General features: G+C 55.9%; 225 protein-coding genes, 1 tRNA gene and 2 pseudogenes (1 of these 228 running past the window's edge). 104 read left to right on the top strand and 124 right to left on the bottom strand.

The annotated features are described in order from the left end of the window. Positions 1 to 194: hypothetical protein (locus tag AC2FIO_RS14960; protein ID WP_282153203.1), on the top strand; the 194-nt coding region annotated here is incomplete at its 5' end. Here the strand turns inward: AC2FIO_RS14960 and AC2FIO_RS14955 are convergent. Both AC2FIO_RS14955 and AC2FIO_RS14950 read right to left on the bottom strand, forming a co-directional pair. Further along, positions 191 to 784, bottom strand: a complete 594-nt coding sequence (locus AC2FIO_RS14955; RefSeq protein ID WP_058273249.1) for a hypothetical protein — start codon at positions 782 to 784, stop codon at positions 191 to 193. The two genes, AC2FIO_RS14960 and AC2FIO_RS14955, sit on opposite strands and share 4 nt — an antisense overlap. A 97-nt stretch (positions 785 to 881) precedes the next feature. Then, positions 882 to 3,230 carry a DNA topoisomerase IV subunit A gene (locus AC2FIO_RS14950; RefSeq protein ID WP_496698588.1) on the bottom strand — a complete coding sequence of 783 codons (2,349 nt, stop codon included), beginning with the start codon at positions 3,228 to 3,230 and terminating at the stop codon, positions 882 to 884. A 202-nt stretch (positions 3,231 to 3,432) separates the two neighbouring features. Between AC2FIO_RS14950 and AC2FIO_RS14945 the strand changes: the two genes are divergently transcribed. The 6 genes from AC2FIO_RS14945 to AC2FIO_RS14920 all read left to right on the top strand — a co-directional run bounded on the left by AC2FIO_RS14945 (position 3,433) and on the right by AC2FIO_RS14920 (position 7,750). Further along, entirely contained in the window at positions 3,433 to 4,044 is a 612-nt protein-coding gene (locus AC2FIO_RS14945; protein WP_496698586.1) for an SH3 domain-containing protein, read from the top strand. A gap of 69 nt (positions 4,045 to 4,113) precedes the next feature. Beyond that, the gene (locus AC2FIO_RS14940; protein WP_113791295.1) at positions 4,114 to 4,941 is read left to right on the top strand and encodes an SDR family NAD(P)-dependent oxidoreductase; all 828 of its coding nucleotides are present in this window, start codon (positions 4,114 to 4,116) and stop codon (positions 4,939 to 4,941) included. Positions 4,942 to 5,021: 80 nt separating this feature from the next. Continuing rightward, positions 5,022 to 5,225 carry a twin transmembrane helix small protein gene (locus tag AC2FIO_RS14935; RefSeq protein ID WP_058273252.1) on the top strand — a complete coding sequence of 68 codons (204 nt, stop codon included), beginning with the start codon at positions 5,022 to 5,024 and terminating at the stop codon, positions 5,223 to 5,225. Then, positions 5,226 to 5,798 carry a cob(I)yrinic acid a,c-diamide adenosyltransferase gene (locus tag AC2FIO_RS14930; protein WP_496698583.1) on the top strand — a complete coding sequence of 191 codons (573 nt, stop codon included), beginning with the start codon at positions 5,226 to 5,228 and terminating at the stop codon, positions 5,796 to 5,798. It begins immediately after the preceding gene. Between the two features lie 264 nt (positions 5,799 to 6,062). Next, positions 6,063 to 6,821 (top strand): electron transfer flavoprotein subunit beta/FixA family protein, encoded by a 759-nt coding sequence (locus tag AC2FIO_RS14925; RefSeq protein ID WP_058278923.1) that lies wholly within the window; start codon positions 6,063 to 6,065, stop codon positions 6,819 to 6,821. Then, complete coding sequence (locus AC2FIO_RS14920; RefSeq protein ID WP_058273255.1) at positions 6,821 to 7,750, top strand: electron transfer flavoprotein subunit alpha/FixB family protein; 930 nt, start codon at positions 6,821 to 6,823, stop codon at positions 7,748 to 7,750. The genes AC2FIO_RS14925 and AC2FIO_RS14920 overlap by 1 nt, the downstream gene beginning before the upstream one ends. A 61-nt stretch (positions 7,751 to 7,811) precedes the next feature. On the opposite strand, the gene AC2FIO_RS14915 is transcribed toward AC2FIO_RS14920, so the two are convergent. Next, on the bottom strand, positions 7,812 to 8,633 hold the full coding sequence (locus AC2FIO_RS14915) for a DUF6473 family protein (RefSeq protein WP_496698580.1): 822 nt from the start codon (positions 8,631 to 8,633) through the stop codon (positions 7,812 to 7,814). Positions 8,634 to 8,795: 162 nt separating this feature from the next. Between AC2FIO_RS14915 and AC2FIO_RS14910 the strand changes: the two genes are divergently transcribed. Continuing rightward, entirely contained in the window at positions 8,796 to 9,671 is an 876-nt protein-coding gene (locus AC2FIO_RS14910; protein WP_058273257.1) for a 3-hydroxybutyryl-CoA dehydrogenase, read from the top strand. Between the two features lie 50 nt (positions 9,672 to 9,721). Here the strand turns inward: AC2FIO_RS14910 and AC2FIO_RS14905 are convergent, their stop codons facing one another. The 7 genes from AC2FIO_RS14905 to AC2FIO_RS14875 are packed head-to-tail and all read right to left on the bottom strand — an operon-like array spanning position 9,722 to position 15,135. Continuing rightward, on the bottom strand, positions 9,722 to 10,621 hold the full coding sequence (locus tag AC2FIO_RS14905) for a lysophospholipid acyltransferase family protein (protein WP_109312295.1): 900 nt from the start codon (positions 10,619 to 10,621) through the stop codon (positions 9,722 to 9,724). 39 nt (positions 10,622 to 10,660) lie between these two features. After that, the gene (locus AC2FIO_RS14900; RefSeq protein WP_058273259.1) at positions 10,661 to 10,930 is read right to left on the bottom strand and encodes an HPr family phosphocarrier protein; all 270 of its coding nucleotides are present in this window, start codon (positions 10,928 to 10,930) and stop codon (positions 10,661 to 10,663) included. 17 nt (positions 10,931 to 10,947) lie between these two features. Further along, positions 10,948 to 11,340 carry a PTS sugar transporter subunit IIA gene (locus tag AC2FIO_RS14895; protein WP_496698577.1) on the bottom strand — a complete coding sequence of 131 codons (393 nt, stop codon included), beginning with the start codon at positions 11,338 to 11,340 and terminating at the stop codon, positions 10,948 to 10,950. Then, complete coding sequence (gene rapZ, locus AC2FIO_RS14890) at positions 11,337 to 12,230, bottom strand: RNase adapter RapZ (RefSeq protein WP_496698576.1); 894 nt, start codon at positions 12,228 to 12,230, stop codon at positions 11,337 to 11,339. Before rapZ ends, AC2FIO_RS14895 begins: the two co-directional genes overlap by 4 nt. After that, positions 12,215 to 12,685, bottom strand: coding sequence for an HPr kinase/phosphorylase (locus AC2FIO_RS14885; protein WP_496698575.1), 471 nt, complete (start codon positions 12,683 to 12,685; stop codon positions 12,215 to 12,217). Before AC2FIO_RS14885 ends, rapZ begins: the two co-directional genes overlap by 16 nt. 3 nt (positions 12,686 to 12,688) lie before the next feature. Then, positions 12,689 to 14,398: a sensor histidine kinase gene (locus AC2FIO_RS14880; protein WP_282169900.1), complete on the bottom strand. Its 1,710-nt coding sequence runs from the start codon at positions 14,396 to 14,398 to the stop codon at positions 12,689 to 12,691. Between the two features lie 32 nt (positions 14,399 to 14,430). After that, complete coding sequence (locus AC2FIO_RS14875) at positions 14,431 to 15,135, bottom strand: response regulator transcription factor (RefSeq protein WP_170561191.1); 705 nt, start codon at positions 15,133 to 15,135, stop codon at positions 14,431 to 14,433. A 347-nt stretch (positions 15,136 to 15,482) separates the two neighbouring features. Between AC2FIO_RS14875 and AC2FIO_RS14870 the strand changes: the two genes are divergently transcribed. The 3 genes from AC2FIO_RS14870 to AC2FIO_RS14860 all read left to right on the top strand — a co-directional run bounded on the left by AC2FIO_RS14870 (position 15,483) and on the right by AC2FIO_RS14860 (position 18,318). Next, positions 15,483 to 17,081 (top strand): phosphoenolpyruvate carboxykinase, encoded by a 1,599-nt coding sequence (locus AC2FIO_RS14870; protein WP_282169901.1) that lies wholly within the window; start codon positions 15,483 to 15,485, stop codon positions 17,079 to 17,081. 370 nt (positions 17,082 to 17,451) lie between these two features. Beyond that, positions 17,452 to 17,742, top strand: coding sequence for a hypothetical protein (locus tag AC2FIO_RS14865; protein WP_058273655.1), 291 nt, complete (start codon positions 17,452 to 17,454; stop codon positions 17,740 to 17,742). 111 nt (positions 17,743 to 17,853) lie between these two features. Continuing rightward, positions 17,854 to 18,318: a hypothetical protein gene (locus AC2FIO_RS14860; protein WP_496698571.1), complete on the top strand. Its 465-nt coding sequence runs from the start codon at positions 17,854 to 17,856 to the stop codon at positions 18,316 to 18,318. Here AC2FIO_RS14860 and AC2FIO_RS14855 read toward each other — a convergent pair. Next, positions 18,315 to 19,079, bottom strand: a complete 765-nt coding sequence (locus tag AC2FIO_RS14855; RefSeq protein WP_496698569.1) for a sulfite exporter TauE/SafE family protein — start codon at positions 19,077 to 19,079, stop codon at positions 18,315 to 18,317. The genes AC2FIO_RS14860 and AC2FIO_RS14855 overlap by 4 nt on opposite strands. A 145-nt stretch (positions 19,080 to 19,224) precedes the next feature. Between AC2FIO_RS14855 and AC2FIO_RS14850 the strand changes: the two genes are divergently transcribed. From AC2FIO_RS14850 to AC2FIO_RS14840, 3 genes are all read left to right on the top strand, one after another. Next, a complete protein-coding gene (locus AC2FIO_RS14850; RefSeq protein WP_496698567.1) occupies positions 19,225 to 20,916 on the top strand; it encodes an acyl-CoA dehydrogenase family protein in 1,692 nt (563 codons plus the stop codon). Between the two features lie 216 nt (positions 20,917 to 21,132). Next, positions 21,133 to 21,687, top strand: coding sequence for a hypothetical protein (locus AC2FIO_RS14845; RefSeq protein ID WP_109312306.1), 555 nt, complete (start codon positions 21,133 to 21,135; stop codon positions 21,685 to 21,687). Between the two features lie 49 nt (positions 21,688 to 21,736). Next, positions 21,737 to 22,129 (top strand): META domain-containing protein, encoded by a 393-nt coding sequence (locus tag AC2FIO_RS14840; protein ID WP_496698564.1) that lies wholly within the window; start codon positions 21,737 to 21,739, stop codon positions 22,127 to 22,129. On the opposite strand, the gene recO is transcribed toward AC2FIO_RS14840, so the two are convergent. Both recO and AC2FIO_RS14830 read right to left on the bottom strand, forming a co-directional pair. Beyond that, the gene (gene recO, locus AC2FIO_RS14835; RefSeq protein WP_496698562.1) at positions 22,113 to 22,838 is read right to left on the bottom strand and encodes a DNA repair protein RecO; all 726 of its coding nucleotides are present in this window, start codon (positions 22,836 to 22,838) and stop codon (positions 22,113 to 22,115) included. The two genes, AC2FIO_RS14840 and recO, sit on opposite strands and share 17 nt — an antisense overlap. Positions 22,839 to 22,934: 96 nt before the next feature. Further along, positions 22,935 to 23,834, bottom strand: a complete 900-nt coding sequence (locus AC2FIO_RS14830) for a hypothetical protein (protein WP_496698560.1) — start codon at positions 23,832 to 23,834, stop codon at positions 22,935 to 22,937. Between the two features lie 278 nt (positions 23,835 to 24,112). On the opposite strand from AC2FIO_RS14830, the gene AC2FIO_RS14825 reads away from it, so the two are divergent. Further along, positions 24,113 to 24,418 (top strand): NIPSNAP family protein, encoded by a 306-nt coding sequence (locus AC2FIO_RS14825; RefSeq protein WP_496698558.1) that lies wholly within the window; start codon positions 24,113 to 24,115, stop codon positions 24,416 to 24,418. Positions 24,419 to 24,446: 28 nt separating this feature from the next. On the opposite strand, the gene AC2FIO_RS14820 is transcribed toward AC2FIO_RS14825, so the two are convergent. The 3 genes from AC2FIO_RS14820 to era all read right to left on the bottom strand — a co-directional run bounded on the left by AC2FIO_RS14820 (position 24,447) and on the right by era (position 26,109). Next, entirely contained in the window at positions 24,447 to 24,770 is a 324-nt protein-coding gene (locus AC2FIO_RS14820; RefSeq protein WP_113791309.1) for a SemiSWEET transporter, read from the bottom strand. Positions 24,771 to 24,874: 104 nt separating this feature from the next. Next, a complete protein-coding gene (locus AC2FIO_RS14815; RefSeq protein ID WP_496698555.1) occupies positions 24,875 to 25,204 on the bottom strand; it encodes a DUF1491 family protein in 330 nt (109 codons plus the stop codon). Then, positions 25,201 to 26,109: a GTPase Era gene (gene era, locus AC2FIO_RS14810; RefSeq protein WP_108861276.1), complete on the bottom strand. Its 909-nt coding sequence runs from the start codon at positions 26,107 to 26,109 to the stop codon at positions 25,201 to 25,203. Before era ends, AC2FIO_RS14815 begins: the two co-directional genes overlap by 4 nt. A 157-nt stretch (positions 26,110 to 26,266) precedes the next feature. On the opposite strand from era, the gene AC2FIO_RS14805 reads away from it, so the two are divergent. After that, positions 26,267 to 27,643 carry a multicopper oxidase family protein gene (locus AC2FIO_RS14805; protein WP_496698553.1) on the top strand — a complete coding sequence of 459 codons (1,377 nt, stop codon included), beginning with the start codon at positions 26,267 to 26,269 and terminating at the stop codon, positions 27,641 to 27,643. Between the two features lie 28 nt (positions 27,644 to 27,671). Here the strand turns inward: AC2FIO_RS14805 and AC2FIO_RS14800 are convergent, their stop codons facing one another. From AC2FIO_RS14800 to folK, 11 genes are all read right to left on the bottom strand, one after another. Further along, positions 27,672 to 28,148 carry a hypothetical protein gene (locus tag AC2FIO_RS14800; protein ID WP_282169908.1) on the bottom strand — a complete coding sequence of 159 codons (477 nt, stop codon included), beginning with the start codon at positions 28,146 to 28,148 and terminating at the stop codon, positions 27,672 to 27,674. A 156-nt stretch (positions 28,149 to 28,304) separates the two neighbouring features. Then, complete coding sequence (rnc, locus tag AC2FIO_RS14795) at positions 28,305 to 28,982, bottom strand: ribonuclease III (protein ID WP_058279045.1); 678 nt, start codon at positions 28,980 to 28,982, stop codon at positions 28,305 to 28,307. Next, complete coding sequence (lepB, locus tag AC2FIO_RS14790; protein ID WP_496698550.1) at positions 28,979 to 29,818, bottom strand: signal peptidase I; 840 nt, start codon at positions 29,816 to 29,818, stop codon at positions 28,979 to 28,981. The genes rnc and lepB overlap by 4 nt, the downstream gene beginning before the upstream one ends. Before the next feature lie 57 nt (positions 29,819 to 29,875). Continuing rightward, complete coding sequence (acpS, locus tag AC2FIO_RS14785) at positions 29,876 to 30,295, bottom strand: holo-ACP synthase (protein ID WP_496698548.1); 420 nt, start codon at positions 30,293 to 30,295, stop codon at positions 29,876 to 29,878. Then, positions 30,292 to 30,828: a hypothetical protein gene (locus AC2FIO_RS14780; protein WP_496698546.1), complete on the bottom strand. Its 537-nt coding sequence runs from the start codon at positions 30,826 to 30,828 to the stop codon at positions 30,292 to 30,294. The genes acpS and AC2FIO_RS14780 overlap by 4 nt, the downstream gene beginning before the upstream one ends. Before the next feature lie 13 nt (positions 30,829 to 30,841). Beyond that, complete coding sequence (locus AC2FIO_RS14775; RefSeq protein WP_496698544.1) at positions 30,842 to 31,465, bottom strand: LysE family translocator; 624 nt, start codon at positions 31,463 to 31,465, stop codon at positions 30,842 to 30,844. Further along, positions 31,462 to 32,208 (bottom strand): pyridoxine 5'-phosphate synthase, encoded by a 747-nt coding sequence (locus AC2FIO_RS14770; protein ID WP_496698542.1) that lies wholly within the window; start codon positions 32,206 to 32,208, stop codon positions 31,462 to 31,464. The genes AC2FIO_RS14775 and AC2FIO_RS14770 overlap by 4 nt, the downstream gene beginning before the upstream one ends. Continuing rightward, entirely contained in the window at positions 32,201 to 32,899 is a 699-nt protein-coding gene (locus AC2FIO_RS14765; protein WP_108861282.1) for a DUF2062 domain-containing protein, read from the bottom strand. Before AC2FIO_RS14765 ends, AC2FIO_RS14770 begins: the two co-directional genes overlap by 8 nt. A gap of 16 nt (positions 32,900 to 32,915) precedes the next feature. After that, a complete protein-coding gene (locus AC2FIO_RS14760; RefSeq protein WP_058278948.1) occupies positions 32,916 to 35,048 on the bottom strand; it encodes a RelA/SpoT family protein in 2,133 nt (710 codons plus the stop codon). 26 nt (positions 35,049 to 35,074) lie between these two features. After that, positions 35,075 to 35,428 (bottom strand): DNA-directed RNA polymerase subunit omega, encoded by a 354-nt coding sequence (rpoZ, locus tag AC2FIO_RS14755; RefSeq protein ID WP_010437681.1) that lies wholly within the window; start codon positions 35,426 to 35,428, stop codon positions 35,075 to 35,077. Between the two features lie 94 nt (positions 35,429 to 35,522). Next, a complete protein-coding gene (gene folK / locus AC2FIO_RS14750; RefSeq protein WP_496698538.1) occupies positions 35,523 to 36,080 on the bottom strand; it encodes a 2-amino-4-hydroxy-6-hydroxymethyldihydropteridine diphosphokinase in 558 nt (185 codons plus the stop codon). A gap of 153 nt (positions 36,081 to 36,233) precedes the next feature. On the opposite strand from folK, the gene AC2FIO_RS14745 reads away from it, so the two are divergent. From AC2FIO_RS14745 to AC2FIO_RS14715, 7 genes are all read left to right on the top strand, one after another. Then, complete coding sequence (locus tag AC2FIO_RS14745; RefSeq protein WP_058278950.1) at positions 36,234 to 36,806, top strand: LabA-like NYN domain-containing protein; 573 nt, start codon at positions 36,234 to 36,236, stop codon at positions 36,804 to 36,806. Between the two features lie 193 nt (positions 36,807 to 36,999). Further along, positions 37,000 to 37,950, top strand: a complete 951-nt coding sequence (gene ispH / locus AC2FIO_RS14740; RefSeq protein WP_282120851.1) for a 4-hydroxy-3-methylbut-2-enyl diphosphate reductase — start codon at positions 37,000 to 37,002, stop codon at positions 37,948 to 37,950. Next, the gene (locus AC2FIO_RS14735) at positions 37,947 to 38,399 is read left to right on the top strand and encodes a DUF3429 domain-containing protein (protein WP_108861284.1); all 453 of its coding nucleotides are present in this window, start codon (positions 37,947 to 37,949) and stop codon (positions 38,397 to 38,399) included. The genes ispH and AC2FIO_RS14735 overlap by 4 nt, the downstream gene beginning before the upstream one ends. After that, entirely contained in the window at positions 38,396 to 38,983 is a 588-nt protein-coding gene (locus tag AC2FIO_RS14730) for a class I SAM-dependent methyltransferase (protein WP_282120850.1), read from the top strand. Before AC2FIO_RS14735 ends, AC2FIO_RS14730 begins: the two co-directional genes overlap by 4 nt. Continuing rightward, a complete protein-coding gene (gene rnhA, locus AC2FIO_RS14725; RefSeq protein WP_108861286.1) occupies positions 38,976 to 39,443 on the top strand; it encodes a ribonuclease HI in 468 nt (155 codons plus the stop codon). The genes AC2FIO_RS14730 and rnhA overlap by 8 nt, the downstream gene beginning before the upstream one ends. After that, positions 39,440 to 40,063, top strand: a complete 624-nt coding sequence (locus AC2FIO_RS14720) for a trimeric intracellular cation channel family protein (RefSeq protein WP_058273289.1) — start codon at positions 39,440 to 39,442, stop codon at positions 40,061 to 40,063. The genes rnhA and AC2FIO_RS14720 overlap by 4 nt, the downstream gene beginning before the upstream one ends. A 54-nt stretch (positions 40,064 to 40,117) precedes the next feature. Continuing rightward, positions 40,118 to 40,720 (top strand): COG3904 family protein, encoded by a 603-nt coding sequence (locus AC2FIO_RS14715; RefSeq protein WP_496698533.1) that lies wholly within the window; start codon positions 40,118 to 40,120, stop codon positions 40,718 to 40,720. A 6-nt stretch (positions 40,721 to 40,726) separates the two neighbouring features. Here the strand turns inward: AC2FIO_RS14715 and AC2FIO_RS14710 are convergent, their stop codons facing one another. Genes AC2FIO_RS14710 through def (AC2FIO_RS14690) form a run of 5 tightly spaced genes read right to left on the bottom strand, consistent with a single transcriptional unit; the run spans position 40,727 to position 43,151 of the window. Then, positions 40,727 to 40,963, bottom strand: a complete 237-nt coding sequence (locus AC2FIO_RS14710; protein WP_496698531.1) for a GlsB/YeaQ/YmgE family stress response membrane protein — start codon at positions 40,961 to 40,963, stop codon at positions 40,727 to 40,729. Between the two features lies 1 nt (position 40,964). Beyond that, positions 40,965 to 41,219, bottom strand: a complete 255-nt coding sequence (locus AC2FIO_RS14705) for a hypothetical protein (protein WP_058278955.1) — start codon at positions 41,217 to 41,219, stop codon at positions 40,965 to 40,967. 14 nt (positions 41,220 to 41,233) lie between these two features. Continuing rightward, the gene (fmt, locus tag AC2FIO_RS14700) at positions 41,234 to 42,139 is read right to left on the bottom strand and encodes a methionyl-tRNA formyltransferase (protein WP_496698530.1); all 906 of its coding nucleotides are present in this window, start codon (positions 42,137 to 42,139) and stop codon (positions 41,234 to 41,236) included. Positions 42,140 to 42,141: 2 nt separating this feature from the next. Further along, positions 42,142 to 42,636, bottom strand: a complete 495-nt coding sequence (gene def / locus AC2FIO_RS14695; protein ID WP_496698529.1) for a peptide deformylase — start codon at positions 42,634 to 42,636, stop codon at positions 42,142 to 42,144. Then, a complete protein-coding gene (def, locus tag AC2FIO_RS14690; protein WP_058278958.1) occupies positions 42,633 to 43,151 on the bottom strand; it encodes a peptide deformylase in 519 nt (172 codons plus the stop codon). The genes def (AC2FIO_RS14695) and def (AC2FIO_RS14690) overlap by 4 nt, the downstream gene beginning before the upstream one ends. 94 nt (positions 43,152 to 43,245) lie before the next feature. On the opposite strand from def (AC2FIO_RS14690), the gene AC2FIO_RS14685 reads away from it, so the two are divergent. After that, positions 43,246 to 44,418, top strand: coding sequence for a MalY/PatB family protein (locus AC2FIO_RS14685; RefSeq protein WP_496698527.1), 1,173 nt, complete (start codon positions 43,246 to 43,248; stop codon positions 44,416 to 44,418). Positions 44,419 to 44,454: 36 nt separating this feature from the next. On the opposite strand, the gene AC2FIO_RS14680 is transcribed toward AC2FIO_RS14685, so the two are convergent. Then, positions 44,455 to 44,808, bottom strand: coding sequence for a hypothetical protein (locus tag AC2FIO_RS14680; RefSeq protein ID WP_109312266.1), 354 nt, complete (start codon positions 44,806 to 44,808; stop codon positions 44,455 to 44,457). 215 nt (positions 44,809 to 45,023) lie between these two features. Between AC2FIO_RS14680 and AC2FIO_RS14675 the strand changes: the two genes are divergently transcribed. Continuing rightward, positions 45,024 to 46,013 (top strand): glutathione S-transferase family protein, encoded by a 990-nt coding sequence (locus AC2FIO_RS14675; protein ID WP_058278961.1) that lies wholly within the window; start codon positions 45,024 to 45,026, stop codon positions 46,011 to 46,013. On the opposite strand, the gene AC2FIO_RS14670 is transcribed toward AC2FIO_RS14675, so the two are convergent. Continuing rightward, positions 45,995 to 46,357 (bottom strand): response regulator transcription factor, encoded by a 363-nt coding sequence (locus AC2FIO_RS14670; protein ID WP_108861296.1) that lies wholly within the window; start codon positions 46,355 to 46,357, stop codon positions 45,995 to 45,997. The genes AC2FIO_RS14675 and AC2FIO_RS14670 overlap by 19 nt on opposite strands. Positions 46,358 to 46,539: 182 nt before the next feature. On the opposite strand from AC2FIO_RS14670, the gene cobD reads away from it, so the two are divergent. Genes cobD through AC2FIO_RS14655 form a run of 3 tightly spaced genes read left to right on the top strand, consistent with a single transcriptional unit; the run spans position 46,540 to position 49,597 of the window. Then, positions 46,540 to 47,505 carry a threonine-phosphate decarboxylase CobD gene (cobD, locus tag AC2FIO_RS14665; RefSeq protein ID WP_496698524.1) on the top strand — a complete coding sequence of 322 codons (966 nt, stop codon included), beginning with the start codon at positions 46,540 to 46,542 and terminating at the stop codon, positions 47,503 to 47,505. Beyond that, positions 47,502 to 48,422, top strand: coding sequence for an adenosylcobinamide-phosphate synthase CbiB (cbiB, locus tag AC2FIO_RS14660; protein ID WP_496698522.1), 921 nt, complete (start codon positions 47,502 to 47,504; stop codon positions 48,420 to 48,422). The genes cobD and cbiB overlap by 4 nt, the downstream gene beginning before the upstream one ends. 11 nt (positions 48,423 to 48,433) lie before the next feature. Continuing rightward, on the top strand, positions 48,434 to 49,597 hold the full coding sequence (locus AC2FIO_RS14655; RefSeq protein WP_496698520.1) for a lytic murein transglycosylase: 1,164 nt from the start codon (positions 48,434 to 48,436) through the stop codon (positions 49,595 to 49,597). A 52-nt stretch (positions 49,598 to 49,649) separates the two neighbouring features. Here AC2FIO_RS14655 and AC2FIO_RS14650 read toward each other — a convergent pair whose 3' ends face one another. From AC2FIO_RS14650 to AC2FIO_RS14630, 5 genes are all read right to left on the bottom strand, one after another. Then, entirely contained in the window at positions 49,650 to 50,447 is a 798-nt protein-coding gene (locus tag AC2FIO_RS14650; RefSeq protein WP_282120838.1) for a class II glutamine amidotransferase, read from the bottom strand. 179 nt (positions 50,448 to 50,626) lie between these two features. Continuing rightward, positions 50,627 to 50,977: a hypothetical protein gene (locus AC2FIO_RS14645; protein WP_109312259.1), complete on the bottom strand. Its 351-nt coding sequence runs from the start codon at positions 50,975 to 50,977 to the stop codon at positions 50,627 to 50,629. A 54-nt stretch (positions 50,978 to 51,031) separates the two neighbouring features. Continuing rightward, on the bottom strand, positions 51,032 to 54,487 hold the full coding sequence (locus tag AC2FIO_RS14640) for a chromosome segregation SMC family protein (RefSeq protein ID WP_496698518.1): 3,456 nt from the start codon (positions 54,485 to 54,487) through the stop codon (positions 51,032 to 51,034). 139 nt (positions 54,488 to 54,626) lie between these two features. Beyond that, on the bottom strand, positions 54,627 to 55,022 hold the full coding sequence (locus AC2FIO_RS14635; protein WP_496698516.1) for a hypothetical protein: 396 nt from the start codon (positions 55,020 to 55,022) through the stop codon (positions 54,627 to 54,629). A gap of 45 nt (positions 55,023 to 55,067) precedes the next feature. Further along, positions 55,068 to 56,267 carry an aminotransferase-like domain-containing protein gene (locus tag AC2FIO_RS14630; RefSeq protein ID WP_496698514.1) on the bottom strand — a complete coding sequence of 400 codons (1,200 nt, stop codon included), beginning with the start codon at positions 56,265 to 56,267 and terminating at the stop codon, positions 55,068 to 55,070. 156 nt (positions 56,268 to 56,423) lie between these two features. Here AC2FIO_RS14630 and AC2FIO_RS14625 point away from each other — a divergent pair, with 156 nt between their 5' ends. Further along, positions 56,424 to 57,191, top strand: a complete 768-nt coding sequence (locus AC2FIO_RS14625; RefSeq protein ID WP_496698513.1) for an FCD domain-containing protein — start codon at positions 56,424 to 56,426, stop codon at positions 57,189 to 57,191. A 7-nt stretch (positions 57,192 to 57,198) separates the two neighbouring features. On the opposite strand, the gene AC2FIO_RS14620 is transcribed toward AC2FIO_RS14625, so the two are convergent. From AC2FIO_RS14620 to AC2FIO_RS14590, 7 genes are all read right to left on the bottom strand, one after another. After that, a complete protein-coding gene (locus AC2FIO_RS14620; RefSeq protein ID WP_496698511.1) occupies positions 57,199 to 58,452 on the bottom strand; it encodes a glycosyltransferase in 1,254 nt (417 codons plus the stop codon). A 93-nt stretch (positions 58,453 to 58,545) separates the two neighbouring features. After that, positions 58,546 to 59,481 (bottom strand): hypothetical protein, encoded by a 936-nt coding sequence (locus AC2FIO_RS14615; protein WP_058278972.1) that lies wholly within the window; start codon positions 59,479 to 59,481, stop codon positions 58,546 to 58,548. 131 nt (positions 59,482 to 59,612) lie between these two features. Further along, positions 59,613 to 60,173: a F0F1 ATP synthase subunit B gene (locus AC2FIO_RS14610; protein WP_058278973.1), complete on the bottom strand. Its 561-nt coding sequence runs from the start codon at positions 60,171 to 60,173 to the stop codon at positions 59,613 to 59,615. A 5-nt stretch (positions 60,174 to 60,178) separates the two neighbouring features. Then, the gene (locus AC2FIO_RS14605) at positions 60,179 to 60,730 is read right to left on the bottom strand and encodes a F0F1 ATP synthase subunit B' (RefSeq protein WP_496698508.1); all 552 of its coding nucleotides are present in this window, start codon (positions 60,728 to 60,730) and stop codon (positions 60,179 to 60,181) included. Between the two features lie 86 nt (positions 60,731 to 60,816). Beyond that, positions 60,817 to 61,041 carry a F0F1 ATP synthase subunit C gene (locus AC2FIO_RS14600; RefSeq protein WP_005981269.1) on the bottom strand — a complete coding sequence of 75 codons (225 nt, stop codon included), beginning with the start codon at positions 61,039 to 61,041 and terminating at the stop codon, positions 60,817 to 60,819. A gap of 48 nt (positions 61,042 to 61,089) precedes the next feature. Continuing rightward, entirely contained in the window at positions 61,090 to 61,848 is a 759-nt protein-coding gene (locus tag AC2FIO_RS14595) for a F0F1 ATP synthase subunit A (protein ID WP_058278975.1), read from the bottom strand. A 2-nt stretch (positions 61,849 to 61,850) separates the two neighbouring features. After that, positions 61,851 to 62,183 (bottom strand): AtpZ/AtpI family protein, encoded by a 333-nt coding sequence (locus AC2FIO_RS14590; RefSeq protein ID WP_058273313.1) that lies wholly within the window; start codon positions 62,181 to 62,183, stop codon positions 61,851 to 61,853. A gap of 231 nt (positions 62,184 to 62,414) precedes the next feature. On the opposite strand from AC2FIO_RS14590, the gene AC2FIO_RS14585 reads away from it, so the two are divergent. Further along, entirely contained in the window at positions 62,415 to 62,750 is a 336-nt protein-coding gene (locus AC2FIO_RS14585) for an ArsR/SmtB family transcription factor (protein WP_058273314.1), read from the top strand. Positions 62,751 to 62,752: 2 nt separating this feature from the next. Here the strand turns inward: AC2FIO_RS14585 and AC2FIO_RS14580 are convergent, their stop codons facing one another. From AC2FIO_RS14580 to AC2FIO_RS14565, 4 genes are all read right to left on the bottom strand, one after another. Continuing rightward, the gene (locus AC2FIO_RS14580; protein ID WP_058273315.1) at positions 62,753 to 63,166 is read right to left on the bottom strand and encodes a universal stress protein; all 414 of its coding nucleotides are present in this window, start codon (positions 63,164 to 63,166) and stop codon (positions 62,753 to 62,755) included. 106 nt (positions 63,167 to 63,272) lie between these two features. Then, complete coding sequence (locus AC2FIO_RS14575) at positions 63,273 to 63,551, bottom strand: hypothetical protein (RefSeq protein ID WP_282169928.1); 279 nt, start codon at positions 63,549 to 63,551, stop codon at positions 63,273 to 63,275. A 62-nt stretch (positions 63,552 to 63,613) separates the two neighbouring features. Beyond that, on the bottom strand, positions 63,614 to 64,528 hold the full coding sequence (locus tag AC2FIO_RS14570) for a DMT family transporter (protein ID WP_282170082.1): 915 nt from the start codon (positions 64,526 to 64,528) through the stop codon (positions 63,614 to 63,616). Next, on the bottom strand, positions 64,525 to 65,403 hold the full coding sequence (locus tag AC2FIO_RS14565) for a LysR family transcriptional regulator (RefSeq protein WP_058273318.1): 879 nt from the start codon (positions 65,401 to 65,403) through the stop codon (positions 64,525 to 64,527). Before AC2FIO_RS14565 ends, AC2FIO_RS14570 begins: the two co-directional genes overlap by 4 nt. 118 nt (positions 65,404 to 65,521) lie before the next feature. Between AC2FIO_RS14565 and AC2FIO_RS14560 the strand changes: the two genes are divergently transcribed. After that, on the top strand, positions 65,522 to 66,103 hold the full coding sequence (locus AC2FIO_RS14560; RefSeq protein ID WP_496698502.1) for an FMN-dependent NADH-azoreductase: 582 nt from the start codon (positions 65,522 to 65,524) through the stop codon (positions 66,101 to 66,103). 71 nt (positions 66,104 to 66,174) lie between these two features. Continuing rightward, positions 66,175 to 66,915, top strand: coding sequence for an aspartate/glutamate racemase family protein (locus AC2FIO_RS14555; protein WP_496698500.1), 741 nt, complete (start codon positions 66,175 to 66,177; stop codon positions 66,913 to 66,915). On the opposite strand, the gene AC2FIO_RS14550 is transcribed toward AC2FIO_RS14555, so the two are convergent. Then, the gene (locus AC2FIO_RS14550; RefSeq protein ID WP_496698603.1) at positions 66,916 to 67,446 is read right to left on the bottom strand and encodes a prolyl-tRNA synthetase associated domain-containing protein; all 531 of its coding nucleotides are present in this window, start codon (positions 67,444 to 67,446) and stop codon (positions 66,916 to 66,918) included. Positions 67,447 to 67,535: 89 nt separating this feature from the next. Between AC2FIO_RS14550 and AC2FIO_RS14545 the strand changes: the two genes are divergently transcribed. From AC2FIO_RS14545 to AC2FIO_RS14485, 13 genes are all read left to right on the top strand, one after another. After that, positions 67,536 to 68,054 carry a hypothetical protein gene (locus AC2FIO_RS14545; protein ID WP_496698497.1) on the top strand — a complete coding sequence of 173 codons (519 nt, stop codon included), beginning with the start codon at positions 67,536 to 67,538 and terminating at the stop codon, positions 68,052 to 68,054. 161 nt (positions 68,055 to 68,215) lie between these two features. Continuing rightward, positions 68,216 to 69,721 carry a signal recognition particle protein gene (gene ffh, locus AC2FIO_RS14540; protein WP_109312247.1) on the top strand — a complete coding sequence of 502 codons (1,506 nt, stop codon included), beginning with the start codon at positions 68,216 to 68,218 and terminating at the stop codon, positions 69,719 to 69,721. Between the two features lie 41 nt (positions 69,722 to 69,762). Beyond that, positions 69,763 to 70,275: a GNAT family N-acetyltransferase gene (locus AC2FIO_RS14535; protein WP_496698495.1), complete on the top strand. Its 513-nt coding sequence runs from the start codon at positions 69,763 to 69,765 to the stop codon at positions 70,273 to 70,275. Continuing rightward, positions 70,272 to 70,817: a GNAT family N-acetyltransferase gene (locus AC2FIO_RS14530; RefSeq protein WP_496698494.1), complete on the top strand. Its 546-nt coding sequence runs from the start codon at positions 70,272 to 70,274 to the stop codon at positions 70,815 to 70,817. The genes AC2FIO_RS14535 and AC2FIO_RS14530 overlap by 4 nt, the downstream gene beginning before the upstream one ends. Then, positions 70,814 to 71,365, top strand: a complete 552-nt coding sequence (locus tag AC2FIO_RS14525; RefSeq protein ID WP_496698492.1) for a GNAT family N-acetyltransferase — start codon at positions 70,814 to 70,816, stop codon at positions 71,363 to 71,365. The genes AC2FIO_RS14530 and AC2FIO_RS14525 overlap by 4 nt, the downstream gene beginning before the upstream one ends. Next, positions 71,362 to 71,658 (top strand): chorismate mutase, encoded by a 297-nt coding sequence (locus AC2FIO_RS14520; protein WP_058273325.1) that lies wholly within the window; start codon positions 71,362 to 71,364, stop codon positions 71,656 to 71,658. Before AC2FIO_RS14525 ends, AC2FIO_RS14520 begins: the two co-directional genes overlap by 4 nt. Before the next feature lie 67 nt (positions 71,659 to 71,725). After that, positions 71,726 to 72,115 carry a 30S ribosomal protein S16 gene (gene rpsP, locus AC2FIO_RS14515; protein WP_058273326.1) on the top strand — a complete coding sequence of 130 codons (390 nt, stop codon included), beginning with the start codon at positions 71,726 to 71,728 and terminating at the stop codon, positions 72,113 to 72,115. A 12-nt stretch (positions 72,116 to 72,127) separates the two neighbouring features. Then, the gene (gene bluB, locus AC2FIO_RS14510) at positions 72,128 to 72,763 is read left to right on the top strand and encodes a 5,6-dimethylbenzimidazole synthase (protein WP_282169936.1); all 636 of its coding nucleotides are present in this window, start codon (positions 72,128 to 72,130) and stop codon (positions 72,761 to 72,763) included. 6 nt (positions 72,764 to 72,769) lie between these two features. After that, entirely contained in the window at positions 72,770 to 72,919 is a 150-nt protein-coding gene (locus tag AC2FIO_RS14505; protein ID WP_199520026.1) for a hypothetical protein, read from the top strand. Next, positions 72,912 to 73,415, top strand: a complete 504-nt coding sequence (rimM, locus tag AC2FIO_RS14500) for a ribosome maturation factor RimM (RefSeq protein WP_058278985.1) — start codon at positions 72,912 to 72,914, stop codon at positions 73,413 to 73,415. Before AC2FIO_RS14505 ends, rimM begins: the two co-directional genes overlap by 8 nt. Next, a complete protein-coding gene (locus tag AC2FIO_RS14495; RefSeq protein WP_282169937.1) occupies positions 73,415 to 74,230 on the top strand; it encodes a hypothetical protein in 816 nt (271 codons plus the stop codon). Before rimM ends, AC2FIO_RS14495 begins: the two co-directional genes overlap by 1 nt. Then, entirely contained in the window at positions 74,227 to 75,036 is an 810-nt protein-coding gene (trmD, locus tag AC2FIO_RS14490) for a tRNA (guanosine(37)-N1)-methyltransferase TrmD (protein WP_496698488.1), read from the top strand. The genes AC2FIO_RS14495 and trmD overlap by 4 nt, the downstream gene beginning before the upstream one ends. 197 nt (positions 75,037 to 75,233) lie before the next feature. Continuing rightward, the gene (locus tag AC2FIO_RS14485; protein WP_496698486.1) at positions 75,234 to 75,596 is read left to right on the top strand and encodes a hypothetical protein; all 363 of its coding nucleotides are present in this window, start codon (positions 75,234 to 75,236) and stop codon (positions 75,594 to 75,596) included. Here the strand turns inward: AC2FIO_RS14485 and AC2FIO_RS14480 are convergent. Then, complete coding sequence (locus tag AC2FIO_RS14480) at positions 75,593 to 76,396, bottom strand: glycoside hydrolase family 25 protein (RefSeq protein WP_496698485.1); 804 nt, start codon at positions 76,394 to 76,396, stop codon at positions 75,593 to 75,595. The genes AC2FIO_RS14485 and AC2FIO_RS14480 overlap by 4 nt on opposite strands. Positions 76,397 to 76,774: 378 nt before the next feature. Here AC2FIO_RS14480 and rplS point away from each other — a divergent pair, with 378 nt between their 5' ends. Then, positions 76,775 to 77,158, top strand: coding sequence for a 50S ribosomal protein L19 (rplS, locus tag AC2FIO_RS14475; RefSeq protein WP_058273331.1), 384 nt, complete (start codon positions 76,775 to 76,777; stop codon positions 77,156 to 77,158). An 11-nt stretch (positions 77,159 to 77,169) separates the two neighbouring features. Then, positions 77,170 to 77,391, top strand: a complete 222-nt coding sequence (gene rpmE / locus AC2FIO_RS14470; protein ID WP_010437577.1) for a 50S ribosomal protein L31 — start codon at positions 77,170 to 77,172, stop codon at positions 77,389 to 77,391. An 80-nt stretch (positions 77,392 to 77,471) separates the two neighbouring features. Here the strand turns inward: rpmE and AC2FIO_RS14465 are convergent, their stop codons facing one another. The 3 genes from AC2FIO_RS14465 to AC2FIO_RS14455 form a co-directional block, all read right to left on the bottom strand. Beyond that, positions 77,472 to 77,936, bottom strand: a complete 465-nt coding sequence (locus tag AC2FIO_RS14465; protein ID WP_058273332.1) for a GNAT family N-acetyltransferase — start codon at positions 77,934 to 77,936, stop codon at positions 77,472 to 77,474. A gap of 59 nt (positions 77,937 to 77,995) precedes the next feature. Continuing rightward, positions 77,996 to 79,591: an MFS transporter gene (locus tag AC2FIO_RS14460; RefSeq protein WP_496698481.1), complete on the bottom strand. Its 1,596-nt coding sequence runs from the start codon at positions 79,589 to 79,591 to the stop codon at positions 77,996 to 77,998. 81 nt (positions 79,592 to 79,672) lie between these two features. Next, complete coding sequence (locus tag AC2FIO_RS14455; protein WP_496698479.1) at positions 79,673 to 80,560, bottom strand: AEC family transporter; 888 nt, start codon at positions 80,558 to 80,560, stop codon at positions 79,673 to 79,675. A gap of 217 nt (positions 80,561 to 80,777) precedes the next feature. Here AC2FIO_RS14455 and AC2FIO_RS14450 point away from each other — a divergent pair, with 217 nt between their 5' ends. Both AC2FIO_RS14450 and AC2FIO_RS14445 read left to right on the top strand, forming a co-directional pair. Continuing rightward, the gene (locus tag AC2FIO_RS14450; RefSeq protein ID WP_058273335.1) at positions 80,778 to 81,587 is read left to right on the top strand and encodes a division plane positioning ATPase MipZ; all 810 of its coding nucleotides are present in this window, start codon (positions 80,778 to 80,780) and stop codon (positions 81,585 to 81,587) included. Positions 81,588 to 81,910: 323 nt separating this feature from the next. After that, the gene (locus tag AC2FIO_RS14445) at positions 81,911 to 83,377 is read left to right on the top strand and encodes a uracil-xanthine permease family protein (RefSeq protein WP_496698477.1); all 1,467 of its coding nucleotides are present in this window, start codon (positions 81,911 to 81,913) and stop codon (positions 83,375 to 83,377) included. A 77-nt stretch (positions 83,378 to 83,454) separates the two neighbouring features. Here the strand turns inward: AC2FIO_RS14445 and AC2FIO_RS14440 are convergent, their stop codons facing one another. Beyond that, positions 83,455 to 84,699 carry an adenylate/guanylate cyclase domain-containing protein gene (locus tag AC2FIO_RS14440; protein WP_496698475.1) on the bottom strand — a complete coding sequence of 415 codons (1,245 nt, stop codon included), beginning with the start codon at positions 84,697 to 84,699 and terminating at the stop codon, positions 83,455 to 83,457. A gap of 60 nt (positions 84,700 to 84,759) precedes the next feature. Then, a complete protein-coding gene (locus AC2FIO_RS14435) occupies positions 84,760 to 85,212 on the bottom strand; it encodes a MarR family winged helix-turn-helix transcriptional regulator (RefSeq protein WP_058273337.1) in 453 nt (150 codons plus the stop codon). 57 nt (positions 85,213 to 85,269) lie between these two features. Between AC2FIO_RS14435 and hmgA the strand changes: the two genes are divergently transcribed. From hmgA to AC2FIO_RS14400, 7 genes are all read left to right on the top strand, one after another. Further along, positions 85,270 to 86,625, top strand: a complete 1,356-nt coding sequence (gene hmgA / locus AC2FIO_RS14430) for a homogentisate 1,2-dioxygenase (RefSeq protein ID WP_496698473.1) — start codon at positions 85,270 to 85,272, stop codon at positions 86,623 to 86,625. Between the two features lie 22 nt (positions 86,626 to 86,647). Then, a complete protein-coding gene (gene fahA, locus AC2FIO_RS14425; RefSeq protein WP_058273339.1) occupies positions 86,648 to 87,904 on the top strand; it encodes a fumarylacetoacetase in 1,257 nt (418 codons plus the stop codon). A 10-nt stretch (positions 87,905 to 87,914) separates the two neighbouring features. Then, positions 87,915 to 88,865, top strand: a complete 951-nt coding sequence (locus AC2FIO_RS14420; protein ID WP_496698471.1) for an MBL fold metallo-hydrolase — start codon at positions 87,915 to 87,917, stop codon at positions 88,863 to 88,865. Positions 88,866 to 89,002: 137 nt separating this feature from the next. Further along, positions 89,003 to 90,613, top strand: a complete 1,611-nt coding sequence (locus AC2FIO_RS14415; protein ID WP_496698469.1) for an FAD-dependent oxidoreductase — start codon at positions 89,003 to 89,005, stop codon at positions 90,611 to 90,613. Positions 90,614 to 90,618: 5 nt separating this feature from the next. After that, positions 90,619 to 90,816, top strand: coding sequence for a DUF2783 domain-containing protein (locus AC2FIO_RS14410; RefSeq protein WP_199913527.1), 198 nt, complete (start codon positions 90,619 to 90,621; stop codon positions 90,814 to 90,816). Between the two features lie 19 nt (positions 90,817 to 90,835). Next, the gene (gene maiA, locus AC2FIO_RS14405; RefSeq protein ID WP_496698467.1) at positions 90,836 to 91,474 is read left to right on the top strand and encodes a maleylacetoacetate isomerase; all 639 of its coding nucleotides are present in this window, start codon (positions 90,836 to 90,838) and stop codon (positions 91,472 to 91,474) included. An 87-nt stretch (positions 91,475 to 91,561) separates the two neighbouring features. Next, on the top strand, positions 91,562 to 91,903 hold the full coding sequence (locus AC2FIO_RS14400) for a DOPA 4,5-dioxygenase family protein (protein ID WP_496698465.1): 342 nt from the start codon (positions 91,562 to 91,564) through the stop codon (positions 91,901 to 91,903). Here AC2FIO_RS14400 and AC2FIO_RS14395 read toward each other — a convergent pair. Both AC2FIO_RS14395 and AC2FIO_RS14390 read right to left on the bottom strand, forming a co-directional pair. After that, the gene (locus AC2FIO_RS14395; RefSeq protein ID WP_496698463.1) at positions 91,900 to 93,528 is read right to left on the bottom strand and encodes an acyl-CoA synthetase; all 1,629 of its coding nucleotides are present in this window, start codon (positions 93,526 to 93,528) and stop codon (positions 91,900 to 91,902) included. The two genes, AC2FIO_RS14400 and AC2FIO_RS14395, sit on opposite strands and share 4 nt — an antisense overlap. A 92-nt stretch (positions 93,529 to 93,620) precedes the next feature. Continuing rightward, the gene (locus AC2FIO_RS14390) at positions 93,621 to 93,743 is read right to left on the bottom strand and encodes a hypothetical protein (RefSeq protein WP_267885466.1); all 123 of its coding nucleotides are present in this window, start codon (positions 93,741 to 93,743) and stop codon (positions 93,621 to 93,623) included. A gap of 3 nt (positions 93,744 to 93,746) precedes the next feature. Here AC2FIO_RS14390 and AC2FIO_RS14385 point away from each other — a divergent pair, with 3 nt between their 5' ends. Beyond that, entirely contained in the window at positions 93,747 to 95,144 is a 1,398-nt protein-coding gene (locus AC2FIO_RS14385) for an aminotransferase family protein (protein ID WP_496698460.1), read from the top strand. A 163-nt stretch (positions 95,145 to 95,307) separates the two neighbouring features. Then, positions 95,308 to 95,769 (top strand): hypothetical protein, encoded by a 462-nt coding sequence (locus tag AC2FIO_RS14380; RefSeq protein WP_496698458.1) that lies wholly within the window; start codon positions 95,308 to 95,310, stop codon positions 95,767 to 95,769. Between the two features lie 167 nt (positions 95,770 to 95,936). Here AC2FIO_RS14380 and AC2FIO_RS14375 read toward each other — a convergent pair whose 3' ends face one another. From AC2FIO_RS14375 to pyk, 6 genes are all read right to left on the bottom strand, one after another. Further along, a complete protein-coding gene (locus AC2FIO_RS14375) occupies positions 95,937 to 96,332 on the bottom strand; it encodes a hypothetical protein (RefSeq protein ID WP_496698456.1) in 396 nt (131 codons plus the stop codon). Between the two features lie 141 nt (positions 96,333 to 96,473). Next, positions 96,474 to 96,839, bottom strand: a complete 366-nt coding sequence (gene rplT / locus AC2FIO_RS14370) for a 50S ribosomal protein L20 (RefSeq protein WP_058273348.1) — start codon at positions 96,837 to 96,839, stop codon at positions 96,474 to 96,476. 14 nt (positions 96,840 to 96,853) lie between these two features. Next, complete coding sequence (gene rpmI / locus AC2FIO_RS14365) at positions 96,854 to 97,054, bottom strand: 50S ribosomal protein L35 (protein WP_010443552.1); 201 nt, start codon at positions 97,052 to 97,054, stop codon at positions 96,854 to 96,856. Positions 97,055 to 97,236: 182 nt separating this feature from the next. After that, positions 97,237 to 98,787 carry an alanine/glycine:cation symporter family protein gene (locus tag AC2FIO_RS14360; protein ID WP_058279006.1) on the bottom strand — a complete coding sequence of 517 codons (1,551 nt, stop codon included), beginning with the start codon at positions 98,785 to 98,787 and terminating at the stop codon, positions 97,237 to 97,239. Positions 98,788 to 98,801: 14 nt separating this feature from the next. After that, positions 98,802 to 99,239: a universal stress protein gene (locus tag AC2FIO_RS14355; RefSeq protein WP_058273350.1), complete on the bottom strand. Its 438-nt coding sequence runs from the start codon at positions 99,237 to 99,239 to the stop codon at positions 98,802 to 98,804. A gap of 244 nt (positions 99,240 to 99,483) precedes the next feature. Next, positions 99,484 to 100,929 (bottom strand): pyruvate kinase, encoded by a 1,446-nt coding sequence (gene pyk / locus AC2FIO_RS14350; RefSeq protein ID WP_108861341.1) that lies wholly within the window; start codon positions 100,927 to 100,929, stop codon positions 99,484 to 99,486. 132 nt (positions 100,930 to 101,061) lie between these two features. Here pyk and AC2FIO_RS14345 point away from each other — a divergent pair, with 132 nt between their 5' ends. The 3 genes from AC2FIO_RS14345 (at position 101,062) to AC2FIO_RS14335 (ending at position 102,498) form a co-directional block, all read left to right on the top strand. Beyond that, positions 101,062 to 101,799 carry an N-formylglutamate amidohydrolase gene (locus tag AC2FIO_RS14345; RefSeq protein ID WP_496698453.1) on the top strand — a complete coding sequence of 246 codons (738 nt, stop codon included), beginning with the start codon at positions 101,062 to 101,064 and terminating at the stop codon, positions 101,797 to 101,799. A 67-nt stretch (positions 101,800 to 101,866) separates the two neighbouring features. After that, positions 101,867 to 102,106, top strand: a complete 240-nt coding sequence (locus tag AC2FIO_RS14340; RefSeq protein WP_058273353.1) for a DUF6868 family protein — start codon at positions 101,867 to 101,869, stop codon at positions 102,104 to 102,106. A 77-nt stretch (positions 102,107 to 102,183) separates the two neighbouring features. Then, positions 102,184 to 102,498 carry a DUF1244 domain-containing protein gene (locus tag AC2FIO_RS14335; protein ID WP_496698450.1) on the top strand — a complete coding sequence of 105 codons (315 nt, stop codon included), beginning with the start codon at positions 102,184 to 102,186 and terminating at the stop codon, positions 102,496 to 102,498. 43 nt (positions 102,499 to 102,541) lie between these two features. Here AC2FIO_RS14335 and AC2FIO_RS14330 read toward each other — a convergent pair whose 3' ends face one another. The 3 genes from AC2FIO_RS14330 to dgcN all read right to left on the bottom strand — a co-directional run bounded on the left by AC2FIO_RS14330 (position 102,542) and on the right by dgcN (position 105,455). Beyond that, positions 102,542 to 103,402, bottom strand: a complete 861-nt coding sequence (locus AC2FIO_RS14330; protein ID WP_496698448.1) for a D-amino-acid transaminase — start codon at positions 103,400 to 103,402, stop codon at positions 102,542 to 102,544. A gap of 11 nt (positions 103,403 to 103,413) precedes the next feature. After that, the gene (gene dgcA, locus AC2FIO_RS14325) at positions 103,414 to 104,379 is read right to left on the bottom strand and encodes an N-acetyl-D-Glu racemase DgcA (protein ID WP_496698447.1); all 966 of its coding nucleotides are present in this window, start codon (positions 104,377 to 104,379) and stop codon (positions 103,414 to 103,416) included. Between the two features lie 74 nt (positions 104,380 to 104,453). Continuing rightward, entirely contained in the window at positions 104,454 to 105,455 is a 1,002-nt protein-coding gene (gene dgcN, locus AC2FIO_RS14320) for an N-acetyltransferase DgcN (RefSeq protein ID WP_058279014.1), read from the bottom strand. Between the two features lie 295 nt (positions 105,456 to 105,750). Between dgcN and AC2FIO_RS14315 the strand changes: the two genes are divergently transcribed. Beyond that, entirely contained in the window at positions 105,751 to 106,710 is a 960-nt protein-coding gene (locus AC2FIO_RS14315) for an L-malyl-CoA/beta-methylmalyl-CoA lyase (protein WP_058279015.1), read from the top strand. A 41-nt stretch (positions 106,711 to 106,751) separates the two neighbouring features. Here the strand turns inward: AC2FIO_RS14315 and AC2FIO_RS14310 are convergent, their stop codons facing one another. Together AC2FIO_RS14310 and AC2FIO_RS14305 are read right to left on the bottom strand one after the other, a co-directional pair. After that, positions 106,752 to 107,327 carry a PA14 domain-containing protein gene (locus tag AC2FIO_RS14310; protein WP_109312215.1) on the bottom strand — a complete coding sequence of 192 codons (576 nt, stop codon included), beginning with the start codon at positions 107,325 to 107,327 and terminating at the stop codon, positions 106,752 to 106,754. Between the two features lie 115 nt (positions 107,328 to 107,442). Next, on the bottom strand, positions 107,443 to 107,895 hold the full coding sequence (locus tag AC2FIO_RS14305) for an Lrp/AsnC family transcriptional regulator (protein ID WP_058273360.1): 453 nt from the start codon (positions 107,893 to 107,895) through the stop codon (positions 107,443 to 107,445). Between the two features lie 73 nt (positions 107,896 to 107,968). Between AC2FIO_RS14305 and AC2FIO_RS14300 the strand changes: the two genes are divergently transcribed. From AC2FIO_RS14300 to AC2FIO_RS14290, 3 genes are all read left to right on the top strand, one after another. Beyond that, positions 107,969 to 108,565, top strand: a complete 597-nt coding sequence (locus tag AC2FIO_RS14300) for a LysE family translocator (protein WP_109312213.1) — start codon at positions 107,969 to 107,971, stop codon at positions 108,563 to 108,565. A 238-nt stretch (positions 108,566 to 108,803) separates the two neighbouring features. Further along, positions 108,804 to 109,487 (top strand): hypothetical protein, encoded by a 684-nt coding sequence (locus AC2FIO_RS14295; protein ID WP_496698442.1) that lies wholly within the window; start codon positions 108,804 to 108,806, stop codon positions 109,485 to 109,487. 101 nt (positions 109,488 to 109,588) lie between these two features. Beyond that, positions 109,589 to 110,551 carry an acetyl-CoA carboxylase carboxyltransferase subunit alpha gene (locus tag AC2FIO_RS14290; RefSeq protein ID WP_108861352.1) on the top strand — a complete coding sequence of 321 codons (963 nt, stop codon included), beginning with the start codon at positions 109,589 to 109,591 and terminating at the stop codon, positions 110,549 to 110,551. A gap of 4 nt (positions 110,552 to 110,555) precedes the next feature. Here the strand turns inward: AC2FIO_RS14290 and AC2FIO_RS14285 are convergent, their stop codons facing one another. The 3 genes from AC2FIO_RS14285 to AC2FIO_RS14275 all read right to left on the bottom strand — a co-directional run bounded on the left by AC2FIO_RS14285 (position 110,556) and on the right by AC2FIO_RS14275 (position 113,168). Beyond that, the gene (locus tag AC2FIO_RS14285; RefSeq protein WP_496698440.1) at positions 110,556 to 111,683 is read right to left on the bottom strand and encodes a lytic murein transglycosylase; all 1,128 of its coding nucleotides are present in this window, start codon (positions 111,681 to 111,683) and stop codon (positions 110,556 to 110,558) included. A gap of 111 nt (positions 111,684 to 111,794) precedes the next feature. Then, a complete protein-coding gene (locus tag AC2FIO_RS14280; protein ID WP_058279022.1) occupies positions 111,795 to 112,442 on the bottom strand; it encodes a GntR family transcriptional regulator in 648 nt (215 codons plus the stop codon). A 30-nt stretch (positions 112,443 to 112,472) separates the two neighbouring features. Continuing rightward, positions 112,473 to 113,168, bottom strand: coding sequence for a M48 family metallopeptidase (locus AC2FIO_RS14275; RefSeq protein WP_058273366.1), 696 nt, complete (start codon positions 113,166 to 113,168; stop codon positions 112,473 to 112,475). Between the two features lie 100 nt (positions 113,169 to 113,268). On the opposite strand from AC2FIO_RS14275, the gene AC2FIO_RS14270 reads away from it, so the two are divergent. Then, positions 113,269 to 113,595, top strand: a complete 327-nt coding sequence (locus AC2FIO_RS14270) for a TIGR02300 family protein (RefSeq protein WP_108861356.1) — start codon at positions 113,269 to 113,271, stop codon at positions 113,593 to 113,595. Between the two features lie 142 nt (positions 113,596 to 113,737). Next, positions 113,738 to 113,813 (top strand) — tRNA-Ala (locus AC2FIO_RS14265). Positions 113,814 to 114,035: 222 nt separating this feature from the next. On the opposite strand, the gene AC2FIO_RS14260 is transcribed toward AC2FIO_RS14265, so the two are convergent. Then, positions 114,036 to 115,454: an MFS transporter gene (locus AC2FIO_RS14260; RefSeq protein ID WP_496698437.1), complete on the bottom strand. Its 1,419-nt coding sequence runs from the start codon at positions 115,452 to 115,454 to the stop codon at positions 114,036 to 114,038. Between the two features lie 69 nt (positions 115,455 to 115,523). Between AC2FIO_RS14260 and AC2FIO_RS14255 the strand changes: the two genes are divergently transcribed. From AC2FIO_RS14255 to AC2FIO_RS14245, 3 genes are all read left to right on the top strand, one after another. Next, positions 115,524 to 115,931, top strand: a complete 408-nt coding sequence (locus AC2FIO_RS14255; protein ID WP_282120794.1) for a helix-turn-helix domain-containing protein — start codon at positions 115,524 to 115,526, stop codon at positions 115,929 to 115,931. 415 nt (positions 115,932 to 116,346) lie between these two features. Then, positions 116,347 to 117,549 (top strand): Aq_097 family APC-type transporter, encoded by a 1,203-nt coding sequence (locus tag AC2FIO_RS14250; RefSeq protein WP_496698435.1) that lies wholly within the window; start codon positions 116,347 to 116,349, stop codon positions 117,547 to 117,549. 290 nt (positions 117,550 to 117,839) lie between these two features. Continuing rightward, positions 117,840 to 118,205, top strand: coding sequence for a hypothetical protein (locus AC2FIO_RS14245; protein ID WP_282169987.1), 366 nt, complete (start codon positions 117,840 to 117,842; stop codon positions 118,203 to 118,205). Between the two features lie 204 nt (positions 118,206 to 118,409). On the opposite strand, the gene AC2FIO_RS14240 is transcribed toward AC2FIO_RS14245, so the two are convergent. The 4 genes from AC2FIO_RS14240 to AC2FIO_RS14225 are packed head-to-tail and all read right to left on the bottom strand — an operon-like array spanning position 118,410 to position 123,894. After that, positions 118,410 to 120,197: a DUF3604 domain-containing protein gene (locus AC2FIO_RS14240; protein WP_496698434.1), complete on the bottom strand. Its 1,788-nt coding sequence runs from the start codon at positions 120,195 to 120,197 to the stop codon at positions 118,410 to 118,412. 5 nt (positions 120,198 to 120,202) lie between these two features. Continuing rightward, the gene (locus AC2FIO_RS14235; RefSeq protein WP_496698433.1) at positions 120,203 to 122,113 is read right to left on the bottom strand and encodes a DUF3604 domain-containing protein; all 1,911 of its coding nucleotides are present in this window, start codon (positions 122,111 to 122,113) and stop codon (positions 120,203 to 120,205) included. A 21-nt stretch (positions 122,114 to 122,134) separates the two neighbouring features. After that, entirely contained in the window at positions 122,135 to 122,890 is a 756-nt protein-coding gene (locus AC2FIO_RS14230) for a hypothetical protein (RefSeq protein ID WP_496698431.1), read from the bottom strand. 26 nt (positions 122,891 to 122,916) lie between these two features. Then, positions 122,917 to 123,894: a SphA family protein gene (locus tag AC2FIO_RS14225; protein WP_496698430.1), complete on the bottom strand. Its 978-nt coding sequence runs from the start codon at positions 123,892 to 123,894 to the stop codon at positions 122,917 to 122,919. A gap of 203 nt (positions 123,895 to 124,097) precedes the next feature. Here AC2FIO_RS14225 and AC2FIO_RS14220 point away from each other — a divergent pair, with 203 nt between their 5' ends. From AC2FIO_RS14220 to AC2FIO_RS14195, 6 genes and pseudogenes are all read left to right on the top strand, one after another. After that, complete coding sequence (locus AC2FIO_RS14220) at positions 124,098 to 124,646, top strand: Crp/Fnr family transcriptional regulator (RefSeq protein ID WP_496698428.1); 549 nt, start codon at positions 124,098 to 124,100, stop codon at positions 124,644 to 124,646. 641 nt (positions 124,647 to 125,287) lie between these two features. After that, a complete protein-coding gene (locus AC2FIO_RS14215) occupies positions 125,288 to 125,554 on the top strand; it encodes a hypothetical protein (protein ID WP_496698426.1) in 267 nt (88 codons plus the stop codon). Continuing rightward, positions 125,551 to 126,141: a HupE/UreJ family protein gene (locus tag AC2FIO_RS14210; protein WP_496698424.1), complete on the top strand. Its 591-nt coding sequence runs from the start codon at positions 125,551 to 125,553 to the stop codon at positions 126,139 to 126,141. The genes AC2FIO_RS14215 and AC2FIO_RS14210 overlap by 4 nt, the downstream gene beginning before the upstream one ends. 153 nt (positions 126,142 to 126,294) lie before the next feature. Further along, positions 126,295 to 126,964: pseudogene (locus tag AC2FIO_RS14205) on the top strand (transposase); the annotation flags it as partial. A gap of 236 nt (positions 126,965 to 127,200) precedes the next feature. Continuing rightward, positions 127,201 to 127,518, top strand: a complete 318-nt coding sequence (locus tag AC2FIO_RS14200) for a hypothetical protein (RefSeq protein ID WP_496698422.1) — start codon at positions 127,201 to 127,203, stop codon at positions 127,516 to 127,518. A 436-nt stretch (positions 127,519 to 127,954) separates the two neighbouring features. Next, a complete protein-coding gene (locus tag AC2FIO_RS14195) occupies positions 127,955 to 128,968 on the top strand; it encodes an autotransporter domain-containing protein (protein ID WP_496698420.1) in 1,014 nt (337 codons plus the stop codon). Between the two features lie 902 nt (positions 128,969 to 129,870). Here the strand turns inward: AC2FIO_RS14195 and AC2FIO_RS14190 are convergent. The 3 genes and pseudogenes from AC2FIO_RS14190 to AC2FIO_RS14180 all read right to left on the bottom strand — a co-directional run. Then, positions 129,871 to 130,224 (bottom strand): putative quinol monooxygenase, encoded by a 354-nt coding sequence (locus AC2FIO_RS14190; protein WP_282120779.1) that lies wholly within the window; start codon positions 130,222 to 130,224, stop codon positions 129,871 to 129,873. A gap of 101 nt (positions 130,225 to 130,325) precedes the next feature. Then, on the bottom strand, positions 130,326 to 130,904 hold the full coding sequence (locus AC2FIO_RS14185; protein WP_282120878.1) for an IclR family transcriptional regulator domain-containing protein: 579 nt from the start codon (positions 130,902 to 130,904) through the stop codon (positions 130,326 to 130,328). Between the two features lie 45 nt (positions 130,905 to 130,949). Next, positions 130,950 to 131,087 (bottom strand): annotated as a pseudogene (locus tag AC2FIO_RS14180) (helix-turn-helix domain-containing protein); the annotation flags it as partial. A gap of 70 nt (positions 131,088 to 131,157) precedes the next feature. On the opposite strand from AC2FIO_RS14180, the gene AC2FIO_RS14175 reads away from it, so the two are divergent. The 3 genes from AC2FIO_RS14175 to AC2FIO_RS14165 are packed head-to-tail and all read left to right on the top strand — an operon-like array spanning position 131,158 to position 133,343. Then, positions 131,158 to 132,513 (top strand): selenium-binding family protein, encoded by a 1,356-nt coding sequence (locus AC2FIO_RS14175; protein ID WP_282120778.1) that lies wholly within the window; start codon positions 131,158 to 131,160, stop codon positions 132,511 to 132,513. After that, entirely contained in the window at positions 132,510 to 132,875 is a 366-nt protein-coding gene (locus AC2FIO_RS14170; RefSeq protein ID WP_282120777.1) for a 2Fe-2S iron-sulfur cluster-binding protein, read from the top strand. The genes AC2FIO_RS14175 and AC2FIO_RS14170 overlap by 4 nt, the downstream gene beginning before the upstream one ends. A gap of 3 nt (positions 132,876 to 132,878) precedes the next feature. Further along, positions 132,879 to 133,343: a CoA-binding protein gene (locus AC2FIO_RS14165; protein WP_058273704.1), complete on the top strand. Its 465-nt coding sequence runs from the start codon at positions 132,879 to 132,881 to the stop codon at positions 133,341 to 133,343. An 80-nt stretch (positions 133,344 to 133,423) separates the two neighbouring features. On the opposite strand, the gene AC2FIO_RS14160 is transcribed toward AC2FIO_RS14165, so the two are convergent. From AC2FIO_RS14160 to AC2FIO_RS14125, 8 genes are all read right to left on the bottom strand, one after another. Then, complete coding sequence (locus AC2FIO_RS14160; protein WP_496698417.1) at positions 133,424 to 134,926, bottom strand: M81 family metallopeptidase; 1,503 nt, start codon at positions 134,924 to 134,926, stop codon at positions 133,424 to 133,426. After that, positions 134,926 to 136,572, bottom strand: coding sequence for an amidohydrolase (locus AC2FIO_RS14155; protein ID WP_496698415.1), 1,647 nt, complete (start codon positions 136,570 to 136,572; stop codon positions 134,926 to 134,928). The genes AC2FIO_RS14160 and AC2FIO_RS14155 overlap by 1 nt, the downstream gene beginning before the upstream one ends. Before the next feature lie 11 nt (positions 136,573 to 136,583). Next, entirely contained in the window at positions 136,584 to 137,507 is a 924-nt protein-coding gene (locus AC2FIO_RS14150) for an oligopeptide/dipeptide ABC transporter ATP-binding protein (protein WP_496698414.1), read from the bottom strand. After that, the gene (locus AC2FIO_RS14145) at positions 137,504 to 138,484 is read right to left on the bottom strand and encodes an ABC transporter ATP-binding protein (protein ID WP_496698412.1); all 981 of its coding nucleotides are present in this window, start codon (positions 138,482 to 138,484) and stop codon (positions 137,504 to 137,506) included. The genes AC2FIO_RS14150 and AC2FIO_RS14145 overlap by 4 nt, the downstream gene beginning before the upstream one ends. Next, positions 138,481 to 139,338 carry an ABC transporter permease gene (locus AC2FIO_RS14140; protein ID WP_113791915.1) on the bottom strand — a complete coding sequence of 286 codons (858 nt, stop codon included), beginning with the start codon at positions 139,336 to 139,338 and terminating at the stop codon, positions 138,481 to 138,483. The genes AC2FIO_RS14145 and AC2FIO_RS14140 overlap by 4 nt, the downstream gene beginning before the upstream one ends. Before the next feature lie 12 nt (positions 139,339 to 139,350). Continuing rightward, positions 139,351 to 140,289 (bottom strand): ABC transporter permease, encoded by a 939-nt coding sequence (locus AC2FIO_RS14135; protein WP_108859860.1) that lies wholly within the window; start codon positions 140,287 to 140,289, stop codon positions 139,351 to 139,353. Between the two features lie 86 nt (positions 140,290 to 140,375). Continuing rightward, on the bottom strand, positions 140,376 to 141,941 hold the full coding sequence (locus AC2FIO_RS14130) for an ABC transporter substrate-binding protein (RefSeq protein WP_496698410.1): 1,566 nt from the start codon (positions 141,939 to 141,941) through the stop codon (positions 140,376 to 140,378). Positions 141,942 to 141,962: 21 nt separating this feature from the next. Continuing rightward, a complete protein-coding gene (locus AC2FIO_RS14125) occupies positions 141,963 to 143,939 on the bottom strand; it encodes a CocE/NonD family hydrolase (RefSeq protein ID WP_496698408.1) in 1,977 nt (658 codons plus the stop codon). 129 nt (positions 143,940 to 144,068) lie between these two features. On the opposite strand from AC2FIO_RS14125, the gene AC2FIO_RS14120 reads away from it, so the two are divergent. Both AC2FIO_RS14120 and AC2FIO_RS14115 read left to right on the top strand, forming a co-directional pair. Then, entirely contained in the window at positions 144,069 to 144,830 is a 762-nt protein-coding gene (locus tag AC2FIO_RS14120) for a helix-turn-helix transcriptional regulator (RefSeq protein WP_472724729.1), read from the top strand. A gap of 364 nt (positions 144,831 to 145,194) precedes the next feature. Then, entirely contained in the window at positions 145,195 to 145,428 is a 234-nt protein-coding gene (locus AC2FIO_RS14115) for a hypothetical protein (protein ID WP_496698406.1), read from the top strand. A gap of 560 nt (positions 145,429 to 145,988) precedes the next feature. On the opposite strand, the gene AC2FIO_RS14110 is transcribed toward AC2FIO_RS14115, so the two are convergent. Next, on the bottom strand, positions 145,989 to 146,813 hold the full coding sequence (locus AC2FIO_RS14110; RefSeq protein ID WP_496698405.1) for a TauD/TfdA dioxygenase family protein: 825 nt from the start codon (positions 146,811 to 146,813) through the stop codon (positions 145,989 to 145,991). Between the two features lie 91 nt (positions 146,814 to 146,904). On the opposite strand from AC2FIO_RS14110, the gene AC2FIO_RS14105 reads away from it, so the two are divergent. The 4 genes from AC2FIO_RS14105 to AC2FIO_RS14090 all read left to right on the top strand — a co-directional run bounded on the left by AC2FIO_RS14105 (position 146,905) and on the right by AC2FIO_RS14090 (position 150,383). Continuing rightward, positions 146,905 to 147,801: a LysR family transcriptional regulator gene (locus tag AC2FIO_RS14105; protein ID WP_496698404.1), complete on the top strand. Its 897-nt coding sequence runs from the start codon at positions 146,905 to 146,907 to the stop codon at positions 147,799 to 147,801. 599 nt (positions 147,802 to 148,400) lie between these two features. Further along, positions 148,401 to 149,021 carry an adenylate/guanylate cyclase domain-containing protein gene (locus AC2FIO_RS14100; protein WP_496698402.1) on the top strand — a complete coding sequence of 207 codons (621 nt, stop codon included), beginning with the start codon at positions 148,401 to 148,403 and terminating at the stop codon, positions 149,019 to 149,021. A gap of 144 nt (positions 149,022 to 149,165) precedes the next feature. Continuing rightward, on the top strand, positions 149,166 to 149,642 hold the full coding sequence (locus tag AC2FIO_RS14095) for a hypothetical protein (RefSeq protein ID WP_496698401.1): 477 nt from the start codon (positions 149,166 to 149,168) through the stop codon (positions 149,640 to 149,642). A gap of 54 nt (positions 149,643 to 149,696) precedes the next feature. Beyond that, a complete protein-coding gene (locus AC2FIO_RS14090; RefSeq protein WP_496698400.1) occupies positions 149,697 to 150,383 on the top strand; it encodes a hypothetical protein in 687 nt (228 codons plus the stop codon). Positions 150,384 to 151,000: 617 nt separating this feature from the next. Here the strand turns inward: AC2FIO_RS14090 and kce are convergent. From kce to AC2FIO_RS14040, 10 genes are all read right to left on the bottom strand, one after another. Further along, complete coding sequence (gene kce / locus AC2FIO_RS14085; RefSeq protein WP_496698398.1) at positions 151,001 to 151,939, bottom strand: 3,5-dioxohexanoate:acetyl-CoA acetone transferase; 939 nt, start codon at positions 151,937 to 151,939, stop codon at positions 151,001 to 151,003. A 4-nt stretch (positions 151,940 to 151,943) separates the two neighbouring features. Further along, the gene (locus AC2FIO_RS14080; RefSeq protein WP_108862214.1) at positions 151,944 to 152,972 is read right to left on the bottom strand and encodes a branched-chain amino acid ABC transporter permease; all 1,029 of its coding nucleotides are present in this window, start codon (positions 152,970 to 152,972) and stop codon (positions 151,944 to 151,946) included. Further along, a complete protein-coding gene (locus AC2FIO_RS14075) occupies positions 152,969 to 153,832 on the bottom strand; it encodes a branched-chain amino acid ABC transporter permease (RefSeq protein ID WP_108862215.1) in 864 nt (287 codons plus the stop codon). The genes AC2FIO_RS14080 and AC2FIO_RS14075 overlap by 4 nt, the downstream gene beginning before the upstream one ends. A gap of 1 nt (position 153,833) precedes the next feature. Then, the gene (locus AC2FIO_RS14070) at positions 153,834 to 154,541 is read right to left on the bottom strand and encodes an ABC transporter ATP-binding protein (RefSeq protein WP_108862216.1); all 708 of its coding nucleotides are present in this window, start codon (positions 154,539 to 154,541) and stop codon (positions 153,834 to 153,836) included. Continuing rightward, positions 154,534 to 155,262, bottom strand: a complete 729-nt coding sequence (locus AC2FIO_RS14065) for an ABC transporter ATP-binding protein (protein ID WP_496698396.1) — start codon at positions 155,260 to 155,262, stop codon at positions 154,534 to 154,536. Before AC2FIO_RS14065 ends, AC2FIO_RS14070 begins: the two co-directional genes overlap by 8 nt. 50 nt (positions 155,263 to 155,312) lie before the next feature. After that, on the bottom strand, positions 155,313 to 156,593 hold the full coding sequence (locus AC2FIO_RS14060) for an ABC transporter substrate-binding protein (protein WP_282153286.1): 1,281 nt from the start codon (positions 156,591 to 156,593) through the stop codon (positions 155,313 to 155,315). A gap of 43 nt (positions 156,594 to 156,636) precedes the next feature. Next, positions 156,637 to 157,563 (bottom strand): 3-hydroxyacyl-CoA dehydrogenase family protein, encoded by a 927-nt coding sequence (locus AC2FIO_RS14055; RefSeq protein ID WP_282170014.1) that lies wholly within the window; start codon positions 157,561 to 157,563, stop codon positions 156,637 to 156,639. Next, a complete protein-coding gene (locus tag AC2FIO_RS14050; RefSeq protein WP_108862219.1) occupies positions 157,564 to 158,349 on the bottom strand; it encodes an SDR family NAD(P)-dependent oxidoreductase in 786 nt (261 codons plus the stop codon). A gap of 11 nt (positions 158,350 to 158,360) precedes the next feature. Continuing rightward, the gene (locus tag AC2FIO_RS14045) at positions 158,361 to 158,705 is read right to left on the bottom strand and encodes a cupin domain-containing protein (protein WP_282170015.1); all 345 of its coding nucleotides are present in this window, start codon (positions 158,703 to 158,705) and stop codon (positions 158,361 to 158,363) included. A gap of 66 nt (positions 158,706 to 158,771) precedes the next feature. Beyond that, the gene (locus AC2FIO_RS14040) at positions 158,772 to 159,608 is read right to left on the bottom strand and encodes a cyclase family protein (RefSeq protein WP_058273376.1); all 837 of its coding nucleotides are present in this window, start codon (positions 159,606 to 159,608) and stop codon (positions 158,772 to 158,774) included. A 214-nt stretch (positions 159,609 to 159,822) separates the two neighbouring features. Here AC2FIO_RS14040 and AC2FIO_RS14035 point away from each other — a divergent pair, with 214 nt between their 5' ends. Next, entirely contained in the window at positions 159,823 to 160,569 is a 747-nt protein-coding gene (locus AC2FIO_RS14035; protein WP_282121276.1) for an IclR family transcriptional regulator, read from the top strand. A gap of 186 nt (positions 160,570 to 160,755) precedes the next feature. On the opposite strand, the gene AC2FIO_RS14030 is transcribed toward AC2FIO_RS14035, so the two are convergent. From AC2FIO_RS14030 to AC2FIO_RS13985, 10 genes are read right to left on the bottom strand one after another with little or no spacing between them, the layout of a single operon-like run. Beyond that, a complete protein-coding gene (locus tag AC2FIO_RS14030) occupies positions 160,756 to 161,880 on the bottom strand; it encodes a cytochrome-c peroxidase (RefSeq protein ID WP_282170017.1) in 1,125 nt (374 codons plus the stop codon). Next, complete coding sequence (locus tag AC2FIO_RS14025) at positions 161,877 to 162,254, bottom strand: hypothetical protein (RefSeq protein ID WP_108862223.1); 378 nt, start codon at positions 162,252 to 162,254, stop codon at positions 161,877 to 161,879. Before AC2FIO_RS14025 ends, AC2FIO_RS14030 begins: the two co-directional genes overlap by 4 nt. Beyond that, on the bottom strand, positions 162,251 to 163,081 hold the full coding sequence (locus AC2FIO_RS14020; protein WP_496698390.1) for an amidohydrolase family protein: 831 nt from the start codon (positions 163,079 to 163,081) through the stop codon (positions 162,251 to 162,253). The genes AC2FIO_RS14025 and AC2FIO_RS14020 overlap by 4 nt, the downstream gene beginning before the upstream one ends. Further along, a complete protein-coding gene (locus AC2FIO_RS14015) occupies positions 163,078 to 163,944 on the bottom strand; it encodes a dioxygenase family protein (protein ID WP_058273380.1) in 867 nt (288 codons plus the stop codon). The genes AC2FIO_RS14020 and AC2FIO_RS14015 overlap by 4 nt, the downstream gene beginning before the upstream one ends. 10 nt (positions 163,945 to 163,954) lie before the next feature. Next, the gene (locus AC2FIO_RS14010; RefSeq protein ID WP_496698388.1) at positions 163,955 to 165,259 is read right to left on the bottom strand and encodes a TRAP transporter large permease; all 1,305 of its coding nucleotides are present in this window, start codon (positions 165,257 to 165,259) and stop codon (positions 163,955 to 163,957) included. Then, on the bottom strand, positions 165,256 to 165,807 hold the full coding sequence (locus tag AC2FIO_RS14005; RefSeq protein ID WP_496698386.1) for a TRAP transporter small permease subunit: 552 nt from the start codon (positions 165,805 to 165,807) through the stop codon (positions 165,256 to 165,258). The genes AC2FIO_RS14010 and AC2FIO_RS14005 overlap by 4 nt, the downstream gene beginning before the upstream one ends. A gap of 30 nt (positions 165,808 to 165,837) precedes the next feature. Beyond that, entirely contained in the window at positions 165,838 to 166,911 is a 1,074-nt protein-coding gene (locus AC2FIO_RS14000; RefSeq protein ID WP_496698384.1) for a C4-dicarboxylate TRAP transporter substrate-binding protein, read from the bottom strand. 33 nt (positions 166,912 to 166,944) lie between these two features. Further along, positions 166,945 to 167,400 carry an OsmC family protein gene (locus tag AC2FIO_RS13995; protein WP_109312673.1) on the bottom strand — a complete coding sequence of 152 codons (456 nt, stop codon included), beginning with the start codon at positions 167,398 to 167,400 and terminating at the stop codon, positions 166,945 to 166,947. An 18-nt stretch (positions 167,401 to 167,418) separates the two neighbouring features. Further along, positions 167,419 to 168,084 (bottom strand): malonic semialdehyde reductase, encoded by a 666-nt coding sequence (locus AC2FIO_RS13990; protein ID WP_496698382.1) that lies wholly within the window; start codon positions 168,082 to 168,084, stop codon positions 167,419 to 167,421. Continuing rightward, complete coding sequence (locus AC2FIO_RS13985) at positions 168,081 to 168,965, bottom strand: fumarylacetoacetate hydrolase family protein (RefSeq protein WP_496698380.1); 885 nt, start codon at positions 168,963 to 168,965, stop codon at positions 168,081 to 168,083. The genes AC2FIO_RS13990 and AC2FIO_RS13985 overlap by 4 nt, the downstream gene beginning before the upstream one ends. An 85-nt stretch (positions 168,966 to 169,050) precedes the next feature. On the opposite strand from AC2FIO_RS13985, the gene AC2FIO_RS13980 reads away from it, so the two are divergent. The 5 genes from AC2FIO_RS13980 to yghX all read left to right on the top strand — a co-directional run bounded on the left by AC2FIO_RS13980 (position 169,051) and on the right by yghX (position 173,939). Then, positions 169,051 to 169,437: a YciI family protein gene (locus tag AC2FIO_RS13980; protein WP_496698378.1), complete on the top strand. Its 387-nt coding sequence runs from the start codon at positions 169,051 to 169,053 to the stop codon at positions 169,435 to 169,437. A 51-nt stretch (positions 169,438 to 169,488) separates the two neighbouring features. Continuing rightward, on the top strand, positions 169,489 to 170,145 hold the full coding sequence (locus tag AC2FIO_RS13975; RefSeq protein WP_496698376.1) for a GntR family transcriptional regulator: 657 nt from the start codon (positions 169,489 to 169,491) through the stop codon (positions 170,143 to 170,145). Position 170,146: 1 nt separating this feature from the next. Continuing rightward, the gene (locus AC2FIO_RS13970; RefSeq protein WP_496698374.1) at positions 170,147 to 171,445 is read left to right on the top strand and encodes a malonyl-CoA decarboxylase; all 1,299 of its coding nucleotides are present in this window, start codon (positions 170,147 to 170,149) and stop codon (positions 171,443 to 171,445) included. Then, a complete protein-coding gene (locus tag AC2FIO_RS13965; RefSeq protein ID WP_496698372.1) occupies positions 171,442 to 172,965 on the top strand; it encodes a malonate--CoA ligase in 1,524 nt (507 codons plus the stop codon). The genes AC2FIO_RS13970 and AC2FIO_RS13965 overlap by 4 nt, the downstream gene beginning before the upstream one ends. Before the next feature lie 86 nt (positions 172,966 to 173,051). Further along, positions 173,052 to 173,939 carry a YghX family hydrolase gene (yghX, locus tag AC2FIO_RS13960; protein ID WP_496698370.1) on the top strand — a complete coding sequence of 296 codons (888 nt, stop codon included), beginning with the start codon at positions 173,052 to 173,054 and terminating at the stop codon, positions 173,937 to 173,939. A 209-nt stretch (positions 173,940 to 174,148) separates the two neighbouring features. On the opposite strand, the gene AC2FIO_RS13955 is transcribed toward yghX, so the two are convergent. After that, positions 174,149 to 174,820, bottom strand: coding sequence for an HAD family hydrolase (locus AC2FIO_RS13955; RefSeq protein WP_496698367.1), 672 nt, complete (start codon positions 174,818 to 174,820; stop codon positions 174,149 to 174,151). 131 nt (positions 174,821 to 174,951) lie between these two features. Then, on the bottom strand, positions 174,952 to 175,869 hold the full coding sequence (locus tag AC2FIO_RS13950) for a LysR family transcriptional regulator (RefSeq protein ID WP_496698365.1): 918 nt from the start codon (positions 175,867 to 175,869) through the stop codon (positions 174,952 to 174,954). Between the two features lie 75 nt (positions 175,870 to 175,944). Here AC2FIO_RS13950 and AC2FIO_RS13945 point away from each other — a divergent pair, with 75 nt between their 5' ends. Continuing rightward, complete coding sequence (locus tag AC2FIO_RS13945; RefSeq protein WP_496698363.1) at positions 175,945 to 176,859, top strand: DMT family transporter; 915 nt, start codon at positions 175,945 to 175,947, stop codon at positions 176,857 to 176,859. Between the two features lie 609 nt (positions 176,860 to 177,468). Beyond that, positions 177,469 to 178,635, top strand: a complete 1,167-nt coding sequence (locus AC2FIO_RS13940) for a reductive dehalogenase (RefSeq protein ID WP_496698361.1) — start codon at positions 177,469 to 177,471, stop codon at positions 178,633 to 178,635. Positions 178,636 to 179,362: 727 nt separating this feature from the next. Here the strand turns inward: AC2FIO_RS13940 and AC2FIO_RS13935 are convergent. After that, positions 179,363 to 180,445, bottom strand: coding sequence for a helix-turn-helix domain-containing protein (locus AC2FIO_RS13935; RefSeq protein WP_496698359.1), 1,083 nt, complete (start codon positions 180,443 to 180,445; stop codon positions 179,363 to 179,365). Between AC2FIO_RS13935 and AC2FIO_RS13930 the strand changes: the two genes are divergently transcribed. Further along, positions 180,444 to 181,757 (top strand): sterol desaturase family protein, encoded by a 1,314-nt coding sequence (locus AC2FIO_RS13930; protein WP_496698357.1) that lies wholly within the window; start codon positions 180,444 to 180,446, stop codon positions 181,755 to 181,757. The two genes, AC2FIO_RS13935 and AC2FIO_RS13930, sit on opposite strands and share 2 nt — an antisense overlap. 283 nt (positions 181,758 to 182,040) lie before the next feature. Here the strand turns inward: AC2FIO_RS13930 and AC2FIO_RS13925 are convergent, their stop codons facing one another. From AC2FIO_RS13925 to AC2FIO_RS13895, 7 genes are all read right to left on the bottom strand, one after another. Continuing rightward, positions 182,041 to 182,439: a RidA family protein gene (locus AC2FIO_RS13925; RefSeq protein WP_282170031.1), complete on the bottom strand. Its 399-nt coding sequence runs from the start codon at positions 182,437 to 182,439 to the stop codon at positions 182,041 to 182,043. Positions 182,440 to 182,457: 18 nt separating this feature from the next. Continuing rightward, positions 182,458 to 183,345 (bottom strand): sugar kinase, encoded by an 888-nt coding sequence (locus AC2FIO_RS13920; RefSeq protein ID WP_496698354.1) that lies wholly within the window; start codon positions 183,343 to 183,345, stop codon positions 182,458 to 182,460. 56 nt (positions 183,346 to 183,401) lie between these two features. Then, a complete protein-coding gene (locus tag AC2FIO_RS13915; protein ID WP_496698352.1) occupies positions 183,402 to 184,457 on the bottom strand; it encodes a D-TA family PLP-dependent enzyme in 1,056 nt (351 codons plus the stop codon). Further along, positions 184,454 to 185,920: a M81 family metallopeptidase gene (locus tag AC2FIO_RS13910; protein ID WP_496698351.1), complete on the bottom strand. Its 1,467-nt coding sequence runs from the start codon at positions 185,918 to 185,920 to the stop codon at positions 184,454 to 184,456. The genes AC2FIO_RS13915 and AC2FIO_RS13910 overlap by 4 nt, the downstream gene beginning before the upstream one ends. Positions 185,921 to 186,008: 88 nt before the next feature. Then, on the bottom strand, positions 186,009 to 187,049 hold the full coding sequence (locus tag AC2FIO_RS13905) for a TRAP transporter substrate-binding protein (protein WP_496698350.1): 1,041 nt from the start codon (positions 187,047 to 187,049) through the stop codon (positions 186,009 to 186,011). A 36-nt stretch (positions 187,050 to 187,085) separates the two neighbouring features. Next, positions 187,086 to 188,369 (bottom strand): TRAP transporter large permease, encoded by a 1,284-nt coding sequence (locus AC2FIO_RS13900; protein ID WP_496698348.1) that lies wholly within the window; start codon positions 188,367 to 188,369, stop codon positions 187,086 to 187,088. Continuing rightward, positions 188,366 to 188,884, bottom strand: coding sequence for a TRAP transporter small permease (locus AC2FIO_RS13895; RefSeq protein WP_496698346.1), 519 nt, complete (start codon positions 188,882 to 188,884; stop codon positions 188,366 to 188,368). The genes AC2FIO_RS13900 and AC2FIO_RS13895 overlap by 4 nt, the downstream gene beginning before the upstream one ends. Before the next feature lie 164 nt (positions 188,885 to 189,048). Between AC2FIO_RS13895 and AC2FIO_RS13890 the strand changes: the two genes are divergently transcribed. From AC2FIO_RS13890 to AC2FIO_RS13880, 3 genes are all read left to right on the top strand, one after another. Further along, positions 189,049 to 190,011, top strand: coding sequence for a MurR/RpiR family transcriptional regulator (locus tag AC2FIO_RS13890; protein ID WP_496698344.1), 963 nt, complete (start codon positions 189,049 to 189,051; stop codon positions 190,009 to 190,011). A gap of 1,130 nt (positions 190,012 to 191,141) precedes the next feature. Then, the gene (locus AC2FIO_RS13885; protein WP_496698342.1) at positions 191,142 to 192,326 is read left to right on the top strand and encodes an aminotransferase class I/II-fold pyridoxal phosphate-dependent enzyme; all 1,185 of its coding nucleotides are present in this window, start codon (positions 191,142 to 191,144) and stop codon (positions 192,324 to 192,326) included. A gap of 307 nt (positions 192,327 to 192,633) precedes the next feature. Then, a complete protein-coding gene (locus AC2FIO_RS13880) occupies positions 192,634 to 192,915 on the top strand; it encodes an HlyU family transcriptional regulator (protein WP_282170040.1) in 282 nt (93 codons plus the stop codon). A gap of 594 nt (positions 192,916 to 193,509) precedes the next feature. Here AC2FIO_RS13880 and AC2FIO_RS13875 read toward each other — a convergent pair. Beyond that, positions 193,510 to 196,158 carry an AsmA family protein gene (locus tag AC2FIO_RS13875; protein ID WP_496698340.1) on the bottom strand — a complete coding sequence of 883 codons (2,649 nt, stop codon included), beginning with the start codon at positions 196,156 to 196,158 and terminating at the stop codon, positions 193,510 to 193,512. Between the two features lie 452 nt (positions 196,159 to 196,610). On the opposite strand from AC2FIO_RS13875, the gene AC2FIO_RS13870 reads away from it, so the two are divergent. From AC2FIO_RS13870 to AC2FIO_RS13855, 4 genes are all read left to right on the top strand, one after another. Further along, a complete protein-coding gene (locus AC2FIO_RS13870; RefSeq protein ID WP_162896884.1) occupies positions 196,611 to 196,850 on the top strand; it encodes a potassium channel family protein in 240 nt (79 codons plus the stop codon). Between the two features lie 176 nt (positions 196,851 to 197,026). After that, complete coding sequence (locus AC2FIO_RS13865) at positions 197,027 to 198,106, top strand: AI-2E family transporter (protein ID WP_472724435.1); 1,080 nt, start codon at positions 197,027 to 197,029, stop codon at positions 198,104 to 198,106. Next, complete coding sequence (locus AC2FIO_RS13860; RefSeq protein WP_496698337.1) at positions 198,103 to 199,167, top strand: HlyD family secretion protein; 1,065 nt, start codon at positions 198,103 to 198,105, stop codon at positions 199,165 to 199,167. Before AC2FIO_RS13865 ends, AC2FIO_RS13860 begins: the two co-directional genes overlap by 4 nt. After that, on the top strand, positions 199,157 to 200,167 hold the full coding sequence (locus tag AC2FIO_RS13855; RefSeq protein ID WP_496698336.1) for a DUF2955 domain-containing protein: 1,011 nt from the start codon (positions 199,157 to 199,159) through the stop codon (positions 200,165 to 200,167). Before AC2FIO_RS13860 ends, AC2FIO_RS13855 begins: the two co-directional genes overlap by 11 nt. 367 nt (positions 200,168 to 200,534) lie before the next feature. On the opposite strand, the gene AC2FIO_RS13850 is transcribed toward AC2FIO_RS13855, so the two are convergent. Further along, positions 200,535 to 201,437 carry a LysR family transcriptional regulator gene (locus tag AC2FIO_RS13850; protein WP_496698334.1) on the bottom strand — a complete coding sequence of 301 codons (903 nt, stop codon included), beginning with the start codon at positions 201,435 to 201,437 and terminating at the stop codon, positions 200,535 to 200,537. Between the two features lie 96 nt (positions 201,438 to 201,533). Here AC2FIO_RS13850 and AC2FIO_RS13845 point away from each other — a divergent pair, with 96 nt between their 5' ends. The 3 genes from AC2FIO_RS13845 (at position 201,534) to AC2FIO_RS13835 (ending at position 203,404) form a co-directional block, all read left to right on the top strand. Beyond that, entirely contained in the window at positions 201,534 to 202,139 is a 606-nt protein-coding gene (locus AC2FIO_RS13845) for a DsbA family protein (protein ID WP_282170046.1), read from the top strand. A gap of 17 nt (positions 202,140 to 202,156) precedes the next feature. After that, positions 202,157 to 203,020, top strand: a complete 864-nt coding sequence (locus AC2FIO_RS13840; protein ID WP_496698332.1) for an MBL fold metallo-hydrolase — start codon at positions 202,157 to 202,159, stop codon at positions 203,018 to 203,020. 108 nt (positions 203,021 to 203,128) lie between these two features. Further along, positions 203,129 to 203,404: a hypothetical protein gene (locus tag AC2FIO_RS13835; RefSeq protein WP_496698330.1), complete on the top strand. Its 276-nt coding sequence runs from the start codon at positions 203,129 to 203,131 to the stop codon at positions 203,402 to 203,404. 411 nt (positions 203,405 to 203,815) lie between these two features. Here the strand turns inward: AC2FIO_RS13835 and AC2FIO_RS13830 are convergent, their stop codons facing one another. Together AC2FIO_RS13830 and AC2FIO_RS13825 are read right to left on the bottom strand one after the other, a co-directional pair. Then, complete coding sequence (locus tag AC2FIO_RS13830) at positions 203,816 to 204,469, bottom strand: DUF3299 domain-containing protein (RefSeq protein WP_496698328.1); 654 nt, start codon at positions 204,467 to 204,469, stop codon at positions 203,816 to 203,818. 18 nt (positions 204,470 to 204,487) lie between these two features. Further along, positions 204,488 to 205,421: the 3' portion of an ABC transporter permease gene (locus AC2FIO_RS13825; protein WP_496698326.1), read on the bottom strand. Its footprint extends 560 nt past the window's final position; only the last 934 of its 1,494 coding nucleotides appear in the window; its start codon lies off the right edge, out of view; it ends in the stop codon at positions 204,488 to 204,490.

The following is a 205,421-nucleotide window of genomic DNA, read 5'->3' as shown; positions in this document are numbered from 1 at the left end:
GTCTTGCCGTGGTCAACGTGGCCAATCGTGCCGATGTTGACGTGCGGCTTATTACGCTCAAACTTTTCCTTTGCCATTCCTCAGGCGCCCTTTTGCGATTGGGGGGACCCGTGGTCCCGTGGTTACATCTGCGCGCGCGAGATATTTGGTTCAAAGGGGAAAATCAAGCACATCCTGCGTTAAAAGCTGGTTAAGACGCCGGATTTTGGGTGACCTCGACGGATTCCAACGGCTGGATCAGGTCGGGACGCTTGTCGAACCAGCCGTTGTCCTTGTGTTCCTCGGCCAGCCATTCCTCGACACGATCGGCAACCTTGAGCGCTAATCCGTCCATTTGCTCTTCTCTGGTGCGGGTATGTCCAGATCCCGTAAGAGCGCTTTCACCGGTCGTGTCTTCAAGAACCTGGAACTGTTTGCCTTTGGCCAGAAACTCTTTTTTGCGCACGTCGTAAACATTCACCAGAACGATTGCCGTGCTTTTGGGATTGTAGATCACCGGTACACCCGGAGGGGCCAGCATAAACCCCTCAAGACTGATTCCTATGTCGTATTCCTGGGCACCCTCATACCGGCCAAGCCGAATATTCACGGCGTTCTGAATGGCGTCTTCCCACTCTTTAGGTGTCGCTTCCCGCGACACCGGCCCCTTCCGGGCCTTTTCAGCAAAGGCATAATTGACGCGCAATTTGAATTCGCCCAGCGACTCAGGCTCTTCGTAAACCTGTGTCTGCGTGCACGCACCCATCAGGGCCAGTCCGGTAATCAGGGTCAAAGCTCGCAACATGTTCTCGTCTCGATATGCCTGTTTTTCTTTGATCTAGCGCAACGATACGGCTTGTGCCAAGCCGTATCGGCAGAATTCCACTTGCAAGCGCGCTTGCTCACGAAAATTTATAGTCGCGCGGGAAGCCGTAGGGTGCCTTTTTGCCAACGCTGGCCCGTTTGGCCAGCCACTGTGACATGTCCGCCTCGTGCCGGGTCTTGTCACCGCCCATGGACCACCTCAGCCCCTCTTCCCAGTTGAAGGTCGTGATGTCGGACAGGCCACCATCCAGTTCCAGTGTCCCCTGCCGGCCGCGCGCCATATTGTATTTTTGCAGGCGTACGCCCTTACCGCGCCCCATTTCGGGCAGCTCTTCCACTGGGAACACCAAGAACTTGCCGTTCTGCGACACAACCGCGACGTGATCGCCCGAAACGGGCTTACAGATCATCGCCGTCTCATCGGCTTTGACGTTCAGCACCTGCTTACCGTTGCGGGTCTGGGCCAACACGTCATCTTCGGGCACCATGAACCCGTTGCCCGCGTCTGACGCCACCAACAGCTTGCGCCCTGGTTTGTGGATCAGGATGTCGATGATCTGCGCCTCGTTCGGCAGGTCGACCATCAGGCGCAGCGGTTCGCCCATACCGCGCCCGCCCGGCAGATTGGCGGCGCTGAGCGTGTAGAATCGTCCGTTCGAGGCAAACACCAACAAGCGGTCAGTCGTCTCAGCGTGGAATATGAAACGCGGGCCGTCGCCGTCCTTGAACTTTAACTCGCGCTTAAGGTCGATGTGACCGGTCATAGCGCGAATCCAGCCCATCTGAGAGCAGACAACCGTGATCGGTTCTTTGTCGATCATTGCCTCAAGCGGCACTTCTTCGACCTGCCCGGCTTCGGCGAATTGGGTTCGGCGCGCGCCACCTTCATGGTCTTTGCCAAAGGTCTTCTTGGTCTCTTTCAACTGCTCGGCGATTTTGGCCCATTGCAGGGCCGGGTCGGCCAGCAGGTCTTCGAGATTGGCGCGTTCCAACATCAATGCGTCACGTTCGCGGACCAGTTCCATCTCTTCCAGACGGCGCAAGCTGCGCAGGCGCATGTTGAGGATCGCATCGACCTGAACCTCGGACAATTCGCCCTCGCCCGGCTTGGGCGAGACATAGTCGGCCTCGCTGGTGGCGCGGATATGGTCGATGCCCCAATCCTCACGCATCAACGCGGCTTTGGGGTCGTCGTCGTAGCGGATGATGTCGATCACACGATCCAGGTTCAGGAAAGCGACGATAAAGCCTTCCAACACCTCCAACCTGTGGTCGATCTTCGCCATACGGTGACGCGAACGGCGCAGCAGCACCTCTTGCCGGTGATCAAGGAAAGCGCGCAGCACTTCCTTCATCGAGCAGACCTTGGGCGTCACCCCGTCGATCAGCACGTTCATGTTCAGGCTGAATCGCACCTCAAGGTCCGAGCTGCGGTAGAGCATGCCCATCAAAACCTCAGGGTCCACGTTCTTGGAGCGCGGTTCGAGAATCAGGCGGATGTCATCTGCGGATTCGTCGCGTACGTCGGCAAGGATCGGGATTTTCTTGGTCTGGATCAGTTCCGCGATCTTTTCGATCAGTTTGGATTTCTGAACTTGATAAGGGATCTCGGTGACAATGATCTGCCACTGGCCGCGGCCCAGATCTTCGACCTCGTATTTGCACCGCAGACGGAAAGATCCACGCCCGGTTCGATAAGCCTGCGCAATATTCTCTGGGGGCTCGACGATAATGCCACCGGTCGGGAAGTCCGGACCCGGCACATAGTTCAGCAACGTATCATCGCGGGCATCCGGCACCTTGATCAGATGCAGACAGGCATCACACAGCTCGGCAATATTGTGCGGCGGGATGTTCGTTGCCATGCCCACCGCGATTCCGCTGGACCCATTGGCCAGCAGGTTCGGAAACTGCGCCGGCAGTACGACCGGCTCGGACAGAGTGCCATCATAGTTGTCGCGGAAATCGACGGCGTCTTCGTTCAGCCCCTCAAGCAACGCTTCGGCCACGATGGTCATCCGCGCCTCTGTGTAACGTGAGGCCGCCGGGTTATCACCGTCGATATTGCCAAAGTTACCCTGCCCGTCGACCAGCGGGTAGCGAACGTTGAAATCCTGCGCCAGACGCGCCATCGCATCGTAGATCGCGGCATCGCCATGCGGGTGATAGTTACCCATCACGTCGCCGGAAATCTTCGCGGATTTACGGAACCCGCCCGTTGCGCTGAGTCGAAGCTCGCGCATCGCATAGAGGATTCGCCTGTGCACAGGCTTCAGCCCATCGCGCGCATCGGGCAATGCCCGGTGCATGATGGTGGACAGCGCATAGGTCAGATAGCGTTCGCCAATCGCGCGGCGCAGCGGTTCAGCTATCTCGCCCCCATTGTCGGGGGCCTCCATATTGGGGTCGTCTATCGTATCGTTCATATATGATGTGATACGCCGCAAGCGCGCGCTGGTAAAGCAATCAGCTTAGATTTTGCTGAGGACAAGTCGCGCTTTTTGCAACAGGGGGAGACAAGTCCCGGAATTCCCCCGGTTTTCGACTCGGACCGCGAAATATGGTAGGCTGTCTTCATTAGACTGCTGCCAATTTCTTGTACCTAACGATTGACCTGGGGGATGCGCCATGACGCGCCTTATTATTTTGACTTTCACCGCACTTGGCTGGTGTTTTTACGTTATGAGCGGCGGACCAGATTTCGAACCGCGCGGCTTGCGGAGCGATCAACCCGTGCGCGTTGCTTCTGTACCCCAACCTGCGGAGGTAGCACCCACCCGGGTAGAAGAACTTGTGACCAGTGTGGCCGTACGGGCTCCGACCGTGCGTGCTCAACCCCAACCTGAACCCGAAGAGATCGTGCAAATCGTGGCCGAACCAGCCAGCCTTCAGTCTCTGTCCGGCATCTCGGTGTTCGATGATCAGAGCGCAAACATCACGCTTGCTTCGCTGGAAGATGGCGTGGCGGGATTGCGTCAGACCGATAATGCGCCCCTGCCGGAAACATCAGAGGCCGCGGCGATTCCCGAACCTGAAAAAGACATCCGCGAAATCTCGGGAACGCGGGTGAACATGCGCGATGGGCCTGGCACCATATACCCAATTGTCGGCAAAGCGGCCATCGGACAAAAGGTCGAAGTACTGAGCGATTCCGGAACCGGCTGGCTGCGCCTGCGCGTGTTGCCCGCGCAACAGGTCGGTTGGATTTCCGCCTCACTGGTTCGAAAAATTCAAAACTGACGCTGCACCGTCATTGTCCTGACCCACACCTCGCAATAGCTTTGGCCTGAATTGAAGGTCAGGAAGATCATGCAAAAAACCATTCTTATCACCGGCTGCTCATCCGGCATCGGTCTGGACGCGGCACACGGTATGCGTGCGCGCGGCTGGCGTGTCTTTGCGTCCTGCCGCCAGCAGCGTGATTGCGACCGGCTGCGCGCGCAAGGCTTTGAAAGCCCGCGCATCGACTATACCGACGCCGCAAGTATCGCCTCGGGCCTGACCGAAGTGCTTGAGGCCACCGGAGGCACGCTGGATGCGCTGTTCAACAACGGAGCGCACGGCTTGCCCGGCGCAGTTGAAGATCTGCCGACCGAAGGACTCCGCGTGATATTCGAGGCCAACTTCTTTGGTTGGCATGAACTCACCCGACTGGTGATTCCGGTCATGCGCGCGCAGGGGCACGGGCGAATCGTTCAGAATTCGTCGGTTCTGGGCCTGGTGGCCTTCCCATGGCGCGGCGCATATGTCGCCACAAAGTATGCCATTGAAGGCCTTACCGACACGCTGCGTCTGGAACTTGCCGGAACGAATATCAAGGCCATCCTGATCGAACCCGGCCCAATCACGTCGAAAATCCGCGAGAATTCGATCCCCTTCTTCGAGCGTTTCATCAACTGGGAGAACTCCGCCCTGCGCGAAAAGTACGAGGCTTCGCTGTTGAAAAGACTGTACGAATCCTCAGGCCCGGACCGTTTCGAACTGCCCGCATCAGCGGTGACCGACAAGCTAGCCCATGCGGTTGAATCAAAGAGACCGCGCGCGCGCTACTATGTCACCACGCCAACCTATATCGCCGGTTATCTGCGCCGCCTTTTGCCCACCCGCACCATCGACCGCATTCTGTCGGACGTCTGAGGCGAAATTACCCGTTCGCTTTTCATGTACATGAGGCTAGATGATAGCCAAACGAAACAAGAAACGCGGACGGTGTGCTTATGGACCTTTTGATGGTCATTTTGCTGTTGGCCATGGCGGCGGTTGTCGTCGTTCTGGCGATCGGCATCTCCAATTTCGGCAAAAGCGGCAAAGCTGCTGCGATGAAAAGCAACAAGATGATGCGTCTTCGCATCCTGTTCCAGTTCATTGCTGTGGTGCTGATCGTGCTCTACGTCTACCTGCGCGGACAAGGAGCTCAATAAATGGTCGTTCTGAACAAGATTTACACCCGCACCGGCGATGATGGAAAAACTGCCCTGGGCAACGGCGAACGTGTCGCCAAGTATTCTGGTCGCGTAGCCGCGTATGGGACCGTTGACGAACTGAACGCATTTGTTGGCGTTGCTCGGATCGAGGCGGAAGGCGACGTCGATGCCGCCCTGGCGCGTATTCAAAACGACCTATTCGATCTGGGCGCAGATTTCTGTCGCCCCGACATGGAAAAAGACGCCGAGGCGGACTACCCGCCCCTACGCATCGTTGCATCTCAGATTGATCGGTTGGAAGCCGAGATTGACGTGATGAACGAAACGCTAGAGCCGCTGCGCAGCTTCATCTTGCCCGGCGGGTCGCGTTTGGCAGCGAATCTGCATGTTTGCAGAACCGTATCCCGCCGCGCCGAGCGTCTGGCGGTCGAGCTGACCAACATGGAGCCCGTGAACGCATTCGCGGTAAAATACCTCAATCGTCTGAGTGACTGGTTTTTTGTTGCCGCCCGCTGCGCCAACGAAAACGGCACTGCGGACGTTTTGTGGGTTCCGGGCGCAAACCGCTGAAGGCGGCGCGGGATCCGGCGGATCCTGCAGCGACCAACAAAGCAAAACCCCAGCCAAACGGGTGGGGCCTAAAGCTCTGGCACCGGCCACCAAAGCAATAAAATTTCACGCCGTTGCGTCAAAATACATGAAACGCGACGTCTCAAGTTCATGACGTGACGATTTTGCCCTGTTGCAGCGTGAACTGAGACGCTATTCAGTCCCCCGAGAGCATTGGTGGAGTCGCTTCGCGGCTTACCGTTTTTTGTGAGGAGCAAGCGCAAAATGAAGGTACTCGTGCCTGTCAAACGCGTGATTGACTATAATGTGAAAGTTCGCGTGAAAGCGGACGGTAGCGGTGTTGATCTCGCCAATGTCAAAATGTCGATGAACCCGTTCGACGAAATCGCTGTGGAAGAAGCGATTCGCCTGAAAGAAGCAGGCAAGGCTGACGAAATCGTTGCGGTTTCGATTGGCGTCAAGCAATCGCAGGAAACCCTGCGCACCGCACTGGCCATGGGCGCTGACCGCGCCATTCTGGTTGTTGCCGCCGATGACGTCCATCAAGACATCGAACCGCTGGCCGTTGCCAAGATCCTGGCCAAAGTGGTCGAGGAAGAGCAACCCGGCATCGTTTTGGCTGGTAAGCAAGCGATCGACAACGACATGAACGCTACCGGTCAGATGCTGTCGGCCCTGCTGGGCTGGTCGCAAGGCACCTTCGCGTCCGAGCTGGACATCGAAGGCGACAGCGCCAAGATCACCCGTGAAGTAGACGGCGGCCTGCAGACCATCAGCGTCAAGATGCCGACCATCGTCACTGTTGACCTGCGCTTGAACGAGCCGCGCTATGCGTCTCTGCCGAACATCATGAAGGCGAAGAAAAAGCCGCTGGACGAGAAAACCGCCGCCGATTACGGCGTCGACGTCACACCGCGTTTGGAAGTTGTCAAAACCGAAGAGCCGCCGGCACGTGCTGCTGGTATCGTCGTCGGCTCGGTTGATGAGCTGGTCGAGAAACTCAAAGAAGCGGGGGCTGTGTAATGGCTGTTCTTCTTCTCGCAGAAGTCAACAACGGCGAACTGGCGATGGATGCCACCGCCAAAGCTGTCACGGCCGCAAAGGCACTGGGTGACATCACCGTTTTGGCCGCGGGCGGTTCTGCCGCTGCTGCCGGTGAAGCCGCCGCCAAGATCGACGGTGTGTCCAAGGTACTGGTTGCTGAAGACGCGTCGCTGGGTCACCGCCTGGCTGAATCGACCGCGGCGCTGATCGTGGGTCTGGCTGATGGCTATGAGCACATCGTTGCCCCAGCGACCACCGACGCCAAGAACGTGATGCCGCGCGTTGCAGCCCTGCTGGACGCGATGGTGATCTCGGATGCATCCGGCGTGGTTGACGGCTCGACTTTTGAGCGTCCGATCTATGCGGGCAACGCGATCCAGACCGTGAAGTCACACGATGCCAAGAAAGTCGTCACCTTCCGTACCGCGTCCTTTGACGCGGCTGGCGAAGGCGGCTCGGCTGCGGTTGAGACCATCTCGGTCGGTGACAACCCAGGTCTGTCGTCATGGGTCGAGGACAAGGTTGCCGCGAGCGACCGTCCGGAACTGACCTCGGCTGGCGTTGTTGTCTCGGGCGGCCGTGGTGTCGGCTCGGAAGAGGACTTCAAACTGATCGAAGGTCTTGCTGACAAGCTGGGCGCCGCTGTTGGCGCATCGCGCGCCGCCGTGGATTCGGGCTATGCACCGAACGACTGGCAGGTCGGTCAGACCGGTAAGGTTGTTGCACCCGACCTGTATGTCGCGATCGGCATTTCGGGCGCGATTCAGCACCTGGCTGGTATGAAAGACTCGAAAGTCATCGTTGCGATCAACAAGGACGAAGAAGCGCCGATCTTCCAGGTTGCGGATTTTGGGCTGGTTGCAGATCTGTTCCAGGCCGTACCCGAACTGACCGAGAAACTCGGTTAACCGCTGGATTAGCTTTTTCATCGCGAAATTTGGAAAGGCCCGCTAATTGGCGGGCCTTTTTTTAATGCAGATTGCGTATTGGCCGCATCAAAGCTGCCGCGATCGCCCGATGGGCAGCTGGGCCAATCATGTGCTCTGCCATTGGCTGTTGCAGTGTACCGAACAACATGTCCTCAATCTCGTCAGACTGGCCGCACACATGGGTTTTGACGTCGACGATATCCGTGCAGGATTTGCCAACGAACTGGATCATCTGATCCGTTACGTCGACATCAGCGAAGTCAATGTGATGCGCGCCCTGCTCTCCTCGAAGGACCTGCAGCCGCAAGAGGATCACCGGGGTTTCCAGGCCTTGCAAAAAATCACCGATCTTCCGAACCCAGTTTCGGCGCAGTTCGTCCAGAACAACTTCGATGCGCGCGTCGCGAACCTTTTGCAGGCAGGTCATCAGGTGGCGCACGAAATGAACCTCTGTGAAGTCGATTTCGGGATACAGGCTGATCAAATCCTTCGTTGGCGCCAAAAACCGGTCGTTACGCCTGGAATGAACGCGATAAAATTGGTTGGACTGCCCAAGAAGCCCTGGCGCCTGCATGACGCAGAGATCTGCGCCCCTTAGCAAATTGCACACCCCCCTGTCATCGCACAACGCGTCAACGCCGCTGAACAGGCATCCAAAGTTCAGAACGCGTCTTTCGAGCCCGTCCTCGAGAATAGCTGAGAATGGACGGTCGACGAATCGCCCAAATGTCTCATCCCCGCCAACGCAAGCTGCGTAAGGTTGATCCAGAACACGCCGAGCACCGCGAAACCACAGCCGCGATCCTTCATATTGGCAAACCTCATGCCCGGGTCCCCCCGAGCCTGTTTGATGATAGCTCATATCACTCACCCATTTTTCACCCGGTTGCCATCGTGCAGCCGCAAGTCTTGAGAAAATCCTAATGTGCGCATTTGAAGCAAAATCGAACTGTCGGATCCCCTTGCCGCCCGCCCCGATCTGTCGATACTGTCGCCGTATCCCGAGACACAAAGGCACCTGAACATGGATGTAAAATCGGTCGGAGTGATTGGCGCAGGTCAGATGGGCAATGGCATTGCTCATGTTCTGGCGCTGGCAGAGTATGACGTTCTGCTGAACGATGTCTCGCAGGACGCGCTGGACAGCGCCGTGGCGACGATTGAAGGCAATCTGGCCCGACAGGCATCAAAAGGCAAAATCTCGGACGAAATGATGCAAGCCACACTGAGCCGGATCAACACGACGTTGGAGCTGCCCCAGTTGGGTCAGACCGATCTGGTGATCGAAGCCGCAACCGAGCGGGAAGCAATCAAACAGGCGATTTTCGAAGACCTGCAGCCGCATCTTCTGCCCCATACGATTCTGACATCCAACACGTCCTCAATCTCGATTACCCGCCTGGCCAGCCGAACGGATCGGCCGGAACGCTTCATGGGGTTCCACTTTATGAACCCGGTGCCCGTGATGCAGCTGGTCGAGCTGATCCGGGGGATTGCCACGGATGAAGAGACGTTCAAATCGTGTAAAGCGGTTGTGGACCGGCTTGGTAAAACCGCAGCAAGCGCGGAAGACTTCCCGGCCTTCATCGTGAATCGCATCCTGATGCCGATGATCAATGAGGCCGTATATACTCTCTACGAAGGGGTCGGCAGCGTGCAGTCGATTGATCAATCGATGCGGTTAGGCGCAAACCATCCAATGGGTCCGCTGGAACTGGCTGATTTCATTGGGCTGGACACATGTCTGGCGATTATGAACGTGTTGCACGACGGGTTGGCAGACACCAAGTATCGGCCCTGCCCACTGCTGACAAAATACGTCGAAGCCGGCTGGCTCGGCCGTAAGACCGAACGCGGGTTTTATGATTACAGAGGTGAAACACCGGTCCCAACGCGCTAACGGGGTCCAGCCCCCTCGCCCGGGATATTATGAGCCAAATGAAGAGCGGATCAGGAATCGCGTGATTTACCAAGCGCCATTGTGCGTTTTCTGAGCCACGCCATGAAACCGCGCGGATCACTTTCCAGCAGCTTCATATCCTCGTCCGAAATCGGCTCGCCAATCACCGGAGATTGCGGCTTGTTGCAAGAGCGAACGATCTCATGCAGCAGCAGCCCCTGTCGTAGGATCGGCGACAGCTTGTTGGCAATCTGATAGGCGCGTGAATTGCTGCCGGGGAAGAAAATCGGAACCACCTGCGCGCCGGATCGGCGGATCATCTTGGCGGTAAACACATTCCATTCCTGCTCTTGCGCAGGACCGAACCAGTCGTCCGAGGACATCACCACACCCGACGGGAACAGCGCAACCACGCCACCTTCCTTCAGGTGTTCCATCGCCTTGCCACGCATCTCAAGCATTTTGGCTTGCGCTTCGGGGTCGTGTGGAAAAGGAACCGGGATCATGAACGAGGTCGCGGCCTCATCCAGTCCGGTCAGGACCGAGCGGGTCAGGATGCGGTAGTCATTCCGAACCTGCCCGATCAATTCGGCCAGTATCATGCCGTCGACCATGCCATGCGGGTGATTGGCCACGACGATCACAGGTCCTTCTTTCGGGATATTTGCATATTGGTCCTGCGGCGTGGTCAAGTTGATTCCCATGACCTCAAGCGCACCGCCCCAGAACCTCTGACCACGATAGTATTCGTTCTTTTTTTCGAACTTATTGACCATCCGCAGAATGGTTAGCTTACCCGTACACCATTCGATGGCGCGGATAGCTGTAGACGTCCAAGCATCGTCGAAGGAATTCGCATAGGTCAGGGTTCTACGATCATAGATTTCGCCCTGATCTTCCGTCCCGTCCACCACCGGGCCTGTCTTGGTCTCGTGCGTCGTTTGCGCCAATTCCTGGTTTTCCCGTTCTTCGTATCGCGACTGGCAGGATTAGAACCCTTCCCCGAACTTTCCGTTCACAAGGGTCTCCAATGCATCCGCCAACGCCTCAGCATCCGGTCCGGACGTCTCGACGTCAATAGTCGTTCCGCGAGACGCTGCCAACATCAAAAGACCCATGATGCTGTCCCCTGATGCAGAAAGTCCGTCTTTGGACACCTCTGCCTGCGCGTCAAACCCCTCAACTACTTCGACCAGCTTAGCCGAGGCGCGGGCGTGCAGGCCTTTTTCATTGATTATTTTCAAGCTTCGGTTGGTCATTCTTAATCAATCCGGTCTTAATCTAACGTCACGTTTTGGGCATTGATATATTTGCGTCCAGCCTCCATCGCCCGCCGGACCGCATCCCCGATCGGCAGGTGGCGACTTTTGGCCAATTTAATCAGCATAGGCAGATTTGCACCGTAAAGAATACGCCGATCCTGCGGCGCACAGGCCTTCAGACTTAGATTCGATGGGCTGCCGCCGAATAGATCCGTGACGACAACCACACCGTCGCCGACATCGACAACGTCAGCGGCGGTGCAGATTTCTGACTGCTTGGCTTCCCGGTCGTGGTCAGCCTCAATCGAGATTGCGGCCAGGCCCGGTTGATTTCCGACAACATGCTGCATTGCGGCCAGATATTCCTGAGCCAGCCCGCCATGTGCTACGAGTACGATCCCGATCAATCCAGCCTCTCATTCAACGATCGACGTTCCATTTCGCGGTGCCTAATTGCCACTTGCTGCCCTTCCTGTGCAAGAGCCTTTGCGACCGCTTCTGCAGTTGCGACCGATCTGTGTTGCCCACCGGTACACCCGAAGGCCACCGAGAGATGCGCTTTGCCTTCGGCGCGATAGGCCGGAAGCAACAATTTCAGCAGATCGACAACTCGGTCAAAAAACGGCGCGTAATTCGCGTCAGACTGTACATAGCGCGCCACGTCCTGGTTTCGACCATCTTCGGCTCGCAATTCCGGACGCCAGTAGGGATTCGCCAGAAACCTGCAATCAAAAACCATGTCCAATCCGTGCGGCAAGCCGCGTTTGTACGAAAAAGATTCGATGGATACCGCCAGATGTCGACCGCCTTCCGGAGCGAACCAATGCTCGACCTCCTTGCGTAGCTGGTGAACGTTAATCTGGCTGGTGTCGATCAGAATGTCCGCAATTTCTCTGATCGGGGCCAACAGCTCTTTTTCCTGCAATACACCGGCCTCAGGACCTGCATCGGCCGCAACCGGATGGCGTCTTCGGGTTTCCGAAAACCGCCGCAGCAGCACTTCGTTTCGACAATCCAAATAGAGAACCGTCAGCTCGACCTGCTCGGTCCGCCGCAGCCGCATAACAAGATCAATGAACCCGATGGTCGAGAAATCGCGATTTCGGGCATCGATGCCCAACGCCATTGGCCGATCGTTTTCCGGACCGTCCAGCAAGCGCATCAAAAGGCCCATCGGCAAATTGTCGATGGCTTCGAACCCCAAGTCTTCAAGCACACGGATCGCCGTTGTCCGCCCAGCACCCGAAGGGCCGGTGATCAGAACGATCCGCCGCTGTTGTTTCATTTGCTGGGCCATTCCGGGTTCACGCGCCCCATTTTCATCAGTTGCATCAATGCCGAAGCCAAGTTGGGGACGCCGCGCCCGCGAAGCAAGGGCACAGTTTGCCCAAGGGCTCGGATCGAGATCGGATCTGGCAAACGTGCTTCTTCCCGCTGGTCCAGATCCACCACATAGCGCAAGCCCACTGGCCCTACGGGTGGCGCGCGCAACAATCCGATACCGCGGGCCTCAATAACGCCGCGGATATTTGGGGCCGCATCAGCAGTCACTTCACCGCCGTTATTGCGTAAAGCCACGCGGTCATCACCGACAAGTTCGGCACCCAGCGCCATCATCTGCAAGACCAGCTCGGATTTTCCCGCCCCTGGCGCGCCAACAACAAGCAGACCTCGCCCGCCAACGGCCACGCAGCTGGCGTGGAGTATGGCACTGTCCTGTTTTTCCAGATCATAGATTGACGGGGCACTCATGATTTACACGGGCAAACCGACTACAAAGCGCGCGCCTAGTGGGTCCGAGGTGATATCGGCATCGGTTGGCCGGATGTTTTCGGCCCAGATCACACCACCATGTGCTTCGACAATTTGCTTGGAGATTGCCAGCCCCAGGCCCGAGTTATTTCCGAAGTGCTCGGCGGGACGCTCGGAATAGAATCTTTTGAAGACCTTGGTCAGGGCCTGCTCCGGAATACCGGGACCGGTGTCTTCGACCACGACCAGCACCCTGTTTTCGCGCCGGCGGACCCAGACACGGATCGCATCGCCTTCCTCGCAAAACGAGGTGGCATTGGTGATCAAGTTGACAAAGACCTGCGCCAGTCGCGCCTCCAGCCCGTTGATTATGATCGGATTGGACGGCAGATCGGTTATATAGTCGATCCCCTTGGCCCGTGCATCTTCACCCAGATGCTGGCTGATGTTGCCAACCAGCTTCACCAGATCAAACGGCTGTTCTTCTTCCTTGACCAGTTCGGCATCCAGACGGGACGCGTTCGAGATATCGCTGACCAGACGATCCAGACGGCGAACATCATGTTCGATCACACCCATCAGTTTTTCACGTTGGTCATCGCGTTTGACCATTCGTAACGTTCCCACAGCTGATTGAAGGCTGGCCAGGGGGTTCTTGATTTCATGCGCGACATCAGCGGCGAACTGTTCGTTCGCGTCAATTCTGTTGTACAGCGCGGTCACCATGCCCCGCAGCGCGCGGCTGAGCAGACCGATTTCATCCGGACGCGCGGTCAGGTCGGGGATGCGAATACGGCCGGGGTTCACTCCCGCGCCCCGGTCCTTACCCAGTTCGGCGGCTGCCGCAAGATCCGCCAACGGGTTTGCGATGGTTGAGGCGAGAACAAGGCTAAGTCCGATCGACACAAGAAGCGCGACAACAAACATCTGAAGGATGCGCTCCTGCTCGCGACGGGCGAGGGCGTCAATCTCTCCGGATGGACCGGCCATGGCAACGGCCCCCACGGCGACGCCATCCTGCAGGATCGGGGCGGCTGCAACGATGACCGTTTCGCCAAAGTCATCCTTGACGGCCTGCACCTGCATCTGCCCCTGCAGCGCGCCGGGTACTATAGTCTGAACCCGTTGCGCCAGCGTAGGCGCTTCGCTGGGTTCTGTGGCGGTAAACACACGCGACAAACCCGTCCACACGGCGTTCAAGGCGTCGCTGATCAAGGTACTGCCGGTCTGAACCTCGGACTCGGACGCCAACAGCGCCTGCTCGGATGCTGCGCCACGCGCCCATCCAATCAGAGTTCCCCGCTCGTCATAGACAAAGACTTCGCCCCCTTGGGGTAGGGCAAGGCCCTCCAGCGTGTCCTTTACGTCCAGTGCGCCGGCATCCTGCGACAGGCCGGACGCTGTTTGGCGCAGTTGTGCTTCGAACACATTGCTGACCAGTTGCGCATCCCCGATCAGGTTGCGCGCGGTCTGCTGTACCTGCTCATCGCGGGAATCGTCCAGATACAGCAACCCGGTGACCAGCGTTACCAAGGCGATCAGGTTGAGCGTGATAATCTTGCGCGCAAGCGGCGAGCCGCGCATTGCAAACAGGCCGCGGCGGCGGCGCGCGTGCCGAAGTTCGGCTGACTCGGGATCCTGTGGGATGACCCAATCATCCCCCAGAACGACATCACCGTCCCGCAATTCGCTGGCTTGTTCTGTATCGCGCACGAGACCCGGTTACCCCTAGTATATGGCCACGCCTATTCTTCGTTGTACCTGTACCCAATTCCGTACAGTGTTTCGATCGCCGAAAACTCGGGATCTGCGGCGCGCATTTTCTTGCGCAATCGCTTAATGTGACTGTCGATCGTACGATCGTCCACATAGACCTGATCGTCATAAGCCACATCCATCAGCTGATCGCGGCTTTTGACAAAGCCCGGTCGCTGGGCCAGCGCTTGCAACAGCAGGAACTCGGTCACGGTCAAAGAAACGTCCGAGCCCTTCCAGCTGACCGCGTGGCGCAGTGGATCCATCCGAAGATCGCCGCGCTCCATAACCTTGGCATCACCTGTGTTGGCGGTTGTCACATCGCCAGTCGTCGCCTCTTGCCGGCGCAGCAGCGCGCGGATGCGTTCAACCAATAGACGCTGAGAAAAAGGCTTCTTGACGTAGTCGTCCGCGCCCATGCGCAGGCCGAGAACCTCGTCAATTTCGTCATCCTTGGATGTAAGGAAAATCACCGGCATCTGGGTTTTCTGCCGAAGCCGCTGCAACAGGTCCATCCCGTCCATCCGCGGCATCTTTATGTCCAGAACAGCCATATCGGGCAGTTTCTTGTTGAAAGCGTCCAGCGCTGCCTGCCCATCATTATAAGTCTCAACCTCGAACCCTTCGGCTTCGAGCGTCATGGATACGGACGTCAGAATATTTCTGTCGTCGTCCACCAATGCAATCTTCGACATCGGGTTAACCCCTATTCCTGCTCACTCACGCAATAATTCGCTTATTAGTAGGGCATCTTTGTCGTTTTTATGGCTGCGAATCAATCCGTATCTGCGAATCGTGCGATTGTTGTCACACAGATGCGGCAAAAAAGCCGTTAATACGCGCGTAAAAGCGCCTTGTTTTCTGGCGGGAAATTAGTGGTGGCGCTAAACTTTGACTTGGTTGCGCTAACTGCGCCAAACCGTCCTGTTCATGCCCCAAACGACCATGTTAAGACCCGCGCATCCGCCGGTTTTTCCCGGTATACTGCCCCAAGAGCGCCCCCGGCCCAACTGCCGGCGCGCCGCCACAGGAGAAGAAACGCATGACATCTGGACGGGTTAACCCGCAATTCCGCCTCGAAGATCAGGGCATCGAGGGTCTGGGCAATGTCTATTACAACTTCATGGAACCGGCGCTGATCGAAGAGGCGCTGAAGCGCGGCGAAGGCACTCTTGGCAATGGCGGAGCCTTTCTGGTTACCACCGGCAAATTCACCGGCCGTTCGCCCAAGGACAAACACGTCGTCAAAACCGACAGTGTTGCCGATACCATCTGGTGGGAAAACAACGCCGCGATGACCCCCGAGGGTTTTGACGCGCTGTATACCGATATGCTCGAGCATATGAAGGGCCGGGATTATTTCGTGCAGGATCTCGTCGGCGGCGCCGATCCCGCCTATTCGATCAATGTGCGCATGGTCACCGAACTGGCATGGCACAACCTGTTTATCCGCCACTTGCTGCGCCGTCCGGATCGCGAAGACCTGGAAGAGTTCATTGCAGATTTCACCATCATCAACTGCCCCAGCTTCCAGGCCGACCCGGCCAAGCATGGCTGCCACAGTGAGACCGTGATTGCGCTGAACTTCGACCGCAAGATGATCCTGATCGGCGGTACGGAATACGCGGGCGAGAACAAGAAATCGGTTTTCACCCTGCTGAACTACATGCTGCCTGAAAAAGGCGTGATGCCGATGCATTGTTCGGCCAATCACGCCGTTGGCAACCCGGTCGACACCGCCGTGTTCTTTGGCCTGTCCGGCACCGGCAAGACCACCCTGTCTGCAGACCCTGCCCGCACGTTGATCGGCGATGACGAACATGGCTGGTCGGATCGCGGCACCTTCAACTTCGAAGGCGGTTGCTATGCCAAGACCATCAATCTGAACGCTGAAGCCGAGCCGGAAATCTATGCGACCACCAGCAAATTCGGCACTGTGATCGAGAACATGGTCTTTGACCCCGAAACCAAGGAACTGGATTTCGAGGATGACTCTCTGACCGCGAACATGCGCTGCGCCTATCCGCTGGAGTATATCTCGAACGCCTCGAGCAGCGCGCTGGGTGGGCACCCCAAGAACATCATCATGCTGACTTGTGACGCATTTGGTGTTCTGCCTCCGATCGCGCGACTGACACCGGCACAAGCGATGTATCACTTCCTATCTGGCTTCACGTCGAAAGTCGCAGGAACCGAGCGTGGCGTGACCGAGCCTCAGCCGACATTCTCGACCTGCTTTGGCGCACCCTTCATGCCGCGCCGCCCGGAAGAGTACGGCAACCTGCTGCGCGACAAGATCGCTCAACATGGTGCAACTTGCTGGCTGGTGAACACCGGCTGGACCGGCGGCGCCTATGGCGTTGGCAGCCGGATGCCGATCCGCGCAACCCGCGCACTGCTGACCGCGGCGTTGGAAGGATCGCTGCGCGACGCCGAGTTCCGTAAGGATGCTAATTTCGGCTTTGACGTCCCGGTCTCGGTTCCCGGCGTTGCCGAAGTTCTGCTGGATCCGCGCCGCACTTGGGATGATCAGGCAGCATTTGACAAGCAGGCTGAAAAACTGGTGCAGATGTTTGCCGAGAACTTCGAGCAGTATCTGCCCTTTATTGACGATGACATCAAAGCCGTCGCAATCGGTTGATATCAAAGGGGGGCGGTTTTCGCCCCCTTCCTCTTCCCACAGACGAGTAACTTCGCGGTAATCTTCTTGTGGTTGTATAATGCACCTTGCATATACAAATTCATTGCCCGCTGCAGCAGATTGCAGTACTCCACTGTGTCATTATGACGTAAAAGCCCGGCGCTTTCGCACCGGGCAGGAAGTAAAAAGACCTTGGGGACACTCAATGAGCGCGCACTCACATTCGCGATTTGAGCAACCTAATCAGATATCTAGTGTAATCCATCGGGGATGGGTGTCAACATGAGACGTGCTGAAAAAATTCAGTTTCGGCGAGTTTCTAACTTTCGCTTTAGCGCGAAAGGCGACAGGGAAAACGACAGGTAAACAAATGACGGAAATCTCGAAACTGACCGAACTTCGCAAATTGATGCAGAGTATGGAACGGACGCTTGGGCTGGAACAACTCTCTCCGGTTGAGCGTGACATTTACTACGCGGCTGAAGAATTGTCGAAAGCCGATCAGGAAGTCCGTACGTTCGGTTTGATCGAGCATACCCTTGTTCAAAGCGTCTCGCGCCCGACGTTTTTCCGTGCGCTGAAATCGCTGGTCCAAAAAGGCTATCTGTCTCAAAGCGGCAACGCCAACCGGGGGCGGTATATCGTACATGCGCCCAGGTGACACCGCCAACCTGCGTGTTGATGGCTAATCATCGTGCGCAGATGGGCCTCTGACACTTTCTTCGCCTCACTGGCTTACATAGTTGCATCATTCCTCACCTTTGAGGTCTTGATGCCGCTGCAAAACGTGTTCTTTCCGGAATATCCAAGCCGGGCCAGCCTGCTGTTCCTACCTCACGGGGTTCGGGTCCTGGCGGCGTGGCTATTAGGGTGGCGTGCGATTTTCGCATTGTTGCCGGGCGTCTTTGCAGTCTTTGCATTCCTTGGGGGTGCAGATGTCTTTTTGCCCAGCCGCTTGTTGGCAATTGTCATCGCGGTCACAACGGTTCCCACCGTGTTCTACTTGCTCAAGTGGGCAGGTTGGGACTTGTTCCCCAGACCCGATCGCAAACCCTGCTGGTTGTGCGTCATGGGTGTCGGCGTGATCACGTCGTTCCTGGCATCCGCTATGACAAACATGAGTTTTGGCAGCGCAGGGGTAGAGTACATCGCCTTTCTGATCGGCGATATCTCGGGGCTGTTTTTCCTGATGCTGGGGCTTTACTTCGCGTTTCGGTTTATGGACCGCAGAACTTAACCTATCAGACCGCGGCGCAGCAAGTTCAACCCAGCGGCCAACAACACAACCAAAGTCACTTTTCGAAACAACGCCTGATCGATTCTCGATTGCAACTGCATGCCCACCCACATCCCGATCACCGCCGGAACGATAAGGGCAGCCGAAAACGGCGCGGTGTCGGCCCGCAGGATACCTGATCCCATATGGGCCACCATCAGGGCAATTGCACCCAGCCCATAGATGACCCCCTGCACCCGCATCTGCACGGCTTTCTGCGTGTTCAGGGCCGTCAGGTACGCCACTGTTGGCGGTCCCCAAATACCGGACATACCACCGACAAACCCTGCGACGGCCCCGATCAAAACTTCTATTCTGGCCGATGGCTCTTTCAGCACCAACTTCACACCCAGGACCTGGATCAAGGCAAAGAACGTGACCGGAACGCCAATCATCAACAGGAAGGTCGATGTCGGCACCAAAGTGACCAGCTTGGCTCCGGCCAGAAGGAACACCAAACCCACGATTAAAAAGATGCGAAACTCCCTGACCGACGACACGGCCGCGGAAACACCCTGTCCCAAAGCCTGAAAGACATTAGTTACCAGTGTCGGAAGGATCAGACCCGCGATGGCCAGCTCGGGCGGTAGAAAGACACTCAACCCTGAAACCATAACCATCGGCATGGCAAAACCGACGATACCTTTGACCCACCCAGCCAGAAACGCAACGCTCAGAGCCAGCAGAAGATCCTGTGGAGGTAGTAAAGAAAACAATGTCATGGCCCCCTGATATCATTCCTGACGGGCGCTGCACTGCAAAAACGCTCGAGAAATATTAGAACTTTTTCGCAACGCAATACGTATTTTTGTTGCGCTGCACGTGCAGCATGATATGACCAGACGACACGAGAAAAGGACACGATTCATGGCCCATGACGGACAGGATATGACCCAGATGACAACACCTGCGATTTTGCCCGATCTTCTGACGCTGACCCGTGCGGCGGCACCCGCCGTAGAAACAGTGTTCGAGCGTGCGCGTGAGTCGGTGCGCGGTATGGTTTCCGCTGATGGGCGTGTATCCGGTACCTTGATCGAAGCCAATCAAACTGCCGCCCATGGCTTGTCATGGCTGGCCACGTATTCTCAGTCGCTGAAACAGATGCAACGCTGGGCCGAAGCGCTGGAGGCCGAAGGCAAGTTCGGTGAAATCGAACAGTTGCTGCACCAAATCGCCTTTGGCGAATACCTGCACCAGGTTGCGGGCGGCATTCCGATGAACCAGGGCGAAGTCGTGCGCCTGCAGGACATGGGTCTTGGCTGGGACGCGCTTTCCGGATTTCAGATCCCCGAAATTCAAACGCTGATGGCACAGGCCAATTCTCAGGCCGCCCGCACACGGCTGGTGGCTCTGATGGAAGATCAGGCAGGTGCCACCATGTTCGGTGCCTCGGGTCTGGATGAAGAGCTTGAGATGATCCGTGACCAGTTCCGCCGCTATGCGGTCGAAAAGGTCGAGCCCCACGCTCATGACTGGCACCTCAAAGACGAACTGATCCCGATGGAAGTCATCGAGGAACTGGCGGAAATGGGTGTCTTTGGCCTGACCATCCCCGAAGAATTCGGCGGCTTCGGTCTGTCCAAGGCCTCGATGTGTGTGGTCTCGGAAGAGCTTTCGCGCGGCTATATCGGCGTGGGCTCTCTTGGTACACGTTCCGAGATCGCGGCCGAGCTGATCATCGCGGGCGGCACCGATGAACAAAAAGCCAACTGGTTGCCTAAACTGGCCAGCGCCGAAATTCTGCCGACAGCCGTTTTCACCGAACCAAACACTGGCTCGGATCTGGGCAGCCTGCGTGCACGTGCGGTCAAGAACGCGGACGGTGACTATGAGATCACCGGCAACAAAACCTGGATCACCCACGCGGCACGTACCCATGTGATGACGCTGCTGGCCCGGACCAACCCGGACACCGCCGATCACCGCGGTCTGTCCATGTTCCTTGCGGAAAAGACCCCGGGCACAGACGAGAACCCCTTCCCCACGCCCGGCATGACCGGCGGTGAGATCGAAGTTCTGGGCTATCGCGGGATGAAAGAATACGAGCTGGGCTTTGACGGTTTCAAAGTCAAAGGCGAGAACCTGTTGGGCGGTGAAGAAGGCAAAGGCTTTAAACAGCTGATGGAAACCTTCGAAAGCGCGCGCATTCAAACCGCTGCCCGCGCCATTGGTGTGGCCCAAAGCGCGCTGGATATCGCGATGCAATACGCGCAGGACCGCAAACAGTTCGGCAAGTCGCTGATCAACTTCCCCCGTGTGTCCGGCAAACTGGCCATGATGGCGGTCGAAATCATGATCGCCCGTCAGCTGACATATTTCTCAGCCTGGGAAAAAGATCACGGTCACCGCTGCGACCTTGAGGCCGGCATGGCCAAGCTGCTTGGCGCTCGTGTGGCCTGGGCTGCGGCGGATAACGGTCTGCAAATCCATGGCGGCAACGGTTTTGCGCTGGAGTACAAGATCAGCCGCGTTCTGTGTGACGCGCGCATTCTAAATATTTTTGAAGGGGCTGCCGAAATTCAGGCACAGGTTATTGCACGGCGTTTGCTGGGCTAACCGGAATTAGGCATCCCGTTTCCCCAACTAGACCCGGTCTTGTGCCGGGTCATTTTCTTTGTTCCGAACCCCAGTTTGAAATTCACGCCGTCTGTTCTGTGACAGGATAGAGACCTTTCTGATCCTCAATCGAAAAAACTTCCCCCTTTGCTTTTTGTTGAAACCCCTTTAGGGCACGCTGCGACCCAGACCGGGCCCAAGGATGGTGATGACAGAATGACCCGACTATTTTTTGCGCTTTGGGCGACCGTTGCAGCCCTGATACTGGGCGGATGCGCCACAACCCAGCCTGTGGCGGGCTACACCGAGGTAGACGAGCTGGCACTGGCGATCGAAAACCTTGGACCCCAAGTCGATCCCGCCGAGGCACAAAAGGCCGCCACCATCGCCTACACCTATTCGCAGCAACTGAAGCGGGATTGGAACGTCACAGACCCGGCGATTATCCATAACGCCAAGGTCATCAACGGGTTCCGGGAAAAGGGATTGTGCAACGACTGGGCGCAGGCCATGACCCGCCGCCTGCAGCAGGAAAACTTCCGAACTTTGGACGTGCACTGGGCTACGTCGCCCCCAACCGCCTTTCGGATCATCCACCATTCTGCCGCTATCAGCGCCAAAGGAGACACGATGAAAGATGGCATCATCCTTGATCCATGGCGCAACAGCGGTGCACTGTTTTGGGATCAGGTAACCGACGACACCAGATACAATTGGCGGCCGCGCCTGGACGTTCGCGAAGAACTTATCAGCGGTGAGATCCCCTACTAATCTGGCTTCGCCGGTTCGCTCGGCACCAGTAAGAAAGTAAGACACGCGAATGATGCGTCTGATCCTGACACTGCCTTTGATTGGCCTGTTTCAATGCGACAGGGACGAATCTGTTGCCGCCTACGGCGCCGCGGACCAGACTTGGGTGCTGCAGGAAATCGACGGACAGCCTTTCGAGGCCATCGCCATGTTGCGGTTCCCCGAAGAGGGCAAGATCGCGGGGAACGCCCCTTGCAACAGCTATAGCGGCACCCTGAACGCGCCCTACCCCTGGTTCGAGATTATGGACCTGACCGCAACACGTGCGGCCTGTGCCGGGCTTGAGGCCGAAGGCTTCTATTTCGCTGCGCTGATTGCGATGACGCAGTCCGAAGTATCAGGCGACTTGCTGATACTGCGCAATGATGACGGGCACGAGATGGTGTTCAAAGCCGCCGAGTGAACTGATCCACAAATCTTGCCCGCGCATCCGGCAAGGGGTTATGCCCCAGGGACGGGGCTAGATGGTGTTCCAGAAAGTAACCGGTGGTTTTCAACCCTGCGGCAATCTCAGCGTCCGGCGCTTGCCCCTCACCGCGCAAACAGGGTGGCAGGGGCAACAGCTTATCCGCCCATTCGCCAGCACCATCGGCGCTAACGGCTCGACCAGTCTTGGGGGAGACATAGACCAACCCATCCGCCGCCCCTGTCACAGCACAGGCCGACAGGTCCAGGCCAAAGCCCAGTTCTTCAAGCAACGCCAATTCCCAGCGCAGGTAAGCTAGCGGCCAGATTTCGTCCTGCCCCAGCAGATCCAACAACTGTTCGGTCTGTTTGTAGATCGCTGGATGCGGTTCACGCTCGGGCAGGCAAAAGGACAACAGCGCAACGGACGCGTTCAATCCTGCCAACGCCATCCGACCCGAAAATGCCGCTGCTGCGCGTGAACGCAAAGGTTCAACCTGAAATGTGCCAAGGTGTTCTTCTAACCGCGCGCGCCATAAAACATCTATTTGCGCGCCGGGCTGCAGGATGGGGGCAATTTTGCGGCTGGTGCCACCGCGTACGACGCCTGCATGACGACCGTGGCCTTCGGTGAAGACCTCGATAATCGCCGCCGTTTCACCATGCCGACGAGACGTCAGAAGGATGCCGTGATCGCGCCAGTCCAAATCAGGCTCCTTTCGTCTCAGGCTCGCCCCCGGTTTGCAACAGATCGCAAGGCGGAAACATCCGCAAGTGGGCAGGCATCCAACTGGTCTTTGGAATTAGAACCGGGCCCTGAAGGCCACCCCGACCAAAGGCGCGGTTTCATAGTTTTGGCGGCTGAGTTCCGTGCCGTTCGCATCATCCAGTGTAAGACGCCCATCCAATTCAGCACCTGCGAAAACGTTCAGCGAAATGCCGGGATTGGGATTGTAGCCAAAGGAAACCACCACTGGAATACTTTTGTCCTCGCCTATCCCGTTTGGGGCCAGCCCTTCCTCGTCAAGCCGGAACCGAATGCGCTCAGAGCGAGCAGAAAGGCCGAGGGTCATCGTGTCATTCAGCGCATAGCTGAGTGTCAACCCCGGCCCCTGCGTTGCGCCAATCCCCGAGCCGGTATTCAGGTTCCAACGGTCATTGATATCCCAATCCACCAGAAGCGCCGGAAAAAAATCGATATCATCGTCTTCGAACTGCGAAAACGCTCCAAACGCAGGGCCGATGGTCAGGCTCTCGCTTAACTTCCAGGCAATACCAGCAAAGACACCATAAGTTCTGCCGTCCGCCGCATCAGCGCCGCTCTGGTAGTCCCAGCGGACCTGCGGTGACACGAAAACGCTTGCAGTATTGCCGGCACGAAATCGAAGTGGAACAGAGATTCTGATGTCGCGGATATCCTCCCACGGTTGGTTATCCGCCTGACTAAAGTTGTAATCGAACCTGCCGATGCTTGCTGACAGCCCAACCGAGGTTCCACCATTCAGATTATACAAAGCGGTTGTTCGCAAAAACGCGCGGCCGGCCGAGAACTCCCCGCCTTCACTCAGGTCCGCGTTGCTTTGATAAGCGGTCAACCCATCGATTTGATAGACCCACCCCAACCTCTGTTGCGCAAAGGTGGGCGAAGTCACCATGCCCAAGACAAGGATCGTTGAACAGCAGGCCAAAGTGAAGGTTTTCATCTTTTTTCAACTCGATAGGGGCAAGGACACATTCTCAGATAGCATTCTGTCGGACACGATCAAATGATTGAAGGGAACTGAATTGCAGAGTGTGACAGCGAAGTCGAAGACGGACCCTGCGCACTGGTTTTTGCTCACCACCGAAACGATGGCCGCCAGAAAAGACCTGAGATTGCGCTGTAACTCCCATCTATAGTCAATAAGTTACCAACCTCGTTTCCTTGACAACGCGGGGTTGCCACCCTTTATTTAACAACATAGTTAAACAGGAGGTCACGATGCGAGGCATAACCATTAAATATTCCTTCGATGGCAACGAAGCCGAATGGCAGGCCACCATCCGCACATTTATCGAGGCAATCAACGCCGACCCTGAGGCGGCTGGAAAATTCACCTATCAGGTTGCGGTCGCTGATGACGGAAAGTCCCGGGTTCACTGGGGCCGCTGGGACAGCGCCGAGACATTGGCTCATGTGCAGTCGCAACCCTATTTTCAGGCCTTCGCACCCAAAGTGAAGCAATTCGCCGGTGAGACATTGACCACCACCGGGCACGATATCACGCTCAAAAGCAGCGGCTGGTGACGTCTTGGCACCGGATCGTGGCGGCCGGTCAAAACGTTAAACCGGCGTGGATCAGGATGCCCAGAACCATCAGGATGTTCAGCACCATCGATATACCGTTGCCCACATAAATAGGCAGCTTGCCGACTACCAGCCCGTAGGCGAACCACAGGAATGACAGCGCAGCAAAGAGCGACCAAGACAGCAGAGACTGGCCGGTCGCGTGTTGTGAATGCGTGAAGTACAGCTTGATCAGCTGCGGCAGCGTGGCAAAAGGGCCGACAACGCCAATGAAGACCATGAAGCCTTCAAACCGATGCATCCAATGACCAAGCTCTGATTTTTCAAGCTTTTCAGCGAGTGTTTCAGCCATACATACACCCATTATCTATTCAAACGGTGCGGCGATCCTCGCCGACATAGTGTGGGTAAAATAGACGTTTTGGCCCGTGCGACCAAGACCCGTTGAACCGCGGGCTAGTCCAATCCCTCTTCACCCAGCAGATGACGCCCTTGTCGGTCTTCAACCTCGATCACCCAAAGGTCAGGGTCAAAGCTGCGTTGCCGGGTGATGGCTTCGTCGACTTCTTTTTCTGCGCCGGAGGAAAGCTCGACCCATTTACGTTCACGGCTCATTAGATCAAAGCTGCGTTGTAACGCCACGGCGTGCCCGTCCAAAGTGTTTAGTTTGACCAACACCGCGCCCGCTGTGTCGTCGCCATGTGCCACGACAAAAGCCGGGATTTCCTGAAAACGCAGCCGCGCCAGATAGGCGTGGACCCAGAAATCAGCCGTCAGGCGAGTCATGCATTACCGTCTTTGAAATCCAGACCCATTTCGGAGTAACGCTCGGATTCCTCCAGCCAGTTCGGGCGCACTTTGACCTGCAGGAACAGATGTATCTTGCGGTCCAGGAACTCTTCCAGCTCGGCCCGCGCGGCTTGGCTGACCGCCTTGATCGTCTCGCCCTTTTTGCCCAACACGATGCCTTTGTGACCGTCGCGCATGACATAGATGATCTGGTCGATCTTGGCAGAGCCGTCTTTGCGCTCTTCCCAGTTTTCGGTCTCGACCGTCAGTTGATAGGGCAGTTCCTGATGCAGGCGCAGGGTCAGTTTCTCGCGCGTCATCTCAGCCGCGATCATGCGCAGGGGCAGATCGGCGATCTGATCTTCTGGATACAGCCACGGGCTTTCGGGTAGTTCCGCAGCCAGCCATTTGCGCAGATCGTCAACGCCATACCCCTTTTCGGCGGAAATCATGAAGGTTTCGGAAAACGGGTAGCGTGCGTTCAAGTCACTTGTCAGGGCCAGCAGCACCTCAGACTGGACCTTGTCGATCTTGTTGATCGCCAACGCAACCTTTCGGCCCTGCCCGATCTCTTCCAGACCTTCGAGGATACGCTCGACCCCTTCTGTGATGCCGCGATGCGCCTCGATCATCAGAACGACCACATCTGCATCCGCCGCTCCGCCCCAGGCCGCGGCAACCATGGCGCGATCCAAACGACGACGCGGTTTGAACAGGCCGGGTGTGTCTACAAAGACCAGCTGCGCATCGCCTTCCATTGCCACACCGCGAATACGGGTACGGGTCGTCTGAACCTTATGCGTCACGATCGAAACCTTGGCCCCGACCATGCGGTTCAGCAGGGTGGATTTGCCTGCGTTGGGCTCTCCGATCAGGGCGATAAATCCGGCGCGTGTGGTCATGTGTCTGGCGTTCCTGGTTGCAAGTGCGCACCCCTATAGCAGAAAGGTCGCGCGGGCCAGAGGGATTTGTCGCATTGCGGCCATGCAAAATCGATGTCACCCCTGACGCATGCCACGCCAAATCCAGCCAGGCAACCATCGGAAAATGAGGCAAGACATGAAACGTCGCGAGTTTCTTTTGGGCGGCGGGGCCGCTGCCGGCGCACTGGGTCTGGGCGGTTTCGGGTTGGCGCAGGGGACGCCGGAGTTAACCATTCAACCAGCAAGCTTTGCCCTGCGGGATACGGTGACGACCGGAATGGTCAGCCTGTCCCCTAACGCACCGCCGCCGGTATTGCATGGCAAGCAGGGGGAAGTGATGCGGTTACCCGTGCGCAATACGCTGTCGGAATATACGGCAATGCACTGGCACGGGATGCGGATCGCGAACAACATGGACGGAGTGCCTTACCTGACCCAAATGCCATTGGGTGAAAGTGAGATGTTCAACTACGAATTCACCCCGCCCGATGCAGGCACCTACTGGTATCATCCGCATTGTATGACGATGGAGCAGATGGCCCATGGCCTGACCGGCGTCATGGTGATTGCAGAACCCGAAGACCCCGGATTTGACAGCGAACAAGTGATCAACCTGCGCGATTTTCGGCTGGATGAAGATGGCGCGTTCCTGCCCGCCTATACTCAGCGCGGTGCCGCACGGGCCGGGACCTTTGGCAATGTCCACACCGCCAACTGGGTGCAGGGTCCAGTCTACGATCACGCCGCAGGCAGTCTAGTGCGACTACGAGTGGTGAATACAGACACAACGCGCATCTACAAACTGCATCTTGAGGGCGGCGATGCACGGATCATCGCGTGGGATGGCCATCCGCTTGAGATTGACATCCCGATGCCCAGCGCTGATGAGCCACTTCTTGTCGGGCCTGGCCAGCGTGTGGATTTTGCGGTAGCAATGCCCGGCGACGAGGGGCGCAGCGTTGCGCTGATGGCAAAATTGCCCGGTCAGCCGCACAGACCTATGGCACAGCTGCGCGCAATCGGATCATCAGCGTCACGGGACCTGCAAGAGTTGCGCCCTCTGCCCGTCAACCCGGTCGCGAAACCCGATCTGACCAATTCCGAGCTGCACGAGTTTGTATTTGGCTGGACCCCCGAAGGTGGCAAACCCAACAACGGGTTCTGCGGCTCGCTGGGGTATAACTTCTGGTCCATCAATCGCAAACCATGGCCCGGCGACGCGGCGCAGGGTGTTGGGCCTTTGGCAACGCTGGAAATGGGCAAAAGCTATGTCCTTCGGCTGCGAAATGAATCTCCTAACTTGCACCCGATCCACCTGCACGGGTTGGCTTTTGTGCCGATACGGTCGAACCTGCGCCAACTGCCGCCTCTGATGACCGACACGATGCTGTTGCTAAAAGACGAGGTTGCCGAGATCGCGCTGGTCGCTGATAACCCGGGCGACTGGGCGTTCCACTGTCATGTCATCGAGCACCAAAAGACCGGGCTGACTGGATTTATCCGGGTGGTCTGAGGGGCGTGCTAGACGCCCCCCAGGCATTTCATGCGTTCTGGCGCTCAATCAAGCGCAAGACGGCAACCATGACGATCCCGTAAAGAACATGCCCGATTAGTGCGACCCAAGTGATCGCCGAGAAGTTCAAGAAGGTCGGCAGACCGGACAAGGTCGTGATACCACCCAAAGCAAAAACCCAGAGACCAAACCCGTAAATCGCTGAGGCCACAAACATATGAACGGGGCCAAGTACCTTAACCCATACCGGTTTGAAGATCAGAAACCACCCCAGCGGATAGGCTATCAGGCCCACAAGATAGAAATGCACGAAAAAGCCCAGAAACGCATTGCTGGGCAGGCCGAGACTGGACAACAGGCTCTGGGCCAGCCCTTCCGGTGAAAGATTGGCCCAGCCGATGCCGGGGCTGACAACCTGCCCCCAGAAATCGAAGGCGATCGTGGCGATAAAACCGGCGATGAACAAAAAGCCGATATTCACTGTGGTCAGTTTTGCGCTTTGCATTTGAATGCCTCAAATCATTGTATCTGTTTCGCTTTGCTCGCTTGTTCTTAGACATGCGCCAAAGCGGATGATGTTCAGATACGCCCGCGACCCGAGGTCTGCCATAGGCCTCAAGTTAGATTGAGAATTGTGACATGTTCGGGCTGTCGAGGGTTGCTATTTCAACTGATCCAGCAGCGCTTTCGCGGCAGCTTGTTCTGCCTGACGTTTCGACCCCGCCGTCGCCTGAGCCTCGGCCCCGTCCTGCAATCGTGCGGCAATAGTAAAGACGGGGGCATGGTCGGGGCCGCTGCGCTTGACCTCGACGTAAGCGGGCGGCTTTTGCCCGCGCGCCTGCGCCCATTCCTGCAGCGAGGTTTTGGCGTCGCGCGCATCCGCTTCAACGTTGTGGACGCGATCCCCCCACAGTCGCAGAATGACGTCGCGCGCAGCCTCGAAACCGGCATCGCGATAGATTGCGGCGATCACAGCCTCCATCGCATCACCCAGCAGGGCCTGTTTGCGGCGCCCGCCTGACAGCATCTCGGACCGACCCAGTTTCAGCACCACGCCAAGATCGATTTGCCGCGCCACATCGGCGCAGGCCTCTTTGCGGACCAACGCGTTGAACCGTGGGGCCAACTGCCCTTCGGATGCTTTTTTGTCGGCCTCCAGTAGGGCGGTTGCCATGACTAGACCCAGAACCCGATCGCCCAGAAACTCCAACCGCTGATTGTCGGGTCGTGTCGAGGACGAGACCGATCCATGAGTCAGTGCGCGCACCAGCAGTTCAGGGTTCGAGAATTCGTACCCCAGACGCTGCTGGAACGCCTTTATCTCGGTCGAAAGCTTCAATTGACCGCCTTAAAGAAGCGATCCCCGCGCCATGTCCAGAAGAATAGCATCGACCGGCCAGCGGATGAGAAAAGGATGCGATCAGCCCGCCCGATCAGGTCTTCGTAAGGCACATAGCCAACGCCACCTGCGGATTGCGGCACGCGGCTGTCGCTGGAGTTGTCGCGGTTATCGCCCATGAAGAAGTAATGCCCTTCGGGAACCGTGTAGATGCCGGTATTGTCAGCCGCCTGGTTGCCGATGTTCAGCACTTCGTAGGACACACCGTTTGGCAAGGTTTCGATCATCCGCGACTTTTCGCAGTCACCGCCAAAGCCGACAGGACCGTTTTCGCAGCGCGGGCGCAAACCTTGCGAACCTTGTGGTTCGGCGACTTCGGTGAATACACCATCAGGTTTCTGTTGTACGGCTGTGCCGTTTAGAATGATTTGACCGTCCCGCACTTGAATGCGATCCCCGGGCAGACCGATCAGGCGTTTGATGTAATCGCGGCCGCTAACCGGGTGGCGGAAAACAATGACGTCACCGCGTTCGGGGTCACCACCCCAGATACGGGTGTTTTCATCGCTTTGCATCCAGCCGCAAAGGTCTTCGGCGTCAACATTCAGGCCGACGCTTGGGATGATCAGGCTGGGACAGGACGCGTAAGAATAACCGTAAGACATTTTGTTGACGAACAGGAAATCCCCGATCAACAAGGTGGGCTTCATCGAACCCGACGGAATCCAGAACGGCTGAAACAGGATCGTGCGGAAGACGCCCGCGATCAGCAGGGCATAGACGATGGTCTTGATCGTCTCCCAAACGGCGTTACCTGATTTGGCTTCCTCGGCCATACTGCTCTCCGGTCGTTTATTCGTTGGGGTGCTACATGCGGGTCAGTTACGGGCAAGTCAAGGCTGCGCGGGGCCATCGTGAAGCGGACGCGCCTCGATCACCACGAATGCCTGTGCCCAAGGGTGATCGTCGGTCAGGGTGACGTGGATGATGGCCTCATACCCCTCGGGCGTCATCTCTTTCAGTCGATCCGCCGCCCACCCCGTCACATGCATCACTGGCTGACCGGTGCGCAGATTAGTCACCGACATATCCTTCCAGGCGATGCCCATAGCCAGCCCCGTGCCCAGCGCCTTTGAGCACGCCTCTTTTGCGGCCCAGCGTTTGGCGTAGGTTCCGGCGACATCAGCACGACGTTCCGCTTTGCTTTGTTCGGTTTCGGTGAAGACACGATTGCGAAACCGGTCGCCAAACCGGTCGAGTGTGCCCTGAATGCGGTCGATATTTGCAAGGTCCGTGCCGATGCCGAGGATCATAGGTTCTCACTTAATACATTGAGCTCAGGTCTGCGCATTTCTCGTAACCCGCGGCCCAATAAAGCGCGGCAGGTAATGGTGCAGACTACAATCGCGACTGCCAAATAGTACGCATCCATCGGATCTACTAGTAGTGAGTCGAAAGGGATACTTTCACCAATGGCCACGACAACGAGCGACGATAGAAGCAGGGCTATCACCAAACCCATAACCGCCATCGCGGTACTCGCAGTCAAAAGATGAATCCCTTTGGGCCACTCTGATTGCTTCTTTACGTAGTGGGAACCCTCCACATATGCGGCCACGCCAAACGCAGCGAGTTCGAACAAATGAAAATAGTCTAGGACGCTGACCCAAATTTTCTCGGATAAATTCGCAATTAAATACAGATACATAAAGATACTTGGAGAAGCCCCCAGCGATCCGTGATCTACCAATAAGACACGCACAACTGCTTCAATGAAGAAAAGAACCAGAATACAGACGAACGCTGCCGAAAATACCCATGTAAATCTGAGTATGTTAAAGTTCACGCGAATGCCTCTTTCACCCCAACCGCACCGTCAAAATCTTGTAACTCGCCACCCCAAAGAACCCGGCAAAGGCGAAGTCGAACCAGCGACGGGCGCGGCTGTAGACGCGCACCATATGCTCGGAAGAGAAGAGGAAGGCGTAGCCGATGAAGATCAGCAACGATCCTGCGTAAAGCATGGCGAAATAGCCCAACAACATCGATAGGCTGGAAACACTCGGGGCGACGATGGCATAGATCGACCCCCAACTCAGGATCGCTTTAGGGTTGGTCAGGTGAATGGCCGCGCCCTTGGCAAAGATTGTGCGAAAAGAGCCGGTGACAGGGTTGCCCATAGCAACCTCATCAGACGTCATCGCCCGGCGCAGCGCCTTGATCGCCAACCAGCCTAAATAGGCCACCCCCACATAGCGGATGACCTCGAACACCCAGGCATTTGCCAACATGATTGCTGACAGGCCCAGCGCTGCGGCGATGCCCCAAGCGGCAGAACCAGCACAAATGCCCAAAGCAAACACCAGGCCAGCGCGGCGACCTTCGTTCATTGCCGTTCCGGCAATCCCCATTGTTGCAGGCCCCGGAGAGCCACCGGCCATCAGCCAGGCAAACCAAATGGCAACAAAACCGGGTGTGATCATCCGCGCGCCTCATCCATTAGACGCCGCATCTCGGCCATGGCAGGCGTGAGGCCGCGAAAGATCGCCTCGCCAATTAGGAAGTGGCCGATATTCAGCTCGCGCACTTCGGGGAATGCCGCGATCGGTTGTACGGTGTCATAAGTCAGGCCGTGACCCGCGTGCACCTCAAGGCCCAGTGAATGGGCAAAAGCGGACATTTCACGCAGGGCTTCCAACTCACTTTTGGCTTTGTCCTCGTGGCCTTCGGCCATGGCATCGCAATACGCACCGGTGTGCAGCTCGATCACTTCGGCGCCGATACGATGCGCCGCCTCGATCTGGCGCTGATCAGCAGCGATAAAGATAGACACACGACACCCGGCATCGCGCAGCGGAGCGATAAAATGAGCCAGTTTGTTTTCCTCGCGCGCGACTTCCAGCCCGCCTTCGGTGGTGCGTTCTTCGCGCTTTTCAGGGACGATGCAAACGGCATGCGGCTTATGCCGCAAGGCAATTTTCTGCATCTCGGGCGTCGCGGCCATCTCAAAGTTTAACGGCACCGACAGGACCTCCATCAGGCCATCGATATCAGCGTCCGAGATATGGCGACGGTCTTCGCGCAGATGCGCGGTAATGCCGTCAGCCCCGGCCTCTTCCGCCAGCTTGGCGGCACGCAGCGGATCAGGATAGGCCCCGCCCCGCGCGTTGCGAACCGTGGCCACGTGGTCGATATTTACGCCAAGACGCAGGTGGTTGTCAGACATCGCTCGAATCCTTCTTAAGGCCCTGGTCTGAACCTAGGGTATTCATCAATGGAACGGCAGGCTTAGTTTCGGCCAAGCGTTTGATTTCGTCAAACTTTGCCTTGATCTTGTCGCGACGGCGCTGCTGATAGGTGCGGATCAGCGGCAAGCTGAGATAGGAGCAAATTACACCCGCCAGAATGCCCGGAAGAACGCCGCCAATCATGTAGGGAAAGAACACCTCGTTATAGAAGATGCTGAGCCCATGCCAGTCCGCGACACGGTCGGTGAACATGGCAATAAAGTTGTTCTTCAGATCACCCATTGCATCTGTGAACTTGCCCATCAGACCATGCGTGTCGCCTTTGTGGAACTTGGTTCCCAGCAGGAAATGCCCGGTCTGCAGGCAAACCACACCGATTGGCACATAGGTGAGTGGGTTGCCAAAGAATGTTCCACTCAGTGCCGCCAGAATATTCCCGTTCAGCAAGCGTGCCACCACAGCAGCGACCAGAAAATGCAATCCGTAGAACGGAGTGAATGAGGCAAAGACGCCTGCACCGATGCCACGCGCAATTCGCTCGGGGGAATCCGGCAGCCTACGAACACGATGCTTGACGTAGTGAAAGGCCCGCGTCCATCCACCACGAGGATAGACGAATTCAGACGCGATCTGGACAGGCGAGCGTCGGTCTCGGCGCTTAAATACCACTCCTGATCACCCCTTCTCAGCCAGCCGCTACTGCGGTTTTGGTCCTGTCCCTATAGCGTTCGACCGCGGCAACGTCGCTTTCGGCCTCAAGCATCAGCATCAGCGAATGCAACTGTTCCAGGTCACGCAATTCGACACTGACCAGAAGGCGGTAAAAATCCGGTTTGCGGTCGACAAATTCCAGGTTCGAAATATTTGCCTTTTTCTCGCCTATCAACGTACAAATGCGCCCTAGCACCCCCGCATCATTGCCAATCGTGACGTCCAGCGTCGCACCATGAACGGCCGGGTGCGTGCCAGAATGCCAGTGGAGATCAACCCAGCGATCTGGTTCGCTTTCGAACTCGGACAGGCGGTCGCAATCGATTGCGTGCACCACAACGCCCTTGCCGCGATAGGTAATGCCGACGATGCGTTCGCCAGGCAAAGGTTGACAACAGGGCGCGCGGTCGAATTTCTGGCCGGGTTCAAGGCCGATCACCGCGCGGCGCGGAGAAATGGCGTCACCGTCATCCTGGGTAAGTTCAGGGTAAACGGCGCTGACCACATCATGCGCCGTCAGCTCGGCGCTGCCGAGACGCGCCAGCAATTCGTGACGATCCTTCAGGCGTAGGTGTTTCGCCGCGGTATCCAGCGCCTTGTCGGTAGCCTTTCGACCGACATGTTCGAAACCGGAACGCGCAAGTTCCTTGCCCAGCTTGATGAACCGCTCGCGGTCGACCTCGCGCAGCGCACGCCGAATGGCGGTCCGGGCCTTGCCGGTCACCGCAATCTCAAGCCACGTTACCTGAGGCGTCTGGCCGTCAGCGGTAATTACATCCACCGACTGACCATTCTTGATCCGCGTCCACAGTGGCACACGGATGCCGTCCACCTTGGCGCCAACACAGGCATGTCCAATGCGCGTATGGATCGCATAGGCGAAATCAATCGGCGTAGCCCCGCGCGGCAGCTTGACAACATCGCCCTTGGGCGTGAAGCAAAACACCTGGTCCGAGTACATTTCCAGTTTGACCGCTTCGAGGAAATCTTCGTGATCTTCCTCACTGTCGAACTGTTCAGTCAGGTTCGCAATCCACTTGGCCGGATCAACGGCAAATGGGTTTTCCGAGCGGACACCGTCGCGGTACGACCAATGCGCTGCAACGCCGGTTTCTGCCACATCATGCATCTGACGGGTGCGGATCTGAACCTCGACCCGTTTCCCGTCGCGGCCGGAAACTGTTGTGTGGATCGAGCGATAACCGTTCGATTTCGGCTGCGAAATATAATCCTTGAACCGACCCGGCACCGCGCGCCAGCGCTGGTGGATCGCACCTAGCGTCCGGTAACAATCTTCCTCGGACCGGGTAATGATGCGAAAGCCGTAGATGTCGGACAGGCGCGAAAAGCCCTGATCCTTTTCCTGCATCTTACGCCAGATCGAATAAGGCTTTTTGGCGCGACCAAACACTTCGGCTTCGATGCCCGCCTTTTCCAGCTCGTGCCGCATGTCGCCGGTGATCCGGTGAATCACGTCGCCGGTTTCACGTTGCAAGGTGATAAAGCGGCGAATGATCGACTGGCGACCTTCGGAATTCAGAACGCGGAAAGCAAGATCCTCAAGCTCTTCGCGCATCCACTGCATACCCATGCGACCCGCGAGCGGCGCATAAATATCCATCGTCTCGCGTGCCTTCTGCACCTGCTTTTCCGGGCGCATTGCCTTGATAGTGCGCATGTTGTGCAAACGGTCAGCGAGCTTGACCAGAATAACCCGCAGATCCTTGGACATGGCCATGAACAGCTTGCGGAAGTTCTCGGCCTGTTTGGTCTCGCGGCTGGACAGCTGCAAATTGGTCAGCTTGGTGACGCCATCGACCAGCTTGGCAACCTCTTCCCCGAACAGTTCGGACACTTTGCCATAATTGGCTTTGGTGTCTTCGATCGTGTCATGCAGCAACGCCGTAATGATCGTCGCATCATCCAGACGCTGTTCGGTCAGGATGGCGGCCACGGCAACGGGATGCGTGAAATAGGGCTCGCCGGAATGCCGAAACTGACCGTCATGCATCTGCTTTCCGAACTCATATGCTCGGGCGATGCGGTCAGCATTAGTCTTGGGGTTGTAGTTGCGGACCAGCGCAATCAGGTCGTCTGCAGAAATCATCCGGTCCGCACCTTTATCTTTGGGGATTACCCCTGGCCTTGAGCCTCCATCAGAGCGCGCAGCAGCTTCTCTTCCGACATATCGTCATCGGCAGGCTTGTCTGACTCCGCACCCATCAGCAGAGCCATCTGATCTTCTTCCGGCTCGTCGACCTCAATCTGGGTCTGGTTGGCCTCGATCAGGCGCTCGCGCAGTTCATCCGCGCTTTGGGTTTCGTCCGCAATCTCGCGCAGCGACACGACGGGATTCTTGTCATTGTCACGGTCGACGGTGATCGGGCCACCGGCAGAAATCTCGCGCGCGCGATGGGCGGCAAGCATCACCAGTTCAAACCGGTTAGGAACCTTGTCTACGCAATCTTCAACCGTCACGCGGGCCATGGGGCGCTCTCCGTTACTGAATCCATGTCAGGAAGAGGTTTATCTAAGGGCGAATCCCTGCCTTGACAAGCAAGAAATGCTGCAAATGCACCGTTCACACAGCCGTGACCTCTGCAATATCCGCTGCGGGCAGGTCTGCCAGCATTTCGGTTACCGTCCGGCCCAGCACAGGATGCCGCCAATCTGGGGCTACGTCCGCCATCGGAACAAGTACAAAAGCACGATCCTGCAGTCGCGGATGTGGTATAATCAGCCGATCCGGCGCCTTTTGCGTCTGTTCCTGTGCTGGCAGGGTCAGCCAGCTATCATATACGGTGCGATCCGGCAGAACCAATTCATCATAGCACACCAGATCCAGATCCAGCGTTCGCATACCCCATCGCTGCACCCTTTCGCGGCCAAATTGATGCTCAATCTGGTGAAGCAGGTGCAACAAATCGGCTGGTGTCCTGTCCGTTTCGATCACTGCAGCCGCGTTAATATAGTCGGGCCCGGCACCTGCCGGGAAGCACGGGGTCTCAAAAAAACGGCTGACGGCACGAATCACCACCCCTTGACGCAACATCGCGTCAAGTGCGCTTTGAAGTGTCACCTTGGGGCCAATACCTCTCAATTTGAGATTTGCGCCCAGCGCGATAACCGCTTTTGACATAGATTTGTACGTTCCATTCACTATATTCGGCGAATTGCATGCTTGCGATACGACCGAAATGGCCTAATTATAGAAGATCAGCGCGCCGCATATTTCCAAATACCCACTCACGTAACACCACGGCGTCCTGTATTGTACCGGAAGGACCTATTTATGTTCTATAAAGACGAACGGCTAGCGCTGTTCATCGACGGCTCGAATCTTTATGCGGCCGCAAAAGCACTGGGGTTTGACATCGACTACAAATTGCTGCGCCAGGAGTTTATGCGCCGCGGCAAAATGCTTCGGGCTTTTTACTATACGGCGCTATTGGAAAACGACGAGTATTCCCCGATCCGCCCCTTGGTTGACTGGCTGCATTACAACGGCTTCACCATGGTGACAAAACCGGCGAAGGAATACACCGACAGCATGGGGCGTCGGAAAGTCAAAGGTAACATGGATATCGAACTGACGGTCGACGCCATGGAACTGGCACCGCGTGTCGATCATATCGTGTTGTTCTCGGGCGATGGGGATTTCCGCCCGCTGATTGCCAGCTTGCAACGTCAGGGCGTGCGCGTTTCGGTGGTTTCGACCATCCGCAGCCAGCCGCCGATGATCTCGGACGAGCTGCGCCGCCAGGCTGACAACTTCATCGAACTTGAAGACCTGCGCGACGTGATCGGGCGACCTCCGCGTGAAATGCCCATGGAGCCACGCAGCGTTGCTGCGGGTGGACAGTAAGACTCGGCCACTCACCAAGCCCGGGGGAAGAAATTAGCGCGGTCAGGCTGTACCAACCTGGCCGCGCTTCTTTAACTAAAAGCAGGTACTGAAACACCTGCTGGCTAGCAGTGATTCATGTCAGATCAATGACAATGTCCTGTCTGGACCATAGCCGGGAAAAGACTTACCTGTGGCCTATGGAGACCAAGACATGACCAAGCCGCCCCTTACCCTTTACCTTGCCGCACCACGCGGGTTTTGCGCCGGTGTCGACCGGGCGATCAAGATCGTTGAAATGGCGCTGCAGAAATGGGGGGCCCCGGTCTATGTGCGCCATGAAATTGTGCACAACAAATTCGTCGTAGATGGTCTGCGCGCCAAGGGGGCCGTTTTTGTCGAAGAGCTGGACGAGTGTCCTAACGACCGACCCGTTATTTTTTCAGCGCATGGCGTACCGAAATCCGTTCCCGCGTCGGCGGCCCAGCGGGAAATGATCTACGTCGATGCCACCTGCCCGCTGGTCTCCAAGGTCCATGTCGAGGCGCAGCGCCATGCTGAAGCCGGATTGCAGATGATCATGATCGGGCACAAGGGCCATCCAGAAACCATCGGCACCATGGGCCAATTGCCTGACGGCGAAGTGCTGCTGGTTGAAACCGTCGATGACGTGGCCTCGGTTCAGGTGCGCAATCCGGAAAAGCTGGCATTTGTCACCCAGACGACGCTTTCGGTGGATGACACCAAGGACATTATCGCGGCCCTCGAAGCCCGGTTCCCGGCCATCGTTGGCCCGCATAAAGAGGACATTTGCTACGCCACCACGAACCGGCAAGAGGCCGTTAAGGCCGTGGCTCCGAAATCGGATGCTTTGCTGGTTGTGGGCGCGCCGAACTCGTCGAACTCACGTCGGCTGGTCGAGGTTGCTGCGCGCGCCGGGTGCAACTATGCGCAATTGGTGCAGCGCGCCCACGATATCGACTGGCGGGCGCTGGAAGGCATCTCATCCATCGCCATTACCGCAGGCGCGTCAGCACCCGAAGTGCTGGTGAATGAGGTGATTGACGCTTTCAACAACCATTATGACGTAACGGTTGAACTGGTCGAAACTGCCGTCGAAAATGTCGAATTCAAAGTGCCTCGCGTCCTGAGGCAAACCGCATGAGAGGCGTCCCCAAGGCGCCGTTGGTTCTGGCGCTGGCGGGGCTGATCCCGTTCATTTGGGGCGCGCTGACCTCCTTGAACGGCGATTTGCAGGATTGGGGCAGGCAAGAGCTTGGTTCGCGGTTCGTCGGGCCGTATATTCAACTGTTCTACGGCTCGGTGATCTTAAGCTTTATGTCCGGTGTTCTGTGGGGGTTCGCCACCAAGACCTCGGGCAGTAAGGCAGCGACATGCTATGTGCTGTCAGTCCTCCCGGCGCTTTGGGCGTTTTTCATGACCGGCGGTGGACCTGTCGAGGCGGGCATCAACCTGATGTACGGCTTCGCCGGTTTGCTGATGTTGGATGCGATATTTGCATATTGGCGGCTGACCCCAACATGGTGGCTGAGGCTGCGCGTTCTGCTGACAGCCATCGTCCTGATATGCCTTGCCGTAGGAGTGTACCTGTGACCGATCGCAAGACAATTGATGCCTACACCACGCGTGTTGCCGAGTATCTGAGCGTCCCATTGCCGCCCGAACAGATCGAAGCGCGTATGGCCTTTGCCGAAGCGGTTGCGCCGGGTGGCTATGTGCTGGACCTCGGCTCAGGCCCTGGGGCGGATAGCATGTTTTTCCTGCGTGAGGGGCTGCGGGTTCGGGCATTGGATGCGACGCCGGCCTTTGTGGAGCACGCCCGCGAAAATGGCGTAGATGCGCATGTCGGTACATTTGACGATGTGACCGAAAAGGCCACGTTTGACGGCATCTATGCCAGCTTTTCGCTGCTGCATGCCCCTCGCAAGGATTTCCCGCGCCATTTGGCGGCCATCCACCGGGCATTGAAGCCCGAGGGTATCTTTTTCCTTGGTCTGAAACTGGGAACCGGTGAACACCGCGACGACATTGATCGCTATTACACCTATTTCTCACAGACCGAGATCGAAGAGGCGCTGGCCGAGGCAGGGTTCACAATTGACCGGATTACAACCGGAGTCGGCAAAGGTCTGGCCGGGTCTTATGACGGCTTTATTCTGGTGATCGCCCATGCCTGAGTTGTTTGCCTATACCGATGGTGCCTGTTCGGGTAATCCTGGCCCGGGGGGGTGGGGCGTGCTGATGCGCGCAATGGACGGCGAAAAAGTCCTGAAAGAGCGCGAACTGAACGGCGGCGAGGCTGAAACCACCAACAATCGCATGGAATTGCTGGCCGCGATCAGCGCGCTGGAAACGCTGGAGCGGGCCTCGAAGATCACCGTGGTAACCGACAGCGCCTATGTAAAGAACGGTGTGACCGGCTGGATTTTCGGCTGGAAACGCAACGGCTGGAAGACCTCGAATAAGAAACCAGTCAAGAATGTCGATCTGTGGCAGCGACTGGACGAAGCGCAGGCGCGCCATGACGTGACCTGGGAATGGGTCAAGGGCCATGCAGGCCATCCCGAAAACGAAAAAGCCGACGAGCTGGCCCGCGCGGGCATGGCCCCGTTCAAACCCAAAAAGGCGCAAACGTGAGCGGTCTGGCACTGCTCGACTATGCCTCAGTTCTGGTTTTTGCCCTGACGGGTGCATTGGTGGCTAGCCGGGCACAGCTGGATTTGGTGGGTTTTGCCTTTATGGCCTGCCTGACTGCTGTGGGCGGCGGAACCGTCCGCGACCTGCTGTTGGACCGGCACCCAGTGTTCTGGGTCGGTCAACCGGACTATATCCTGATCGCCACAGCGGCAGCTGTGGTGGTGTTTTTCACCGCCCATTTGGTGGAAAGCCGATACAACTTGCTGGTCTGGCTGGACAGTTTCGCTCTGTCGATTGCCGCGGCAGCAGGTGCTGGCGCAGCCTTGTCGCTGAACCAATCCGGTGTCATCGTTGTGCTGATGGGCGTCACAACGGGCTGCCTTGGCGGCTTAATGCGGGACGTGGTCTGCAACGAAGTGCCACTGGTCCTGAAACAGGGTGAGCTCTACGTCTCTTGCGCGTTTGCCGGGGCTTTTGCCGCTGTGATCGCAACCCGACTTGGTTTCGACGAGCTGGCCACACTGGCCGCATGTGCGTTGATCTGCTGGGCATTGCGGGCGGGATCATTGGTGTTTGGCTGGCGGCTTCCGGTTTACAAGGCGCGCCCGCCGCGGCAATAAACGGGTGCAAAATGTTCGATCTGCATTTCCTGTGCCACAGATGTGAGGACTGAAATGAAATTCACTTTCCCCATTTTTGTCGCCTCACTGGCTCTTCTGGGTGCGTGTGCAGAGCGATACGACGCGGTCAGCTTCGTTATACAGGGCGACGAAATCGTTGCTTCGGGGGCTATTGATCACACGACACTCAGCGCTTTTGAAGAAATCACCGCGGCCAATCCCGAGATCAAGACCCTTGTACTGCAGAACATCGAAGGCTCGGTCGATGATGATGCAAATGTCGTTTTCAGCCGCGTTGTTCGGGACGAAGGGTTCGATACTGTGGTGCCCTCAAACGGTTTGGTCGCCTCTGGTGGCACCGATCTGTTCCTCGCCGGCAATCGACGCACTCTGGAACCTGGCGCATGTGTCGGGGTTCATAGCTGGGGCGGCGGCGGATATGTGGCTGCCAACCTGCCCGAAAACCACCCCGAGCACGATCGCTATCTCGACTATTTCAATGATATTGGTGTCGACCCGGCCTTTTATTGGTTCACGCTTGATGCAGCGTCAGAGGACGAAATGCACTGGATGTCAGCAGAAGAAGCCAATCGATTCAATATGGCGACGCGCAATTCGAAATCGTTGGGATCAACAGTGATTTGCGACGAGCGGTAGCCCCGCTTAACGCCGCAGATAGGTCTGCCATATCCAGATTACCAGCAGCGCGCCCAGAACCGCGCCTATAAATCCGGACAACCACCCTGCCACGGTGATCAAGGCCCGCAACAAAAATCCGCCAACCAGTGCACCAACGATGCCAATCAACATGGTTGTGGGGATGTTGGCCTCGATCCGCATTAAACGGGTGGCCAGGAACCCTGCGGCGGCTCCGATGACGATCAGGGCGATGACAGGCATGTCACTTCCTCCAATGGGTCGGCACGATAATCAGCGCGCCGACGGATGACACAATAGCGTTCAATCCCGGGGACCCAAAAGCAAGGTTAAACCCGAACATCCTGCCAAACATGATCTGAGCAAAGAAAAACAGAAAGGCACCGCCGATACAAATGATGATAGATTGCAGATAGCCGTTTCGGGTAAACCCGGTTTTTTCCGCGAGGCTTCCAACGACGGCTGCGATCAACACCGTCCCCATCAAAGTCATGTACAAGTCTGTTATTCCTTCTAAATCCGACTTCCCTTGGCCACAGGCCAGCCCCGCAGAAAGGTTTCCTTATCCTGTGCGCCTTTGCCCGCCCGTTGCAGGCGCAACAGATCAACGGCACCCTCGCCGCAAGCTACTGTCAAGGCATCGTCCAGAGCTTCGCCGGGTACGCCCTGCCCCTCGACCAGACGCGACGCCAGTAGTTTCACGCGGTCTCCGTCAATCTCGGTCCAGGCACCCGGGAACGGGGACAGACCGCGGATCTGCCGGTCCACCTCGGCTGCGGGCCGGGACCAGTCAATCCGTGCCTCTGATTTGTCGATCTTGGCGGCATAGGTCACACCGACCTCGGGCTGCGGCTCGGGCGTCAGATCCGGCAGGTCATGCAAAGCCTCAACGATCAGTTTGGAGCCCATTATCGACAGCCGGTCATGCAACTGGTCGGTGGTTTCCTCGATCCCGATATCGGTTGCTTCGCGCATAAGAACCGGGCCTGTGTCCAGACCGGCCTCCATCTGCATGATGCAGATACCGGATTGCGCATCGCCGGACATGATGGCGCGATGGATCGGGGCCGCCCCGCGCCAGCGCGGCAACAGGCTGGCATGGATATTCAGACATCCCTGGGCAGGCGCGTCCAGAATGGGCTGCGGTAGGATCAGGCCATAAGCGACCACCACAGCCACATCTGCGTTCAGTGCAGCAAAGGCATCCTGTTCATCTGACGATTTCAGAGACACCGGATGGCGGACAGTCAGGCCTAACGCTTCGGCCCGTGCGTGAACCGGTGTCGGTCGGTCCTTTTTGCCCCGACCAGCCGGGCGCGGGGGCTGGCAATACACGGCGACGATATCATGCCCAGCTTCGACCAGCGCATCCAGAACCGGAACCGAAAAGTCGGGCGTACCCATGAATACAACGCGCATCTCTACCCCAGCTTTTTGGCTTTGCGCAGAAGCATGTCCCGTTTGACCTTGCTGAGCCGGTCGAAATACATCTTCCCGTTCAGATGGTCGATCTGGTGCTGTACGCTTGTGGCTTCGATCCCGACAAAGTCGCGGCGATCCACCATCCCCTGCTCATTCAGGAACTTGACCGTCACCGCGCGTGGGCGCTTCACCTTGGCCGAAACACCAGGCAGGTTCGGGCTGGCCTCATCATGTTCGCGCAATTCGATTGAGCTGTGCAGGATTTCCGGGTTGGCCAGACGCACAGCCTTACCGCGTTCAGCCGAGCCGTCCACCACAGCCAGTCGCAACATCACGCCGATCTGCGGCGCGGCAAGGCCAACACCGGGCATCGCTTCCATCGTGTCGATCATGTCGTCCCAGATGGCACGGATTTCATCGGTGATCTCGGCGACGTCCTCCGCCTTGGTGCGCAGGCGTTTTTCGGGCCATGGCAGGCAGGTGCGAGCGGTCATGCGCGGGCCTGCTCGCGCTTTAGTTTCTGCATCTTCCGCGTGATCATCTGCCGTTTCAGCGGCTTGAGATAGTCGATGAACAGCTTGCCGTTCAAATGGTCGATCTCATGCTGAACACAGGTCGCCCACAGGCCGTCGAATGTTTCCTGTTGCAAGTTCCCATCCTGGTCAATCCACGTGACATCAACCACTTTGGGGCGCGTGACTTCGGCGAATTGCTCGGGGATCGACAGGCAACCTTCCTCGTAGACATTGGTCTCATCGGACGAGGCGATAACCTCGGGGTTGAACATGATCAGCGGACGCGGGGCTTCGCCCTCTTCCTTAATGCAGTCCAACACGATCAACCGATCCAGCACGCCGATCTGAGGCGCGGCCAGACCAACGCCAGGCGCGTCATACATCGTCTCCAGCATGTCGTCGGCCAGCTTGCGCAGCTCGTCGCTGATATCTGCCACAGGCGCGCAGACCTTTTTCAGGCGGGGGTCGGGATGGATCAGGATATTACGTTTCATGGGGTTGATTTAGGCCATCCCGCACTGCACCGCAACGCCCCCCTTGCACCCGCTGGAATTGTAGCTAGCTTTCGTCCGGACAGATGGAGCAGACATGACTTTCAACGACCTGATCGACCGCCGGGGAACCAACAGTTCAAAATGGGATAAGATGGAGCAAATCTACGGTGTGCCCCCACAGGACGGGCTGGCCATGTGGACGGCAGATTCCGATTACCCAACAGCGCCTTGCGTAATTGATGCGGTTCGAAAAGCGGCTGACCATGGGGTCTTTGGGTATTCGTGGATTCACCCGGAATATCTGGCATCGATTCAGTGGTGGATGAAGAACCGCCATAGCTGGGACATCGACACCGATTGGGTGCTGACTTCACAGGGGTTAGGCAATGCGATCGCCCTGTCTCTGGATGTCTGGAGCAAACCCGGCGACGGCGTCGTCATCTTCAGCCCCGTCTACCATGAGTTTGCCCACAAGGTGAACAAATCGGGACGTCGCGTTGTCGAGTGCCCGCTAGTTCGCCAAGGCGAAACCTATGGGCTGGATCTGGACGACGCTCAGTCGCGTCTGGACGGGTCGGAAAAGCTGTTGCTGTGGTGCTCGCCGCAAAACCCCTCGGGCCGGGTGTGGACACCGGATGAATTGCGTGCCGTGGCCGCATTCGCCGAACGTAATGGGTTGATTTTGGTCTCGGATGAGATCCACCACGATCTGGTTTATCCTGGCAATACGTTCGTGCCGATGGATGTGGCTGCGCCGGATGCGCGGCCGTGGACCGTGACCCTGACTGCGGCGTCCAAGACATTTAACATCGCCGGTCAACGCACCGGTAACATGATCATTCCGGACCCCAAACTGCGCGCGGCCATGCGGCACCGCATTCAGACGCTGGACTATGACCCCAGCGCGTTGGGCGTGGCGATGATAACTGCTGCCTATTCGCCCGAGGGTGCGGCATGGGTTGACGAACAGGTCGCGCATCTGGCGGGCAACTGCCAGGTCTTTGACGCAGCAATCGCCGAGATCCCTGGTCTGTGGTCCATGCCATTGCAGGCTACTTATCTGGCTTGGGTAGAATTCTCAGGAACCGGCATGACCCATGAAGAGTTTGTCCGCCGCCTGCGCGAAGATGCCAAAATCGCAACGTCCTCAGGCCCCGGTTTCGGCGCAGGTGGTGAGACCTTCGAACGGTTTAACTTGGCCACTCAGCGTGCACGGGTCGAAGAGGCATGCGCCCGGCTAAAGCATGCATTTGCTGATTTGCAGTAAACGAGGCGGCCAACGGCGATGTCGTTGGCCCTGTCCTCAATCCTTGTGCCCAAGCAACGCAATCGGCGCGTCCGGCGCGCGGTAGAAATCCAGCGGAGCCTTGTCGGCTGCGGCCGTGCTGCGCTTGAACTCGTACCGCATTTCGCCTGCTTCATCCTCATCCGCGATGATTAGGCATTGGTACAAGTGACTGACACCATCATAGATATCCACAAGCCCGCGCAGTTGAGGCGTGGTTTCGGCCTCAACTGTAAATCCGTCTTTCCACAATCGAAGAATCTTGTAGGTATTGTCGCCAATATCGACACGAAGGCGGCTGATCTTTTTCAATCCTGCGATTCGCGCCGCATCCAATTCGGCAGTAATTTCCTTTGAAACATAAGTACTCATAAAAATATCTCCCCCGGCAGTGTATTCTATTGTGAGGCGCAAATTGTAAAAATCCAGTGAACCTGATCACAGTCAGCGCCGGGATTTCAATTTGTTGCACAGAAATCCCAATCCTTCCTGTGCGTATGCGCAGGAAGGATGCGCGCGCCCTCGCATAGGAACGCCCCATGTACCCGCCTATGTTTGGCGCAAACGCTTTTCGGAGGGCATGAGCAATGGGCCTGTTGGTCGACGGTAAATGGCACGACACTTGGTATGACACCAAATCCACGGGCGGCGCGTTCAAACGCAGCGCCGCGCAGTTTCGCAATTGGCTGACGGCAGATGGCAGCGCCGGACCATCGGGCAAGGGTGGCTTCAACGCTGAAACCGACCGCTACCACCTCTATGTCAGCCTGGCCTGTCCATGGGCGCACCGCACTCTGATCTTCAGGGAACTGAAAGGTTTGAACAAGCACGTCTCAGTCTCGGTGGTACATCCCGACATGCTGGACAAAGGCTGGACCTTCGAGACTGATGACTACGGCGCAACCGGGGACACACTGTACGGTCTGGGCTTTGCTCACCAGATTTACACCAAGGCCGACCCGACATATTCGGGTCGTGTCACAGTGCCGATCCTGTGGGACAAGAAACAGCAGACGATCGTTTCGAACGAAAGCTCGGAAATCATCCGCATGTTCAACTCGGCCTTTGACGGGATTACCGGCAACGCCGACGATTATTGGCCCGAAGCGATGCGCGATGAGATCGAAGAGGTGAATGCGCGCATCTATTCCAACGTCAACAACGGCGTCTACAAATCCGGCTTTGCCACCAGCCAACAAGCTTATGACGCCGCCGTGGACCCGCTGTTTGAAACGCTGGACTGGTTAGAGGATCGTTTGGCTTCAAAACGTTATCTGATGGGGGATCGCCTGACTGAGGCTGACTGGCGGTTGTTCACGACGCTGATCCGGTTCGATCCCGTCTATCATCTGCATTTCAAATGCAACCGGCGGCGACTGATCGATTACCCCAACCTGTGGGCTTATACGCGCGAGCTGTATCAATGGCCGGGCGTCGCTTCGACGGTGAACATGCACCACATCGTGCGCCACTATCACTATAGCCACGAAAGCATCAATCCGCATCGGATCATCCCGACCAACCCGGTTTTGGACTACATGGAACCGCACGGGCGCGGTCAGCGGCCCGCCGCGTAATGTTCAACCATCGCCGCCAGATCTTCTGGCGGCGTGCCGCTTTGCACATAAGCGCACGCGTTTGGACTGTGGGCAAAGATCGAACCGTCTGAAAAAAAGGTGGTGTTGGTAACAAAGATCACTCGCGCCTCGGGGCGGCGATAGCTGGCGAAATCAGCCACTGCCAACGCACTGCCATTTTCCAGCACCAGATCCAACACGATGATATCGAAATCCGTGCCATACAACGCAAGGATCGCAGCCTCTTGCCCGGCAACAAGCGTCACTTCGGCGCCTTGCCGTTCCAGATGTCTTTTCCAGACCCGCCCAAGGTCGGGGTTACTCTCAACAATCAGTACATTCATTTGCAACAACCTCGGCACTTGGTAGAGTGTGCGGTGCCGACCCCCGTGGTTTGTGATCACGCTTATTCCTTAACAAAGTGTTAACGGTGCCGGTCAACCGGGCCGATCACGCGGATTTGCTTGTGTAAGCGGCAAAAATCCGCTTGAAGCACCGGAAACACGCAATTCCGACGAGAACACCGATGGCAAGCCCAAACGCAGATTTGAACCCCCGTGCCGTGCGCGACCATGGCGGCGGGCTGGACGGCGCTATCGCCCGGTTCGGCGGGGCACGCGACAATTGGCTGGACCTGTCCACCGGCATCAACCCACACCCGTATCCGGTGTCGAGACTGACCCCGTCGGATTGGGCCGCGCTGCCGGATCACGGTGCGTTTGAACGGCTGTCTGCCGCAGCACGCCAGTTCTGGTCTGTTCCAGATGGTGCCGCGATTCTGCCCGCGCCCGGCGCATCAGCAGTAATCGCCCGCATGCCTGCGCTTGCTGCGACGGGTCGGGTTCAGATCACAGCACCTACCTACAACGAACACGCGGCAGCTTTCGCCGCGCAGGGTTGGACAGTTGAATCGAACGGTCCAGCCGAGGCGCGCGTCCTTGTGCACCCGAATAATCCGGATGGACGTATCTGGTCCGAACAGAACGCCGATGCCCCGCTGACCGTGATTGATGAGAGTTTTTGTGACGTTTGCCCTGACGCATCCCTAATTCATCTGGCCGAGCAGCCCGGTGTGATCGTGTTGAAAAGTTTCGGCAAGTTCTGGGGCTTGGCCGGGCTACGGCTGGGATTTGCAATTGGCCACCCGGACCTGATCACAAAGCTGAACGATTTGACCGGGCCGTGGTCTGTCTCTGGCCCTGCCCTTCGGATCGGGGAACGGGCGCTGCGGGACACGAACTGGGCCAAAGCAACCCGTCAGCAGTTGGCGGCAGCGACAGAACAGCTAGACCGGATCATGACCGGCAAGGGGGCAAAACTGGTCGGCGGCACCACGTTGTTCCGCCTTTATGACGTCGACGATGCCGCCGCTTGGCAGGCCAAGCTGGCCCGCTCCCATATCTGGAGCCGCATATTCCCCTACTCAAACACTTATCTGCGCCTTGGCTTGCCGCCTGCAGACGGATGGCGTCAGCTTGAGGCCGCGTTGTGAGCACAGCTTTTCTGCTGGTTTGCGCCATGTGTCTGGACGCGGCGCTTGGAGAGCCAGATTGGATCTGGTCGCGCATTCGTCATCCGGCAGTGATGATCGGCACTGTCATCGGCTGGTTGGACCTGCGCCTGAACCGCGGAACGAATAGGCGCTTGAAAGGCGTGGCCATCGTGCTGCTGCTGATCCTTGGCGCAGTGATTCTGGGCCGCACGCTGACCTTGTTTGGGCCGGTGATCGAAATCGTCCTTGCCGCAATTCTGCTGGCACAGAAGTCACTGGTGACCCATGTCCGCGATGTCGGTGACGGGCTTCGCTCCTCCTTAACCGAGGGCCGCGCCAAAGTCGCCATGATCGTTTCGCGCGATACGCGGGACATGACCGAGGCGCAAGTCGCGCGATCTGCGATTGAGAGCGCTGCCGAAAATCTCAGCGACGGCGTAATTGCGCCCGCCTTCTGGTTTCTGGTCGCGGGCCTGCCGGGGTTGCTGATCTACAAGGCGGTCAACACCGCCGATAGCATGATCGGCTACCGGTCAGAAAAGTACCGCGACTTCGGCTGGGCCGCGGCGCGTCTGGACGATTTGTTGAACCTCATTCCCGCCCGTCTGACCTGCGTGATGATCGTGGCACTATCCGGTCAATGGGCGCGCTGGCCAGAAATGGTCGCGGATGCACGTCGCCATATCTCACCCAACGCCGGTTGGCCCGAGGCCGCGATGGCGCGCGCCTTAAACGTCGCCCTTGCCGGGCCGCGCAGCTATGACGGACAGGTCCGCGATCTGGCCTGGGTCAACGGTGATGCGCCACGTAACATCGGCGCGCCGGAGATTTTTCGCGCATGTGACATGCTTTGGCGGGTTTGGGGGCTTGCGCTGGGCCTCGTGTCGGTGTGGGTTGGGGTCAGCTTTATTTTCTGACGGACCCTAAAATGCGTTTACTCTCGGGCATCATTGCCGCCACCCTGCTCGCCTCTCCCGCCCTGGCCCAATGTGGCGGCGGGTTCAATTCCTTTGTGAAGGGTCTGAAGGCCGAGGCCGTTCAGCAAGGGTTCGATAAATCCACCGTGAACAGCTTTTTCAAAGGTGTTCAGCAGGACAGCGCGGTTCTAAAGGCGGATCGGGCGCAAGGCGTATTCCAAATACCGTTCATCGATTTTTCACGCCGTCTGATTTCGCAAAACCGGATTGATCGCGGCAAATCCATGTCTCGCAAATACGATGCGGTGTTTGACCGGATTGAGCGGGAATATGGCGTGTCGCGCGGTGTACTGCTGGCGTTCTGGGCGTTCGAGACCGACTATGGCGCGGTACAAGGTGACTTCAACACCCGCAACGCTCTGGTCACTCTGGCGCATGACTGCCGCCGACCTGAGTTGTTCCGACCACAGGTTTTTGCAGCCATCGAGCTCTACAGCCAAGGGGATTTCGACCCCAACCGCACGACCGGAGCCTGGGCAGGTGAGATCGGTATGGTGCAGATGTTGCCCCGCGACATTCTGGAAAATGGCGTGGACGGGGATGGCGACGGCAAGGTCTCGCTAAAAACCTCAGCCCCGGATGCGCTGATGTCGGGCGGCAAGATGCTGTCGCATCTGGGCTGGCGTCCGGGTGAACCCTGGCTGCAGGAGGTAACTGTTCCCGCCCAGATGGACTGGTCCCTGTCCGGCCCCGGCAAGTCGCGGTCCGTATCCGAATGGCAGGCGATGGGCGTTCAAGCGCGCAGCGGATCTCTGGCCAATCTGCACGCGTCGCTGATCCTGCCACAGGGTCGCAACGGCCCCGCATTCTTGGCCTACCCAAACTTTGACGTCTATTTCGAATGGAACCAGAGCTTTGTTTATGTCCTGACCGCTGCCTATTTCGGTACGCGGTTGGAGGGCGGCCAAATCTATGACGCAGGTTCCCCGCCACAAGGCCTGTCGGGCGCGCAGATGAAGCAATTGCAGACCAAGCTTCAAGCGCGTGGGCATAATGTGGGCAAGATCGATGGTATTCTGGGTGCCGGCACGCGGGCTGCCGTTCAGGCCGAACAGGCACGGCTGGGGTTGCCCGCGGATGCGTGGCCAACAGCTGATTTGCTCAATCAGTTATGAGCCCCGATGCGTCCCGCACAGACGGGACGCATCCGGACGCAACACCACAGAGTTATGCAACCTCGGCGCGGTGATGCGGCGCTTTTGGTTCAAACGCATGTGAAGTCAACGCCCCTCCCCGCGTTTCAATCGCCGTATTGGCAGGGATTTCAGTCCATTCGCCGCTATTCGCGTCCAACGGTTCGGACGAAATAATGAACCCATCCTTACACGCCTTGTAGTGGAGGCTTGGGGCAAAGCGGTCCGAGGCATATCGGGCGGCAAAAAGGCGATCGCCGTCCGACCAACAAGCGGCAAAGCGAAGATATGGCATTGTACCTCGGCGTCGTGACAGATCTTCGACACGTTGGACTGCCCGCTCCATGGCGCCGATCGGATCGATATCCAGACCTTCGCCATGGGCAATCAGGAAAATCGCTTCGCTTTCGGTTGCGCCAAGCCGGTGGCTGTAAAGGTCAGGTGGTATCATACCGTCCAACTCCTGCCGGATACGGTCATGCCCTCCGGCCTGCCCATTATGCATAAAACTCCATTTTCCAACGCCAAACGGGTGGCAGTTGTTCCGCGACGTTGCAGTACCAGTTGATGCCCGCACATGGGCCAGAAAGAGATGCGACCGGGTGTGATGCGTTAGCTGTTTAAGATTGGCATCCGACCAGGCGGGGTTAGTGTCCTTGTAAAAACAAGGCGTCTCACGTTCGGAATACCAGGCAAGGCCAAATCCATCTGCGTTGATCGGCGTCTTTCCGATCAGAGCATTTCGGCTCTGAATGACAAGCGATTGCTCTTGGTTCAGAACCAATTCATCTAGATAACGCTTTGCGCCTGCCCAAGCCAGAAATCGGCACATCTGTTAGCCTCATTGAGTGTGAATTTTTCAGAGCATACCACCGGCTCAGATAAGAAAACTCACCATTCTTCGCGGGCATTCGATATTATTTCGATCAAATGACAACGCAGAACGCGAATTTTAAATCAGCTAATGCCGTACTTGGATCCAATGCCTGATCGTCGAGGCGGCAACCAAACTCATTCAGGCCGGACCGGGTATCGGTCGCCTTTCTCGTCAATCAAAACTAGGCGCTTACCGCTGCGTACATAGAGATCGCAGCGGCTGAACCCGTTACGATACGTGATGCAGACACTGCCGTCGTCGGCAATGGAATATGTCCCAAACGCGGAATCCCCGCTGGCGTAGGTAAAGGAATAAGCCCCACCAGCCGAAAACTTGGACTGTCCGTCGTCATAGAAGGTCAGCGTTCGCCCCGCGAGGGCGTCCAGCTCGGCAGATGAAAGCGGGACATCTCCGGGTTTTGTTGGCCATTCCGCCGCCACAACCGGGCTGGCAGCCAACAAGGCAAAGATCAGATATCGGGTCATGCTGCCACCTTAACCTGCCACGCGGCGATTGAGGCATAACGTTGCAGTGAACGATCAGGCGACCATCTGTTCGGCCTTTTTCAGATCGACCGAAACCAGCTGGCTGACGCCCTGTTCCTGCATGGTCACGCCAAACAGCCGGTCCATCCGCGCCATGGTCACCGCATGGTGGGTGATGATCAGGAAGCGAGTGTCCGTCTGGCGGCACATTTCGTCCAGCAGGTCGCAGAAACGGGTGACGTTGGCGTCATCCAGTGGCGCGTCGACCTCATCCAGCACACAGATCGGCGCGGGGTTGGCGAGGAAGACGCCAAAGATCAGCGCGGTCGCCGTCAAGGTCTGCTCGCCGCCCGAAAGCAGGCTGAGGGTGGATAGCTTCTTGCCCGGTGGCTGGCACATGATTTCCAGCCCGGCATCCAGCGGATCGTCGCTTTCGACCATGACCAGATTCGCCTCACCGCCACCGAACAGGTGCTTAAACAGCATGGCAAAGTTCGAATTCACCTGCTCAAACGCGGTCAAAAGACGCTCACGGCCTTCCCGGTTAAGGCTGGCAATCCCACTGCGCAGGGCCTTGATCGCTTCTTCCAGATCAGCCTTTTCGGTGTTCAGCGTATCGAACTCTTCCTGAACTTCCTTGGCGTCTTCTTCGGCCCGCAGGTTCACCGCACCCATCGCGTCTCGCTGGCGCTTGTGGCGGTTTACTTCGGCCTCCAGCGCGTCGGCTGCAGGCATCTGGTCAGGGTTCACATCCAGTTGGTTCAGCAACTGGTTCGGCGTCAACTGCTGATCTTCAGCGATCCGCTCAGCAGCTGCCACGACGCTTTCTTTGGCTGCGTCACAGCGCGCCTCAGCCGCTGCACGGGATTCGCGGGCTTCAGACGCCAAACGTTCAGCTTCTCGCTCGGCCAGCACGACTTCGCGCTGCTGCGTCTCAGCCTCGGCAAGCTTGTCGGCGGCCTCGGCACGCCGGGCCTCGGCTGTCTCGATCAACTCGTTCAGTTCTTCGCGGGCTTCGGCGATCTCACCAGGGGCGGCCATCGCCTCAGACAGTTCTTCCTCAGAGCTTTCCTTGCGTTCGACCAATTCCGCGATACGTTTTTCTGCTGAATCCAACCGGTGCCGCCAGCCACTGAGGTCCTTGGTCACTTCCTGGGCCCGCCGGGTTCGTGCCTCGCCTTCACGGCGCAGCTCATCATGGGATGAGCGATGGGTCAGCATGGTGATCCGCGCGGCCTCAACCGTCTGTTTGATATCCTCGACCTGCGCGCGCGCGCTGTCGACGTCACCCAGGCCGGCCAGAGTGCCTTCGGCCTCGCGCAGTTGCGCGCGGGCAGACATGGCATCATCCTTGTGTCTGTCAACGGCAAGGGTAAGCGTTTCCAACCTGCCCTGCGCCAGATTGCGGTCAGCCTCGGCCCGGCTCAGCCCGCGCGCGGATTCTGCCATCCGCTGGTCGGCGGCGCGTCGAGCTTCGCGTGCGCGGCGGTCTGCCTCGGTGACATCCGCCAGTTGCTGCGACAGCGCCTCATGTGCCGCGCGGGCACCATCAGCCTGCGCTTCGGCGCGGGTAAGCTCCTGTTTCAGAGCTTCAAGCTTGTTGAGCTGCTCCAACCGCAAGGCTGCAGCGCTTGGCGCATCTTCGGCCCATGCCCGGAACCCGTCCCAACGCCACAAGTCACCTGAACGGGACACCAGACGCTGCCCCGGCTTTAATGAGGCTTGCAGCCGCGCGCCCTGATCCGCATCAACCAATCCGATCTGAGCGATCCGGCGGCTCAGACGGTCTGGGCCCGAGACATGCAACGCCAATGGTTCTGCCCCATCGGGCAGGGGCTGATCTGCATCGTAGCCTGACACCTGCACCCAGCCGGATGGTCCATCGGCATCGACCAACGGTGTACGCAGGTCGTCAGCCAGTGCCGCCCCCAGCGCCTTTTCATAGCCGGGCTCGACCCGCAGCAGATCCAAGACCTGCCCGCCTTCGGCGGTATCCCGTTCGACCAGCTTGGCCAAGGCGGATGTCTCGGCGCGGATCGCGCCCAGTTCACCCTCGGCCTCAGACCGCTGAGCGCGCGCTTCGGCTTCTCTCGCTTGCGTTTCATTGCGCAGTTCGTCCGCTGCGGCCAGCGCTTCGTCGGCGGCCTCAGCGGCCTCGCGCGCTTCTTCCTCACCCTCTTGCGCTTCCTCAAACGCTTCGCTGGCGCGGGTCAAAGCATTGCGGGCTTCGTCTACCGCAGCACGGGCTTTCTCTTCTTCGCCTTCGGACCGGGTCAGCGTCTTGCGGCTGTCTTCGACCAAACGCTGAGCCGACTGGTGACGCGCCACAAGACGCGCCACATCTTCGGTTTCCTGCGACAGGTGATCTTCTCGATCTTGCAGCACGGATGCGGCTTCGCGCGCGATCTCGGCGGCCTCAGCCACTTTGTCGTCATGCCCATCTGCCGCTTTGGCCAGTTCGCGCGCTTCCCATTCCAGACGCTCAATCATCTGGCCCGCGTCCCGGTTCAGGCCGGTTTCGCGTTCGATATCGTTGGCCAATTGCTGAATTCGGTTGGTCAGCGTCTCGATCGTCTGACGCGCGCGGGTTTCCTGATCAGCCAGTTGGTCGCGCTGTACCTGCTGTCGTTGCAAGACGGCGGCGGCGATTGCCTCTTCCTCGCGCAGAGGCGGCAAAATTTCCTCGATTTCAGACCGCTTGGCGCTGGCGGCGCGGGCTTCGGCCTCCGCGCGCGAGGCTTCGGTGATCCGCTCGCGCAAGACGTCTTCGGCCTGTTGGCGGGCCATGTCAGCCTCTTTCCAGCGGCGATAGAGCAGCATGCCTTCAGCCTGCCGTAGTTGCTCCCCAATCTCACGGTACCGCGCGGCCTGACGCGCCTGCCGCGCAAGCTGCGCCAATTGGGTGCCAAGCTGTTCGAGAACGTCATCCACACGGGTCAGGTTGGATTCGGTGCCCTTCAGCTTTAGCTCCGCCTCGTGGCGGCGCTGATAAAGGCCCGAGATACCGGCCGCCTCTTCCAGAATGCGGCGACGCGCGCGGGGCTTGGCGTTGATCAGCTCGGCAATGCGGTTCTGCCCCACCAGTGCAGGTGAATGCGCGCCGGTCGAGGCATCGGCAAAAAGCATCTGTACATCGCGAGCCCGAACATCTTTGCCGTTGGTCTTGTAAGCGCTGCCGACGTCGCGGGTGATGCGACGCACAATTTCCAACTGATCGCTGTCATTGAACCCCGAAGGCGCCAAACGTTCCGAGTTATCCATCGTCAGGACAACTTCGGCAAAATTGCGGGCCGGACGCGTTGCGGCCCCGGCAAAGATCACATCCTCCATCGCGCCACCGCGCATGGATTTGGGGCGGTTTTCACCCATTACCCAACGCAACGCTTCCAGAAGATTGGACTTGCCGCAGCCATTTGGACCCACCACACCGGTCAACCCATCCGCGATGATCAGATCGGTCGGGTCAACAAAGCTTTTGAAGCCGGTGAGTTTAAGTTTGCTGAACCGCAAAGGCCGCTCGTCCCATGATTCCTATATCTGGAAGTCTGCGCAACCCATTGGGGTTGAGTCAACGGAGTAACGCAGGATATGGGATTTCACGTCAAGTTATCCACAATATCTTGCCAAAATACGCAAAAAAGCGCGTATCTCAGTAAGGAGCGCACTCAAAAACCTGATAGCCATTGTCTTCGTAGTAGCCATAGTCGATACATTCATAGGGACCGCGAAGAAGGCTGCCGAAAACAAGCTTTTCCCCCAATTCCCGGTCACAACCCAGAATGCCCACGGTGACCGCAGCGTCGCCCAGAACATCCAGCAACGGGCAACCCGACACCTGTGCCATAGCCAGTGCGGCCCGGTCGCGAATGGGGCCAAGACGCGGAGCATGTTGAGAGTTGATGCGTACAGCCTCGGCCAGTTGATCGCGGACCCGCACGTCAAATACACTGCCGTTCACCGCCACACGGGTCGCAGGCACATCGCGAAAGTGGGGCGTGCCGGCCGAGCAAGCGGCCAGCACTAGGAGGGACAGATACCGGATCATACCCCCAGCATTGCGCCATCAAGGTTAACAAAACCTTTCCGCCGGTCAGGCGCGCAGAACCTCGCCCAATCGCTGAATACCTTCGCGGATTGCATCCTCATCCGAGTTTGAGAAACTCAGCCGGATCGTGTTGGTCCCGCTGCCGTCCGGGAAAAAGGCTCCACCCGGGACAAAGGCGACTTTGACCGTGTCCAACGCCCGGGCTAACAGTTCGGCCCCGTTTGTACCGACCGGCAATGTCAACCACACGAACATGCCGCCTTCGGGCCTGGTCCACTGCACGCCATCGGGCATATGGTCCTGCAACGCCTGCAACATGGCGTCGCGGCGGGCACCATAGACACGACGCAGCATCGGGATATGCGTGTCGAAACAAGCCCGTGCCACCTGGTCAATGGCCATCTGGTTGATGGTCGCCGAATGAAGATCGGCAGCCTGTTTCATCAGCACCAATTGAGAAATCACCGGCTTTGCCGCCACGACCCAACCAACCCTCAACCCCGGTGACAGGGTTTTCGAAAAGCTTCCGCAATAGATCGTGCGGCAATCTTCAATCGACCCTTTACGCGCCAATTCCAGTGCCAGAACTGAGGGGATGGCATCCCCGTCATAACGCAGGGCCTGATAGGCGCCATCCTCGATCACCGCACAGTTCAACTCATCTGCCAGATCCAGCAGCGCCTCCCGCCCCCGCAGATCCACGGTTTCGCCTGTCGGGTTGGCGAAGTCGGGCGAGAGATAGGCGAATTTGACCGCGCCTTCGCCCGCTGACGCCGCGTATTCTGCAGCGCCCCGGTTGCCATTGATGCTGAGCCGGTCAAAACGCGGTTCATAGGCATTGAATGCGGCCAATGCGCCCAGATAGGTCGGCCATCCGACCAGCGCAGTATCGCCCGGCGACAGATAGAGTTTACCCAGATAATCTAGTGCCTGCTGCGAGCCTGATGTGATCAGGATGTTCTCAAGCCCGCATTCCACTCCGATAGAACGCATGTGGTCGACGAGCCATTCCCGCAGCGGGACGTAACCCTCGCTGACGGAATATTGCAGCGCCTGGGCCTGCTGATCCGGGCCTAACGCAGCTTGAAAGGCGGTCGCGAACCCTTCGGCTGGAAACAACGCGGGATCGGGGATGCCGCCTGCAAACGAGATGATCCCCGGCTGATCCAACAGCTTTAACAATTCGCGTATCTCAGACGCTTTCATCCGGGATGCCCGCGTGGCGAACAATTCGTGCGTAGACATGAGTCTCCTCCGCTCTCATTCACGGCCAGCGTAGAGAGGAACAACATAAAGTCAATAATACTGACCTAATTTTTTCTAACCACGTGAACCCGAATTCTTGAACCTCGCAGCCATCCATGGTCATGTCAGTTGACCAATTTCCGGAATGACGCCTGTATGCCTTTTCAAAAAGTTCAGACCGAAAAGCTTTCAATCGCGGTGGTTCGCCAGATTGAGCTGCTGATCCTGCGCGGCATACTGCGCCCCGGCGAACGTCTGCCCGCCGAACGCGAATTGGCCGAGCGGCTGGGCGTATCCCGGCCATCCCTGCGCGACGCGATCGCAGACCTGCAAAGCCAAGGGTTGCTGACAGCCAAGGCAGGGTCCGGCATCTATGTGGCCGAGGTTCTGGGCTCAGCCTTCTCCCCGGCGCTGATCCGGCTGTTCGGCAGCCATGACGAGGCGGTATTCGATTACCTCTCGTTCCGGCGCGACATGGAAGGGTTGGCCGCCGAACGCGCGGCCCGGTTGGGGTCGGACAGCGACCTGAAGGTGGTACAGACGATTTTTGCAAAGATGGAAGCCGCCCATACCAGCAATGCGACCGAAGATGAGGCGCAGCTGGACGCGCAATTCCACATGGCTATCATCGAGGCCAGCCATAATGTGGTCATGTTGCATATGATGCGGTCAATGTTCGATCTGTTGCGGCAAGGCGTGTTCTATAACCGCCAGATGATGTTCCGGCAGCAAACTACGCGCGAGGCCATCCTGGACCAGCACCGCGCCATCAACACCGCGCTTCAGGCACGCAACCCGGCCGCTGCCCGTGCCGCTGTCGACATGCACTTAACCTATGTCGAACAATGCCTTTGGGACGGGAAGAAGGCCGAACGCAACGAAGACATCGCCAAACTAAAATTGATGCACGAGGCCGAAGATTAGGCGGGCGTCAACGCTCTGATATTGCGCCAAATCCATACTCAGTGCTATCAGCGATCTCTTCATAGAGCGCCTGATATTGGCCAGCGACCACAGCCTCTGCAAAGCTGTCCACGGCATGTTGCCGGGCAGTACCTGACATGGCCAACCCGGTTTCATTGTGGCGATTCTGGAGGATCGAGATAACACCTCGTGCGAGGTCTTCTGCCTCGAATGGGCGCGCCAAATACCCCAGGCTTTGATTTGGAACCAGATCCGACAACCCACTGGTTTTGAAACCTGCGACCGGAACGCCACAGCACATGGCCTCGACACCTGTATATCCCAGCACTTCGCGCCGGGATGGCAACACAAAGACATCTGCAGCCGAATAAATGCGCTTCAGCACCCGGTTGTCGCTAATCCGCCCCATGAAATGGATCGGATAAGGAAATTCGGCATCGATCTTGTCGCTACCAAATACAACTGCCTGAACATCAGGAACGGCGGAATGCACCCGTCGCATAGCTTCGACAAGGTGGGCAAAGCCTTTGTTGGGATCCTGAGTCGCTTGGACGGCACCAAACAATACCAGCGGAGCGTCCTGAGGCAGTGACAGATCAGCGCGCGCCTGAGCTTTTTCGAAAGGTGCCCAGAAATCGGTATCGATTGCGTTGGGGATCACGGTGACAGGCCAATCGCGCATCAACGCACTTTGCCGAACACAGTCAGCCAGCCAATTGCTGGGGCAAACGATCTGAAAAGGTTTTTTCCAATGCGCGGCTTTTCTTTTCCAGACCCAGCGGTTCAGGTCAAAACCACTGAATTCGGATGACACGTAACCGTCACGCCACCTGTCCAGCTCGCTCACATGTTCGGCCCCGGAGAACGGCCACATGTCATGAAACGTCCAGACCACGGGATGTTTCACCGCCCCGATCTCGGCAATCGAAATCATGTCGGAATTCACCCAATGCAAATTTAATATTTGCGACGGTTGGCTGTTCAGATACGCGGCCAGACCCGACCTTGCCAGACCAAGAGACGCCAACCCGTTGACCTGAGTTCTTGCATATTTCTTTCGCAGATGACGTGCGTATTCACGCTGGCAAAGCCGCTTTAGTGTTTTCCGCGGCGCAAATTTTGTTATCCGGTCCTCGTCCGGGCCATCGACGACGGTCATGTGCGAATTCGTCCCTTTGGACAGCAAGGCAAGATGCAGCCTGTGGGCAGCGATGGCGGCACCTCCGCCAGAATAGCTATGGCTAATATGGTTTACGCGCATTGGAACAAATTTCGTGAGGATGTCCGACGTACAAACGTCAGAGCCTTTGGATTGTCGTCGCCAACTGACATCCCCATTTTCAAATGACGCCAATTAACCAAGAAGTTTAGCCCCCAGCCTTCTGATCTTGCGTCTTAAACGGGTCAAACGATCCGGTCTATAGCTGAAATGCGCCCGCAGCGCCTCGAGCGCGACCTTGTCTTCGGTGACATCGTCGGGAAGTGGCAGGTCAAAGTCATGGCAGAGATCTTTTGGCTTAACCTCGTCCACTGGTCCGCAATGGGTACCAGACCCGTCCAGGCCGATATTCTCGGCAAAAGACCTGCAAGGCGACAGACAAAGGCCATCCTGCCCGAAAATCGTTGCGTACCAGAAAATCGCCCAGGTCCGAATGTCACCGCGCAAATTGCCTTGTACCTGACCCCATAAATCCTCGGCCCCGCTCAGGTTGAACCGATGAATGTCATCATCGGAAAACTGCTGAACCAGTTTTTTCGGGTCGCGTTCGAAATGCTGCCAGCGGTCGGCCCAGCTGGCCCATCCCCAACAGCTCATGAAGCGCCAGAAAACCGCACCACGCCGATCCAACAAGGGAGGAAGGTCTTCGTTGAATCCTGCGATATGCCAGACCCGCGGGTCATCTTGGTATCGATCCAGCGCGCGGTTCATGTAGGTGAGAAACGCGGACGAGGTCACAATGTCATCTTCTACAACAATCGCCCTGCCATAAGTTTGCATCGTAGCGGTAACGCCTTCCTGAATCGACTGGGCCAACCCGGCGTTAGCATCACGTGCGCGCAATGTAAGGGTGGCAAAGCCTGTCTGCGCTTCAATCACTTTGCGGGTTTCCGCAACCGGGATAACATCATCTGCCGAACGCGGCCCATCTAGATAAGCAATTACATCGGTGCGCGCAGCCAAAGGCGACGCAGCAAGCGCCCGCAAAGTCCGCTCAGTGTGATCGGGTCGGTTGAAAGCGAACAGACAGACCGGTGCTGGATCGGCAATCGCAGGTGCTGTGTCAATCATAGCAACTCTCCGTCAGGTTTCGCGCAGGGTATTTCACGCCAAAAACATCGCCAAGAGCAGTTCCCTAAGAAAAGAAACCCGAAAGCGTTCAGCCTTCGGGTCACTCTTTGTCGAAACGGCGTTGGAAGCTATCAATGCAGCTTGTCACCAACATCCGCGATGGCCGCGTCGATCAGCTTGTTCGCCTGTGCCGCGGTCATTTGCTTGGCCAGAACCGCGTTGGCAGCCGATACCGCAACGGTGATGGCCTGATCGCGGACTTCCTTGACAGCTGACGCCTCAGCCGAAGCGATCTGGTCCTTAGCTGCTGCCAGACGGCGGGCGATGGATTTCTCCAAATCGACCTTTGCCTGTTCTGCCGCCAGAATAGCGTCTTCCTTGGCTGCAGCCACGATGGCATCCGCTTGGGTCTGCACTTCACGCTGCTTGCGCTCGTACGAGGCCAACAGGCTGCGTGCCTCATCATGCAGGGCGCGGGCTTCGTCCAGTTCGGACTTGATGCCGTCGGCGCGATTGTCCAGCGCGCCACCAATCATGCCCGGAACCTTGAAATAGAACAGGACCGCGATGAAAACGATGAAGCCCAGAGTGACCACAAAGTCGGTGTTGCCAAGCGAGAAGAACGGGCCGCTTGCAGCCAGCGCGGGGCTGGCGGCGCCGACGGTCAGGATAAGGGCAAGAGTATTCCGCATGTCACTTATCCTTTCGTCTGCGCGTCAATTGCACTGTCGATGGCTTTGGCATCTGCCTCGCCGCCCAGTGCTGTGACCAGTTCAGCTGCCGTATCCTTGGCAACCACTTGAATGCTATCCAGCGCACCGGCACGGATATCGGCAATAGCCTTTTCCGATTCAGCCGCCTTTGCAGCGATTTCCAAGTCTGCCTTGGCAATCGCGTCATCCAGACCTGACTGGATTTCCGCGCGGGCTTCCGCTGCGATACGCTGTGCCTCAGAACGGGCATCGGCCAGCGCCTTGTTGTAGGCCTCTTCAGCCTCGACCGCTTTGGCCTTCAGATCTTCGGCCGCAGCCAGGTCATTTGTAATGGTCCCCTGACGTTCCGCCAGGATTGCCGCGATGCGGGGCAAAGCCACGCGAGACAGGACCAGAAAGATGACGACCAGCGTAATGACCAGCCAGAAAATCTGGTTGGGGAACCAATCGAAGCAGAGCTGGGGCATCCCGATCGCCGACCCATGAGAGTCAACGCAGGTACCTGCAATCTCTTCGTATACGGGTTCTGTCGCCATGATGTCCTCCGTCGGAACGTTGTCTTTACAACAGGTGGGCCGCTATGGCTTGGACCCACCTGCGCGTAAGGATCAGGTTCCGCAGATTAGACGGCGAACATCAGCAGCAGCGAGACCAGGAATGCAAAGATCCCCAGGGCTTCTGCGAATGCGATACCGATGAACAGGGTTGCGGTCTGCGAAGCAGCCGCCGAAGGGTTGCGCAGGGCGCCGGCCAAGAAGTTGCCTGCTACGTTGCCCACCCCGATTGCGGCTGCGCCGGAACCGATTGCTGCCAGGCCTGCGCCGATGTGTGCGAGATCGCCTTCCATGATGTTTCTCCTTACGAATTGGAAGTTTCGATGTTTGGGTATCGGACCTTAGTGCGAAGGATGCAGCGCATCTTTCAGGTAAACACAGGTCAGAATGGTGAATACGTAGGCCTGAATAAAGGACACGAGGACCTCGAGGCCGTACATTGCGGTGATCGCCAGAACGGACACCGGTGAGATCACGGCAATCGCGGCAAAGCCTGCGAAAACCTTGATAACCGCGTGGCCTGCCATGACGTTACCGGCAAGACGAATGGAGTGGCTGACCGGACGCACGAAGTACGAGATCAGCTCGATGATCGCCAGGACAGGGCGCAGTGCCAGCGGTGCGCTGGACACCCAGAACAGACCCAGGAAGCTTGCGCCGTTCTTGACGAAACCCAGAACAGTTACGGTCAGGAACACAGCCAGCGCCAGCGGGATGGTCACGGCGAAATGCGATGTGGTGGTGAAAGACATGGGCAACATGCCCAGGAAGTTCGCGCAGACGATGAACATGAACAAGGTCATGACATAGGGAAAGTACTTCACGCCTTCTTTGCCGCAAATGTCTTCCAGCATCTTGTAGATGAAGCCATAGGCCAACTCAGCAACAGACTGCATCCGGGTCGGAACAATGGCACGTTTCGAGGTGCTGAGAACCAGCAGGGCAAAGATCGCCGCAATAGCCAGAAACAACCACAGAGTCACGTTGGTCGGCGTGTACCACGCAATCGCACCGTCACCGAAAAGCGGTTTAACGATGAACTGATCCATCGGATGGAAAACCAGGCTGCTGCCTTCTGCTGCGGTGGTCTCAGTTGCCACGTTCAGTCCCTCTCGTCCTTATCGGCCGCCTCAGCAGCCGCTTGTTTCTCCTGAACCTCTTTCGCGCTGCGGAGCATAACCTTCACGCCCGCGACAAGGCCCAGCAATGTGAACAGCACCAGGAAGATCGGGATTGTCCCGAGCAGGCTGTCCAGCCCGTATCCGATGCCAAATCCGATCCCAAGACCGGAAACCATTTCGATGACCATCCTCCAGGCAAGCTCGCCCCCGGACACGTCAGCATCCGCACGAGGCTTTGGCGCTTTGGCCTTTTTCGCCGCTGTGATCTTGGCCTCCAGCTGCGCCATACGCTGCTTTTGGTCATCATCGGTCACGGGCAATTCCCTCGCACAGTCTTGGGTAGGGTGCTAAGGGGCGCAAGGCACAGAGTCAACGGTGTTAAATGTCCGACTTGTCGCAGGTTAAGCAATTGGTTTTATGCAATTTATTCATGCAATTGAGGCACCATTAAAATGTCCCGATCCATCGGTGCGCGTAAAAACCGCTCTATTCGCATATTCAACCAAATGGTTGACCAAATCCGGGCGCTGTGATTGAGCGATAGCATGTCCAATGACCTCGATACCGTTTTCGCGGCCCTCGCCGACCCGACCCGCCGCGCCATCCTTGCGATGCTGCTTGAGGATGACATGGCCGTCACCGACGTCGCCGACCCGTTCGAGATGTCGCTGGCCGCGATCTCGAAACATCTGATCATCCTGACCAAGGCCGGGTTGATCAGCCAGGAAAAGCGCGGGCGGGTGAAGTGGTGTAAGCTGGAACCGGATGCGCTGCGCGCGGCATCCGTCTGGATGCAGGGGTTCGGTCAGTTCGAACCGGTCAATCTGGATGCGTTTGAACGATTTCTGGAAGTCGAACTACCAGCAACAGACGATCCCTAGACCTATCTGACGACAAACACCGATACTTTGGCATGCTTGGCCAGATATCCGGCATGGCTGGAAAAGATGTGGTCCGTGATGCGCGGTGCGTGCGTCCCAACGACGATTAGGTCGGCCCCAATCTCTTCGGCGGCGCGCGTCAAATCACCGTCGACCTCTGCAGCTACATCTACCGAGTGGATGTTGCGCGCTGAAACCTCGGAGCCACTCTGCTCGGTAAGTTGATCCACAATGGCTTGCAACTCGGTGCTAATCTCCGCGTCTGAATGCGTGACGTCGCCCGGCTGGGTTCCGGTCACGCTGACGATCGTGATCCGGGCGTTTTGCCATCTCGCCATTTGCGCCGCGACATCCAGAGCTTTGCGAATTTCCGGCGGCAGGTGAATATCAACCGGGATCATAATGTGACTAAACATGGCATCTTCCTCCTGCCGGCGATGTTAGCGGGCTCAGAAAAAGAGCACATTGATCTGCCTCATGTAGATGACCGCGACCATTTCCGTCGGTTTGGCCCGTTCTCAGTTAGCCTTCCTGACTATACTCGACACCGATGATCACTCCCGTTGCATCCGCAAGACACAACCACGGTGCCTGAGCGCCAGTGACCTCAATTGTCGTGATTGTTCCAGTCGGTACCGATTCAGTCGAAACCACGTTGACGTCAGCGGCCTGAACACCCGTCTCAGCCGACACGAGCGCCTCACAACTGCCTTGAAGGTCGGTCTCTGAAGACCCCTGCCCCCCTCCTTGCGTGCAGGCGGATAACATCGCACCGACGACAAATAGAATAGCTTGCTTCATCATTCCCTCCGGGTTGGTTCATCAGACCCGAGGGTTGTTAGATTACGGCCAAATGGCAAGGGTCATTCCGAGACCGGCGCAGTGTCTTTCGCAGGTTGCTCTTCGCTTTTGAGCAGCAGAACAAGCGCGATCGCGGTTAAAACGACACCGACCAGCACCATGACGGTTGGCGCAGGCCGCCCAAGCGCGATCTCCCACAGGATCACCCAGCTGGGGATCAGATAAGTATAGGCCATAACCTTGGCAGACGGCAGGCGTAGCGCTGCAAACTGGACCAGAACGAAACTGGAGGCCGTTGCGAAGATAGAAAGATACAGCAGACTGACCCAGACGATCAGCGGCAGGTTCGCCCAATCGGTTGCACGGATGTCTGACCAGCCGACCACCGTCAGGATCACGCAGCCAGCAACCAGTGTTCCAAATGTAAAGACTACCGCGGGCTCACCCCGGTTCAGTTTGCGCACCATCGGCGTGTAGATTGCATGCGCCATGCAGCCCCAGAAAAAGATGATCTCTCCGCCACCGATCTCGAAGGCGCGAAAGGACTGCCAATCGGCGCGAAAGATAACCCATAAAGCACCGGTTGCCCCCACCGTCAGGGCAAAAGCCATACGCGGAGTGGTGATCTGGCGCAGCAGAACCCATCCGGCGACCGCAGACATGACCGGCGTCAGGGTGAATACCGCAGATGTGCTGACCGGGTCGGCGGTTTTCAAGCCGTAAAACATAAGAACAAAGTAAGTGGCGAACAGCCCGCCCAAAACGGCGTATCGCCACGGCGCTTGCGCAGCGCTGCGCGGCAAACCGGTGGTGGCTAACGCGGCAATGCCGATGATGACGGCCGCAATCAGAAACCGCCCGGCTGTAATCGCCAACGGCGCAATCTGGTTGGCAACAATAGATCCCAACGAGAAACTACCCGCCACCAGCAGAGTGAATGTGATCATTGCCAAATGACCACGCCCCTGCGGTGTCACGAAAGCCAACCTTTGGACTCTTTCTTAAGGAACGATAGGAATGCCTGCACTTTGGTCGTGCGATGCAGATCGACATGGGTCACCAGCCAAAGTTTGCCGAACCATTCGGGCAATGGCTCAATAACTTCGACCAGTTCCGGATCGCGCGATGCCTCCCATCGTGCCATGAAACCAATCCCGGCCCCGGCCAGAACTGCCTCGCGCAAACAGAAATTGTTGGTACAGCGGAACGCGATGGCCTCGGCCGGGACAGTGGCACGCAACCATTTGGAAAACGGAGCGCGGCTGTTTTCATCGTCCGTGCCGACAAACAAGTGGTCTGCAAATTCGTCAATGCTCGCTGGTTTGCCTCGGCGCTCGATATATGACTTGCTGGCAAACAAGCCGACCTCCTGTTCGATAAACGGCTGCACAACATTGTCGGGTTGGTCCGGGGCGGCCCCCGCCCGGATGGCCACATGTGCCTCGCCGTATTCCAGGCGGAACAGGCGGTCCCCGGTCAGGTAACGTACAATCAGACCCGGGTGCATTGATTGAAACTCGGACAGGGCGGGAACGACCAAGGGCGCCAGCGAGGCCAGAGACGTCACAACCAATTCGCCCGACACGTCATCGCCGCGCCCTTTCATTCGGCCCACCAACTGATTGAACTGATCTTCGGTGGCCTGAGCCACGCGCAGAAGGTCCTCTCCGGCATCGGTTGGGGTATAGCCACGGGCGTGGCGCTGGAACAGCTTGACGCCCAGCCGCGCTTCGATCGCGTCGATATGGCGGATCACGGTGGCATGGTGAACGCCCAAGATTTCGGCCGCGCCGCTGACGGTGCCCATCCGAGCGACCTGATAGGCGGTTTTGACTTCGTCCCAATTATCCATACTCAATCCCACTGTGCAAATTCCAACAATACCTGTTGGTATATCCGCGTTTCGTTCGCTGACGCAATACTCATATTGGGACCGGAAACAGACACGCTGCTATAAAGGAAACCCTGACATGACCAAGACCATCCTGCATATCGACGCCTCGGCCCGCCGCACCGGATCCGCCACCCGCGACCTTTCCAGCCAGATTATCGGGCACCTTGGAGCCAATCGCATTATCCGCCGCGATCTTGCCAGCCCCCTGCCCCTGCTGACCGAAGACTGGATCAACGCCAACTTCACCCCCGCCGATCAACGTGACGAGGTTCAACGCGATCTGTTGGCCCTGTCCGACGAGTTGGTTGGCGAGCTGCAAAACGCCGACACCATTGTCATCGGGCTGCCGATCTACAATTTCTCGGTGCCTGCGGCCTTCAAGGCCTGGATCGACCTTGTCGCCCGCGTGGGTCTGACCTTTGCCTATTCGGAAACTGGCCCCAAAGGCCTGCTGGAAGGTAAGCGCGCCGTGCTGGCAATCGCGTCCGGCGGCACCGAAGTAGGGTCTGAGATCGATTTTGCCACCAACTATGCCAAGCACGTTCTAGGATTCATCGGCATCCACGACGTCGACGTGATTGCGGCTGACAAGATGGCGCTGGATGCGGACGCCGCGTTGGCGAATGCCCAAAAAGCGGTAACTCAACTCGCCGCCTGATCCACCTCTGGCCTTTGTCTTGTGAAACGTCCAGTCTACCTTAAGCGAGATTTGCAGACTGGGCGTTCATCATGAAGAAAATCGGCATTCTGGGCGGTGTGGGCTGGGCCTCGACCGTGGATTATTACCGAGCGATCGCAGAAGGGGCCAGCAGGCACTTTGCCAATCGCGGCCACGGCTCGCCCTTGCCGATCCCGCCTATGACAATCGAATCCGTTACGCAGGCCAAAACCCGCGCCCTGCGGGGAACCGCCGGGGACGAGACCAGTTGGTCCGGGTTTGACGCGGTGTTTCGCGAGGCATTGCTGACGCTTGAAAACGCGGGCTGCGACTTTGGCATCATCGCCTCAAACACTCCGCACGCGCGGCTGCATGCGATCCGGCAAGGCATCACCATGCCCATTCTCAGCATTTTCGATGCGACGGCTGAGGCCACGGCATCTACCAAGGCGTCCACAGCCCTGATTCTGGGAACGACAGTGACCATGCAGGCCAGCAATTATTCAGACCGATTGGCCGCCGAAGGGATCATTGCAAATGATCGCCTACCCGAAACGGAAATTGCCGAGATGCAGGCGATGATCGACAGTGACTTCTACGGCGGCGCATCAGCCACGGCGCGCGCTCGTTTACTAACTTTCTGCGACAAGCACGCAAAACCTGGAACTGCGATCTTGCTGGCGTGTACCGAACTGCCGCTGGCCTTTCCCGACCACCTGGATGACCCTGTTTTTGAAGCTGACGGCCACCTGTTCGTCAATCCGTCCGCCGCCCATGCCGCCGCAGCCCTCGAAGAGGCGCTGAACGACTGATCACGGCAGCCAGGTGACTGCGCATCCGACCTGATCGAAGAATGCCATCAGGTCATCGCGCGTCATGGCGACGGTCCGATCATTTACCAGAGGATGCATATAGATGATGTCTGTCGTTTGCGCGGTGGCGTCCATGAAGAACCGCACATCGTTTTGCACACCGTTGATCATGGCCAGCGGACTGACCGCGCCGGGACGGATACCGAGGCTCTGAAACAACCGCTCCGCTGATCCAAAGGACAGATTACCGATCCCCAGCTCTGTGCCCAGCGCCTTGAGGTCAATCTCGCGGCTTTGTTCGAGCGTCACCAGATAGTTCCGCTTTTTCTTGTCGCGCAGGTACAGGTTCTTGAGGCGCAGGGAGTTTTCGCCCGGTACCAGGAATTGCTCTTCAACGCCTTTGGCATCCTCAACCGTGCGCAGGGGAATATGCGTGTGCAGACGATAGCTCAGCCCCCAGTCATCCAACCGCTGCAACAGCGCGTCTGAACTGATCGGCAACGTGTCTTGAAAAGTGGATGACGCGTCCATGGGAACCTCCTCGTTTGTGGCGCTCATCGCGCAATGCGCTGACAGATTCAAGCCACGACAGGCCTAAAAATCGATGCTAGCGTGCCGCCATGAAAGTCACGCGCAGCACCCCGGACCAACTGATCCTGACCAACACGCCATGGTTCATCGGCATTACGCTGGTACTCTTTATCCTCTGTTTTGTTGGGGCTGGTTTATTCATGGTCAGCGAGGGTGGCGAGGGCATATTGTTCGGCATCTTCTTTGCGCTGTTCGGTGGCGGGTTGGGCTTTGGCGCATTCTGCGTCTTTGTGCGCCGCGTACAGGTCATATTGGACCGCAATAGCAATAGCATCTTGATCCGTCGCCAATCGATCTTTGGATATGACGCAGTAGAACATGAGTTGTCGAACCTGTCCCATGCCGAGGTGGAAACCACCACCTCGACCCGCGACAGGACCACGTCCAAGATGCATCGCCCCGTTCTGGTTCTTAAAAAAGGCATGAGTGCTGGTCGTCACCCGATCGTCGAAGCCTATGTCAGCGGGCGCGGCGCACAGCGGGTGGTTGATGCGGTCAACAACTGGCTACCCGCGCGAGAGGTTGACTCGGACAGCCAATCGGCCTAAATCGCCGTCAAACATCCGGAAGCGTCTGATCTTCCGGTCCCTTGAGTCGTTCAGGGATCGCCCCCCACCAGCGTGTCACGCCCGTGGGGGCAATTGTGCATTTAACCGGCGCTTCCTACCTAGGAACTGCCATCAGATAACCGGCTAAGGAGGCCGAAGGCATGTTTGAAAATCTATCCGAACGCCTCTCTGGCGTCTTTGACCGGCTGACCAAACAGGGTGCCCTGTCCGAAGAGGACGTAAAAACTGCCCTGCGCGAAGTGCGCGTGGCCTTACTTGAGGCCGACGTCTCGCTGCCGGTTGCACGTGAATTCGTCAAGAAAGTGCAGGATCAGGCCACCGGTCAGGCGGTGACCAAGTCGATCACGCCCGGACAACAGGTCGTCAAGATCGTGCATGACGCGATGGTGGACACCCTGCGCGGCGAGGAAGACCCCGGCGCTCTGAAAATCGATAACCCGCCTGCTCCGATCCTGATGGTCGGCCTGCAGGGTTCAGGTAAAACGACCACGACCGGTAAGCTGGCCAAACGCCTGAAAGAGAAAGAGGGCAAGAAGGTCCTTATGGCCTCGCTCGACGTCTATCGCCCGGCGGCGATGGATCAGCTGGCCGTTCTGGGTACGCAGGTCGGCGTCGATACCCTGCCAATCGTTCCCGGCCAAAAACCCGTCGACATCGCCAAACGTGCCAAGCAACAGGCAACGTTGGGTGGCTATGACGTCTATATGTTGGATACTGCTGGCCGTCTGCACATTGACGAAGTGCTGATGAACGAGGTCGAGCAGGTTCGTAACGTTGTTGATCCGCGCGAGACCCTGCTGGTGGTCGACGGCCTGACCGGTCAGGTCGCCGTTGAAGTGGCCGAGGAATTCGAAGCCAAGGTCGGAATCTCGGGCGTCGTCCTGACCCGAATGGATGGTGACGGGCGCGGCGGTGCGGCGCTGTCAATGCGTGCGGTCACCGGCAAGCCAATCCGCTTTGTCGGTCTGGGCGAGAAAATGGACGCGCTCGAAACCTTTGAGCCGGACCGGATCGCCGGTCGTATTCTGGGCATGGGCGACATCGTTGCCCTGGTCGAAAAAGCCCAGGAAACGATGGAGATGGAACAGACCGAGCGCATGATGAAGCGCATGGTCAAAGGTCAGTTCAACATGAACGACCTAAAGATGCAGCTGGAACAGATGATCCAGATGGGCGGCATGCAGGGCATGATGGGCATGATGCCCGGCATGGGCAAGATGGCCAAGCAGGTCGAAGAGGCGGGCATGGACGACAAGGTGCTCAAGCGCCAGATCGCCCTGATCCAGTCCATGACCAAACGCGAGCGTGCCAACCCGCAACTGCTGCAAGCCAGCCGCAAAAAACGGATCGCAGCCGGTTCCGGCATGGAGGTCAGTGACCTCAACAAGTTGCTCAAAATGCACCGGCAGATGTCGGACATGATGAAGAAGATGGGCAAAATGGGCAAAGGCAAAATGCTGAAACAGGCCATGAAAGGCATGTTCGGTAAAGGTGGCCCCAGCCCCGAAGACATGGCCGCAGGCATGGACCCCAAGGCGCTGGAACAGGCGGCTAAAGCGATGGGCGGCAAGATGCCCGGTATGCCCGGAATGGGTGGCGGCATGGCCCTGCCCCCGGGTCTGAGCGGTTTCGGTAAGAAAAAGTGACACCAGCACGCTGCACCCAGCCCCCGTCCGGAAAGGCGGCGATGGCAGCAGCGCAATATCGCGCGGCCCTGCCGGTCATTCAGACCCGGCGGCTGGCTCTGCGTGCGCCCACTCTGGATGACCTGCCTGTTTGGACCACAGTTTGCGGCGAGAGCTTTGGCAGTTCCGAACAGGAGGCTTGGACCGAGTTTTCCTACTATACCTCCGGATGGCTTCTGCATGGGCATGGCCTGTTCACGGTGACCCTGAAGAACGATGATCAGATCGCTGGTTTCGTTTTTCTGGGGCTGGAATGGGATGATCGCGAACCCGAGCTTGGCTATATGTTCAGCGCCGAGCACCGCAAGCAAGGCTACGCGACTGAGGCCTGCGCGGCCGTACGTGACTTCGGTTTCGACCTGCTCGGATCGGGCCAGTTCGTCAGTTATGTCTCGCGGTCGAACACGCGTTCGAATGCGTTGACGCAACGCCTTGGCGCATCCAGGGACGCAGCGGCCGAGAGCGCCTTTGACGCAGATCAGCATGTCTGGCGCTATAGCGAGGTGCAGGCATGACACCGTCGATCCCCAGGTTGGAAACCGAACGCCTGATCATGCGGGCCCCTAGCGAAGCGGACTTCGAGGCCGAGGCCGAGTTCTTTGCCAGCGATGCATCGAAATTCGTCGGCGGCCCCCTGCGCCCTGATGAAACATGGCGCGCCATTGCCATGCTGCTGGGTCATTGGGCCATGCGCGGCTACGGGTTTTGGGGCGTCGAGGAAAAGGACACAGGCTCCTATGTCGGCCACGTCGGCCTGTGGTGCCCGCACAGCTGGCCCGAACCTGAAATCGGCTGGACGTTGATGAATAACGCCACTGGCAAAGGTTACGCGACCGAGGCCGCGCTGGCCGCGCGCGCGCATGCCTATGATGTGCTGGGCTGGGAAACGGCAATTTCGCTGATCGACCCGGAGAATCTGGGCAGCAAGGCCGTGGCCGAACGTCTGGGTGCCCAGTTCGATTACACTTTCGAGCATCCGGCTTTTGGTACGATGCAAGTCTGGCGGCACCCTGCCCCGGCCGATCTGGTGAACGGCGGAATGGAGGCCTACGCATGACCTCGTACACCATTCCCACTGTAGAAACTAAAAACCTGATCCTGCGCGCTCCGCAAGAGGGTGACCTGCCCGCGATGACAACCTTCTTCGCGTCGGACCGCAGCCGCATGGTCGGTGGCCCAAAAACGCCACTGGAAGCATGGCGGTCCCTTTTGGGCCGGTTCGGGCATTGGGCCATCATGGGTTACGGTGGTTGGCACATCGTCGAAAAGGCCAGCGGCGCATTTGCAGGCTGGACCGGCATCATCAACGCGCCGGGCTGGGATGAGCCCGAATTGGGCTGGGTCATTTTTGATGGTTTCGAAGGCAAAGGAATTGCGTTCGAGGCCGCGATGGCTGCCCGCGCCTATGCCGCCCAACACCAGGGGGTGAATGGCCCGATTTCGTACATCGCCCATGAAAACAACCGCTCGCGCGCGTTGGCAGAACGTCTTGGCGCCACCTATGAACGCGAAGGCGAGGTTGTGGGTCAACGCTGCCAGGTTTGGCGGCACCCGAAACTCGAATTCCCTGACACCGCTTTGACCACCGAAAGGACCGGCCAATGAACAACCCTGTGACTCGGGCTGCGACGTTGCTGAAAGAGCATCGCGAAAGCATCGACCGGCTGGACGCGATCCTCGTCTACACTCTGGGCGAGCGGTTCAAGCACACTCAGGCCGTTGGCAAGCTCAAGGCCGAACACGACCTTCCCCCGTCCGATCCCTCGCGCGAGTCCGCGCAGATCGCACGGTTAGAAGACCTGGCGGACAAGGCCCATCTGGACCCAGATTTCGCCAAGGCTTTCCTGAACTTCATCATTCAGGAAGTCATCCGACACCATAAGAAACACCAGAACTAAACCGGGAAAATCCCGGCTTTAACAAAGACACGCCTCTGGCGTGATGCCATCCAAAGGAGATACCACCATGGCAATGAAAATTCGTCTCGCCCGCGGCGGCTCGAAAAAGCGTCCCTTCTACCGCATCGTGGCTGCTGACAGCCGCATGCCGCGCGACGGCCGTTTCATCGAGAAGCTGGGCACCTACAACCCGCTGCTGCCGAAAGACAGCGAAGAGCGCGTGAAAATGAACATGGAGCGCATTCAGTATTGGCTGGATCAGGGCGCACAACCCACCGACCGTATTGCACGCATGCTGGAAGCTGCCGGCACCCTTAACAAGGCCGAGCGCAACAACCCCAACAAGGGTACCCCGGGCAAGAAAGCTCAGGAACGCGCAGAAGAGAAAGCTGCAAAGGTTGCTGAAGCCGCCGAGGCAGCTGCTGCTCCGGCTGAAGAAGCAGCGGCAGAAGAGTAAGCAGGTCAGCGCGTGCAGGATCAGGATTTCACCGACGATTTTCGCACGCAGTTCGAACTGTTGATGCGGCTCCGGCGCGATGTGCGCCGGTTTCGCACCGATCCCGTGGACGAGGCGGTGCTGACGCGCTGCCTCGACACATTTCGTCTGGCCCCTTCCGTGGGGCTGAGCGAACCCTGGCGCGTCATTCGCGTCGAGAGCGTAGCGGCGCGTGCCGCAGCGCTAGAGAATTTCCAAAACGCCAATGAAAAGGCCCTTGCAGGGTATTCGGGCGACAAGGCGTTGAAATACAGCCGCCTGAAGCTGTCCGGCATGCAGGAAGCGCCTGTTCAGCTGGCTGTATTCTCGGACGAGACGACCAACAAAGGTCTGGGGTTGGGCGCGGGCACAATGCCCGAGATGCGCCGCTATTCTGTCGTCGCCGCGATCACCTTGTTCTGGCTCGCCTTGCGGGCCGAGGGGTTGGGTCTGGGCTGGGTCTCAATCCTTGATCCAGAACAGATGAAACGCGATCTGGCTGTGCCTGACGATTGGTCTCTGGTCGGCTACTATTGTGTGGGCTGGCCGGAAGAAATGTCTGAAAGACCCGAACTTGAGCGTGCCGGCTGGGAACAGCGCAGCGCCCGGTTGCATATCGAAACGCGATAAAGCCCGATGTTCGGACTGATACGGCTTCCCATCCTGTTGCTGATCGCTTTTATTGTGGGCGTGTTCTTTGAGCGCAATAACCAACGCGAGGCATGTGCCCCGCTTGGAGACTGGCAGGACGGATTATGTGTAACGACGGAAGAGCCAAATGACTGATCTGATCTGCGTGGGCAGCGTTGCGGGGTCGTACGGCGTGCGCGGCGAAGTGCGGCTAAAAAGTTTTTGCGCCATCCCAGAGGATATCGAGACCTATTCGCCCCTAACTGACGAAGACGGCAAGGAACGCTATCCCCTGGTGCTGACCCGCCCAATCAAAAACGGCTTTGCGGCGCGTTTGGGTGGGATCGAGACCAAAGAACAGGCAGACGCCATCAACGGCCTCCGCCTATTCGCGCGGCGTGATCAGCTGCCATCATTGCCTGATGACGAATTCTATCACACCGACCTGATCGAGCTTGAGGTCTACGACACCGGCGGAACGCTGCTGGGTCGTGTGAAGTCGGTACAAAACCACGGCGCCGCAGATCTGCTGGAACTGCACGGGCCGGGGTTGAAAGGCACCGTTTTTCTGCCCTTCACACTTGAGGTTGTTCCAACTGTGGATTTGGACAAAGGCCGCATCATCGCAGACCCGCCCGAGGGGCTGATCTGATGCGACGCGTTCTGCTGCATCTGGGGCTACACAAGACCGGAACCACTGCAGCACAATCGTTTCTGTATGAAAACCGCGAATTGATCTGGCCACATTTTGCACTGTTGCTGCCTTACAAGACGCGCAAATTGGGGCTGTCAGGTGCCGCGACCCGCCATTCCATCTATGGAACCGTGGGAACGCTGTCCGAATTCAGCTCGCAGACCCGAGAGTATCTGGCAACGCGGAACTTCGGCACGAAACGCGGCCTGATCGTCAGTGAAGAGAATTTCAGCGGCCTGCGTCCCAGCCGCAATATCGAACAGGGATATGCCGCCGCACCGGATCTGGCCGCTTGTCTGGTGGATGCCATCCGCGATCGGTTCGAGGATCAGGAGGTCGATATCACGATCTACCTGTCCCTGCGACAGCGCGGGGCGTGGTTGCGCAGCCTTTGGGCACACGATCTTCAGAGAACCCGCGAGGTCCAGGAATTCGACATCTTCCGCGCGAACATGGATCACCTGCCCCCGCTCGAGGAAACCGTCTCGGACATTCGCAAAAAACTGCCGTCGGTCACTGTGACCGAAGAGTGGCTGGAAGAGACGCATTTGCGACGCTTTGGTCCCGGTACGCCTTTTGCCGAATTCCTGAACTTGCCTCGGGAAAAAGCGCAGCTTTTGGTGCCGCCCACAAAATCTAACAGCAGGCTACCGGAAAGCGTGTTGGCGGAATTGCTGACGCTGAACCGATCCCATCTGGACGAAGCGGAGTTGACCCGGCAAAAAGCGCTGGTAGTAGAGCGGGCAAAGAACGCGATGGTCGGCACAATATGACAGACAAGCCAAGCAAATCTCACGGACGCAAGGCAATCCGACCCACGCTGAAGCCGCGTGAATTGATGACTCCGACACCTGATCTGCACGGGGTCTGGAAGGCAAAAATCATCACCCTGTTCCCTTCCGCCTTTCCCGGCGTTCTCGGCGAAAGCTTGACGGGCAAAGCCTTGCAAGAAGGGTTGTGGCAATTAGAGACCGTGGATCTGCGCCAGTTCGGCGTTGGCAAGCATCGCAATGTCGATGACACGCCGGCTGGCGGCGGCGCGGGTATGGTGTTGCGCGCAGACGTGCTGGGTGAGGCAATCGAACACACAATGGCTGGCGTGCAGGGCAACTGGCCATTGATCTACCTCAGCCCGCGCGGTCGCCGCATGGATCAACGTATGATGCAAAACCTCGCACGCTGCGACGGCATGACCTTGCTCTGCGGTCGGTTCGAAGGCGTCGATGAACGCGTTTTGGAACATTACGGCGTTCAGGAAGTCAGCCTTGGGGATTTCGTGATGACCGGCGGCGAGATCGCAGCCCAGGCGCTGATTGACTCAACTGTGCGGTTGATTCCCGGCGTATTGGGCAACCAGGCCTCAGCCGAAGACGAAAGCTTTTCCTCGGGTCTTTTAGAGCACCCGCAATACACCCGACCCGCAGATTGGAAAGGCCGCCCGATCCCCGACATTCTGATGTCTGGTCATCACGGGCGCATTGCCGAATGGCGGCACCAGATGTCTGAAGAGATCACCCGCAAGCGACGCCCTGATCTGTGGGAACGCTATGAGGAATCCGGGGATGAGACACCAGACTGATCCTCTCAGGTGTGACTTGTCTGCAGCAAGTTCACCCTTTCGACGAAATCTACTTGAAGCTGACTTTTCTCAAAATTACTCATTCTGAAGATGTTACAAAAGCAATTTTTGATCACCGCATAACAGGCTATAAAATGAGAAAAATCATATGCTTCGCAGTGCTTGCCGTTTCGGCATGCACAACCATACCTCTGGAATTGTCGGTGCCAACACAGGCGGGCCATAATCTGCATTCCGCCCGTGTCTCGGTCGAGTCTTGCACCACCGAAGCAGATATCGGTGGCAACGCTGCTGTCATCGGCAACTACGCGACGGCTATTATTCTGACATCTCCGGTCGTCGGTGCGATCATTGGATACAACACTCAGGACGGGGCGCGCACGCAAGGAGAGATCGACCAGATTGACCGCCGCATGACCGAACTTGGATTTGAACGCCGCGATCTGACCACAGGCGAGCGTTCCTGGTTGCGCCAGGCGCCTGATAACGAACGCGTGCGCCGGTTGGATCATCTTGTGGGCGGAGGCACTATCGAAACCTATGGGGTGCCCAAGGTTTAGGACCCCCCGGCCTTCCATCTGGCCCAGATTTCCGGCGGACCATTGAACGTGTTGATGTCGACTTTCCCCTGAACACCGGGGACCAGCCCCGTGCCCGTATACTGCCAAAACCGCCACGCGGCCTTGGGGTAAACGTTGCGCGGGTGCCCGGCGACCGACCGCAGCCAGAATTCCGTCTTGGGCAGGCGGGCGATATCGGTGTCACCGTAGAAATCCACGGTCGTATAGACGATCGGGCGGCGGCCATAGTGGCGTTCCAGGATATCAAGGAACCGCTTCGCCTCGGACCGGACGGTGGCACCATCGGGTCTGATGGTGCAGGTCTTGGAATGTGGCGTCCATTCCATATCCAGCACATGCGGCAGGTCAGCACCTCGGGGCACGTTCTCGATGAACCATTTTGCCTGCTCATGCGCCGGTCGGCAAAAATAGTAATAGTGATAAGCACCCCATGGAACACCCGCGGCTTGCGCGCCGCGCCGGTGATCATCAAACAAAGGGTCGGCCACGTCCCCCCCCTCGGTCGCCTTGATGAATACGAAACTGACACCGGAGGACTTGGCCCGGTGCCAGTCAATCGGACCCTGCCATCGCGAAACATCGAGCCCGTGAACCGGATAGTGCCCCGGATGCCGGCCTTCCCACTCATGCGGCTTGGCATCCCCAAAGCTTGGAAAAATGACCGAGGGCGACGTGGTGCTCAGAAATGCCTTAGCTTCGACCTGTTGGGGCGGAGGGCTGCTGCGACCGCAGGACAGGGTCGCGAAGGCCAAAACAGCCAGCATCAATGCTGTGCGCATGGTATGTTCCTGTTCTAAATTTCTGCTCTTATAATTCCCTCTAGAATGCCTGATCTGGCTGACAAGGCAACGGTGTCGTTGGCCGGTGGCGAAATCTTACCATCTGGCCTTGACCATTCTTGCGATTCAGGCTTGATCCCCGCCCACAAAGCCCGTAAAGCAGCGCAATCCGGTGCCGCGACATGCGACTCCGGTGTTTTGGTTTGCATCATGGCGTGACGCCCGGCTTTCTTCGGCCACGGCGCGGCAGGGCGGACCGGACCAAAGGAATATTCGATCTGACCTCTGGCGGGCTGTACGCAGGACCCGGTGAAGACCAAGAGCTCTCAGGCCGTGCTCAACTTCGTGGACCAACCACGAGCAGATAGGAGAAATGCGATGGACCTGATCGCACAGCTTGAGGCGGAACAGATTGCCGCCCTGGGGAAAGACATCCCCGATTTCAAAGCCGGAGACACCATCCGTGTCGGCTTTAAAGTGACCGAAGGGTCGCGCACCCGTGTACAGAACTACGAAGGCGTCTGCATCGCCCGCAAAGGCGGCAACACCATCGCCGGTGCGTTCACCGTTCGCAAAATTTCGTTTGGCGAAGGTGTGGAGCGTGTGTTCCCGCTGTATTCGACCAACATCGACAGCATCACCGTTGTCCGCCGTGGCCGCGTCCGTCGCGCCAAACTGTACTATCTGCGCTCGCGCCGTGGTAAATCCGCGCGTATCGCAGAAGTCACCAACTACAAGCCCAAGGCTGGCGCCGAAGCGTAAGGAACGGAAAGATGAAAAAAGACATCCATCCCGATTATCACGTCATCGACGTCAAAATGACCGATGGCACCGTAGTTCAGATGAAATCCACCTGGGGCGCCGAAGGCGATCAGCTGGCTCTGGAAATCGACCCCTCTGTGCACCCTGCATGGACCGGTGGTTCGTCGCGCCTGTTGGACGCCGGCGGCCGTGTGTCGAAGTTCAAGAAGAAATACGAAGGTCTGGGCTTCTAAGCCAGACCCGTTTGAGATGCGAAAGGCCGCCCACCGGGGCGGCCTTTTTTTGTGGGTAGAACGTTGCCAGAAATAAGTGGCTAAGCCAGCCGCATGATCAACTCGACCTCGCCATCGACAAGCCGGCCAGTCGGCGCAAACCCGAACGATTGATAAAGCGGCAGCGCACTGCCGGGTTCGTCGACGACGCTGATCACCAGGTTAGAGCGACCCTTTTTCAAAGCCACGGATTTTGCAAAATCCAATGCGGCCATTCCATAGCCCCGGCCCTGACGAGATTTATCGACCATCAGCCGCCAGATATAGACGCCATCCGGGTCATCCTCGTCATCCAATTCTGCATCGGGATGTGCCATGTCGATAATGGCAAGCAATCCCACCGCATCGCCGCCATCCCAAATGCCATAGATTTCTGACCCCGGTTCGAAAATCGACTGCGCCATCGTCATTAGATTTGTCGCGACAAACCCTGCCTGATTTTCGCGCACAGACAATGCCGCCAAAGGGCGCAAGGTTTTTTGAGAGAGTAATGCAAACTCAACCATGGAGACCTACTATCACAGCCGGATTTCCAGTAGAAGAATTGCCAACAGTTGAAGCGAACTCAACTCTTCGCACGCGTCAGCTCGGCTGCGCTGTGTACGGGCGGAACCGGGCCCCGAAGCAACATCAGCGCCAAAGCCATCCCGACTAGAGCCGCCGCCGCAGCAACAAGCATCGCGCTGTCAAAGGCGTTGTCCTGCAAGTCCCGAAGGGCATTGGCCAAAGCGCTGCTAGTTTCAGGATCCATTTTAGCGATCAGTTGCTGGATTTGGCTCGGCGTCCCATGGGTCAGGGCATGGGCCAGATCATCTCGCTGGGCGGACCCGGTGGGCAAAGCATTCATGACCTCGGAAATACCTCTGCGGGTCGTTATAGCTTCGGCCAAACCTCCGACCACGGCTCCTAGTGTCGCGCCAAAATACAGGCAGGCGTTAATCACCCCGGACCCCTGCCCCACATGCTCTTCCGGCAAAACGCGCAGACCGAGCCGGGGTAATAGTGAAAAACAGATACCTAATCCAATGCCGACGATCATCAGCTTCCACCAGATCTCGGCATATAGGGTGGAGTTCGAAGTTGTCATCAACAGCAAGAACCCACAGGCCATCGCCCCCAAGCCGATCGCGATCGGCCATTGAAAGCTGTAGGGCGCCAGAAACCGGGGTGCAGTGACCGAGATCACGAACATGCTGAGGCTAAGCGGCATGATCGCTAAACCTGCGCCGATGGGCGAATAACCGAAGGCATCCGGGGATTGAACGAACGTGTTGAAATACACAAAGAAACAGAACAGCGTGAAGCCGGTGAAGAACATGCCTACGGCGGCCATGAAATAACGCGGATGCCTGAAGTATCGCAGTTCGATCAACGGATCGTCGCTGCGGCGAGACACGATAACAAGGATGATTGTCGCAACCGCCGCAACACCCAGCGGCATCAATGTAATCGGCGTTGCCCACCCGCTGCTTTCCCCATTGCTGAGCGCAAAGGACAGCGGGCCAAGGAACAACAGCAACGCAAAAGCGCCCGGATAATCAAACTTGGCCCCGGCCTGACGCGTGTCCGGCACGTACCCGCGTCGGCTGACATGCAGCCCAATCAGGAAGGCGAACACCAGCAACACCAGATCGGTCGCAAACACCGCGCGCCAGCTGATATAGTGGGCAAAGGCACCGCCGACGATCGGGCCGACGCCAATGGCAAGTCCGACAATTGCACCCCATGCGCCGGTAACACCTGCACGCTGTTCTTCGGGTGTGGCGGCGGTGAGCAATGACAGAGATGTTCCAAACAGGGCCGCAGCACCCGCACCCTGCGCCCCGCGCCCAAACAGAAGCATTGCGCCGTCTTGCGCAAACAGGACCGAGGCGGACCCAATTCCGAAGACAATCATACCAGCGAAGAACACGCCCATCTTGCCGGTGATATCGCCCAACCGGCTGACTATTGTGACCAGCGTGGCGCTGGCCACGGTATAGGTGGCCATCACCCATTGCAGACCGGATGGCGTCAAATCGAACTCGGCCTTGAGGTTGGGCAGGATGGTCGCAACAGCCGTTGTGTTAAACCCAACAACCATCATACAGATAGCCGTCATCGCCAGCACAACGCGGGCACCCCCCTCGTGCGTTGGGTCAGAAGGCGTCTTGTCGGTCATAATTTCACCCGAAAACTCATTGTTCTTAAATGCAATTAATCAGCAGTTTAGCGATTTTTGTCGCTGCGCATAGGGTCGGCTTTAGATCCAGTAAGACAGAGCCACCGGCAGGACGATGATCGTGGCCAGCGTCGACACAAGAATGAAACCAGCAACATCCGGCCCGTATTCCGGCACGTGCTGGTCAATGAACAGGTAAGTCGCAACCGAGGACGGCATCAGGCAACACAGGATCACCGCGCCGCGCTCAGCCCCGGTGAAACCAAAAACCCATACCAAAGCGCTGGCGATTGCAATCGCCATGACCAGATGCAGAACGGTCAACAGCACCGCCCGGCCCAGGCTTTTGATCCGCAACGTTGCCAGCGTATGGCCCAATGTCAGCAGCATCAGTGGGATCGACAGCCCCCCAAGAATGTCAAAGGATTTTACCAGCGGTTGAGGCAAGCTTGATCCGCTCGCCATAAGGATCAGGGATAGGATCACTGCATAAATGATCGGGGACGTGACGAGCTTTCTGGGTGAAAACTCCCCCGCCGGTATCCACATACCGACGGTGAAAATGCTGATCAGCACCACCACGACAAATCCCATTGTATAGGCCATTCCCGCATCACCCAACGCAAGCAAGGCGATAGGCAACCCGATATTGCCCACGTTCCCATGCATAAGCGGCGTCAAAAAGGCCCGAACCGGCAGACGCATGGTTTTAAGTGCCAGAAATCCCAACACTCCGAACCCCGCAATGGCCAGCGCTGCGGCCGTCATGACGTCCAGAAAGGTGCCTACCGCGATCTTGGTTGTGGACAGGTGCGAGATGATCAGCGTCGGGTACCCAACGCGCGAAACGATCCCACCGATAACTTTGTTGTCGAACGGTGCCTTGATCGCGGCAAGGGCATAGCCGATTCCGGCGCAGATCAGCACCGGCAGAACCACGTTCAAAACGTTCAAAAACAGATGGTCCAACCGGTTCCCCTATTGCAAAACCCTGATTTGAACTGTGAAACAGCCTATTCGCTTTGGCAAGCGCGGGTCCTAACCGACCCAGCCGGTTGAGTTTTCCAAATTAGAGCCTGATATTGCTCTGCGCGGGCGCTTGGGGTTCTTCCCTTCCCGGCCTCCACAACATATAGTGGTCAGTAACAACGTGTGGTTAAGCACGGCGGGACGTGGGAATACAAGCATGGCACATATTATCGTAGTGGGGAACGAGAAGGGCGGCGCAGGCAAATCGACCGTGTCGATGCATGTAGCGACCGCACTGGCGCGATTGGGTCACAAGGTCAGCACACTGGACCTTGATCTTCGACAGCGCAGCCTTGGTCGGTACTTCGAGAACCGCGGCAATTTTCTGAAAAACGCGGACCTGACCCTGCCCGGCCCCCGCCATCATGACCTGCCCGAGATTGATGCGTCCAAACTGAAGCCCGGCGAGAATATCTATGATCACCGCTTGTCCGCCGCGGTGTCCGAACTGGAAAGCGACAGCGATTTCATCCTGATCGATTGTCCCGGATCGCACACCCGCCTAAGTCAGGTGGCACATTCGCTGGCCGATACGCTGATCACGCCGCTGAATGACAGCTTTATCGACTTTGACCTGCTGGCACGGATCGACTCGAAGGGTGAAAAAATCCTGGGCCCGTCAGTCTATTCAGAAATGGTGTGGAACGCGCGCCAACTGCGCGCGCAGGCGGGACTAAAGCCCATCGACTGGGTGGTTGTCCGCAACCGCGTCGGCACCCAGCGCATGGTCAACAAGGAAAAGATGCAGCGCGCGATTGAGATGCTGTCCCAGCGCATCGGCTTCCGCGTCGCTTCGGGTTTCTCCGAGCGGGTTATCTTCCGCGAACTTTTCCCACGCGGCCTGACCTTGCTGGACCTCAAGGATATTGGGGTTAAACAGCTGAACATTTCGAACATCGCTGCACGGCAAGAGCTGCGCGACATGATGAAAGAGCTGAACCTGCCGGGCGTTGAGATCGACTTCTAACGCCCCCGTTTGGACATTCCAGCCCCAGCGCTACCATACCTCGCTAAAATTGTAGATCGAGTGTGCGCCCCTGCCCTTTTGGGCAATGAGTTTTGACAATACCGGCAGCCTGAAGCTTCAGCGTCGCGTTCAGGCTGACTCTGGACCGCCATTGGTTTCTTTAACTAAAATACAACCATCCAAAACACCTTTTTGGTATTTTTGATAATCCCAGCTATCTGCTTGATCTAATAATAGACAACTTTGAATGGATCAGGATGTGAATTCCACACCAGGCTATCAAAGGACAGGACGCCAAAACGCGCGTTGACGGGAGGACAGCCATGACCGATTCATCCATTGGGACGCCGGAGCAACTTCGGGATCCAAACTATTTTCCAGCCATTTATCGGGCCGTACCGCTGGGGATACAGCACGTGCTTGCAATGTTCGTGTCGAACGTTACTCCGGCGATTATCGTTGCCGGCGCGGCGGGTTTTGGTTTTGGTTCAAACAGCCCGGACTTTCCCGAGTTGCTGTATCTGATCCAGATGTCGATGCTTTTTGCTGGCGTTGCCACGCTGTTGCAAACGGTAACGCTTGGCCCGGTTGGCGCAGCGCTTCCGATCGTACAGGGTACATCCTTTGCCTTCATTCCGATCATGATCCCTCTGGTTGCCGGAAAAGGCGTGGACGGTCTTGCTGCCCTGTTTGGGGGCGTGATTATCGGTGGATTGTTTCATGCCCTGTTGGGCACGGTGATCGGCAGGATACGCTTTGCATTACCGCCTCTGGTCACTGGATTGGTTGTGACGATGATCGGTCTTGCGCTGGTAAAGGTCGGCATCGAATACGCGGCCGGAGGTGTCCCAGCCAAGGCTTCTGGTGCTGAAAGTTATGGCTCGTTGTCCAGCTGGACACCCGCGCTGATCGTTGTGTTTGTTACGCTGGGGCTGAAGTTCTTCGCGCGTGGCATGCTTTCCGTATCGGCCGTCCTGGTCGGTATTTTAGTGGGCTATGTTTATTGCTTGCTGGTAGGGAAACTACCGGTCGAAGTGATCTCAGGCTCATGGGAACGCTCTGCAGCTTTTGCACTGCCGCAGCCTTTCAAATACGGCTTCGAGTTCTCGTTCGCCGCAGTAATCGGTTTCTGCCTCATGGCCTTTGTGTCCGCCGTCGAAACGGTCGGCGATGTCTCGGGGATCACCAAAGGTGGCGCAGGTCGTGAGGCGACCGACAAAGAGATACAGGGCGCCACATATGCTGACGGTTTCGGCTCTGCCATTGCTGGTGTCTTTGGTGGCTTCCCGAACACATCGTTCAGCCAGAATGTCGGTCTGATCGCTATGACCGGCGTCATGAGCCGCCACGTGGTCACTATTGGTGCCATTTTCCTGATTGTATGCGGTCTGGTGCCCAAGGTCGGCGGGTTGATCCGAACGGTTCCGATCGAAGTGCTGGGCGGCGGTGTCATTGTCATGTTCGGCATGGTTGTCGCCGCAGGCGTATCCATGCTGTCGGATGTTGTATGGAACCGTCGCAACATGGTGATCTTTGCGGTTTCGCTTTCGATTGGTCTGGGGCTTCAACTCGAAGTCATGAACGTGACACCCGGATCGGCAAATGCGCTGCAGCACCTGCCCGACACCCTACGGGTTCTGGGCGCGTCAGGCATCCTTCCAGCAGCGTTTATCGCTATTGTGCTTAACCTGATCCTGCCAGAGACACTCGCGGATGAGGCGACAGAAGAAGTCTCTGGGGGTATGGCCGGCCACGGGCGCGGCGCGTTGGTTAAGGACGATCACGTCTGAGCCAGAAACCATTGCTTGGGCCTGTTCACAAATGGATAGGCCCAAGCCGCAATTAATTTCGGCCACGAAACGCAAACTCAATCCCGTGCGTCATTCGCCTTGTAAACCGTAAACAGTTCTTTCGGTTCCGGCACTCCACGCAGCATATAGCGACCGACAGAGACCAGCTCTGACGCGGCAGGTCGTGCAGCCTTTGCCACATCGTCCGAGATCAGGATCCGTTGCCCCAGCGACCGGTGCATTCCGGCAATCCGCGCGGTCTGGTTGACGGTCGGGCCGATGACGGTGAAGTCCAGGCGGTTCTCAGAGCCGATATTGCCGTACAGAATCTCACCTGCATGCAGCGCCAGCGTATAGTTCGACACAGGCAGGTCATCGGCAGAACGTTGTGCGTTCAGTTTCGCCATCGATACCTCCAATTCGCCGACGGCAGCCAGTGCCGCACGCGCGTCCGCATCGATCTCGCCCACATCGAACATGGCCATTAGCCCGTCGCCCATGAACTTGAGAATGCTTCCATCGCATTTGTGGACCACGTCTATCGCAGCGGCCAGATACTCGTTTAGCATCTCAATAAGGGCATCACCCGGCAGCTCTTCGGACAGGCTGGTGAACCCCTCAAGGTCAAAGTTCCAGATCACTGCGTCGATTTGCTGAAGCGACCCGCGCCTGATCTCGCCGGACAAGACGCGCCGACCGGCATCGCGTCCCAAATAGACGCGCATCAGGTCCTTTGATATCCGCTGGTTGTTTGCAGATTTCAAAGCCAATCCGAGATGCGGCAGGGCTGTATTGATCAACGCCAGATCGCTGTCCTTGAACCCCTCGGGCGCGTTTGAGGTCCAGGACAACAATACACCGTTCACCGCCTTTTTGGCGTCCTTCGGCTGATTGTGAGTCGGAATGTCAAAGGACACACCCGTCGCGTAATATTCAGTGGCGCCATGTTCGCGCAGTTCATTCAGCAAGGGAAATCGGCTTGGTTCGTTCTGATCCACCAACCGTTCGTGCACAACGCTTTCGCCTTCGTTCAGAACAGCAAACAGAGGGCTAGCACGCCATTGATCGCTGGGTTGTTCAGAGTATTCGAACTTTTGATATTCCCCGCCCTGGCCGTAATACCAGCTATAGCCGGTTCCGCCATAAATCGGGTGCAGGGTCGATTGGGCCGCGTGAAATCGCATCAGCGGAACGCCCAGTTCCACCAGGCGATTGCAGTACTCTTCCAGCAGTTCTTCTTTTTCGACACCCTCAAGCCCGCGCGCCACCAGCCAGTTGATCAGATCGCTTGATTTTGCCGTATCGGCATCCAAGGTCGTCATGTTTTGTCCCATTTTTGTTCTGGGCTTCATCTGGGAATTGCGGCGGTGAATTACCAGTGGTCAATCCATATGCGCCAGACGCCGAAGCATTTTGCGCAACAGTTCCGCTTCGTCCCGCGAAAACAGGCCGGCAAGCTTTGAATCATAGGCCTCGGCCACCAGGCGCAAATCCCTGTAAACCGTCTGACCTGCGGATGTCAGCGTCAATTGTTCAACCCGGCGGTCGGATGTGTCGCGATTACGGGCTAAGTATCGGCGCTGTTCCAATTTCGAAACTGCGCGGCTGACCTTGGTTTTGTGGATTTTGGCGCGCTCACCTATTTCTTTCGCAGTCATCTCGCCGTAATTTCCCAGATGAAACAAGACGCGCCATTCGGTGCGAAGCATTCCGTAACGGTCCTTATAGACCTGCTGAAACTCCAGCGAACTTTCTTCGGCTGCACGGTTCAGCAGGTACGGCAGGAATTCCTGCAGATCAAAGTCATCTTTTTTGGCAGATTTGTCCTGAGTCATGCTTGTTAGTTACAAAATCAACTATTACTCGACAAGCAGCAATTGGAGGAACACGGGATGAACCATCCGACGGATCCGCACAAAATGACGCAAGCCAGCACGTCCGTTGGCACGCATGCGGGTTATATGCCCGGCTTTGGAAACGACTTTGAAACCGAGGCCCTTCCCGGCGCGCTGCCGCAGGGCATGAACAGCCCGCAGCGTTGCAATTACGGCCTTTATGGTGAACAGCTTAGCGGCACGGCCTTTACAGCCAATCCGCCCGAGCGCACGTGGTGCTATCGCATTCGCCCGTCGGTCAAGCATTCGCACCGTTATGAAAAAATCGAACTGCCACATTGGAAATCCGCGCCCTGCGTTGACCCGGACGTGATCAGCCTTGGCCAATACCGCTGGGACGCAGTGCCTCATTCCGATGAGGGGCTGACATGGCTCACCGGTATGCGCACCATGACAACGGCGGGGGATGTGAACACGCAGGTGGGCATGGCCAGCCACATCTATCTGGTCACCGACTCTATGGAGGATGACTATTTCTTCTCGGCCGATTCCGAGATGTTGGTGGTGCCACAGGAAGGTCGCCTGCGGTTCGCGACCGAACTCGGAATCATTGATCTGGAACCCAAGGAAATCGCCATTCTCCCCCGTGGCCTCGTGTACCGTGTCGAGGTGCTGGAAGGTCCGGCGCGCGGATTTGTCTGCGAGAACTACGGCCAGAAGTTCGAATTGCCCGGCCGCGGTCCAATTGGGGCCAATTGCATGGCCAACCCACGCGATTTCAAGGCTCCGGTGGCGGCGTTTGAAGACCGCGAGGTGCCTTCGACCGTGACGGTCAAATGGTGCGGGCAGTTCCATACCACAAAGATCGGCCAAAGCCCGCTGGACGTGGTGGCGTGGCACGGGAACTACGCGCCCTACAAATATGACCTGCGCACCTACTGTCCGGTCGGTGCAATTCTATTCGACCATCCCGATCCGTCGATCTTTACTGTCCTCACCGCGCCCTCAGGGCAACCGGGCACGGCTAACATCGATTTTGTCCTGTTCCGCGAACGCTGGATGGTGGCCGAGGATACGTTCCGCCCGCCCTGGTATCACAAGAACATCATGTCCGAGTTGATGGGCAACATTTACGGCCAGTACGATGCCAAACCGCAGGGGTTTGTTCCGGGCGGCATGAGTCTGCACAACATGATGCTGCCGCATGGCCCGGATCGGGAAGCGTTTGAAAAAGCATCAAACGCGAACCTCGGGCCAGACAAGCTGGACAACACGATGTCCTTCATGTTCGAAACCCGTTTCCCGCAGCATCTGACACCATTTGCAGCCAACGAAGCCCCGTTGCAGGATGATTACATCGACTGCTGGACGTCGCTTGAGAAAAAGTTCGACGGCACGCCGGGCAAAAAGTGACACCCAAAAGAGGTTTGAATACATGCCATTAATGAAATCCTGGGTGGCCTCGGCCAATGAGGCTGATCACCCGTTTCCCCTGAACAACCTGCCATACGGCGTTTTCTCGACCGAAGGAGGTGATCCGCGGTGCGGCGTGGCGATTGGCGACGTGATTCTGGACGTCACCGCAGCCGAGGCAGGGGGACTGATCGAACTGGCAGACGAGCCGCTCTTCGATCTGCCTTTCTGGAACCCGCTGATGGAGGAAGGTCCTGCCGTCTGGGCTGCATTGCGCAACCGCCTGACCGCATTGTTGGCCGAAGGCGCCGAGGAACAGGCGCAGGTTGAACCGTTGCTTATTGCTCAGATCGACGCCGAAATGCACATGCCTTTTGCGGTCAGCGAATACACCGATTTCTATGCCGGACGTCACCACGCGCAAAACGTTGGCACCATGTTCCGCGGACCGGAAAATGCCCTTCCGCCGAACTGGTTGCATATCCCCATCGGATATAACGGCCGGGCTTCTTCCGTTGTCGTGTCGGGCACCGATATCCGTCGGCCTTGGGGTCAGCTCAAGTCGCCCGATCATGACATGCCCGCTTTTCTGCCCAGCCGTCGTTTTGACATCGAACTTGAGATGGGCGCGATTGTCGGTACACCCTCGGACGGACCCATCTCGGTTCAGGAGGCCGACGACAACATCTTTGGCTATGTTCTGCTGAACGATTGGTCCGCACGCGACATTCAGGCCTGGGAATATCAACCCTTGGGGCCGTTTCAGGCCAAAGCCACAGCCACTTCGATCAGCCCGTGGATTGTGACAAAGGCGGCGCTGGAACCCTTCCGCTGCGACACGCCTGTGCGTGAATTCGAGTTATTGGATCACATCAAAGACTGCGGTCCGATGCTGTATGACATTGATCTTGAGGTCACGATGGAGCCCGACGGCAAGGACGCCACAGTCATTGCCCGGACGAACTACAACGAAATGTACTACTCGGCCGCCCAACAACTGGCACACCATTCGACCTCGGGCTGCCCGATGAACACGGGCGATCTGCTTGGGTCTGGCACGATTTCCGGTCCAACAAAACCAGAGCGGGGTTCGCTGCTGGAACTCAGCTGGGGTGGAAAGGAACCGCTGACGCTGGATACCGGTGAAAACCGCACATTTATCGAGGACGGTGACACACTGACCCTGACAGGTGCTGCCAAAGGCAAAGGTTACACCATCGGGTTTGGCGACTGTGTCGGGACCCTGCTGCCCGCCCTTGAAAACCCATACGCCCGATAAGGAACTCATCATGGCCAAGGCATTCGCGTCCCAGGGGGATATGTCGGAAAAGAAGATCTCTTTCACCGAGGTCGGCGAGGGCCTTTATGCCTTCACCGCCGAAGGCGATCCAAATTCCGGCGTCATCATTGGCGATGACAGCGTCATGATTGTCGAGGCGCAGGCGACCCCGCGTCTGGCCAACAAGGTGATCGAATGTGTGCGATCCGTGACCGACAAACCGATCACGCATGTTGCGCTGACCCACTACCACGCAGTCCGCGTTTTGGGGGCCAGCGCCTTTGGTGCGCAACAGATCCTCATGTCCGACATGGCGCGCGCCATGGTCGTTGAACGCGGGCAAGAGGACTGGGACAGTGAGTTTCAGCGTTTCCCCCGCCTGTTCGAAGGACATGAAAGCATCCCCGGCCTGACCTGGCCCACCACCACATTCAGCGACACGATGACGGTTTATCTGGGCAATCGCCGGGTCGATCTTATGCATTTGGGCCGCGCACACACCGCAGGTGATATCGTCATTCACGTGCCCGATCAGAATGTCATGTTCACCGGTGACATCGTCGAATATCACTCGGCCTGCTATTGCGGCGACGGGCATTTCAGCGATTGGGGTGATACGCTAGATGAAATCAAGTGGTTCGACGTCGATGCCATCGCACCGGGTCGCGGAGACGCCCTGGTCGGCAAGGACATGGTCAATGCAGCGATCGAAAACACCCGTGACTTTGTCGAAAGCACCTATCGGCCCGCCGCAAAGGTTGCAGCCCGTGGCGGATCTCTGAAAGAGGCATGGGACGCGGTGCGCGCCGAATGCGATCCGAAATTCGCAGATTATGCGATCTATGAACACTGCCTGCCCTTCAATGTCGCCCGCGCCTATGACGAAGCGCGCGGCGTCGGCACGCCACGCATCTGGACCGCGCAGCGCGATCTTGAGATGTGGGAGGCCCTGCAAGGCTGAAGAAGTCGGGCAAACTTGATCCAGATCGTTTTGCGCAGAGGAAATAGGTGGAATCATGGACCGAGGCCTTCCAGCGCACCCGTGCCAGAGGGCAGGACCTTGCGCGCCCACGGCGCCTGAGTATCGGGGGAGAACCCATGAACAAGATCTTCGAAGTCCCGCTCTATGCCTATCAACGCAGCCCGGACCAAGACGCGGCAAGCTCAGTAAGACACAAGGTTATCGTAATCGGAGCCGGTCCAGTTGGATTGGCCGCAGCCATTGACCTGGCCCAGAAAGGGGTCCCTGTCGTCGTGCTGGACGACAATGACAAGGTTAGCTTTGGTAGCCGCGCGATCTGCTTTTCACAGCGCTCTCTGGAAATCGCCGACCGTCTGGGCGCCGGGGGTGAGTTGGTCGATAAAGGCGTGCTGTGGGATGCCGGCAAAGTCTTTTTTGACAACCGTCAGGTCTATGAGTTTCACCTGCAACCCGACGCGGGCTATGCGCACCCCGCCTTCATCAATCTGCAACAATACTATTTTGAAAAAGCGCTTGTTGAACGGGTACGGGAATTGCAGGCCGATGGCGCGTCGATTGAAATTCGCGGCCAGAACAAGGTCGAAGCCGTCGGTACGCACAACGATCACGTCAAGCTTGAAGTCGAAACTCCCGAAGGCCCCTATAACGTTGAGGCGGATTGGCTGATTGCCTGTGACGGTGCAAACTCGCCTACCCGCCGCATGCTCGGCCTGGATTTCGAAGGCCGCGTATTCGAAGACAACTTTCTGATCGCTGACGTGGTGATGCAGGCGGACTTCCCGACCGAACGCTGGTTCTGGTTCGACCCGCCGTTCAATCGCGGACAGTCTGCCCTACTGCACAAACAACCCGACAACGTGTGGCGGATCGACCTGCAACTGGGCAGGGACATCGACCCCGAGCATGAAAAACAACCTGAAAACGTGATCCCCCGGCTCAAGGCGATGCTGGGCGAAGAGATCAATTTCGAACTTGAATGGGTCTCGATCTACACGTTCCAATGCCGTCGGATGGAGCGGTTCCGTCATGGTCGCGTTTTGTTTGCGGGCGACAGCGCTCATCAGGTCAGCCCCTTTGGCGCGCGCGGGGCCAACTCTGGTCTGCAGGACACAGACAACCTGTGCTGGAAACTAAAGATGGTTATAGACGGCGAAGCCCCCGAGCTTTTGCTGGAAAGCTATAACCGCGAACGGGTCGAAGCCGCGGATGAGAACATTCGCATGTCCACCCTATCGACGGAATTTATCACGCCCAAATCCGATATGTCGCGTCTTTTGCGGGATGCGGTTTTGGACCTCAGCGAGCACTACGCATTTGCGCGCCCGCTGGTCAATTCCGGCCGGTTGAGCACACCATGCGCATATTCCGGATCATCGCTAAGTTCTGCGGATGCTCTGACCGGGCCAGAGATCACGCGCCCCGGTTCCGCCTGCCCGGACGCGCCTTTGGGCGAGGAATTTCTGCTGCCCAAGTTGGCCGGGAAATTCACTTTGTTGACTATAGATGCGGACGCTCCTGACAGTCTAGAAGAAGGCGGCGTTACGGCCACGCGACTGGCTCTCTCGGTCAAGGATGACCTGACTTTGGAGTTGAAGCGCAGGTATCTGGGCGATGCCCCGGGTGCGGTTTATCTGATCCGACCTGACCAGCACGTCGCCGCGCGCCGCGACACGTTCGAAGAAAACGCATTCCGGCAGGCGATCCGCCGGGCAACAGGTAAGGAGTGAGCGAAATGACCGATCTGATCCTTTCCCCCAATCTGGAAAATGCCGACGGTTTCTATGCCGATCTGGTGGCGGCGCATGATGGGCTGGTCAAAGCCGACAGTGACGCCCTGAATGCACGTCTGGTTCTGGTCCTGGCCAATCACATTGGGAACGCAAATGTATTGTCTAGCGCCCTGATAGCCGCCACGCTGAAGGACACCTGACGAACTGAGGAGATCGATGATGAGCGGCGTGGTGCTGTATGACTTTTGGCGGTCTTCGGCCAGTTACAGGGTGCGCATCGCACTGAACCTGGCTGGGATCAGCTATCGCGCCGCTTCAATTGATCTGGCAGCGGGCGAACAAAGGTCCGGCAACCACTTGGCGCGTAATCCACAAGGGTTGGTCCCCGTGCTCGAGATTGACGGGCTGCGGTTGACGCAATCTCTGGCTATTATCGACTATCTTGACCAAACGCGCGGCCTTGGACTGTTGCCTCCGGAACCGGCGGCCCGGGCACATGCGCTGGCTTTGGCGCAATCCATCGCGGTCGATGTGCATCCGGTCTGCAATTTGTCCGTCGCGCAGTATGCGGCCGCGCTGAGTGATGGTGCTGACGGGATGCCCGGCACCTGGATGCGCCATTTCATTCGCCCCGGCCTACTGGCTTTTGAGGCGCTTCTCGAGGGCTTCGAACAAGCGCCCTATTGCACCGGGGCCAAGCCCGGACTGGCCGATGTTTGCCTGGTCCCGCAAATGTATAATGCGCGCCGTTGGGACGTGGATTTATCGGACTTGCCGCGCAGTCTAAGCGCCGAGATCGCTTGTGCCGAACATCCCGCCTTTGCCGCAGCCCACCCAGATATCCACGCACCCTCTTGACCTGGCGCACAGAGCCTGTGTGACGGCGCAAGTGGCAATACCATTTGCAGCGCCGTACCTTGTTCGAAACGTATGCAAGAGGTCCCAATGCCAGAGATCACCGGCTATCACGCCCATGTCTATTACGACGCAAATACGCAAGCCATTGCCCGGCAGGTCTGTGAAGAGGTCGCCGGCCTGTTTCCTGTTCAAATGGGGCGCATGCATGCCAAAAATGTAGGCCCCCACCCGCGATGGAGCTGCCAGCTGGGCTTTGGCCCGGACGCGTTCGATCAAGTCATGCCGTGGCTAATGCTGAACCGACAGGGCCTGACCATCTTCACCCACCCCGAAACCGGCGACCATCTGGCGGATCATCGGGACCGGGCCATCTGGATGGGTGAAATGCTGGATCTTGATCTGTCGATCTTTGACAAGGTGGGCGCTTAAGTCAGCGCCTTTGCCTGATCCCGCAATTTGAACTTTTGGATCTTGCCAGTCGAGGTCTTGGGTAAAGGTCCAAACACCACCGTTTTGGGGGCCTTAAAATGGGCCATGTTTTCCCGACAGAAGCCGATGATATCCGCGTCGCTCGCCTGTGCGTTAGGCTTTAGTTCAACGAACGCACAGGGTGTTTCACCCCACTTGTCGTCCGGGCGCGCGACCACGGCTGCCTCCATAACGGCCGGGTGTTTGTAAAGGATATCCTCAACCTCAACCGACGAAATATTCTCGCCACCTGAAATGATGATGTCCTTGGACCGGTCCTTGAGCGCGATGTAGCCGTCCGGATGCATCACCCCCAGATCACCCGAGGCAAACCATCCGCCACGAAACGCCTTATCTGTGGCCTCGGCGTTCTTGAGGTACCCTTTCATGACGACGTTGCCCTGCATGAAAATCTCACCCATCGTCTCGCCATCAGAGGGCACAGGTTCCAGCGTGTCCGGGTCGGCAACCATAAGCCCGGACAGGGCGGAGTAGCGGACACCCTGACGGACCTTAAGAGCGGCGCGTTCCTTGGCCTCTTTACCGTTCCATTCATCTTTCCAGGCGCAGACAACGGAGGGGCCATAAGTTTCGGTCAAACCATATACATGAGTGACCTCGACGCCCATGTTTTCCATACTTTCGATCACCGCGGCGGGCGGCGGCGCGCCAGCGGTCATCACCTTGATCTCATGATCGAAATCCTTGAGGTGGTCGGGCGCATTGGCCAGCATGTTAAGAACAATCGGTGCTCCGCAGAAATGTGTTACTTTCTCATCCCGGAATGCGGCATAAATCGGTTCGTCCCGCACGGCCCGCAGACAGACCGAAACACCCGCATTCGCGGCCATCGCCCAAGGAAAACACCAGCCGTTGCAGTGGAACATTGGCAGGGTCCACAAATAGACCGAATGCTTTGGCATGTTCCAGTCCAGCAGGTCCGACTGCGCGTTCAGCGCAGCGCCCCGGTGGTGATACACGACGCCCTTGGGATTGCCTGTTGTCCCCGAGGTATAGTTCAACGTGATCGCGTCCCACTCATCTTTGGGTAAGGACCAGTTGAATTCAGGGTCGCCCTCGGCCAGTAAGGCGTCATAGGTCAGGCCGCCGAGCTTCTCACCACCGTCAAAGCTCGGGTCCTCGATATCGACGATCAGTACATCGTGATCCACCTGTTTCAGCGCCTCTTTGACCACACCTGAGAACTCGGGATCGACCAGAAGGACTTTGGATTCCGCGTGATTCAAAATGAAGGCAATGATCGGTGCGTCCAATCGAGTGTTGATGGCATTCAGAACAGCACCTGCCATCGGCACGCCAAAATGCGCCTCATACATTTCCGGAATGTTGGCCGCGATGACTGAAACCGTGTCGCCCGTGCTGATTCCGCGGGCGGACAATGCGCCTGCCAGCCGGCGACAGCGGGCATAGGTTTCAGCCCATGTATAGCGACGCGCGCCGTAAACCACGGAAGGATAATCCGGGTAAATGTGCGCTGTCCGCTCGATAAAACTCAGCGGTGACAACGGTGTATAGTTTGCCCGACATTTGTCCAAATGACGCTCATAGATGCTGGCTTGTGTCATTTGCTGACCCTCCCTCTGCGGTTCCGGCGAATTGAGCACAAAGTCGTTCCTCTGACAAACCCGTAAAAATACGGCGTGGCCATGGACTGGAATTACGGGATGGTGCAATCTGGCCCTATCTCCGACAGAGCTTTCGCGGTGATCTGAGCCATCGAAAACACAAAGCCGGGACGGCCCTTTTCGCCGCCCGCGCCCCAGCCATTCTGAAAGGACATGTCATGGACGGCACGTTCAACGAAAACGATCTCTCGCACGTGGTCGAAGCCGACCGCGCCCATATCTGGCACCACCTGCTGCAGCATAAGCCATTGGAAAGCAACGATCCGAAGATCATTGTCGAAGGCAAAGGCATGCGTGTCTGGGACCAGAACGGCAAAGAGCATCTGGATGCCGTGTCCGGTGGCGTCTGGACCGTTAACGTCGGCTATGGCCGCGAATCGATCTGTAAGGCGGTTCACGACCAGCTGATGAAGCTGTGCTATTTCGCCAATACCGCAGGGTCTATCCCCGGTTCGATCTTTGCTGAAAAGCTGATCAGCAAAATGCCGGGAATGAGCCGCGTTTATTACACCAACTCCGGTTCCGAAGCGAACGAGAAGGCGTTCAAGATGGTTCGCCAGATCGCGCACAAGCGCTATGGCGGCAAAAAAACCAAGATCCTGTACCGTGACCGCGACTATCACGGCTCGACCCTGGCAACCATGTCTGCAGGCGGTCAGGACGAGCGTACGGCGCAGTACGGTCCGTTCGCACCAGACTTTGTCCGCGTTCCGCATTGCATGGAATACCGCAAGCACGAGCTGGGCTTGGAAGAGCTGTCCGGCGAGGCATTCGGCAAAGCAGCCGCGGACGCCATCGAAGAGGTGATCCTACGCGAAGGCCCCGAAACCGTTGGTGCGCTGTGCCTTGAGCCTGTGACCGCCGGTGGTGGCGTGATTGAAGCGCCCGAAGGTTACTGGGAACGCGTGCAGGAAATCTGCAAAAAGTACGACATCCTGCTGCATATCGACGAAGTCGTCTGCGGCGTCGGTCGTACCGGCACCTGGTTCGGCTATCAGCAATACGGCATCAAGCCTGACTTCGTGACCATGGCCAAAGGCGTTGCCTCGGGCTATGCGGCGATTGCCGTGATGGTTACCACCGAAGAAGTCTTTGACATGTTCAAAGACGACATGTCGGACCCGCTGAGCTATTTCCGCGACATCTCGACTTTTGGTGGCTGCACCGCCGGTCCAGCTGCGGCAATCGAAAACATGCGCATCATCGAAGACGAGAACCTGCTGCAGAACTGCATTGATATGGGCGACCGGATGTTGGGCAACCTGCAAGCGCTGATGGAAAAGCATGAAGTCATCGGCGACGTACGCGGCAAGGGCCTGTTCCTGGGTGCCGAACTGGTTTCCGATCGGGCCACCAAAGAGCCAATGGATGAGAAAAGGGTTCAGGCGGTCGTTGCCGACTGTATGGCGCAGGGCGTCATCATCGGGGCCACCAACCGTTCGATCCCCAGTCGCAACAACACGCTGTGCTTCTCGCCTGCACTGATTGCAACCGCAGACGACATCGACCAGATCACTGATGCGGTCGACGGCGCACTGGGTCGTGTATTCGGCTGAACCTAACTGGAATATATCTGCCATCACTCATGCAATCACGGCAGATGAACTTAGACCGGCGCGACCACCGCGCCGGTTTTTTTGTGTTTACACACGCGGGTTTGTCAAATGCGCCAACTCAATTACCCTGTGGTTATCACACCCCATGCAGGAGAAGTGTCCAATGGTACTCAAGCTCATCCGAAGCCTCGCCGCCGTGGCCATCCTTGCGGTCGCCACCCCTTCCAGCGCCGATGAAGGCAGCGGCTTTCCCCAGATCGTCGGCACCTGGCACGGCACCTATCTGGTGGGCTTTGCAAAATCGAACCCGAACCACGCAAAGGGCTTGCTGAAGACCGAGATGGAGCTGGAGATCACCAAGCTGGACGGCAACCTGATCACCGCCACCAATCGCTGGCGTCGGATCGGCGACACCGATTGGATCGTAGAAGAGGCTATGGGCACCTTTTCGTTGGACGAGCCCACCCGCTTTGTTCTGGCCGAGGCCGGGATTTCGGGCGACGATGTGTCAGCCGGGATATTCAACGGAGTCTATCTGGATGACGTGATCATGGTCACCTATGCCGGGCCGGGAACGGGCGTGTCCTTTGCGGCGCAGTTGGTGAAGAAGAACGACAGCAACTAATGCGTGCCGAGAGTTAGTGCGGTCCAGAAAACCTAATATGCAAAGACCCATGTCGCCTAAGTCCGCTGTGCGGACAAAGCAGCCAAGCACAGTTACCGATTCATCCGAGCTTTGTCACTGTGTAGTAAGAAAATGTCTAAGCAAACGAGGCTGCAAAACAGTTGTCATCATCTTTCCCAAAGTGGCTGGCATTCAGCAGCAAAAGGGAAAACGCCTTCTTCCCAAGGCCCTTTTGGGTTTTCATCCCGAACAATTAGGCCTGGTCTGGCAAAAATTCGCATGTGGACCCCACTGCCGTCATCAAAGAAGTAGTAGATGGCGTCCCACTCTCCATCAAGTCTGCTGAACCTTTCATAAGCGCCTTCCCCAATACGCATAAGCCTCTGCGGTCTCTCGTCGGCATATCGTCTTACGGCGATGTCACCATAGAAATCCCAAATTTGGAGGCCGAGGTTAGACATACGTTCGCAGGATAAAACAGTCATATCTACCGGTTTAGATTGTGCAGAGGTTCCTGCGACCCATACGATTGATAAAAAGACCAAATGAAGTGCAGTTTTCATAACGTGCAGGCTAGACGTTACCTCTTGAAAATGAAAGTCATTATGACTGCTTTGGGCTCGAAGCGGACTATCTAATCACGAACAAAAAAAGGCCGCCCCAAACGGGACGGCCCTTCATTCACTGTCTCTGCTAAGAGAGGATCAGGCAGCCAGAGCGGCCTGAGCTTTGGCGACGATCGTGCCGAACGCTTCCGGTTCGTGCACGGCCAGGTCGGCCAGAACTTTACGATCCACTTCGATACCGGCCAGGGTCAGGCCGTTGATGAAGCGGGAATATGTCAGTGCTTCGTCATGCGAACGGACAGCAGCGTTGATACGCTGGATCCACAGTGCGCGGAAGTTGCGCTTGCGGTTCTTACGGTCGCGGGTTGCATACTGGTTAGCCTTGTCGACGGCCTGACGGGCAACCTTGAAGGTGCTCTTGCGGCGGCCATAGTAACCTTTGGCGGCCTTGATAACCTTCTTGTGACGGGCGTGAGTTACGGTTCCACCTTTAACGCGGGACATCTCTTAATCTCCTCTTAGCGGTCGTAGGGCATGTAGCCCTTGACGATCTTGGCGTCGGGGGCGGACAGGGTGGTGTTGCCACGGGCGTCGCGGATGAATTTCTTGGTCCGCTTGATCATGCCGTGACGTTTGCCGGCCTGGCCAGCAAGGACCTTACCGGTCGCAGTCACCTTAAAGCGCTTTTTGGCGCTCGACTTTGTCTTCATCTTAGGCATTTCCGTCTCCTTTCGGGGTTCGGTTTCAGACGCGACTCGGCATGCCATCTCGGCCGGTCACGCGATCAGAAGCGCCGTTTACGCAAGTTCGACTATACTGGCAAGGGGGTTTGGACCAGAATCTGCGCTTTTTACAGGCTGATCAGGCACCGGGGCGACAAAGGCCGCCCCGGTGGTTTGATTTAGTGTTCGAATTTGCGGATTTCGCCAGTCTTTAGTCGACTCGCATAGCTGGCCAGTTCTTCACGCACCACCTTCATCAGGAAGTAGAGCGCAAACACGTTCACGACCGCCATCGCAAAGATTGCCGCATCCGAGAAGTCGATTACAGGGCCAAGATTGGCCGCCGCGCCGATAACAACGAAGATGCAGAAGATGACCTTGAACACCAGCTCCTTGGCGTGGCCTTCCCCGAACAGATAAGTCCAGGCCTTGAGGCCATAGTAGGACCAGCTGATCATGGTTGAGAAGGCAAACAAGACCACCGCAATCGCCAGTACATATGGGAACCAGCTGAAGGCACTTCCAAAGGCCGCCGAGGTCAGGCTGACGCCCGAGTTGCCATCAACAGTCGCAATGGCATTACCCGCTTCGTTCAGCATGTAATTGCCGGTTTCCGGATCGACGATCAGCTGCTGGGTGATGATGATCACCAGCGCAGTCATCGTACAGATCACGACCGTATCGATGAACGGCTCAAGCAACGAGACGAACCCTTCGGTGATCGGCTCTTTGGTCCGCACCGCCGAGTGTGCGATCGCTGCAGAACCCACGCCCGCTTCGTTCGAGAACGCAGCACGACGGAAGCCTTGGATCAGCGCCCCGACCATACCACCAGCAACGCCGAGGCCGGTGAAGGCACCTGCGAAAATCTGGCCGAACGCCCAGCCGATTTGATCAGCATTCATGATGATGATCACCAACGCAGCAGCCACATACAGGATGCCCATGAAGGGAACGACCTTTTCGGTCACCCGTGCGATGGATTTCAGTCCACCCACAATGACAAGGAACACGATGATTGCAAAGACAACCCCTGTGATCCATCCGGGATAGTCGCCCGTGATGCCCGCGATCTGTTGGTGCGCCTGATTGGCCTGGAACATATTGCCCCCGCCCAGCGCGCCCAGAATACAGAAGATCGAGAACAGGACGGCCAGGATCTTGCCTCCAGGCAAGCCAAGCTCGTCAAATCCCTTGGACATATAGTACATCGGGCCACCGGAAACGGTGCCATCCTCGTATTCGTTGCGGTATTTCACGCCCAACGTACATTCGGTGAATTTCGACGCCATGCCCAGAAGGCCCGCGACAATCATCCAGAAGGTGGCACCCGGTCCGCCAATGCCGACAGCAACCGCCACACCGGCGATGTTGCCTAGGCCAACCGTACCCGACAGCGCCGTGGCCAGAGCCTGAAAGTGGCTGACCTCACCCGCATCGTTGGGGTCGGAGTAGTCACCTTTGACAAGGCTGATCGCATGGCCAAAGAACCTGAGCTGCACAAAGGCAAAGTACAGCGTAAAGACAGTCGCCGCGACGACCAACCAACCCACGATCCACGGGAAACTGGTTCCCGGAAACGGAGCAAAGATAAAGCTGACAAATGGCCCGGTGAAATCGGCAAATGCCTGATTGATCTTGTCGTCCAGTCCAGGCGCGTCTTGCGCCATTGCCGGTGCGGCGATCAAGGCGGCAATTACAGCCAGCCAGAGATGTTTCAACATAGTCATTCTCATCCCTCCTGTCAGTTCACAACAGTGACTGGCACATCGGCGTGCATGACCAGATTTTGGGTCGAGCTGCCAAACAAGCGTTTCTTGAAACCATCGGCCGAGGCGCGCCCGACGATGATCTGCGAACCGCCATTCTCGACGGTGATTGCGTTCAGAGTTTCAGCCACGTCGCCATGACGCACGATGCCCTGCACTGTGTAACCATCTGCGGTCAGGGCTTCGACAGCCGGGGTAACAATCCGGTTCGTCGCAAGTTCGATTTCTTCTTCTCGCCGCTTGTGCCGCAATGCGTTCTCTTCAGGGGTCTGAAAAGTAAATGGGGACCATTCGATGACATAAACAACCAGCAATTCACACGTGCCAATTCGGCCAGCCAGATCTTTGGCAAAGGCGATGGCGCGTTCTCCGGTTTCTGTCCCGTCCAGTCCAATGACAATTTTCGTTGTCATAACGTTCCTCCAATAATTTTGGTTATGCCGGGACCCGTGTACCCGGCAGGGCGGCCGGAACCTGGAACTTATTAAGTGGACCGCCCATGCGCCCGAGTATCCCGGAAAAACCCTCAAAAACAGAGAGTTATCTTCCGGACACATCCGTTATTTCGGCATGTTATTGAAATTTATATATTTTTTTCGCCTAAAATTTAAGCGTATCGGTTTGATACCTGCTTTTCTAGACCCTGTATCGCAACTGTCACCCAGGATCAGTGTTGTAGATCAGTCGTTCATCGCAAGGCGCGATACGCAAAATATTGGTCGTTCCCGGGACGTTGAAAGGCACGCCAGCAGTCACCACGATCTGATCGGCTTCGGAAGCGAACCCTCCGGCACGGGCCGCACGGGCCGCGTTGACGACAGCACCTTTGAACCGCTCCAGCTCGGGCGTCATCACGCAATGACAGCCCCAGCTCAGACACAGACGCCGCGCGGTTCCGGTGGCCGGCGTCATTGCGATGATCGGAACGCCCGGACGCTCGCGGGCGGTCAGCAGCGCGGTGGTGCCGCTTTGGGTAAAACAGCAAATCGCTTTGATATCTGTTTTTTCGGCAATCTCGCGCGCGGCGGCAACGATACCATCTGCAATAGTCGTCCCCTTTGCCGTCCGGGACGCCGCTATGATCTGCGTATAGGTCGGGTCGGCTTCGACCTCGATGGCGACCTTGTTCATAGTTTGTACAGCCTCGATCGGATACGTACCCGCCGCGGATTCCGCGCTGAGCATGATCGCATCCGTGCCCTCGTAGATTGCCGTCGCCACGTCCGAGACCTCGGCCCGGGTTGGCATCGGGCTTTCGATCATGCTTTCCAGCATCTGGGTGGCCACGATCACAGGTTTAGCCGCCCCACGGCATTTGCGCACCAGTCGTTTCTGGATCGGGGGCACGGCTGACACCGGAAGCTCGACACCCAGATCGCCGCGCGCGACCATGATCCCATCAGAGGCATCCAGAATATCGTCGAATGCCTCGACCGCTGCAGGCTTTTCGATCTTCGACAGGATGGATGCACGCCCATCTGCCAGCGCGCGAGCCTCAAACACGTCCTTGGCGCGCTGCACAAAGCTGAGCGCCAGCCAGTCCACGCCCAGTTGGCAGACAAACTCCAGATCATCACGGTCCTTGGCCGACAAGGCGGCCAGGGGCAGCACCACATCAGGAACGTTCACACCTTTGCGGTTCGAGATCGTACCGCCGACCTCAACGGTGCAATTGGCAAAATCCTGGCCACAGTCCTGCACGGTCAGGCGGATTTTGCCGTCGTTGACCAGAAGGCGCGCACCCGGCTCCAACGCGGCAAAAATCTCGGGATGCGGCAGGCAAACGCGGTTGATATCTCCGGGCGCAGGGTCCAAGTCCAGACGGAAGGCCGCGCCTTCTTCAAGTTCTTCTGCGTCGTTGGCGAACACCCCGACACGCAACTTGGGTCCTTGAAGGTCAGCCAGAATTGCTATTGGCCTGTCCAGATCTTTTTCAATCTGTCGGATGATCCGGTGGCGTTCGCGGATCTCATCATGGCTGCCGTGACTCATATTCAGGCGGAAGACGTCTGCGCCTGCCTCGTACAGCGCGCGGATCATGTCATAGTCATTTGACGCCGGTCCCAGCGTCGCCACGATTTTCACATTTCTCAGGCGTCGCATTGGTCTGGCTCTCCTAACGTCTTCTCTTGATTCTGCGCAAATGTTACCGCAAACATTGCTCCGCCTGCTTATTGCGCAATTCCCTTTTCAAAGCAACTGCCCTAAACCTGCGACAAACTAGATGACAGGCTTATGACGTATTCCCCGTTTTTTATCCACGGCGCGGATCGGCCCTCGCGCTGGCTGATCACATGCGACCACGCATCCAACTTGGTTCCGCCCGAAATCCACGGTGGCGATCTTGGCCTACCTCGTGAAGATATGGAACGCCACATCGCTTATGATGTAGGTGCCTACGAGGTTTCAAAGCATCTGGGTGAGCTTTTGAATGCGCCCGTGATCGCAGCCAATTTTTCCCGCCTCGTGATTGATCCGAACCGCGGCGAGGATGATCCGACCTTGTTGATGAAGCTCTATGACGGGTCGATCATTCCCGGCAACCGGCACGCTGATGCGGTAGAACGAGAGCGGCGTTTGAACATGTGTTATCGCCCGTATCATGACGCGCTTGCGCAGATGGCCGCGTTGCCGCATGCAGTGATCGTGTCGATGCACTCGTTCACGCGGCAATTAAGGGGTCGTGATCCCCGCCCGTGGCATATTGGGGTTTTGCATACTCCGGACGAACGTTTCTCGGGCCCGTTGATCAGCCGTCTAGAGGCCGAGGGTGACCTTTGCGTCGGCGTTAATGAACCCTATACCGGCGTGCTGCCCGGTGATGCCATTGACAAACACTGTACCAGTTTTGGTCGCCCCAACGCACTGATCGAGCTGCGCAATGATCTGATTGCCGAACACGCAGGACAGCGAGAATGGGCCGAGCGGCTAGCCCCTATCCTGCAGGACGCGCTGGACCAAAGCGGCTTGTGACAAAAGCCCTCACTTCATTGTGAGAGCCAACCCCAGACCCCATATTATAGGGGTAAAGGAGGCCACTATGACTCAGGAATTTCTGACGTCCGTCTTTGGCTGGATGGCCGTGCTCAACATCGCGGTTCTGCTGTTCACCACAATGATGATATTGCTGTTGCAGGACTGGATCGCTGGCATTCACGGCAAAATGTTCCAGATGGAGCGCCCCGCAGTGAAACGGGCTTACTTCCGGTACCTGGCAAATTATAAGATCCTGACGCTGATCTTCTGCATCACCCCATGGCTGGCTTTGAAACTGGCCTGATACGCTGATTGTTGAATCATCGCCCCCGGGCCGCTAGGTCACATACAGCACGCATTCCTGTCATCCGGAGCCAGACCATGGACAAGCAAACCGAAATCGAACTTCAGGCCGCCGCATTCCGTCGCTTGCAACAGCATCTGATGGAGGATCGCACCGATGTGCAGAACATCGATATGATGAATCTCGCCGGGTTCTGCCGCAACTGCCTGTCGCGGTGGTATCAGGAAGCAGCCAACGAAAAAGGTATTCAGATGGGCAAGGACGAAGCCCGTCAAATTTTCTACGGCATGACCATGGATGAGTGGAAAGCCAAATACCAGACCGACGCCAGCCCGGAAAAACAGGCCGCCTTCAAAGTCGCGTTCGAAGAGAATGTAACGAACAAGGGCTGACGCCCAAACCGAAAGAGGCCCGCCAATCTGGCGGGCCTTTTCTTTAGATTGCGACCTTGCGGCTTTCGTCCAAATAGATTTCCCGCAAACGCTTGGCGATTGGTCCCGGTGTACCGTCGCCCAGCGCAACCCCGTCAATCTCGACCACGGGCATGACAAACGCACTGGCAGAAGTGGTGAAAGCCTCATCCGCTTCCTTCGCCTCATCAATGGTGAACAGGCGTTCTTCCACTTCCATCTGCGCTTCGGCGGCCATGCGCAGGACGGCCTTGCGGGTGATGCCGTGCAGAATGTCATTCGACAGTGGGCGGGTGACGATCTTGCCGTCCTTGACGTAGTAGGCGTTGTTGCTGGTGCCTTCGGTCACATAACCGTCCTCTATCAACCACGCATCGTCACAGCCAGCCTTCTTGGCCATCATCTTACCCATGGACGGGTACAGCAGCTGAACGGTCTTGATGTCGCGGCGGCCCCAGCGGATGTCTTCGATCGAGATGATCTTAGCACCCTTCTTGGCGGCTGGGCTATCGGCCAGGCCAGGCTTGTTCTGGGTGAACAGCACGAGGCTCGGCTTGGTGTCCACAGAAGGGAATACAAAATCGCGATCGCCATCCGATCCACGGCTGACCTGCAGGTAGATAAGCCCTTCTTCGATGCCGTTCAGCTCTACCAACTTGCGATGAATTTCAAGCAGCTCATCCTTGGTGCAGGGCTCAGCCATCTCCAGCTCATCCAGAGACCGCTTCAGACGCACGGCGTGACCTTCGAAATCGATCAGCTTGCCATCCAAAACGCTGGTAACCTCGTAGACAGCGTCTGCGAACAGAAAACCACGGTCAAAGATCGACACTTTGGCCTCGGTCTCGGGCAGGTATTCGCCATTTACAAAAACGGTGCGGGTCATGTCTTGTCTCCTCAGCCCCAGAGGTCCGCTTTGGGCGGGTGCACTCCGGCATCATCAAAAATCAGCGGGTTGTCGCGGTCTTCGGCCAGCAGAAGCGGGCCGTCAAGGTCTGTCACCATCACACCCTGTGCCAACAGTGTCGCAGGTGCCATAGCCAAAGAGCTGCCAACCATGCAGCCGACCATCACGCGATAGCCTTCAGCCAGCGCCTGCTGGCGCAGGGCCAGCGCCTCGGTCAGGCCGCCCGTTTTATCCAGTTTGATGTTGACTACATCGTACTTACCCTTGAGGCCCGGAAGGCTTGTGCGATCATGACAGGACTCATCAGCACACACCGGCACAGGGCGCTCCATTCCAATCAAGGCGTCATCTTCCCCGGCGGGCAAAGGCTGCTCGACCAGGGCCACACCCAAACGCATCAGATGCGGGGCAAGGTCGGCATAGACCGCAGCTGACCAACCTTCGTTGGCGTCCACGATGATCGTGGCATCTGGTGCGCCTGAGCGCACAGCCTCCAGCCGGGGCATGTCATCCGGTGTGCCCAATTTGATCTTCAGCAAGGGCCGATGCGCATTGGCTGCGGCCTGCGCCTGCATCTTTTCCGGGGTATCCAGCGACAGCGTATACGCTGTGATTTCTGGCCCCGGAACCGACAGCCCGGCCAGATCCCAGGCGCGCTTTCCAGCGCGCTTGGCCTCTAGGTCCCAAAGGGCGCAATCAACCGCATTCCGCGCCGCCCCGGCAGGTAAAAGGTCCATCAGGCTGTCACGGGTAAACTCGGCAGGCAAAGCTGCGATCTCGGCTTCGACCGAATCCAGCGTTTCATCGTACCTGGCATAGGGCACGCATTCGCCCCACCCCTGATGGGTACCGTCAGAAATCCGAACCGTCAGCACCTTGGCCTCGGTCCGAGACCCGCGCGAGATCGTAAAGACCTGCGCCAGCCGAAACACGTCACGAGAGACTTCTACCTGCACGCGCCAGCTCCTTCATCTTTTTCAAAATACTTTCGCCGAAGGCGGACAAGCCCGCCTCCGACGCGCCGCTTAGATCACAGTGCGGCCAGCGCATCCACCAGCTTGCCCGAACCAAAGCGGAACGGGTCAGTCGCGGGCAGGCCCATATCGGCCTCAACCTTGGCCAGATATGCGGTGGCGTCCTCTTCGGACATGTGCTGCGTGTTGACCGAAATACCAACGACCTGGCAATCCGGGTTGGCAACCTTGGCCAGACCCAATGCCGTGTCGCGCAGCGCTTCCAGGGTCGGCAACTGATAGGTCGGCAGACCACGCATATGGTCGCGGGTCGGCTCGTGGCTCAGGATCAGCGCATCCGGCTGGCCGCCGTGGATCAGCGCCATGGTCACACCGGAATAAGACACGTGGAACAGCGACCCCTGCCCTTCGATCAGATCCCAGTGATCGTCATCGTTGTCAGGCGTCAGCCATTCGACCGAACCGGCCATGAAATCGGCAATGACCGCATCCAGCGGCACACCGTCCCCGGTGATCAGAATGCCTGTCTGACCGGTTGCGCGGAAGGTCGACTTCATGCCGCGCTCGCGCATCTCGGCATCCATCGCCATCGCCGTGTACATTTTGCCGACAGAGCAATCGGTGCCAACAGCCAGACAGCGCTTGCCCTTGCGCTTGATGCCGTTTGCAATCGGGTATTCCACCGAAGGTACGCGAACATCGTGCAGCTTGCGGCCGGTGGCTTCAGCAACAGCCACCAGATCGGGTTCGTCGCATAGCAGGTTGTGCAGACCAGAGGCCAGGTCAAAGCCTTCCTCCAACGCCATGACCAGAACCTTTTTCCATTCCTGGCTGATCACGCCACCACGGTTGGCAACGCCGATAACCAGCGTCTTGGCGCCGGCTTCTTTCGCCTCGGTCAGGGACATGTCGGTCAGGCCCAGATCGGCCTTGCAACCTTCCATACGGTACTGGCCAACGGCATTCTCAGGACGCCAGTCCTTGATGCCGATTGCAACTTTGGCCGCCAATTGGTCGGGCGCATCGCCCAAAAACAGCAGGTACGGTGTCTCGATCATTGCGGTTTACTCCTTTGATTCTGGCGCAATCTAGGGGACGATTTCCACGAGTGTTTCGCGTTTTCGTCTGACAACGCCCCGTCAGGTGGGAAATTTTTGCGCCTTCTTCCTAAATGGCGCACTAATCTTTCAAGTTTCCAAAGCGATTAAACTTTAATCACTGTTTTGACCCTGTATTGCGGCAATTGCTGCGATTGCATTGCCGCACCTGCACAAAGATGCTTGCTATGGCTTGCGCAATTTAATACCCCATGAGGCAAGAAAATCGTAATTTCCTTTCTCGCACGAGGTCCAGATGAGCTTTCGCATCCAACCCGCCGCCCCCGCGCGCCCCAACCGTTGCCAGTTGTTCGGACCGGGATCAAACACCAAGCTGTTCCCGAAAATGGCCGCGTCGGCCGCAGACGTAATCAACCTCGACCTTGAGGACTCGGTCGCGCCGTCGGACAAGGACGCCGCGCGCGCAAATGTGATCGAAGCGCTGAACACCGTCGATTGGGGCAACAAATACATGTCCGTGCGCATCAACGGACTGGACACACCCTATTGGTACCGCGATGTGGTGGACCTGCTGGAACAAGCCGGCGACCGGCTGGATCAGATCATGATCCCCAAGGTCGGCTGCGCGGCAGATGTCTACGCCGTAGACGCGCTGGTCACCGCCATCGAGCGCGCCAAGGGCCGTACAAAGCCCGTCAGCTTTGAGGTCATCATCGAATCCGCAGCTGGCGTTGCCCATGTCGAAGAAATCGCGGCCTCGTCTCCGCGCATGCAAGCGATGAGCCTGGGTGCAGCAGATTTTGCAGCCTCGATGGGGATGCAGACCACCGGTATCGGCGGCACGCAGGAAAACTATTACATGCTGCGCGAAGGTGAAAAACACTGGTCCGACCCGTGGCATTGGGCGCAGGCTGCCATTGTTGCTGCATGCCGGACACATGGCGTTCTGCCCGTGGACGGACCCTTTGGCGACTTCTCAGACGACGAAGGTTACATCGCGCAAGCGAAACGTTCGGCTACCTTGGGTATGGTCGGAAAATGGGCGATCCACCCCAAGCAGATCGCGTTGGCCAACCAGGTCTTCACCCCGTCGGATGAAGCCGTGTCCGAGGCACGCGAAATCCTGGCTGCGATGGAGCAGGCCAAAGCCAATGGCGAAGGCGCAACCGTTTACAAGGGCCGTCTGGTCGACATCGCCTCGATCAAACAGGCCGAGGTGATCGTGGCGCAGGCCGAATTGATTGCCGCGAACTGATATAATTGAATAAGGCGTCCTTAGGGGCGCCTTATTTGGGCCTAACGGCCAAAGACGTCGTTAGGCGTCCATGTAAAACGCTCACCTTTCTTTCCTGACTTCATCATCAGGCAAGATGTACCGAGCTTCTGAAAATAGATTATCTTCAGCGGATACCAGCCCGCCTTCGGCACCTCTACTTCAGTTCGTTGATTGGCCTCACACCCCTGAATACTATTGACTTTGCCGATCTGCTGCCCGCCGACCCAGGCATCGATTCCATCGTTTGACCATGTCTCCAACTCGTAAACGCCCGGTGAGTCAAAGCGCATGTAACCGGTGATTTCTGCAGCGACATTATAGTGGTGGTCGAATGTCAAAACATCCTCGCCCTCGTTTGTATCCCTATAATCCAAACCGATCAGCGGCTGCCCCGGCTGGGCCTTAGGCAATAACTGCTTGGCATGAGTGAGATTGCGGATTTTGCGCTGAGTACCAGTTCCCACATATTTTACATTCAATCCCGCTTTTGGACTGGGTTGCGGACTGGCGGGCTGTAATTTGAGCGGCGCGGCCACTGCTGAACTGGCGATAAACGCCGCAGCTGCTATCAGCGCTCCAATGCGAACAAATTTCATTATCTTCTCCCTGTGTGTGGCCTGTTGGGGTTGTTCCCCTTCGATCAGGTCCTTGAGAAGACACTAGGCTGTGAAAATTCACCCGGCAAGCCGGTTGAAGATAACAATTCAAACGTCAGGCGCGCATATCTTTGGGTGAATCCATCACCACATAAGACGTGATCGACGTCACATGCGGCAGTGTTCCCAGAACTTCGGTGTGGAATGTCTTGTACGAAGGTAAGTCCGCGCATTCCACGCGCAACAGGTATTCGATGGTCCCCGTGATATTGTGGCATTCGACCACTTCCGGCACACGTTGAAGGGCGCGTTCGAACCCTTCCTGGGCAGCTTTGGTATGTTCACCCAGCCCAACGCCGATATAGGCGACGAATCCGACACCAATCTCGGATGGATTCAAGACTGCGCGGTAGCCCGAGATTACACCCGAACGCTCCAGCTCCTGCACGCGGCGCAGGCAGGCAGAAGGAGACAACCCTACCCGGTCCGCCAGATCCAGATTACTGATGCGGCCGTCTTGCGAAAGTTCTCGCAATATTTGCTGATTTATGTGGTCAATTTTCGCCATTGATTGTGATATTAACGAGATCGCGCATTAAAACGCAATTTCATTTGTTCGGTTTGCAGCAATTATCCAACTTATGACCTACGATATCCTTCTGGCCCTGATCGCCTTTGCTTTTGTCTCGTCCATTACACCTGGACCCAACAACCTGATGCTGATGGCGTCTGGGGCCAATTTCGGATTTCGAAAGAGCATCCCGCACATGCTGGGGATCGGGCTTGGGTTTACCTTCATGGTGCTATTGGTCGGCACCGGGCTGGTGCAGCTATTCGACAGATATCCGATCAGCTACACGGTGCTGAAATTCGCCTCTGTTGCATATCTTCTGTTCCTTGCTTGGAAAATCGCACATGCCGCCCCGGCGAAGGGGCAAAACACGACAGGCACGCCGATGACGTTCCTGCAGGCAGCAGCCTTTCAGTGGGTCAACCCAAAGGCCTGGGCCATGGCCCTGACAGCCACAACCGCCTACACACCTGATCAGACCCTTCAGGCGATCATTGTGGTGGCCCTTGTTTTCGGGGCAGTCAACCTGCCCTCGGTCAGCACATGGACCGTTCTGGGACAGCAAATGGCGCGCATCCTGACAAACCCGCGCCGGTTGATGGTTTTTAACTGGACAATGGCGGCTCTGCTCGTCGGCTCGCTCTACCCGGTTCTATACCCGAACTGAGCAATTTCAGCGGCAGGTCTTCAGCCTGATTATCGTGAACGTGGGCCAACACTCGCAAAACGCGGTCTTCATAACGGGTCGTCATCAGCATCCTTTCTATTTGCCCCCCCCTACGGATGCATATGCCGCAGCCACAAATCTCGCTGAATTCACATCGGATAACACACGTAAGAATGTTACACTGGGCGTATTACTCTCGAGATCAATAGATTATTCAACATGGTAAATGAGGACTGATATGAACAATCCATCTCGCCCGCTCCACCAAATCCTGTTTGCCGCCATCCTTGCCGCAATGCCGGCTATTGCGCAGGCCGATGACGTCCAGACACAATCCATTATTTCTGAACGTGTCAGCCAGCATAACCCGGCGCCCGAAGCCTATATCAAGGATCGCCCAATCCTGGGCTGGCAGCTGAACAGCGATGACTTCGACGCCATCCCCGAGGCGATCCGCGACAACCTCGGTTCGGTTGATGGCACCAGTTACGATCAGGCTTACCTGACCGAGAATACCGGCTCGATCATTGCGCTGCAGTTCCGCAAGGATGGCCCGGACTTCTACATCATCGGAAAGAGCACGTTTGACGAGGCCTACGAGCTGGTTTCCCTGGACGATGTTGCCGCCAAGAATACGCGCCTGATCGAACGGCTGGACATGACCCCTGAGGTCAAGGCGATGTTCGAAGATCAGGCGCCCGGCATTGTCGGCGCGCTCAAGACAACACCGGTTGATATGCTGCGCCTGTCAGATCTGGGATATGCAAAAAACGATGCTCTGACCATTCAGGCCCCATGGGGCGAACAGACCAAACCCGAAGGCGCGGACGCATTTCTGGTCTGGGACAGCGGCGAGAACCAGTACTACATGGTGAACGCTGACGAAAACGGCCTACCGTCCAGCTACGTACCTGTGAAGTGACCCATACCGACGCAGTCCTTGATCTGGGCCCGCTTTACCTTGTGTTGCATTCCTCTGACAGCAAGTTCATATAGCATGGAACTTCCGCGTTGAGAGGCGTCATGACCCAGTATCTGGATTTCGAAAAACCCCTGGCCGAGATCGAAGGCAAGGCCGAGGAACTGCGCGCGCTGGCCCGTGCCAACGAAGAGATGGACGTGGCCGAAGAAGCCGCTGCGCTGGACGCCAAGGCTGCCAAGCTGCTGGACGAGCTTTACGGTGACCTCACTCCGTGGCGGAAATGTCAGGTCGCGCGTCACCCCGAACGCCCCCATTGCCAGGATTACGTGGCAGAGTTGTTTACCGAATTCACGCCGCTGGCAGGTGATCGCAACTTTGCCGACGATCTGGCTGTGATTGGTGGTCTGGCCCGTTTCGATGATCAGCCTGTCATGGTGATCGGACACGAAAAAGGCTCGGATACCAAATCGCGGATTGAACGAAATTTCGGCATGGCCCGACCCGAGGGGTATCGCAAGGCCGTGCGCCTGATGGAAATGGCCGGACGTTTCGGTTTGCCCGTCATCACCCTGATCGACACGGCCGGCGCATATCCGGGCAAAGGTGCCGAAGAACGCGGTCAGTCCGAGGCCATCGCACGGTCGACCGAGATGTGCCTGAAGATCGGCGTGCCTTTGGTGTCTGTGATCATCGGCGAAGGTGGTTCCGGCGGTGCGGTGGCATTTGCCACGGCAAACCGCGTCGCGATGCTGGAGCATTCGGTTTATTCGGTGATCTCGCCCGAAGGCTGCGCGTCGATCCTGTGGAAAGATTCGGAGAAAATGCGTGAGGCCGCCGAAGCCCTGCGCTTGACCGCACAAGACCTGCAAAAGCTGGGCGTCTGTGATCACATCATCACCGAACCCAAAGGCGGCGCACATCGCGACCGCGCCGCAACGGTCGACTCTGTACGTGGCGCCATTGCTGCCATGCTGAAAGAGCTGGATGGCAAGGATGCGGCAGCCCTGATCAAGGACCGCCGCCAAAAGTTCCTGGATATCGGGTCTAAAGGGTTGGCGGCATAAACCGTCAGCCGCCGAGCTGGCGCAACAAAGCCGCTGAAGGCTCCCCGGTTACGGCGAAACCACTGGCGCGTTGATACGCGCTGATGGCAGATTTCGTGTTGTTGCCGATAACCCCATCCGCGCCCTGCGTGTCGTACCCTGCGGATGTCAGACGGCGCTGCAGCTCTTTTCGATCCTCCAGCGTCAACCCGGTCGCATCTGGACCGAACGAAGCCTGAAACGGCGCACCACCGGCGATCCGGTCAGACAAATGCCCAACGCCGATCGCGTAGCTGTCCGAGTTATTATAACGCTTGATCACCTGGAAATTGCGGAACACCGCAATACGCGGCCCCGGCGTTTGCGGCTGTAACACCGCGACCGGTGTCCCCGAAACAGTGCCAGCTTCGCCGCCCCATGGCTGTCCGCGCACCCAGCCAGCCCGCGCCAGATAGGCAGCGGTCGAGGCCAAAGAATCCGTGGGGTCCTCGGACCAGATGTCCCGACGGCCATCACCGGTGAAATCCACCGCATAGGCCAGATAAGACGTCGGGATGAACTGTGTGTGCCCCATCGCCCCGGCCCAACTGCCGGTCATGTTCGCGGGCGTCGTGTCACCCTCTTGAATGATCTTCAGGGCAGCAATCAGTTGTTTTTCAAAAAACGCGCCGCGACGACCGTCATAAGCCAGGGTCGACACTGCCGACACCACCGGCACGTCCCCCCGGCGAGATCCATAACGGCTTTCCAGGCCCCAGACGGCAACGATAACCTCTTTATCGACGCCGTACTTTGCCTCGATCTCTGACAGGGTTCCTGCATGGCGCACCAGCATCTGCTTGCCGGTTGCTATCCTTTCATCGGAAGCTGCAATCGCCAGATAATCCTCAAGCGAGCGTTTGAATTCGACCTGATTGCGATCTCGTTCGATCACGCCCGGCAGGTACCCCGCCCCCTGAAAGGCCCGATTGATGGTGGTCTGAGAAATACCTTGCGAGGCCGCGCGGGACTTAAAGCCGGCAACCCAGGCGTCATAGCCTGCGTTGGGGACGGCCTGCATCCGCGTTGCCGGGGCGCTAGTTGGCGTGCCACCGGAACAGGCGGCCAAAAACGTTGACCCAAGTCCAACTGAAAATAGGCGTCGATTGATCATGTCTGAAATCTGCTCTTGTTGTGATTTGGGTCAGAGTATCGCAGACCAAGTGCGCAAGCTAGTTCTGCGGTGCTTGGAAACGGCAACCCGATCACTTCGGCGACAAGCCGCTTAACTTACCAGCATCCGCAGCCCTTGCGTCACATCAGACCGTACAGCCAGCCTCAATCCGGGCTCATCCCCCGCCTTCAACGCCGCGATGATCAGCTTGTGATAATGCGGCGGCTCTGTCCGCCGCAACCGCCCATAGAGCGCCCGCATTGTTGGCCCTAGTTGAAGCCATACCGTTTCCACAATGGCCAGCATCGCCGGAGCCTGAGCACGCAGATACAGCGTGCGATGGAATTCCAGGTTCGACCGGATGTAACCGACGGCATCCCGTTTCGTGACCATTTCCGCGACGGTCATGTTGATACTCTGCAATCGGTCGATCAGGGCCATATGTGCACGGGGCAATGCGCGACTGGCCAGTTCGACTTCTAGCAGTGCACGCAGGGCTGCCAGCTCTTCGATACGGTCATTGGTCAGCTCGGGCGTGGACACCCGACCCGAAGAAGACAGGAACAGCGCCCCTTCGGCCACCAGTCGCCGCACCGCTTCGCGCGCAGGCGTCATTGAGACATCAAATTCCTTGCCGATGCCGCGCAGGGTCAACGCCTGCCCGGGCGCTATGTCGCCGTGCATAATACGTGAGCGCAGGGCTCGATAGACCAGATCATGAGCTGCGGGTTGGGTGTCGGTTGGGCGAGCGCTTAACATATCCCCATGTGATCACAAATTGCCGCGCGGTCAACTCGTCGCGCTATCAAATCTATACTGGTGAAGCTGCGCCCCGTTGTCGCGCAGCCAGCGCCTTTGGGCTTTGCAGTCACCAAACAGGCGCTCGACCTGCGCCCAGAACGCGGTGGAATGGTTCATTTCGGCCAGATGTGCGACCTCATGCGCGGCGACATAATGAAGGATGTCCGATGGCGCGAGGATCAGGCGCCACGAAAACATAAGACCACCAGTCGAACTGCACGATCCCCAACGAGACCGCGTATCGCGCAAGGTCAGGCTGGAATAAGGTCGGCCCAGCATTGCCGCATAATCGTCGCAGGCCTCGGTCAGGCGATCCCGCGCCAGCTCCTTTAGGAACCGTGCCAATCGCCGGGCTTCGGCCCCTTTGGGGATTGCAACCTCTGCGTCCCGCAGCAGAACGCGTCGGCCCTCTGCCGGTACGATTCGCCTCTCTTTGCCTTCAATGGGGATTGATTGCCCGAATCCCACGGCCAATGGGTTGGGTCTGTCCTCAAGATGCTCACGGATCCAGTTTTCCTTGACCTTGGCGAAATTCAGCGCCTCGGCTTCTGCGACACCTTTAGGGTAGGTCAGTGTAACCCGCCCGTCCAATTGAGAAATTCGCAAGCTGATACGCCGCGCCCTGGCCGATTTGCGCAGCGTTAGCGGCACCGGCGGTTTTCCGGGCAATGCGTGGTCCCCCATGTGCCTGTTTCTCCTGCTCAAAGGCTTTGACAGTGCCCGCTGCATGTGGCACGTGACCTGAATCATTACTACGACTCACCTGATATCAAGGGGATCTGAAATGCCCAAGGAAGAATGGGGTGTAAAACGCGTTTGCCCGACCACCGGTAAGCGGTTTTACGACCTGAACAAGAACCCGATCGTCAGCCCCTACACCGGCGAGATCGTGGAGCTTGAAACCGGCAAGAGCCGGATGATCGCCGCAGATGCGGAAGATGCCGCGTCGGCAAAAGCACGCGAAAATGCGTCGGAAGAAGATCTGGTTCTGGACGATGACGACAGTGTCGACGTCGAGCTGGACGATGATCTGCTGGATGATGATGACGACAGCAGTGACGACGTTTCGCTGGACGAAATCACCGATATGCCAGCAGAAGAAGAAAGCTAAAACCGGTCCGGGGCGGCCGTTGCGCCGCCTCAAACTACCCCCGGATGCGAGGCAGAATCTTTTCCGCATAATCCATTTTTGGACTTGCGCTCATTGCCGTCGTCTCATAAACGTCCGTCCACCGCTTCAGCGGTACCTGGAAGGGGCCTTAGCTCAGTTGGGAGAGCGCTTGCATGGCATGCAAGAGGTCAGGGGTTCGACTCCCCTAGGCTCCACCAAACTCTAACAACACAACTAGATGCAAGCATTCCAGCGGTGTGACACACAGGTGTGACACAAAAGGAAGCAGCATGCGTATCTCTCACTGTCCAGACACGGCATTTATTACTCCCGTTGGCCCCTAACCATTGCCGTTTCAAAGCCCGTTCTCATCAAAGAGTGTGATTTCCGGTTTTTCCACAATCGCCCCACAGTTAGCGGCCCCGCTTTCCTCAACCATCTTACTCAGCTGGGTTAGGTGCCTCGCGGGCGTGCCGAACTTGGCCGCAAATCGCCAATCCCATGGCGATCAGGGCCAAACATGCAGTGGCTGTAAAGGTCATCGAAAAAGCATGTGCAATATCCGCAACCGGAGCATTCGCAGTATCTCCCGTCCCGACTATGGCAACAAACAGTGTGGATATAGCAGAAGCACCCGTCATCAGACCCAAATTCCGCGAGAGCCCGAGGAGGCCAGAGAGTCGGCCACGCTGTTCCCTGGCAGCGTGGATCAGAACTGCTGTGTTGTTGGCGGCAAGAAAAAGTTGAAAGCCAGGCGTCAGCATGATGAGTGAGATCAAATAGCCGCCGACTCCGAAGTATCGCGGCAGGTATGCCAAGCACAGCAGACCAAACGTGGTCTGCACAAGGCCGATGATCATCGCGCGATCTGCGCCAACCCGATCTGTTACCCAACCGGCCGGAACACCGACGAGCGCGGCGACCAATGGCCCCACCGCCATAACCAAACCAATGGCTGCATCGTTCAATCCCAGAGAAAAAGCTAGATAGAACGGACCAACAACCAAAGTTGACATCATGATTGCACTGACCAGCAGGTTCATCAAAAGCCCGATACTTGTTCTCTGGTCGCGGAGCAATTTCATGGGCACCAGTGGAGAGGCCACACGGGCTTCGACCATCCCAAACACGACGATTGCGATCAAAACAGTGAAAATAAGCACGCCCGGAGACAACGGAATGCTTGATGCCCCACCGCTGGTTGCCACCGCGTAGGCTGAGAGAGCTATCACCAACACAAAGGTTCCCGGAAAATCCAACTTTCGGAAAGATACGGTCCTCCGTTCGCAATCGCGCGTGATAGAGGCGACAGACAGACAAAGCGTGACACTGGCGAACCCGGCAAGAAACCAGAATGCCATGCGCCAGTTGCCCATAGCAAGTAGCACACCACCCAGCGAGGGGCCCAATGCAGTCCCGGCAGCGGAAGTCGTCCCGAGCAACCCCATCGCTGTGCCCAACCTCTCTGTCGGGACGAGATCACGTGCGATAGACATCGGAAGCGCGATCAGGATCGCTCCGCCAAGCCCCTGCAACGCACGTCCAGCGATCAACAAGCTGAGGCTCGGAGCCGTCGCGCTTAATACTGACGCTGCTATAAAAACGATGAGACCTAAAACCAGCAAGCGACGATGGCCGAATAGATCGCCAAGCCGTCCGGCCGATACAACGGCGATGGTCACTGATGTGAGATAAGCCAGCATGACCCATTGCACCTCCGACACTGTCGCGGAGAAGCTGTGTGCCAGTGTCGGAAGCAGTACCGCCGCTATACTGATTCCCAATGAGGCGGTCAGTGTCGCCGCAGCGAGGGCAATCAGGATGGGAGTGGGATTTTGTGCCTGTATCGCATCGGTCATCGTAAATTCTCTTGTCTCGTGTACCAGTGAGAAGTTACTCTGCCACTTCAAGTCAACTTGAGGTCAACCATGAAACTTCTTGATATCGGTGTCTTGTCTAAAAGGAGCGGCGTCCCGCCCTCAACACTGCGCTATTATGAGGAAATTGGACTGATCCAGTCGGCTGCAAGGAATGGCCTGCGGCGGCAGTTTGAGACCTTGGCGTTGACGCAACTCGCCTTGATCTCTTTAGGAAAAATGGCAGGATTCTCGCTTACTGAGATCAGGGGCATGTTCGCCAAAGATGGAACACCGAAATTACCTCGCCCCGAATTACACCTCCGGGCAGATACTCTCGACGAACAAATCCGTGGCCTGACCCGGCTTCGGGATGCGCTCCGTCATGTGGCAGATTGCCCGGCAGAGACCCATATGGACTGCCCGAAGTTCAAACGCCTCATGGAGTTTGCGTCGCGCTCCGCCGCTGCTCGAAAGTGATAGGAGCGCCAGCGAAGGCTGCCTGCAACCCGCCAAGCAACAGGAAGGTCTTTTGCTGCGATCTGACGAATGGGATAGCTTTGCACGGACCTATCATGCGGTGGTGAGACATATGATTTGATCCTGAACTAATATCCGGCGTTTGGTTTCGGCCCAAAGCGGACCTTCATATTGATCGCAAGTGCTGCGGTGCGGCTTCGCCAAACCACTTACTCGGTGCACGCCCGAGTGTCGCATCCCTATGGATGGCAGCAACACGCAACGGAGCCTGTCAGGAAATTTTCTCAACAACAGCAAAATAATCAATGCTTAGATTAAACATAGGGAAAGGGCCGAAACACAGTTAGAAGTAGTTAAATCGGATAGAATTTCTCAAGAGGCGAAGAACACGCCCGAACCGGATAGGTCTGTTGATTTGATACCGACAATTACCTTTGTGGCCATTGGAGCAGTCGTTCTTTTAGGATTACTGTTCGCTCCGTTTTCACAAACCGCGATTTGGCGCGCCACAGTTACCCCACTCGCCTCAATCATCGGGAGTGGTTTTCTGGTTTCCGCCCCTCTGCTTGCCCGGGAGTTCGGGGGCTTTGCTGCGCTTGCGATGGCGCTGTTAATTCTGGTGGCAATGCTGATTGGATGGACAATTCGCTACAACATCAGAGTTGTCGAACCACAATTGGCAGCTGACAAGGATCATGTTCTGCATTCGATTGAGCAACTCAGTCATATTGTTCTCGCATTTGCCTACTTCATTTCCGTTTCCTATTATCTTGCCCTTCTCGGGCACTTTGTCCTACAGGGCGCAAATATCGACCGGCCAGAGTTAGCAAAACCCATCGCGATAAGTCTTTTGATAGCAATTGGGCTATTAGGTTGGAGCGGTGGAGCGCAAAAAGTTGCCCGCGTTGAACGCTATGCGACAGCTTTAAATCTATCAGTGATAGCTGGTTTTCTTGCGGCTCTTGCGGTTTTTGCATTCGGGAAGATCGTCGGGCCAGGCGACTTTCTGTCAGCTGCTGGCAAATTCGAGCTTAAGTCACTTCCTGTTCTTCTCGGGTTGCTGATTGTTGTGCAGGGATTTGAAACGACAAGGTTCATGGGCGAGGAATTTGATGCGCAGACCAGAATTAAGGCGATGTGGAATGCGCAGTTGCTCTCCGGGGTTATTTACATTGTCTTCTTCATACTCCTTTCGCCGCTGCTGATAGATCTGTCTCAGGGAGAGGGAGTTGCTGCTGTTATATCTGTCTCGGCTTTGGTCGCGGGCATACTGCCGATTTCTTTGACAATTGCTGCGACAGCCAGCCAATTTAGCGCATCTGTTGCAGACAGTATTGGGGATGCCGGCCTGATCGGCGAGATCACTCATGATCGCGTAAACCCCAGCCACGCCTATGGTTTAATTGCGCTGGTTGGAATCGGCATTCTGTGGTCGACTGATGTTGACCAGGTGATTGCCTTGGCAAGCCGTGCCTTTGCCTTGTTTTATGCCCTTCAATGCCTGGTCGCATTTGAAGCTGCACGTAAGCGTATGGGTGACGAGAAAAAAGCCGCTGCCTTTTTGGCGCTAAGTGTTGTTTCCGGAGCGGTTTTTATTATTGGGGTTCCCGCTGGTTGAATAGGATTGCACCAAGGAATGGAAAACCGAACGCTTTCAACACTCGGTTATGTCCGAACGAAGCCGACTTCGCCTCCTCGCTTAGATCAACTGAAGTGGCGTTAATGGTTCGCAGACCCTGGAAATTTGACCCGATAGCGCCCAGAACACCAATTGAGGTGACGGCTATGTGCAGAACGCCTAACCTATGAAAGAAATTGTTCTTGTTTCCAGTTTCTTGGGGTCAATTCAGAAACAGATTTCAAAAAGCGCCATGTTCTATTGAGGAAAACGCAATAAAGGAGAGGGAAATGACCACTGAAGACCAACTTTGGGCAACAGAAGAGCGGCTGTGGTTAAACGGTTTCGATTCCGCACATTCTGAAATATCTGAAGATGCCGTGATGATCTTCCCGTACCCAGCGAAAATTCAACGCGGTACGACTGGTGCGCAAGGTACGGCAGGATGGCGGACGGTTCGAATGAGCGACCGACATTTCAATCAAAAAGGTGAGATTGCTGTTCTCGCATATCGGGTTTCAGCCGAGCGTCCTGACGCTCCGATTTACCATGCGCTATGTGCGTCGACCTATTTGAACGATGCAGGTATTTGGAAGCTCGTGTCACATCAGCAAACACCAGTCGACGATGAGGCGCCAGCGCAGCCCGAGCTTTGATAGATTGATACAAAGGATATTGTTCCGGCCGTCACACTGGGCCTGCAGTTGATCTCGGACGCAACGCGGGAAGAAACCGTTAGTTGCGAGCTACATGCGTTACCGGTAAGGGCTACCGCACTTCTTCAGGATTTGGACCCGGCGTCACTTTCCGCATGTTGTACGGCTTGAAAACGCAACTGTTGCCCAAGTTGAATTCTCTGATTATCCGGTGGGTGAATACCAGATCGGCGAGCCCCAGGCGCGTTCCTGAATCGTAGCGGGGACTTCTTCCAACAAAGGAAGGCCAGAACGAACGGCATCATACGTCGACCACCTAGGCGTCGGAATCTCGATAGCACGTGCGTAATAGAACGCGCCTTGCTCTGGGTCGAAACCGGGGTCAGTCCAACTGCCCATCAATGTTGGGGCGCCAATGTCGTTCGTATACAGTGCAGTTTTCAGATCGACAGTATTGCCCACCGAAGGAAGTTTGCCATCTGCGGCGATCTCGCGATCGCCGGACCAGGCCACGTCAATGATCTCTTCGTGGATCTCGCCCGTTGCGTCGACCCAGCCCTTGATGATTTGGATGCGATCCAGATTGGCGCCGTCCGGGTCTTTTTGCGCATATACGGTGAAAGTGGGCGCTTTGTCTCCAATCAAATCACCACCCATCGGTACGCCGTTTTCATAGCCATCTTCCACCATCGCAACGGGGTCGGTCGGATTGCCCGCAAGGTCCGCGCCACCGAACATCCGCACTTTGACCCGAGGCCCGGATGTAGCGAAAGTTTCACGCCGTTTCATCGCGTCCCAAATCGAAGATCGGGTGTTTTCCTCGGCCCAGACACCAGCAAGTGAACCAATCGAAAGGTCGATCCCGTCGATCCAACCGCCAACCCCGCCCTTGCGACGTCGATCAACACTGCCATCTTCGGGACCGTGACCGCCGATAAAGTCATCTTCGGCCACATCTGACGTCAGGCCGTTATGGCTGTCAGTGCCGCCGATGAACCCATATTTGTAGGGATTTACGCCCAACTCCTGTTGGGCCGCCAGTCCCAGTTTTAACCCTTCGCGCACAAAGTCGCGCTTGTGGAAATACCGGTTTGAGTTTTTCTGGATGGAATTTGCGTTTTCGAAACCGGCGAACTCATCCGCCTGCCAGAATGCTTCGTGTACCTCAGAATTACCCTTGATCTGCATCATTTCGATTAGCGGCTCCCAAACCTGCCGAGTGCTGGCCCAGTCCTTGTCTGGAGCTTCGCCAAAACTGTTGAGTTCGGGAAACATCTGCTGCTTTGACGCGTTCGAATTATGCGGGATCGCCAAAAGGGTTGATCCATTGTCTTGTGCGTTTTGCAGCCAGTCCCAGAGGTCTTCGACCTTGTTGGAATCATAGCTGGACATCGGAAGGTCCGGGACCACGCTATCGCGGAAAATCACGTTGCGATGCATGTTGCCACCGTTCGGCGCTGCGGACCATTCAAAGGCAATCAAGGCGGTAAAACTGCCCGGATCATTGTGTTCCTCGGCGGCATCGATGATGATCTGCCAACCGGATTTGGTGGTCTCAGGCCCCTGATAGAAAGGTGGGTGGGTAGGATTTTCACCGCGATTGTTGGCGATGACGTACTTGTAGAACCAATCCTGTTTGTCTTTCAGCGTTTCCAAGCTGCGTAGTTGTTGCAGATCTTCCTGCTCGTATCCTGGTGCCTCGGGGAATATCGTCGAATACATCTCGCCCAGATATTCCACGTGATCGCTGACCGCTGCAAAGTCGAGCGGGCGCGACAATTGTTTGTGACGTCCATTTACCAAGACCGGTTCGCCCTTGGCAAAGCGCAGGCTGTCAGACGGCATCAATCGTGCACCACCTATATATGCATCCAGCGACAGTGCCGTATGCATATGGGTCTCGCCAAAGTATGCGTTACGCATTGGGTTGGGTTCCGCCAACGCCATAGTCGAAAGCGCCAAGGTGGATGTCGCAATAATAAGTGTTTTCATCGGCTTCATCCTTCAGGTGTGTACCAAATCGGCGAGGTGTAGGCGCGCTCTTGCGTGATCATCTTGACCTCATCGAGCATGTCGACATCAAAGCGAACTGCATCATAGGCGGTCCAGCGTGGCGTCGGGATTTCGATAACACGAGCATAGTAGAATGCGTGCTGCGAGGGTTCGAACTCCGGATCAGTCCACACGGTACCCAGTTCGGCCCGGCCAATATCATTGGTCCAGCTTGGGATGCTCAGATCGACGGTATTTCCGACGGCTGGTAATTTACCGTCATCACCGGGCGTGCGATCACCGGCCCAAACCACGTCATGGATTTTTTCATGGATCTCGCCGTTTGTATCAACCCAGCCCTTGATAATCTGGATGCGGTCCAGGTTAGCGCCAATCGGATCACGCAGGGCGTAAACAAGGAAAGACGGTGCATCGCTTCCCGCCAGATCACCACCCATCGGGACACCTTTTGAATAGCCGATCCGTGCCAACTCGCGGTGTCTGATGTCGTCGGCCACGAAGTCTCCGCCGAAGAACCGCACTGTGATGCGTGGGCCCGTGGTCGCATAGACCTCGCGCCGTTCCATCGCGTCAAAGATACCCGCCCGGGTGTTTTCAGTGGCCCAGACGGCCGTCGGACCCGGAGTGGCATATTGCCAACCCTTATAGGAAATTCCCAAATCCGCATTCCCTTTGGCCACCGAGGTGGCGCGGGTTTTTGACGGCTCCATCCAAGTGAATGCGCCAAAGAAGTTGTTGTCGAGCTGCGTGGTCAGCCCGGTGTGGATATCCGAACCACCCACAAAGCCCAGCTTGAAGGGGTTGATCCCATCGGATTGATCAAAAGCCAGACCATTTTTTAGCGTATTGCGCACCATTTCCGTGGCGAGCATCTCAGGCGTTTTGGCTTCGGAGACATCCAGATTGGCCCAATCCCACCGTTCGTATTCTGCAAACTCATCTGTCGGGGACAGCATCGGATGGGTTTCGCTGTCTCCTTTAGTCTGGCCAATTTCAACCAGTTTTTCCCATTGCTGCCGGGTTTGCAGATACTCTCGGTCAAAAGGCGCGTTGTTGTTCAACGTGTCATTCAGCGCAAACATGATGCCGTTGCTGAGGTTCGGATTGTGCGGAATAGCAAGCACGTCCCCTCCGGTCTTGTCCTCATAGCTTTGCATCCATTTCCACAAATCGCGGGGATCCGGGCTGCCCATTGGAGGCGCCATCAGGAATGGAACCACTTGCAACGCCCTCTCAGGTCCATCGCGAAAGATGACATTGCGATGCAGGTTGTTGCCTTCGGTCAACGAGGTCCATTCATAAGCGATCATCGCAGTAAAGACATGCGGGTCGTTGAATTCTTCTGCGGCCTGTACCAGATCGCGCCAGGTATTGTCATAGCCTGGCATCCCGGGTTGATACAGCAACGCCTGGCTCAACGTGCCCTGACTGAATTGCGCGATCAGGTCGATGCTGGCCTGTTTGGCCTCGTCACCGCCCTTTGCGAACGCTTCGTGAAACTTCTTGCCCTGTGTGTCCGCCATGATATTTGGCGCACCTTTTTTGATGTCAGTAATCACCCCCATGCCATCGGTGTGTTCAGTCAGCATGTAAAAGTCGAAAGGACGCTCAAGCTTGACGGGTTGCCCGGTGTTCGACGTCACCTGCTCGCCCCGGGCGAACCGGTACATATCTCGCGGCATCAAAGTCGTGCCGCCCCCACCTGCGTCCGCCGACAATGCCGAATGGACATGCGTATCACCGAACAGGACCCTGGTCGGAAATCCCCGGTTGGCATTGGGAGAATAAGGCTGCCCCTTGAGGTCACCAGCCGCGTTGTCAGCCGAGGCCGTATCCTGCGCCAGCGCGGGTAACGTAAGTGACACCGCAAGTGCAGTTGCCAGAGTCAAATGCATGGTCATCTCAAACCCTTTCGTTCAAATATCCGCCCATCGTCTTTTCGGCACCAACAGCTTTGCTGTCAGGCCAATCGTGTCTTGTGGCCCGGTGCCGGTATCATAGAAATTACGCTCATAGTTCAGCTGCCACTGAACCGGGACACCGCCGAGTTTGCTCAACTTCGAGACTTTCAGCCCAATCGGCAGGCTGGTGAATTGTGATCGGTCCCAATCGTATACAACAGTCATGTCAGATGTGCCGACCGACCAGCCCTGATCAAGCGTGTAGCTGACGATGGGTTGCAGAGTCGAAATGTTAACGTCCGGTCGCGTGTTGTCGCCGGCAACAGTCAGAATGTTCTGATTGAATAGCCCTGCAAGCCCCCACCCGGGCCGCGCCACGAAACCAAGCGCTGGCCCCAACCCCCATTTTTCGGTGCTGACACCATCAGCACCCGTTGGCAGCAGGGCCACGACACCGATCCCATAACGGCCCCACGAACGGTCAAAGGCTGCCAGATTGAATAGGGTGGCATCGCCGATCCCGGTGTTGCCATTTGAGTTATACGTAACCGAGGGAAGCGTCAGGCGGGCAATGTTACTGATCCCCCCCAACTGAAACGGAATGGCGGCGCGAAACTGGGTAACGTTCAGTGCCCCGTTCGCGTTATGCGAAGAAGGTGAATAGAAATTCTGCAGTTGAAACGACATCAAGGACGCGGTCGGGTCGCTGGCTTGGCTGGCCAATGTCTGATTGTCCTGCTGTGCAATCGCAGAGGTCGGAATGACAGCCATCAGGACAATAGACAGAACACACCTCATCAGAACACCAATCCAACGGTCATCCAGACCTTGTCGCTTTCAAATCTACGTTTGGCCCCAAACTCCTTGATGTACTTTGCCTTGATTGAAATCGGCGTCTGGCCAACCTGGGTTGACCAGGTGACGATCGGGCCCAGCCCATAAACACTGGCCTCCAAACTATCAGCGCCAAGCAATTGTTTGATCCCATCCGCCCCGCTGCCGCTGTCATCGCCGATCTGATGGTAGGCATATCCCGTTAGCCCAAGGGCAAGTTTGTTGGGCAAATGCCGCATGACCGCGCCTTCAAAATGCGCCTCGGGCGCGGTCTGATAGTCGGTTGCGTCGTTCTCGGCGCTGAAGGTGACGCCAAACGATCCTGAATACTCCCATCCCGTGGTCGGGTCGAACCAGGTCATCGACAGGGTTGGGTCAAATGCAAATCGGTTTTTTCCGGCATTCAGGGCGTCAATCGACCGGTTTGCGACGTTGATTTGCGTCGTCTGATAGTGGCCAGTGGGCAGAAAGAACTGTAAGGCCAATGTTGTGTGTAACTTGCCTTTGCTCCAGTTGAAGAGAGGCGAAAGAACGATATCACCAAAGGCATGTTCGCCGTCATCGTTGAGGGTTCCGGAAAACCCCGAGCTGAGGTCGCCAGAATACTGCCCGTTTGCCGAAACGTAGGGCAAATTGAAATTGAGGCCCAATCGCGCATTGCCCCACTGCGCGTCAAAAACATGTGTGAAATTGAATTTATAAGTAAACACCTCTACATCAGGGTCCGTCACGACCACACCGCCCGAAGCCATGCTGGGAGCGGTGCCGCTGAAATACACGAAATCATTATTTAGGTATGTTCCGGGAGGCGGAAGGATGCCCGACATGCTGTCACGGCTGCCAAGAAGATAGGTCTCGATACCTCCCTCTGCGGCTTGCACCTTTTGCGCGCACAAGAACACCGAAGCAGACAACGCAAGTAGCACTATTGTTGTCTTCAAATTCACTCTCCCAGATACAGAGCGCTTGTTCGCACGCTTTCAGATATGATAATCCAAAACGCGTGCGGAGATTGTCTTAAATTGGATATTTGATGCAGAAACCACCCAGAACAAACGAGATTCAGGCCTTAGTGGCGGCATCTCCCTGGCTTCGTGCGATAGATACACGTCTGGCTAACAGCCTGGTAAATTCAGGTCGCAGTGTGAGTGTCGAAAGTGGTGCGGGAATTTATGCACTCTCTGATCACGATCAATCCGTCTTTGCCGTGGTGTCAGGCGCTGTTGGAATTCAGTTGGACGATGGCCAATCAGGGATCGTGTTGGGCCATGTGTTCGGGCCCGGTGCCTGGTTTGGAGAGGCGGCGGCAATCACCGGCTTGCCCCGTCAGATTGGCGCGATTGCTCTGACAGATTGCCAGCTGCTTCGGGTCCCGTACGAGGCTTTGATCCAACTAGAGCAGGACGACCAACCGATATGGCGTGCACTTGGGGCACTGGCCGTCACAAATGGCGCACTTGCCATTCGCGTTGCCCGTGATCTTATGCTGGCGGATTCCAAACTGCGCAGCCTCACAATCCTGACCAGGATATCCGACGCGTTTGCGCCGACCCGCGCCATTCCCCTGACCCAACAGCATTTGGCTGAGATTTGTCGCTTGTCCCGAAGTGCCTTCGCCAAGCTGGTGGCAGAGCTGGAGGCCGACGGGTTGGTTCAGCGAAAATACGGCTCACTTGTGGTCGTCCCGCAATGATGGTCTTGGGCAAAGGAGCGCCCTTCCGATTTTGTGATCAGCTTCTTAGCAGCCAAAAAACTTACCAAACTCGGAAATACACAAGCCATTTCGCAAAGAGCCGCTGTTTCATTTCTTTCTTCTTGGGCTAGCGATATTTGGCTGGTATTCGTTCCTCCATCCCGAGTTGATCTGAGCCAGATTGTCATTGATGACGTGGATACTAATCGGTGGATCCAACAATTTCAGACTCCCGCGCAGCGACCTCCAACTTTAGATTAACTGACTTCGCGTCCAAACGGGTTGGTGCGCGAGAAGTTCTTGTGCGCGAGGCGCACACTGGTCCTTGATCGTGGCGAAAGTGCCATTCGCCGCAGTTTGGCGAAAAAGACGGACTTTTTGACACTGTAGGTGGTGCAATCGACGGAACCTGACGATGCGGCACTGAAAGAGAACCTTAACAAGAGCTCTGAGCGTTTCCTGAGTCCAGTGGCAATTGCGTTTCATCAGATCTGATTTGGGCCTGATCCCGACCCAGAAACCACTGAGACAACAATCGCTGCGTTGAATTCCGGGGCGAACCTGGATGATTTTGGCACACTTAGTCTGCTACCGGCAATTATTGCGATAACACCTGGCCAACAAATCGCCGGTACGTTTGGGTGCATTTTATTGAATCGATCAGCAGCTTGCCGCTTGGGCAAAGGCCCGGCCCGGCGCCCTGGGGATATTGCGCCAATATTGTGTGGGTAGATACGCTCCAACAGCCCGCCTTGCGCGCGTTTGAGGACATTCGTGATGAGGTTCTATTTGACTGGCACCGCGATTTGAAATCCGAGCCTCCCGCCGCTCAGATGAATGCGTTGAAATGCAAAATCGACATCTCCATGCTCACTCCGGAAAATCTGGGTGAAAAGTTGCTACAATGATCCTGCGCCGATTTCTTGGTTGTGAAGTCGCCGATGAATGCCGCTTGCCGCACTACCTCATGTTTCAATACCCGCCCCCAGTTGGAGCGGTCATAGCACTGTCTATTGTATTCCAGGCAGTTGAAGTGCTCAAGCGGGACGAAAAACAGGTGCGTTTTTTCGAGCGTTCACCATGGCTCATCGCGTTTGGCTTCGGCCTGTTAAGCGGACTCGGTTTCACCAGTGATCCACGGAATATTGAACCGCCTGGCGGTGATGCTCCAACTACGCTTGTCGCATTTAACCTTGGGGTCGAGGCAGGCCAGATTGCGTATGTCGTGAACATCTTCGCGACAGGATCTGTAATCCGCCGTGCCATTCCATTCCTCTTTCGCCAATGGCAATATGCCCTCAGCCACCTCACTTCCGCAACGGGACATGTCATCGGCTGCGTGGCTACGTTTTTGGATAGCCGAGTGGTTCGCCTATTTTGGGTGCAATACCCAATACTAGGCCCAGAGTTGGGTAAGCAGGGTCAAACAAAGGAACCCATTCGCAGCGATACTAATTACGATTGTCGACACCTTCAGCAGCGAGGGACTCTGTGACGACGTGCCAAGAAAAACATAGTTTGAGGCGTGCTCAATATCTGCTTCCGATTTCGCAAACTCACTAACTCGCGGCTGCTGCGAACCTCCGCTCTCCGCCCTGAAACACCCAATCTCGTTCGGGAAAGATGAGTCTTCTGAATGCTCTTGTTTTCGGTCTATCGCATCCTCAAGTAATTTGGCCTGATCATCAGCCCGGCCGAGGTGGTTCTGTCTGTCGCAGACGAGCTCCGTAACAAGACCACACAGCCGAACCAGCTGTGGCAGACAGACTTCACGTATCTGAAAGTGATCGGCTGGCTGGGGTTGCTTACTACTCTCGACGACTACAGCCGTACATCATCGCCTGGAAGTTCTGCGCGACGATGAAGGCCGAGGATGTGACCAACACGCTCGGCCTAGCGTTGCAAGCCTCAGGATGCGATCAGGCAATGGTCCTGCACAAGCCAAAACTGCTAGGTGATTACGGGTCAAGCGACGTCTCGGACAAGCTTGCCGAGTGGCAAGGTGATCAACAGATGAAACACGTCAAGGGCACGCCGAAACACCCGCAAACCCAAGGCAAGATCAAGCGCTGACACCAAACTCTGAAGACCCGCACCCTGCTGAAAACGGCGACATACCTGGTGAACTTCACCATCAGATCAATGCATTTGTCGATCACTACAATCACAAACCCAAATGCAAGAACCTGCAAATCTTAACGCCCGCAGATGTCTATTTCGGGCGCGAGCAATCCATCCTAAAACGACGAGAAAGGATCAAACGAAAGACTACCGAAACGCGACGTTTGCTTCACCGCACAATCAAACAAAATAGATGAGCCAGATTCTCTCTAAGCTTACGCTGCCATCGGTTCAGTTTTGTGGGAGGCCGTCGAAAATTCTGTGTCTACGTGCCAGGGGCCGCGCCTGTTTCAGAGGCCATCGCAAACGGACGCTGTCTTGATGCCTTTTCACAAGGCTCTGACGTGCCGACACAATCTATTTGGATAGCGGGCTGCCAAATTGAGTGCACACGCAGCGTTTCAAATATGCTGAACAAAAAAGGAGCCAGAAGATGAAAAAAGTAGTGATTGCTCCCGTTGTCTCGCTTGTTATTGCAGCATTGTCTGGGGTGACATTTGCAGACACATTTGACGTAAGCCCCGCGACGTCACAAACGCAATTGCAGAACACGATGTCATCTTCGGGGGGCTATGGGAAATCTCCTGTAGTATGTAAAGAATGCAGGGAAGCGGGCAGCCACGGGACAGAGCTTATCGGCGGCGTGACCTTTTATTTCCTTGAATTGCCTGAGGTGGACATTGATGCAAGAAAGCGAAAGAACGTTTTTGACATTGATGCTGGTACAGTGATCAAACGAATGAGGCGCTGAGCCTACGATGCCGCAAGAGACCCGGCTGTGTGAACAGCGGGGCGAGATATGCCGGTGATTAACTCCAGCCGGTTAGCCCCTTTTGCTGGCTAAACGCTGTGATGTGACGGAGCTTCATTGACCCGCTAAATTCTTAGATCACAAACCGATCAATTACTTTGCCATTACGCGTAGCCAGTGACCATTCTTTCAAACTAAACCAACAGCGGAATGGGTGCACTTGTCGGCTTCTACGTGATCAATCCGGCGCGCGGTTGCCGCAAAACCAGTGTTTGCCTGACAGTTAACGCCCACTGCGAAAGACGCCCGACCGGGCGTTAACTTGATGCCTTTTCTCAAAACCTTGACCTGCCAGCGCAATCAATCTGAGCCGCAGATTGCCATCTTTATTGCACCCACAGCGTACCAAACACGCTTAGCTGAAAGGCGCAAAAAGATGAAAAAGGTCATGATTACATCCGTTACAGTGTTCGCGATTGTTGCAAGTGCTGGAATCTGCATGGCCGGCCCGTCGCATGGCCTCGGCCAACGCGGCTATGCAAAGGATGTTCGCTCATCTGTTTCGCAAATACGCAACCACACTGCAGCGGAAAGCAACGGTTCCAAACCATTCAATAGTAGCCTGGCGCTGACTGACTTGACAACAACCGCAGGACCATTGTTCTGGGTTGAGTCCCAAGGTGAACGCGACAGCTATGATGTCGGTGACGGCGAGATGACGACGAACAGCGGCAGTCTGCGGTATGGCGCGAATTTGACTTTGGGTGAGGTCGGGGGCGGACAGCTGTTTGGCGGACTGGAATTTGGCATCGGCAGCCTGTCATCGAACATCGGCACCAGCTCGGCCAACGCCAATATCTCTACCAACGCCTATGATGCAACCCTGAGCGCGCTTTGGGTTGCGGATAGTATGTTCTATATCGACGGGCAGCTTCGCTATGGGTTTTTCAACAGCCAGGTACGTCCGAATGGCGGGGGCGCAGTGGATGCCGATGGCAGTGGGTATGAGATATCTATTGAAGTTGGCAAGCCCTTCACGCTTCCGAACGAATGGATGCTCATCCCGCAAGCGCAGGTCATGTACAGCGATATCGACATGGACGATGTCCCTGATCGAGTCGCGGGTAGTCAGATCGGATCTCTGGTGGATAGTGACACGTTGACCGCCCGGGTCGGATTGCGTGCTGAACGTGCCTTTGCAAACAATTCGATGCTGTATGGTCAAATCGACTTTTATCATGCGTTCGACAACGCGACCTCGGTGGTGTTTGGGCAAAGCGCAGTGTTCACGGAGCGAGGCCAGAACACAGCGGCCCTGAGCATAGGTGGCGATGTCGCGCTTTCGGATCGCTCATGGCTTTATGGTGAGATCACCAGTGAAACCGGTTTGGGAAGCAGCTCGAACGACCACTCCTTCGGCTGGAACATTGGCGTCGAGGTCCAGTTATAAAGTATCTTGCGTTTGGTCTGAAGCGAAATGGGTTTCAGGCATTAGCTTAATACCTTTTCCTAAAACCATGGTCTGCCAGCGCAATAAATCTGAGCCGCAGATTGTAAAATAAAAGACACACACAGCGCTTCAAACATGCTCGACCGAAAGGAACCTAAAACGAAAAAAGTAATGATTGCATCTGCTACGGTATTTGCGCTTGTCGGCAGTGCGGGAATGTCTAGAGCAGGTTCGTTGCGTGCCTACGACAACCCCGGGCACGCGCACGATGTTCGAACATCTGTATCGCAAACGCAAATCCACGCAAGTTCGAAAGCACGCGATCATACTGAAACAAAATCTACCAAACTGCTAAAGAATCTGGCGCTGGTTACGGTTTGATATCAAAGTATTCGGTTGACGAAGATTGCAATGATGCATGCACTAATGCTTGGTCCTAAGAGCGTCGAAAATTGATGTCGGATGCTTGAGGTTGCGTTTCAATCGACAAGCATCCGCGAACCACCGTAGACCCTTGTGATGGTGCAAAAACTCTTGGACAATGTGATATCATCTGAACTGGGGCACCAGCTTGCTTACCCCACTGCGCATTGTTGGCCGACGTGCGGTTCCCCAGACTACCCTTACCTTCTCGAACACTACCCGGAGATCGGCCCGTCCAAGCCTGGTAAGGTCCGGTGTAGATCGCGTGTGTATACCCCTTGGGCTACTATGCCACGACTTTGCAAAAGTAGGTACCTGTGCAACCTTGCCGAAATATCCGATTGGGTAGTACGTGCAGCGAACGGCGGCGGCGTCCGCAGAGCATATTTTATTGTGCTTTTGCAACGTGCCCAAAGCCGGCAAGCGCTACATCCGGTCGCTTTCTCACAGCGACCAAAATTTCAAACGTCCGGTCGGATTCACCACTGCAGCAGGCTTGGTTTTTGGGCCTCGAAGCCTTTTGTCGTTGGGAAAAGCGAGCGCATCCGAGCTATAATTTCGATGTCACCATCCAGCATTGTTTGGACCGTGTTCAACCAGTTCTTAAAAGCTTCAGAATCCCAGTGATCCTGAACGGCTGCTTCGTCCCGGAACACTTCGTAGAAATAGAACCGATTGGGATTTGCCAAGTCCACCATGATCTGAAACTGGAAAACCTCTGCCTCTTCGCTGACAACACTTTGCGCTTCAAAGATGCTGGCGTTCAAAAAAGACTGCCGGTGCTCAGGTTTGACATTAACTGCGAAGAATCCCCCGCGCATTCCATCGTCCATACTTAGCCTCCTTGGCCGCCCGTAAACCCGTCTAATGGTATCAAACGTTTCGACGCCGCCGGATGGCGTGAACCTTCTCCACTGCTTTAGCCAACACTAACCTAGGCGGATTTCATATTCGCGTCTGCGCCATCCCATCCTAGGGCAGATGATAACTCATGCGACATTTCGATGAGTGCTTGGCCGATTTTGACCCGCATTGGAGGCGTAAACACCCGAACGGAAGCTGTGGCGCCAATGGACAACGTCGAACCAACACCTGTTTTGCCCAGTGTTGTTGCAACAGAACTTATACCTCTTTCCAGCTCCTCGACACATTCGGCGTATCCTTTGGCCCGAATGACATCGAGTTCTTTTGCCAGATCTTTTCCGCTGGTAATGGTGTGCTCGGTGTACCGCTTGAGCTGCCCGTTCAATTCGCCATGAGACAGCAGCTCTGGAGAAACGGCGGCAATTGCCTTGGCGCAAGAGCACGCGTGCATAGGCCGTTTGCCCACACCCGGGTGAAGATATGACACGCCCGTTTCTGGCGTGGCCACATGAATGATCTCGACCCAGTTGCCGCGCAGTCGGGAAAGAAAGAACGCAGCCCCGTAGTCTCTGGCGCCCTTGGCCAGGACCGGCGCAATCACTTCCAGAAGCGCAGGATCAGAATGATCACTCCGGGTGATACGCTTCAATCGGGTTCCAATGGCAAACTCCCCTCTCGCAGATGTCTGCAACAGTCCGGACGAAACAAGATCCTGAACCAACCTATAGGCTGTTGGCTTAGGGAGATCGGATTGTGCACAAATTTCCGCGACAGTCGCATGCCCTTTTTGACCTACGACTTCCAATATCAGCGCTAAGCGTTCTAGATGCATTTTTCTCACTATACGATAATAGTATTTTCGATATACGATACCGTAATCGTGATCAAGGGAGGGTTCAACGATGGATGGTGCATGTTGCGGACCGGGCTACGCCAGCCCGCAAGAGGCAATCCAAGCCCCCCGTGAGAAGCTTCTTTACACGATTGCCATTTATACAGGCACGGGCATTCAGAAGCCCGACTATCTTGCGACAGTGGATGTAGACCCGGAAAGCCCAACTTATTCTCAGGTGATCCACCGGCTGGAAATGCCGGGGATCGGGGATGAACTTCATCACATGGGCTGGAATGCCTGTTCGTCCTGTCACGACGACGGCTCAATGTCGCGAAAGTACCTGATCCTGCCTGGCGTGCGTTCCAACAACCTACATATCGTCGATACGGCCACCGACCCTCGCGCACCACGGCTGCACAAGGTTATCGACGGGGCCGAGATTAAGGCCAAGGCCGATCTGTCAGGGCCGCATACAGTGCATTGTCTGGGTTCGGAGATCATCATTTCCTTCCTTGGAGACGCCAAGGGTGAAGCTCCGGGCGGCTATCTGCATCTCGATAAAGAATTCAACATCGTCGGCCGCTGGGAGAACTCGATGGGCGGCATCAAGTTCGGTTATGATTTCTGGTATCAGCCCCGTCACAACGTGATGGTGAGTTCCGAATGGGCCGCGCCCAACACCTTTATGCCGGGTTTCGATCTGGAAGAAGTTGGCCATCTGAAATACGGGCGCGAGTTGCATTTCTGGGATTTCGAAAAACGCGAACCAGTCGAAAGCTTCTATCTAGGCGAAGACGGGCTGTTGCCGTTGGAGGTCAAGTTCCACCACGACCCCGACAGCACGCATGGGTTTTGTGGGGCCGCGCTGTCGACCAACGTCATTCACTGGTGGAAAGACAGCGACGACGTGTGGAAGTGGGAAAAGATCATCGACGTTGATAACGAGATGCACCCGGAATGGCCGATCCCGCTGCCAGGAGTGATGTCGGCGATACTGATCTCGATGGACGACAAATACCTCTATCTCAACAATTGGCTTCATGGCGACATGCGCCAATACGACATCACCGACCCGCATAATCCCAAGCTGACCGGCCAAGTATACATGGGGGGGCTTTTGGGCAAGGCGCCAGCCGTTAATGGGGTTGAGGTCGCTGGCGGTCCACAGATGTTCCAACTCTCTCTCGACGGACGCAGGCTCTATGTCACCACCTCGCTGTTTTCGACTTGGGACAACCAATTCTATCCCGAGATCCGCGAAAAGGGCGGAGTAATGGTCATGATAGATTGCGATCCTGAAAACGGCGGCATGAAGATCAACGAGGACTTCATCGTAGATTTTGGGAAAGAGCCAAATGGCCCCTCGCGCTGCCACGAGAGCCGGTATCCAGGCGGTGATTGCACAAGCGACATTTGGCTATGACAACGCATACTGTGACGATCGCCAACAGGGATGGCGCGACATATGAGGTGAACGCACGACGCCCACTTTTGGACACGTTACGCGAACAGGGGGTTGATCTGCCCTTCGGCTGCAAATACGGCGGCTGCATTACCTGCGCCGCGAAACTTAAAACAGGCACGGTGGATCAGCGCCGACAGGTCGCGCTGAACAATAGGCAGATCGCCAACGGCTACGTAATCCTCTGCGTGGCACGCGCGACGTCCGACATCACCTTGGAGATCGGGGTTGAGAGCCATGACAAGCTTTACCGCAATCCGTTCCTCGATCCGCTCAAACCCCACGAACTCAAGGCAGACATTGCGACGCCGAAGGAAGGTTAACCGATGCCCGAAGCAGATATCGACCGTATGTATGATTACGACCCCAAGTATCTCGCTGAGATCCTGAAGTCGGTCAAAACCATTGCAATGGTTGGTGCAAGCGCCGACAAAACGAAATTTAGCTACGGCGTTCTGCGACAGCTCAGCGAAATTGGCTACGACATTCTGCCGGTAAACCCTAACCCGAACGTCAAGGAAATCAGGGGCCTGAAGGTCTATCATTCACTCGAAGAAATCGACAAACCCGTTGACATGGTGGATGTCTTCCGCCCCAAGGAAGAACTCTTTGGCTTTGCCGAAAAGGCCATCGCGATCGAAGCCAAAGTTCTTTGGGGACAGATCGGCGTCTACGACGACAAAGCAGCACAGCTCGCCGAGGATGCGGGCCTCAAAGTTGTGATGAATCGATGTCCGAAGATTGAACTCTTCCGGCCGTTTTGGAAGCCCCGCCTCGATCTGAAGATATGATGGATCCTAGTGGAATGTGGTTTGCTGAGTAGCCAAACAGGCACATTTCATAGAGTGGGCAGTTTCCTCGTGCCAACAACTCAACGAACATCGAAATAAGTTTCACGGGCCTTAGGAAGCCTTCTAGTGATACAAGCGTAAGGGACTATTTCCAAATCGCAGAGAAAGGCACCTGGAGAAGAGACCGCAAAAATACCTCCTGCAATCTGTTCGAAGTCAGCTCGAAAGTGGGTGGTGCTCTTCACGCATATCACCGAATAATTCGCAGGGTTTAGCCCGATATGAGTAAAATGTGCACGATCCAGGCATTGATTGCGTATGCTTGTGACGACAAGGTCAATATCGGCCTCGTGCCCAACCAATCGTAGAGCAGCTGTTTTGCCCAGCGTTGCCACGCCACCGCCATACATTTCTCCGGTATAGCGGCAAGTGCCATCACCCAAAGCCAGGACCTCAAACTCTGCTTTGACCGGAACGTGTCCGGCCAGGTTCGACTTTGCACCGATTGCCAACTCAATCAGTGCACCCTCTCCTGCCTCATGGGCTTGCATTGCGCTGTCCGGATCATGGAAAAGACCCATCACAACACTCTTTACCCCACCCTCAATCAGTGCGGCCAGCAAGCCTGTGGTATCAGACGTCCCGCCCGCGCCAGCGTTGTCCTGAACATCTGCGAGAACAACGGGTTTTTCCCGTCTTTCGCGGCATGTCGAAACAGCTTCCTCCAACGACAGCATCGAACAATCAAGATCGGCTTCCCGGGATATAAACAAGTTGACGATTTCTTCGGCGGCGGCGGCGGCTTTCTGGGCTGTGGCTGAGTAGGCAAGGCAGGCCGGGCCGGTGTCAGGGAAGTCCGCCGCCGTGAAGCCCAAAGCAATGTCGGCCAAGGTTTCCTGCCGCTCAAGTCTAACTGGTAACTGGTAGATTTCGTCGAATGGCGCAGAGCCCGTATGTTGCGCATGCAAAGGGATGAGATATGGCACCGGCTGGAACACTTTGTATAGTGTTTCGCCCGCCAGCAATTGCTGCAGGACAGGAACGCATCGTGCGCCGGTTTCCGCCATATCCAAATGAGGATAGGTTCTAAAAACAGACAAATAGTCCGTATATTCGACCATCTGAGCAGAGATATTGGCGTGCAGATCCAAACTTGCGACCACTGGAGTTCCGGGACCCACAAGCTCTCGAATACGGCGCAGAAGCTCTCCTTCACCGTCAGCAAGGCTTTCAGTGACCATTGCCCCGTGGAGATCCAGATAAACGCCGTCAATGTGGCCGGCATCTCGGATTCCATTGAACAACATCCCGCAAATCGTTTCGAATGCATGATCGGTTACATGCGCAGACGGCTCGGCAGAACACCAAAGGATTGGAACAACCTCAACCCCTGCGGCTTGAGCAGCCGCAGCAAAACCTGCGACGGGTAAGTTCATGCCCTCCGTTTCCAACAAGACCTTTTCACCGCGCAACATGCCGGGCCAGGAATCTGCCATCTCAAACTCGGGGAGACCGGCCTTTGTCACACCAAAGCAATTTGTTTCATGCTGAAACCCCGCAATCGCAATACGCTTGGTCTTCATTAGGTGTGCTCGATTTCTTTTTTGGCATGCGTTGCGGCAAAAACACTTTGACCGGCTCGGATCGTTTCGAGCACCTGTGTATCCTTCAGACGGTTCGGATCGTGAAGGGGATTGCGCGAAAGGACAACGAAGTCTGCAGCTTTACTCGGTTCGATAGACCCACGTTGATCCTCTTTGAAGACCTGCCAAGCGGCATCGATCGTCTGGGCACGCAAAGCTGACAGAACGTTGATCTTTTGATCCTCGCCAAGCACACGGCCTGAAGAGGTTTTCCGATTTACCGCACAATGGGCCAGGTGGATTGGACGTGTTGGCGTGACCGACGCATCGTTGTGGATCGTATAACGCACGCCAAACCGCTCGGCTGATGCTGCCGGGGATATCCTCTCGGACCGCTCGGGGCCCAAGAAGGTGTCGTAGTGGCGATCCCCCCAAAAATAAACATGGGCGGGAAAGAAGCTAACAGTAAGGCCAAGTTGGGCCATACGCTCTAACTGATCATCTCGCAGGGCCTGGCCATGAATAATGGTGTGACGATGATCTGTACGGGGGGACGCTCGCAGTACTTTTTCAACCGCATCAATGAACATCTCTGCGCCGGCATCGCCGTTACAGTGGCAATGAATCTGTAGTCCCTTGCTATGGAGTTTGCTGACATCAGCATCCAGCTGCTCTTGCGAGGTGTAAGTCATCCCACGTGGATGTTCTGGATCAGCCGGCTTGAAATACGGGGCAGTCAGATACGCGGTCTGCAGTTGAAAGGCTCCATCCGTGAACAGTTTGCGCGGACCTAGTGTGAAATGCGGGTTGCCGGGCCAGTTCGTGCCGATCCATTGGGTACTTAGTTCTGGCTCCAGACTCCCGACGGGTAACAGCTCGATATCAATTCCCGGATCCTGATCTGCGGGCAGGCTGGCGAAGTGATCCAGCATGGTTTGCGACGTCCAGGCATTTTGGGCATAGGTCACCCCATGGGTCAGATATTCGTCACGGCAGGCATCAAAGCCCTGCCAGAACCTTTCGCGGTCGATCAGGAAATCTGTATCGCCCATCTCTCCCATGGCCGAAAGACCTTCGATCAATCCCGTTAGGGTTCCGGTTTCAGGGTCACGGCCAAAACGGCCGCCGTCCGGGTCCGGTGTGTGACGGGTTACCCCACGCCTCTCAAGCGCAAGAGAATTTGCCGTACCATTGTGACCCGATGCATGAATAACCCAGATTGGATGACGTTGTGATACCTTGTCCAACTCGGCCCGCGTGGGCATGCGACCATCGAGAATGGATGTATTGTCAATCGACACCCCCATGATCCATTCACCCTCGGGCGTTGCACTAGCCTTTTCCCGAAGCCTGTCCAACGCCTGCGCCATGGTCCGGCAATCCCCTAGAGGAGGCGACGACAGGTCAACACGGAACAGCCGGATGAACCCGGGATCCGGAAAATGCCCGTGTGGGTCAATAAACGCGGGCATCAGAGTGCGCCCCCGCAGGTTGCGTTCCTGAGTATCCGGCGGCATGCAAGCGCGCAGATCGGCCTCGGTTCCAACGTCCTTAATCCTGTGTCCTTCGGTCAGAACCGCCTCCGGCGAAGAATTCTGCGCATCCATAGTCAGGATTGTGCCGTTGAAAAAAAGTGTACTTGGCATTGGATTTCCTTCTACGACAACGGCGCCAGACAACGCAGCCCGTGACCGCCGTCCACTTCCCATTCCGGGGTCTGGGTGCAAATTTCCTTTGCAAAAGGACAGCGTTCACGGAATTCACATCCCGAAGGGCGTTTGAGCAGGCTGGGGGGTTCACCTTTTAGGGCGATCCGTTCCAATCGTGCATCCGGGTCGGGCTCTGGGTTGGCGCTCAGAAGGCAGCGTGTATAGGGATGGCGCGGGTCGTCGAAGATCGTCTCGGTCGTGCCTTCCTCGACCAACCGGCCCAGATACATGATGCCCATTCTGTCGGCCACGTGGCGCACGACGCTGAGGTTATGGGTGATGATCACCATCGCCAGCCCCAATCTTTCACGCAGATCGTTGAGCAGGTTCAAAAGCTCACCCTGTACCGACACATCGAGGCCCGCGGTCGGCTCATCCGCAAGGATCAGCTTGGGTTCCAGCGCCAATGCGCGCGCCACGCCCACGCGCCGTGCCTGACCACCCGACAACTGATAAGGATAGCGATCGGCGAAATGCGTCGGCAGGTTCACCATTTCCAACAGGCGCTTGGCCTCGGCATCCAGATCGCGGTCTTTCATGCCCTGAATGCGATAAGGCTCGGTGATCAGGCTACGGATGGTCAGGCGCGGTGACAGACTGCCGACCGGATCCTGAAACATCATCGCCATATCCTTGCGCAGCGGACGCATGACACGTTCCGGCGCGCCGCGAATTTCCTGCCCCTCAAATGTGACCGAACCGTCCTGTGCGGGCGCAAGCCCCGCAATGGCGCGTATCACGGTCGTTTTGCCGGAACCGCTTTCGCCAACCAGCGCGTAGGTCTCGCCGGGTTGCACGGTAAAGCTGACACCTGCCAGCACATTGACCGGCCCGTAACTGGTGTGCAGGTCCACAACGTTCAGCAAGCTCATGTTGTGGCCTCCTCATGATTCAGCCAGCACGCGGCGTGGTGGCCTTGCTTCAGTTGATCCAAGGGGGGCACCTCGCTGGCACAGCGCGCCATCGCCTGATCGCACCGATCCCGGAATATGCAGCCCCCTGGCAGGTTCGCCAGATCGGGCACTTCTCCTGGAATGGTTGGCAATACGCGGGCGCGTTCCTTGATGTGGCCGGGGTCGCATTCGATCAGGCGGCGTGTGTAGGGATGTTTGGGATTGTGGAAAATCTCTCGCACGTCCCCACTTTCGACCACCGCACCGGCATACATCACCACCACCCGATCACAGAGCTCCGCAATCACACCCAGATGGTGTGAAATAAACAGGATGGCACAGTGAAACTCGCGCTGCAGCTCTTGCAGGCGTTCGATGATCTGCACCTCTAGCGTTGCATCCAGCGCAGTTGTCGGCTCATCCGCGATCAAAAGGTCAGGTTCGGACATCAACGCCATCGCAATGGCGATCCGTTGACGCATCCCGCCAGAAAATTCATGTGGATACTGTTTCAGGCGAGCTTCGGGATCGGGAATGCCAACGGCGCCTAACATCTTGGCTGCGTGGGCCAGCTTGTCCGCCTTTGACTGTTTGGAGCGGTGCTGAATGTCCAGCATCTGCTGCCCGATGGTCAGAACCGGATTGTGCGTTTGCATCGGGTCCTGAAAGACGATGGATATGTCCGACCCACGCAAGTCGCGCATATGTCGTTCGGAGGCCCGCAGCAGATCCTGTCCTTTGAACCTGATCTCTCCTTCGCGGAACCGCGTATTAGGCGCTGTCAAACGCAGGATGGACGAGATCAGAGTGGACTTACCGCAGCCGGATTCCCCGACAATGCCAACTATTTCGCCTTTGTTGACGTCGAATGTGATGTCCCTCAGAGCCTTGAGGTCACCACGGCCTGTTTCGTAATCGACGCTGAGGTGGTCGATTTCCAGAAGTGTGTCGGTCATCGCTGTTTCCTCAGTTTCGGGTCAACCACATCGCGCAGGCTTTCACCCAGGAAGGTAAATCCGAGCGTCGCCAGAATGATCGGGAGCCCACCACCGACCACCAACCAGGGGGTTTGGCGGATCAATGAATACCCGTCCTTCAGCAAGGCACCCCAGCTGGGGGTCGGTGGTTTCACGCCCAGCCCCAGAAAGGACAGCCCCGCCTCCAGCGCGATAACCGTGGGGATATCCATGGCCGCCAACACAGCTAGAACGCCAATGATATTCGGCAGCATATGCACGCCCAGAATGCGCGCCATGCTGGCCCCCATCGACCGCTCTGCCAAAATGAATTCAGAGTTGCGCAGCGTCAGAGTCTGGGTTCGCGCCACGCGCCCATATGTTGGGATTGAGGTCGCCATGACCACGAATACCACCGTCTGCAGGCTGGGTCCGATCAGGGCCACAACTGCAAGCGCAAACATCACCGTTGGAAAAGATCGGATGGTATCGAAGAACAGCATCAGAAGGTTATCAAGCCATTTGGGCCCATACCCGGCAATCATGCCCAGCGTCAGGCCAATCGCCATAGCGCCGAACACGGCGGGCAATGCCACCTTGAGCGCAACCTGCCCCCCGGCGATGACCCGCGAAAACGTATCGCGCCCTAATTGATCTGTACCAAGCAGGTGTGCGGCGGACGGCCCTTGCAAGCGGGATTTGATATCCATCGCAATCGGATCATAGGGTACAATCCAATAGGCGAAGATGGCACAGAACACGATGACACCGACGATGATCAAGCCCATAAGACCAAGCGGGTCGCGGGCGACGCCGATGATGATCTGGCCAAGTTCGGAACGAGATTTTTCCATAACGCTCCCTCCTCAATGAGCCGTGCGCGCACGTGGGTCGAGCAACGCATTAATCAGATCTGCCAATGCGGTCGACACCACGAACAACGCCGTTGATATAAGGACGGAGCCCATAACAATCGGGTAGTTTCGGGTGGTAATGCTATCGATAACCAACTTACCCAAACCCGGACGGGCAAAGACGATTTCAGCAAAAACCGCCGAACTGAGAAGAAAGCCCATCCCTACCCCGATCACCGTAACGACCGGCAGAATGGCGATCCGCAGTGCATAAACCATGACCACGCGACGCTCGGCGATGCCAAAGGCGCGCGCCGTGCGCACATGGCTTTCGCCCATAACCTCGAGCATCGAAGCGCGTACCAGCCGGGCAATATAGCCAACCCAGCTGAGGCCGATGGCAAAGGCGGGCAGAACCAGATGGTCGAGGCGATCCCAGAACCCCTCTCCGGCGCCGATGGCGGGAAACCACTGCAAATGCACGGCGAATACCAGCAGCGCCAAAAGTGCGACAACAAAGGCCGGGGCAGCCACGAAGCTGACGGAAATTGCTGCGGCGATCCGATCGATCAGCGTGTTGGGATGTGCCGCAGCATAGGCACCAAGTGCGATGCCCAGGCTTGCAGACCAAAGGATTGACGCAAAAATCAGTTCCAGAGTGAATGGCAATTGCTGGAACACGATGTCCGTCACGGACCGACCCGAAAATACATCGGTTCCCAGGTCTCCTTGCAGCAGATTCCCATAGAAGATCAAAAGCTGTTTCCAGATCGGTTGATCAAGCCCCAGCGCCGCTGTGAGTTGGGCCTGAAGTTCGGGCGTGGCACGCGGGCCCAGCATGATCTGGACCGGATCGCCAGGCACGGCGCGGATCATCAGGAACATGACGGTGACCGCCACGAACAGGATGAGCAGCGACAGCCCGAAGCGACGGGTTGCAAAACTTAGCATGGCCAACTGGCTCCTTGTGGCTTGATGGCGTTCAATTTGGCACGGCGAGCGTCACGCGCTCGCCGTGCCCGGTCGACCTGGGGAGGTCAGGTCGCCTTGCCGAAATAGCGAAGCAACGACAGGCCATCTGGCCGCAATGCAGGAATGACCCGGGCGCTGTGAATGACCGGTGTCGCCTCGTGCGTAATGAAGCGATAGGCGCCGCTTTCTTCCATCAGATCCTGCGCACGCTGATACATTTCCGCCCGCTTTGCGATATCCGTTTCAGCAGCCGCAGTTTCGTGAATCTCGTTGAATTCAGGGCTGTTAAAGCGTTCCCAGTTCCATTTTCCTATCTGTTCAGGCGTGAACCACGACGTCGCATAATACGGATCTGGGGTCATCGAAAAACGGTTCAGAACGAGCTGCAGGTTTTCATTGTCGCCGGACGCCCAGAATGCACCGGATTCCAGAACGTTGACTTCAACCGTGATCCCAATTTGCGCGAGCGTCGCCTGAATGATCTGAGCCGTTGTCGTGAAGGTCGTTTTGTTCAGCGTGTCGAGGGTCAGCGTGACATTGGTTTCACCGGATTCCGCCAGCAGTTGTGCCGCCTTCTCAAAATCCGCCGCCGGTGGCACCAGCGAAGAAGCCCGATGCCCGGCGAGGCCCGGTGCGATGATGCCGGTCGCTGGTTCGGCAGCACCAAAATATGCGGCCTCCAGAATGCTGGGTACATCCACCGCGTGCTGAATCGCCTGCCGCAGTTTTTGATTTTGCAGCTTCGGATGCTCGACGTTCATGCCCATCCAGACATAATAAAGCGAGGGTTTTTCGACCAGCGATCCACCATTGGGAACCCCGGCGCGGTAACGCTCGACCGAGCCCAGCGACACGCGGGTTACATCCAGTTCACCCGCTTCGAACGCAATCTCGGCAGTGTTTTCATCGTCAATCGGATAGATCTCGACGGTGTCCCAAGTGGGCGCGTCCCCTTTCCAGTCGGGGTTACGCTTAAGAACGGTCTTTTCCTTGGGCGACCAGCTGTCGCGCAAATACGGGCCGGATTCCGCAACCGGATCAGCGCCGATCCGGCCGCCGGCGGCTTCGACCGCTGCTTTCGAGACAATGTTGCCAGTGATATACGGCAGGGCAATCGACCAGATCGGTGCAAACGGTTTGTTCAGCACGATCGTGCCTTCGCGTTCGCTGGTCACGTCCACGTGGCTGAATGGCCCCAGATCGGGCTTGTTCGGACTGTCGGTTGCGTCGTCCACGATCCGTTCCATGCTGAACTTGACGTCCTCGGCGGTCATCGCGCCAAATCCATTGGTGAACCCGATATCGTCACGCAATGCGAACTTGATATGGGTCGGATCAACCTGCTCGATCATCGTGGCGGCATCCATCTGCCAGCCCCATTCCTCGCCTGGTTTGTACTGAATCAGCTTGTTGTAGATCGAAGCATGCACCTCCTCTTCAACAACACCAACGGAATGAGCCGGATCCATGTTCTGCGCATCTCCATAGGCCCGCACCCGCAGCACGCCGTCATCTGCTGCAAACGCACGGTTCGCCCATCCCATCGGAAGCGCCGTGGCGGCCCCTAGCGCGGTTGCACCTTTCAGGAACATCCGCCGACCTACATTGGCCTTTGTCCATTCGATCTTCATAGTATCCTCCCTTGGATTAAGTTAGAGAAGTCCGCGCGGAACGGTTTCGGACCATTCCTTCGTCAAAACTTCGATTTCATCTGCACCTTCAGTGGCGCGTAGTTTGCGGTAGAGATAGAAATTTTGCGCGTCGCAGGTCATCCGGCATTCGGTTGAGATGGCGACTTGCCAATCTTCGCGCTCGAACGAAAAACTCCAAGCGGTCTCGAAATGTGCGGTTGTCGGATCATCGGGGTGAATGCAGTAGCGCATACGAACGTCACTGCCGACAATCAGATCATGATACGGGTCGCGCGATTTTCCGTAGTCATCAAATGTCTCCAGAACCACCTGACCATTTTTGGTCACGGTGCGTTCGGATTGCGCGGATGGTGGACGCAATTGTTCACCGGCAAGAACTGGATAGTTCTGTGCCGGGCCAGGTTCAGAGGCTTGAACCTCATGCGTGACTTCCCGCACCGGCAAATGCAGGGTGCAATCCTGCAAGTACATTGTCACCTCGGCCGAGTGCGGTGCTGGCCAGACGATCGGCCAGTATGACGTCGACAGCGCCAGTCGCAACACGTGACCCTCGCGCAAATAATGCGCGCATTCGTTCAGAACAATTTCGGCTTCATAGATTTCACCCGGCCGCAGACTTTCGGGCGTTTCATGACTGCGGTAATGGCACAGGTTCAGTGGACGATAGCTGATGCGCTGCGATACACCTACGGGCGAGACATCGCATAACCGCGCGACAAGTTGGGCAACAGGTCGATCTACCGAAAACCTAAACTTCAGCTTTGCTCGGCCCAGCAGCTCCAGCGGGGCCTGCAGCGGCGCGCTGTCAAAACAAACCGACAGGGCATCATCCCTTGCCTGATCCCCTGCAAGTTCATTGTCGATCCGCATGCCCGCACAGAAATATCCGCCTTCCCTACCGACATGACTGGGTGATGTGACAGCGACCGTGCCTGTAGCCGGTTCCCGAGAAAACCCCCCTTGCGTCAAATGCCAAGCCTGGTCAGACACATGCGGCGACGGCCACGTGGTTTCCGCAATCCAACGACCTTGCCGAGCAGAGTTGTGCGCCGTCGGATTGAAGTGTTCCTGCATGTAAGTCCTGTACGCAGGCAAGTCCTCGGCCCCATTTTCCTGTCCTTTCAGCCAGCGGTCAAACCAGCCGATCACTTCGGAGTGAAAGTCTGCAGGATCGAGTTTCGAGATGTGAGGATAGCGGTGTTCCCAAGGCCCAATGACGGCCTTGGTAGGCACGGTTAGGTTGGCTGCCAATGCCGTGGGCGCATTGACATAGGCATCTGCCCATCCGGTGATAGCCAAAACGGGGGTTTGGATCGCGGACAAATCCTCGCAAACCGATCCATGTTTCCAAAACGCGTCACGCGTTTGATGGCGCAGCCAATCCGCAGCAGAGAATGAGACGTTTTGAAGCCGGGCCAACCAATCCTCTCGCCAATCTGTACGAAGGTCTTGATCAGCGGGGCGGGTCAGATAGGCAAACATTTGACTGCCCCAGTTCATGTTGTCACTCAGCAGGCACCCGCCCATGAAATGGATGTCATCCGCATAGCGATCCACGGTCGAGGCGACGCTGACGACGGCCTTTAATGCTGGTGGTTGTCGAAAGGCTAGCTGCAAGCCGTTAAACCCACCCCACGATATCCCGATCATCCCGATATGGCCGTCACACCAATCCTGCGCGGCGATCCAGGCTATGACTTCCTCACCATCATGCAGTTCCTGCTCAGAGTACTCGTCGTCGAATTGCCCTTCGCTGTCCCCGGTTCCTGCTATGTCAACGCGGATGCAGACATAGCCTGCCTCGGCAAAAACCGTGTGTGTCGTTTCATCTCTTGGCGCAGTGCCGTCACGTTTGCGGTACGGTAAATATTCCAGAATTGCGGGGGCAGGACCGGTTTCGGGCAACCAGATGCGCGCAGCCAGCCGTCGCCCATCGGCGAGCGTGATCCATGTGTTCTCGATGGTTTCAATTGGCATCTGGGCGCTTGTCTGTTGCGAGTTGATGCCGAAGAAGAAACCGATTTGCAGATAAAACAAATTGTGCGATCTTACGTGAACTGACGCATTTTGCAGTGATATAGCGTCAGAACGCGAAAGGTTTTGCCTGTGTCAGACAATTTTTCTGCCAACCTGCGGTCGCTGTGCGCAGAGCATGGGAACATTTCACAGATTTGCCGCGATATCGGCGTCAACAGACAGCAATTCAATCGCTACCTGAATGGCTCCAGTCTGCCCTCTGCCCACAACATGCGTCGCATCGCGCGTCATTTCGGCCTGACAGAAGCAGAGTTGTTTGCTGAAACCGATGCTTTTGAACGAATGCTGAAAGGCACCCTGCCCCAATCTGGGACAGCGCCCACGGACGCATTTCTGGATCCATTTCGGAGCCAACAGAAAAACCTGAGGCGATATGTAGGCTTCTATCATTCCTATTTCTGCACGCCTTCTTGGGAAGGAAAGATTTTTTGCTCATTGATCCGGATTCAGGAAGTTGATGGGTTGTTCACGATCCGATCCAGGGAAATTGCCATATCCCCAGACAAGAGCACGCACCAGATTTCGCGCTATGCGGGTTTGGTGACAATGCGTGGGAACAGGATATTCGTGACCGAGCACGAGCTTGCGCGTGAAGGTAGCGTTGCCACCACCATATTGTATTCTGCACACCGTCAGCAGCTGAAGTACCTGCGGGGCATGACAATGGGTGTCGCATGGCGACCATACCCGCATCCTTATGCTGCCAAGACAATCTGGAAACGCTTGCATGAGCGTGTGACAGCCCGTGAGGCTATTGCCGCTTGCGGGATCTACCCTGCCCAAAGCAACAGGATCGATCCAACTGTTCGAAAACACCTTTACGAGGCTTGAAGCGAGCGTCGAGCCCACAATTTTTGGCATTTAGACAGGACAATTGATCGTCGTGGATCATAACCCCCACAGCATCGAACTCTCAATGATGAACCTCCGCCACCGAATTGGTCCACCCCAACAGTTAGGAAACGGAGGATTGGATATGGGTCTCAAACGACACAAACCGGAAGAGATTGTCACAAATCTTTGACTCAATCGGTTGCCAAAACCTCAAGAAAAGCAAAATTCGCGTATTTAAATTCTGACTCAAACATCAAGCATTTCTGACCTAGACGGTGAAGCTGCTGTTAGATTGCCCTGCAGCTAAGGTTTGAGAAGAGCCCAAACTTGCTCATCTCCGCAGTACGGCTATACAGCAATCATGAAGTGGATTGCCCTCATTATTGGAATTGCATTCATTATTGCGGCTTGGCTGATTGTTCAGGTTGGTAGAGGTGTTCGCTTCACCCATAGCGGCTTCGAAGAATGGGATGATACGTTTTGGGCAACATATAGGTACTGTTGCCTCATGACCGATTTGAGGACTGCAGCGCCGCTTGGTCTTTTTGGCATAGCCATGCTTGGTTTCGCAGCAGGGAAGTTTGTGCGAAACTAAACGCTATCAATACTACTGAGCACCCAAAAGCAATGGCAGCTTAAGCATGGTCTATTTGTCTGTGATCATAAACTTTTTTACTTTCATTGCAAAATGTAACGTCGAGCCAGATCCCAACCCAAACACCCCAAGCTGCCAGAAAACACTTCCACCAAGATTCAGCACAATAATAGACGCAATTGCTGTTCCAAAAGCCAAGGCCCAAACCACGAATACAAGCCTTAAAAACCTTCCTGTGACCCAAAGATACGCGTGTCTTACCTGTCGCAGGGTTGATGCAAGAAAAGCTGAAAGTTGGAAGTACATGCGGTTACCTCTATAGCCCTGCCCACGTTCGCGAAAGCCTGAGCTGCAATATTGTGGCTGATTACGGAGGTCAAAACACCAAAGTGGTCATTGCAGGCCGGAAGACCAACGGCAGCTTTGTCCGCCTTTCCGACTTTGACGGGCCTTGCGGTCCAAATTGGCTCCGCGCCCAAAATGTCAGATTCTACGCGGCATATGAATGACCGCTTCGCGCATCACATTCCTTTTGCGCTTGCTCGACCAACATCGGGCTTCTAACGCGATAAGGCTACGCCATCCACAGTGATCCTGTGCATGAGACGCCGGAATCCGTGATAATCGTTGATCGCCTTGTGCCAGGTGGCGCGATTGTCCCACATGGTGATGTCGCCTTCCTGCCAACGGACTCGGGCCTGAAATTCGGGCTGTCTGCAATGCTCATAGATCATATTGAGGACGGCCGCGGATTCATCGAACGTCAGGCCTTCAATGTGCGTAGTAAAGACAGGGTTTACGAACAATCCGCGGCGCCCGCTGAGTGGATGTTTGATGACGACAGGATGGCGCGCATCTTGCGTCGCTGCCTCGGCATTAGCCAACCTTCCGCTTTTGGCCGCTTCACTATCCAACGTGGCCTCGCCAAAGACGTGGCGCGACGAATGCACGGCCGTCAGCCCATCAAGAAACCGGCGCATGGGTTCCGACAGAGCCTCATAGGCCGCGCCCATCGAAACGAAAAGCGTATCACCGCCGTAGGGGGGCATTTCGATGGCATGCAGGATTGATCCCATCGCCGGGACCTGGTCGTAGGAATGATCGGTGTGCCAGCCTTCGCCCACCGCTTCTTTCTGGTCCTTTTCCTTCAGGACGGTTGCAATTTCAGGGTGCCCGTCGACAGGTTTGAAAAAGCGGTTCACGTTGATCGGACCGAAGCGGCGCGCGAAGTCGAGGTGGTCTTCCGAAGCAATGTTTTGCCCTCTGAGAACAACGACGGAGTATTTGGCGAAGGCTGCCTGGATTTGTGCAAACTGCGCACCGTCTCTTACGTCGGCTCCGAAAACTTCTGCCCCCAAGCTGCCTGTCAAAGGTCTGATGTCCATCGGTTCTCTCCCTGTTTTCTAGCGAGAAGAGTAGGATATTGCTTAAGATCGGAAAAACTGAATTAATCTGGCTCAAAGGATGATTTTACTGATGGTTCGGTTTTCGCTACGTCAACTTGCCTTTTTGTCGGAAATCGCCCGTTGCGGTGGTATCGCGCCTGCGGCGCGAAAACTGAACGTCTCCGCTCCGGCGATCTCCTCGGCGCTTGATAAACTCGAAGCGGTCACTGGCTTGACCTTGTTTGATCGTTTTCCCGCACGGGGTATGCGGCTGACCAGCGCGGGTACGGAGTTCCTAGCCGATGCAGAAGCTCTGCTAATGCGGGCGAAGGCCCTGGACCGACGTGCCGCCGAAATGGCCAAAGGGGAAACCGGAACGATCCGAATCGGAACACACTACGCCATTGCCCAACGGATCGTGTTGCCCGCGGTTCTGACGTTCCGCAACCACTATGCCCGTGTACGTATCGAAGTCGTGGAAGATGATTTTCCAAGCCTCGTTGCTGCACTTGATGCTGGAAAGGTCGATGCGCTTGTTGTTTTTAATCAGGGCTTTGATAATACGCGCTTCGATGTCGAAATCCTGAAGGCGTTGCCGCCCTTGGTTTTGCTGCCCGCATCGCACCCTTTGGCAAAGGCAGACAGCGTGAAGCTCGAGGCCCTGTCCGACATTCCCTACATTGCCGTATCGCGCGCTGGTCCCGGCCCCAGCTATCTTGACTTGTTGCGGGCTGCCGGTCTTGATCCGGAGGTGCCGCTGACCTCGCAATCGCGCGAAATGGTTCAAGCATATGTGGGAAAAGGATTGGGCTTTACTCTTGTTGGCTTCCCGCCTGGCCGGAATCTGACGATTGAAGGCGATGCTGTCGTCACGCGTCCGCTCGCGCAAGAGATTGGCCAGTTCGAGGTCACCATTGCTCTGGCAAGGGCCGTGCAACAAACGGATCCGGTAACAGCATTTCTGGATATGTGCCGGACCCAAGTTTGAACAACAGTGTCACGCCCTTTTCTGAAAGCGTACCGTTGCGCAATTGATAAGAAAGGCGGATTTGTCCGCCATGAGGCCCTTCCAATTCGCCCAAAAACGTTCATTCAAGCTACGCACGCTCGAACTTCAGCACAGCTACCCCTAATGCTTCTTCCCCCGACCAAGGCCATCGCGCCGGGCACCGACCATCCGGCGCACAAGGGGGCTCGACATCCGGATCGAAGGATCACAGCGGCCGACGCGAAAACAGGAAAAGATGATGGGTCGGTTCAACTCACTACGCCAAACGCAACGACTTCTCGTCGTCCACGACCAAATCAGTACGATCTCTCGTCCCGTCCGCTATCGTCCTACCAATCACTCCTACTGCCATGCCAGAGCCGACGTGTCCGAGCTGTGGGAAGGGTGTGTGGCGGAACTATCGGCCTGATTGCACGGTCTCACGCATATTCCAATCCACCTCAGATAACTTGGCAATGCCGCACCTGTGCATAGGCTCTCTAGGTAGCGCGAGAGAATGCAAATAATGGGTGGCTTTGGCGTATGTCGCCCATCGGTCAGAGTTCCACAGGACCCAAGCCCAAAGCAAGCGTGAGTGGATGGCTGATCGCGAAAAGGACAACCCAGAAGACCGACGAATTGCCTACCGAATTGGCGTACACCTCGGGGACATCATAATCGATGGCGACGATATATTTGGCGATGGCGTCAACGTTGCCTCGCGACTGGAGGGATTGGCAGAGGCGGGTAGTATACGGATCTCGGAAGCCGTGTTCAACAATGTAAAAGGTAAGCTCGACTTGGGATTTGCCGATCTTGGTCCGCAAAAGGTCAAAAACATCTCGGAACCAGTCCAGACTCTCCAAGTGCTTCTCGACCCAAGTGACGCTGGCAAGTTGGTAAAAGCGACGCTGACCCGACTGCCGCTGGTGCGCTACGGGGCGTTGGCGATGATCGCGCTGGTGGTGGCTATCGCCGCCGGACTCTACGCCCGCGACCGGATGTTTGCACCGACAAGTACCGGACCACCGAAGCTGCTGGTGTTGCCGCTGGCCGCCGCCGATGCTGGCAGCCGACTGATTGCCGAGGCCGCGACGGAGAACTTGATTGCCTCGTTTGCCCGGCTGAAGGGGCTGACTATCGCACCTCGCGACGTGTCGATGCAATACAAGGGTATCGAACTTGCTGCCAGCGACGTGCCGGATGATCTGGAGGTGTGATACATCCTCGACGGCACAGCGACATCCCAAGCCGATACCGTCGAGATCTCGGCGCGTCTGCGCGACATCAGTGCCTCGAGTGAGGACGTTGTCTGGGAGCAGAAAGAGGTCGGGAAGACTGACGAGCTATTTGGCGTTTTGGCTATGCTGAAACTGGGCGCTACGGCCGCCATGAAGGTCAGGCTCAACCAGACGGAGCGGGCGATACTCGAATCCAAGCCTACCACCAGTTTCGAGGCCTACCTCGCATTTGCCCAGGCTGAGTTGTTTCGGTACAGCGGAAACTTCTTCGATCTAGAAAAATCTCTGCCTCTCTACGAGAAATCGATTAACCTCGATCCCGGATTTATCGCCGCACATGTCGGATACGCGGAAGCCAATTTTCCCATCTGGAGTATGGGCAACAACACCATACGCTACACTCTTGATGCACTAGATGCAGCGAGAGAAAGCATCGAAACAATCCTCCAAGCACAAGACGCGAATGTCTATGCGATTGGTCTGCAGGTTCGAATTGAGATTGAACTGTCAAACCACGAGCAGGCATTGGCGAAAGCGAGGGCGGCCGTATTCCTCCAACCTGACGAGCCTTGGCTACGATTTGTTCTTGGCCTGTCGTAGCTAGCAGCCGGCAACTATGAAGAATCACTACAGGAACTCGACAAATACCAGTCGTTGTCGCCGCGGCTGAATTCCGGCGAAACGAGGGACCTGTCTTTCTCCTTCCTTCTGCTTGATGATGTAGAGCAGGCCTTGGGACTGCTTAAGCAGACCCCTCCCGAAGAGTCCACCAAGATCGATCAGTACTCCCAACTGGCGAATGCTTATGCCCGACGTGGCGAACTGGAAGAAGCCAAATTTTACATGGCAAAGTTTCTCAAGGAGACCGTGTGGAACAATCTGGCCTGGCAGCGAGGCTATTTCGGTCGGTATGCCGATCCGGCTCTGTACGATCGTTGGAGTGAGGCAATGCGAGCCGCGGGATTACCGGAATCACCTTTCGATTTCGAAGCCGGGCGGGAGGCCGACCGTTTACAGCAGGACAATTTGATTGGACTCTTTTCCGATATTTATCAGGAGACGCACACGCTGGGTCCCTTTGGAATGCCATATTCTCAAGACCGCAGCACTGACGGCACGCTCACTATGAACTTCGCCTGGATGAAAGGGCAACCGATTTCCGGTCACTGGTCGATCGAGGGGGACCAGTTCTGTGTACGCACACCTGCCATCCACGTTAATCGTGAACAGTGTCTCAATGTTTATATTGACCGAGACAAATCGACTGAAAAAGTAACGCACATTTCAACTGTCTATTCTTTCGGGGCCTTAAATTCCGAGTTTACCAGAGTGAGCGAATAGAGCACATGATCAGGCTAATTTGGCCACGTCTACAAGTCGTTCTCAGCAAAATCTACCAACTCTAGTTGCGCCAAAACAAAACGGCTGGCATCAATTTGGATGGCAGAAATGTCCCGCAATGTGTCCGTTTGAGTAGTTCCTGATCTTGCGCGTGCAGCGAATGTCGGGAAAGCGGGCTCGCCCGCAGCATCTTGAAAGTAGGGTGAAGGTCTGGAGTAGGCCTAAAATGGCGACTAGCCGACAACCTGAGAGGCAACGCCACAACCCAATACCAACAACCAGTAAACACCGCTGAGTTAAGATTCCCCGCACCTTGGGCGTTTGACTTAAGGTAAATTCCTATGTCGAACGATCAGACAGTTTTTGGTCCAACTGTGACGGTTGGGTCAGGCTCGTGTGACGTTCAACACTTACTGTGAAACGTCACAGATCTTTGATCTCAATCGACGGCAAAAACCTCAAAACCAGCTAATCACGTCAGATAATTCTGACCTAAACGTCAAGCATTTCTCAACCACACCGACCAACGGCCTCTCAACGAATCTGCTGCTAATGTCGAAACCCAGAATTGAACCAATCCCCAGTTTAGTATTGCAGAGTAGCAAGCGCCTTTCCTGCTAAAACGCTACCCGGTCGCCACCCTTCAAATCCAGAATTTCCCGGGCTTCGTCGGGCGAAGCTACCTGACTGCCCAAGTCCTCTACGATGCGGCGAATTTTGGACACCTGTTGAGCATTGCGCTCGGCTAGTTCGCCTCGAGAAATGAACAGGCTGTCCTCCAGTCCTACACGAATATTGCCACCCATCTGGCTTGCCGTCGTGGCAAGCGACATCTGTGCCCCTCCAGCCCCCAAGACTGACCACCGATAGTCGTCACCGAAAAGCCGGTCGGCCGTACGTTTCATGAAGATCAGGTTGTCGACCTCGGGTCCGATTCCGCCGAGGATGCCAAAGATAAATTGAATGAATATGGGTGCCTTGAACAACCCGATATCCATGCAGAATTTCAGGTTGTACAAGTGGCCGACATCGTAACATTCGTGTTCGAATTTGATGTCATGTGGGGCCAGGGTTTCTGCCGCTTCGCGAATGTCCCGGAATGTATTGCGAAATATGTTCTGATCGGAATTTGCGACATAGTCCTTCTCCCAATCAAACTTCCAATCGTCATCGCCATACCGGTTAGCCAGCGGATGAAACGAGAAGTTCATCGAACCCATGTTCATCGAGCACATTTCGGGGCTGAAGGTCTTGGCCGGATTGATCCGGTCCTGAATAGACAAAGTCAGCGATCCTCCGGTCGACAGGTTCACGACAGCATCCGTCGCTTGTTTGATGCGCGGCAGGAAAGGTGCGAAGTCTTTCGGGTCGACCGATGGTGAGCCGTTCTCGGGGTTGCGCGCATGCAGGTGCAGGATCGACGCGCCGGCCTCGGCAGCATCAATTGCCTGACGCGCGATATCATCATAGGTGTACGGAAGTGCATCCGACATGGTTGGCGTGTGGATAGCGCCGGTTACGGCGCATGTGATGATCGTTTTTTTCTGACGAGCCATGGGTTCAGTTTTCCTTGGATTGTCCGATGTGCTTTACGCGATAGCCCAGCGGGAAAAGTTGCAGGTCATAACGGCTGCGGATCACGCCCCAGATGCCTTTTGGCGCCTTGAGCATGACAACGATTGCGACAACGCCGAGAACGATCAGGTAAGTTGTACCGAGGTCTGCGAGTGTTTCGCGCAGGGCGAAGAAAACCAGCGTACCGATAATCGGCCCTTCGATGGTTCCGATGCCGCCGATCACCACGATGAAGATAACAAAGGCGGTCCAGTCATTGACGCTGAACGCCGCATCCGGCGAAATGCGCAGTTTTTGCAAAAAGATGAGCGCGCCGATCATCGCTGTGAATGCCGATGTGACGACATATACGATGAACTTTGTGCGCCAGATATCAATGCCAAGACTACCGGCAGCCAGTTCGTTGTCGCGAATTGCCGTCAGCGCCAACCCTTGCCGCGAGCGTAGGAAGAGATACACGGCTGTCACCACCAGAACAGCGGCCCCGAGCGCCAGCCAATAGCTAAGCGCTTCTCGCATCGCACGACCCGACGCCAGCGATTTCACGATGGCAACGGGGAGCGAAGACCCCGATCCTCCGCCAAGCGCTGAGATTTGCGCGAAGCTCAATCGAAAGACTTCGGCGATGACCCAGGTGCCTATGGCGAAATAGGCGCCCCTTAGCCTGAAGATCAGAACAGCAACCGGGATTGAGATCAATGCCCCCAGCACTCCCGCCGCTGCGATGGCGGCCAACGGGTGCAGCCCGCCCAACATCGTCAACGCAAAGAGCATATAACCACCGAAGCCCACATAGGCCTGCTGACCAACCGAGACGAGACCGGCGTAACCCGCCATGAGGTTCCAAAGGGTGGCGAGGGATAGGTAGAGAAACAACTCGCCCATCAGACGCATGTCAGCGCGGCCCGCCCACCAGGGCGCTGCTATCAGAACGAGTAGAGTGACCGCCGCAAGGATCGCAGCAACCCGGGCTGCTTTTGACGATCGAGATACGGAATAGTCCTGCAGATTCATCCTGAAATCCTCGGGAAGAGGCCGTTCGGACGAACGGCAAGAATGACAAGAAAGGCGATATGGCCAGCAAGCACCTGCCAACCCGGATCGATCTTGGCACCGATGGTCTGCGCAACACCAAGGATCACGCCGCCAACCAGTGTACCCCACAGGTTGCCGAGCCCCCCGATAATGACGGCCTCAAAGCCAAAGATCAGACGACCACCGCCGATTGAGGGATCAAAGCTAGTCCGAATCCCAAGCAGGATACCGGCAATCGCAGTCACACCCAGGGCCAGAGCCATGGCCAGACCAAAGATGTGCCGACGATTAAGGCCCATGAGCTGGGCGATGTCCTGATTGTCCGAAACGGCACGGAACGCGCGCCCCAAAGCGGTATGATAGAAGGTCCATTGCAGCCCCCAGATCACCGCGATGGCGATACCGAAGGTGAGAAGCGGTAAGATTCCGAGTGCCACACCGCCCACGGCAACGCTCGCTGTTTCCAGCGCACCGGCATTCAATGTTTGGGGGTCTGCGGTGTAGACCTCCAGCAACCCGTTCTGGATGATCACGCTTAGGCCGAAGGTGACAAGCAAGGGCGGAAGAATATCGTCGCCCAAAGTTTGGTTCAGAAGGCCGCGCTGAAGGGCATATCCGATCAACGCCATGGCGGGAACAACGATCACCAACGCGGCCATCGGATGCATTCCCGTCGCGGTCGTAACCGTCAGCCCTAGATATGCGGCCAGCACAATCAGGTCACCATGGGCAATATTGACCAGCCGCATGACTCCAAAGATCAATGACAACCCTGCCGCGAATAGGGCGTATAGCCCGCCGAGTAGAGTTCCCTGCACGATAGCGTTCAGCCATTCCATGTTATTCGATCCCGAAATAAGCGCGCGAGATGTCTTCGCGCGAAACGGTGTCAGACGCGCTCTCCAGCGAAACGCGTCCCTCTTGCAGGCAGTAGACCCGGCTCGAGACCGACAGTGCCTTGGTGATGTCCTGTTCAACGATGATCGCGCTCATACCCTCGCCAATAATGCCGGGAAGCGCTTCGTAGATGTCTTTGATGATTATCGGCGCCAGCCCGAGGCTAACTTCGTCAAAGAGGATCAAATCAGGGTTGGCCATGAGAGCGCGCCCGATAGCAACCATCTGCTGTTGACCGCCAGAGAGCGAAGTAGAGGCCTGATCTTTTCGCTCTTCAAGGATCGGAAATAGATCGTAGACGGCTTTCAGATCCCAGGGGCCTTTGCGGCCAACCTGAGCTCCTATCATCAGGTTCTCTTTGACTGACAAAGAGGGGAACAATTGGCGACCCTCTGGAACCATCGCCAGGCCAAGTTCTGCAACCTCGTCCGCTCGAAGTCGGCTGACATCCTGCCCCCGGTAGTGGATCTGACCCGGTCCGTTCGTCAGCAACCCTGTGATGGACCGCATCAAGGTGGTTTTTCCCGCACCGTTTGCACCAATAATGGCAAGGACTTCGCCCTCGCCCACGTCCAGTTCGACGTCGTAGAGCGCTTGGAAGTCGCCGTAGAAAGAGTTTAACCCGCGTGTCTGGAGAATTGGATCAGGCATCGGCTTCGATCCCTAGATATATCTCTTTGACCTCAGTGCTTTCCATGATTGCCTGCGGCTCGCCCTCGGCGATCTTCTTTCCGAAGTCGATAACGATCAGGCGGTCCACAACGGCCAACACGGCGTGCACAACGTGTTCGATCCAGATGATGGTGACGCCGGAGGCATGAATGTCCTTGATGGTTTGAACCAGTGATTTGCACTCGGCTTCGGTCAGCCCACCGGCGATTTCATCCAGCAGCAGCAATCTTGGCTTGGCGCAAAGCGCGCGTGTCAGTTCCAGGCGTTTTCGTTCCAGCAATGTCAGGCTACCTGCAACAGTGTTTGCCTTTGGCAGCAGCTCCGTTTGATCCAGTACTTCCAGACAAAACCGTTCAGCTTGGTGCCCACGCAGCCCAGCCGATTGCGTGGCGGCGATCATGGCGTTTTCGAAAACGGTCATGCCCGAAAACGGCTGCGGGACCTGAAACGAACGGGCGATCCCTGCATGGCTGCGTCTTGCTGCGCTCCATTTGGTGACGTTCTGACCATCAAACTCGATACGTCCGGAATTCGGTTTCAGCGTTCCAGTGATCAGGTTGAACATCGAGGTTTTACCGGCGCCATTAGGGCCAATCACCCCAAGTGCCTCACCTTGTTGGACCTGATAGTTCAGCGCATCGGCGACAGTGACTGCGCCAAATGCTTTGCTCAGGTCTTGGAGATTCAGGATTGTTGTCATGCTTCTCTCGGATGAAGGGTTCGGCACCAAGATCGGCGCCGAACAATTGGTCAGCCCAGCAGCTTCATGTCTGCCGTCACCGGAACCTCGGGCGCGGTGCTGTTTGCAACGATCTGCAACTCATACGCGTCCCCGGACTTTTGCCACTGACCACCGACCAATGGTGTTTTAGTGACATTGTTCATCGGCCCATCACCCCAGTTCACCGGCCCGACGATGGTGTTCAGGTTGGTGGATGTGATTGCCGAGATGATCGAAGTGGGGTCTTCCAGATCATCAGCCCGTTTGATCACATCGGCGACGACCTCGAACAGAGCGTGTTTGAAGCCAAGCGGTTGCGTCCATGGACGTCCCGACTCTGCTGTGTACCCTTCTGCCAGTTGTTTCGACGAAATGCCGGTCAGCGAGGACGAGAACGGGTGATGTGGAGACCACCAGACCTCGGTCGACAATCCATCGCCACGATCGCCGAGCGATTCAATGACAGACGGGAACAACAGCGCCTTGCCGATCGTGACAACCTTGGGGTTGAACCCCTGCTGTGCGGCCTGGCTCCAGAACGTTGCGAAATCCGGCGGGATCATGTTGCCGGTAACGATTTCACATCCAGCCGCCTTAAACGCTGCGATCTGGTTTGAGAAGTCGTCAGACAACGGCTGATAGCGGCCGGGATCGGTCAGCGTGTATCCTGCAGCAGCAAGCGGTTTGGGCAGGCCCAGTTCCGCATCACCCCAGGCATTGCCATCGGCATCATTGGGGAAAAGACCGCCCACGGTCTTGGCCACGCCTGTCTTGTCCCACATGTCGAGGAAAGCGGCGATAACGTCTTCAAGACCCCAGAAGAAGTGATAGGTGTTTTCAAACCCTTCGCCCGGAACGCCGTTGCGGCCAAAGAAGTATGGCTGCCACGGGCAGTCGGTTGTGATGCAAGGAACTTCATTGATCTCTGCCTGATCGGCGACAGGGTTCACCGTGTCCGGCGTTGAAGCCGCAACAATGATATCGACCTCATCTCCCAGAATCAGGTCAGCGGCGACCTCTGCTGCGCGGTTTGGATTGGACTGGCTGTCTTTTGAAATGATCTCGACATTCCAGGTCTTGCCGTTGTTGTCCAACCCCGCCGAAAAGACCTGCTGGATGGCTTGCAGTACATATTCGTCGGCCTCGGCAAAACCGGCCAGTGGTCCGGTGCGCGGGCTGACATTGCCGATCCGCAGCGTCGGGTTCGCGGCATAGGCTCGCGTTGCCCGAAGGATGGCCGGCGCAGCAATCGCCGCTGTGGCACCGGCTATGAAACCACGCCTTGTGGCTGTTTTGAAAGTCCTTGTCATTGCGTCCTCCCTTCACCGGCCTCCCGCCAGTGTTTGATTGATCTTACAAAGTCTTCTCGAGATTTTTCAGATGCGTTGCGACACGCTGGCGAACTTCATCTGCCTCGCCTTCGGCCCACTTTCTGAACCCTTCGCCGGATTTCATGCCCAACTTGCCCGCATCGACGAGCGCCTTGAGATAGGTTGAGGGGCCCTTGTGCGCCTCAAGATCGTGCAGCACGTTTTCATGGATATCGAGCGTCAGATCGGTGCCAACAAGGTCAGCGTTCTCTAAAGGTCCAAGCACTGCCAACCGGCGGCCAAAACTGGACTTGATCACGGTATCAACCGCCTCTGCGTCGCAGATACCGTTTTCCACCAGACTGACCGCTTCCCGCCACAACGCGTGTTGAAGGCGATTACCGATAAAGCCGGGCACATCCTTTTCGACCATCACCGGAGTTTTTCCGGCATCCTTCAATAGATCGTACATTGTCTGTGCAGTCTCTGGGTCTGTCCACTCAGTCTTGATGACCTCGACCAACGGGATCATATGCGGCGGGTTCCACCAATGCGTTCCGATGGCCCGGTTTTTCAGCCGCAAACCAGACATGATCTGAGTGATCGGCATGACCGAAGTATTGGATGCGAGAATGCAAGTCTCTGGTGCGTGCGCCTCGATTTCAGCAAATATCGCTTGCTTAAGTTCCAATTTTTCCGGCGCCGCTTCGAAAACCGCGTCCGCATTTCGGACCGCGCTTTCCGTTGTCGCAAAGATCTCAATCATCTTGAGGGTCTTTGTGATTTTATCCTCGTCATCCCCCATCGCCGCCATGCTGGCGCGAATGCGCTCTGACACCGTATCCCGGGCTCCTTTCACCGGATCCGTGATGGCGACGTATTGACCGGCCTTCGCTAAAGTCAGGGCAATGCCATGGCCCATCAGGCCTGCGCCAATCACTGCCATCTGCTGTTTTTTACGCACCATCATTTAGCCCGCCGTATATCCACCGTCGGCATGAAGGATATGCCCGGTGTAGAAATCAGATGCGCGCGACGCGAGAAACAGTAGAGGACCGGCAAGGTCTTCTGGCTCACCCAGTCGCCCCTTGGGAACACGGGTAAGGAAGCCATCGCGCACCGCTTTGGCCTCGTCGGTTTCTTCGAACATCCAAGCTGTCAAAGGAGACCTAAACACTGTCGGCGCGATCGCGTTGACGGTAATTCCAGTCGGCCCGAGCTCACACCCCAAGGCTTTAGTGATCCCGTTTACTGCAGCCTTTGATGCGCAATACGCAGTATAGCCAGCCGGGTGGCCAAGGATACTACGAGCGGAACTGACGAAGATGATCTTGCCATATTCGCTGACCTTCATCTGTTTCGCAGCCGAACGCGCAAGTAACCAGCTTTGATTGACGTTGGCATCCATCACCGCATCAAAGGTTTCGGGAGCCATTTCGTTGATTGGAGCGACTTTGTTCATACCGGACGCGACGACGAGAATGTCCAGCTTGCCAAAACTGTTGACCGCTTCATCGACCAACGCGTCGCATGACGCTTCATCGTTTGGGCGTGTGTTCACTGTTACAACAGCAGCTCCGAGTTCCTCGCACTCTTTGGCAATCTCATCGAGCGCTTGTTGGTTGCCTGCTGCCAAAACCAAGTTGCAACCGGCCCCGGCAAGAACACGTGCGGCCACCATGCCAAAAGCCCCAGAGGCCCCCGTGATCAGTGCGACATTGTCCTTAACATCAAACATCTTGAGTGGATTAGACATACTATTCGTCCTCAGCTTTCTGGCGGGTACGGAATGACGACAAGCATCTTGCAGGTGTGGTTCGAACGGTTTTCAATTTTACGAACTTCGCCCGGCGCGATCGTGCAGCTGTCCATGGGACCCAGGGTGGTTTCCACTCCATCAACGATGACGGTCATTTCGCCGTCCAAAACCACGTAGACCTTCTCGAACGGCGTAGAGTCCGGCCCCGCGCCTCCACCCGGCAGGAACTGACTGAAGCCGATCCATTGATTTGTCGGCCCGCCTTCCTCGAACCCCTGCAAACGAAGCCCGTGGCATCCAAAGTGGTTCGGTGCTTCGTAGGGTTGGGCGTCTTTAAACCGCTTTAGATGCATGTTCGTCCCCGCTCAGGATTATAGTAATGGTGGCCGCCGGCGAACCGGCGACCGGTCCGTGAGTGTTCAGAATTCTTCGCCAGCTTCGATGCGATAGGACTGGTTCTTGTCGATCATCGCCACCAAGCGGATGATGCAGCCATCACCACGGTCCCAGTTCCAAGGGAAGAATGCGAAGGTGCATCGCTTGCCGGTCACCGCATCAAGGTCACCGCCAACATTTTCAATTCCAAGAATACCTCTGGAGAACAGCATATTGTGCACCGGTTCCCACTCAGGGAAGTCAACTTCCCACGGAGTTCCGCCTGACCACTCAAGATATTCCTTCTCAAGATGCGGCATGATCGGACCGTTTCGCTGCGGGCCGATGGCTGTTGCCAGCGGGTGGTCGTTTGCCTGGGTGTCATGCCCGACAACTTTCACACCTTTTTCGATCATCCACTCGGCGGCTGAAGGGACAAGACCCGGGCAGTAGGCGAAGTAGTCACCATCTTCGTACTGCTTGTGCCAACCGGTATTGATGATCAGAACGTCGCCCTTGCGGATCGCATGCCCGCAAGCCTTTTCCAGATCATCGCCTGTGATTTGCTCCCACTTTTTCTTGGGGACAGAAACCACCAGGCCCGAACCGAAGAAATGCGGCAGCGGTACCTCGTCGATGAACGGCGTTCCCTGAACAACATGTGCCGGAGCATCGATATGCGTGGTCACGTGCATGGTCGTGGTAATCGTTTGCGACAACACGCCCGACTTGGCCATGTAGTGTTTTCGGTCGATCTGGACGTCTTTGAAATAGGGCCAGTTAGGGCATTGAAACCCGTATCTGTGACTCAGGTTATAGAACTCCAGCCCCATATCATTGTCGGTGTTGCCCTGGAACTCGATGCCGCGGATTTCAACCATTGGGCATATCTCCTCTGTTCGCCGACGAAGCGGCGTTGGTCGATTTGAATTGAATGGGTGGCCTCCCCACCTGTCCCGTATCATGATGCATACGCACCGCGATGCGGTCAACTTAAAACTCACATTACGGTTGACTTGCACCGCATAGTGGTACAGCTTGCCAGTGCGCCTGACACCCGCAGCGGCAGAACCAAGAAACGAAGAGGAGGTGTAAATGCCTGATAAAAATGACAAAGGTGGCATTCAGGTCATTTCGAGAGCAGCTTCGATTCTGCGTGTCCTGAAGGAAAGCCAGTCCGGAATGAGCCTGGGGAAAATTGCCGAACGCGTTGACCTGCCCCGCTCTACGGTACAGAGAATCACTAGTGCCCTTGCGGAAGAGAAGTTTGTTATTTCCGATGCGAATGGAGGCGGTCTGCGGCTCGGCCCTGAACTGAACGCCCTTGCCGGAGCGGCCCAATATAGCATTGTCGAGCACTGCCGGCTTCTCTTGACTGAACTGACACAAAAGACCGGAGAAACAACTGACCTAGCGGTTATGCGCGGTATCGGTATGGTTTTTCTGGATCAGGTTCCCGGCGTATACCGTTTGACTACAGTTTCGCAAGTGGGCGAGGTTTTTCCTTTGACCACCACGGCGAATGGCAAAGCATGTCTTGCCAAACTCAGTAAAGAAGATGCGATCAAGCTAATTCGAAACGAATGGGACCGGAACGGAATCCAGAGGAACTTAGATGAGTTTTTGTCCGAACTGGCCATGATCCGAGAACAAGGCCTTGCCTATGACATGGACGAGCATTCTGCCGGTGTGTCGGCAATAGGATTTTCCTTCGTCGATTGGGTTGGAGATTTGCACGCAATCTCCATCCCGGTGCCAACGACACGGTTTTCACGACAAAAAGAAACTATTGAACAAGCGCTTCTTGAGACAGCCGCCAATATCCACCAAACTTTTCAGTGATCTGACAAGCGAAGTTTGGGTTCGGTTGAACCGTGTACCCCGACTGACTCAATCGTACACTATAATTGGAATAGACTCGGGAGAGCACTTTCTTGAAGAGAAAATGCTCAGACACCAAGGTCTACAACGGTCTCCAAAACCGCAAGCCAGATAGCCCATTTCCAAGCCGTTAACACAAGAGCTGTATTAAGGCGCTTTGGACAGTGACTCCAAAAATGCAGCTAAGTCTGAAATCTCTTGCTCAGACAAGTTCAACTCCGACAGTATGGCTTCACCGTCGGCGTGTAACCTTTCCGTATCAATTTCGCTGTAATGCCTGATCACCGCATCCAAGTCGATCAGGCTGCCGTCATGCATGTAAGGCGCGGTTTCGGCCACGCCCCGTAGGCTTGGCGTACGAAAGGTCCCAAAATCTGAGTGGCTCCTGCGGACACTGCGAACCACCCATGCACCTTGCTTTTCCGGATCATCACTCCAGTTGCCGTCCAATGTGTAAGCGTTTGAAAGCAAGAAGTTCAATCCACCGAACCGCCCTTCGTCGACCTCGGTTTCGCTCAGAAAATATGGAACGCCAGCGTCATGGAACTCATTGTTGGAAAATCTCGGACCATTGTGGCACAACACACAGTTTCCACGCCCTATGAACAACTGAAGACCTCGCCGGGCAGCTTCGGGGTAGGTCGCGGCCGCTGCTAAATCTTGGTTCTCCAATGCATCGCGAAAATCGTCAAACTGTGTCCGGTCCGTAGCCAATGTTTCCAAGTAAGCGGATAGCGTTTTGGCAGTGTTCACCAGCACAAGTTCTGGATCTTGAATCTGGATGTCGCCAAATATGGCTTCAAAATCATCAATGTAGATACTTTCCGAGATAGCTGCCTTTAGGCTTTCTTTACTGTGCGCCATCTCTTGCTCTTCGATGATCGGATGCAAGCTAGCTGCCCACAGGCTATCGCTCTTACCTCCCCAACCGTACCAGCGGAGACCAGCAAGGTTCCGCAGGGATGGAGTGTTTCGATCTACCAGGACGCGACCAAATGCTCGCGCGTCGGACGTGGTAAATGCCTGTTCAGGGTCATGACAACTTGCACAAGTAAATGCTCCGTCGGCTGACAACACCGGATCGTTGAATAAGGCCGCTCCCAGCGCAATCGCTCCTGTATCGTTTGAAACCCTGTTGCTTGGATCCGACTGAAACGAAATTGGCCATGGTCCGAAGGACAACGTTTGCTGAATTTCGTCATCAGACAACAGGACTTCAGAACGAACGGCCCCTGCTAGGACTACAAACGCCGCTGTCACCAGCACCTTCATTTTAGCACGACATCGGAAGTGTAGGATATCGATCGCCTGCCAAAGTTGGTGTCAACTCGCAGTTCCCACAGCCCCGGCATGTGAAACAGCATGTTATCTGCACGAAACACCCTATCGCCTAATGCGGTGATTTTGGGGGCGTAGTTTAGCCCGTGTTGGTGAGCAGGCATTATTGCATCGACGCGCACCTCACTCACGGCAACATCATCACAGACTGTCAGAAGAATAGAAAACGGTTGGGACAATCGAATTTCGTCGAGCGCCACATGCACCTTGGGTGCGTTTTGAATTTCCGAACTCATGCGTTGCCCTGCCGTTTCACAAGCGACGGCCGCGCCAGATGATACTAGAAACCAGACAACCCAGCGGATCATTCTGATGCCAGTAAACGTTCTGCGTTTGCGTATGCGATGTTGTCTGCGATCTGGACCGGAAGCAAATCCAACCACTCCCGTGAAAAATCAGCATGAGGGCCTACGTAGTACCAACGCTCTGGAGCGAACGTATCCGTACCAACCATAAACCGATCCGGGTGCGCTTCGAACGCAGCCTTCCAATCTGGGTCAACACGGCCCCGCGAGACCATATCAGAGCGAAACGCAAGATCGGCCCAAAGCCTTGGATAGGTGTCCAAGGCATCAGTCACACTGGCCGGGTCGTCAAAGCCAGAGTGGGCCCACAATACCCGAGCTTCGGGCCAGGCCTCAAAAATCAGGTCAACGGCCTCTCGATCGCCGTGGTGATGCAGAATTAGGTTCCGTTCTTTTGCCAGCGAGATCATATGCTGGATGACCGGTGTTTTGATATCATCACCATAAGCGTGAAACTCGCCGATGGCTTTGTATTCGTTCTTCGCCAGATTTGCTTCCAGATAACCGATTACCGTTTCATCGTGCATCCAGGTGTTGATCTCACCGCGGCGACGGTAGGGGCGAAGGGCTGGAACAACAATGTCCGGCGCTGCGGCCAACAGTAATTGGGTACCGTTGTCATCCGAGCTGGAAACCAGTGCTTTGCGCACGCCTGCGTCCCGAAGGATTTTGGCAACTTGTTCGGGAGGAACCTGTTTGACGGCATCATGGCTGTAATGAATATGCGCATCGAAGATCGGTCGCTCTTCTGCGATGGCAGTACCACAAAGAAGCGTTGCTCCTAAAATTAAGGTATGTTTCAGCACCGCACCACCCTCAATAGCATTCAAACTCTGGCAAGCTTCACATCAAACTTTACGTGCAAGAAAGGTTCAGTGATCTTGCCAGAAAGTTCCATGCCTTCGGGAAATTCTGAAGCCGGCCTTTCAACATAAGTCATTACCAGGTCATCCCGAACACCAAACACTGTATCCTGATCCAGGTAGGGATCGTCGTCGGGGAAAATCTCGGTAACTAAGGAACGGTGCCCGGGTGCCTTAACGATATAGTGCAGGTGCGACGGTCGCCAAGGATGGCGACCGCAGGCGCGCAGAATGTCCCCGACAGGCCCGTCTGACGGCACGGTGTATTCGACCGGCTTGACGGTCGTGAATGCATACTTACCGTCCTCTCCAGTGGTCATCAGGCCATGAAAAGAAAAGGTGTCCTGTTCTTCATCCTGGCTTGCATACATTCCATTTGGCGCCGTTTGCCAGATGTCGAGTTCTGCACCGCCAATCGGATTACCCTCGGCATCCCTGATAACGCCCTCGGCCAGCAAAACCGGCCCACCGTAGTGACGCTTCATATCACCACCGAATGGCAGTGGCGGTGCGCCAGAAACATGAAAAGGCCCAAGAACAGACGAGCTTGTGGCGTCCGGAGTTGAATGGAGCATGTCCACCAGCGATGACAGTCCCAACACGTCCGAGGCCAAGACAAACTCATGCCTGTCTTCGGTTTCCACAGCGGCGCACCCCTCCAGAAATGCAATTCCCGTTCGCCATTCGTCATGCGTCAGGTTGGTTTCACGGGCGAAATCGTGGAGGTGCTTGACCAGAGACCCCATGATTTCACGCATCCGCGGATCAGTGTCTTTGGACAGGTATCCCATGAACACGTCGGTGATATTGTCTTTGGTGACAGAGCGCATCTTGGCCTCCTTAAATCAGGGCAAGGCTGAGGATCGGGAACTCGATCAGAATGAACAGAACGATTAGCATCACAAACGCAAAGGGCAGCGCGCCCATAAACACGTCCTTCAGCGAGATGCGGTCGTCATTGATCGTCGATTTGATAACAAAGCAGGATATGCCTAAAGGCGGGGTCAAAAGCCCGATTTCGGCGCCGACCACGGTGATGATACCAAACCAGATCAGCGACATATCCAGCGCTTCGGCCATAGGCAGGAACAGCGGGACAACGATCAGGATGATCGAAGCCGTATCCAGCAGTGTTCCCAAAAACAGCATCAAAAGGACGTACAGGAGCATAATCGACCAGAAGGACGCGGAATTCCCCGCAAGCAGGTCCTGCAACTGGTTGGGCAGCCCCGCCAGTCCCAGCATGCGGCTATAAATTGACGCTGCAGTGATCAGGAACAAGATCGCCGCTGTGATATGACCGGTTTCCAGCAACGCGTCCCAGAACGCTTTTGGGGACATGGATCTACGTAGGACAGCGATGATCAACGCCACGAAGGCACCGGCTGCTCCTGCCTCGACCGCAGTAAGCCAGCCGGTGTAGATTCCGCCAAGAACGATAGTGATGATGCACAATGTCGGCAGGGTTTTGGACGTGATCTCGCGCCCGGACATCCATTCGGTATCATCGACGACACGGCCGCCCACGAATGCTGGCGTGAAACGGCCCATGGCCCAGATCGCGCCGACATAGGCGATCGCCAGCATGATCCCCGGAATAATCCCCGCCAGGAACATGTCCCCCACCGATTGTTCGGCGACAAAGGAATAGATGATCAGCATCGCGGAAGGCGGGATGATCATGCCAAGAACCGAAGAACCGGCCACCACGCCAACAGCAAAGCGTGGGTTGTAATCCTGCGCCATCATCTGCGGCACCGAAACTTTGGTGAATACGGATGCGGATGCAATGGACGATCCGGTCACTGCGGCAAAGACGGCGTTGGCTCCAACCGTGGCCATTCCAATCCCGCCTTTGACCTTGCGAAACCGCATGGTCATGACTTCGTAAATGTCCCTGCCTAACCCAGCCTTTGAAACGATGAGCCCCATGAAGGTAAACAGCGGGATAGTCGCGAAGCTATATTCCATCGCGCTGTCGCCGACCGCCACTTTCAGCAGGTTCAGCGCTAGCGTGAAGTTGTCCCGCATCAGCCAGATCGACACGAAAGAGACGACGCCCAAGGCGATGGGAATGTAGACGCCCGCATAAATCAGAAAAACAATGGCAACGACCGAGATCAGGCCAATCTCAATCGGCGTCATTCTGCGGCCTCGTCATGTTCAGGGGTGCGAATAAGTTGCGGACGGTCCTGCGCCGTGACGACCTTGAGCAGGAAGATCACGCAGGCAAGCGCAGTACCGCACGCGATGACCAGTTTGACGGGCCACCATGGCAATGTGAAAAGACCGGGCACTCCGAAGTAGTCCTGCGTCTGCCACATGTGTAGGAATTCAGGAAATGTCACATAGGCAATCAATGCCATGAAAATCGCCGAGATGGCATTGATGATGCGCCTCAGATTGGCTGTTAGCCCCGGGCGACGATGGTGCAGCAGATTCAGGAACCCGTCCGAGCGTGTTAACCGATCTACTCTGACCACGTCCGCCAACTGCAGAAAGACGATCATCACGACCGAAAACTGCACCATCTCATAAGTGCCACGCAATGGGGCTGAAAACAGGCCACGTGCAATAACGTCGACATTCAGAACAACCACCAACGCCAGGACGACGAGCGTACCCAAAGCGTTGGCGGCGATTGCTAGTAAATTGGCGACCCGCGACAGGCCAGCAACTGCGGTCTTCAGCATGAAAGGCCCCTTTCGTGGATCGCCGGACGGTTATTCGGCCGTCCAGTCACGCACTCCGGTGAAACCGGCGTCTTGAAGCTTGCCAAGGTAGGCGGCCAGCATTTCCGTTCCTTGTTCGCCGTTGTCATTCAGCGTCGCGGCCCATTCCTGCGCGACATTCGGCATGGCGTTTGCCCATGCGGCGCGGTCTTCGTCCGAAACCTCAACGATCGTTCCACCGGCTTCAACGTAAGCATCCCGCGAAGCAGCAGCCCTGTCCATCGCGATACCGGCGACATGGTCACGGTAATCGATGGCAACCGCCGTCAACACCTCTTTGACTTCGTCCGGCAGGCTTGCCCAATAGTCTGCATTAACCGTGATGGTTTTTGAGTTCACAGCACCCAGATCGGCCTTGAGCATATACGGGGCAACTTCAGCGATCTTGAACGTCTTCGCCGCTTCGGGCCACAGCATTCCACAATCAACCAGACCCGTCTGAAGCATGTTGTAGAAATCGGTCAGCCCACCGCGCACACCTGCCGCATCCTTAATGCCTTCGAGATATCGCAGGTTAAGCCCTGCACCGGCAATCTTGCGACCCTCTAGATCTGATACCGAGGCAACCGGTTCCGTGCAGAAAATTTGATACGTGTCTAGGACAACGCCTGTGGCCAGATAGACTTGGTTCTGCGCAGCAAACTCGTTTTGCATCGCCGGGTATTCGCGTGCGATTTCATCTACGGCCTTGGCCACGGCTCGGGAATCCGATGCCACAAAGGGTGTCGATCCCGAAATACCTTGGCTGGGCAGCTTCGAAGAATGGAAGATGGTTGTGACGATGCCTATGTCACCAAGGCCCAGCTGGATTCCCTCCAGAACGCCTTTCGGCTTTACGATTGAACCGCCATAGTTCTCCTGCCAGTTCATCTTGTAGTTGCCGGCGTCGGCCAGTCGCTTGTCCACCTCCGGAATGAAGAAGTTGGTGAACTCCTTCACCCATAATGCCCGGTCTGGGTAGCCATCGATGACAACGACAGAAATAGTTTCCTCTGCTGCGGCGGGCAGCGCCATGACGCTTGCCAGAGCAGCTCCGATAAGGCTGCGTTTGGTCCAGATTTTCATTTCTCTCCTCCCAGAAAGTCGGGCCTTTTGTCTTTATTGGTTTGTTTTGACCCAGTTGACGGTCAGGTCCGTGCCTGCCGCTTCAAATAGTTTTGCGATGGCGCAATACTTGGCTGTCTCTTCGCCCACCCGTGTCAGCTCCTCCTGACTGGCGGGCGTGTCACACTTCACGGTGAGCTCGATTTCCGGAAACGGAACATCGATCTCCTCCTCCATCAGGACACCGCGCCGATCCAGCCTGCATTTCGCGTCGATTGTCACCGCGCCGAGATCAACTCCCAACCGGTGTGCATTCTTGTGCCCGATGACGTTCGTACAGGCGATCAAGGCTGCCATTGCGGTTTCGGTCGGAGACGGGCCAAGATTTGTTCCGCCGCGTTCGACGGGTTCGTCGACAACCACATCAAGGTCGCGAATTGGGATCTCGGTACGCGCATGTGTCGGGCATTGAGCTGTCGTTCGGTAAGTCACGACAGGTTTTACTTTCATGGCCACGGGGTTAACTCCTCATGCATATGAGCAAACCTTTTCGAATGGAAAACGTGGAAGCTTCTGGAACAGACCGGTCTCGTCTGCGTAGCCCAAATTGCAAAGAAAATTGGACTTGAGCGTCGTGCCCGCGAAGAACTCCTCGTCGACGATCTTGTTCGAAAAACCTGACATGGCGCCGACGTCCAACCCGACAGCCCGGGCCGCAATCATGAAGTACGCGCCCTGCAGAGTGCCGTTTCGGTAGGCCGTGTCCGCTACGTATTCGGGTTTGTTTTCAAACAAGGGCCGACGGTCTTCGTGAGGAAAAAGAAACGGCAGTTCCTTCCAGAAGTCCAAGTCGTAGGCAATGATCGCCGTGACCGGTGCATCCATCATCTTTGGCACGTTTTTCGGCTTTAGCGACTTGGCAAGCCGTTCTTTGCCTTCAGTGCTTTTCACGAAAATAAAGCGCGCGGGCAACGTGTTCATGCTGGTCGCGCCGTTGATCGTGATGTCATAGATCTCTTTAAGTAGGTCGTCAGAAACAGGCTTGTTGGTCCACGCGTAGTGCGATCTAGATTCGCGCAGGATCAAGGCAATCGCGTCATCCGACAAACGTGGAATCCGTTCGCGCAGATCGCGATGATCCTGCTGCGCCTTGGCGCGAAGTGCCTCCAGCTCTGCCCCGGTTGGTGCGCTCATGCTGCGGCCACCTTTGACTTGGAGTCCTTTTCGTCGATGATCGGGCTGGCGCAGATTCCGATGCCTTCAATTTCGACTTCGACGGTTTCACCCGGCTTCAGCCAACGGGGATTGGGCTTTTTGGCATGACCGACACCCGGTGGTGTGCCCAACGCAATCAGGTCTCCGGGCTCAAGAGTGGTGTATTCCGAAATCGTCGCAATGACCTGACGAACGCCCCAGATCATGTTGGCCGTGTTCGAGCTTTGTAGGATTTCATCGCCCACGCGGCTTTCGATCTTCAGACCGGAAGCCCCTTCGGGCAGTTCGTCCGGCGTTACGGTGAACGGACCGATTGCTCCCGTATCATCGAAGTTTTTGCCAGGCGTCCATTGAACGGTTTTGCGCTGATAGTCCCGCAGCGACCCGTCGTTGAACGCGGTGTAGCCAAAGACATAACCCAGTGCGTCCTCTTCCGAGATATGCCGACCTCTTTTTCCAACGATCAGCATAAGCTCGGCTTCGTAGTCTAGCTTCTCAGAACAGGTAGGCCGCACCATGGGCTGCCCCGCCGCCATGATCGAGTTTTTCCCGCGCATGAAAAGCGTCGGATACTCCGGAATATCATACCCGCCTTCCTTGATGTGGTCCGTGTAGTTCAAACCCATACAAATGATCGTGCCAGGCGCGACCACCGGCAATGCTGGTGTGATAGACGACACAGGCACACTGTCTGCAGCGGTGACTTTGTCAGCCAGTGAGTCGGCCAGCCCAGGCTTGGCTATTAACCCCATCAGATCGGAACCGACGGCAGCGTCCAAAGCCGTTAAATTCACTGCGTTTTCACCGTTCACAACAAAGACCGCAGTGCCTTCCGAGGTTTCTCCCACCAGGTATTTCATTTTCACCATCCATGTCAGTTCGCTTGATTTTTGCCGACTATTTTGCAATATGTCAAATAATATCGATTTTTTTTGGAGGTCCGCGATGGTTGCTTGGGCAGATTATAAATCAGAAGCGAAAAGCCGTGGCGCACTGGCACTGGAGCTTTATGTTGCACTCAGCACACCAGCCAAAGCGCCAGAAGACGTAAAGGCGTCACTTCCAGATCACTTGGCGTATCAGGCGGATCTTGAACGCGCGGGAAAGTTGGCTTTTGCTGGGCCGATGTCGGATGAGACCGGTGAGCATATGCAAGGGGTTGGCCTGATCATCTATCGCGCTGATAGTCTTGAGGCCGCGCGGAAGCTGGCCGAGGACGACCCCATGCACAAAAGCGGGGCGCGCAGCTTTGTACTTCGGCGCTGGATGATAAACGAAGGTTCGCTGAACCTTTCAGTTGGTCTATCGACTGGCACGAGCGCCCTCAGTTAAGAGCACGCAAGAGTTTTTGCCGCCAAAAAGGAACAGTCGGATATGGACGCCATGCTTGATATCGAGGGCAAAGAGACATCAGCCACTCATGGCGCGTATCGAAGGCTGCGCGAAATGATACTGACCGGCGAATTGCCGCCCGGACAAAAACTTAAGATCGAGCAGCTCCGCGGCCTTCTAAACACTGGCGCAAGTCCAGTTCGCGAGGCGCTGAGCCTCTTGACCTCGGACATGTTGGTTGAACGGATTGACCAGCGCGGGTTTAGGGCTGCGCCCGTGAGTAAGAGTAACTTCGAGGAAATCCTGCTGCTGCGATGCAACCTCGAGGAAACCGCGTTGCGTGCCTCCATCGCCAACGCGGATGCGGCCTGGGAGGATCGGCTTGTTTTGCGTCACCACCATATGAAAAAGGCCGGCCAAAATGGGGCGCACGACTTTGAAGACGCTCATAAAGCGTTTCACATGGCGTTGTTGGACAATTCGAAACTGCCGTTGCTTCTACGATATTGTTCGCAGCTCTACGACCTGAACATTCGCTACCGCTATCTGGCGGCGGGCGGTTCGAGCTATAAAAAGCGGGACATCGCCGCCGAACATCATCACATTCTGGACGCCGCATTAGATCATGACGCAGACAGCGCGACCAAGCACTTGATCGATCACTACCGTCGAACGGGTGAGTACCTGAGCAGCCAGATGGATTCCTGAAATGCAACGGAATTGGTTTCTAGGCGATCTATTAAACCAATTGCTGGACCGTCCTGACAAAAGGCGTGGCAAGGATGACAAACGATCCATTGCTGAACTTTGCGAGGCGCTTTTGTCCGCAGAAGGTGAGGTATCGGGCTTCACGCTCGCGTCCACCATACTTGACCGCTACCAGACCCTGGATGACGCGGGAAAACTGGACTTTTTTGTCTACTTGAATGACCAGCTTGAGTTAGACGCAGAAAAACTCGCTGACACGGCGCGCCTCTATGCCAATGATCGAAGTGTCGATCTGTATCAAAAGCTTAGTGAATCCGCAGAACCCAGGCGGCAAGAGTTATTGCGTCGGCTGAACCAGCCGTCTGGTGCGACGCAAGAACTTGTGGCTATGCGCGTTGATCTGCTGCGATTTCTCAAATCTGATGCCGAACTCAAGCGAACCGATATTGATTTTGTCCATTTGTTGCGAAGCTGGTTCAATCGAGGCTTTCTTGTTCTCAAACAAATCAGCTGGGATACGCCTGCCCGCGTTCTGGACAAGATCGTTGCATATGAGGCTGTTCACCAGATCAACGATCTGGACGACTTGAGGCGCAGGCTCTACCCACCTGACCGTCGTTGTTTTGCCTTCTTCCACCCTTCAATGCCCGATGAGCCGCTGATATTTGTCGAGGTGGCCCTTACAACTGAAATCCCGGACGCGATCGATACGCTTTTGTCTGAAGCTCGAGAACCGATTGAAGCCGAGCAGGCAAAAGTCGCGGCGTTCTACTCCATTTCAAACTGCCAAAAGGGTTTAGCAGGAATCAGTTTTGGGAACCTGTTGATCAAACAGGTTGTGACCGAACTTTCGCGAGAGCTTAGAGGTCTCGACACCTTTGTGACCTTATCGCCTATACCAGGGCTTAGCCGTTGGCTGGCCGGCGAAACAGAACATCCAGAGCACGGCCATACCGCCGAGGCCGTACTGGCAGCGACAGCCTCAGCGCAGGACGTGCGCGCGATGGCCGCCCGGTATTTGTTGCTTGCGAAGCGCGAAGATGGGATGCCGTTAGATCCCGTGGCCCGCTTTCATCTGGGCAATGGTGCTGAACTTCATGAGCTGCACGCTGACGCAGATCAGTCGCCAAATGGGCGCGCCCAGTCCGGAGGCGCGATGGTCAACTACCTTTACGATTTGAACAAAACAGAACGTCACCACGAAGAATTCGCGACACGTGCCACGATCCAAGCCTCGCGTTCAGTTCGTGCGGCTTCAACTGCGGAGCTTGCGATCAAACCAAGGGAAAATACAGCGTGACCAATACCCTCTACGAAAGCTTGTTTGCCCGCCACGAGGGCAACACGGCTCCATTCCTGCAACTCGATGATGGCAGGGTGGTTTCCTATGACGCGTTTCTGAAGCGCGCCGCACAGATCGCGCATGTTTTGCAGAACAGCGGAGTTTCTCCTGGGGATCGCATCGTAGTGCAGGCCCCCAAGCTGGCTGATACGATTGCGCTCTATGCTGCTTCGGTTCAGGCAGGTGCTGTCTACCTGCCACTTAACACTGCCTACACCATGGCAGAGTTGGACTACTTCATCTCTGATGCTCAACCGGCGATGATCATTTGCGACAGCAACGATGAAGCTGAAATCAAAAAATTGGCAGCCCAATCGGGCGCAAAGCTGCTGACCCTCGGCGGCGATAGTCCAAGCCTAAGCGTAGAGGCTGACGCACAACCCTGCGTATTCGAAACCGTGGATCGCGCACCGGACGACCTTGCGGCTTTGCTATATACATCAGGCACTACGGGCCGTTCGAAGGGTGCAATGCTAAGTCAGCGAAACCTGCTGTCCAATGCCCAAGCTCTTGTGGAATTGTGGGCCATCACCAGCGCCGATCGCCTGCTTCATGCGCTGCCAGTCTTTCACACACATGGGCTTTTCGTGGCGATGAATACGTCATTGCTCGCAGGTGCCAAAGTTCGGCTTATGGAAAAATTCGACATTGGCATGATCTTGGAAGAGTTGCCCCACTCGACCCTTCTGATGGGTGTCCCCACTTTCTACACCAGATTGCTTGCGGATGACGGTTTCACCAAAGAGGTCACAGAGAGCATGCGTTTGTTCATTTCTGGTTCGGCCCCATTGCTAGCCGAGACCCACCTAGCGTTCGAAACGCGCACCGGCCACCGCATCCTTGAGCGCTATGGAATGACCGAGACGAACATGAACACCTCGAACCCCTATGACGGTGAGCGTCGCGCAGGAACTGTCGGCTTGGCGCTTCCCAGCACCGAGGTGATCGTTACCAAACCCGAAACTGGAGAACCGCTGCCCCGGGGCGAGGTTGGAATGATCGAAGTACGAGGGCCCAATGTGTTCCAAGGCTATTGGCAAATGCCCGAGAAAACCGCCGAAGAGCTACGGGAAAACGGGTTCTTCATCACCGGAGATCTGGGTCAATGCAGCGAGGATGGTTATCTGTCGATCGTTGGTCGGTCAAAAGACCTGATCATCACTGGTGGTTACAACGTCTACCCCAAAGAAATTGAAGACGTCTTGAACGACATCGACGGCATCCTGGAATCGGCAGTTTTTGGCATTCCCGACGCCGAATTTGGAGAAGCTATAATTGCCACTCTGGTTGCCGAGCCTAGCGCGCAACTTGACATGGAACAGATCGCGGTGACCATCAGAGACAAGCTGTCGCGATTCAAACATCCGCGTCGCTACGAAATCGTCCCGTGCCTGCCGCGCAATACAATGGGAAAGGTCCAAAAGAACGTGCTGCGCGAACAGTACGCGCAAAAAGAACTGCCAATGGGTGTGTCCTAGCAGCCCGCTGAAAAACTCAAACCAACCACGACCCTTTGATCTGACAACCTCTCACTTCGAACTGCCTATTCATCAGGAGATTCACTATGACTCGCATGACGGCAAAGGACTTCGACCAGGAACTTCTGGACCTGTACGACTTTTACGCGCACGGCAAAATCACCAAGCGCCAGTTCCTGGACCGCGCCGGTAAGTTCGCGGTTGGTGGTTTATCTGCGGTCGCGTTGCTGAACATGCTCAGCCCGAATTATGCTTTGGCCGAGCAGGTATCCTTCAACGATCCCGATATCCATGCAGACTACATCACCTATCCTTCACCAAATGGAACCGGCGACGTTCGGGGCTACCTTGTTCGGCCTGCAGGCGTTGAAGAGCCCCTGCCAGCAGTGCTGGTCATCCACGAAAATCGCGGCTTGAATCCCTACATCGAAGATGTGGCGCGCAGATTGGCGAAAGCCGGGTTCATGGCTCTGGCTCCAGACGGCTTGACGTCGGTGGGCGGATACCCAGGCAATGACGCCGATGGGCGCGAGCTGCAAAAGACAGTGGACCGGGTCGAGTTGATGAACGATTTCTTTAATGGGTTCGAATACTTGTTGAACCGGGATGATTGCACTGGGAAGGTCGGCGCTGTTGGTTTCTGCTACGGCGGCGGTGTGGTCAGCGCAATTGCCGTGGCTTATCCCGAACTGGCCGCTGGTGTCCCGTTCTACGGGCGCCAGCCAGCGGCCGAGGGTGTGGCCAAAATTCAGGCACCACTACTGATTCAAATGGGAGAGCTTGATGAACGCATCAACGCAGGCTGGCCAGATTTTGAGACTGCTCTAAAAGCCAACGATAAGGTATATAAAGCTTACATTTACGAAAATGCCAACCACGGCTTTCACAATGACAGCACGCCACGTTACGATGAGGAAATGGCAAACTTGGCTTGGGACCGAACCATTGATTGGTTTAATACCTATCTGAAGTAACTGCGGGGAGCTACGAAGCCGACCTTGCGTTGATATCGCTTTGCGGACGCCCACAGTTCTCCGAGAACAAATCCCGTGAAGTCCGAGCACTCTGACTTTCGTGATTAGAGAAACCAGCCTTTCGCAGCGCTCGCAAGATCGTTCGCCATGCGAATTCACAGATCGCAGACAAACTGCGCGTTCGCTGCAGTTGCGTGAAGGTCAGCTTTCTATTCCGGAACTACCATCAGACCAACCGCGTGGGCGCCGGCGATGATGTTGCTGGCGATGTGATGCCCGAGCGCACGCAGTTCGGCGTCGGGGGCGACGATATCGGGGACCTGCACCGTTATGAGGCCCGCCGCGTGGGCCGCGCGGACGCCGTTGGGCGAATCCTCGAACGCAACGCAGTTTGACGGATCGTGACCCAGACGTGCCGTGGCATGTAGGTAGATATCTGGCGCGGGCTTGCTGGCAGCGACCTGATCACCGCCTACGACGTCGCGAAAAAGCGCGCCGAGACCCGCTCGCTCGAGATGCAAATGCGCCTTTTTCGTCTGGGTGCTGGTGGCAATGATGTAAGGTATATCCCGCTCGCGCAGGTGTTCTGCCATCGCGCGCGCACCCGGTTTGACGGGGATGTAATCCGCCAGCCGTTGCGCGATTTCGGCGTCCCAGACGGCATCAAACTCTTCCAGATTGACGCGCCCCGCTAGCCCTTCGGTCAAAAGTCGGCGTCCTAGCACACGGTTCGTGCCGACTAGCCGCCGGAACAGGTCGTCGTCTTGCGGCAATCCGAGTGCGTCAAGCGTGGTGCGGAAGCCTTCGAAGTATACCCGCTCGGTGTCGAGCAACAGGCCATCCATATCGAAGACGACGGCTTGGGGAGTAGGAAGAGGCATGAGGTGTGGCCGTGCTGAGGTTCGAGTGTGCGTAGCTTGAATGAACGTTTTCGGGCGCAGTGGAAAGGCCTTAAGCGGGCATTGCTGCCGCCCACTTAGTGATTTCTAATATCCGATTTGAACTCAAAAGTTCAAATCGCGACGTCGCTTCTTTCTTTTGTACACGTCGTCAAAAAATCGTCTCTACTTTTTTCTACGACCTCAACAAAAGCGACCGCCGCAGGGGATGGCGTTGCGTGCGGATGCATCGCGAGACCAATTTTTCGTGTCCTGACTGAATTCAGCGGTTTGCTGACCCAGCCCTCTTTACCATTCGTTGGCGGCAAGGCCATCTCGGCCACGACCGAGACGCCTTGGTTGCGCGCCACCATAGTCAACGTACTTAGCATCTGCGATGTCCGGTACCGCACATTTGGACTAAGACGGGCCTGCGTGAACAAACGGCGAATGATCCGGGCAGAACCAGATTCCGGCATGATGAATGGCATTTCGCACAGTTGCTCCAATCGGATTGAAGATTGCCTGGCCAAAGTATTATCGGCAGCAACCAAGGCGACAAACTGGTCCTGTGCCACAGGCCAGGTCCGAAAGCGTTCATCTGGTAACACGACAAAACCAAGATCAATGCGCCGGTCTTCGATCCAACGGATAATCTCATCGTCAGCGGCTTCTTCAATCAGTACTTCGATACCAGGATGGGCTGCATGAAATGCTTCGAGAAGGCGCGGCAATATCTGCAATGATGACGTGGCACCAAAAGACCCAATGCGCAGTCTGCCGGTCTGCACTCCACGATATTCCGAGGCCTCCTGATGCATAGCGTCGGCTAGCCCAAGAATTTCGCGTACGCGGGATAGAAGTCGTTCGCCCAACGGGGTCAGTTCGATTGGGGATACGGTGCGATTAAAAAGCGTGATGCCAAGCTCATCCTCAAGACTCTTGAGGGCATGAGACACTGCGGGCTGACTTATCCCAAGTCGCAATGCAGCAGCCGTAAACCCGCGCGTTTCGGCAAGAGTGACAAAAATATCAAGCTGACCAAAAGTCATAAGTAAATACTCATTTGACTATAACATAGTATAACTGAAATTCGGCATGGGCAATCCGATGTTTTAGGTGTTTCCATGTCCCAAGCCCTGTCATATCCCATAGCGTCGCAGAACGCTTTGCTTTACGTCCGGCTCTCAATGGTGGCCTTCCTGTGGGGCGGCACATTTGTTGCCGGCCGCGTCGTTTCGGGTGAAATGCCCCCTCTGGTCGCGGCAACCGCTCGGTTTGGCCTGGCAACTCTGGTATTGCTTTATCTTGTCTGGAAAGCGGAAGGTGGTTTGCCTCGCCTCACTTGGCGGCAGAGCGTGTTGATGGGGCTTCTCGGACTGTCCGGCGTCTGCCTTTACAACCTGTTCTTCTTTGCCGCTCTGGCTGAGATGCCAGCTTCGCGAACGGCACTGTTTGTTGCCTTCAATCCGATAGCCGTGGCTCTAGTCGGGGTACTGATCGCGCAACGGCTCCTACCGATTGGGCAAGTTGCCGGGATTTGTGTGGCACTAGCCGGGGCCGTGATCGTGATTAGCGGAGGGGACGTTGCCGGACTGATGACTGACGTCCGGCAGAGTTTTGGGCAGGGAGAACTGTTCATGCTGGCAGCGGTGGGTAGTTGGGTGGGCTATACGCTTCTTGGACGCAAAGCTCTAGGAAGCCTCTCGCCACTGGCGGCAACCACTTGGGCTGCGCTGATCGGGTTTTTACTTCTGGCATTGGGGTTGCCGTTGGCCGGTCCCGTGCAAGTGCCTCAGTTGCCCACGTTCACCTGCACCTTGGCCATCATCTACCTGGCCATTGGTGGAACAGTCGTGCCATTTGTTTGGTACTATCGAGGGGTACATTCGCTTGGGCCTGAGCGTGCGGCGGTGTTCACCAATCTCGTCCCCGTCTTCGGGGTAGCCCTTGGGGCTGCTATTTTGCGCGAACCGGTTGAGGTTTCCATGCTGGTGGGCGGTGCGCTAGTGATTGCCGGAGTTTCACTCACCAACCGATGATGATGTCAAATGCCAAGAAACAGTCGGTTGGACAGGTTTTTTGTAGATCGATTGCTGGCTTTCACTGCGGATCGCAACGTGTTCAAAAATCCGCAGCAATAAAGACAGGCCAGTGCTCAGCCGACCTTGGATGCGGCGCAGCAACTCGTGTCCACTGACAAATTGCTCAAACAAAGCCGGCACATAGCGGTCATTCGTTGGGGTCTTGCCATGCTGCGCTTGCAGTCCGCATTGCCGCCATTCGCTGCAAGTGCACCGTTCCAACGTTGCTAGAAGTCAGCAGCGCTGGACAGAGTGTGATTTCGCTACCGCGCCATCAATTTCTGTTTTCAAAACTCAAAGCCGCTCACTTGTTTGAGATCGAATCTTCTATTTGAGGTCGAATCTTCACACCTTCCCAAAGAATTCGCTGGTGACCGGCATGAGTGCTTACGAAAGGACTGCCCCTAAAAACGTTTGGATCATTTTGAACAAGTGACCGTCGTCAGCCGCTTTCGCTGCTCCGAAGCGGCTTTGCCAGAGACTATCAACATTCAGCCGATCCCCAACACCGACCTTTCGCGCACGCTAACCTTTGACAACGGCTTCACCTCACCGCATCGTCTCATCATGGCCTACCCCTCCAACAAACCCCAACGAGCGGACGACGCTGCTGCAGGCATCGATGTCACGGACGAATTCGAACGTTTCAACCAACGTAATGACATTTTTACCCGCGCCTTCTGGGATGAGCGTATCCGCAGCAAACAGACCGACGCGTTCTTTGCCTCGTACCGGATGGATGCCATCCCTCGTCGTGGTGACGGATTCACCCAGCGCGACTTCGCGCTTAGAAACGCCTCTTGGCTAATTTCGGACTTGATCTCGGAAAGGGCTGGCGAATCCGGTAAGCGCGAGGGCTTCCAGGCCCCCATCGACAACGACACACCCGTCGCCCCGACACAGCAACCGATTGACGATCCAGCCGCGATGGCCAAGGAAATCAAACGCATCGCCAAATTCTTTGGTGCCGATCTCTGCGGCATCACTGATCTGGATGACCGTTGGATTTACGCAACCCGCGTTGACACCCGTGATTTCTCCGACGCGCCCAACGACCTGCCAGAAGGCATGACATCTGTCATTGTGATGGGCCATCAGATGGATGAGGACCTCGTCGCCACTTATCCTTCCGCGCTCGCGGGGGCCGCCACCGGACGTGAATATTCCCACGAGGCCAGCATCGTGATGCAGCTTGCGGCCTATGTCCGAAACCTGGGCTATCAGGCCACAGCCTCTATGAACGACACCGGCCTCGTGATCCCCTATGCGATCAAGGCGGGTCTGGGCGAATATGCCCGCAATCAAATGGTGATAACACCTGAATACGGGCCGCGCTTACGGTTCTCCAAGGTTTTCACCAACCTCCCATTAGTCCATGATCCACCCAAACCCTTAGGCGTGCGTGCGTTCTGTAACATCTGCACCAAATGCGCTGATGCTTGTCCAGTCAATGCGCTCCCCTACGGCCCGCCTGAGACCTCCGAGGACCCATCGGCCATAAAAGGTGTGCGCAAGTGGACTTCCGACGCAGCCAAGTGCTTCGGATTCTGGGCTAAACTGTCCTCTGATTGTGCCATCTGCATGCGCGTCTGCCCATTTAACCGCGACTTCACGCAATGGCACCACCGTCTTTGGTTGAAGATGGCGTTCTCGCGGTTTCGCAAATTTGCTCTCTGGCTTGACCGGAACCGCGGCAAGCGCGCCAAGCCTACAGATTGGTGGCAAAGCCCTTAGTGTCAAACCTGACTGAGGCCACAGGATAGTTCCATGCATGGCAAGGCTGTTGCTTCCTCGGCGAGGCTTGTCTTGATAGGAATTCGCGACAACAGCGAAATCAAGTCTATGCAAACTCACACGTCGCAAAAAAGCCCGCTATTCAACTGTCGTTGGTGCTTGGGGGGGTATTCGGCCGAAACATGGGAGTCCATCGCGAAACCCTTGCCTTGTACTGCAAGTTGTCCGTCCAAAGCGTCGTTCCAGCCCCGGCTCTTCTACCAAATTGAAATAAAGTGTGTTGAGGAGAAAGAAGACTGTCGCCCAAAGCTGCAGGAGTGGCAACTCGATGCCACTGCTTCCGCCAGTGTCATTCGAATGGCCGATGAAAGCATGGTGTCGCGCACATAGCGATAAGGTCCGCTGACCACAATTCTTTGAGGTGGGTCCCACGGCGCAGGAGTTCCATGTCCCTCAAGAACAAGCAGTTTCATCGTCTTGGCGGAAAAGACGAACGCGGGGACCGCCAACATCGGTGCCACAACCCAATACAGTCGGTTTAGAGGCGTGGGACCGTCGGTCAGAGCGCACATCCTGTTAGAATTGGCTACACAGATGCGTCCGGGTTCGACTTCTTTGGGTGAACTAAAGGCTGACCAACGCGATCAAGCGCAACAAATTGGCTCAAATTATTGCGCACTCCCAAGCCCGAACGAAAGAAGGCTTAGAAGGCGGCTTTGCGGAAATATTACAAACGTGACCTTGTCGTTTCATGTAAATGCGTTTTTCGAAATTCCGAAGGTGTCATCCCAGTTTGAGCGCGAAAGGCGCGGTTGAATGGCCCCAGTGAGGAAAATCCCACATCGTAAGCGATGCTCAGGACCGAACGCTCTGCCAACTCGGGCGATGACAACATGGATTGCGCCTCTTGAATGCGGAACGCGTTCACGAAGCTCGCAAAATTCCGGTGCCCCAAGCCTTGATTGATTGCGGACCTAATGCGGTGTTCCTGTGTCCCAAGATGTGCGGCCACTTGGGCAACGGTCAACCTTTCGCATCGCCACAGCCCCTCAGACATCGCGGTTTCAATACGTGTCATGAGCGCGGACTGCGCTGGGTTGGCTTGGTCACCCCGCTTTGGCGGGCGCGGTATCCAGATGTCTGGAACCACGCGAACCGACCACAGCAGGAACGCACTTGCAGACAGGAAAAACGCACTCGCCTGTAGTGAAAATACCCAGACAGGAAGCGCTTTATCCAGATGCGTGATTTCAAATCCGGTAATGAGAATTCCCAAACTGAGGATCCAGATCAGAAACCAACGCCGAAACCGGCGACGGGCCTCGATCAGATCCCCTGCCTGACCTGAAACTACGATCCACAGGCTATGGAAAAAGAAGATCAGTACGCAGATACCGCGAACTACACCAAGTTGCAGCTGTAGTTGAGAGAGCCATGCCAATCCGACTATCAACACAGCGATCAAGATCTGCCAAGGTCGAACAAAAACGTCATCCTGGAACAGCTCAATCACGGCCCAATAGAGCAAGACAGGGATCACACCTGCGATCATCACAAGCACAATCCGAACCGGGCCGTCGGTTAGATCAATGCTTGGCGAGGACACAATCAAGTAGGGGCCAAAACTGAGGCACAGCAAGACTACTGCCATGCTTTTCCGCTGGAATCCCCCGTTTCTCATGAAGACAGCGGCGCATAGCACGAGTGTGCCGATGGCACTGCCGCGCAGGAAGATATCCAAAATCATTGGGTCTGACATCACATGCGCAATCGAAGTCGGATTTACCCCGCCGGTCAACGGTATAGCCATGCTGAAACTGAAAAATCCTCGCCGATTTTGCAAGAAACGGGTCGACTTTCAAACTCAGCGTGCTCTGATTTGCTTCGCTGGCCACTGTCCGCCACATGTCAATTCGCATTCGGAGCAGACAATGACTCAGTTAGCCACACTCCTGTCCATCTACACGGATGTCTTCGGCGGAGACCTCTTACGCTATATTTTTGGCGCCGGCGGCACGTATCTATTGATCAATATCATGCTGGCACGGCATCTTTTTGCACAGAAAATTCGACCCTCTGCAGTGCCACAAGGTCAAATCCTCCGCGAGATACTGACAAGCCTGCGCACAGTGCTTATTTTTACTGCCGCAGGGACATCCATCGTGCTTGGTGCAAGGGCAGGTGTCATCACAATCTACCAAGACATAGCCGCATTTGGCTGGACCTATTTCGCGTTCAGTATCGCGGTGTTGATTGCCCTTCATGATGCGTGGTTCTATTGGACGCACCGTGCCCTGCACTACCCGCCCCTGTTTCGCCGGTTTCACCGCTTGCATCACAAATCACACCAACCAACTCCCTTCACCTCCTACAGCTTTGACGTTGGCGAAGCCCTGGTGAACGCTGTCTACTTGCCTTTGGTTCTGATCATTCTGCCAACACACCCAGTCGCTCTGTTCATCTTTGTGACCCATATGATGCTGCGCAATGCAATCGGGCACTGCGGGATCGAAATCTTCCCCGCCAACGCAAAAGGCAAGCCGGTCTTTGGCTGGCTCACGAGCGTTACTCATCACGATATGCATCATGCGCATGCGCGCTATAACCACGGGCTCTATTTTTCTTGGTGGGATCGGCTTATGAAGACGGAGCATCCAAGATACTTGACCGAATTCGCCCGCGTCGCACCGCGTTTGCCCGTCCGAATTGTCAAAACAGCTTTTTTGGTGATTGTGGTTGGCGTCGGTATGTTGGCCAGCCAAGGACATGCCTTTGACCTTAAAGGCCACTACGCATCCCCCGGGCTCGGCGTGATTGTCGCTTTTGAAGACTGCGCATCGAATGAAGCAATGAAGTGTGGACGTCTTGTTTGGGTTTGGAACAAGGACGATACGCCTCATGCGCAGATTGGTGATATGATCCTGACCGAATTGGTCTTTGACGGCACGGTATGGGAAGGGGCACTACGCGATCCAGAAACAGGACGGACATATCGTGGATCCATCCGGCAATCGGCCAAGCACCAGTTGACACTTAAAGGCTGCGCTGGAGTATTCTGTGCACATCAAACCTGGCATTCGACCCAGTACCTCAAAACTGTGCTCAAACGTCATGAGAATTAGGTACAAGGCCGTCTCCAAAGACGGCTCTGAGCTGCCGTTGACCGGTGCCCATCAATGCTGCGGTTGCACCCGCATTCCAGACACTCGCTGCAACGCAAACTCAGTAGCTAACCGCACTCACAGTATGCGCAAAAAGCCGGCCATTACTTTCTCAACTTCAAATGTCCCCATTGCCCTTGAACGTCTCAGAAACGCATCTCTAAAATGTTGATCTGTTCAATTAAAACAAAATAGGCTGGCGAAAAACGCCAGCTCTATACAATTGGTGTGAGGATCGTGTGGATTATCCAAGCGGTTTGTATACGACCGCATCAATCTCGACCTTGGCGTCTACCATGATTTGTGAACGGACTGTGGAGCGCGCCGGGCCTCCGTTGGGAAAATAGTCTGCATAGACCCGGTTGAACGTCCAAAAGTCGCGGGGATCATCCAGCCAGACACCAACTTTTGCTATATCATCCAGGGTGCAGTCAGCCAGTGCAAGAGCTGCTATCAGGTTTTCCATCGTTTTCCGGGTTTGCGCCTCAATACCACCCGCTTCGATTTCGCCGTTTTCTTTCATCGCAACCTGTCCGGAAATGAACACAAAATCTCCGGCTCTTACCGCAGGTGCAAAGGGAAGCGGTTGCCCGCCTGCTCCGGTTCTGTCATCGCCCAAACGCGCGATCTTTTTCTCTGTCATTGAAGTGATTTCCTTCTGTTAGGTTTTTCCGTAAGGAATTGGATCCACGGCGCCATAGCCTGTGGTTGATCGGGCTGCTCCCTGGTTCGCAAGCTCAGCTGATTTCAGGACATCTTTGCTTTTCAGGTAGGCAGACAGAAATATTCCGTTGAAACAATCTCCGGCACCGGTGGCATCAACCGCTTTAACCATCACGCCGGGGATAGTGTGTATGCCTTGCGCTTCAGACACGGATACGCCGTCCGCGCCCAGTGAAAGTGCCACAATGTCTGCGCCCAGATTGTGGTAGAAGCTGATGATTTCCCCAGGGCTGTGAAGGCCCGTCAACTGGCGGGCATCATCGAGCCCTGGTAACGCAATATTGCACCTCTTCATTACATCGTGGGTAACCTGTCGTGCCTTGTCCAGTGGCCAAAGGGCTGTGCGTAAATTGGGATCGAAGGCAAAAGGTGTGCCGGACCTATACGCTGTTTGGATTGAATGTAGAGTTGTTGACCGTAGCTCAGGACTTCCTCCAAGGCTGATGCCGGAAGTATAGAACATTCTTGCGCCGGAAATTGCATCATCCGGAGCCTGATTTGGGAGCATCCGGCTCGCAGCGGAGCCTTTCCTGCGATAGACGAAATGGTGACCGTCATCATTATGAAAAACAAAGTACAGCCCAGTATCTTCGCCAGAGGCCATTTCCACATGTTCGTGGTTTACACCTTCCCTGGACCACAGGCTCCTGAGCTTTTTACCAAATTGATCGCCACCGATGCGGGTGATCAAAGCAACTTTCGTCCCTTGTCTCGCGGCCGCGACGGCGACGTTGGAAACGTCACCACCGAACCCGCCTTTAAACGAACCATCCGGGCAAGCGGTTAACTCGAACAGGGGTTCCCCTAAACATATGAGGTCAGTCATATCGCACCTTGTTGATACCCGTCGCCGTCATCAGTCATTGGCGAAGTTTACGCTGTTTACTGAATCTTGCCCCGTGCTGCGACGGGCACGGACCCCAGCGCGCTGTCTCCGCGAGTGGTTTCGATCTGATCCACCATATTGGTGACTACACAGGCATGGTTTGGAATGATCTGGATACGATCTCCGACACTCAGATCGATTTTGGCAGCCTTCAGCACACCATGTTCTTCTGATAGGCTCTGGACCAAAATGTCCGGTCTACCTAACACGTGTCCGTGGCCTTCCAATCCCAACAAGTCTGAAGTCAGCACTTTTGATCCCGCATCTATTACGGCACGATTGTCGGCAGGGACTGAGATCACCGTAGCAAGAACGCTCAACGCACAATCCTCCCAGGTACAGATACCCCGTGCCTGTAATGAACGGTCGTTATAGATGTAGGTACCAATCCGATATTCTGTTGCAATCGGAACATCTTGGGCCTTCCACATGCCCGGTGAACCACCATGGGATACGACGTGTACTGGCAGCCCGATCTCTTCAATTTCATGTTTGGCCTGGGTGAGCCATTCTTGAACCTTCACCTCCTGTCCTACAGGCGGGTAGGTCATGAGACCACGAAACGAGACGCCCGGCTGGGCATCGATGTAGCGCGCGAGGTCCCTTGCCTGCTCAGGTGTGGTTACGCCACATCGTTCCGCGCCCGTGTCACATTCAACCAACACTCCGAGCGGGTTAGGTGCATCCGCAAAAAACCGTGCTAAGCCGTCAACAATATCGGTGTTGTCCGCTACAACAGACAATCTCACCTTTTCCGAGAGGGCACGCAAACGAGCCAGCTTGGCCTTACCGAAGATGTTAAAGGTGATCAGCACATCATCAATGCCACCTTCGGCAATCATTGCCTCAGCCTCACTAATTTTCTGGCAGGTAATGCCAATGGCACCAGCCTCTAATTGCCGTCGCGCCAGCATGGGAAGTTTGTGGGTTTTGATGTGCGGTCGAACGCTGAGCCCGTGTTTCGCACAATGCTGCTGAAAGCGGTCGATGTTTGCTTCGGCAATATCCAGATCGACTAGGACAGCCGGTGTGTCGATATCAGGAAAAATCATTCCACAACCTCCCTGTGAGGGTTTTTGACGATGGGCCAAATTGGACGTGTCAGGTTCTTGTAATGTGTTTTGGTGGGATCATTCGGATAGGGGCCTTCGACGGCTGCATAGATTATCGCAGCAGCGACGTCGGAGAACGCACCGTGGAAGTGGTTTGTGGACTTGACGACCAATATCTTCTTGTCAGTGATGTCGATGCCGAGGTTGGTGAACAGGTCTGGCGAAAATGCCTGACTTCGGTTTGAATTCAGAACAACCTCGATCCCACCCAAACGTATGACAGAGCAGTCCCCCATCGGAACAACGGATGCACCAAAACTCTGAACCGCATTGCGCTGGTTACGAACGACCGTAACTGTAGCGTCAATTGGCTTCCCCGCCAGAGCTGATGTTTTGCCGCCAAAGCGAAGGTCGAACACTGCGCCTTCACCGGCTGCATGGCAAAGGCGAACCGCCATAGGATCCCAAATCGTACCGAATGCTACGGATGTGAGCTTCTGAACAATAGCTTCCTCAATAATGAGCGTTGAATCCCCCGCTACGCCTCCACCGGGATTGTCCCAAACGTCCGCCACGACCACTGGCCCATGTATTGCTTTGCTTGCCTCTCTCAGTGCTTCACCGGGCGACAGGTAATTTGGCTTTGTCTGCCCGCGGAAGGAAAACAGTTCAGCCCCCAGTTTCTGAGCCAAGCAATCCGCCTTGGGCTGGTCATCGTCGGTCAGAACGACAATCTTAGCGCCAAGGTCCGGAGAATCTCCGGCCATGAATCCATGAATAACGGAAGCAGAGAGAACCTCACCATTTGCCTCCATCTGCTTTAGTTGATCGACAAACCCGCGCATAGGTTCCTGACTGGTCGGCAGAATATCCAACATGCGCACGTCAAAAACCGAAGTGACGGGCCGAATTTCGCCTTTGATAGTTCGCAACGTCAGATCGACACAGGCTTCTCCTGCTTCAACAAAATCAGTATGTGGAAACTCTTTGAACACAGTGATCACGTCAGCATTGGTTACTCGTCTGTCGCTGAGGTGGCTGTGAGGATCGAAGCTCGCTCCGATAACAGATTTCGGCCCGACAATTGCTCGAATTGCTTCGATCAAATCGCCTTCGCAATCCAGACAATCCTCGGAGATCATCGCCCCATGCAGACCTAGAACAACACCATCCAGAGGCATTGCAGCCGTCACCTGGTCCAGCACCTCTTGTTTCAAGCGCGCCCATGTCTCGCGATTCAACAATCCGCCTGGCTCTGCCCATGTGGCGGTTCCCTCAATCAACTCCAGCTCATTCGACTGCGCCCTTTTCCTCAATGCAGGAAATACGGCACTGCAAAGCGTTGGGGTTACGGGGTGCTTGCCTGGAGGTGCATAGAAGCTCTGCTCAAAATCGGAAAAGTCCGTACGCAGGGGAGAAAAGGTGTTCGTTTCGGTTGCGAGGGACGCACAGAAGACCCGCATGTTCAATCCAATTTATTGCTTGGGTCGGAGACCAAAAGGTGGTCTCCGACGGGTTGTGCTGCCAGTTGGTTCTAGCAGTCAGGGAGGATCAATCGAGGTAGGACGCGTTGTTGGCGCTCTCTACCGCGGCCTTGAAGCTTGCCAGAAGCTCGGCCGACTTTTCATCAAGGTTTTCCTGAACATGTGCTTCAAATGCAGGCTGCGTTGCAGCTGCCATGGAGCTTCTCTGTTCGTCAGTTAGAGCAGTGACCTCAATCTGATCCATCAAGCCCGCAAGGCCGCGATCTGACGCCTCAATGATACGCGACAAGCCACGGCTGGCCGTAACGCAGTTTTCAGCGGCTGTTCGGATCGTCGCTTGCTCTGCCTCTGACAGGCTTTCATAAAAGGCACGATTCATCATGAAGGTGTAGGGTGAGAACAGGTGATTGGTCAGCGTCATGTATTGCTGAACCTCTGCAAAATTAGCGAATGAGATGATCGGTACAGGATTCATCTGACCGTCAATCACTCCGGTTTGCAGCCCGGAATACACTTCACCCCAGGACAGTGGATAGGCTTCCGCACCCAACGCCTGAATAATCTTCTGATGTGACGGCAAGGTCATAGTGCGAATGCGAATGCCATCAAAATCCTTCAGGTCCGCGATGGGGCGTTGCGAGTTGGTTACCGCAAAGAAACCACCGGTGTCCGGGAAGCCCAGAACCACAACATCGCCCATCTCTGCCTCGATATCAGCGGCCAGCGCCTCACCGAATTCGCCATCAAAGACCTCGTAAGTTGATGCGTTGCCGTTAAAGGCAAAGGGCAGATTTAGCACGTCGATACGCGGGTAGTAGCTGGCCAACGCACCAGTTGAGGTCAAGGTTGCTTGAATGATCCCGTCCCGCATCTGTTGAACGTGTTCTGCTGCGGAGCCCAATTGGTTGGACCCGAAGACCTCAACCGAAACACTGCCATTGGTGCCTGAGTTTACAAGATTTGCAAAGACTGCCGTGCAGGCATGAGCTGGGTTTTCAAACGGGTCAGTTTTGTTGTCGTGGCCAAATTTTATCACCCCACCTTCGGCCAATGCGCTGCCAGCAAGCATGGTCGCGGTCAGCGCCGCACCTGTCAGAATTTTTTTCATAATACTTCTCCTGTTGGTTTGGTTTTTGTGGGGAAACTACTGGGCAAAGCCCAACATCCGGGGAAGCCAAAGCGCTGCGTTCTCCCAGAAAGCAAAGACGAAAAGGATCGCAATTTCTGCTATTAGAAACGGGAACAGTTTGATCGAAATCCGTTCCAGCTTTTCGCCGGTCACGGAGGACAGAACAAACAGGCAAGCACCCACAGGCGGCGTCATCAGTGAGATGTTCAGAGCCAGCACAAATATGATGCCGGCGTGGATCGGCTCCAGTCCGACTTGCTCTGTCAGCGGCACTAGGACAGGTGCAAGGATGATCAGAATGGCTGTGATGTCCATCACCATGCCGACAATCAGAAGCAAACCAATGATGATCGCGATCACGGCATACCGGTTTTCAGAAAGCCCCAGAACGGTTTCGGCAATCAGTTGCGGAATGCGTTCAAAGCTCATCCACCAACCAAGGATTCCGGCAAAGGCGATTATTACGAAGATTACTCCGGTGATACGCGCGGTACGCACCAGCATCGCGTAGAAACTTTTGAAGGTCAGGGAACGATAGACGAAAACCCCGATGAACATGGCATAGGCCACGGCAATCGATGCTGCCTCCGTCGGGGTGACGATACCGCCCAGGATGCCACCCAGAATGATCACAGGCATCGCCAGGGCGGTCAGAGAGGAAACGAACGTTTCCCAGATCTCGCGCGGGGTCGCTCCGCGCAACGCTTTGGGTAGATTTTCCCGTTTGCCGCCAATTGCGATCACCGCCATGCAGACCATGCAGATCACCAGGCCTGGCAGAACTCCGGCCGCGAAAAGGCCTGCAATGGAAACGCCCATTAGAGACCCGTAGACAACCATTAGCCCCGATGGCGGAATGGTCGGGCCGATGATGGACCCCGCGGCCGTGACCGCGCAGGCATAGTCGCGCTTGTAGCCCTCTTTCACCATTGCTGGCACAAGCGTCCGGCCAAAGGCCGCCGCGTCCGCTGTCGCCGAGCCTGTTAATCCGGCAAAGAACACTGACGCCAACATGTTAGTATGGGCCAGCCCACCCCGAAACCGTCCGACCAAAACCTGCGCAAGTTTCACCAAACGACTGGTGATCCCGATGTCATTCATGATCTCACCGGCCAGAATGAAGAACGGCATGGCGAGAAAGGGAAAGATGTTGAGGCCGTTGAATATCTTACTGGGACCAATCGTAAGAAACTGCGTTCCTCCCATATCGATCAACCCAACAACGCCAGCAAGGCCAATAGCAAAACCAATAGGCATTCCAAACAGGATGAGTGCAACAAATACGATTGCGACAATCACAGTGTTTCCTCCGCCTTTACAGCAAAGGGCGGTTCGTCAATGTGCGTACCCAAGTCACGAAACAGGACAAGCATCAGCTGCACAGATGACAAGGCCGCTGCGACGGGAATGGCTGCGTAGAACGGAGCAAGGCTTGCCCCAAATATCATTGCCTGCCTTGGCGCTCCGCTTTCCACGAAACTGATACCAAAGAACGCAACATATAAAAATAAAGCCAACGCCAATACATCCATCGCGATAAGAAGAGTTCGCCGCAAGCGAATTGGGAGCATCATGACGAATGCCGTGAGACCGATGTGATCTCTGCGCGCAATACCAGATGAGACCGCGAGCAACGCGGCCCAGATCATCAGATAGCGGGCCAACACTTCTGGCCACGGGAGTTGCCAGTGAAAATAATAACGGTCAATTACGCCAAGCCAGACATCCAGTACCAGAGACAGCATCAAAGCTGCGACAATGCCTTCAACGACTGAATTTATCCTTGAACTTGCGCTGGCGAACCAGTCCGACATTCGTATTCCTCCCCAGGATCCGAATCTGTAACTTGGTTACACAATGCGTGATGCTTGATGAGATATCAACGAAAAAATGTAACTTAGTTTCGTTAAGCGCCGCGAAGAGGGGATCTCACGACGAATTTCTTGCCCACATACATCAATGCATGTAACTAAGTTTCATGACCAGTCATAAGGAATCTACCGGCTTGCCGAACGAATCTCGCCCCATATCAGATGGTAGTGCCCCTCCACTTAAGGGCAGAATTGGAGCAGTCGATTTGATTCCGGCACTGCACAATTCAGAAACCAAACTGGCAGTTCAGGAGCAGAAGGTCGCCGATTATGTAAAGGACCACCTCAACGAAATCAGCGCCATGACCATCGGGGATCTCGCGCAACGCTGCTCGGTCAGCAAGCCAACCGTGGTTCGGTTCTGCCGCAGCCTCGGCTGCGAAGGATTTCGAGATTTCAAACTCCGCCTAGCCCAGAACGTCGCTGTCAGCGCACAATATCTGTATAGAAACGCCGATGACGAAAGCCCTAACGCAGATACCGCGATTGACCAAGTTCTTGGGGCTTTGTTTGCGACCCTAGATGTTATGCGCGGTCAAATCGATACGGCGAAACTCGAAGAAGCGAAGAACGCTTGCCTGGGTCGACGACAAATCCTGTTCTCAGGAATAGGCGGGGGCTCTTCGCTCGTCGCCCAGGAAGCTTCCAACCGGTTTTTTAGACTTGGGATTCCGTCATTCTTTGTAAATGACAGCTATGCTCTACAAATGCGTGCTGCCGCGCTCGGAACCGAAGACGTACTCTTCCTTGTTTCGGCGAGTGGTGAGGCCGACGCTATCGTAAGTGCGACCGAAGTCGCTAATGGTTATGGCGCGACCACAATCTGTATCACAAAGCCCAATACAAGACTGTCCGACATATCTAAAATTGCTCTTCTCACTGAGTTGCCTGAGGACAGCGACATCTACAAGCCTACAGCCTCGCGATATGCCCACCTCGCCATTGTTGACGCATTAGCCATGACCGTGGCGCAAGAGATGACCGACGAAACGAAAGAGAATCTCCGGCGAATTCGCGCATCATTGACGGCCTACCACGGCAGAACCGGCCCACAGCCATTGGGCGACTAATCTATGTACGAATAGACGAGTACCCGACATTGCACGATTGTTGAGAGCAAGAGCAGCGAACTGCCCCTGCTCGGTCGGCTGTTCAGAATGGCACCCGGTGGTGCGAAGGCGGTGGGCGTTCAATCTGTGGCGGGAGGCCGACGTCCTCCCTAAGGAAATCCGGCAGTTCAGCTAACTTGCGCAGAACCGGCCGTTCTCTGCTGGATTGCAAGGCAAATACAGCATCCAGCCGCAGCAAGAGGCCACGCGACCGTTTGAGGGGGATATATAGTGATAAGGTTGGCATTGTTCTCTCCATGAATGATGGAAAGCCGCCACGTGAAAAAACACAAAAAAGGCCGCTCACGAGGCGGCCTTCAGATCGGAAACCTGTCAGACCGCTTTAACGGGCTACTGCGCCTGCCGCGCGAAGCATTGAGGTCTGACGATTCAGCATATCTGATCTCTCCTTTGTCAGGGTTTCCAGTCCCGCAAGTTACCAGACGGGTAGCTTCGGTTCAACAACCTTTAAATGTTCTGGTCGAATTTCGCCGGATTTCGAACTAACGCTTATTTGCGTTGAAGAAGTGCTTTGTCCTGGTTGCCTCCATTTGCATTCCCTCAATGGGGCACGTCCGCCAGCTACGCTGTCGTTAGCCCGATTTGAGCCCTTACCTGCCGTTTCAGAGCTACGTGGTCGCTACGTCTGCATTCGTCAGGTTCGGGTCTCATTGCAGACATTTGACGCCCTTTTTGAGCTAGAACCACCGTTTGCGTCGGTTGAATTTGTAACAGGACGACCATCAGAAGTGAGTTTCACAAATGAGCCCTAGGCTTAATTGGAATTGGTGAACACATCCTTCAACCTAACAAAAACTCCCTGGCTATTTTCGAAAGGTTAGAGCTTCACCGGTAAAGATCGCCACATAGATGATGCCAAGTTTGTCCGGCAATGACCGTTACCGCTCAATGATATGGATGCCGGGTCCGAGACAAATATGGAATTGGTTTTTCGTCATTGGCTTCGAAGTCGCACAAGTCAAATAGCGAAAAAGGCTGCAAAATATTGTGGATCGGGTATCTATATGTTGTTCGACACACCAGTATTCCTTCAGTGCTCGCAATGCCGACATCTTAGTAGGGAGAGTTCAATGTCCATGACGGCCCGCCGTGCAAACACTGCTGCGCATTCCATCCAGAAAGTCGAAGCCTTCTTTACAACCTACAATGCTGCGGTGAAGGAAACGCCAGCTGTCGCAGATTTCACGTTTGGCAATCCCCACGAAATGCCTTTGCCCGGTGTAGTCGATGCGCTGAAGACCCACGCCGAACCTCAGAGTGTGGATTGGTTTGCGTATAAGACCAACGAAGCGGACCCCTGCGCGTTTCTGGCAGATGCCTTATCCAAAGAGTTGGGGCTTCCATTCGAGGCGGATGACATTGCGCTGACCAAAGGCGCTTTTGGGGCCATCAAGATGTGTTTCACCATGCTTCTTGAGCCCGGAGACGAATGCATCGTGCCGCTGCCGGGCTGGTTCTGCTATGGGCCAATGCTAGCCGCAGCCGATGCCAAAGAGGTTCAGGTGCCTCTGGATCCAGACAATTTTGACCTTGACCTGGAGGCTATTGCCAGCGCCATAACCCCTCGCACCAAAATCGTGGTTGTTAATACGCCGCACAACCCGACTGGTCGCATATACTCGCGTTCTGATCTGCAACAGCTTGCCGACCTGCTCGAGGCTAAGTCAGCTGAGATCGGCCATCGAATTTGGATATTGTCTGACGAACCCTACCGCCGCATTCGGTTCGACGGCATTGGCTTTACGACACCAGCAGCCGTCTATCCGCACACACTGATCGACTATTCTTACGGGAAAATTCTCCTCGCGCCCGGCCTGCGCCTTGGCTACCTTGCGATCTCACCAACCTTGCCTGCAGCGGAACGAAAAGAACTTCAGACTCTGCGGTTTGCCGTGCAGATGGCGGATGGTTGGAATGTCCCGGATGCTCCGTTGATCTATGCGCTGCCGGACCTTGAAAACGTCTCAATCGACATTGCCGCCCTGGCTCGCCGACGCGAACGAATGCTTGGTGCTTTGGGTCAGTGGGGATACAGGATGACAAGACCAGAAGGCACCTTTTATCTATGGGGGAGAGCCCCGGGCGGTGATAGCGATGCCTTTGCTGAATGTCTTCAAAAGCAAGGCGTTTATGTGATGCCAGGAACAGTTTTCGACCGCCCAACGGATTTTCGTATTTGCCTTACAGCTACTGACGAAATGATAGAAAACGCAATGCCTGCATTTCAGGCGGCCGCAAACCAAATGCTGAAATGAAGGCTGGCATCAGATCGAGTTAAAGGCATCTCGATTGTGTGACAGCTTTGTTGCGCATACCCGAAACCAAACGCTCCTTAGTGTTGACTTCGAATATACGCTACGAGTCCAGAGACGACTTAGGTGATGAGCGCAGCATTTGTCGTTCAGGGCGGCTTCCCGTATTGAGTGGGCGCACTCTAGCTTCCGGTAGACAGCGAGAGTGCAATTGGGTCGAGGAACCAGTGAATCGACCACACAGGGCACTTCAAACCCGCCCCGAGCAGCGTTAGTCTCCGATCCGAGCAACGCTGAAAGGAGCCGGTCCATGTCACTCTTCTCAAAACTCTTCGGCGGCGGAAAAAAGTCGGATCCTGAGCCGGTCGCATACAAAGGGTTCGACATCTTCCCCGACCTGATTGCCGAGGGTGGAAAGTACCGCCTTTCGGCACGTATCGAAAAGACAATCGATGGAGAGCGCAAAACTCATGCGATGGTCCGGGCGGATGTCTTTGACAGCCGGGATCAGGCCGAGAGCTTCAGCCTCACCAAGGCAAAACAGGTGATTGATGAGCAAGGCGAGTTCATTTTCGATTCAGGAAACCGGTAGCAGTTTAGACTACTACAAATTTAAGTTAGGTCAGGAAGTGAGTTTTAAAGTGCGCTTCAACCGAAAAGGTCCAGTTGCTGAAAACGAAAAAGACGACGTGACAAAGACCCACGATCCATTGTTTCTGCGCGTGAGTTCTTCTGAGCTCACGCACACTAGTTCTCAATAATTTCGTTATCAGCGTGCTTTCGAAATACCGGTTGCTGCGTCATGCCCCTATTCTTAAGAGGAGTTCTCTGACGAGGTATCACCTTGGAACAGTTTTTCTTGTGTATGAGCCATTCTAGCTATGGCGGGTAGCTGGCTGATACCGCCAATTTCTTCAATCAAATCAGAGTGTCCGGCAACACATAGTTTTGCCACTCACGCTCAACTAAGCTATTGGCTTCGTTTTATCTTCCATTTCAATAGTGCACACGTTTTTCCATTTGCGTCTCAAAGGTTTTCCGTCGTGTCGGCTGAACTCCACGAGAGTTTCCATTCGCCTCGAGTGCGGAATACATCGAGAGAAAACCCAATGCAAAAAACGCTTGCAGAAAGCGATGTCATTCCGTTTGAACTTTAAAAGTGTTCTTTTATCGACTGCCTCCGCCACTACTGCAGTTGTAAAATGTCCGGAACGCAAAGTTTTCTTTTTGCTGGCATTTTGTCCGCACCATCCGATCGTTTCAGTCGTTTCGGACCGTCTTTGACCTTGATCTTCGGCTTTGCTAGTGGGCCCTTCAAGGTCACGGGCCAAGGGCTCTTCGAAAGTGGTTCGCCAATCTTGCGGGGCTGTAGATTTAAATCCAAAACCTTGCCGGCCACATCGACGCCGCCAAAGACGACAACTTGGACATGGTCTGTCTCCAATGTGGTTTGTTTCGTCGAAATACTTCCATTGGAAATACTAATCGGAGCACGCAAACATACGATTGGAGCAACCTTTTGTTTTTCTTTGGTAAACACCCAAGGTAGCACCCCTAGTCCTGCCAGATCTAAGAGCTGTGTCTCGATCGAACCGTCACGCATTGAAACTGTGGCGTTGCCGTTCATGCTGTTTGCAAAATGCTTGGGTGAATCGGTTCCGCCGGTCACCGAAAAATCTGCATAGATCGTACCGCTTGCGCCTTTTTTGAAGTTCAGGCTGTGAAGAATTTCATCCAGCTGCCAGCCGCCTGCCTTGCCGGTCAGCGTGAGCAGATGCGCGTCGTTCGATAAATCCATTTGCCCGGTGACGTCGAAATGAGCGCCTCCGTATTCAAATTTCAAAGGCCCAGCCTTAAGCTCATTCTTGTTGAGCGTCAGTTCGCTTTGCAAACTGCTGATGCCTTTGGCACCCTCTATGTGCCGAAGGTCAATGTCGACATCCATATCCATACCGGACAAGAGAACTGAACGCCCAATAGGTTTAAGCGTCACATCAGTTAAAGGGCCAGTGTCACTTGCTTCTTGATTGACGTCTTCCTCGTTGGGCTCCGCACCGCCTAGCTTCCGCAACTGTGCAGCGGCCTGAATGATAGTTCGAATATGATCTATCTTTATTAGGTCACTCTCAATGGAACCCTTCAGCACAGGGTCACTTGTTGCATCATCAAGATCGGCGACAATTTCCAGGACAGATTCAGCAACTTCGACATTCGCATTCGCGTTCCAGTCGGTGCCTTCGCTAACGAGGTTGATTTCAAGGCGAGCCTGCCCGGTTTCCACACGTTCAAGCGATAGCGCCTCCAAAAGGTCCGCTCCGGATGGGACTGTGACATCAATTGCTAAATCCAGATCCTCGAATTTGAGTACATTCTTGACAGTGCCATGCACCTCAAGGTTCCAGACGTCCGTATCGCTTGTCTTTCCATCCAAGTTCGTCAGCGAAAGCTGATTGATGTCACCGTTCAAATGGAAGTCACCGGCAAACCTGCCAAGCTGGTCGTCTGGTCCCGCCAATTCTGGCGAGATCAAACTGCTTGCCGGTATATCCATTAGGCCTTCTGCTGATATGCCTTGCAACTGAAGCGCGTCATAGACCGAACCGTTCAAAATGACAAACGGATCGGCGGGGTTCCCAATTCTCAGGTTGATGCTTCCGACCCTTAAAGCGCCTTCTGGTGTCCTGGAAAGCTCGGAGAACTTAATCGGGGGCGGGCCTTCGCCGGACGTGTCCAACGTGAAACCGTTGGTCTTAATGACCATTTGTCGCTGCGGTACCTGCCCGGGCACGCTGTCGATAACCATGTCGACCGCGATAAGTTTAAGATCATACCGCGAGGCGGCTGGGGCTGGTTCAGCGTCTTCAGGGTACAACCGAATGCGGGTTGTCAATGATACGTCTTCCGGATTTCCCAATTCCCCGATCTGCCCCGTCAACGAAAGGCTTTGTCCGCCTTCCAATTCAGCCAATACAGATAGGTCGTCAATTCGTGCTACACCGTCGACTGATGTGAACGTTGCACCAATATTCCCTGTACCTTCCAAAACGCGATTGAGCTTCAAGATATCGAGAAGCTTGCCAAGTTCGGCAATCTCCACGGTCGTTGCCACTTGCAGACCGTTTTCTTGAGGGACTTCCTCGGCGACAATAGAAATCTGTTCAAAGTTTACCGCCACTTGAAACGGGTCTTCCGCGGGGAATGTCGCGTTCAGATCAAACCTCTCTCCGTTCAGCGAACCGGCCCCGACTGCCGTCGCGACGTCGGTTTCCGTATCGCGCTTTAAAAGCAGCTCAGGAAGCTGCAGATCCAACTCAAGTCCGTTTAACTCGTTCTGATAAAGAATGGCGATATCAGTCAGATCAATTTTGCGGTCCGTAAGAATTCCAGCTAACAGCGGCGTCGGGGAATTTTCAGGTTTCCCGGCTTCGGCTTCCGTTTGGGAAATGGACTGCCAGTTTCCGAAGCCGTCTTTGTCTGTGATTAGGTTCAGATGAACACCTGAGAGCGAAAGACCACTCAGTGACAGTTTACTGTTCCAAAGGTCGCGCGCGGAAACCTCAAACTCGATCTCATCGATTGCTGCAAGTTTCACATCAGCATTCGGAGAACCAGGTAGTTCCAGCCCTGCCGCTGACACCTGCAATTGCCGACCAAACCCCAGACGCACTTCATCTTCAATTCTAACCTCTTGGCCAAGTTTCTTAGAGATCAGGTTTTCGACGAAAGTAGTCCTGACCGAGGAAAACAACGCAGAAGACAGGAAAAGCCAAGCTGCTAACACAGCGACAAACGCGACAGCGCAACAAATCAATATACCTTTTGCAACGTATCGCACGTTCTTCTCCTAAAATTCCGATTCATCCAATGGGCAGCCTAGACCATTTAATCATCAAGTTAATGGAATATATGGTCGGTAAATGATCTGAAATCTGAATTACCTTGACCAAATTGCTGAATTTCTCGCCTATTTAGTCGAACCGCTAAGAAGCGGGTAAATGACAAACGTTCGGCTAGTGCTGCACGCCCGGTTACTAAACAGCTGGCTCGAAGAGAGTTTTACCAGCCAAAACGGATGCGCTGCATGAGCTTTGAACATGGCGGAACGACGTAAGCTTCAATCGACAGGCTGCCAAGTTCCTCCGATTTTCCATATTTATCTAATTACTGCTATGTGTGAATTCATCAAACGATGAGGACATGATGAATTCACTAACCAGAATAACACGTGGGATAGGCGTCGCTTTCAAAGACGGTAGAGTGAAAGGCATTCTTGCCTTCACAGTCGGAATGATTTTATGGGCCTCGGTCTTTTACCACTTTGTCGAAGGTTGGAGTTGGCTCGACTCAATCTACTTTTCTGTCGTGACGATTTCGACTGTGGGGTTTGGTGACTTCTCACCTGAAACCGCGGCAGGGAAGATCTTCACAATGATTTACATCGTCGTGGGCCTCGGTGTCTTCGTGACCGCGGCGACCACAGTGGCGGATACAATCTTGTCCCAGGACGACAAAAAAGCGGACAAGTAGATTATCCCAATTTGGCCAAATCGAGTTCATGCCCAGGCATTGGTTTGACTGGGCCCATCAAGCCGTGGCCCGGATTCATTTGTGTCTTCAAGCTGATAGATGATCACTAAAATTCAAAAAAATATACATATTATGTTTTTTGAGTGTAACATTCGAAAAACACATGGAGGGATGGAATGGAAAAGACTCAGGACGCGAAGATTGTCGATCTGGCAATACGATTGCTCTTTCTCGGACTATTCCTCTATAGCGCCCTTGTCATGGTGGCCCCGCTTGCAAGTGTGGTTATCTGGGCAACGATCCTCTGTGTGGCGCTTTACCCGGCATTTGATTGGCTTCAGTCCAAGCTGGGAGGGCGGAAAAAACTTGCCACGACGATCTTGGTTTTATTGGGTCTTGTTCTGACCCTCGGGCCAGTCGCTACCGCGGTGTCTGGTGCTGCAGAACTTGGGTCTGAATTCGCGGAACAAGCAGACAAAGGTGAGTTGAAAGTCCCACCTGCACCAGAGGGTCTCAAGGAGTTGCCCTTGGTGGGAGACAAAATAGCCGATGTCTGGGGAATGTTTGAGCGCAATCTTGACGGCGCGCTTGCAAAATACGGCACGCAAATCCTTGAGATCACCAAATCGCTCTTCGGAAAGGTGCTGGGCATCGGAATCGGGCTGCTTGGCTTAGCTCTGTCCGTACTGATTATGGGGGCTTTGTTCAGCCCCGGGCCAAGTTTGGTCCAGGGTCTTCAGCGCTTTGCCAACCGCGTCTTTGCACCACGCGGCGGTGAATTCGTAACACTGGCAGGCGCAACGATCCGGAACGTGACAAAAGGCGTAATTGGCGTGGCAGCCATTCAGGCAGTCTTCGTTTGGATACTGTTGGCTTTGTTCGGGATTTCTTCGGCCGCCACTCTGGCATTTATCTGCCTGATACTCTCGATTATCCAAATCGGGCCCGGATTGGTTCTAATACCGGTAATTATCTACGCTTGGAGTTCCATGTCCGGCGGAACTGCTTTGATCTTCACCATATTGGCCGTTCCCGTCATGATAATGGACAGTTTTCTAAGACCCGTGTTCATTTCAAAAGGCCTTGAGACTCCGATGTTGGTCATCCTCATCGGTGTTCTCGGAGGTATGATGGCGTACGGTCTGATCGGTGTCTTTATGGGGCCGGTTCTCTTCGCTGTCTTCTATGAGCTGTTCAAGGTTTGGATTGATACCTCGCCCGAAGCCGAGGGCGCTGCTGAAGGTGCGGCGAAATGAGGAAGACAATATGGACAACCCTGGCTGTCATTCTGATTTTTCTTGTATGGTACCTGGTCGCTGATCGGAAAACGCCATTTACTGGGAACGCCAGAGTAAAAGCCGTGGCGACCCAAATCGTCCCGCAGGTGACTGGCACCGTGACTGAAGTCTTGGTCGAAAATGGTCAAATTGTCTCGGCCGGAGATATCCTTGTCCGGATCGACCCGCGACCCTACGAGATTCAGCGCGACAAAGCGGAAGCTGACCTCGAAGCAGCCACTCAAGAAGTGGGCGCATCTTCGGCAGAGGTGAGAGCGGCACAGGCCAAACTAGCAAGGGCGCAAAGCGATCTGGATACGATGCGCATTCAAACGGAACGCGTATTTGCGCTCGAAAAGAAAGGGTTGATTGCCGTCACAAAGGCCGATGATGCACGAGGGCAATTGGCAGAGTCCGAGGCTAACTATGAGAACGCAAAAGCGGATCTGGAAAAAGCAAAACAGAGGCTTGGTGACGACGGGATTGAAAACCCGAAAATCCAGCGCGCGTTGGCCGCCTTGGCAGATGCAGAGCTTAACCTTGAATGGACTATACTACGTGCTCCGGCGACAGGTGTCATCTCTAACTTGCTGATAGCCCCCGGAACATATGCGCGATCAGGCCAGGATCTATTGACGTTTCTGGACGCGACTGACGTCTGGATCGAAGCCTATTTTTCCGAAAACAACCTAGGAAGAGCCTCGATAGGATCTCCGGTTGACGTAGTGTTGGACATGCATCCAGGTCAGATTATTCCGGGTGTCATTGAGAGCTTTAGTGCGGCTGTTTCCTTAAGTGGCGGTGATGTGCCCGGACAATTGGCGAGCCCGCCAAGCACCAAAGGTTTTTTGCGGGAGCCTGAGAGATTCCCAGTCAGGATCGTTTTGCCCGGCTATGAAGCAGGAAGCACCGAAGATGACCTTCGCTTTCAGCTGAACGGTCAGGCCGATGTGATCATGTATCTAAGTGACAACTCGTTGCTGAACCTAGTAGGCCGCACCTACATCCGCGTGGTTTCAATAATGTCCTATGCGTACTGAGGACCAACGCTCTGTCGCCCGGCTTGCGGTGGGTGTCACCGGCGTCTTTTCCATGGGCTTGTTTCTTGGCTGGCCACTCGCCGTCATTGGGGCGGTGTTCGCCGCCCTTTTTCTACAAGCACCTGCCGCATTGCCTTTGGCAGCATTTGCTAAGCTCTTTGTCTTCTCTATTGGGTTGATGTTCATTTCGTTCCTGTTGTCGTCAATCTTCTCACCATATCCGCTCGTGTTTCTCATTCTGGTGGCCATTGGAATAATCCTGTCCTTCATGTGGTCCGTATCAGGCGCCGGAGTTTTACCAGGTGTCATCGCTCTCATGGGGGCATTGATGATCCCAAACTTGGTTTTGCAATCCCAGGATCTGGCCTTGGTGCTTGTGTATTGGATACCTTTGAATCTGCTGTTTGCGGGCTTTGTTTCGACACTGATGTTCGCGTTGATACCCGCTGAACCTCAAACGGCGGCTCAAAAAAAAGCTGCAGCGCAGGCGAATTTCGATCCACATCGCCGAATAGTCAGGATGTCGCTTGTCACAGTGCCTTTTGCTATGGCGTTTTTTATTTCTGGCGCGTCTGCGTTGCTGGTTCTGTTCTTTGTCGCGCTACTAAGCCAGCAACTTGCGGCGATGCCTGCCGCGGGTAAAACTGTTGCAAAAGCTATGTTGACGGCCAACCTACTTGGGGCGGCAGTTTCCATCATATGCTATGAAGTAAACGTAATAGCTCCGGTTGTTTTGACGCCCATTCTGCTCTGTTTTTTCTTTTGCCTGACGCTCGGAGCACTTGGTAAATCTCAAGCCCCGCTCGCCGCCGCTGCGGGCTCAGCAATTACAACGGCTCTGATTGTATACGGTGGGTCGGTTGCACCGTTTTCAGACGAGGCTGACGTCAAAAGCATCACTCGAGTTTTGCAAGTTGCCAGCGCCGCTTTTTTTGTAATCATCGCATATGTCGTGGTGGATGAATTCTGGCCGGAAAAAGAGCGCCAGGCGGCTCAATGAAGGCAATTGCGATGTGGCATGGTTCTGAAAGAAGTAAAGTTTCCAGCGTGACCACATTTATTTGATTTATCCGGTCCGAAAGAAATCAGCTTTGTCCGCGTTGCGCTTGTCGCGGAAAGGCATCTCGAATGGCAGATTTCGGGACCGCCGCATGAATTGCAGCGTCATAACAAACCACGAACGTCGCTGAAGCGGTTTAATGTGAAGCGATCTCTGGTTGAGTGATGGCCGTTCAATGGTACGAGTACGAAAGGCTGCCTCGCGGACAAAGCCGACTTTCGCGGCAACCGCGCTAAGGGCTGCTAAGCATTCACTCGTTTCAATGTCGGACGGACACGAACGTTAACTGAGTTTCACCACTCTTCTCTTACGCCAGACTGTTGCGAAGTCTTTCTGCAAACAATTCCGCAAACTGTTTTGTCGCAGCTGATCGGAACTGCGTGGGGGGGTAGACGGCATAGATGCCTCCTGTTGGAAGCGCCCAGTCCGGTACAAGCCGGATCAGTCCACCGTTTTCGATTTCTCTCTTAGCAAAAAAATCCGGCAGAATAGAGATCCCGGCCCCTTCGACTGCCATTACCTTGATCGCTGGTGTTACGTCTGCTCGCAACGCGGGGTTCATTTTTACGTCACAGGTTTCACCGGTAGCTTTACTAAACTTCCAACTCAGTGGGTTTGGCAGGGCTCTGTGTTCGACGAACGGAAACGCTGCCAATCGTTCCGGATGGTTTGGCTGTCCAAGTTGCTCAACCAAATCAGGCGACGCCACTACGATTTGCTGAAAGTCGGCCAACTTGCGCGCAACGTTGGCGGAATCGGCAAGCCAGCCTACCCGATATGCAATGTCAAATCGTGCCTCGACCGGATCGAACCGCGTATCGCTTAGCGTCAAGTCAATCGTGACAGCCGGATAGGCGATGCGAAACTCGGCCACGACCGGTGAAACGTATGTTACGCCCATATCGAGAGGGGCGGTGATGCGCAGGTTTCCAGTCGGTTCTGCGCGCCCTTGCTTTGCCATTTCATAAGCTTCTTCGGCCTGCGCCACTGATGCACGTGCGGCCTCATAGAAGGATTGTCCGGTTTCCGTGAGGTTTAGATAGCGAGAGTTACGCACAACAAGAGTTGCACCAAGCTCTTCCTCCAAAAGCTGAAGCTGCTTGCTGACGACCGCCTTGCTAATACGCATGCGATCAGCGGCCGCAGTAATCGTTCCTTCTTCCGCGATGGCAACAAAATACTCCAGGCGATTTAAGTTCGATTTCTTCATCATTCGTCACTTTTTAACTGACATTGTGTCTACATATTTTATCTTTAGTCAACATTAGCGGCGCACTACTTGTGGTTTACCAATACGGAGACTGCAATGACGCGCTTCACCTATATCTACGATACCTATTGCGGCTGGTGCTATGCCGCGGCACCGGTGATCAACGCGCTGGTTGAGAGTGGTGCTGATGTCACCGCTATGCATCGTCATTTGTTCCAGGGCACAAACGCATACCGAATGGGCGATGGCTTCGGCCGAATGGCTCTGCAATACGACCGACGCATTGAACAGCTGACCGGGCAAGTGTTCAGTGACACTTATGTTCAAGACATTCTGGGAAACCCTGATGAAGTGCTGGATTCCAGCCTGACCGCATACGCCGCAGCTTTGGTTCATGATCAGGGCGCTAACGCTGAGATGAAGCTGGCAAATGTTTTGCAACGGGTGCGTTATGTCGACGGCATTTCCGCAGGTAACAGCGAAGCGGTTCGAAGTGCCCTGATTGAATTCAGCGTGAACCGTTCGTTGGACGAAGGCAGAAGCCTCGCCCGGCAGATCAGTACGGACGCTGCAAATTTGCAATCACGGTTCGGGTCGCAAGGTGTCCCGACTCTGGTGATGCAAATCGACGGCGGAACAACCCAAGTCGACGTCTCAACCTACTACCACTTTCCTGAAGAGATCGCGGCATTGGCCGCATAAATGCAAGGAGCATCCCTATGAAGACGATCCTCACTTCTGCAGCAGCCATGCTGCTGTCCACCGCAGCCTTTGCGGCTGATCTCACCATCACCGCCTTAAGCCCGAATGAAGGCAGTCTGTTCCCGGTCTCATCGAACCTGATCGAAGGTCCGAATGAGGTGATCCTGGTGGACGCCCAGTTCGAAAAGGACGATGCAGAGCAACTGGTTAATATGATCAAGGCGACAGGTAAATCCCTGACGACCGTCTTTATCAGCCACAAGGATCCTGACTTCTATTTCGGGTTGGATACGATCCGTGCAGCTTACCCGGATGTCAAAATCGTCGCGACACCTGAGACCGTCAAAGGCATCGAGAAAACCATCCAGCTCAAATACGATTTCTGGGGCCCGATCTTGGACGCGAACGCCCCATCCGAATTGATTGTACCTGAGGTTCTGGAAGGCGACAGCCTGACGGTCGATGGTGAAACCGTGCAGGTGATCGGCCTCGATGGGCACGATCCGGTTCATACATTCCTGTGGGTGCCTTCGGAAAAAACTGTGCTGGGCGGCGTTGTCCTTTATGAAAACGTGCATGTCTGGATGGCCGACAACCAAACCCCGGAAAGCCGCGACAGCTGGCGTGCAACGTTGGATCAGCTTCTTGCGCTGAACCCCGAACGGATCATCCCGGGTCATGTCATTGGGGACAGCGCAGAAAACGCAAGCATCGTTGACTTCACCAAAGAATATATTGCCGCGTTCGAGGCGGCCGCGGACAAGGCGGGAGATTCCGCAGAATTGATCGCCGCGATGCAGGCTGCCTATCCCGACTTTGAGAACGTGAGCGATCTGGAGCTAAGCGCCCAGGTTATCGAAGGCGAGCGTTCCTGGCCGTAAGTCTAAACCGGCATCAGAGGCCGTCCAATTCGGTCTCTGTATTACGAAAGGGGCGCTAGCCCACCAAATCCGGCGCCCAATCACCAACAGTTCAAAACTCAGTTTGCTGTGAACTACACCGCATTCGCCGCGACGAAGAGAAGAAATTTCATGTCTTGCAAGTTCACGAATACCAAGATTACGCAATACAGCATCATTGGTGCTGTCCTGTTTGCGTTCGTTTCGGCGACAACATTTGCCGTCAACGCTCAGGAGCAAAACAAGACTCCATTGGAATTTGTCAAAAGCACCTATGAGGGCGAAACCTCCGAAGAAAACGGTCGCAACCTTCAGGCGCATTTGGCTCCTGATGCCAAATGGACCGAGGCAGCGGGTTTTCCCTAGCCACCATTCATTCACGTTGCGGCTAAGGTCTGTTGTGAGCCCAAACTAACGGATGCTGCGACACGCACGACAGGCGGCTTACAAGCGCGGTATGCGATTCGATTAAGAACTCTGATCAATAAGTCAAAGAGACAACATGATCGATCAAGAGCAATGAAAAAGAGTTCTCGCCACTTATGATAAGCTGATTAACCAGCGAGGGTTGCCGGGTGTACTTGTTAAACCCATGCGCGCGGATTGGTGTGGACACAAAATGGCGGATCGTGACAAAAAAAATCGCCGAATTGATCATCAAGGAGCTTCAGAAGAGATTTGCAGTGTCACATCTGCACGAACCAAAGATTCTGATACAGGGTTCGGTGCAAAGATGTATCCCGGTGAAGCCAAAGAACGGACCTCTAGTCTGACTGATCAGTCATAGATTTCTACCGACAGCGCATCCATCGCATATGATGTTTCGATATTGGCCTGGCCGTCCACGTAATTGAGTGACTGGGACCTGCTCTGTGCCCGCATTTCCCCGCTTATCCAAACTGGCTTATATAACTCGTCAATTTCGAAGCCTTGTTCGTATCGCACATAGACCATCTGATTGGCGGGAGGTGGTGGTGTGTGGATGCAGGCTCCAACTGTCGGAACCAGAAGGAATTCGACCGCCTTCTGGTCGACAATATCCAGGGGAAGGAGATAGCCGGGAAGACGCACGTTCTCCCCCAAAAGGTCAAGGTTCGGTTCGCGCGCGGCAATCAACCGTTGGTTCATCACAATTTCGCGTTGTTCAAACAACCAATCTGGGTCAAGGCCTTGAGATACGAGGTCTTCGCGGATCTGAACCGCTTCGGCGCGCTTCTCGTCATCCGCGGTGTCCGCATGCAGAACCTCAATCCGATAAAGCATGGCCAACGCATTGATCTGAGAATATTCTAAGGTGGCAAATGGATCGTGGTAAGGCCGCTCTTCAGGAAGGAGATCCTGCCAACGTATGTTGCGCGGATCCGCTGCTAGAAGAGGCCCCGCAATCGCAAGGGCGAATAAGATATTCAGAAAATGCGTAGTGGTCTTCATTTCAGCGGGTCCTCTTATTCAAAGCCGCACCGACAATCCGTCTGATAGCGTCATACGGTACACCCTTAACGCAGGTATAATACTGGCAAGAAGACCAGAGCAGAAAACGATGGCTATGAGAAGAACCTCGCGAAAACTCGGCAGGCCAACACCGATGCGAAGCCCAAAATTTGCGGCAAGAACCGGATCTATCACGAGCGTGAGAGCGCTGAGTGCGATTACTCCAAGCACGATGCCGGCCGACAACAATAAAACGGCTTCAAGCAAGATCAGCGAAAAGACGCCGGCTGGAGTTGCGCCCACGGATCGAAGGATCGCAAATTCACGCCGCCGGTTGTCGAGCGAAGCAGACAACATGACCACCATGCCGATCATTCCAGCCACTGCCACAGCGACTGCCATCAGACGCAGCGCGGTCTCGGCCGTACTGGTAATCGACCAAAGCTGCAACAGCGCAACATTAGGAAGAACGGCAGTCAGTGCCTCGTCGCGATGGTCTGCCAGTTGCCGTTGAACTGAAAGCACCGCCGTCTTCTCCTCAAGCCCGGCAAAAATCGCGTTGATGGTCCCCGGTTCATGATCATGGCCACCGTGATCGTGCTCGCCAGAGGTCCTGACAGCTTCCGCCTCGTCTTCATGGTCGCTTTCGTGGGCATGACTGTCGTCATGTTCCTGATGCCCTTCTTCGTGCTCGTCAGGCTCGCCGTGATCCGCATAGTCATCGTTTTGTCCATGGCCGTCGCCGTGATCCACATGCCCGTCCGCAAATTCGCTGTCTGCGTGATCTTCGCTATGGGAATGCGCGGTGTGATGGTCTTCGTGTTCTTCGGCGACCTCAGGTGCATCGATCAAAACGAATGGGTCCGCAACCTCTGACGCAGGTTCTTCGTGCAAGGCGTCAAACCCCTCGAGCGAGACAAAAACCACTCTGTCGACGGCCGTCCCGGTATAC

It is taken from the genome of Ruegeria sp. CDSB086 (genome assembly GCF_059611065.1).
Note: the sequence above shows the minus strand (reverse complement) of the source record. Positions and strands in the feature narration are given on the sequence as shown.

What these genes read in the sequence shown, in the direction of transcription:
- AC2FIO_RS14955 (WP_058273249.1), bottom strand. Translation starts at nt 784, where the DNA reads ATGTTGCGAGCTTTGACCCTGATTACCGGACTGGCCCTGATGGGTGCG.
- AC2FIO_RS14950 (WP_496698588.1), bottom strand. Translation starts at nt 3,230, where the DNA reads ATGAACGATACGATAGACGACCCCAATATGGAGGCCCCCGACAATGGG.
- AC2FIO_RS14945 (WP_496698586.1), top strand. Translation starts at nt 3,433, where the DNA reads ATGACGCGCCTTATTATTTTGACTTTCACCGCACTTGGCTGGTGTTTT.
- AC2FIO_RS14940 (WP_113791295.1), top strand. Translation starts at nt 4,114, where the DNA reads ATGCAAAAAACCATTCTTATCACCGGCTGCTCATCCGGCATCGGTCTG.
- AC2FIO_RS14935 (WP_058273252.1), top strand. Translation starts at nt 5,022, where the DNA reads ATGGACCTTTTGATGGTCATTTTGCTGTTGGCCATGGCGGCGGTTGTC.
- AC2FIO_RS14930 (WP_496698583.1), top strand. Translation starts at nt 5,226, where the DNA reads ATGGTCGTTCTGAACAAGATTTACACCCGCACCGGCGATGATGGAAAA.
- AC2FIO_RS14925 (WP_058278923.1), top strand. Translation starts at nt 6,063, where the DNA reads ATGAAGGTACTCGTGCCTGTCAAACGCGTGATTGACTATAATGTGAAA.
- AC2FIO_RS14920 (WP_058273255.1), top strand. Translation starts at nt 6,821, where the DNA reads ATGGCTGTTCTTCTTCTCGCAGAAGTCAACAACGGCGAACTGGCGATG.
- AC2FIO_RS14915 (WP_496698580.1), bottom strand. Translation starts at nt 8,633, where the DNA reads ATGAGCTATCATCAAACAGGCTCGGGGGGACCCGGGCATGAGGTTTGC.
- AC2FIO_RS14910 (WP_058273257.1), top strand. Translation starts at nt 8,796, where the DNA reads ATGGATGTAAAATCGGTCGGAGTGATTGGCGCAGGTCAGATGGGCAAT.
- AC2FIO_RS14900 (WP_058273259.1), bottom strand. Translation starts at nt 10,930, where the DNA reads ATGACCAACCGAAGCTTGAAAATAATCAATGAAAAAGGCCTGCACGCC.
- rapZ (WP_496698576.1), bottom strand. Translation starts at nt 12,230, where the DNA reads ATGGCCCAGCAAATGAAACAACAGCGGCGGATCGTTCTGATCACCGGC.
- AC2FIO_RS14885 (WP_496698575.1), bottom strand. Translation starts at nt 12,685, where the DNA reads ATGAGTGCCCCGTCAATCTATGATCTGGAAAAACAGGACAGTGCCATA.
- AC2FIO_RS14875 (WP_170561191.1), bottom strand. Translation starts at nt 15,135, where the DNA reads ATGTCGAAGATTGCATTGGTGGACGACGACAGAAATATTCTGACGTCC.
- AC2FIO_RS14870 (WP_282169901.1), top strand. Translation starts at nt 15,483, where the DNA reads ATGACATCTGGACGGGTTAACCCGCAATTCCGCCTCGAAGATCAGGGC.
- AC2FIO_RS14865 (WP_058273655.1), top strand. Translation starts at nt 17,452, where the DNA reads ATGACGGAAATCTCGAAACTGACCGAACTTCGCAAATTGATGCAGAGT.
- AC2FIO_RS14860 (WP_496698571.1), top strand. Translation starts at nt 17,854, where the DNA reads ATGCCGCTGCAAAACGTGTTCTTTCCGGAATATCCAAGCCGGGCCAGC.
- AC2FIO_RS14855 (WP_496698569.1), bottom strand. Translation starts at nt 19,079, where the DNA reads ATGACATTGTTTTCTTTACTACCTCCACAGGATCTTCTGCTGGCTCTG.
- AC2FIO_RS14850 (WP_496698567.1), top strand. Translation starts at nt 19,225, where the DNA reads ATGGCCCATGACGGACAGGATATGACCCAGATGACAACACCTGCGATT.
- AC2FIO_RS14845 (WP_109312306.1), top strand. Translation starts at nt 21,133, where the DNA reads ATGACCCGACTATTTTTTGCGCTTTGGGCGACCGTTGCAGCCCTGATA.
- AC2FIO_RS14840 (WP_496698564.1), top strand. Translation starts at nt 21,737, where the DNA reads ATGATGCGTCTGATCCTGACACTGCCTTTGATTGGCCTGTTTCAATGC.
- AC2FIO_RS14830 (WP_496698560.1), bottom strand. Translation starts at nt 23,834, where the DNA reads ATGAAAACCTTCACTTTGGCCTGCTGTTCAACGATCCTTGTCTTGGGC.
- AC2FIO_RS14825 (WP_496698558.1), top strand. Translation starts at nt 24,113, where the DNA reads ATGCGAGGCATAACCATTAAATATTCCTTCGATGGCAACGAAGCCGAA.
- AC2FIO_RS14820 (WP_113791309.1), bottom strand. Translation starts at nt 24,770, where the DNA reads ATGGCTGAAACACTCGCTGAAAAGCTTGAAAAATCAGAGCTTGGTCAT.
- AC2FIO_RS14815 (WP_496698555.1), bottom strand. Translation starts at nt 25,204, where the DNA reads ATGACTCGCCTGACGGCTGATTTCTGGGTCCACGCCTATCTGGCGCGG.
- era (WP_108861276.1), bottom strand. Translation starts at nt 26,109, where the DNA reads ATGACCACACGCGCCGGATTTATCGCCCTGATCGGAGAGCCCAACGCA.
- AC2FIO_RS14805 (WP_496698553.1), top strand. Translation starts at nt 26,267, where the DNA reads ATGAAACGTCGCGAGTTTCTTTTGGGCGGCGGGGCCGCTGCCGGCGCA.
- AC2FIO_RS14800 (WP_282169908.1), bottom strand. Translation starts at nt 28,148, where the DNA reads ATGCAAAGCGCAAAACTGACCACAGTGAATATCGGCTTTTTGTTCATC.
- lepB (WP_496698550.1), bottom strand. Translation starts at nt 29,818, where the DNA reads ATGGCCGAGGAAGCCAAATCAGGTAACGCCGTTTGGGAGACGATCAAG.
- acpS (WP_496698548.1), bottom strand. Translation starts at nt 30,295, where the DNA reads ATGATCCTCGGCATCGGCACGGACCTTGCAAATATCGACCGCATTCAG.
- AC2FIO_RS14775 (WP_496698544.1), bottom strand. Translation starts at nt 31,465, where the DNA reads ATGATCACACCCGGTTTTGTTGCCATTTGGTTTGCCTGGCTGATGGCC.
- AC2FIO_RS14770 (WP_496698542.1), bottom strand. Translation starts at nt 32,208, where the DNA reads ATGTCTGACAACCACCTGCGTCTTGGCGTAAATATCGACCACGTGGCC.
- AC2FIO_RS14760 (WP_058278948.1), bottom strand. Translation starts at nt 35,048, where the DNA reads ATGATTTCTGCAGACGACCTGATTGCGCTGGTCCGCAACTACAACCCC.
- rpoZ (WP_010437681.1), bottom strand. Translation starts at nt 35,428, where the DNA reads ATGGCCCGCGTGACGGTTGAAGATTGCGTAGACAAGGTTCCTAACCGG.
- folK (WP_496698538.1), bottom strand. Translation starts at nt 36,080, where the DNA reads ATGTCAAAAGCGGTTATCGCGCTGGGCGCAAATCTCAAATTGAGAGGT.
- AC2FIO_RS14745 (WP_058278950.1), top strand. Translation starts at nt 36,234, where the DNA reads ATGTTCTATAAAGACGAACGGCTAGCGCTGTTCATCGACGGCTCGAAT.
- ispH (WP_282120851.1), top strand. Translation starts at nt 37,000, where the DNA reads ATGACCAAGCCGCCCCTTACCCTTTACCTTGCCGCACCACGCGGGTTT.
- AC2FIO_RS14735 (WP_108861284.1), top strand. Translation starts at nt 37,947, where the DNA reads ATGAGAGGCGTCCCCAAGGCGCCGTTGGTTCTGGCGCTGGCGGGGCTG.
- rnhA (WP_108861286.1), top strand. Translation starts at nt 38,976, where the DNA reads ATGCCTGAGTTGTTTGCCTATACCGATGGTGCCTGTTCGGGTAATCCT.
- AC2FIO_RS14715 (WP_496698533.1), top strand. Translation starts at nt 40,118, where the DNA reads ATGAAATTCACTTTCCCCATTTTTGTCGCCTCACTGGCTCTTCTGGGT.
- AC2FIO_RS14710 (WP_496698531.1), bottom strand. Translation starts at nt 40,963, where the DNA reads ATGCCTGTCATCGCCCTGATCGTCATCGGAGCCGCCGCAGGGTTCCTG.
- fmt (WP_496698530.1), bottom strand. Translation starts at nt 42,139, where the DNA reads ATGCGCGTTGTATTCATGGGTACGCCCGACTTTTCGGTTCCGGTTCTG.
- def (WP_496698529.1), bottom strand. Translation starts at nt 42,636, where the DNA reads ATGACCGCTCGCACCTGCCTGCCATGGCCCGAAAAACGCCTGCGCACC.
- def (WP_058278958.1), bottom strand. Translation starts at nt 43,151, where the DNA reads ATGAAACGTAATATCCTGATCCATCCCGACCCCCGCCTGAAAAAGGTC.
- AC2FIO_RS14685 (WP_496698527.1), top strand. Translation starts at nt 43,246, where the DNA reads ATGACTTTCAACGACCTGATCGACCGCCGGGGAACCAACAGTTCAAAA.
- AC2FIO_RS14680 (WP_109312266.1), bottom strand. Translation starts at nt 44,808, where the DNA reads ATGAGTACTTATGTTTCAAAGGAAATTACTGCCGAATTGGATGCGGCG.
- AC2FIO_RS14675 (WP_058278961.1), top strand. Translation starts at nt 45,024, where the DNA reads ATGGGCCTGTTGGTCGACGGTAAATGGCACGACACTTGGTATGACACC.
- AC2FIO_RS14670 (WP_108861296.1), bottom strand. Translation starts at nt 46,357, where the DNA reads ATGAATGTACTGATTGTTGAGAGTAACCCCGACCTTGGGCGGGTCTGG.
- cobD (WP_496698524.1), top strand. Translation starts at nt 46,540, where the DNA reads ATGGCAAGCCCAAACGCAGATTTGAACCCCCGTGCCGTGCGCGACCAT.
- AC2FIO_RS14655 (WP_496698520.1), top strand. Translation starts at nt 48,434, where the DNA reads ATGCGTTTACTCTCGGGCATCATTGCCGCCACCCTGCTCGCCTCTCCC.
- AC2FIO_RS14650 (WP_282120838.1), bottom strand. Translation starts at nt 50,447, where the DNA reads ATGTGCCGATTTCTGGCTTGGGCAGGCGCAAAGCGTTATCTAGATGAA.
- AC2FIO_RS14645 (WP_109312259.1), bottom strand. Translation starts at nt 50,977, where the DNA reads ATGACCCGATATCTGATCTTTGCCTTGTTGGCTGCCAGCCCGGTTGTG.
- AC2FIO_RS14635 (WP_496698516.1), bottom strand. Translation starts at nt 55,022, where the DNA reads ATGATCCGGTATCTGTCCCTCCTAGTGCTGGCCGCTTGCTCGGCCGGC.
- AC2FIO_RS14630 (WP_496698514.1), bottom strand. Translation starts at nt 56,267, where the DNA reads ATGTCTACGCACGAATTGTTCGCCACGCGGGCATCCCGGATGAAAGCG.
- AC2FIO_RS14625 (WP_496698513.1), top strand. Translation starts at nt 56,424, where the DNA reads ATGCCTTTTCAAAAAGTTCAGACCGAAAAGCTTTCAATCGCGGTGGTT.
- AC2FIO_RS14620 (WP_496698511.1), bottom strand. Translation starts at nt 58,452, where the DNA reads ATGCGCGTAAACCATATTAGCCATAGCTATTCTGGCGGAGGTGCCGCC.
- AC2FIO_RS14615 (WP_058278972.1), bottom strand. Translation starts at nt 59,481, where the DNA reads ATGATTGACACAGCACCTGCGATTGCCGATCCAGCACCGGTCTGTCTG.
- AC2FIO_RS14610 (WP_058278973.1), bottom strand. Translation starts at nt 60,173, where the DNA reads ATGCGGAATACTCTTGCCCTTATCCTGACCGTCGGCGCCGCCAGCCCC.
- AC2FIO_RS14605 (WP_496698508.1), bottom strand. Translation starts at nt 60,730, where the DNA reads ATGGCGACAGAACCCGTATACGAAGAGATTGCAGGTACCTGCGTTGAC.
- AC2FIO_RS14600 (WP_005981269.1), bottom strand. Translation starts at nt 61,041, where the DNA reads ATGGAAGGCGATCTCGCACACATCGGCGCAGGCCTGGCAGCAATCGGT.
- AC2FIO_RS14585 (WP_058273314.1), top strand. Translation starts at nt 62,415, where the DNA reads ATGTCCAATGACCTCGATACCGTTTTCGCGGCCCTCGCCGACCCGACC.
- AC2FIO_RS14580 (WP_058273315.1), bottom strand. Translation starts at nt 63,166, where the DNA reads ATGTTTAGTCACATTATGATCCCGGTTGATATTCACCTGCCGCCGGAA.
- AC2FIO_RS14575 (WP_282169928.1), bottom strand. Translation starts at nt 63,551, where the DNA reads ATGAAGCAAGCTATTCTATTTGTCGTCGGTGCGATGTTATCCGCCTGC.
- AC2FIO_RS14565 (WP_058273318.1), bottom strand. Translation starts at nt 65,403, where the DNA reads ATGGATAATTGGGACGAAGTCAAAACCGCCTATCAGGTCGCTCGGATG.
- AC2FIO_RS14560 (WP_496698502.1), top strand. Translation starts at nt 65,522, where the DNA reads ATGACCAAGACCATCCTGCATATCGACGCCTCGGCCCGCCGCACCGGA.
- AC2FIO_RS14555 (WP_496698500.1), top strand. Translation starts at nt 66,175, where the DNA reads ATGAAGAAAATCGGCATTCTGGGCGGTGTGGGCTGGGCCTCGACCGTG.
- AC2FIO_RS14550 (WP_496698603.1), bottom strand. Translation starts at nt 67,446, where the DNA reads ATGGACGCGTCATCCACTTTTCAAGACACGTTGCCGATCAGTTCAGAC.
- AC2FIO_RS14545 (WP_496698497.1), top strand. Translation starts at nt 67,536, where the DNA reads ATGAAAGTCACGCGCAGCACCCCGGACCAACTGATCCTGACCAACACG.
- ffh (WP_109312247.1), top strand. Translation starts at nt 68,216, where the DNA reads ATGTTTGAAAATCTATCCGAACGCCTCTCTGGCGTCTTTGACCGGCTG.
- AC2FIO_RS14535 (WP_496698495.1), top strand. Translation starts at nt 69,763, where the DNA reads ATGGCAGCAGCGCAATATCGCGCGGCCCTGCCGGTCATTCAGACCCGG.
- AC2FIO_RS14530 (WP_496698494.1), top strand. Translation starts at nt 70,272, where the DNA reads ATGACACCGTCGATCCCCAGGTTGGAAACCGAACGCCTGATCATGCGG.
- AC2FIO_RS14525 (WP_496698492.1), top strand. Translation starts at nt 70,814, where the DNA reads ATGACCTCGTACACCATTCCCACTGTAGAAACTAAAAACCTGATCCTG.
- AC2FIO_RS14520 (WP_058273325.1), top strand. Translation starts at nt 71,362, where the DNA reads ATGAACAACCCTGTGACTCGGGCTGCGACGTTGCTGAAAGAGCATCGC.
- rpsP (WP_058273326.1), top strand. Translation starts at nt 71,726, where the DNA reads ATGGCAATGAAAATTCGTCTCGCCCGCGGCGGCTCGAAAAAGCGTCCC.
- AC2FIO_RS14505 (WP_199520026.1), top strand. Translation starts at nt 72,770, where the DNA reads ATGTTCGGACTGATACGGCTTCCCATCCTGTTGCTGATCGCTTTTATT.
- rimM (WP_058278985.1), top strand. Translation starts at nt 72,912, where the DNA reads ATGACTGATCTGATCTGCGTGGGCAGCGTTGCGGGGTCGTACGGCGTG.
- AC2FIO_RS14495 (WP_282169937.1), top strand. Translation starts at nt 73,415, where the DNA reads ATGCGACGCGTTCTGCTGCATCTGGGGCTACACAAGACCGGAACCACT.
- trmD (WP_496698488.1), top strand. Translation starts at nt 74,227, where the DNA reads ATGACAGACAAGCCAAGCAAATCTCACGGACGCAAGGCAATCCGACCC.
- AC2FIO_RS14480 (WP_496698485.1), bottom strand. Translation starts at nt 76,396, where the DNA reads ATGCGCACAGCATTGATGCTGGCTGTTTTGGCCTTCGCGACCCTGTCC.
- rplS (WP_058273331.1), top strand. Translation starts at nt 76,775, where the DNA reads ATGGACCTGATCGCACAGCTTGAGGCGGAACAGATTGCCGCCCTGGGG.
- rpmE (WP_010437577.1), top strand. Translation starts at nt 77,170, where the DNA reads ATGAAAAAAGACATCCATCCCGATTATCACGTCATCGACGTCAAAATG.
- AC2FIO_RS14465 (WP_058273332.1), bottom strand. Translation starts at nt 77,936, where the DNA reads ATGGTTGAGTTTGCATTACTCTCTCAAAAAACCTTGCGCCCTTTGGCG.
- AC2FIO_RS14460 (WP_496698481.1), bottom strand. Translation starts at nt 79,591, where the DNA reads ATGACCGACAAGACGCCTTCTGACCCAACGCACGAGGGGGGTGCCCGC.
- AC2FIO_RS14450 (WP_058273335.1), top strand. Translation starts at nt 80,778, where the DNA reads ATGGCACATATTATCGTAGTGGGGAACGAGAAGGGCGGCGCAGGCAAA.
- AC2FIO_RS14445 (WP_496698477.1), top strand. Translation starts at nt 81,911, where the DNA reads ATGACCGATTCATCCATTGGGACGCCGGAGCAACTTCGGGATCCAAAC.
- AC2FIO_RS14440 (WP_496698475.1), bottom strand. Translation starts at nt 84,699, where the DNA reads ATGACGACCTTGGATGCCGATACGGCAAAATCAAGCGATCTGATCAAC.
- AC2FIO_RS14435 (WP_058273337.1), bottom strand. Translation starts at nt 85,212, where the DNA reads ATGACTCAGGACAAATCTGCCAAAAAAGATGACTTTGATCTGCAGGAA.
- hmgA (WP_496698473.1), top strand. Translation starts at nt 85,270, where the DNA reads ATGAACCATCCGACGGATCCGCACAAAATGACGCAAGCCAGCACGTCC.
- fahA (WP_058273339.1), top strand. Translation starts at nt 86,648, where the DNA reads ATGCCATTAATGAAATCCTGGGTGGCCTCGGCCAATGAGGCTGATCAC.
- AC2FIO_RS14420 (WP_496698471.1), top strand. Translation starts at nt 87,915, where the DNA reads ATGGCCAAGGCATTCGCGTCCCAGGGGGATATGTCGGAAAAGAAGATC.
- AC2FIO_RS14415 (WP_496698469.1), top strand. Translation starts at nt 89,003, where the DNA reads ATGAACAAGATCTTCGAAGTCCCGCTCTATGCCTATCAACGCAGCCCG.
- AC2FIO_RS14410 (WP_199913527.1), top strand. Translation starts at nt 90,619, where the DNA reads ATGACCGATCTGATCCTTTCCCCCAATCTGGAAAATGCCGACGGTTTC.
- maiA (WP_496698467.1), top strand. Translation starts at nt 90,836, where the DNA reads ATGAGCGGCGTGGTGCTGTATGACTTTTGGCGGTCTTCGGCCAGTTAC.
- AC2FIO_RS14400 (WP_496698465.1), top strand. Translation starts at nt 91,562, where the DNA reads ATGCCAGAGATCACCGGCTATCACGCCCATGTCTATTACGACGCAAAT.
- AC2FIO_RS14395 (WP_496698463.1), bottom strand. Translation starts at nt 93,528, where the DNA reads ATGACACAAGCCAGCATCTATGAGCGTCATTTGGACAAATGTCGGGCA.
- AC2FIO_RS14390 (WP_267885466.1), bottom strand. Translation starts at nt 93,743, where the DNA reads ATGTCCTTTCAGAATGGCTGGGGCGCGGGCGGCGAAAAGGGCCGTCCC.
- AC2FIO_RS14385 (WP_496698460.1), top strand. Translation starts at nt 93,747, where the DNA reads ATGGACGGCACGTTCAACGAAAACGATCTCTCGCACGTGGTCGAAGCC.
- AC2FIO_RS14380 (WP_496698458.1), top strand. Translation starts at nt 95,308, where the DNA reads ATGGTACTCAAGCTCATCCGAAGCCTCGCCGCCGTGGCCATCCTTGCG.
- AC2FIO_RS14375 (WP_496698456.1), bottom strand. Translation starts at nt 96,332, where the DNA reads ATGAAAACTGCACTTCATTTGGTCTTTTTATCAATCGTATGGGTCGCA.
- rplT (WP_058273348.1), bottom strand. Translation starts at nt 96,839, where the DNA reads ATGTCCCGCGTTAAAGGTGGAACCGTAACTCACGCCCGTCACAAGAAG.
- rpmI (WP_010443552.1), bottom strand. Translation starts at nt 97,054, where the DNA reads ATGCCTAAGATGAAGACAAAGTCGAGCGCCAAAAAGCGCTTTAAGGTG.
- AC2FIO_RS14360 (WP_058279006.1), bottom strand. Translation starts at nt 98,787, where the DNA reads ATGACTATGTTGAAACATCTCTGGCTGGCTGTAATTGCCGCCTTGATC.
- AC2FIO_RS14355 (WP_058273350.1), bottom strand. Translation starts at nt 99,239, where the DNA reads ATGACAACGAAAATTGTCATTGGACTGGACGGGACAGAAACCGGAGAA.
- pyk (WP_108861341.1), bottom strand. Translation starts at nt 100,929, where the DNA reads ATGCGACGCCTGAGAAATGTGAAAATCGTGGCGACGCTGGGACCGGCG.
- AC2FIO_RS14345 (WP_496698453.1), top strand. Translation starts at nt 101,062, where the DNA reads ATGACGTATTCCCCGTTTTTTATCCACGGCGCGGATCGGCCCTCGCGC.
- AC2FIO_RS14340 (WP_058273353.1), top strand. Translation starts at nt 101,867, where the DNA reads ATGACTCAGGAATTTCTGACGTCCGTCTTTGGCTGGATGGCCGTGCTC.
- AC2FIO_RS14335 (WP_496698450.1), top strand. Translation starts at nt 102,184, where the DNA reads ATGGACAAGCAAACCGAAATCGAACTTCAGGCCGCCGCATTCCGTCGC.
- AC2FIO_RS14330 (WP_496698448.1), bottom strand. Translation starts at nt 103,402, where the DNA reads ATGACCCGCACCGTTTTTGTAAATGGCGAATACCTGCCCGAGACCGAG.
- dgcN (WP_058279014.1), bottom strand. Translation starts at nt 105,455, where the DNA reads ATGATCGAGACACCGTACCTGCTGTTTTTGGGCGATGCGCCCGACCAA.
- AC2FIO_RS14315 (WP_058279015.1), top strand. Translation starts at nt 105,751, where the DNA reads ATGAGCTTTCGCATCCAACCCGCCGCCCCCGCGCGCCCCAACCGTTGC.
- AC2FIO_RS14310 (WP_109312215.1), bottom strand. Translation starts at nt 107,327, where the DNA reads ATGAAATTTGTTCGCATTGGAGCGCTGATAGCAGCTGCGGCGTTTATC.
- AC2FIO_RS14305 (WP_058273360.1), bottom strand. Translation starts at nt 107,895, where the DNA reads ATGGCGAAAATTGACCACATAAATCAGCAAATATTGCGAGAACTTTCG.
- AC2FIO_RS14300 (WP_109312213.1), top strand. Translation starts at nt 107,969, where the DNA reads ATGACCTACGATATCCTTCTGGCCCTGATCGCCTTTGCTTTTGTCTCG.
- AC2FIO_RS14295 (WP_496698442.1), top strand. Translation starts at nt 108,804, where the DNA reads ATGAACAATCCATCTCGCCCGCTCCACCAAATCCTGTTTGCCGCCATC.
- AC2FIO_RS14290 (WP_108861352.1), top strand. Translation starts at nt 109,589, where the DNA reads ATGACCCAGTATCTGGATTTCGAAAAACCCCTGGCCGAGATCGAAGGC.
- AC2FIO_RS14285 (WP_496698440.1), bottom strand. Translation starts at nt 111,683, where the DNA reads ATGATCAATCGACGCCTATTTTCAGTTGGACTTGGGTCAACGTTTTTG.
- AC2FIO_RS14280 (WP_058279022.1), bottom strand. Translation starts at nt 112,442, where the DNA reads ATGTTAAGCGCTCGCCCAACCGACACCCAACCCGCAGCTCATGATCTG.
- AC2FIO_RS14275 (WP_058273366.1), bottom strand. Translation starts at nt 113,168, where the DNA reads ATGGGGGACCACGCATTGCCCGGAAAACCGCCGGTGCCGCTAACGCTG.
- AC2FIO_RS14270 (WP_108861356.1), top strand. Translation starts at nt 113,269, where the DNA reads ATGCCCAAGGAAGAATGGGGTGTAAAACGCGTTTGCCCGACCACCGGT.
- AC2FIO_RS14260 (WP_496698437.1), bottom strand. Translation starts at nt 115,454, where the DNA reads ATGACCGATGCGATACAGGCACAAAATCCCACTCCCATCCTGATTGCC.
- AC2FIO_RS14255 (WP_282120794.1), top strand. Translation starts at nt 115,524, where the DNA reads ATGAAACTTCTTGATATCGGTGTCTTGTCTAAAAGGAGCGGCGTCCCG.
- AC2FIO_RS14245 (WP_282169987.1), top strand. Translation starts at nt 117,840, where the DNA reads ATGACCACTGAAGACCAACTTTGGGCAACAGAAGAGCGGCTGTGGTTA.
- AC2FIO_RS14240 (WP_496698434.1), bottom strand. Translation starts at nt 120,197, where the DNA reads ATGAAAACACTTATTATTGCGACATCCACCTTGGCGCTTTCGACTATG.
- AC2FIO_RS14235 (WP_496698433.1), bottom strand. Translation starts at nt 122,113, where the DNA reads ATGCATTTGACTCTGGCAACTGCACTTGCGGTGTCACTTACGTTACCC.
- AC2FIO_RS14230 (WP_496698431.1), bottom strand. Translation starts at nt 122,890, where the DNA reads ATGGCTGTCATTCCGACCTCTGCGATTGCACAGCAGGACAATCAGACA.
- AC2FIO_RS14210 (WP_496698424.1), top strand. Translation starts at nt 125,551, where the DNA reads ATGATCCTGCGCCGATTTCTTGGTTGTGAAGTCGCCGATGAATGCCGC.
- AC2FIO_RS14200 (WP_496698422.1), top strand. Translation starts at nt 127,201, where the DNA reads ATGAAAAAAGTAGTGATTGCTCCCGTTGTCTCGCTTGTTATTGCAGCA.
- AC2FIO_RS14195 (WP_496698420.1), top strand. Translation starts at nt 127,955, where the DNA reads ATGAAAAAGGTCATGATTACATCCGTTACAGTGTTCGCGATTGTTGCA.
- AC2FIO_RS14190 (WP_282120779.1), bottom strand. Translation starts at nt 130,224, where the DNA reads ATGGACGATGGAATGCGCGGGGGATTCTTCGCAGTTAATGTCAAACCT.
- AC2FIO_RS14175 (WP_282120778.1), top strand. Translation starts at nt 131,158, where the DNA reads ATGGATGGTGCATGTTGCGGACCGGGCTACGCCAGCCCGCAAGAGGCA.
- AC2FIO_RS14170 (WP_282120777.1), top strand. Translation starts at nt 132,510, where the DNA reads ATGACAACGCATACTGTGACGATCGCCAACAGGGATGGCGCGACATAT.
- AC2FIO_RS14165 (WP_058273704.1), top strand. Translation starts at nt 132,879, where the DNA reads ATGCCCGAAGCAGATATCGACCGTATGTATGATTACGACCCCAAGTAT.
- AC2FIO_RS14160 (WP_496698417.1), bottom strand. Translation starts at nt 134,926, where the DNA reads ATGAAGACCAAGCGTATTGCGATTGCGGGGTTTCAGCATGAAACAAAT.
- AC2FIO_RS14155 (WP_496698415.1), bottom strand. Translation starts at nt 136,572, where the DNA reads ATGCCAAGTACACTTTTTTTCAACGGCACAATCCTGACTATGGATGCG.
- AC2FIO_RS14150 (WP_496698414.1), bottom strand. Translation starts at nt 137,507, where the DNA reads ATGAGCTTGCTGAACGTTGTGGACCTGCACACCAGTTACGGGCCGGTC.
- AC2FIO_RS14145 (WP_496698412.1), bottom strand. Translation starts at nt 138,484, where the DNA reads ATGACCGACACACTTCTGGAAATCGACCACCTCAGCGTCGATTACGAA.
- AC2FIO_RS14140 (WP_113791915.1), bottom strand. Translation starts at nt 139,338, where the DNA reads ATGGAAAAATCTCGTTCCGAACTTGGCCAGATCATCATCGGCGTCGCC.
- AC2FIO_RS14135 (WP_108859860.1), bottom strand. Translation starts at nt 140,289, where the DNA reads ATGCTAAGTTTTGCAACCCGTCGCTTCGGGCTGTCGCTGCTCATCCTG.
- AC2FIO_RS14130 (WP_496698410.1), bottom strand. Translation starts at nt 141,941, where the DNA reads ATGAAGATCGAATGGACAAAGGCCAATGTAGGTCGGCGGATGTTCCTG.
- AC2FIO_RS14125 (WP_496698408.1), bottom strand. Translation starts at nt 143,939, where the DNA reads ATGCCAATTGAAACCATCGAGAACACATGGATCACGCTCGCCGATGGG.
- AC2FIO_RS14115 (WP_496698406.1), top strand. Translation starts at nt 145,195, where the DNA reads ATGAAGTGGATTGCCCTCATTATTGGAATTGCATTCATTATTGCGGCT.
- AC2FIO_RS14110 (WP_496698405.1), bottom strand. Translation starts at nt 146,813, where the DNA reads ATGGACATCAGACCTTTGACAGGCAGCTTGGGGGCAGAAGTTTTCGGA.
- AC2FIO_RS14105 (WP_496698404.1), top strand. Translation starts at nt 146,905, where the DNA reads ATGGTTCGGTTTTCGCTACGTCAACTTGCCTTTTTGTCGGAAATCGCC.
- AC2FIO_RS14100 (WP_496698402.1), top strand. Translation starts at nt 148,401, where the DNA reads ATGGCTGATCGCGAAAAGGACAACCCAGAAGACCGACGAATTGCCTAC.
- AC2FIO_RS14095 (WP_496698401.1), top strand. Translation starts at nt 149,166, where the DNA reads ATGCTGAAACTGGGCGCTACGGCCGCCATGAAGGTCAGGCTCAACCAG.
- kce (WP_496698398.1), bottom strand. Translation starts at nt 151,939, where the DNA reads ATGGCTCGTCAGAAAAAAACGATCATCACATGCGCCGTAACCGGCGCT.
- AC2FIO_RS14080 (WP_108862214.1), bottom strand. Translation starts at nt 152,972, where the DNA reads ATGAATCTGCAGGACTATTCCGTATCTCGATCGTCAAAAGCAGCCCGG.
- AC2FIO_RS14075 (WP_108862215.1), bottom strand. Translation starts at nt 153,832, where the DNA reads ATGGAATGGCTGAACGCTATCGTGCAGGGAACTCTACTCGGCGGGCTA.
- AC2FIO_RS14070 (WP_108862216.1), bottom strand. Translation starts at nt 154,541, where the DNA reads ATGCCTGATCCAATTCTCCAGACACGCGGGTTAAACTCTTTCTACGGC.
- AC2FIO_RS14065 (WP_496698396.1), bottom strand. Translation starts at nt 155,262, where the DNA reads ATGACAACAATCCTGAATCTCCAAGACCTGAGCAAAGCATTTGGCGCA.
- AC2FIO_RS14060 (WP_282153286.1), bottom strand. Translation starts at nt 156,593, where the DNA reads ATGACAAGGACTTTCAAAACAGCCACAAGGCGTGGTTTCATAGCCGGT.
- AC2FIO_RS14055 (WP_282170014.1), bottom strand. Translation starts at nt 157,563, where the DNA reads ATGATGGTGCGTAAAAAACAGCAGATGGCAGTGATTGGCGCAGGCCTG.
- AC2FIO_RS14050 (WP_108862219.1), bottom strand. Translation starts at nt 158,349, where the DNA reads ATGTCTAATCCACTCAAGATGTTTGATGTTAAGGACAATGTCGCACTG.
- AC2FIO_RS14045 (WP_282170015.1), bottom strand. Translation starts at nt 158,705, where the DNA reads ATGCATCTAAAGCGGTTTAAAGACGCCCAACCCTACGAAGCACCGAAC.
- AC2FIO_RS14040 (WP_058273376.1), bottom strand. Translation starts at nt 159,608, where the DNA reads ATGGTTGAAATCCGCGGCATCGAGTTCCAGGGCAACACCGACAATGAT.
- AC2FIO_RS14035 (WP_282121276.1), top strand. Translation starts at nt 159,823, where the DNA reads ATGCCTGATAAAAATGACAAAGGTGGCATTCAGGTCATTTCGAGAGCA.
- AC2FIO_RS14030 (WP_282170017.1), bottom strand. Translation starts at nt 161,880, where the DNA reads ATGAAGGTGCTGGTGACAGCGGCGTTTGTAGTCCTAGCAGGGGCCGTT.
- AC2FIO_RS14025 (WP_108862223.1), bottom strand. Translation starts at nt 162,254, where the DNA reads ATGATCCGCTGGGTTGTCTGGTTTCTAGTATCATCTGGCGCGGCCGTC.
- AC2FIO_RS14015 (WP_058273380.1), bottom strand. Translation starts at nt 163,944, where the DNA reads ATGCGCTCTGTCACCAAAGACAATATCACCGACGTGTTCATGGGATAC.
- AC2FIO_RS14010 (WP_496698388.1), bottom strand. Translation starts at nt 165,259, where the DNA reads ATGACGCCGATTGAGATTGGCCTGATCTCGGTCGTTGCCATTGTTTTT.
- AC2FIO_RS14005 (WP_496698386.1), bottom strand. Translation starts at nt 165,807, where the DNA reads ATGCTGAAGACCGCAGTTGCTGGCCTGTCGCGGGTCGCCAATTTACTA.
- AC2FIO_RS14000 (WP_496698384.1), bottom strand. Translation starts at nt 166,911, where the DNA reads ATGAAAATCTGGACCAAACGCAGCCTTATCGGAGCTGCTCTGGCAAGC.
- AC2FIO_RS13995 (WP_109312673.1), bottom strand. Translation starts at nt 167,400, where the DNA reads ATGAAAGTAAAACCTGTCGTGACTTACCGAACGACAGCTCAATGCCCG.
- AC2FIO_RS13990 (WP_496698382.1), bottom strand. Translation starts at nt 168,084, where the DNA reads ATGAGCGCACCAACCGGGGCAGAGCTGGAGGCACTTCGCGCCAAGGCG.
- AC2FIO_RS13985 (WP_496698380.1), bottom strand. Translation starts at nt 168,965, where the DNA reads ATGAAATACCTGGTGGGAGAAACCTCGGAAGGCACTGCGGTCTTTGTT.
- AC2FIO_RS13980 (WP_496698378.1), top strand. Translation starts at nt 169,051, where the DNA reads ATGGTTGCTTGGGCAGATTATAAATCAGAAGCGAAAAGCCGTGGCGCA.
- AC2FIO_RS13975 (WP_496698376.1), top strand. Translation starts at nt 169,489, where the DNA reads ATGCTTGATATCGAGGGCAAAGAGACATCAGCCACTCATGGCGCGTAT.
- AC2FIO_RS13970 (WP_496698374.1), top strand. Translation starts at nt 170,147, where the DNA reads ATGCAACGGAATTGGTTTCTAGGCGATCTATTAAACCAATTGCTGGAC.
- yghX (WP_496698370.1), top strand. Translation starts at nt 173,052, where the DNA reads ATGACTCGCATGACGGCAAAGGACTTCGACCAGGAACTTCTGGACCTG.
- AC2FIO_RS13955 (WP_496698367.1), bottom strand. Translation starts at nt 174,820, where the DNA reads ATGCCTCTTCCTACTCCCCAAGCCGTCGTCTTCGATATGGATGGCCTG.
- AC2FIO_RS13950 (WP_496698365.1), bottom strand. Translation starts at nt 175,869, where the DNA reads ATGACTTTTGGTCAGCTTGATATTTTTGTCACTCTTGCCGAAACGCGC.
- AC2FIO_RS13945 (WP_496698363.1), top strand. Translation starts at nt 175,945, where the DNA reads ATGTCCCAAGCCCTGTCATATCCCATAGCGTCGCAGAACGCTTTGCTT.
- AC2FIO_RS13940 (WP_496698361.1), top strand. Translation starts at nt 177,469, where the DNA reads ATGGCCTACCCCTCCAACAAACCCCAACGAGCGGACGACGCTGCTGCA.
- AC2FIO_RS13930 (WP_496698357.1), top strand. Translation starts at nt 180,444, where the DNA reads ATGCTGAAACTGAAAAATCCTCGCCGATTTTGCAAGAAACGGGTCGAC.
- AC2FIO_RS13935 (WP_496698359.1), bottom strand. Translation starts at nt 180,445, where the DNA reads ATGGCTATACCGTTGACCGGCGGGGTAAATCCGACTTCGATTGCGCAT.
- AC2FIO_RS13925 (WP_282170031.1), bottom strand. Translation starts at nt 182,439, where the DNA reads ATGACAGAGAAAAAGATCGCGCGTTTGGGCGATGACAGAACCGGAGCA.
- AC2FIO_RS13920 (WP_496698354.1), bottom strand. Translation starts at nt 183,345, where the DNA reads ATGACTGACCTCATATGTTTAGGGGAACCCCTGTTCGAGTTAACCGCT.
- AC2FIO_RS13915 (WP_496698352.1), bottom strand. Translation starts at nt 184,457, where the DNA reads ATGATTTTTCCTGATATCGACACACCGGCTGTCCTAGTCGATCTGGAT.
- AC2FIO_RS13910 (WP_496698351.1), bottom strand. Translation starts at nt 185,920, where the DNA reads ATGCGGGTCTTCTGTGCGTCCCTCGCAACCGAAACGAACACCTTTTCT.
- AC2FIO_RS13905 (WP_496698350.1), bottom strand. Translation starts at nt 187,049, where the DNA reads ATGAAAAAAATTCTGACAGGTGCGGCGCTGACCGCGACCATGCTTGCT.
- AC2FIO_RS13895 (WP_496698346.1), bottom strand. Translation starts at nt 188,884, where the DNA reads ATGTCGGACTGGTTCGCCAGCGCAAGTTCAAGGATAAATTCAGTCGTT.
- AC2FIO_RS13890 (WP_496698344.1), top strand. Translation starts at nt 189,049, where the DNA reads ATGACCAGTCATAAGGAATCTACCGGCTTGCCGAACGAATCTCGCCCC.
- AC2FIO_RS13885 (WP_496698342.1), top strand. Translation starts at nt 191,142, where the DNA reads ATGTCCATGACGGCCCGCCGTGCAAACACTGCTGCGCATTCCATCCAG.
- AC2FIO_RS13880 (WP_282170040.1), top strand. Translation starts at nt 192,634, where the DNA reads ATGTCACTCTTCTCAAAACTCTTCGGCGGCGGAAAAAAGTCGGATCCT.
- AC2FIO_RS13870 (WP_162896884.1), top strand. Translation starts at nt 196,611, where the DNA reads ATGATTTTATGGGCCTCGGTCTTTTACCACTTTGTCGAAGGTTGGAGT.
- AC2FIO_RS13865 (WP_472724435.1), top strand. Translation starts at nt 197,027, where the DNA reads ATGGAAAAGACTCAGGACGCGAAGATTGTCGATCTGGCAATACGATTG.
- AC2FIO_RS13860 (WP_496698337.1), top strand. Translation starts at nt 198,103, where the DNA reads ATGAGGAAGACAATATGGACAACCCTGGCTGTCATTCTGATTTTTCTT.
- AC2FIO_RS13855 (WP_496698336.1), top strand. Translation starts at nt 199,157, where the DNA reads ATGCGTACTGAGGACCAACGCTCTGTCGCCCGGCTTGCGGTGGGTGTC.
- AC2FIO_RS13850 (WP_496698334.1), bottom strand. Translation starts at nt 201,437, where the DNA reads ATGAAGAAATCGAACTTAAATCGCCTGGAGTATTTTGTTGCCATCGCG.
- AC2FIO_RS13845 (WP_282170046.1), top strand. Translation starts at nt 201,534, where the DNA reads ATGACGCGCTTCACCTATATCTACGATACCTATTGCGGCTGGTGCTAT.
- AC2FIO_RS13840 (WP_496698332.1), top strand. Translation starts at nt 202,157, where the DNA reads ATGAAGACGATCCTCACTTCTGCAGCAGCCATGCTGCTGTCCACCGCA.
- AC2FIO_RS13830 (WP_496698328.1), bottom strand. Translation starts at nt 204,469, where the DNA reads ATGAAGACCACTACGCATTTTCTGAATATCTTATTCGCCCTTGCGATT.